The organism is Stenotrophomonas sp. CCNWLW57 (assembly GCF_037203925.1).
GTDB lineage: Bacteria > Pseudomonadota > Gammaproteobacteria > Xanthomonadales > Xanthomonadaceae > Stenotrophomonas > Stenotrophomonas rhizophila_A.
In genome coordinates this window covers 1-228297 of record NZ_JBBCBJ010000007.1, presented here as the reverse complement: position 1 = coordinate 228297, position 228297 = coordinate 1, and the positions used below count along the sequence as shown (strand labels likewise).

Genomic DNA, 228297 nt, shown 5'->3' with positions numbered 1-228297 from the left:
GCATCAGCTCATCGGCTGGGCGATATCGGCAATACGGTAGCCGGCGCTCTGCACGGTGTGCAGCAGCGGACGGTCGAACGGCTTGTCGATGATCTTGCGCAGGTTGTACAGATGGCTGCGCAGCGTGTCCGAATCCGGCAGCCCGTTGCCCCAGATCTCGCGCTCGATTTCCTGGCGGGTCACCACGCGCGGCGATTCGCGCATCAGGATGGTGAGCAGGCGCAGGCCGATGGGCGACAGCTGCAGCTCGGTGCCCGCACGCGTGGCGCGCATGCTGACCGGGTCCAGCACCAGGTCGGCGACCTTGAGCACTTCCGATCCTACCTGGCGGCGTTCGCGCCGGATCAGCGCGCGCAGGCGGGCTTCCAGCTCCTGGATCGCAAACGGCTTGGTCAGGTAATCGTCGGCGCCGAAGCCCAGGCCGGTGAGCTTGTCGTCGAGCGTATCGCGCGCGGTCAACATCAGCACCGGCGTCGACTTGCGCGCATCGTTGCGCAGCCGGCGGCAGACTTCGATGCCGTCCAGACGCGGCAGCATCAGGTCCAGCACCACCACGTCGTAACTGTTTTCAGCCGCCAGACGATAACCGTCCAGCCCGTCCTGGGCGTAGTCCACTTCGAACCCGCGGCCTTCCAGGTATTCCCCGATCATCTCGGAGATATTGCGGTTGTCTTCGACCACCAGCACCAGGCCGGAGGTTTCCTTTGTCTGACGCATGGGAGTCCCTCTTTCTTCAGCTTTGTGAAACATGCCGGATCGTCGGTGGAGGCGATGTGAAGCCGCTCACGGATCAGTTCGGCGGCTCATTCAACAGGGGTTTGAGCAGCGGCCAGACGTTGTCCAGCACCTTCGGCTGGGCCTTGGCGGTGGGGTGCAGCCCGTCGCCCTGCATCAGCCCGGGCTGCAGGGCCACACCCTCCAGCAGGAACGGCAGCAGCGCCACCTTGTACTGGCTGGCCAGGCCCGCATACACCTGGCGCAGGCGGTCGCGATAGGCCGGGCCGTAGTTGGGTGGTACATCGATGCCCAGCAGCAGCACCTTGGCGCCGGCCTTCTGGCTGGCCACGATCATCTTTTCCAGGTTGCCGCGCAGCTGCGCCGGGCTCAGCCCGCGCAGCGCGTCATTGCCGCCCAGTTCGATCACCACCACCGACGGCCGATGCTTCTCCAGCAGGGCCGGCAGCCGGGTCAGTGCGCCGGCCGTGGTTTCGCCGCTGATGCTGGCATTGATGACCGTCGGCGGCGGCGTGATCTGCTGGCTAACCCGCTGCTGAAGCAGGTTCACCCAGCCCGATGCGGCCGGGATATTGTGGGCGGCACTGAGGCTGTCGCCGACCACCAGCACCGCGTGCCGGGTATTGGCACCTTTGGCACATGCCAGCGCAGGCAGCAGCAGCAACCCTGCCAGCAGCAAGAACACCTGGGCCGCCCGGCCCGCCCATTTTGCTCGGTACATTGGAGAATCCTCATCGACAGCCTGTCCCCCCGCAGCGCGCCCGTCGCCATCGCCGCCCACAACGTGGGCAAGTCCGCACGTGGCCCGGAGGGTGAAGTCCACATACTGGACAACATTGACATGACCGTCCATGAAGGCGAGAGCGTCGCCATCGTCGGCGCGTCCGGTTCGGGCAAGACCACCCTGCTCGGGCTGCTGGCCGGACTCGACCTGCCCAGCCGCGGCGACATCGCCCTGGCCGGGGCCACGCTCGGCGCGCTGGATGAGGAAGCCCGTGCGCAGCTGCGCGCGCGCGAGGTCGGCTTCGTGTTCCAGAGCTTCCACCTGCTGCCGGCGCTGACCGCTGAAGAAAACATCGCGTTGCCGCTGGAACTGGCCGGGCGCGAGGATGCGGCGCGGGTGCGCGAGGTGCTGGCGCAGGTCGGGCTGACCCACCGCGCCCGCCATTACCCGCGCCAGCTGTCCGGTGGCGAGCAGCAGCGCGTGGCGCTGGCGCGTGCGTTCGTGGCACGGCCGCGCATCCTGTTTGCCGATGAGCCCACCGGCAGCCTGGACCAGGCCACCGGGCAGCAGATCAGCGACCTGCTGTTCGCGCTCAACGCCACCAGCGATACCACGCTGGTGCTGGTGACCCATGACCTGCGCCTGGCCCAGCGCTGCGAGCGCATCTACCGGCTCGACGGCGGCCGCCTGGTCGATGCCGCCGGAATCACCGCATGAACGTGCTGCGCCATGCCGGGCGTGCGCTGCGCCGGGAATTCCTCGCCGGCGACCTGCTGACCGTGTTCGCCGCGCTGGTGCTGGGCGTGGCGGTGATGACGGCGGTGGGCACGCTGGTCAACCGGGTCACGTTGGCGCTGACCAGCAGCGCGGCGGAAATGCTCGGTGGCGACCTCGGGCTGGGCGGCCGCGAGGACGTGCCACAGGCCTTCGCCGACGAGGCGCGCGCGCGTGGGCTGGCCAGCACGCGCATGGTCAGCTTTCCCAGCGTGCTGTTCCATGGCGATGAAAGCCAGATGGCCAACATCAAGGCGGTCAGCGACGGTTATCCGCTGCGCGGCGAATTGCGGGTCAGCCGCGCCCCGGGCGGCGCCGGCGAAGTGGCCGGTACCCCGGCGGCAGGCGAGGCCTATGCCGACCCGCGCCTGATGCAGGCGCTGGGGCTGAAGGTGGGCGACGCCCTCGAATTCGGCGCCGGCACGCTCACCGTGACCCGCGTGCTGCAGGCCGAGCCGGATACCTCCGGCGAGCTGATGCAGCTGTCGCCGCCGCTGCTGGTCAACCGCATCGACGTCGACCGTGCGGGCCTGCTCGGCCCGGGCAGCCGCGCCTCGTACCGGATGATGTTTGCCGGCAGCGCCGGGGCCATTGCCGATTTCCGCGGCTGGCTGCAGCCGCGCGCCAAGGGCCTGCGCATCGTCGGCATTGCCGATGCCCAGCGTGGCGTGCGCGGCGCGTTCGACCTGGCCGGCCGCTTCCTGTCGCTGGCCGCGCTGCTGGCGGTGCTGCTGGCGGGCGTGGCCACCGCGCTGGCCGCCAACCGCTTCGCGCTGCGCCGGATCGACCAGGTGGCGGTGCTGCGCTGCCTGGGCGCGCGCAATCGCGACATCCTCACCGCCATGGCGCTGCAGCTGGTGCTGCTGGCCATCCCGGCCTGCCTGGTCGGGATCGGGCTGGGCATGGCCGCGCAGGCCGGGCTGGTGCAGGCGCTGGGCGGGTTGATTCCGGGCCGGCTGCCGTTGCCGCAGGCCACCCCGGCGCTGAGCGGGGCGGGGATCGGGTTGGTGCTGCTGCTGGGTTTCGGCCTGCCGCCGCTGTTGCGGCTGCGCAAGGTGCCGCCGATGCGCGTACTCAACCGCAGCTTCGCTACCCTGCCGCCCAGTTCCCTGCTGGTGTATGCCGCTGCGCTGGCGGCCACCGTGGCGCTCACCGTGCAGGCCACCGGCGACGTGCGGCTGGCCGCCTGGGTGCTGGGCGGGCTGGCCGCGCTGGCGTTGCTGGCAGGTGCGGCAGGGGCCACCCTGCTGTGGCTGCTGCGCGGGCTGCAGCCGCGCCTGCGCGGGCGCTGGAAGCTGGGCCTTGCCGCCCTGACCCGCCGCCGCGGGCTGGCGGTGATGCAGCTGGTGGGACTCTCGCTGTCGCTGTGCGCCCTGTTGCTGCTGTCGGTGATCGGCCCGGGGCTGTTGGCGCAGTGGCGCGACCGCCTGCCCAGCGATACCCCGAACTATTTCCTCATGAACATCCAGCCCGAACAGCGCCAGGCGGTGCTGGCCGCGCTGGATGCCCTGGGCGTGGATTCGCCCGGGATCGAGCCGTTCAGCACCGGCCGGCTGCTGGCCGTCAACGACAGGCCACCGCAGCGGCAGGAACGCGAGGACAACAACAACGACGATGACGATGCCAACCGCCCGGTCAACTTCTCCTGGCGGCATGATTTCCCGCCGGCCAATACCCTGTTGAGCGGCAGGTATTGGGCTGCAGGCAGTACCGCTGCCGAAGCTTCGATCGAACAGGGCTGGGCCGAACGCTACGGGATGAAGCTGGGCGACACGGTCACCCTGCAGATGGGCGAGCAGGAACGGCGCTTCACCGTGACCAGCATCCGCAAGGCCGACTGGGACTCGTTCCGGGTCAATTTCTTCCTGCTGCTCAATGAAGGGGCGGTGGGCGATGCGCCGTACAACCTGATCACCGCCTTCCACCTGCCGCGCGAACAGGCCCCGGCACTGGCCGGGCTGACCCGCCAGTACCCGAACATCTCACTGCTGGATATCGACAGCATCCTGCAGCGGGTGCGCGAGGTGGTGGACCGGGTCAGCCAGGCAGTGCAACTGGTGATGGGCTTCAGCCTGCTGGCTGGGGTGCTGGTATTGCTGGCCGCGCTGCAGGCCACCGCCGGTGAACGCCGTTACGACAGCGCGGTGCTGCGCACGCTGGGCGCCACCCGCACCCAGCTGCGCGGCGCGGTGCTGGTGGAATTCGGCGCGCTGGGGTTGCTGTCCTCGCTGCTGGCGGTGGGCACGGCGGCACTGCTGGGCAGCGTCGTGGCCCGCCAGGTATTCGAACTGCAGCTCAGCCCGCCGTGGGGCCCGCTGCTGGCCGGCGGCGCACTGGGCGTGGCGCTGAGCATGCTGGCCGGCTGGTGGGGCACGCGGCGGATCCTGCATACCCCGCCGGCGCTGGCCCTTCGCGAGGCGTGAACGCGATTGATGACACCGGCAGGGGGCGGCGCTAGGTATGCTGCCCGCCCCTGCCCCCTGAGAATGCCCGCGATGCCCGGCACGTCGTTCACCGCTTACCTGTACCCCGTGTTGCTGCTGCTGGGCAGCAACATCTTCATGACCTTCGCCTGGTACGGCCACCTCAAGTACAAGAGCGCGCCACTGATGGTGGTGATCCTGGTCAGCTGGGGCATCGCCTTCTTCGAGTACTGCCTGCAGGTGCCCGGCAACCGGCTGGGCAGCGCGGTGTACTCGGCCCCTCAGCTGAAGGGCATGCAGGAAGTGATCACGCTGGTGGTGTTCGCGGTCTTCTCCGCGTTCTACCTGGACCAGCCGTTGAAGTGGAACCATTACGCCGCGTTCGGGTTGATCGTGGTGGCCGCGTTCCTGATGTTCAAAGAGTGAGCGTCATTCGGGCGCTTTTTCCACCCACTGCCTGAACACCGCGTCGATCTGCGCGTCCTTGACCTGCTTGCCGTCCTGCAGGTCCTGCGCCTGGGTGAACAGCGGAATGATCATCGCCATGCCATCCAGCTTGGTCTTCAGGTGTACGCCCGGCGCCTGGCCGAGGAAACCGTCCCAGCGTGCGCGCACCTTGGCCCAGTAGTCCGCCGTTGCGGCCCAGTAGTCGTAGGCCGGTTTGAAATCGACCTCGGTGGTGCGGTCGTAATCGTTGAAGCCGAACTCACGGGCGATCTCCTGCTGGCTGCCGTCGGCGCCGCGCAGGATCTTGGTGTTGAACTGTTCGTGGGTCCAGCCGTTGGGGGTGAGCGTGTGCCGGTTGACCACCGCCAGCGCGTTGTAATCGCTGCGGCGGGTGTACTCGCGCCGCGGCAGTGGCCGCCAGCTGAGGTCACTGGTCCAGGTGGCCACGCCGTTGCGGTAGTCCCAGCGGCCGGTGCCGCAGTAGCGCGGGGCATCGCTGACTTCATACACGCACTGGGTCCACGCGCCGGCGTTCACCACCGGATCGATCGCACGCACCTGCCAGGTCTGGTCGGCGCTGAACTCGAACCGGTTCGGCGCCTCGTACACCCAGTCCTGCCGCCAATGCTTGGTCACGTGGCCGCTCTTGCCGTCCACCAGCAGGTGCTGGAGCACGATCCGCTTCGGGCTGTCCTCGACCACGATCACCACTTCGTTGCCGCCGCTGCGCACGGCCGGCGCGCGCTCATAACCGGGCTTGAGCAGCACGGTTTCATCGAAGGCGAAATCGACGATGTACTCGCCCTTCATGGCCAGGATGCTGGCGTGGTCGCGCTGCAGGTCGGAGGGCTGGGCGTGGGCGATGCCGCTGGCGGCAAGCAGCAGCCACGCGCTGGCTGTCTGGAATGTCATCGACGAAGGTCCCTTCAGGAAGGTCGGGTGGAAGAAAGATGGACAAGCGGTACGACGTTGGACGCATCGACCCACAGCTCGCCGTCGGCGCCCTCGACCCGCGCGATGCGCCGCGCGGCGGTGGCGCCCAGCACCGACAGCGAGGCCACGCTGGCGGCCAGTGCCTGGCCGTTGCGCGCGTGCAGGCGCAGCGCGCACATGCGCCAGGGCTCACCGCCCAGGCGCGTGGCCAGCCGGCGCCACAGGCGCTCGGCCACGCCGCCCTCATTGGCCGGCTCCGGGCGCGCCGGGAACGCCGATACCAGGCGGTCCCAGGCCAGGAAATCGCTGTCGGGCAGCAGGTACAGCCGCCAGCAACAGCGCCCGCGCGCATCGGAGAAGCACAGGCTTTCGCGGATGCCTTCGCTGTCCATGCCCTGGCAGGCATGGGCGGAAACGGCATGTTTCCAGCCGCCCAGCTCGCTGCTTTCGGGGCGGTACAGACACAGCACCGTGCCCAGTGCCGCCAGCTGTTCCGGGGATGGCAGCTGGCCAGGGCGCAGGTACCGGTCTGGGGTTCGCAGTGCGGAAAGGGCTCGGCTCATGATGGCTACCAGCTCACGGCAAGGCTGGCCGAGACGTTCCGGCCAGGGTTGGTGTAACGGTCGATCACCGTGCTGCTGGAGGCCAGCGCGGAAGTGATCGCGGAGTAATCGATGTAGGTGCGGTCGCCGAGGTTGAACACGCCGACGTTGATCTTGGCGCCCGGGGCGAAGTCCCAGTGCGCCACCAGGTCCAGCACCCCGTAGCCGGCCGGGCGGAACGCGGTGGCGCTGGCCATGCGGTCCTTGCGCCTGGCAAACGTGCCCAGCAGCTCCACGCCCCACGCATCGCGGTCGAAGGCGACGCCGAGCGTGCCGCGCAGCGGATCGATCGATTCCAGCGGCACGTCTTCGGTCTTGTCCTGCCCGCGCGACCACGCTACCGCGCCGTTCAACGACCAGCCGGCCAGCGCGGTGCTGAGTTCGCCGAACTCGACCCCCGCCTTCAGTTCAGCACCGTAGATTTCCGCGTCGGCGATGTTCTGCGACTGGAATACGATCAGGCCCTGCGGGTTGATGCCAACCTGGCGCTGCGACTCGATGAAGTCCTTGTAGTCGTTGTAGTAGCCACTCAGGCTGACGTACGCGGCCTTGCTGACATAGCGCAGGCCCAGTTCCAGGCCATCACTGGTTTCAGGCTTGAGGTCGGGGTTGGGAATGGCGGTGTAACCGAACATCACGTTGGTGAAGCCCAGGTTGACATCGTTGTACGGCGGCGAGCGGAAGCCGTGCGAGTAGCCGGCGAACAGCGACCAGTCATCGGCGAAGCGCCACACCATGCCCAGCTTCGGCGACACGCTGGTCTTGGTCAGGTCCGAGACCGGCATGCCCGGGTTGTCGGCGGCGAAGATCGGGTCCACGTCCGGGCGCAGTTCGTAGTGGTCCACGCGCACGCCCGGCACCAGCGAGAAGCGGCCATCGGCGAAGCGCATTTCGTCCTGTACGTACAGGCCGAGCTCGGTGGTTCTGCTGATGGGGAAATCGCGCACGGGGAACGCATCGGGCAGGATCGTGGTGCTGGTCTGGCCGTTGGCCAGGACCTGGTAGCCGTCGCGCTTCTGCCTCGTTTCGGTCCAGGTGCCATCGAAGCCATAGGTCAGCGCGTGCTCGACCGCGCCGGTCTGCAGCGCCTTGTGGAAGACTGCCTGCAGGCCGTACACGCGCTGGTCGAAGTTGAATTCACGGTGGCGCGTGCTGAGGTTGGCGCGCTGCTCATCGGTGCGCTGGGTGGTTTCGCTGTCCTGCCGGTACAGCTGCCAGGACAGGCTGTCGGCGAAGCCGGCGGCCAGGTTGTCCATCTCGTGCGCGAACGACACCCGCGCGCGGGTCTGGTGGTCGCGGGCCTGCATGCCGGTGGTGGTGGTGTGGTCGATGGCCGACAGCACGTCGGTGTCCACGCTGTCTTCGTTGCCTTCCACCGTCAGCCGGAAGCGCTGGTCTTCGCTCGGCGCATAGACCAGCTTGCCGAGCACGCTGCGGCCATCGCGGTCCTGCGGGTTGGCGGCGGTGCGGGTGCGGTCGCTGCTGCGCACATCGCCCATGCTTTCGGTTTCCTGGCCTTGGCGATGGTTGACGTTCACCATGCCGCTCCAATGGTCGCCGCCAAAGGCGGTGGTGGCGCTGCCCAGCAGACCGTTCCATTCGCCGTCATAGCCGAATTTCAGGCCGACGTAGCTGTTCCTGCCGTCCTTCAGGTAATCGGCCGGGTCCTTGGTGACGAAGGCCACCACTCCGCCCAGTGCATCGGACCCATACAGCGCGCTGGCCGGGCCGCGCACGATCTCGACGCGCTTGAGCGTTTCCAGGTCGGTGAAGTTGCGGTTGGCGTCGGAGAAGCTGCCGATGCTGAAGGCCTTGGGCATGGCGATGCCGTCGGTCTGGATCAGTACGCGGTTGCCATCCAGCCCGCGGATGCGGAACCCGCCCAGGCCGAAGCGGGCCGGGCTGCTGGTCACCGAGATGCCCGGCTCGTAGCGGACCAGGTCCTTGATGCTGCGCACAAGGTGGTCATCCAGCTGCTCGCGGTCGATCACATCAACGGTGGCGGCCACATCGCTGAGCGCGCGTTCGGTGCGGGTAGCGGTGACCTGCACGCGGTCGAAGTCGCGCGCGTCGGCACCGACACCGGCATCGGGGGTGGCAGGGGCAGCAGCGTGGGCGGCGGCCATGGGCAGCGCCAGCCACAAGGCAAGGCTCAGGGCGGTAGGACGGGTCATGTGGGTGGGCAGGGTTGGCTGGACGCGGAAGGAGACCCCCGACAGGCGCCAGGGACCAAGCGGTCGCAGGCGACGTGCCGAGGGGGAGAGAGCAGTGAAGGGGAGTTCGCGCGGACCCTGCGCGGTGGCAGGGACCGCCTGGAGCCGGCCAGCGGCCGGCGCTACTTGGTCAAAATGAGCTTGTCGTTGCTGGTGTGGCGCAGACGATAGAAGCGGTCGCCGTGCTGGATCAGGATTTCGCGGCGACCCTTGAGCAGGGCCTCGCTGTCGATCACTTCTTCGGCCGGAACGGCGCGGACCGGGCGGTCGCGCAGGGTCAGCGTTTCGGGGCGCAGCAGTACAGCGGCTTGAGTGTTCATTGTCTGGACTCGTGCGAGGGACGAGTTAGATGATAATGATTCTCAGTTCACAATCAACAACCATTCTCATGTTGATTGATGAAATTAATGATCGATTTTTGGAAATCGATTGATGCTGCCTATCGGCAGGGCCCTTCCCTGCTTGGCTGTACGTGGGCATCAGGCACCTCGGAGCCACGCAGGGCGTGGCTCTACCGGCCGTCAGGTCAGGGCGCGAAGACCGCCTCCACCCTGCTCCAGTCCGCTTCGGCCACCTGCTCCAGCACCTCGAGGGCGCCCAGGTTCTGTTCCAGCTGGCTGACCCGGCTGGCGCCGAGGATCACGCTGGACACGTTCGGGTTGCGCAGGCACCAGGCGATGGCCAGCTGCGCCGGCGACTGGCCCAGCTCGGCAGCCAGCGCGCTGTAGGCGCGCACCTTGTCCAGCCGGCCCTCGGCCGAATCGCCCAGCACCAGCTTGCGGAGCCAGCCCATCTCGGCCTGGCCCAGCCGCGAGTCCGGATCGAACCCGCTGTTGTACTTGCCGCTCAGCAGCCCCGAGGCCAGCGGCGAGAAGATCGTGGTGCCCAGCCCCGGGTCGGCGTACAGCGGCGCGTACTCGCGCTCGACCCGTTCGCGGTGCAGCAGATTGTACTGCGGCTGCTCCATCGTCGGCAGGTGCAGGTGATGGCGGCGCGCCACGTCCACTGCTTCCTGGATCTGCGCGGCCGACCACTCCGACGTACCCCAGTAAAGCACCTTGCCCTGCCGGATCAGCGTGTCCATGGCCAGAACAGTCTCGGCGATCGGCGTGTCCGGATCCGGCCGGTGGCAGTAATACAGGTCCAGGTAGTCCACCCGCAGGCGCTTGAGCGCGGCGTGGCAGGCATCGGTCACGTGCTTGCGCGAGAGGCCGTGCTGGGTCGGCCGGGGCTCGTCCACCGCGCCGAAGAACACCTTGCTGGACACGCACACCCCATCGCGGGGCAGGCGCAGGTCGGCAATCACGTCGCCCATCACCTGCTCGGCGCGGCCGCGCGCATAGCCCTCGGCGTTGTCGAAGAAGTTGATCCCGTGGTCCCAGGCACAGGCAACCAGGTTGCGGGCCTCGTCACGGCTGATCTGGTCGCCGAAGGTGACCCAGGCCCCGAAGGACAAGGCCGACAGCTTCAGCCCGGACGAGCCCAGGCGGCGGTAATGCATGCGTTTTCTCCTGCTGGATGGCTGCGCCAGGACACCGGGGCGCGGCCGGAATGAGTCGCATCAGTGTATCGCCCGGCGGGCCCGAACCCCTGTGGATACTTGCCCGATCGCGGCCGATCGGCCCCCGCACGCTGCTTTTCCTTGCCCCGCCCCTGCCGCTGCTCTAGGCTTCCCGTTTTTCGCGGCGCCCTAGGGGAAGTCTGATGGTCGAAGGTTTGGGCAGGATTGGCTTCGGCCTGTTCGGGTTGGCAGTGCTGATCGGCATCGCCTGGCTGTTCTCGAACAACAAGCGTTCCGTCGACTGGCGGCTGGTGATCACCGGTATCACCCTGCAGATCGCCTTCGCCGCGGTGGTGCTGCTGATGCCCGGTGGGCGCGAAGCGTTCTCGCTGCTCGGCGACGGCTTCGTCAAGGTGCTCAGCTTCGTCAACGAAGGCTCGCGCTTCATCTTCGGCAGCCTGATGGACACCAACCAGTTCGGCTTCATCTTCGCCTTCCAGGTGCTGCCGACGATCATCTTCTTCTCTGCGCTGATGGGGGTCATGTACCACCTCAACGTGATGCAGCTGATCGTGCGCGGCATGGCCTGGGCGATCACCAAGGTGATGCGCGTGTCCGGCGCCGAAACCACCAGCGTCTGCGCCAGCGTGTTCATCGGCCAGACCGAAGCGCCGCTGACCGTGCGCCCGTACATCGCCAAGATGACCCAGTCCGAGCTGATCACCATGATGATCGGCGGCATGGCGCACATCGCCGGCGGCGTGCTGGCCGCCTACGTGGGCATGCTCGGCGGCAACGACCCGGTGCAGCAGGCCTTCTACGCCAAGCACCTGCTGGCCGCCAGCATCATGGCCGCCCCGGCCACCCTGGTGGTGGCCAAGCTGCTGGTGCCCGAAACCGGCACCCCGCTGACCCGTGGCACCGTCAAGATGGAAGTGGAGAAGACCTCCAGCAACATCATCGACGCCGCCGCCGCAGGCGCCGGCGACGGCCTCAAGCTGGCCCTGAACATCGGCGCCATGCTGCTTGCCTTCATCGCCCTGATCGCCCTGCTCAACGCCCCGCTGACCTGGTTCGGCGAAATCACCGGCCTGCAGGCCATGATCGGCCGCCCGACCGACCTGTCGACCATCTTCGGCTACCTGCTGGCCCCGATCGCCTGGGTGATCGGCACCCCGTGGGCCGATGCCACCACCGTCGGCTCGCTGATCGGCCAGAAAGTGGTCATCAACGAGTTCGTCGCCTATTCCAAGCTCTCCGAAATCGTCAACGGCCAGGTCCCCGGCGTGTCGCTGTCGGCTGAAGGCCGCCTGATCGCCACCTACGCCCTGTGCGGTTTCGCCAATTTCAGCTCGATCGCCATCCAGATCGGTGGTATTGGTGGGCTGGCACCGGAGCGCCGCCACGACCTGGCCAAGTTCGGCCTGCGGGCCGTGCTGGGCGGTACCATTGCCACCTTCATGACGGCGACCATCGCCGGCGTGCTGACGCATTTCAGCTGATATCCGTTCCCGAGAAACAGTCTTTATGAGTAGCAGTGTCGTCGTTGTCGGTTCCTTCAACGTGGATCATGTGTGGCGTTGCGAATCGCTCCCGGCCCCGGGTGCGACCATCGCCGGCCGCTACAGCACCGGCCCCGGCGGCAAGGGTTTCAACCAGGCCGTGGCCGCCCGCCGTGCCGGCGCCCCGACCACGTTCCTGTGCGCCCTCGGCGATGACGCCGGCGGTGCCATGGCCCGTGGCCTGGCCGAACAGGACGGCTTCGCCCTGAGCGCCGAAGCCAGCACCGAGCCCACCGGCACCGGCGGCATCTACGTCGACAGCCGCGGCCGCAACACCATCGTGATCGGCCCCGGCGCCAATGCCGCGCTCAGCACCGCCTACATCGACCAGCAGCGCGCGCTGCTGGCCGGGGCCAAGGTCGTGCTGGCCCAGCTCGAATCCCCGGTTGAAACCATCGAAGCGGCCCTGGCCATCGCCCGCGAAGCCGGTGCCACCACCGTCCTCAACGCCGCCCCGGCCGACGCGCCCTCCAGCATCGGCCTGCTCAAGCTTGCCGACGTGCTGACCCCCAACGAAACCGAATTCGCCGCCCTGCTCGGCCGTCATGTCGGCGAACGCGTCGACGCCGACGACGTGGCCGCCCTCGACGGCGCCAGCCTGCACGCCCTGTGCCGCAAGCTGGTCGGCAACGGTACCGTCGTGGTTACCCTCGGCGCCGTCGGCGTGTTCGTCTCGCACGCCGAAGAGAACCTGCGCGGCGACACCCAGCCTTACTACCGCGTAGGCGCCGAACAGGTCCAGGTGCTCGACACCACCGGCGCCGGCGATGCCTTCAACGGCGCCCTCGTCGCCTCCCTGGCCCAGGACCCGGACGCCGCCTTCGCCCGCCATGTCCGCTTCGCCAACCAGTTCGCCGGCCGCTCCACCGAAAAGGAAGGCGCCGCCGTAGCCATGCCGCATTACACGCCGGCAGACGCGTAAGACAGCACGAGCGCAGCATGTAACAAAGAAACCGGCGCGAAAGCGCCGGTTTTTGTTTATGCAGTTGCCCTTCGCCTCTGCCTTCCACTCCGTCACCGACCAAGTGTCAAAGGCAGGTCGGGGTGGGTTTGCGGGGGTGTGAGCCGCATGGATGCGGCGACCAAGCCCCCAAGGATGGGTTCACGGCGTCCCCCGCAAACCCACACCGACCTGCCAAGCCGTAGGACCCGGCAGAGCCGACGCCGTTGACGTGGCACTTGATCTGGCATTCGGCTGTTGGCCCCGGTGAACCGTCCACGATCACCCACCGCTGGGGGCGCAGGAAGCAACCGTCAAGCATCTGCTCATGCCCGTACGGCATCAGGGCCTTCCGGATCGGCCTGAATGTGGGGCCGGATCGCAGGGGTCTGCTTGGTTGCCGGCCATGGGCCGGCACTACAATGCCCGCATGCAGATTGGTCCCTACAACATCCAGCCCAACGTGGTGCTCGCCCCCATGGCCGGCGTCACCGACAAACCGTTCCGGCTGCTGTGCAAGCGCCTGGGCGCGGGTCTGGCTGCCTCTGAAATGACCATCTCCGATCCGCGCTTCTGGACCACCCGCAAATCCATCCACCGCATGGACCATGCCGGCGAACCCGACCCCATCAGCGTCCAGATCGCCGGCACCGAACCCCAGCAGCTCGCTGACGCCGCCCGCTACAACGTCGACCACGGCGCCCAGATCATCGACATCAACATGGGCTGCCCCGCCAAGAAAGTCTGCAACGCCTGGGCCGGCTCCGCCCTGATGCGCGACGAAGACCTCGTCGCCCGCATCCTCAGCGCCGTCGTCGGCGCCGTCGATGTCCCCGTTACCCTCAAGATCCGCACCGGCTGGGACTGCGACCACCGCAACGGCCCCCGCATCGCCCACATCGCCGAAGACAGCGGCATCGCCGCACTCGCCGTGCATGGCCGCACCCGCGACCAGCATTACACCGGCAGCGCCGAATACGAGACCATCGCCGCCATCAAGGCCGCCCTGCGCATCCCCGTGATCGCCAACGGCGATATCGACTCCCCGCAGAAAGCCGCCCACGTGCTCGCCCAGACCGGCGTCGACGCCGTCATGATCGGCCGCGCCGCACAGGGCCGCCCCTGGATTTTCCGCGAAGTCGCCCACTACCTCGCCACCGGCACCCTGCTGCCGCCGCCGTCGCTGGACGAAGTGCGCGACATCCTGCTCGGCCATCTGCATGCCCTGCACGACTTCTACGGCGAACCCCAGGGCGTGCGCATCGCCCGCAAGCACCTTGGCTGGTACGCCAAGGACCGCCCCGAGAATGCCGCCTTCCGCGCCGTCGTCAACCGCGCCGAAGACGCCGCAGGCCAGATCGCCCTGACCACCGACTACTTCACCGCACTGGCCGCCGGCGAACCGCTGTCCTCCGCCGCCTGATCCCCCCATCGCCGGGCCTGCCCCGCGCCACGTGACCGCCATGACCCCGATTGCCGCCCCCACCTACCTGCACGGCTTCTCCAGCACCGAACAGCATCGCCTGGTCACCCAGGCCCGCCTGCTGGAATCGTCGATCTTCAACAACATCGACTACAGCGGCGCCCAGCGCCTGCTTGAAGTCGGCAGTGGCGTTGGCGCGCAGACCGAGATCCTGCTGCGCCGCTTCCCCGAACTGCACGTCACCGGCGTGGACCTCAGCGAAACGCAGCTGGCCACCGCCCGCCAGAACCTCGAGAAAACCCCGTGGTGCAGCGAGCGCTACACCCTGCTGCAGGCCGACGCCGGCAACCTGCCGTTCGGCGCGCGCGAGTTCGATTCAGCCTTCCTGTGCTGGGTGCTCGAACACGTGCCCTCGCCGGCCCGCGTGCTCAACGAAGTGCGCCGCGTGCTGGTGCCCGGCTCGCCCGTCTACGTCACCGAAGTGATGAACGCCTCGTTCCTGCTCGACCCGTACTCGCCGCACATCTGGCGCTACTGGATGGCCTTCAACGACTTCCAGTACGACCACGGCGGCGACCCGTTCGTCGGCGCCAAGCTCGGCAACCTGCTGCTGGCCGGCGGCTTCCGTGATGTCCACACCGAGATCAAGACCATCCACCTGGACAACCGCGAACCGGCCCGGCGCAAGACCATGATCGCCTTCTGGGAACAGCTGCTGCTGTCGGCCGCCGATCCGCTGCTGGAAGCCGGCCTGGTGGACCAGGAAACCGTCGACGGCATGCGCCGCGAGTTCAGCCTGGTGCAGAACGACCCCAACGCCGTGTTCTTCTTCTCGTTCGTGCAGGCCCGCGCGACGGTGTACTGAAAAGAATGGCGGGTACTGCTGACGGTGGTAGATCCGACTGACAGTCGGCTCTACCCGTTGGCTTACCGGTCCTGCGTCTGCGGGGCGTGCCAGATGCGTTGCCACATCGCCCCGAGGCGGCGCTTGGCGCGGGCCCGGCCCTGCTCGCCGTCGTACGCCGGGCGCAGCTGCTCGGGCGGGATCGCCACCCAACGCTCGCCCTCCGCACGTGCCACCGCGAAGGTGAAGGTGTAATCCGGTTCCAGCCCCATGCGCAGGTCACTCAGCTGCAGCTGGCCATCGACCACCTGCGCGCGCATGAAGCCCCGGTTGAACCAGTTCAACCGGGCAACGGCGGGAATGTGCGCGGCCTGGCGCAGCGCCTGCACGTTCGAGGGGAAGCCGCGGAACGTCATCGGGCCCCTGTCGGCCACCAGCGAGCGCTCGCCGATCACATAGCCGCTGGGCGTCATCGCCACCACCTGCCACAGCAGCGTGTTGAACGGCGTGGCGACCGAGAACCGGGGCGCATCGCCCAGCCCCATCGCCGCCAGCGCACGGTCGGCTTCGCGGTCGACCTGGTACTTGGCCAGCAGCGACCAGCCCAGGTACCCGGTGCTCAGCACCAGCCCCGCCAGCAGCGCCTTCTGCGCCAAGGGGCGGCTGCGCGCAAACCATGCCACCGCGCAGCCCAGCAGCAACCACACCGTGTACAGCGGGTCGATGATGAAGACGCTGGACCACATCGTCGGCGGCGGGGTGAACGGCCACCACAGCTGGGTGCCGTACACCGTGAACGCATCGAGGAGGGGATGGGTGATCAGCGCCAGCAGGATCGCCCAGAACCAGCGCGCGGGTGCCTGCGCCACGCGGCCGTGACCAAAGCGTTTGAAACCCCACCAGATCAACAGCGCCACCCAGGGCAGCACCAGCAGCGAGTGGCTGTAGCTGCGGTGCTCGGTCATCAGCGCCACCGGGTCGGTGGCGGTGAAGGCCAGCAAGAGGGCATCCAGGTCCGGCAGGGTGCCCAGTGCGGCGCCGGCAAGCAGCGCGGCGCGGCGGTGGCCGGCAGGGGCGATGGCGGCGGCGACGGCGCCGCCCAGAACGATCTGGCTTAGGGAATCCATCCGGCGATGGTACGGGAGGTCCGCGCGTTTACGTGCGTGGGGGCATGGCTTTGACACGCATGGCGGGTTCCGTGCGCAGGGTCATGGCTTTGACACGCATGGCGTGTCACTACGATCCGGGGTCGCACGGGTTGGGAGTCGCGCGGGTTGGGGGCCGCGCGGGTTGGGCGGCGTTGTCACGCTGGTGGAACACTGGGCCCCGAGGCTGGGGGTCAATCGCGTTGCGGCGGCCTTTCACGGTGGGCACGCCGGCTTAACCACGGGCAACCCCCGCTGGGCCACAATGCAATGGCGCGACTTGCCGTGTATCATTCGCGCCCATCTTTCCATCCGAATCAAAGGATATTACGCCTGATGTCCAGCTACCTGTTCACCTCCGAATCGGTCTCCGAAGGCCATCCGGACAAGATTGCCGACCAGATCTCCGATGCGGTGCTGGACGCGATCCTTGCCCAGGACCAGCGCGCCCGCGTGGCCTGCGAAACCATGGTCAAGACCGGCGTGGCGATCGTGGCCGGTGAAATCACCACCTCCGCCTGGATCGACCTGGAAGCGGTGACCCGCAAGGTGATCCTGGACATCGGCTATGACAGCTCCGACGTCGGCTTCGACGGCGCCACCTGTGGCGTGCTGAACCTGATCGGCAAGCAGTCGCCGCACATCGCCCAGGGCGTGGACCGCAAGAAGCCCGAAGAAATGGGCGCTGGCGACCAGGGCCTGATGTTCGGCTATGCCACCAACGAGACCGACAGCTACATGCCGGCCGCGATCCACCTGTCGCACCGCCTGGTCGAGCAGCAGGCCAAGATCCGCAAGAAGAAGAACTCGCCGCTGTCGTGGCTGCGCCCGGACGCCAAGAGCCAGGTCACCCTGCGCTATGAAAACGGCGAAGTGTCCGCCATCGACGCCGTCGTGCTGTCGACCCAGCATGCCCCGGGCATCAAGCAGAAGGACCTCATCGAGGCCGTCCGCGAAGAGATCATCAAGCCGGTGCTGCCGGCCAAGTGGCTGCACAAGGGCACCAAGTTCCACATCAACCCGACCGGCAAGTTCGAGATCGGCGGCCCGGTGGGCGACTGCGGCCTGACCGGCCGCAAGATCATCGTCGACACCTACGGCGGCTGGGCCCGTCACGGTGGTGGCGCATTCTCGGGCAAGGATCCGTCCAAGGTCGACCGTTCGGCGGCTTACGCGGCCCGTTACGTGGCCAAGAACGTCGTGGCCGCCGGCCTGGCCGACCGCTGCGAAGTGCAGGTCTCCTACGCCATCGGCGTGGCCGAGCCGACCTCGATTTCGGTCACCACCTTCGGCACCGGCAAGATCAGCGATGACAAGATCGAAAAGCTGATCCGCAAGCATTTCGACCTGCGCCCGTACGGCATCATCAAGATGCTGGACCTGATCCACCCGATGTACCAGCAGACGGCGGCCTACGGTCACTTCGGCCGCAAGCCGAAGGACTTCAGCTACCTCAACGCTGCCGGTGAAACGGTCAACGCAACGGCCTTCTCCTGGGAGAAGACCGACCGCGCCGCCGCCCTGCGCGCCGATGCGAAGCTGAAATAAGGGCCACCCGCCCGCGCAGCATGTGAAACCGACGGCCCGCGAAAGCGGGCCGTCGTCGTTACAATCCCTGCATGCCTACCGACATCAAATCCCACCAGCTGACCATGACCGTGCTGATGTCGCCGGAAATGGCCAACTTCTCCGGCAAGGTCCATGGCGGGGCGATCCTGCGCCTGCTCGACCAGGTCGCCTATGCCTGTGCCAGCCGCTATGCCGGTCGCTACGTGGTCACCCTGTCGGTGGACCAGGTGACGTTCCGCGAACCGATCGCGGTGGGCGAACTGGTCACCTTCCTGGCCTCGGTGAATTACACCGGCACTTCGTCGATGGAAGTCGGAGTGAAAGTGGTGGCCGAGGATATCCTCAAGCGCAGCGTGCGCCACGCCAACAGCTGCTTCTTCACCATGGTGGCCGTCGATGACGACGGCAAGCCGACCCCGGTACCGCCGTTGCAGCTGGAAACGAGCGACCAGCGCCGCCGCCAGGCCGCCGCGCTGCTGCGCCGGCAGCTGCGCGCGGAGATGGAGCAGCGCCAGCGTGAGTTGCTGGCGTCCAATCCGCCGTCGCCCGAATAAGCGTCACGACCAACGGTCGTGACCTGCCTCATCCCGTGTTCTGGACGCCTTGGGAGACGCCGTTGACGCACGCCACCAGCGCGCGCAGCACCTCGTCATCCTCGCCGCCGCTCTCCCGCCAGCGCCGCAGCAGGTCCACCTGCAGCACGCTGATCGGGTCGATGTAGGGATTGCGCAGGCGGATCGACAGCGCCAGGCGCTGGTCGTGCTGCAGCAGCTCGTCCTGCCCGGTGATGGCCAGGATCTGCCTGCCGGTGAGGGCCAGTTCGTGCTGGATCTGCGGGAAGAACCGGCCGTGCAGCGGACCGGCCAGGCGCGAGAACTGCTCGGCGATGGTGATGTCGCCCTTGGACAGCACCATCGCGATATCGTCCAGGAAGGTGCTGAAGAACGGCCAGTCGCGCGCCATCTCCTGCAGCGTATCCGCATGCCCGGCATCGATCGCCGCCTGCAGTCCGCTGCCCACGCCATACCAGCCCGGAATCACCGCGCGTGCCTGGCTCCAGGCGAACACCCACGGAATCGCGCGCAGGTTGGTCAGCGCCGCGTCCTGGCCCAGGCGGCGCGAGGGCCGCGAGCCCAGCGTCATCCGCTCGATCACGTCGATCGGGGTGGCCTGGCGGAAGTACTGCATGAAATCGGGCTGGCCGACGAATGCCCGATAGGCCTCCGCGCTTTTCCCCGCGACCAGGTCCATCACCGGGCGCCACTGCGCCTCGCGCGGTTCGGGTGCACGCGGGCGCAGGCTCGAGCGCAGCACCGCACCGGTGGACTGCTCCAGCGAGCGCAACGCCAGCGCACGGATGCCGTACTTGCGGTGGATCACTTCGCCCTGTTCGGTCACCCGCAGGCGGCCATCGATGCTGCCACGCGGTGATGCATCCACCGCGTCGGTGGTCTTGCCACCGCCGCGGCTGATCGAGCCGCCACGGCCATGGAAGAAGGTCAGCCGGATACCGCTCTCCGCGGCCACCTCCAGCAGCTCCACCTGGGCCCGCTGCAGGCCCCAGCGCGAGGCGGCGATGCCGCCGTCCTTGCCGCTGTCCGAATAGCCCAGCATCACCATCTGCACATCGTCGCGCGCGGCCAGGTGCGCGCGGTACACCGGATCGGCCAGCAGGTCGCGCAGCGTATCCGTGCCGCGCTGCAGGTCGTCCACGGTTTCGAACAGCGGCGCGATATCCAGCGGCACCGCACCGGCGTCGTCCACCAGTCCGCCACGTCGCGCCAGCGCCAGTACGGCCAGTACATCGCTGCGATCATGCGCCATGGAAATGATGTAGCTGCCCAACGCATCGGCGCCGTGGCGGCGGCGAGCATCGGCCAGTGCGGCGAACACCGCATCAAGGCGTTGACCGCCCTCCTCGGTGCTGGCGGGTAGTGCCTGCTCGCCGCTGGCAAACGGCGCCAACCGCTGCGCGCGCGCGATCGCGTCGGCCGCGTCCCAGACGTCCTGGCCATCCAGCACGCTGGCCAGCGCGCGCCCATGCACGCTCGACTCCTGGCGCACGTCCAGCCGCGCGAGATGGAAGCCGAAGGTGCGCACCCGCCACAACAGCCGGCGCACCGCGAAGCCACCGGCATGGTCGCCCTTGTTGGCATGCAGGCTGTCGAGGATGAGGGTGATGTCCTCCTCCAGTTCCTGCGGCGAGGCGTAAGCGCCGTCGGTATCTTCCAGCGTGGCCTGCACCCGCGCGCGCATGCGGTCGTTGAGCAGGCGGTAGGGCATGTCGGCATGCCGCGGGCGCGAGACCACCTTGGGCAGCAGCTGCTGGTAATGCGCCACCCGGGCCTGCAGCGCGTCACTGACCGCCACCCGCTCGGTGGACTGGCTGAGCAGGCTGGCCAGCTGCAGCAGGTCCTTCTGGTAACGGCCCAGCACGGCCTGGCGCTGCGCATCGAGGGTGTTGCGGATGGTGCCGGCATCCACGTTCGGGTTGCCGTCCATGTCGCCGCCCACCCAGGTACCGAAGCGCAGCAGCCGGGGCAGCGGCACGCTGTCGCCGTAGGTATCGAGCAGTGCCTGCTGCAGCGATTCGTACAGCACCGGGATTACCCGGTACAGCACCTGCACCAGGTAGAAGCCGACGTGTTCGCGCTCGTCGTCCACGGTGGGGCGCACCGGTGAGGAATCGGTGGTCTGCCAGGACGCGGTGAGTGCCATGCGGAAGCGCGCTGCATCGGCCGCGGCTTCGCCCGGGGTGCGCTGGCCGTCGAGGTTGTCGACCAGGCTGGCCACCATCAGCTGTTCTTTTTCCAGCAGTGCGCGGCGCACCGCTTCGGTCGGGTGCGCGGTGAACACCGGCTCGATGTCGATGCGCGGCAGCCACTCACCCAGCTCTTCCAGCGTCACGCCCTGCGCCTTCAGCCGCTGCAGCGCGTCCTGCAGGCCATCGGGCTGGGCCGCAGCGGTACCGGCGCGCTGGTAGTCGCGGCGTCGGCGGATGCGGTGCACGCGCTCGGCGATGTTGACCACCTGGAAGTAGGTGCTGAACGCACGCACCATCGCTTCGGCACGTTCGGGCGGCAGCCCGGTCAGTGCATCATTCAGGTCGGACAGCGGCGCCTCGCTTTCACGGCGCGCGATGGCGCGGGTACGCACCTGTTCCACATCATCGAAGAACTGCGTGGAGACCTGCTCGGCAAGCAGGTCACCGACCAGTGCGCCGAGTCGGCGCACGTCGTCACGCAGGGGAATGTCGGGGGTGGCAAAGACGATGCTGCTGCGGTACTCGTTCATCTGCGACGCACTGGCCTCGGGAACGGAATCGCATCAAGCCTAACCCAGATTGCGCGGCAATCCCTGCCGCGCAAATGGTTTCAATTGCATGTGTTGCAGCCGCCGGGCAACGCCCGGCGCGGCATCATTTGATCTTCATGCCCGGCCCGATGGTCTGCTCCAACCACCGCTCGCTTTCCGCCAGCATGGTCATCAGCGACTCACGCGCGCGGTAATGGTGCGACTCGTTGGGCAGCATCACCAGCCGCGCCGTACCGCCCAGCCCCTTCACCGCCGCGAACATGCGCTCGCTCTGGATCGGGAACGTACCGGAATTGTTGTCGTCCCCGCCGTGGATGAAGAGGATCGGATCCTTGATCCTGTCGGCGAAGTTGAACGGCGACATCTTCAGGTACACGTCCTGCGCCTGCCAGAAGTTGCGCTCCTCGGCCTGGAACCCGAACGGGGTGAGCGTGCGGTTGTACGCACCGCTGCGCGCGATACCTGCCTTGAACAGCCGCGTATGCGCCAGCAGGTTCGCGGTCATGAACGCCCCGTACGAATGCCCGCCAATGGCGATGTGCTCGCGGTCGGTCACCCCTCGCCGCACCACTTCATCCACCGCCGCTTCGGCGTTGGCCACCAGCTGGGGCAGGTAGGTATCGTTGGGTTCCTTGTCGCCTTCGCCGATGATCGGCATCGACGGACTCACCAGCACCGCATAGCCCTTGGCAAGGAACGCCTGCGGGCCCCAATAACCGATGGCGTTGAAACGATAGGGCGAATCGGTCACCTGGCTGGCCGCCGCAGCGGTCTTGAACTCACCCGGGTAGGCCCACATCAGCATCGGCAACGGGCCGTCCTTCCTGGCGTTGTAGCCCGGCGGCAGCATCAGCGTCGCGGTCAGGTCGACACCGTCGTTGCGCTTGTAGCGGATCTGTTCCTTGCTCACCCCGCGCAGCTGCGGCAGCGGATGCTCGAAGCGGGTCAGCGCGCGTGGCGCGGCGGTGGCATCGGCCAGGGACTGTACGAAGTAATTGGCCGGCGTATCGGGCGACTCGCGGGTGAGCAGCACCGAGGTGCCTTCCTGGTCGAGTAGTGCCTGCGGCAGCGAATAGGTCGGCGCCTGCGAATGGAACAGACGGGTGGCGGTGCGGCTCTCAAGGTCGAAGCGGTCCACGAATGGTCGGTCGCCTTCCGGCGAAGCACCCTGGCCGATCAGGAAGATGCTGCGCCCATCGGCGGTGATCTGCAGGCGCGAACGCCCGTTCACATCGCGCACCAGCGCCGGCTTGCCGGGATCGTTGTAGCGGTCCTGGGATGAGCGCTCGGACAGCAGCTGCGGGGCCTGGTCGAGCTGGTCCGGCGCGATTCGCCACTGCTTGACCACGCGCGATTTCCACCACGACTCGTTGAGCAGCGCCAGGTCGCCCCGGCCCCACTGGATACCGGCATAGCGGCTGCCCAGCTGCGCCAGCGTCACCGGCGGCGCCTCGAACGGCGCGGCCTGCATCAGCACCGCATCGCGCACCTTGGAATCGCGGGCCGGATCGCCGCCGTCCTGCGCTTCGGCCCAGACCAGCGTGGCCGGCGCATCGGCGCGCCAGCTCACCTCGCGCACCCCGGTCGGCACCGCGTCGTTGCCGGTGGGCAGGCCCTCCACCAGCGGCAGGGTGGCCACGGTGTGCTGCAGCCGGCCATCGGCGGCGGACAGCACTTCGATGCGGCGCGGGAAATCATCGGCCGGCACCAGGTAGGAATACGGACGCTGCACGCGCTGGGCCAGCACATGCTGCCCGTCGGGCGAGATGCTGACGTCCAGGTAGACGCCAGCGGTGGACAGCGGCGCGGTCACGCCATTGAGCGCCACGCGCACCGGCTGCGAGCTGGCGTAATGATCGAACAGGCGCGCATCGGCTTCGTTGCTGAGCAGGTCCTGGTAGGTGCGGATCGCACGCACGCCTGCGTCGGCCTGGGTCTGCTGGATCGCCGGGCCGGTCGGGATGCCGCCCGCGGCGGGCGCCGGACCCTGGCCCTTGACCTGCTGGGTGACCACCAGCCCGCGGCTGTCGGGCAGCCAGTCGTAGCCGCTGCCGAACACGGTGTTGAGGTCGGCCAGCAGGCGGCGCGCCGTGCCGCTGGCCACGTCGATGATCCACAGCTCATTGGCACCGCTGGCGGCATGCACCTGGTTGAAAGCCAGGTACTGCTGGTCCGGCGACCACGCCAGCGAGGCCACCGACAGCGGCTGCGGCAGGCCGGTGATCTGGCGCTCCTTGCCGTCGGCGATGTTCATCAGCCACAGCTTGTCGGCGAAGGTGAAGGTGCTGGCCGAATACGTGGCCGGGTTGATCCGCACGCCGGCCAGCTTCAGCTCGGGCTGGGCCACCTCGTTGATCGAAGGCAGCGGCGGGGTCTGCAGCAGGGCGGCGATATCGCGGCGCGGCGACAGGCTGAGGGTGGGCGCCCGCGGGGCGTTGGCCACCGCCTGCAGCGCCGCCGACGGCAGCTGGTAACCCTGCGCGGCCGGGGCCGCAGTGGCCTGGGGCGCCTTTTTGCCGGCCGTGGGCGTTGCCGCCAGCGCCAGTGGCGCCACCGCCAGCAGGGCCATGCCCACCATCAGCCGGCTGCTCCAGCGCGCGCGGCGCGTACGGTCAGTGCCTGTCATCTTCCCACCCCATCCTGTGCAAACCTTGGACCTTAACAGCGGGGCGCGATTTGCCCCCCTGCCGATGGTTGGGGGCGTGCGCCGATTCATGCCCGGGCGGTGCGCCGGGATATAATGGGCATCCCCTCCACCGAGGGGCGCTGCGACCGCTGCCGGACCTGTTCCGCACGGCCAGGCTCGGTGGCAGGGCTGGTTCCAACGGCGCCCGGCGAAGACGAGCCATTCGTCCATTACCGGAGCTTTTGCATGAACGCTGTTGCCAAGACCTTCTCCACCGAAGGTGATTACAAGATCGCCGATATCTCGCTGGCCGACTGGGGCCGCAAGGAACTGGATATCGCCGAGCACGAAATGCCGGGCCTGATGTCGATCCGCCGCAAGCATGCCGCCACGCTGCCGCTGAAGGGCGTGCGCGTGACCGGTTCGCTGCACATGACCATCCAGACCGCCGTGCTGATCGAAACGCTGAAGGACATCGGCGCCGACGTGCGCTGGGCCTCGTGCAACATCTTCTCCACCCAGGACCATGCCGCTGCGGCGATCGCCGCGTCGGGCACCCCGGTGTTCGCCTGGAAGGGCGAGTCGCTGGAAGAGTACTGGGACTGCACCCTGGACGCGCTGACCTTCACCCTGCCCGACGGCACCCTGACCGGCCCCGAACTGGTGGTCGATGACGGTGGCGATGTCACCCTGCTGATCCACAAGGGCTATGAGCTCGAGAACGGCAGCACCTGGGTCGACGAAAAGGCGGCCTCGCACGAAGAACAGGTCATCAAGGACCTGCTCAAGCGCGTGGCCAAGGAACGCCCGGGCTACTGGGCCCGCGTGGTCAAGGACTGGAAGGGTGTTTCGGAAGAAACCACCACCGGCGTGCACCGCCTGTACCAGCTGGCCCAGGCCGGCACCCTGCTGATCCCGGCGATCAACGTCAACGACTCGGTCACCAAGTCCAAGTTCGACAACCTGTACGGCTGCCGCGAGTCGCTGGCCGATGGCCTCAAGCGCGCGATGGACGTGATGCTGGCCGGCAAGGTCGCCGTGGTCTGCGGCTACGGTGACGTGGGCAAGGGCTGCGCCGCGTCGCTGCGTGCCTACGGCGCGCGCGTGGTGGTGACCGAAATCGATCCGATCTGCGCCCTGCAGGCGGCGATGGAAGGCTTCGAGGTCAACACCATCGAATCCACCCTGGGCCGTGCCGACCTGTACGTCACCACCACCGGCAACAAGGACATCATCCGCATCGAGCACCTGAGCGCGATGAAGGACCAGGCCATCGTCTGCAACATCGGCCACTTCGACAACGAAATCCAGGTCGATGCGCTGGTGGGCTTCCCGGGCGTGCAGCACATCAACATCAAGCCGCAGGTGGACAAGTACGTGTTCCCGAACGGCAACGCGATCTTCCTGCTGGCCGAAGGCCGCCTGGTGAACCTGGGCTGCGCCACCGGCCACCCGAGCTTCGTGATGTCCAACTCGTTCGCCAACCAGACGCTCGCGCAGATCGACCTGTGGGCGAACAAGGACAGCTACGAGAAGAAGGTGTACCTGCTGCCGAAGAAGCTGGACGAGGAAGTGGCGCGCCTGCACCTGGAAAAGATCGGCGTGAAGCTGACCACCCTCACCAAGGAACAGGCCGATTACATCGGCGTGCCGGTGGAAGGTCCGTTCAAGCCGGAGCACTACCGCTACTGATCGGACGGTTGCCGACTGACAGTCGGCACTACCGGATACCACGGGCGCCTTCGGGCGCCCGTTTTTGTTAGCCGGGCTTCACCCGGTCTGCACCTTGCCCTCACATCCGCGCCGGGATCATCAGCGCGCGGGGGAATATCTGGGTGCATTCCGGAGATTTCCATGAATATCAAGTTCCTAGTTCCCGCACTGCTGGTGCTGTGCGGTGCCGCTTGCATGTCCCCGGTCCACGCCGCCGACTATCGGTGCATGGTGTTTTCCGGTGCAGATGGCAAAACGCCGGAAGCGAGCTCCAACGCGGACGGGAAATACGCCATCAAGGCGGCCGACCTGAAGGCAGCGGAGGCCGGTGCGCTGGCTGCCGCCACGAGCTACAAGAAGAACAGCGTCACGCTGACCAAGGCCCAATGCGATGCGGTGGTGGCAGGAGCATCGAGCACTGCAACGTCGGCACCGGCCACGACAACCGATCCGACGCCAACGGCTCCATCTACCCTAGCGACAGGTGCAACCAAGGACTACCGGTGTGCCGTGCACGATGCGGACGGCAATGTGCTCAAGGGCGAGGCGGAGGGTTACTTCCAGGTCGCTGCCAGCAACGGTGACGTGGCCGATGGCTTGGCAAGAACCAAGGCGGAAGCGAAGTACGGGGCCGGGAAAGTCGACCATGTCGATTGCGCGCCCATGGGTTGAGGTTGTATTCCTGCTGCTGGCGGCCCCAGTGCCGGCAGCAGCGGGATAGATCACTACCTGGAACCGCCCCCGAGAGTCCGGGTCAAGATTCTGCGGTCGCGCCCACGCTAAGGTAGTGCGACCACGCCAGCTGCATGCCCATGACCCCGGCCATCAATCTGCTCAAGAAGCACGGCATCGCCCACCGCGTGCTGTCCTACCACCACGATGCCAACGCCGCCTCCTATGGCGGCGAAGCGGCAGAGCTGCTGGGGCTCGACCCCGCACTGGTGTTCAAGACCCTGCTGGCCAGCACCGAAAAGCACGAGCTGCTGGTGGCGATCGTGCCGGTCAGCGGCACGCTGGACCTCAAGGCACTGGCCGAGGCAGCAGGCTGTAGAAAGTGCGAGATGGCGGCGGTGGATGCGGCACAGCGTGCCACCGGCTACCTGGTCGGCGGAATCAGTCCGCTGGGCCAGAAGAAGAAGCACCGCACCTTCATCGATGCCAGTGCGCAGGCGCTGCCGGTGATGCACGTCAGCGCCGGCCGGCGCGGGCTGGAGGTGGCGTTGGCGCTGGCCGATCTGGTCGCGCTGACCGAAGCAGAAATGGCGGGTATCGGTCGGCCGTAACCTTACGGCCGCCAGTTGGCGTGGCTTTCCCAGTACGCTACCGCGCGCTGGTAGGCCTCACGATCCAGCGGCACCCCGGAGCCGCCCTCCTCCACACCCAGCGCATTGCGCATCATGGTGATCGGCGCCATCGGCACTTCTTCCGGTTCGGCGGTGTAGATGCAGCCGACGATGCCCCAGTCCGCTTCGATGGGCGAGCCTTCTTTCGCCAGTTGTTCGGCGCTGTACAGGATCACCACCAGGTAATTGGCGCGCGGCGACTGCACGCCCTCGAACCAGCGCACCAGCACCGGCAGTTCATGGCGGTTGCGCGCCTCGTAGGCGCTGCGCAGCTGGTGGCGGTTGGCATCGGTGACCGGCACCGTCAGGCAGCGCGTGGACGTCCAGTTCTCGTACACGAACAGCTTGCAGAACGGCGCATAGCCATCGAGCACTTTGAACGGCGCATGCGCGTTGAGGTGCGCCTGGAACTGCTCGGCGGTGCAGTCCTGGATGGTGTTGCCTCGGGGCACGCGCGGGAACAGACGGGGGCGGGCGAATTCGGTCAGGACAATCGACATGGCGTACGCAGCTGGAAACAGGTGCACAGGGTAACCGCCCTCAGCCGAGGATCGCGCGCAGGGCCGCTTCCAGGGTCGGGTACCGGAACCGATAGCCTTCCTGCAGCGCGCGTGCCGGCACCACGTTCTGCCCGGTCAGCAGCAGGCCCGCCATCTCGCCGAAGGCCAGTTTCAATGCGAATGCCGGCGTCCGCACCCACGCAGGCCGCTTCAGCACATGCGCCAGGGTGCGGGCGAATTCCGCATTGGTGACCGCCGCCGGCGCAGTGCCGTTGCAGGCGCCACGTGTTTCGGGATCGGCCAGCAGCCACAGGATCAGCCCCACCAGGTCGTCGCGATGGATCCAGCTCATCCACTGCATGCCATCGCCCATCGGCCCACCCGCGCCGATCCGGAACGGCGGCAGCATGCGCGCCAGCGCACCGCCTTCGCGGTCGAGCACGATGCCGGTGCGCAGCAGGCAGGTGCGCACGCCCAGGTCTTCGGCCTTCAGCGCCTCGGCCTCCCACCGCCGGCACAGCATGGCGGCGAAGTCGTGCCCGGGCGAGGCCGCTTCATCCAGCGGGGTGGCATCGCGCGGCCCGTAGTAGCCGATCGCCGAGCCGGACACCAGCACCTGCGGGCGAGTCGGCAACCCGCGCATCCAGTCCAGCAGGGCCCGGGTGGTGCCGATGCGTGACTCGAGCATGGCCTGCTTGCGCGCCGCGTTCCAGCGGCCTTCCACCAGCGGTTCACCCGCCAGGTTCACCACCGCATGGACCGGGCCCACATCGCCCAGTGCACCGACGTACTGCACCCCGGCTTGGCCGGGCCGACCCGGGCTGCGGGTCAGCACCGTGACCCGGTGCCCGGCCGCCAGCAGCCGCTGGCACAGGCGCTGGCCGATGAAGCCGGTGCCGCCGGTGATCAGGATGTCCATGCGTGCTCTCCTTGGGGAAGGCCACTTTACCCGCCAAGGTGTAAACGCAACGCCCGCCACCTTTTACATTCATCGCGATGAAGCGATATGATGGACCCACATCCGCTGCCGCCGCCGCCCATGACCGCCCTCAGCTTCGAGTTCTACCCACCCAAGACCGACGACCAGCGCGCCCAGCTCGACCGTACCGCGGCCAAGCTCAAGGCGTACGCGCCGGAATACGTGTCCTGCACGTTCGGCGCCGGCGGCTCGACCCTGAGCTACACCTCCGAAACGGTGCGACACCTCAAGCAGCACCACGGCTTCGAGGCCGCGCCGCACCTGTCCTGCGTGGGCGGCAGCCGCGAGGAGATCCGCGAACTGCTCAAGCTGTACCGGGCCATCGGCTGCAGGCGGATCGTGGCGCTGCGCGGCGACCTGCCCTCCGGCATGGGCCACCCCGGCGACCTGCGCTACGCGTCGGAACTGATCGCCTTCATCCGCGCCGAGCACGGCGACGCCTTCCACATCGAGGTCGGCGCCTACCCGGAAACGCACCCGCAATCCGACGACGCGCTGCGCGACCTGAAGTACTTCAAGGCCAAGATCGACGCCGGTGCCGATGCGGCCATCACCCAGTACTTCTTCAATGCCGACGCCTACTTCCACTTCGTCGATGCGGTGCGCAAGCTGGGCGTGCAGGTGCCGATCGTGCCGGGCATCATGCCGATCTCCAACTTCAGCCAGCTGCGCCGCTTTTCCGAACAGTGCGGTGCCGAGATCCCGCGCTGGATCGGCAAGCGCATGCAGGCCTACGGCGATGACGCCGATGCGGTGCGCGCCTTCGGCGCCGAAGTGGTGGCCCAGCTGTGCGAGCGGCTGGTGGCCGGTGGCGCACCGGGGCTGCATTTCTACACCCTCAACCTGGCCAAGCCCACCACCCAGGTATTGAAGCTGCTGGGCCGCTGAACATCGCGCACGCCACTGCTTGCAGATAACGCGCGTCCCGCTACCCTGCTGCGATGAGACCGGTCGTTCCGTTGCTGCTGTCGCTGTGCATGCTGTGCTGGGCCCCCTGGGCGCAGGCACAGGCGCAGCGCGTGAACCGTTGCACCACTGCACAGGGCGAAACGGTGTTCACCGACCGCAGCTGCGATGCGCTGGGCGCGACGGCGCGGATGCCGCCGCGTGGTGATTCGGTGGGCAATACCGGCATCTACCGCGCCGGCTGCGCGCGCCGGTTGAGCGAGCTGACCGGGCAGATCCGCGATGCGGTGAGCCTGCAGGACGTCAACCGGCTGTCGTCGATCTACCTGTGGGGCAACGTGTCCAATGCCGCCGCCAACCAGATCATCGGGCGACTGGAATCGGTGGTGCAGCGGCCCCTGCTGGATATCGCCCCGGTATACCCGGAGGTCGCCGCGCCGACGCCGCTGCCGGTCGACCCGAACGCGACCCTGGTCGAGGCAGTGGAAGCGGCCGCGCCGCAGGCCAGCCGGCCGCGGCCGATCGGGCTGCGGCTGGAGCAGACACTCGGTACGACCGCCACGCCGGCGCGGACGGTGTTTGGATTGCGCCGTCAGTACGGCTGTTTCTGGATCACGCTGTAGGCCACAACGCGCGGATGGCGGCGATGCCCTGCGCGCCGTGGCGGCGCGCCTGGGTGATGTCGTCCGGGTGCAGGCCGCCCAGCGCGTACAACGGCAGCGAGACCTGTGCGCGCAGGGTTTCAAAGGCGTCCCAGCCCATCGGCACGCTGCCGGGGTGGCTGTCGGTGGCCTGGACCGGGCCGAGCACGGCGAAGTCACAGCCCAGTCGTTGCGCGGCCTGCAGCTGGGCCAGGTCGTGGCAGGACGCGGCCACCAGCTGGTCGGCCGGAAATGGCCGCGCCTCCAGCTGCAGCAACTGCTCGCCGCCCAGATGCACGCCGACGCCAAGCCGGCGGGCCAGTTCGATATCGCGGCTGAGCAGCCACTGCACTCCGCCGCGGTGCCGGGCCACGGCCTGTTCGGCCAAGGCGATGCGGGCCGGGCTGTTCGGCGTGCGCAGCTGCACGCGGCGCACGCCCGCCTCCAGCGCACGCGCCAGCCGTGCGTACCAGTCCTGGTGCGCGGCATCCTCGTCGGTGTCCGGTTCGGGGGTGATCAGGTAGCGGTCCGGGTGGCGCAGCGCGGCCACCACCGGCAGATCGGCCGGCGGCATCGAATAGCGCGACAGCTTGTCCGGCGCCACCCAGGTGATGGCCTGGCCTTCGCGGCCGCGCGGTGAGCCCTTCCAGCTGCGGATGTGCCGCACTTCCAGGCGCAGGTGCTTGTCCGGGTAGAGCTGCGGTACGTCCATGATCCAGTCGCCGACCTCGGCCTCGATCCCCAGCTCCTCGCGCAGTTCGCGCACCAGCGCCTGCTCGGAGCTCTCGCCCTCTTCGCGCTTGCCGCCCGGGAATTCCCACAGGCCGGCCATGTCGCGGTTCTCGGTACGGCGGTTGAGCAGGATGCGGCCGCGGGCGTCGGTGATGACGCCGGCCACGACGTGGATCGATCGTTTGGGGGATGGCATGCGACCAGAATGCCCAATCGGCCCGGGCATGCGCAATGCCGAACAGACGAAGGGCCCCATGCGGGGCCCTTCGGGTGGTTCAGGAGGCGGGTTCGATCAGAACACCACGTTCCAGTTCAGCTGGGCGCCCACTTCACGCTGGCCATCGCCGGCACGGCCCTGCGCGAACATCGACAGGCGGCTGTTGTCGGAGGTGTTCAGCGAGACGCCCAGTTCGGCGATGCCCACGTTGCGCGCCAGCGGCAGGCCGCTGACGGTGAAGCTGTCACTGCCGGCCACGAAGCGGTTGCGCGAGTCGGCACGCAGTTCGCCGGCCGCGTTCTGCCAGGCCAGGCCTGCCTCCAGGCGGGCGCCGTCGGTCTGACCACCGCTGATGTCCCACGCGGCGCGGATGCCGGCCGTGGTGGTCCAGACCTCATCCTTGCTGGATGCCACCGACAGGGCTGCGGTGCCGCCGGTTTCCGTGGCGGCCTCGCTCGACAGGCGGGTGTAGGCCACGGCCAGGTACGGGCTCAGGGTCAGCGCACTGAGCTGGATGTCCCAACCGCCTTCCGCAAAGGCCTGTACCGAATGAGCGTCATGCTGGCTGCCCAGGCTCTGTTCCCAGGAGGTGCCGGCACCCAGTTCACGGCGGGTATCCAGCTCGTAGTCGGCGTAGCTGGCGCCACCGTTGATCCAGGCCTGCTCACCACGGAAGCCGGCGTACAGGCCACCGTGCACCGCGTCGACCTCGGTGATCGCGTTGCGGTCGCGAATCTGCTGGCGCAGCGATTCCGGGCCACCGGCCACGCCGACGGTCCAGCGGTCGCCGAAGGTCCAGTCGTAGCCCACCATCAGGCCCTGGCGGGTTTCCTGGGTGCGCGAGGCGGTGCCATCGCTGTCCTGGCGCTTGGACGCGCCGCTGCCGGCCACCCACACCGAGGAGCCGTTGAGCTTGGTGTCCGGCGTCGGACGCAGGCGCTGGGAGATGCCTTCACGCAGGAAGCGGTCGTCCAGCAGCAGCGCACGGTTGCTGGCATGCAGTTCGCCACCGAGGTCATCGAAGGCAACCAGCGCACCGGCCTCATCGAGCATCAGCAGGCCGTTGTAGAGCGCCAGCGCGTCGCCGGACTGCTGCAGCGAATCCAGCGCCGCGGCCGTGGCGCGCTGGTTGCCGGTGACGGCGACGGCGCCGAACACGATCGGCGGGGTAACGCCCGGGGTGCCCGGGAAGCCCGGATCCACCGGCGTGCCGGGATCGACCGGGGTGCCCGGATCGACGGGCGTGCCCGGATCGACCGGGGTACCCGGGTCGACCGGATCCACCGGGGTCACCGGCGTGTTGACCGCGATGGTCAGCACGACCTGGTTGCCGGTCTGGGTCAGGGTGGGGGTGATGAAGGCCGAGCGCGAGATCACATCGTCGAAGCCGCCATTGATGCCGCCGGCCACGTCGAGGATCGCGTAGGTCTGGCCGTTCTGGTAGCTGGCATTCGGGTCCAGCCCGGTCACGCGCACGCCGGTGGCACCGGTGGTGCCGGCGATGCCGACGCCATGGCCGATGTAGGCCTTGCCGGTGACGGCAACCCGGTCGGACTGGCCGTTGCCAAGCAGGTCCACGTCGTAGAAGGCCTTGTCGGCCACGCTTTCGGGCACCGCGCCCGCGGCATTGATGTACAGGTCACCGTTGATGGTGAGCGTGCCGATGCCGGCATCACCCGGCGACAGCACGCCGCCATTGAAGACCTGGGTGGTGCCCACGGTCGCATTGCCGGCGAGCATGCCGCCATTGCGCACCATCAAGTTCGAGCTGCGCACCACGCCGGTACTGCTGCCGTAGTTGATGGTCTGGTCGAAGCCGGAGTTGCCGTTGAGCACCAAGGTGCCGCCGGTGACCTCGATCTGCTGTGCAGCAGCCTGGCTGGTACCGGTATAGCTGCGCCCGGTGTACATGTCGCCATCGATGCGCAGCGTGCCGCCGTTGACCGTGACCTTGCCCCCGAAGTCGGCCAGGTCGCCGGTCAAGGTGGTGGTGCCGGCCACGCTGGTCACGCCGCCGGTGGTGCCATTGGTACTGCTGACGGTGTTGGCCAGGCTGATGTCGCCGGTGTGGTTGAACACCAGCGCGCTGAGCGCACCGTCCATGACGATATCGGCCGCGCCCAGTTCGCCGGCCGCTTCGGCCGCCGCCCAGGTCGGGGCGCCATCGGCGACCGACCAGGTTTCCAGGCCGCCGCCCACCACGACAAAGCCCAGGGTGCCCAGCTTGAGGTCCCCGCCGGCGGCAACACGGCCGCCATTGGCCACGTTGAGGATGCCGAACGGTTCGCCGACCAGGTGGCTGCCCACCGTGACGTCGCCGGTGGCCTCAATGGCCGAACCCGCGCCGCTGACGCGGACCTGCTCATCGACCGCGCCGATCTTGAAGGTCATGGTGTTGGCGCCGCCGGACACCAGCAGCGTGTCGGTACCGATCACCGCACCGTCCAGCACGTCCACGCCGGTGCGGATGTCCAGCTCGCCCTGGTTGGTCCAGCGGCTGCCGGCACCGGTGAGGGTGGCGGTACCGGTAGCGCTGAGCGAGTCGCGGATGCGCGCGGTGTTGGACTGGATCTGGCCGCCGTTCTCCACGAGCAGCTGGGTGCTGGCAATGATCCGGTCGCCGCTCAGCACCGAACCGGCGCCGGTCACTTCAATGCGGCCGTAGCGTGCGGCGGTGCTTGGCAGGCCCTGGTTGTCTTCGGCGGTCACGTTGCCGGTCACGGCCACCAGCGCGCCATCTTCGATGCGCAGCAGGCCGTCGCCGTTGCCCGACACCCGCAGGGTATCGGTGGTGACCGTCGAACCTGCGCCGGTCACCAGAAGCGAGCCGCTGGCCTCCTGTGCTTCACCGATGCTGACCAGCTGCGACGCCAAGGTGCCGCTGTTGCGGACAATGACTTCGCCCTTGCCACTGGCGGCAGCACCGATGAGCACGTCGCGCCCGGCGGTCACGCCACCATTGTTGATGAACAGCGCGCCGGTACCGCCCTCACCGACGCGCAGGTCATTGCCGGTGACCAGCAGCTGGCCGCCACTGGTGACGTTGATGGTGCCCGTGCTGCCGACCTCGGTACCCACGCTCATGCCAAACGAATCGCCGATAGGCGGTGCCTGCAGCGTGGTCTCCACGCGGGCACCATTGCGGATGGTGAGCATGCCACTGCCTTCGCGACCGACCAGAATCTGGCGGGCGGTAAGCAGTGCGTCGGTGCCATCGACCTGGCCGATGCCGCTGGAACCGGCTGCATAGCCGAACGACAGCGTCGAGCCCAGGGTGGCCTTTGCGCCATCGTAAAGACGCAACGCGCCGGTGCCTGCTTCACCCACGCGCACGACGGCGCTGTTGACGGTCAGCGACGAGGTCGGCCCGAAGATCTGCAGTTCGCCATTGCTGCCGGCAAGCGTACCCAGCGAGACCAGGCCGTTGGAGGTGAACGTGCCGCCGTTGCGTAGCTGGACTTCCACCGCGCCGTTCGGGCCGACGCGGAAACCATCGACATAAGCGCGCGGATCGGTGACGGTCTCGCTCGCATCGAAGTCATACACCGCCGCGAAGGCGGTAGGCAGCGAGGCGGCCGACAGGCCTAGCGCAACCAGCATGGCAGCGCTCAGCGGCGAACGCCGGCGGCGGCTGTCGGTCGCGGGAGAGGAGGAAGAGGGGGACGTGGCGAGTTCGGACGCGACCTGCATCAGGCCGGTGGTGCGGTTGAACACCAGGCGATAAATCCTGTTCATGAAACTCCATGGATGGCGACTCAGGGGAAACGCGACGCTGCCGCAGCCTGCGGAGCGCAATGCGCGTCGAGCCTGCCCCGAATGCAATGCATTCGCGACAGCGCTGAACACGTTAACCCTCTGTCGTATATCCACACGTGGGTCGCATCTGACACTCGCGTGGGGATGCACCACGCTTCCGTGTCAGTTTTCTCTGAAAGGTCCACATCGGGGACTTCGGTCACAGATCGATGCCAACAATCGCTTGCGTCCTGCGAACAGAGATCAAAAAAAACCCCGCTTCCGCGGGGTTTTTTCTGATCAGCTCAACTGGCCGTGGCAGTGCTTGTACTTCTTGCCGCTGCCGCAGGGGCATGGATCGTTGCGGCCGACCTTGGGCTCTTCGCGGGTCACCTGGCCGACGACGCCGTTGCGCTGGGCTTCCACGTCCGCTGCCTCTTCATCGGCGCCGTAGCCGCCCACGTTCTGGTGCTGGAACTGCGACTGCAGCAGGCGCGCTTCGGCCTGCTGGCGTTCGGCCGCTTCCAGCGCCGCCACTTCTTCTTCGCTGCGGATGCGCACGCGGGCCAGCAGGGTCACCACTTCGCGCTTGACGTTCTCCAGCATTTCCGAGAACAGCTCGAAGGCTTCCTTCTTGTATTCCTGCTTGGGCTGCTTCTGCGCGTAACCGCGCAGGTAGATGCCCTGGCGCAGGTAATCCATGCGGGCCAGGTGCTCCTTCCAGCTCTGGTCGAGCACGGTGAGCATGACGTGCTTCTCCAGCGCGCGCATGGTCTCTTCGCCGACGCCGGCTTCCTTCTGCTCGAAGTGCTCGTCCACGCGGGCCTGCACCTTGTTGGCGATGGCTTCGGCGTCGAGTTCTTCGTGTTGCTTGACCAGGCCGGTGACGTCCATCTGCACGCCCAGGTCGGAGGCCAGGGTGGCTTCCAGGCCCGGCAGGTCCCACTGTTCGTCGATCGAGTTCGGCGGCACGAAGCGGGCCACGATGTCGTAGATCACATCGCCGCGGATGCCGTCGACGTTGTCCTTCACCGACTCGGCGTCCAGCAGCTCATCGCGCTGGGCGTAGATCACCTTGCGCTGGTCGTTGTTGACGTCGTCGAAGTCCAGCAGGTTCTTGCGGATGTCGAAGTTGTGCGCTTCGACCTTGCGCTGCGCCTTTTCGATCTGGCGGCTGACCAGGCGGTCTTCGATGACGTCGTCTTCCTTCATGCCCATCATGCGCATCGCCTTCTGGACCCAGTCCGAGGCGAAGATGCGCATCAGGTTGTCTTCCAGCGACAGGTAGAAGCGGGACGAACCCGGGTCACCCTGGCGGCCGGAACGGCCACGCAGCTGGTTGTCGATACGGCGCGATTCGTGGCGTTCGGTGCCCACGATGTGCAGGCCGCCGGCGGCCTTGACCTGGTCGTGGCGGACCTGCCAATCGGCCTTGACCTTGGCGCGCTGCTCGGCGGTGGCGTCTTCGCCCAGCGCGTGCAGCTCCGCTTCGTGCGAACCGCCCAGCACGATGTCGGTACCACGGCCGGCCATGTTGGTGGCGATGGTCACCGCACCGGGCATGCCGGCGTTGGCGATGATGGTCGCTTCGCGGTCATGCTGCTTGGCGTTGAGCACTTCGTGGTGCACGCCGGCCTTGCGCAGGTGCTCGGACAGCATTTCCGAGGTTTCGATCGAGGTAGTGCCGACCAGCACGGGCTGGCCACGCTTGTTGCATTCCTGGATGTCGGCCAGCACGGCGTTGAACTTGCCGTTGCGGTTGAGGAACACCTGGTCCGGCGAGTCCTTGCGGATGGTCGGGCGGTTGGTCGGGATGACCACCACTTCCAGGCCGTAGATGCTCTGGAATTCGTAGGCTTCGGTGTCGGCCGTACCGGTCATGCCGGACAGCTTCTTGTACATGCGGAACAGGTTCTGGAAGGTGATGCTCGCCAGCGTCTGGTTCTCGCGCTGGACCGGCACGCCTTCCTTCGCTTCCACGGCCTGGTGCAGGCCATCGGACCAGCGGCGGCCGGCCAGGGTACGGCCGGTGAATTCGTCCACGATCACCACTTCGCCATCACGCACGATGTAATCCACGTCGCGCTGGTAGATGGCATGCGCGCGCAGGGCGGCATTGAGGTGGTGGACCACGGTAAGGTTCTGCGCCGCGTACAGGCCTTCGGTTTCGGCGCTGAGGATGCCGGCTTCGACCAGCAGCTGCTCGGCGTGCTCCATGCCCGCTTCGGACAGGTGCACCTGCTTGCCCTTCTCATCGACCCAGAAATCGCCCTCGCCTTCTTCGGCTTCCTGGCGGATCAGGCTGGGCACCACACGGTTGACGCGGATGTACAGCTCCGGGGAATCGTCGGCCGGGCCGGAGATGATCAGCGGGGTACGCGCTTCGTCGATCAGGATCGAGTCGACTTCGTCGACGATGGCGTAGTGCAGGCCACGCTGGTAACGGTCGGCCCGCGACAGCGCCATGTTGTCGCGCAGGTAGTCGAAGCCGAACTCATTGTTGGTGCCGTAGGTGATGTCGCTGGCGTAGGCCTCGCGCTTGTCGCTGTGCGGCATGCCCGGGTAGACCACGCCGACGCTCATGCCCAGCCAGTTGTACAGCTTGCCCATCTGCGCCGAGTCGCGGCGGGCCAGGTAGTCGTTCACGGTGACCACGTGGACGCCCTTGCCTTCCAGCGCGTTCAGGTACACCGGCAGCGTCGCCACCAGGGTCTTGCCTTCACCGGTGCGCATTTCGGCGATCTTGCCCAGGTGCAGGACCATGCCGCCGATCAGCTGGACGTCGTAGTGGCGCATGCCGAGCACGCGGCGGCTGGCTTCACGGCAGACCGCGAAGGCTTCCGGGAGCACCTTGTCCAGGGCTTCACCGTCGGCGATGCGCTGCTTGAACTCCGGGGTCTTGGCCTTGAGCTGCTCGTCGGAGAGCTTTTCGATGTCCGGCTCCAACGCATTGATCTTGGCGACGATGCGGTTGAGCTGGCGCAGCTGGCGTTCGTTACGACTGCCAAAGACGCGGGTAAGCAGGCTGTTGATCATTGAAGGAACCGGTTGGAATGAGACGCCCCAACGGCGACGCTCCCTCGGGAGCCGCCCGCCGCAAACGAAACAGGGCGCATCGCGCCCTGTCTATGGCAACACCCATTGTAGCTTGGGACGAGGGCACTTGGTTTCAAGCGCCCGCGATCCGCCAGATGGCGCCCTCAGCCGCGGGAAACCCGCCCGACCGGGGTGTTGCCGCCATCGCCCAGGAACTTGCGCGGGTTGACCACCTGGCCGCGTTCCCAGACCTCGAAGTGCACATGGGCACCGGTGGAACGCCCCGTGGAACCGGCCTTGGCCACTTCCTGGCCGGCCCGCACCAGGTCGCCCGGCTTCACCGACAGGCGCGAATTGTGCGCGTAGCGGGTCACGTAGCCGTTGCCGTGGTCCACGTCGACCACGTTGCCGTAGCCGCCCTTCACGCCGGCGAAGCTGACCACGCCATCGGCCACGGCCATGACCGGGTCACCGACCTTGGCATGGAAGTCGATGCCCTTGTGGTTGCCGCGACCGCGACCGAACGGGTCGTTGCGACCACCAAAGCTGGAGGTGATGTAGCTGTTGCGGATCGGCATGCGACCCGGCACGGCGTCCTGCTCCAGCTGGTGGTCGAACATCAGCGATTCCATCACCGACAACTGGCGGCCTGAAGCAGCGAAGCGCTGCTCCAGCACCTGTAAGTCGGCGTTGACCGCGCTGACCGGGATGTCCTGGGTCGGGCCAGGCTCGCCTTCACCGAGGCCGGGGGTCTCGTTGAAGTCGAACTCGCCGTCTTCCAGCTTGCCCATCTGGGTGAGCCGTTCGCCCAGCGCATTGAGCCGGGTCGCCTGCGCCTGCAGCTCACCCATGCGGGCGGCCAGGGCGTTGACCTGGGTCTGGGCGTCCTTGCGGGCCTGCGCCAGGTCGCGTTCCTGCTGGGCGACCTTGGCGTGGAGCCGGGAATCGTTGAACATGCTGCCACCCAGACCGGCACCGAAGCCGATCAGGCAGCCCAGCCCGAGTACGCTGCCCAGCAGGGCGCGGGGCCTGTCCTCGAAGTAGAAACGCAAACGCGCCAGCGGCGTCTTGGCCTGTCCTTCACGCGTTTTGATTACGATCTTTTTGAATGCCATCAGTGAGTTTTCATGTCTGAGCCGAAATCCAGTGCCCGTCCTGCGTCAACGCCGAAGCCGGCGCTGGATGCAGTCATGGGTGACAAAGCTGGCAATCCGCTGCGTCGTGCCCTGTGGCTCGATGCGCTGGACCGTCAGTTGCGCCCCCATTTGCCGCCCACCCTGGCCACCCGTTGCCGGTTGGCGAATGTGAACGGCGAACACCTCGTTTTTCTCGTCGAATCCCCTGTCTGGCACGCCAAAGTGCGGCTTGCCGAGGCTCAGTTGATCGACGCGGCCCGGTCCATCGGGCTGAAGGTCACCAAGGTGACCGTCAAAACCGCGGCTGCCGCTCCTCCACGCTCCCCAGCGATCGATAACAGGAATGGCCCCCACGCAGTTTCAGCCGCCACGCACAAAGGGCTACGCGACGCGTTGGCCTGTCTAAAGGACGTGGATTCGACCAGGTCCTGAAGCCATCGGGGCATCCCGCCCCTTCCCTACCGTCGTCACGATCACGTGAATCTGGTTGGGAGCCGGCGGCCATCGTAGCCGTGCTGGGTCGTCGAGTCGTTAGTCTTTTATTAAAAGTTCGTTAAATTCAGCTCGAAACCGGATCGGGTTCACAAAAACGTGACCCAGGTACGTACACGGTTCATTGACGTCAACGTCACGCCGCGCACACCGCCGAAAACGACGAACGGCGCCCATGGCGCCGTTCTTTTTCAATAATTTCAACTAGTTATGCGTATGCGGGGACGCTGTAGACGACCGGCACTGCGCTGCTGGGTGCGTCATAGCTCACCCATTCCCAGGCGCTGGCATCGGCCAGCAGGGCCCGCACCAGCTTGTTGTTGAGCGCGTGGCCGGACTTGAAGCCCTCGTAGGCGCCCAGCACCTGGCCGCCAGCCAGATACAGGTCACCGATCGCGTCGAGGATCTTGTGGCGCACGAATTCGTCGGCGTAACGCAGGCCGTCGTCGTTGAGCACGCGGAATTCGTCGAGCACGATGGCGTTGTCCATCGAACCGCCCAGGCCCAGGTTGCGCTCGCGCATGTACTCCAGATCACGCATGAACCCGAAGGTGCGCGCGCGGGAGATTTCCTTGGTGTAGGCGGCGGTGGAGAACTCGATCTCGGCGCGCGACTGCTTGGCCGGGATCATCGGATGGTCGAACTGGATCGTGAAACCGAGCTTGTAGCCTTCATACGGCTCGAAGCGGGCGACCTTGTCGCCTTCGGTGACTTCCACGGTCTTGAGAATGCGGATGAAACGCTTGGGCGCGTCCTGTTCGGCGATGCCCGCCGACTGCAGCAGGAACACGAACGGGCCCGAGGAACCGTCCATGATCGGCAGCTCGGCCGAGGACAGTTCCACGATGATGTTGTCCACACCCAGGCCGGCCAGGGCCGACATCAGGTGTTCGACGGTCTGGATCTTGGCGTCGTTGCAGGTCAGCCCGGTGCACAGGGTTACTTCGGTGACCAGGTCGGCACGGGCCGGCACTTCCACCACAGGGTCCAGGTCCACGCGACGGAACACGATGCCATGGTTGACCGGTGCCGGGCGCAGGGTCATGTAGACCTTGTCACCGCTGTGCAGGCCAACGCCGGTGGCGCGGATCGTGTTCTTGAGGGTGCGTTGCGGAATCATGGGGGCCAGCCGGGGGAAAGCGCGCAGTCAACGCGACAGTGACAAACAAGAATAACACGCACTACCACCGCTCCTTTCTGAACCGGGGGCGGCAGACTGCCGGGCCTATCCTGGCCCGGCAGCAAGGGACATGGAGGCGCTTACCGGGGAGGACAAGACCCCGGCCGCGTTCCTCAGTCCGCCTGGCGGCGCAGGAACGCCGGGATGTCCAGGTAATCGTTGGGCAGCTCAGCCGCGGCCGGACCCGAGGCCGACGGTGCGGACGGGGCCACGGTGTCGGCGCTCGGACGGCGCAGGCCCAGGCCCATGCCGCCGACGGCCTTGGAGACAGCGTCGCCGCCGTTGTCGAAATCACCGAATTCCGGCTGGCCGGTGGTGGCGTTGCGGACCAGCTTGATCGGCGCGCGCTCGCCCGGACGCTGGGACTTGGCGGCCACGGCACGGTTCAGGCCGGTCGCAACCACGGTGACGCGGACTTCGTCCTGCATGTCCGGATCCAGCACGGTACCCACCACCACGGTGGCGTCTTCGGAGGCGAAGCCATCGATGGTACGGCCGATCTCGTCGAACTCTGCCATGGTGAAGTCGGCGCCGGCGGTGATGTTGACCAGGATGCCATTGGCACCGGCCAGGTTCACATCGTCCAGCAGCGGGTTCTGGATGGCGGCTTCGGCGGCGGCCTGGGCGCGGTCATCGCCACGGGCGGTGCCGGTACCCATCATCGCCAGGCCCATTTCGGACATGACGGTGCGCACGTCGGCGAAGTCGACGTTGATCAGGCCCGGGCGCACGATCAGGTCGGCGATGCCCTGCACGGCGCCCTGAAGGACGTCGTTGGCGGCACGGAAGGCCTGGATCATGGTGGCGTTGCGGCCCAGCACGGTGATCAGCTTTTCGTTCGGGATCGTGATCAGCGAGTCGCAGTGCTGGCTCAGTTCCTCGATGCCCTTCAGCGCGACCTGCATGCGGCGGCGGCCTTCGAACGGGAACGGCTTGGTGACCACGGCGACGGTCAGGATGCCCATCTCCTTGGCCAGCTGTGCCACCACCGGTGCAGCGCCGGTGCCGGTGCCGCCGCCCATGCCGGCGGTGATGAACACCATGTCCGCACCCTGCAGGGCGTCCATGATGCGTTCGCGGTCTTCCAGCGCGGCCTGGCGGCCCACTTCCGGATTCGCGCCTGCGCCCAGGCCCTTGGTGACGTTGGTACCCAGCTGCAGCTGCAGCTTGGCACCGCAATTCTTGATGGCCTGCGAGTCGGTGTTGGCGGTGATGAATTCCACGCCGTCCACGCTGGTGCTGACCATGTGCGCCACGGCGTTGCCGCCGCCGCCGCCCACGCCGATCACCTTGATCACCGCATTGGGTGCCATCTTCTCAATCAGTTCGAAATGCGCCATGTCCGTGTCCTCGTTGTATCCGCTTGTGGTTGGCATGGGCGTGTTGGCGTCCTGCCTTCGCGCTGCATGTTGCCGTTGCGGCTGTGTGGGTTGTGTGTTGCTTTTCTGTTGCGCCGGCGGGGGCCGGTTTGGAACACGCGTTGCCGCGTTGTGGTGCCGCGTCAGAATTCGCCGCGGAACCAGGTTTTCAATTTGTTGAACATGCTGCCTGCGCGCCCGGTGGGCAGCGACGGGCGGCGCGGGTGTTCGATCTGGCTGCCCATCAGCAGCAGGCCCACGCCGGTGGCATGCACCGGGTTGCCGACCACTTCGCCCAGCCCCGTGACATGCTGCGGAATGCCTACGCGTACCGGCATCTGCAGCATTTCCTCGGCCAGTTCGACCACGCCTTCCATCTTCGAGGCACCGCCGGTGAGCACCATGCCGGCGCGTACCAGTTCCTCGAAGCCGGAACGGCGCAGTTCGGCCTGCACCATCTCGAAGATTTCCTCGTAACGGCCCTGCACTGCCTGCGCCAGCGCGTGGCGCGGCATGCGGCGCGGCGGACGGTCGCCCACGCTGGGCACCTGGATGCTTTCCTCGGCGGTGGCCAGCTGGGCCAGCGCGCACGCGTAGCGCACCTTGATCTGCTCGGCTTCCGGGGTCGGGGTGCGCAGCATGTGCGCGATGTCATTGGTGACGTGGTCGCCGGCGATCGGCAGCGAGGCGGTGTGGCAGATCGCGCCCTGCACGAACACGGCCAGGTCGGTGGTGCCGGCGCCCATGTCGACCAGCACCACGCCCAGTTCGCGCTCGTCGGCGGTCAGCACGGCCACGCTGGAGGCCAGCGAGGACAGGACCAGGTCATCCACCTGCAGGCCGCAGCGCTGCACGCACTTGCTGATGTTGGCCGCGGCCGACTGCGCGCATACCACCAGGTGCGCATGCACCTCCAGGCGCACGCCGGTCATGCCGACCGGGTTGCGGATGCCTTCCTGCGAATCGTCCAGCACGTATTCGCGCGGGATCGCGTGCAGGATCTTCTGGTCGGCCGGGATCGCCACGGCCTTGGCCGCGTCGAGCACGCGGTCCAGGTCGCCCCAGGTCACTTCACCGTCGCGGATCGGCACGATCCCCGGCGAGTTCTTGCACTGCACATGGTTGCCGGAGATGGAGGCATACACCGAGCGGATCTCGCAGCCGGCCATCAGCTCGGCCTCTTCGACCGCGCGCTGGATCGACTGCACGGTCGATTCGATGTCCACCACCACGCCGCGCTTGAGGCCGCGCGACTCATGCGAACCGATGCCGATCACCTCGATGGGATTGCCCGGCGAGTACTCGCCGACCAGCGCCACCACCTTGGAGGTGCCGATATCGAGCCCGACGATCAGCGATTTGTCACCCTTGCGATTCATGTCCTGTCCTGCGTGCGTTGCGCCACATTGGCCGGCGCGGCCGGGGCCGGGGGAGTACCCCAGCTCAGCGTGAAACCATTGGTATAACGGAGGTCGGCGCGTTCGATCGGCGACTGCTGGTTGGCCAGCTGCGGCAGCACGCGCACGAAGCGCTGCAGGCGCGAGCGCGCGTCATCGCGGCCGACCACCACTTCGGTGCCGTTGCTCAGCTGCAGCGACCAGCTGCCGCGCGCATCCATGCTGACCCGGGTGACATCCACCCCGGCCGGCGCGAACAGCGCGCGTGCGTCGTTGTACAGCGCCACCACTTCTTCGGTCTGCGTGTCCGGGCCATCAAGGTCCGGCAATGCCAGGTCCTGCAGCTTCTGCGGGGTGGCGAACAGCTTGCCCTGCTCGGACAGCAGCCGGTCCTTGCCCCAGCGCGCGAACGGCTTGTGCTCGACCAGGGTGATTTCCAGCACGTCGGGCCACTGCTTGCGCACCTGCGCGCTTTCCACCCATGGCAGCTTTTCGATGGCGTCCTGCGCGTCCTGCAGCTTTACCGCGAAGAAGCCGGACTTCGCATACGGCAGCACCACCTGCTGCAGCTGCTCGGCGGGCACCCGCTTGAATTCACCGTGCACGCGCAGCTTGGCCAACGGCCAGCGTTCGGCACCGACCCAGCCGTTGAGCACCGCCACCACGGGCAGCGCTACCAGCGACAGGGCCAGCAACCAGACGAAGATGCGCAGCACCGCATTCATGCGTAGGTGGCCTCCGAGGTGCCGAAGCCTTGCGGCAACGTCTGTTCCAGCACGCGCCAGACCAGCTCTTCGAACCCGATGCCGGCCTGGCCAGCCGCCTTGGGCACCAGCGAATGGCTGGTCATGCCCGGCGCGGTGTTCACTTCGAGCAGGTAGAACGCGCCGCTGTTGCGGTCGCGCATCACGTCAACGCGACCCCAGCCACGGCAGCCGGCGGCGCGGAACGCAGCCAGCGCGATCCGGCGGATCTCCGCTTCGTCGTCGCCTTCCAGGCCCGGGCAGAGGTACTGGGTGTCTTCCGCAATGTACTTGGCGTTGTAGTCGTACCACTGGCCCTTGGGCACGATGCGGATCGACGGCAGCGCCTGGTCGCCGAGGATGCCCACGGTGAGTTCGTCGCCGACCACCATCTGCTCCATCAGCAGCTGGCCGTCGTAGCGGGCCGCCAGTGCGACCGCCTCATCCAGGCCAGCCTCGTCGGTGACCCGGCTGATGCCGACGCTGGAGCCTTCGTTGGCCGGCTTGACCACCACCGGCAGGCCGAGTTCGGCTGCCAGCGCATGGACATTGGTGCTGTCCACCTTCCGGTACTGCGGGGTCGGCAGGCCCAGCGACAGCCACACCTGCTTGGTGCGGATCTTGTCCATGCCCAGCGCCGAACCGAGCACGTCCGAACCGGTGTACGGCACGCCGAAGGCTTCCATCAGCCCCTGCACGATGCCGTCCTCACCGCCGCCGTTGTGGCCGTGCAGGATGTTGAAGACGCGGTCGAAGCGCTTTTCCACCAGCGCCAGGGCCAGGGCCGGAATGCCGTCCACCGCGGTGGCGTTGACACCGCGCGCGCGCAGCGCCTCGATCACGTTGCGGCCGGAATCCAGCGACACTTCGCGTTCGCTGGAGGTGCCGCCCAGCAGCACGGCAACGCGGCCGAACACGGCCGGGTCGGTGGTGCGCAGCGGCGGGAAGGTCAGCGTGCTCATGCGGCGGGTGCCTCGTTGAAGCCATCGGTGGCGACCAGGTGGGCAACGTGGCCGATGTCGCCCGCGCCCATCATCAGCAGCAGGTCGCCGTCCTGCAGCACGTCAGGCAGCACGTGCTGCAGTTCGGCCGCCTGGCCGACCACGACCGGTTCGCTGCGGCCGCGCGCGCGGATGGCGCGGGCCAGCGAGCGCGAATCGGCACCGGGAATCGGCGCTTCGCCGGCCGGGTAGACCTCGCTCAGCACCAGGGCGTCCACTTCGGACAGCACCGCGGCGAACGCGTCGAACTGGTCACGGGTACGGCTGTAGCGGTGCGGCTGGAACGCCACCACCAGGCGCTGCGACGGCCAGCCGCCACGCGCGGCGGCGAACACCGCAGCCAGCTCACGAGGGTGATGGCCGTAGTCGTCGATCACGCGCACCTTGGCACCGGTGCGGGTGGTGACGATGCCCAGGTCGTTGAAGCGGCGACCGATGCCGGCGAAGCTTTCCAGCGCGCGGGCGATCGCATCCGGGGCCACGCCCAGCTGCCAGCCCACCGCAGCGGCGGCCAGCGCGTTGAGCACGTTGTGCGCGCCCGGCAGCGCCAGGGTCACCGGGTAGCTGCTGCCTTCGGGCAGACGCAGGGTGAAGCGCATGCGCGGCCCATCCTGGACCACGTCTTCGGCACGCACGTCCGCATTGCTGCTCATGCCGTAGCTCATGACATGGCGCGGGGTCTGTGCGGCCAGCGCGGCCACTTCCGGGTCGTCGATGCACAGCACCGCCAGCCCATAGAACGGCAGGCGCTGCAGGAATTCGGCAAAGGCGGCCTGCACGCGGGAGAAGTCGTTGCCGTAGTTCTCCAGGTGGTCCGCATCAATGTTGGTGATCACCGACACCAGCGGATTCAGGCGCAGGAAGCTGCCATCGCTTTCGTCGGCTTCGGCCACCAGCCACTGGCCACTGCCAAGCTTGGCGTTGGCACCGGCGGCCAGCAGCTGGCCACCGATCACGAACGTCGGGTCCAGCCCGCCTTCGCTCAGCACCGCCGCGGTCAGGCTGGTGGTGGTGGTCTTCCCGTGCGTGCCGGCCACGGCGATGCCGCGGCGGAAGCGCATCAGTTCGGCCAGCATGGCCGCGCGCGGCATGATCGGAATGCGCTGGCTGCGCGCTTCCATCAGTTCGGGGTTGTCCTCGCGGATCGCGCTGGACACCACCACGCAGTCGGTGCCCAGCACATTGGCGGCCGAATGGCCGCGCATCACGCGCGCGCCCAGCCCTGCCAGGCGACGGGTAGCGGCGTTGTCGGCATTGTCCGAACCGGACACCTCATACCCCAGCGTCAGCATCACTTCGGCGATGCCGCTCATGCCGGTGCCACCGATGCCGACGAAGTGCACGCGCGGGAAGGCGCGCACGAGGTCATTGGTGTCGTGCAGGCGGCGGATCATGCGCGGCCTCGCGTAACGGTGTTCATTTGGATTCCTCGAGAATGATGTCGGCGATGCGCTCGGCGGCATCGACCTTGGCCAGGGCACGCGCGGCGGTTGCCATCTGCATGCGGCGGGCGGAATTTTCGGACAGATCGCGCAGTACGTCCTGCAGGCGCGTGGCCAGCGTTTCGTCCTGCTTCAGCAACACGGCCGCACCACGTTCGACCAGGTACTCCGCGTTGCGGGTCTGGTGATCGTCGACGGCCGCCGCGAACGGCACCAGCACGCTGCCCACGCCGACCGCGCACAGCTCGGCCAGGGTGGACGCGCCGGAGCGGCAGACCACCAGGTCGGCCCAGGCGAACGCTTCGGCCATGTCGGCGATGAACGGCTCGACGCGCGCAGTGACACCTGCATCCTGGTACGCCTGCAGCGCTTCGGCGTGCAGCTTTTCACCGCTCTGGTGGCGCACGTCGACGGCGATGCGGCCGGCCAGTGCGGCGAGTGCCTGGGGCACGGCGTTGTTGAGGGCACGCGCACCTTGGCTGCCACCGAGCACCAGCACCCGCAGCGGGCCTTCGCGACCGGCGAGGCGCTGTTCGGGTCCGGCAATGGCGGCAATCTCGGCCCGCACCGGGTTACCGACCGCTTCTTCGCGCTGGGCGAAGCTGCCCGGGAACCCGGTCAGCACGCGGCGTGCGAAGCGCGACAGCACGCGGTTGGTCAGGCCCGGCGCGCGGTTCTGTTCGTGCACCAGCAGCGGCAGGCCGTGCAGGCGTGCGGCCAGGCCCCCGGGACCGGAGGCGAAGCCGCCGAAGGCGATCACCGCGCGCGGCTGGCGGTCGCGGATCAGGAAGCCGGCCGAGCGCACGGCGCGCAGCAGGCGGCCAGGCGCGGTCAGCAGCGCCAGCTTGCCCTTGCCACGCAGGCCGCTGATCGCCAGCGTGTCGATATGAATGTCGTGCTGCGGCACCAGGCGCGTTTCCATGCCGCCGATGCTGCCCAGCCAGGTCACTGGAATGCCACGTTCGCGAAGCACCTTGGCCACGGCCAGGCCGGGGAAGATGTGGCCACCGGTACCGCCGGCCATGATCATCACCGGACGCGGGGAATGCTGGGCGTTCATCCCATCCTCCCCAGGGTCGGCTCGATCCGCTGCTGCATGCGGCTGGTCCCACGCGGGGCGCTGTCGCGCTGCGCGGAAGCACGTGCATTGCTTTCCTGCATGGCAGCGGCCACGGCGCTGGCACGGGCCGGCGCATCAACCGGCGCGGCATCATCCAGTTCTGCCGCGCCCATGCGCACGGCCTGGCGGCGCTCGGCACGGTCCAGTTCGTAGGACACGCGCAGCAGCAGGCCCATCGCCACGCAGGTCATCAGGATGCTCGAACCGCCAGACGAAATCAGCGGCAGGGTCAGGCCCTTGGTCGGCAGGATGCCCAGGTTCACGCCGATCGAGACGAAACTCTGCATGCTCACCCACAGGCCGATGCCGAAGGCGATGTAGCCGGAGAAGTGCCGCTTCATTTCCACGCAGCGCATGCCGATCCAGAACGCGCGGCCGGCCAGCAGCGCGTACAGCGCCACGATCAGGCAGGTGCCGACGAACCCCAGTTCTTCGGCGGTGACCGAGAAGATGAAGTCGGTGTGTGCTTCCGGCAGGTAGTACAGCTTCTGCACCGAATTGCCCAGGCCCACGCCGGTCCACTCGCCACGGCCCACCGCCATCAGCGCGTTGGACAGCTGGTAGCCGTCGCCCTGCTGGTCGGCCCACGGGTCCCAGAACGAGGTGATGCGGCGCATGCGGTACGGTTCGATGATCGCCAGCGCGCTCATCGCCACCAGGCCGAACACGATCGGCATCGACATGCGCGGCAGGTTCACCCCGCCCAGCACCAGCATGCCGGCGGTGATCGCCAGCAGCAGGGTGGAGGAACCGAAGTCGGGCTGCAGCAGCAGCAGCACCACCAGCGCGCCGGCCACGCCCAGCGGCTTGAGCATCGCCGGCCAGGTCGCGTTGACCTCGTCACGGAAGCGCACCAGGTAGCTGGACAGCCACACGATGTAGAGCACCTTCACTGCTTCGACGGTCTGGAACTTGGAGAAACCGAGGTTGATCCAGCGCCGGGCGCCGTTGACGCTGCTGCCCAGGCCGGGAATGAACACCACCACCAGCAGCGCGAAGCAGCCCAGCAGCAGCATCTGGTTGTACTGCTCGATGCTCTTGAGCTCGGTGCGCATGGCCAGCGCGGCCAGCACGATGCCCACCGCCAGGAAGATCAGATGGCGGTTGAGGTAGTAGAACGGGCTGCTCATCAGGGCGATCGAGCTCGACGCGACCATCACCACGCCCAGCCCGGTGAGCGTGATGATCGCGCCCAGCAGCCACTTGTCGAAGTGGCCTCCGATGGCTTCAAGGCGGGTTGCCTGGCGCGACAGGTCGTTCATCAGCGGACCTTCAACGTGGCCAGGCCGATCAGCACCAGCACCACCGAGATGATCCAGAAGCGCACGATCACGCGCGGCTCCGGCCAGCCCTTGAGTTCGAAGTGGTGGTGGATCGGCGCCATGCGGAACACGCGCTTGCCGGTCAGCTTGAACGAGGCGACCTGGATCATCACCGACAGCGTTTCAATCACGAACACGCCGCCCATGATCACCAGCACCAGTTCCTGGCGGGTGATCACCGCGATGGTACCCAGCACCGCGCCCAGCGCCAGCGCGCCGATGTCGCCCATGAACACCATGGCCGGGTAGGTGTTGAACCACAGGAAGCCCAGGCCCGCGCCGGCGATCGCCGCGCAGATGATCACCAGTTCGCCCGCCCCGGGGATCTGCGGGATCTGCAGGTAGTTGGAGAACACCACGTTGCCCGAGGCATAGGCGAACACGCCCAGCGCGCAGGCCACCAGCACCGTGGGCATGATCGCCAACCCATCCAGGCCGTCGGTCAGGTTGACCGCGTTGGAGAAGCCGACGATCCAGAAGTAGGCAATGGCCACGAAGCTGATGCCCGCCAGCGGCAGCGCCACCGACTTGAACATCGGGATGTAGAAGGTCAGCGCGGCCGGCACGTCGGCGGTGTAGAACAGGAACAGGCCGGCGGCCAGGCCGAAGATCGACTGCAGCAGGTACTTCCAGCGCGACTTCAGGCCGTTCGGGTCGCGGCGCACGATCTTGATCCAGTCGTCGTACCAGCCGATGGCGCCGAAGCACAGCATCACCGCCAGCACCACCCACACGTAGCGGTTGCGCAGGTCGGCCCACAGCAGCACCGACAGGGTGATGGTGAGCAGGATCAGCGAACCGCCCATGGTCGGCGTGCCGGCCTTGGAGAAGTGGGTCTGCGGGCCGTCGGTACGGATCGGCTGGCCGCCCTTGAACTGGGCCAGCTTGCGGATCATCGCCGGGCCCAGCCACAGCGACAGGAACAGCGCGGTAAGCGCGGCCAGGATGCCTCGCAGAGTCAGGTAGCCGAACAGCCCGAACAGGCTCTCCAACTGCTGCAACCATCGGGCCAGTTCAAGCAACATGGGGGGTTTCCTCTCCTCGCGCCAACAGCGCTTTTACAATCTTGTCCATGGCGCTGCCGCGCGAGCCCTTGACCAGGCAGCGCACGCCAGCATGCAGTTCGTCGGCCAGCGCGGCAGCCAGCGCGTCGTGGCTCTGGAAATGACGGCCACCGTCGCCGAACGCCTGCGATGCCGCCGCGCTCAGCGTGCCCAGCGTGTACAGCCGCTTCAGGCCGGCATCGCGGGCACGGCGCCCGGCCTGCGCATGCAGTGCCTCGCCATCCGGGCCGAGTTCGCGCATGTCACCCAGCACCAGCCAGGCCTCGTCCTTCGACGCGGCCAGCGCATCGATGGCAGCGGCCAGCGAACCGGGGTTGGCGTTGTAGCTGTCATCGATCAGCACGGCGCCATTGGGCAGCCGGTGCGCGATCTGGCGGCCGGGTACCGGTTCGGCGCGGGCCAGGCCGGCAGCAATCGAATCCAGGCCGATACCCGCCGCCAGCGCCAGCGATGCGGCGGCCAAGGCGTTGCTGACGTTGTGGCGGCCCGGCAGCGCCAAGGCGATATCCACGCTGCCGGCCGGGCTGACCAGTAGGAACCGGCTGCCGTCGGCGGTCGCGCGGATGTCCTGGGCGGTCACGTCTGCGCTGTGGTCCAGGCCATAACGCAGCACGCGGCTGCGCGGCGGCTGGCCGACGATGTGCTGTTCAAACCAGATGCCGAAGGCGTCATCGGCATTGATCACCGCTACGCCATCGGCCGGCAGTGCGGCGTAGATGGCGCCCTTGGTGCTGGCCACGCCCTGCAGGCTGCCCATCCGCTCCAGGTGGGCCGGGGCGATGTTGTTGACCAGCGCGTACTGCGGGCGCGCGATGTCGGTGAGGTAGGCGATGTCACCCGGCTTGCCGGCGCCCATCTCGTAGATGGCGTAATCGGCATCTTCCGGCGCATCGATCACCGCCAGCGGCAGGCCGATCTCGTTGTTGCGGTTGCCGGGGTTGGCATACACCACCGCGCGCTGCTCGCGCGCGACCTGCTGCAGGATCGCCAGCAGCAGGCTCTTGACGCTGGTCTTGCCGTTGCTGCCGGTGATGGCGAACACGCGTGCGGCGCGGTCGCGCTGCATGCCGGCCGCGATCCGGCCAAGCGCATGCTCGCTGTCGCCGACCACGATCTGCGGCACGGCCACGTCGAGCAGGCGTTCGACCAGCATCGCGCTGGCGCCACGGGCGACCGCGTCGGCAGCGAAATCATGGCCGTCGAAGCGCTCGCCACGCAGTGCCACGTACAGGCTGCCCGGCGCCAACGTGCGGGTGTCGTTGCTGATGGCGTCGATGGCGGTGTCATCGCCATGGATGTCACCCCCGGCCCAATGGGCGATCAGCGAGAGCGGCGTGCGCTTCACAGGATGGCCTCCTTGGCGCTGAGCGCGGCAGCGGCCACCAGGGTGTCGTCGAAGTCGTGCTTGACCCCGCGCACTTCCTGATAGGGCTCATGGCCCTTGCCGGCCAGCAGCACGATGTCGCCAGGGCCGGCCAGCTTCACCGCCAGGCCGATCGCGCGCGCGCGGTTGCGCTGCACGGTGACCGCGTCGGGGGCAGTGAAACCAGCCAGGATGTCGGCGACGATGGCGTCACCATCCTCGCCGCGCGGATTGTCGTCGGTGACGATCACCTGCTGGGCCAGGCGTTCGGCGATGGCCGCCATCTGCGGGCGCTTGCCCGCGTCGCGTTCGCCGCCGCAGCCGAACACGCAGAACAGCCTGCCCTGCAGGTGGCCCTGCAGGCTCTGCAGGGCCTGCTCCAATGCATCGGGGGTATGCGCGTAATCGACCACCACGGTCGGCAGGCCGCGTTCGCCGCCGAGGCGGTTCATGCGCCCGGCGATCGGCTGCAGCTGCGACACCAGCGCGGCGATCGCCTCGGGGGCATGGCCCAGCGCATGCAGCACACCGGCCACGGCCAGCAGGTTGTCCACGTTGAAGCGGCCCAGCAGCGGCGACTGCACCGGGTGGCGTGCACCGTCGACCACCAGGTCGAAGGCGATGCCACGGCCATCGAGCTTGAGCGAGTCGGCGCGCAGCGTGGCCTGCTGCGCACCGCGCGAGCTGACCCCGATCCGGGCGACGCCGGCATCGACCGTGCGCAGCAGTTCGCTGCCGAAGCTGTCATCCAGGTTCACCACCGCGGCCTTCAGGCCGGCACGGTGGAACAGCTTGGCCTTGGCCGCGCCGTACTGCGCCATGTCGCCGTGGTAATCGAGATGGTCGCGGGTGAGGTTGGTGAACACCGCCACGTCGTAGTGCACGGCATCCACGCGGCCCTGGTCGAGCGCATGCGAGCTCACTTCCATGGCCACCGCCCTGGCGCCCTGGTCACGCAGCTGCGCCAGCACTTCATGCATCTGCAGCACCAGCGGCGTGGTGAAGCCGGTCGGCACCACATCGCCGTACAGACCCACGCCCAAGGTGCCGATGCTGCCACTGGCGGTGCCGAGCAGGTGCCAGGCCTGGGCCAGCAGCTGCACGGTGGAGGTTTTTCCGTTGGTGCCGGTCACGCCGACCATGGTCATCGCGCGCGAGGGCTGGCCATGGAACTGGTCGGCCATGGCGCCCATGCGCGTGCGCAGGCCCGGCACGGCAATGGCATCGGCCGGTGCCGGCAGCTCCGCCGGGGCCGGCGGTTCGAACAGGATCGCGGCCGCACCGGCGGCGCGGGCCTGGTCGACAAAGCCCAGCCCGTGCGCGCCGAAGCCGGCAATCGCGACAAAGGCATTGCCGGGGCGCACCGCGCGGCTGTCGAGCACCAGGCCGGTGATGGACGGGTCGTGGCTCAGCACCACATCGGGAAGCAACTGCGAAAGCAACATCATCTGGCTCATTGCGTGCCTCCCTGCGCGGGCGGCAACGTGGCGTGCGCGCTGGGCAGCGCGGCATCGAATTCAGCGGCGGCGTCCGGGGCAACGACCGCCTCGGCCGGCGGCGGGGTCGGCAGCGAGGAGGCGGCGTGGCCCATCTTTCCGGACTGCTGGGCCGCCAGCCAGGAATCGATGTCGTCCGGCGGCACGTCCATCAGGCGCAGCGCGCCTTCCATGACGTTGTGGAACACCGGCGCGGACACCAGGCCGCCGTAGTACTTGCCGGCCTGCGGGTCGTTGATGACGATCACCGTGGCAAAGCGGGGGTTGCTGGCCGGCACCACGCCGGCGAACAGCGCGTTGTAGTGGCCACGCTCGTAGCCGCCGGGGCCGGCCTTGCGTGCGGTACCGGTCTTGCCGGCCACGTGGTAGCCCAGCACCGCCGCCTGCTTGGCGCCGCCCTGGGTGACGACCGTTTCCATCATCGCCACGACCTCTTTGGCGATGTTCTCGTCGATGATCTGCTTGCCTTCGTTGCGCTGGCCCTTGACGAAGGTCGGCGCGATCAGCTTGCCGCCGTTGCCCAGCGCCGAGTACGCCGTGGCGATCTGCAGCGGGGTGACATTCAGGCCATAGCCGTAGGACATGGTGGTCTTGGACGAACCGCTCCAGCGCGCCGGGCGCGGCAGCACGCCCGCCGATTCGCCGGGGAAACCGCTGTGCGGGGCACTGCCATAGCCGAAGCTGTGGACGTGGTCATAGAACACCTGGTCGGGCATCTTGGCCGCGATCTTGGCCGCGCCGATGTTCGAGCTGCGGGTGATCACGCCGGTGACGTTGAGCACGCCGTTGTTCCGCGGCACGTCCTTGATGGTGTAGCGGCCGATCGCCATGTAGCCCGGGTTGGTGTCGACCGTGGTGTCCTTGGTCACCACGCCGGACTGCAGCGCCGAGGCGATGGTCAGCGGCTTCATGGTCGAACCCGGCTCGACCAGGTCGGTCACGGCGCGGTTGCGGCGGGTGTCCGGCGCCGCGCCGCCCACCGAATTGGGGTTGTAGGTCGGCAGGTTGACCATGGCCAGCACTTCGCCGGTGGCCACGTCCATGATCACCATCGAACCGCCCGCGGCCTTGTTCTCGATCAGCGCGTTGCGCAGTTCCTTGAACGCCAGGAACTGGATCCGGCGGTCGATGCTCAGGGTGAGGTCCTTGCCCGGCTCGGCGGCGCGCAGCAGGTCGCTTTCGACGGTCTCGCCCTTGCGGTTGCGGATCACCCGCTTGGCGCCGGCCTTGCCGCGCAGCCATTCGTCGAAGGCCAGCTCCAGCCCTTCCTGGCCGCGGTCGTCGATGTTGGTGAAGCCGAGCACGTGCGCCATCGCTTCACCCTGCGGGTAGAAGCGGCGGAACTCGCGCTGCGAGGCCACGCCCGGGATCTTCAGGGCAACCACCTTCTCGGCGTCGTCGGGATTGATCCGGCGGCGCAGGTACATGAATTCCTTGTCCGCCTTCTGGCTCAGCTTCGAGGTCAGCTCGTCCAGCGGCATGCCCAGCGCGGTGGCCAGTTCCGGAATGCGGTCGGGCGAGCGCATCAGCTCCTGCGGGTTGACCCAGATCGAGGCAACCGGGGTGGACACCGCCACCGGTTCGCCGTTGCGGTCGGTGATCATGCCGCGCGAGGTGTTGATGGGCAGCTCGCGCAGGTAGCGGGCTTCGCCCTGGCGCTGGTAGAAATCGCTGTTGATGATCTGCACGTAGGCGGCGCGGCCGACCAGCGACACCGAGCACAGGCCCAGCGCCAGGCCGACCCACTTCAGGCGCTGGCGCAGGTTGAAGGCGTTGCGGGTGCGGTTGCGGCCGGTCTTGTTCATGGCCGTACCACCACGACGTCGGCCGCTTCGGGGAACTTCATGCCCAGCCGCTCGCGGGCCACGCGGTCAACGCGGGTGGCTTCGGCCAGGGTTGCCTGTTCCAGCTGCAGGCGGCCGAATTCAATGTTCAGTTCGTCGCGGGCACGCTCCACGCGCGACAGCTCCACGAAGGTCTGCCGGTGGCGGTGGCGCATGAACACCACCCCGATCGCCGAGGCGATGGTGCAGGCCAGCAGCACGACCAGCAGCAGGCGGCTCATCACGCCACCCCGCGCTTTTCGGCCACGCGCAGCACGGCGCTGCGCGAGCGCGGGTTGACCGCCAGCTCGTCGTCTTCGGCCTTGATGGCGCCGCCGATCAGGTCCAGCGTCGGCACGAACGCCGCCAGCTCGGGCAACCGGCGATTGGTCGGCGGGGCCTTGGCGTGGCGGTTCATGAACTGCTTGACGATGCGGTCTTCCAGCGAATGGAAGCTGATCACCGCCAGCCGGCCACCCGGCTTGAGGCGCGCCATCGCCGCGTCCAGGCCAGCTTCAAGATCGGCCAGTTCGCGGTTGATGTGGATGCGGATGGCCTGGAAGCTGCGCGTGGCCGGGTGGATCTTGTCTTTGCCACGCGGCATCACCGAAGCGATCAGTTCAGCCAGCTCGGCGGTGCGGGTGAACGGCTGCTTGTCGCGGCGGGCGATGATCGCCCGGGCGATGCGGCGCCCCTGGCGTTCTTCGCCATAGGTCCACAGCACATCCATCAGCTCGCGCTCTTCGACACGGTTGAGCCACTGCGCCGCGCTTTCGCCGCTGTCCGGGTCCATGCGCATGTCCAGCGGGCCGTCCTTGCCGAAGCTGAAACCGCGCTCGGCCACGTCCAGCTGCGGCGAGGACACGCCGAGGTCGAACAGCACCCCGTCCAGGCCGTCGGCGGTTGCGTTCCAGTGCAGCAGGTCGGCGAAACTGCCACGGAAGATCAAGACGCGCGGGTCCGGCGCGAAATCACGCTCGGCTACCGCGATTGCCTCCGGATCCTTGTCCATGACCAGCAGCCGGCCTCCAGGACCGAGTTGCTCGAGCACGCCGCGGGCGTGACCGCCACGACCAAACGTGCCATCGAGATACGTTCCGTTTTCGATCACCCTCAGGCCGTCCAGGACCTGCGTGTACAGCACCGGCAGATGGCCCGCCGGCGACTGCGACACCGGAAGGTGACCGGCCTGCGCGCCTCCGCGCACCCGGGCACCCCGGGTCACAACTTCAGGTCGAGCAACCCATCGCCCAGATCCTCGTCAGACAACGTCTGCTGGATCAGTGCGCGATGAGCCTGCTCGCTCCACAATTCGAATTTGTCGCCCATGCCGAGCAACACCGCCTTCTTTTCAATGCCAACAGCGTTGCGGTGGCTTGCCGGGATACTGATGCGGCCGTTGCCATCCAGCTCCAGATGCGCGGCCGAACCGACCAGCTTCTGTTGCAGCAGGCGCACGACGCGCTGTGTGTTGGGTTTGGCCATGACGTCGTCGCGGACCCGTTCCCACTCCTGCTCGGCATACAGCCACAGGCAGCCGGACTCGAAGGGGTTGTAGGTCAGGACCAGGCGGTTGTTGCTCACACGCGCGACGAGGTCGCGATGCGCGGTGGGAACCGCCATGCGTCCTTTATCGTCAACCGTGATGGCCGTCTCGCCCTGAAACACGACGCGTACACCTTTCCTTCGCCTGGATGAAACATTGAACCACGAAAAACCACAAAAAACCCGGTTTCCCCTCTGTTGCCCACCTTAGCAGTGCCGATTGGGTTGTCAACAGTTTTGCGAAGGGGAAATCACCTTGGACATCAAGGGCTTGCAGCAATGTTTAGAGACTTGTTCAAGGCTTATCCACAAGTTGCTGTTTCGTCTCATTTTTTGAGATTGGGGCGAAGTTCAGGGGTGTGGAGGTGGCGTGAAACATCCCCGCGCATTCATCCGCCCCCATGTCCCAAGCGACCCGTTGCTGCGCAAAACCGGCACAATGCCGGGCATGTGTCTGCTTGCCTTGGCCTGGAAGGTCCACCCCCGCTGGCAGTTGCTGATGGCCGGCAACCGCGATGAATTCCATGCACGCCCCACCGCCGGGTTGGCGGCGTGGCCCGCACCGGACCTGGGCGTGCTGGCCGGGCGCGACCTGCGTTCGGGCGGCACCTGGGCCGGCGTTGGCCTGGATGGCCGGATGGCGGTGGTGACCAACGTGCGCGACCCGCTGGCCCGGCAGACCGGCCCGTCACGCGGTGCACTCGTAGCGGACTACCTGCGCGGGACCGGCTCTGCGGCCGCCTTTGCCGACGCGCTGGCCGGCAACGCCCCGGCCTTTGCTCCGTTCAACCTGCTGCTGGCCGATCGGGACAGCTGCCAGTTCCTGGGCAACCACCCGCTGCTGCGGCAGACCCTGGCGCCGGGTATCCACGGCATGTCCAACGGCCCGCTGGACGCGCCATGGCCCAAGACCCTGGCCTTGAATGCCGCCCTGCAGGACTGGGTGGACGCCGGCCGCGAGGACCTGGCGCCGCTGTGGGCGGCACTGGCCGACGAGAACCGCGCTGCCGACGCCCGCCTGCCCGACACCGGCATTGGCCTGGAGCGGGAGCGCTGGCTGTCGGCCGCCTTCATCCGCAGCCCGGAGTACGGCACCCGGGCCAGCACCGTGATCGCACTGGATGCGCAGGGCCAGGGCTTCATCCGCGAGCGTCGGTTCGACCCGTCGGGCGCGTGCGTGGGGGAAACCGCGCTCACGGTCGGCCCGCCCGGGCCGCTGCCCCGCCCCGCTGCAGGGTGAATGAAGCGGGGCACGGCCCGGATCGATCCGGCCCGCTCGTCGCTCTTGTCTGGTACCGGCGCAGTTGGCGCCTCCAGCCGAGACCCTTGATGAATCGACGAATTAGCGTTTTCCTGGCCACCCATGTGCTGACCCTGGCAGCAGGCTTCGGCAGCGGGGTATACCTGTTGCCCATCCTTACCGCACCGGATGGGCCCAGCGCGTCCAGCGTTGCCGAGGCGATGGCCAACAGCACCCATGAAGCCCGCTTCCGCCGCGACCTCAAGGGCAGTGACGCGGTGCATTGGGCCGACGGCAAGGTCAGCGTGAGCCACAGCCAGATCGCCTTCGATGGCCGCATGGGCCCCGGCCCGGATTACAAGGTGTACCTGTCGCGCGAATACGTCGACACCCGCGGCGATTTCCTGCGGATCAAGCAGGACGCCACGCTGATCGGTGACGTAAAGACCTTCAACCGCTTCCTGTTGGACGTGCCCGACCACGTGGACATCGACGACTACACCACCGTGGTGGTGTGGTGCGAAGCGTTCAGCCAGTTCATCTCGGCGGCCCAGTATCGAATGGGCCCGCAAGCCTGACGAACGAGGAGCCCCCTTAGCTGAGGGGGCTTCTTCGCCGTCGGCGGAAAAAGCGGCAGAGCCGGCCGATAAGCCGGGTTTTGTCGTGGACAGTCATTCTTCTAGGCGCCACGTCACCGTGGCGCTCAAGCAACCTACCCGGTCCCGACGCGGGCCGCGCCATGAGGACCCTATTTGGTCTTGCTCCAGGTGGGGTTTGCCGTGCCGGTCTGTTGCCAGACTCGCGGTGCGCTCTTACCGCACCATTTCACCCTTACCGGCTCCCCGAAGGGAACGTAGGCGGTATCTTTCTGTTGCACTTTCCGTCGGCTCGCGCCGCCCAGGCGTTACCTGGCACCTTGCCCTGCGGAGCCCGGACTTTCCTCGGCATTCCCGAAGGAATGACGCGACTGTCTGGCCGGCTCTGCCGTGGGTAGTCTACCACCGTAACGGATGCTGGCCCCTGGTTGATTGATACCGATCCCAATGGGCCCGTATCAATTCGTAGCGCCGGCCGTTGGCCGGCTGCTCTTCGTGCCGGCGTCATGAACCCTGACCGGCGGCTACGGAACCTTTGAACGCCGGGGCGTTGGCCGCAGTTGTTGCGTTACCGTCTCCGGGCGCTTGAGCCGCGCTGCGCGCGGTGTCCGGCCAACGGCCGGGGCTACGACGTGTTACGTAACGTCCGCAGGTCGGGATCAATCAGCCAGCCGCCCGGAAATTTCCACGAATCCATTGCGATGCCGTTTACGAGCCGTACAACGCTTTTCGCGGGGCGCCGGTGAGTTCGGCGGCGAGTTTGGCGGCTGTTGAGGGTGGCAGGTGTTCGCTGAGCTTGGCGTACAGGCGGCGGCCCTGCGCGAGCTGGGCTTCTTCGTCGTTGGCCGCGCCCTGCACCATCACCACGAATTCGCCTTTGCGCTGGTTGTCGTCGGCTTCGACCTGCTGCAGCAGGCTGGCCAGGTCGCCGTCGAGCACAGTCTCGAACAGCTTGGTCAGCTCGCGCGCCAGCACTGCGGGCCGTGTTGGGCCGAATGCGGCCACCATGTCTGCGAGCGACTCCGCGATGCGGTGTGAGGATTCGTAGAACACCAGCGTGCGGGTTTCCCCCGCCAGCGCCTGCAGGCGTTCGCGTCGGCCGGACCCCTTGGCCGGCAGGAAGCCTTCGAAGGTGAAGCGGTCGCTGGGCAGCCCGGCCACGCTGAGCGCGGCAATGGCCGCACAGGCGCCGGGAACCGGGCTGACCCGGATGCCGGCTTCGCGCGCGGCACGGACCAGCCGGTAGCCGGGATCGCTGACCAGCGGCGTCCCGGCATCACTGACCAGCGCCAGCGATTCGCCCGCCTGCAGCCGCGCCACGATGCGCTGGGCCAGCACCTCTTCATTGTGGTCGTGCAGCGCTACCAGCGGCTGCTGGATGCCGAAGTGGGCCAGCAGCTGGCCGCTGCGGCGGGTGTCCTCGGCGCAGATCGCGGCCACCGAACGCAGCACCTCCTGCGCCCGCGGCGTCAGGTCGGACAGGTTGCCGATCGGGGTGGCAACGACATACAGCGTGGGGACAGCACTCATCGCAACGGCACTCACAGGTCAAGGGTAGAATCCTAACGTGTACGAGCCACCCTCGAATGGACCTGATGATGAACAAGCCCGCCGCACGCATCTCCGCCCTGTCGTTGTCGCTGCTGCTGCTTGCCGGCTGCGCCACGACCAGCCTGACCAGCGCCCCGGAATCGCCGGCGCAGAGCCAGGCCCTGGCGCTGATCGACCAGGGCAAGCCGCGTGACGCCGCCGTACAGCTGGAAGCGCTGGCCAACACCCTGCGCGGCAACGCCCGCGGCGCCGCGCTGGCCGATGCGGCCTTTGCCTGGCGCGAGGCCGGCGACAACGCCCGCGCGCGCAGCCTGCTGGCCCAGGTCACCGCGCGCCAGCTCAGCGGCGCCAGCCTGCAGCGTTTCCAGCTGACCAGCGCCGAGTTGGCCCTGGCCGACAAGCAGCCGGCCCAGGCACTGGCCTTCCTGAACGAATCCTCCGACACCGTCTCCGCGCCGCTGCGCACGCGCTGGCAGCTGGCGCGCGCCAACGCGCTGCAGGCCACCGGCGATGCGATGGGTGCGGCCACCGAGCGCGCCCGTGCGCACGCCGCGCTGACCGGCCAGGCACGCACCGACAACCAGCAGGCCATTGCCGGCCTGCTCGGCACGCTGGACGATGCCACCCTGCGTGCCCGCGCGGCCGCGCTGCCGGCCAACGAGCCGCTGTACAACTTCGCCGGCCGCGCCCTGATCGCACGTGGGCTGCCGCTGCCGCGCCCGTTCGACCGTGATGGCGTGGCCCAGTTCGACACCAGCAAGCGTCCGCCGGCGATGAGCGATGGCTACCGCCCGCCGGTGAAGATGGCTGTGCTGCTGCCGCTCAGCGGCCGCCTGGCCACCGCCGCCCAGCCCGTGCGCGACGGCCTGCTCAGCGGCTACTACGGTGAAAGCAGGCAGCGCCCGGATATCCAGTTCATCGATACCGCCGGTACTCCGGCCGGCGCCGTGGCCGCGTATGACAAGGCCGTCGTTGCCGGCGTGGACTTCATCGTCGGGCCGTTGGGCCGCGATGAAGTGGACGCCGTGTTCGGCCGTACCGAACTGCCGGTGCCGGTGCTGGCGCTGAACCGCGGCAAGAGCAGTCCGCCGGCCGGCAGCGCCGGTTTTTCGCTGGCACCGGAAGACGACGGCATCATCGCCGCCGAGTACCTGCGCAGCCGCGAACGCAGCAAGGTGCTGGTGCTCCACAGCAATGACGACAACGGCCGCCGTACCGCCGCCGCCTTCCGCGAGCGCTTCACCCAGCGCGGCGGCCAGGTGCTGGCCACCGTGGGTGTGAGCGACACCGTGGGCGACATCGGCGCGCAGCTGCGTGCCGCCGGCGCGGTGGACGGCGTGCTGCTGGCGGTGAAGGCACCGCAGGCACGCGTGCTGGCCCCGCAGCTGGCGCTGGCCGGTGTGGGCGGCGCCACCCGCGTGGGCACCTCGCAGCTGACCCTGGGCACCGGCAAGCCGGAAGAAGACATGGCGCTGGACGGCATCGTCTACCCGAACGAAGCCTGGAACGTGCGCAGCGTGGCCGGCCTGCCCTCGGCCGCGACCGCCGGGCAGATCCTGCCGACCGCGCGCGGCGCGGCCGGTCGCCTGTTCGCGTTCGGTTTCGACGCCTGGAAGATCAGCGCCTACCTGGACAAGGTCGCTACGGAGGGCGGCCTGGCCGGTGCCACCGGCACCCTGTTCCTGGACAGCAACGGCAACGTGCTGCGGGTGCCGGCGTGGTCGACCTTCAGCGGCGGCCGGCCGATGCCGGTGAGCAACAACTAAGGCCATGCCCACCCAGCGGGCGCAGCGCGGGGCGGCGGTGGAAACCGCCGCGCTGGCGCACCTGCGGCGCGCCGGGCTTGTTCCGGTTGCGCGCAACGTCCGCTACAAGGGCGGTGAGTTGGACCTGGTGATGCGCGATGGCGACACCACTGTGTTCGTGGAAGTGCGCTATCGCGCCACCGCCGATTTTGGGGGTGGCGCGGCCTCGGTGGACCTGCGCAAACGCCGCAAACTGGTGTTGGCCGCACAGCTGTTCCTGCAGTCGCATCCCACGCTGGCGCAGGGACCCTGCCGTTTCGACGTGATTGATGCCAGTGGCGACCCACCCCGCCTGGATTGGCTGCGCGACGCCTTCCGGCTGGAAGACTGCGGTTTCGATCGATGACTATGAGGGCCGCCCAACGGGCGGCGCTACCGGATGGCTGCAATGACGACGACCCTGCCTGCTGAATTTTCCGCCACCCTGCAGGCGCTGCTCGGTGAGGATGGCTGGCGCACCGATGCCACCACGCTGGCTGCACATGCACAGGACAACTCCTGGCGGCATGCGCTGCCCAACGGCGTGGCGCTGCCGTGCGACCGCGAGCAGGTGCAGCAGATCGTGCGCGCGTGCCGCGCACACGGGGTGCCGGTGGTGGCCCGCGGCGCCGGTACCGGCACCACCGGTGCGGCGGTACCGGTCAACGGCAGCATCGTACTGTCGTTCGCGCGCATGGGCCGCATCCTCGACATCCAGCCGGGCAACCGCTGCGCGGTGGTGGAACCGGGCGTGCTCAACGGCGACCTGCAGCACGCCCTGGTCGAGCACGGGCTGTTCTGGGCACCGGATCCATCCAGCGCCGATATCTGCAGCATCGGTGGCAACCTGGCCTGCAACGCGGGCGGCCCACGCGCGGTGAAGTACGGTACCAGCCGCGACAACGTGCTTGGGCTCGTTGCGGTCACCGGCGCCGGTGAACTGATCCAGTGCGGCGGCGCCTATACCAAGGACGCCACCGGCTACGACCTGACCCACCTGCTGGTGGGCAGCGAAGGCACCCTGGCGCTGATCGTGGAAGCCACCTTGAAGCTGACCCCGTTGCCGGTGGCCCAGGCCGGGCTGCGGGTGCTGTACCGCGACGCGGACGCGGCGGCGGCGGCGGTGTCGCGGCTGATGGCGCAGCCGGTGGTGCCGACCCGGCTGGAGTTCATGGATGCGCGCAGCCTGGAGCTGCTGCGCCGCAATGGCGCCGAGGTGCCGGAGGCCGGCGCGATGCTGCTGGTCGAAGCCGATGGAGACCACGACACCCTGCCCTACCTGCTGCAGGCCTTGGCCACGGCCGCCGAAGGCGACGGCATGCTGGCGCTGGATGTGGCAATGGAAGGCAGTGCGCGCGAGAAGCTGTGGGCCGCGCGCAAAGCACTGTCACCCGCACTGCGCAGCATCGCGCCGGGCAAGATCAACGAAGACGTGGTGGTGCCGGTGTCGCGCATTCCGGACCTGGTGGCCGGTGTGCAGGGACTGGCGCAGCAGTACACGCTGACCATCGTCACCTTCGGCCATGCCGGCAATGGCAACCTGCACGTGAACATCCTGTACCACCCCGACGACGCGGACGAGAACGCGCGTGCGCAGGCGGCGTTGCCGAAGATCTTCGAACTCACCCTGGCGCTGGGCGGCACGCTGTCGGGCGAGCATGGCATCGGATTGGCCAAACGCGACTTCATGACGCAGGCCTTTACGCCGGCTACGTTGGCGGCGATGCGCGCGATCAAGCACGCACTCGACCCGGACGACATCCTCAATCCGGGCAAGGTGCTGCCGCCGCTGTAATCGACGACGTTTTCGCCACGTCGTCGCAAAGGGCGGAGCGCGTCACGCGCAAAGTGTGATGCTTTGCAATTCCTTGCATGGGCCACGCGCGCATCGCTGCGCATTCTTGTCGCCCCCTGGACATCCGGCCTGCCTGCGCAGCAGCGTGCTGCGCGACCGGCCTGCCTGCATCCCAACGCTGTGCCGATGGTCGGGTGTCCCTCTGCCCTCCGACCAGACCGCCCGACGATGATGCCAAACCGCTCCTCCTCCGCCCGTGTTTCGATGCGCCCGCTCGCGTCCTCCCTGATGCTGGCCCTGCTGATGCTCCCACCGGGCGATGCCAGCGCACGCGAACTCGACGGCGAAGCGCACGAAGTCACGCAGGGCGATCCCCAGGAATGGTGGCTGCTGACCAACGGCGCGGACCTTCTGGTCAATGGAGGCCGCACGTACAGCATCAGCGCACGGGACGGCAGCCTGGTCACGCTCATGAATGCACAGGTCGAGCGCGGCCATTCCAACCCTGAAGCCATCGAACTGCGCGGTGGCTCCGCGCTGCTGTCCAGCTACTCGCGCATCGAGCACGGCGGCATCCGCTCATGGGACAGCTCTTCGGTATACCTCCACTACAGCCGAGTCACCGTTGGCGAGGATGCCCCCGAGTCCGTCCCGACGGTCGGCATCATGATGATCGACAGCACCGCCGACGCCCGGGTGACGCTGGATGCCTCGACCCTCCGCGTGGTGGACAGGCCGGACCACCCGAATTACGCCACGGGCATCGGCATTCGCCACGGCGCGGGCGTGGTGGAACTGCTGAACGGCTCGCACATCGATGCGGGCAACGTCGGGGTGATGCTTCACGACACCCGTGGCGACGGCCGCTTGATCGTCGAGGATTCGACGATCCTTTCCCGCCGCGGTGCGGCGATCGAGGTCCTGGATGCCAATCACACCTATGACGTGCGCATTGCCAACGACGCCCGCCTCACCGGTGGCGACGGTCATCTGCTGCGCGTGCGCAACTCGACCGGCGCCGCAGGTGGCGGCCAACCGCATGTCAACGTGGTGGTCGACAACGCACGCCTGCAGGGTGACATCACCCTCGATGACAGTGCCGCTGGCGGGCGTATCGACCTGCTGCTGGAGAACAACGCGCGCATCGAGGGCCGCCTGTCCAACGTGACCTCGGCGGGAATCGGCAGCGGCAGCAGCTGGCTGCTGACCGGCGACAGCAGCGTCGGCCACCTGCAGCTGGACGTTGCCGGCACGGTTGCGCTGGGCAGTGGCGCCGCATTCAACACGCTGAGCGTGGACAACTTCGTGGGCAACGGCGGCACCCTGGCCTTCAACACCGTGCTCGGGGACGACGCCTCGAGCACGGACCGACTGGTCATCAGCGGCAACGCCAACGGCCAGGCCAACGTGCGCGTGCTCAACGTGGGCGGCGCCGGCGCGAAGACCGACCGTGGCATCGCGCTGATCAGCATCGTCGGCGAATCCAACGCGCAGTTCGACCTGGTCGGGCGTGCCGTCGGCGGCCAGTACGAGTATTTCCTGGTCAAGGGCATCGACGGCAGCTGGTACCTGCGCTCGGAGGGCGGCCCCACGCCGGATCCGTGCGACGTTGATCCCAGCCTGCCGCAGTGCGAGCCGATTGATCCGATTGATCCAGTCGATCCCGTCGATCCGGTGGACCCGGTGGACCCAATTGATCCGGTAGATCCCGTCGATCCAGTGGATCCGGTCGATCCCGATGAGCCTGCGGATCCCGTCGATCCCGGACAGCCGGCTCCCGTGCTTCGCCCCGAAACCGGCGCCTACCTGGCCAACCAGTTCGCGCTCCACCACCTGCTGCGCCACAGTGCGCGCGAGCGTACCGCGCAGCACGCGTCTACCCGTGGGAACGTGCGCGCGTGGGCGACGCTGGATGGAACCCATACCCGCCTGGGCGCGGTCAAGGACCAGCTTGCCCTTGACGTGGACCGCTCGCGCCTGCTGGTCGGCACCGACATCGGCGCGTTCGCTGCCGACCGGGGCCGCGTGGGCGTGATGCTCACCGCCGCGCAGTCGCAGGCGACCTCGCGCTCGTCCCTCACCGGTTACCGCGCACGCGGCAAGGTGGAAGGCGGCGCGGCAGGTGTGTACGGCAGCTGGCGCAATGACGCCGTGTCCGTGGATGCATCGGTGCAGCGCGGAAGGTTCCGCAACCGCGTGGAAGGCGATGGCCTGGAGACCGAGCGCTACGACGCGGACCTGTGGCAGTCGTCGCTGGAAGTCGGCTACCGCCTGGATGTCGGTCGCATCGGCGCCACGGCGCTGAGCCTGCAGCCGGAGCTGCAACTTCTCCATACCGATGCTGCCATGGACGTGCATCGCGAGGGAAACGGCACCACGGTACGCAGCCTGGGCGACCACGGCCTGTCGGGCCGGCTGGGCATGCGCCTGGAAGGCGCGACCGAGCGCAGCAGTGGCACCATGTCCCTGCAGCCGTACGCAACGGCGAACTGGTACCGCGACGGGGCCGGCAACGGCCTCGCCTTCGACGACGAGGCGCTGCGCGCCAGCACCCCGCGCAACCGCTACGCGCTCGGCGCGGGCGCCCGCGTCGGTGTCGGCCGGGGCGTTTCGGCATGGGGTGGGCTGGCGCTGACGCGCGGCGATGGCGGCTACCGCGAAACCGCCGCGCAGCTGGGGCTGTCCTGCGATTGGTGAGCGCTTCGGCCCGGCGCTACAGCTCGGTGAAGTGCTCGTAGCCGCGATGGCCGGTGGTTTCGCCACCGGCATCCACGCCCTGGCCTGCCACGATCGCGCCGATGCGGGTGAGCGGCAGCGCCAGGCGCGCGGCGATGGCCTCGACCGCCCCCTGCTGCGCAGCGGCGGCGGTGAAGCAGAGTTCGTAATCATCGCCGCCACGCAGCGCGGCCTCGCGCGCATGGGTCAGACCCACCCGTGCCCGCGCTGCGTCGGACACCGGCAGGCGCTCGGGGTCCACGCGCGCGCCTACGCCACTGCGTTCGCAGATGTGTCCCAGGTCCGCCAGCAGGCCATCGGAGATATCGACGGCCGCATGCGCCACACCCACCAGCGCGGCGCCGAGGGCCACCCGCGGTGTGGGCCGGGCCAGGCGCTGGCGAAGGTAGTCCACCGGCGCATCTTCGGCCGGCCGACGCACATCGAGGGTACCGCCCTGCCAGGCGCGCAGGGCTACGGCGGCATCGCCGAGCGTGCCGCTGACCCAGACATCGTCGCCCACCTGCGCGCCATCGCGGCGCAGTGCCGCACCCGGCGCCACCTGCCCCATCGCGGTAACCGACAGCGACAACGGGCCGCGCGTGGTGTCGCCACCAACCAGCACGATGTCATGGGCGTCGGCCAGGGCAAAGAAGCCATCAGCGAAGGCATCGATCCAGTCCGGATCGGCGTCCGGCAGCGACAGCGCCAGCACGCACCAGGCCGGGCGTGCGCCCATCGAGGCCAGGTCGGACAGGTTCACCGCCAGGGTCTTCCAGCCGATGTCGTAGGGCGGGGTTTCAGCCGGGAAATGCACGCCGCTGTTGAGGGTATCGGCGGTGACCACCAGCTGCTCGCCGGCACGCGGCTGCAGCAGCGCGGCATCGTCGCCGATGCCGAGCACCACATCGGCACGCGCGCGGGTGCGCGTGCGGATGCGTTCGATCAGGGAGAATTCGGCGAGGGACATGGGCGTTCCCCGACCCGGCTCAGTGCCCGCTTTCGACCTTGCGCCACTCCACCGCAGCGCGATCCAGCACGCCGTTGACGTAGGTGTGGCCGTGTTCGGAACCAAACTTCTTGGTCGATTCGATCGCTTCGTTGATCACCACGCGGTACGGCACGTCCATGCGGTAGCGCAGCTCGAACGCGGCCACGCGCAGCGCGGCACGCTCGATGGCGTCCACTTCCTCGATGCCGCGGTCCACGAACGGATCCAGCGCCTCGTCGAGGTCCTTGCGGTGGTCGAGCACGCCGCTCACCAGCGCCTCGAAGTACGCCAGGTCGGCGATCTCGCGCGCCTGCTCGTGGGCGAACTGGGCGATCAGGGCCTGCGCGTTGCCGCCGGAGATCTGCCAGGCGTAGATCGCCTGCAGGGCACGACGACGCGCGCGCGAGCGCAGCACCGGGTCGATGCCATCGCGGCGGACCGGCTTGCCGGAGGGCTTGCCCGGGTTTGACTTGTTCACGGCAACTGCTCCAGAAGATTGACCATTTCCAACGCCGTCAGTGCGGCTTCCTCACCCTTGTTACCGTGGCTGCCACCGGCGCGGGCCTCGGCATCCTCGGCGCGTTCGACCGCCAGCACGCCATTGAGCACCGGCACGCCGAAATCCAGCTGCACACGCATCAGGCCTTCGGCGCAGCGGTCGGCCACGTGTTCGTAGTGGCGGGTGTCGCCACGGATCACACAGCCCAGGGCGATGATCGCGGCATGTTCGTGCGCCGCCGCCAGGCGCGCGGCCACCAGCGGCAGTTCCCACGCGCCCGGCACCCGGATCACGTCGATGGCCGCTTCCTGGATCCCGTTGCCGGCCAGGCTCTGGCGCGCGCCGGCCACCAGCACGTCGGTGATGCGGGCATTCCAGCGGCTGGCGAGGATGGCGAAACGGGCCTGTTCCGGTGTCCGGAGATCGCCTTCGTAGTGGCTCATGATCGGCGTGGGGTCCATTTAATAGATGAATATTCTAGCGCATGGCCGCGCGTAGCCGGATTGCGGCACGCTGCGGGACGGGTCGGGTGGAAAAGCCCCCTGAGTCAGGGGGCTGCCGCAAAGCGGCGGGGGTCTGGGTGATGGTAAGAGGGGCCCGCGGTTTGCGAAGCAAATCGTGGGGCGTCAGCGCGCATGCGATGACGGGCTCCCCACCGTTTCGATGATCTCCAGGCCGTAGCCGGCCAGGCCGATCTGGCGGCGCGGGGTGCCCAGCACGCGCAGCTGGCCCAGACCCAGGTCGGACAGGATCTGGGCGCCGGCACCGTTGCGGCGCCACTGGCTCACGTCCTTGTCCTTGCCCGGAGTGACCGGCTGCGGCTGCTGGCGCAGGCGGGCCAGCAGGCTGTTGCTGTCACGCGGGGCCGACAGCACCACCATCACGCCGCGTTCGGCGGCCGCGATGGCGCGCAGGGCGTCAGTGGACGCCACGCCGAAATCGTCGCGCCGCCAGTGCAGCAGATCGGCCAAGGGGTTCTCCACCTGCACCCGGACCAGGGTCGGCTGGGTGTCGGGCGTCCCGCGGACCAGGGCGAAATGCAGGTCGTGCGCGATCCGGTCGCGGTAGGTCACCAGCTTGAACGGGCCGAATTCGGTGTCGATCTCACGCTCATCGACCCGTTCGACCGTCTTCTCGGTGGCCAGGCGGTAGGCGATCAGGTCGGCGATGGAGCCGATCTTCAGGCCGTGCTCGCGCGCGAACACCTCCAGCTCCGGGCGGCGCGCCATGCTGCCATCGGGGTTGAGGATCTCCACCAGCACCCCGGCCGGCTCCAGCCCGGCCAGCATGGCCAGGTCCACACCCGCTTCGGTATGGCCGGCACGGGTCAGCACGCCGCCCGGCTGGGCGATCAGCGGGAAGATGTGGCCCGGCTGGTGCAGGTCGGCCGGCTTGGCATCGGGCTTCACCGCCGTGCGGATGGTATGCGCGCGGTCGTAGGCCGAAATGCCCGTGGTGACGCCTTCGGCGGCCTCGATGCTGACCGTGAAGTTGGTCTGGAACTGGGCGGTATTGGCCTGCACCATCGGCGCCAGGCCGAGGTCGGCGGCACGTTCGCGGGTCAACGGCAGGCACACCAGGCCACGGCCGTGGGTGACCATGAAGTTGATGTCCGACGGCTTGACCAGTTCGGCGGCCATGATCAGGTCGCCTTCGTTTTCGCGGTCTTCGTCATCGACGATGACCACCATGCGGCCCAGGCGGATGTCCTCTAGGATCTCGGGGATGGGAGCGAAATTCATGCGCGGGTGTCCTGTACCTGGGGGGCGACCAGCCGTTCGACGTAACGGGCGACCAGGTCGATTTCGAGATTGACCGCACTGCCCACGCCGGTGGCGGCAAAGGCGGTGTTGGCCACGGTATGCGGGATCAGCGCGACCTCGAAGCCGGCGTCATCCACCTCGTTGACGGTCAGGCTGACCCCGTCCACGCAGATGGAGCCCTTCTTGGCGATATAGCGCAGCAGACCGGCCGGCGCCGCGAAGCGCCAGCGCTGGGCGCGCGCGTCCTCATGGATGGACAGCACCTGGCCGAGGCCGTCCACATGGCCGCTGACCAGATGGCCACCGAGGCGGTCGGTCGGACGCATGGCGCGCTCCAGGTTGATCACCCCACCCGGCGCCAGCTGGCCCAGCGTGGTCAGGCCCAGCGTCTCGGTCGAGGCATCGGCCTGGAACGAAGTGGCGTCATGGGCGATGACGGTCAGGCACACGCCGTTGATGGCGATGCTCTCGCCCAGCTGCACGTGCTCGAACGGCAGGTTGCCGACATGGAAGGTGAAGCGGACATCGCCGCCGAGGGGATCGCGTGCGGCCAGATGGCCGACGCCTTCGATGATTCCAGTAAACACTAACGTTCTCCGCGAAAAGTGAGCGAAAAACGCCGCAAGGCAAACAGGCGGGCGCAGGGCCATGCAGGCCCTGTAGCACCGTCTTCTTTCATCCGGACTATACCGTCGGCTCCGGCATCGGACCGGATCTGCTGACCTTCCGGCGGGGCCGGAAGCGCTCGCGGGCTCGTGCTTGCGCACCTACCGCCGGTGGGGAATCGCACCCCGCCCTGAAGACGTTTGTATACCGGCGAACCGGCGCGGCCATTGTAGCAGCGCTGGCTGAGCGCTCGCTTTCTGTAAACAATTTGTTAAGATGCGCCGCGCGGCGATGATCGCCGCCCTGCCGCCCACGACGGGGCTGGCTGAAATGGACCTCACTTTCCAAGGAAACCCGATGCGCAAGATGCTCGTCCTGGCCGCCGCCCTGCTGGCCGCCGCTCCGATGGCCGCCTCTGCTGCCGACGCCATGAGCTACACCTATGTTGAAGGCGGCTGGACCCAGATGCAGGTCAGCACCCCCGGCAGCAACCCCAAGCTGGACGGCGGCTTCATCCGCGGTTCGTTCGCCATTGCCGAGCAGGTGTACGTGTTCGGCGGCTACAGCACTGTTTCCGAGACCTACCACCTGGAAGACAGCATCGGCGAGTACCGCATCAAGAACACCATCGACCAGCCGGAGGCAGGCATCGGCTACCACATGCCGTTCACCGACCGCCTGGACTTCACCGCGGACATCGCGTGGATGCGCATCAACAACGAAGTGAAGTTCGAAGACGGCGAGTTCAGCGAAACCGAGAAGGTGCATACCAATGCCGGCCGTGGTTCGCTGGGCCTGCGTGGCAAGCCCTCGCGCGCGACCGAAGCCTGGCTGAAAGCCGGCTACATCGACGGCAGCGACATGGACGGCGAGTGGATCGGCACCCTGGGCGGCCAGGTCAGCTTCAACCGCAACTGGGGCCTCATCGGCGAAGTCCAGTACTTCGACGACATCACCCAGTACTCGGTCGGCGTGCGCGCCAGCTTCTAAGTTACTGATCGGGCAGCGCTAACCCGCGCCATGATCGACGGGCCCCGCAAGGGGCCCGTTTTTTTTGGCAAGCGGTGGCCACCTATCGCTTTCCGGAACTTGATCGAATACTCGAAAAATACACAGAGTGAGGTGTGAACGGCTGCCCCTTCTGGTGTGATGGTGCAAGGTAAGGTGGCTGGCAACCCTACGCAGATAACGTATACTTATGCACGCCGTGTTCGTGGAGATGCCGGCGTTCTCGCGCCACCGTGCCGCCTACCTCGACAACGATGGGCTCTGCGCGCTTCAGCAGTTCCTGCTGCGGGCGCCCGAGGCTGGCGACGTGATCGTAGGCACTGGCGGTCTCCGCAAGCTGCGCTTTTCCGACGACCGCAGGCAGCGTGGCAAGCGGCGGACTACGGGTGATCTACTTCCACTGGCCGGCGGGTTCGCAGTTCTGGCTGTTCACCCTCTACGGCAAGGGCGTCCAGGACGACCTGGACGCGATGCAGAAAAGACTGTTGAAAAAAATGCTTGAGGCCGAACTTCTGGCGAGGACCACATGATGAAACGCGACGTATTTGCCGAGCTGGTCGAAGGGCTGCACGCGCTGGAGGACGAGCGCGCGGGCAAGACCACGCTGCGCACGCACAAGGTTCGACTGCAGCCGTTGCCCCCGCTCCATGCGGGAGAGCTGGTCGCCATCCGTGAACAGCTGAACATGTCACGGCCGGTGTTTGCCATGTACCTGCGTACCAATGCACGCACGCTGGAGAACTGGGAGCAGGGCCGCGCGCGTCCCAACGCGCAGGCATCGACCCTCATTCGACTGGTGCAACAGTTTCCACAGACCGTTCGCCACCTGGAGGCGCTGCAGCCGGACGTCGCCTCCTGATCTGCCCGCCGCCGTGCGGCGCCACCCGACCAACGGTCGGGTGCTACCGGCCTACCCGAGGCGTAGTGCCACACCCTGCGTGGCAGAAGCCTCACACGCGCAGCAACAACCTTAGATCCGCCCCCACCTGCCGCTGATCGACGACCCGCAGCCGTCGCTGCTGCGCCATGTCGTGAATGCCCAGGCCGCCCAGCAGCGGCCGGCCATGCTCTCCCAGCAGCGTGGGCGCCTGGTACAGCAGCAGCTCATCGACCCAGCCGCCGGCCAGCAGCGCGCCGGACAGCGTGGCCCCGGCTTCGGTATGCACTTCATTGATGCCGCGTTCGGCCAACAGCGCCAATACGGCACCCAGATCCAGTCGCCCGTCCTGGCTGGGCACGCAGGCAAACTCGGCATCGGCCGCATCGGGCGGGCTCACCGACGCATCGTGCAGGTACAGGGTCGGCGCCCCACCCTCGCGCACCCGCGCGCATTCGAGCGACCGAAGGCGCGTATCGAGCACCACCCGCAAAGGCGGCATGACCTCGGTATCGGCCAGCCTCACGGTCAACTGCGGGTCATCGGCCAACACGGTATCGGCCCCGGTCAGGATCGCACCGGCACGTGCGCGCCAGCGCTGCACGTCCGTGCGGGCCGCGTCGCCGGTAATCCACTTGGAGGTGCCATCGGCCATCGCCGTGCGCCCGTCCAGGCTGGCGGCCAGCTTGACCCGCAGCCACGGCCGGCCACGTTCAACGCGCGACAGGAAGCCACGATTCAACTCACGCGCCTGTGCCGCCATCAAACCCTCAGCCACCTCGATGCCCGCCTCGCGCAGCAGCACGAAGCCGCCGCCATCCACCTTGGGGAACGGGTCGCGCATGGCCGCCACCACCCTTGCTACCCCGGCCTCGATCAATGCCAGCGCGCACGGCGGGGTGCGCCCGTGATGGGCGCACGGCTCCAGGGTCACGTAGGCGGTGGCACCGCGCGCCTCTTCGCCGGCCTGGCGCAGCGCGAACACTTCGGCGTGCGGGCCACCGGTGCGCTGGTGCCAGCCCTCGCCGACCACCCGGTCGCCGTGCGCGATGACGCAGCCGACCATCGGGTTGGGCCGGGCGGTGAACCGGCCGCGTTCGGCCAGGCGCAGCGCGCGGGCCATGTGCAGATGATCCAACGTGGAGAACTCGCTCATGGCGGGCATGGTAACGCCAACCCCCGGTAGAGCGGACTGTCAGTCCGCTGCCGCCTACGCGTGGTAGAGCGGACTGTTAGTCCGCTGCTTCGGCAAGAAGCGGACTAACAGTCCGCTCTACCCCTTCTTTTTCTTGGTCAGGGCGATCACATCGCCCAGCAGCTGCAGCTGTTCGGTACTGGACGGCAGCTCGCGTTCGAGCTTCTCGATTTCCTCGCGGAAATCAGCCACGTCCTCGAAGCTTCGGTAAACCGACGCAAACCGCACGTACGCCACATGATCGAGCTTGCGCAGTTCGTTCATCACGAACTCGCCGACCTTGATCGATGGTATCTCGCGCTCGCCGCACATGCGCAGCTGCTGCATCACCGCGCGCACCGCCAGTTCGATCTTGTCTTCGGGCACCGGGCGCTTCTGCAGCGCGCGGTCGAAGCCGACCCGCAGCTTTCGCGCATCGAACTGCTCGCGGCTGCCATCGCTCTTCACGATCGCCGGCAGCTTCAATTCGATGGTTTCCAGGGTGCTGAAGCGCTCGCTGCACGCCTCGCACTCACGCCGACGGCGGATCGTCGCACCGTCTTCGGAGACGCGCGAGTCGATCACCCGGGTATCGGCATGCTGGCAGAACGGACAGTACATGGAACGCCTTGCATCGGAGAAACGTCATGCCGTGGTCACGGCAGCGTCGCAACGGTACCTGAGAAGACCCCAGCGTACAAATCGCGATGTCGATCAGGATTCGCCGGCAGCCGCCGGAACCGCCCGCAACCAGAGCAGATGCGCGCTGCAGACCAGCAGCGGCGGACCCACGATGAGATAGCCCAGCGCCCGCCACGAGCTGCCGGAAAGCGAGTTGTAAGCGACCAGTGCGACCACGCCCAGCGCGGCCACCACGCCCAACCCCAGCCCCACCCACGGCAGCAGCCCGGTGCTGCGCAGGGCGGTTCGCCCCCTGCGCAGGTAGACCACGCTCAGCCAGGCCCAGCCCAGCAGGCCACACACCCCGGCCAAGGCCCATCCCAGCAGGAACAGGCCTTCACGATTGGCCATGTAGCCGTGGCGGTCGAAGAAGACGTACAACGCCAGCCCGGCCACGCCGCCACCGGCGACCAGCGCGGGCAACCCCAGCAGCAGCGCCTGCGCGATGTACAGGCGCCGCTGCAGGGTCTCGCCCATTACCCGTAGACCGGGTACTTGCGGCACTGCGCGCTGACCGCATCGCGCACGCGGGCGATCACCGCTTCATCGGCCGGGGCGTCCAGCACGTCGGCGATCCAGTTGGCCAGTTCGACGCAGTCGGCTTCCTGGTAGCCGCGGGTGGTCACCGCCGGGGTGCCCAGGCGCAGGCCCGAGGTCACGAACGGCGAGCGCGGGTCGTTGGGTACCGAGTTCTTGTTGACCGTGATGTGGGCCTTGCCCAGCGCGGCTTCCGCATCCTTGCCGGAGACGTCCTTGCCGATCATGTCGACCAGCATCAGGTGGTTCTCGGTGCCGCCGGAGACGATCTTGTAGCCGCGCGCGATCAGCGTGGTGGCCATCGCCTGGGCGTTCTTCACCACCTGCTGCTGGTAGGCCTTGAAGCCCGGCTCCAGCGCTTCCTTGAAGGCCACGGCCTTGGCCGCGATGACGTGCATCAGCGGGCCACCCTGGATGCCCGGGAACACGATCGACTGCAGCTTCTTCTCGATCTCTTCGCCGGCGCCCTTGGCGATGATGATGCCGCCACGCGGACCGCGCAGGGTCTTGTGCGTGGTGGAGGTGACCACGTGCGCGTGCGGCAGCGGGCTCGGGTACACGCCGGCGGCGACCAGGCCGGCCACGTGGGCCATATCCACGAACAGGTAGGCACCGACCTTGTCGGCGATGGCGCGGAAGCGCGCCCAGTCCACCACCTGCGAATAGGCCGAGAAGCCGGCCACGACCATCTTCGGCTTGTGCTCCAGGGCCAGGCGCTCGACCTCGTCATAGTCGATCAGGCCCTGCTCGTTCACCCCGTACTGCACGGCGTTGAACAGCTTGCCCGAGGCGTTGACCTTGGCACCGTGGGTCAGGTGGCCACCATGGGCCAGGCTCATGCCCAGGATGGTGTCGCCCGGCTGCAGCAGCGCGAAGTACACCGCCTGGTTGGCCTGCGAGCCGCTGTGCGGCTGCACGTTGGCGTAGTCGGCATCGAACAGCTGCTTGAGGCGGTCGATCGCCAGCTGCTCGGCGATGTCCACGTATTCGCAGCCACCGTAGTAGCGCTTGCCCGGATAGCCCTCGGCGTACTTGTTGGTCAGCTGGCTGCCCTGGGCTTCCATCACCGCCGGGCTGGTGTAGTTCTCGCTGGCGATCAGCTCGACGTGGTCTTCCTGGCGCTGGGTTTCGGCGGCGATGGCCTTGGCCAGTTCGGGATCGTAGGTTTCGATGCGGACGTCACGCGGGAACATCGCTTACTCCAGGCAGAAGGGGGAAACAGCGGGCCCCTGATTGTAAGCGGCCCCGGGGGGCCACGCGAAAAAAAAGCGCGCCCTGGGGCGCGCTTTCGGTTTGGGGCCAGGGCCCCGGGTTACCGGTTGTTGATCACGTAGTCGGCGATGATGCCGGTGGCGATGGCGACCAGCAGCAGGTTGCCACGGTCGTCTCGGATCCAGTGGTGGTCACGCGGCGGGCGGCGCACCGAGTAGCGGCTGTAGTCATTGACCACGTAGACCGGGCCCCGATAGTACTCGTTGTAGCGGTGGCCGCGGGCCCAGCCATAACCCCGGCCCGGGGCCGGCCGGTAGACCACGCGCGGCGGCGGTGCCGGGCGGTAATAGCCCCGGTTGTCGTAGTAGCGGCGATCGTGGTGGGCTTCACGGCGGTCGTCGCGCCAGTCGCGGCGGTCGTCGTGGCGGTCATGGCGACGGTCATGACGATCATCATGGTGGCGGTCGTGGCCACGGCCGCGATGGTCGTCGGCGAAGGCCGGGGCGATGCTGCCCAGCGCGAGCAGCGAGGCCACGGTCCCGACCACAATTCGATTCATGCGCATGTCTGGCCTCGCTTGGTGAGTGATGGCTCCATCATGCTGACGTCGTCTGAACGGTTTCCGGCTGGAAACGGTTTCCAATTCAACCGCTTTGACGACCCATTCAGGCAGCGGCAAGGCCCGCCCCACGGGCCGGCCGGCGGGGGTCATCGCTTCGGGCTATAATTGGCGCCATCCCTTTTCATCTGTGCTTGTTCCTGACGGAACGGGCGCAGGGTTGCGCCTTCGGAGAGCTCATGTCCTCGCAATACATCTACACCATGAACAAAGTCAGCAAGGTGGTCCCGCCCAAGCGGCAGATCATCAAGGACATCTCGCTGTCGTTCTTCCCGGGTGCCAAGATCGGCCTGCTGGGCCTGAACGGTGCCGGCAAGTCCACGGTGCTGAAGATCATGGCCGGCGTGGACACCGACTTCGAGGGCGAAGCCCGCCCGCAGGCCGGCATCAAGGTCGGCTACCTGGCGCAGGAACCGGAGCTGGACCCGACCAAGACCGTGCGTGAAGCGGTCGAGGAAGGCGTGGGCGAAGTGCTGCAGGCCCAGGCCGCGCTGGACGCGGTGTACCTGGCCTATGCCGAGGAAGGTGCCGATTTCGACAAGCTGGCCAAGGAACAGGAGCGCCTGGAGGCGATCCTGGCCGCCGGTGACTCGCACACCTTGGAAAACCAGCTGGACGTGGCCGCCGATGCGCTGCGCCTGCCGCCGTGGGATGCCATCGTGGGCAAGCTGTCCGGTGGTGAAAAGCGCCGTGTGGCGCTGTGCCGCCTGCTGTTGCAGAAGCCGGACATGCTGCTGCTCGACGAACCGACCAACCACCTCGACGCCGAGTCGGTGGAATGGCTGGAACAGTTCCTGGCGCGCTACACCGGCACCGTGGTGGCCGTCACCCATGACCGCTACTTCCTGGACAACGCCGCCGAATGGATCCTGGAACTGGACCGCGGCCGCGGCATTCCGTGGAAGGGCAACTACACCGACTGGCTGATGCAGAAGGACGAGCGCCTGAAGCAGGAAGACAACCAGGAGAAGTCGCGCCAGAAGGCGATCCAGAAGGAACTGGAGTGGTCGCGCCAGAACGCCAAGGGCGGCCGCACCAAGGGCAAGGCGCGTCTGGCCCGCCTGGAAGAGCTGCAGTCGGTCGACTACCAGAAGCGCAACGAAACCAATGAAATCTTCATCCCGCCGGGCGAGCGCCTGGGCAATTCGGTGATGGAGTTCAAGAACGTGTCCAAGAAGTTCGGCGACCGCCTGCTGTTCGACGAACTGAGCTTCCTGGTCCCGGCCGGCGCGATCGTGGGCATCATCGGCCCCAACGGTGCTGGTAAGTCGACCCTGTTCAAGATGATCACGGGCCAGGAAAAGCCGGATTCCGGCGAGATCGTGGTCGGTCCGACCGTCAAGCTGTCCTACGTGGACCAGAGCCGCGACGCGCTGGAGGGCAACCACAACGTCTTCCAGGAAATCGCCGGCGGCCTGGACATCCTCAACATCAACGGCATCGAAATCCAGTCGCGCGCCTACATCGGCCGCTTCAACTTCAAGGGCCAGGACCAGCAGAAGCTGGTGGGCTCGCTGTCCGGTGGTGAGCGTGGCCGCCTGCACATGGCCAAGACCCTGCTTCAGGGTGGCAACGTGCTGCTGCTCGACGAACCGTCGAACGATCTGGACATCGAAACCCTGCGTGCGCTGGAAGATGCGCTGCTGGAATTCCCGGGCAACACGTTCGTGATTTCGCATGACCGCTGGTTCCTGGATCGCATCGCGACCCACATCCTCGCGTTCGAAGGCGATTCGCACGTGGAGTTCTTCCAGGGCAACTACCGCGAATACGAAGAAGACAAGCGCCGCCGCATGGGCGACGACGCCGCCCCGAAGCGCCTGCGCTTCAAGGCGCTGAAGTAAGAAGGAAAAACGGCCGCGCTCGCGCGGCCGTTTTGCATTCTGGCGCAAGGTCAACGGCAGCGTTTCATTGCTGCCTGCAGGAGGCCGTCGGGCAGCCCCTTACGGGACACGCCGTAAACCGCCCTCCGGGCCCCGGCCCAGCCGCCAGCGGCTGGGCGTTCAGTCGCACGCGAGGCAGTGCCTCGCAAGCAGTGCGCCTTCACCCTTGGGGGCTTGGCAAAAACATCCATTTTTTTGACAGTCCCTACAGGGGCTGCCCGCCGGCCTCCCTCGACAGATCGCGTATGCGGTTGGCAGAGGCATACACGCGTGGCGTGTCCCTACGCAGCACCACATGGAAATGATCGAAACGGCATTTGATCTTCCATGGCCACCGACCGAATTCGGGAGGGCCGGCGGGTGCGGGGGTACGGGGGCTTTGCGAAACATGGATGTTTCGCAAGAGCCCCCATGGAAGGGTTCACGGCGCCCCCCGTACCCCCGCACCCGTCGGCCCTCAGCCAGAGATGCACCAGACGAAGGCTCTTGATTTGGACCCCCGCCATGAAACTGCTTGAAAACCTGTTCCAGCTCAGACAGCACGGCACCACCGTGCGGACCGAACTGCTGGCCGGGCTGACCACGTTCCTGACGATGTCCTACATCGTCTTCGTCAATCCCGACATCCTGTCCACCACCGGCATGGACCCGGGCGCCGTCTTCGTCGCCACCTGCCTGGCCGCCGCGCTCGGCTCGCTGGTGATGGCGTTCGCCGCCAACTTCCCGGTGGGCATGGCGCCGGGCATGGGCTTGAATGCGTTCTTCGCCTTCACCGTGGTCGGTGCCGCCGGCCTGCCCTGGCAGCAGGCATTGGCCGCTGTTTTCATCTCGGGACTGGTGTTCCTCGCGCTGTCGCTGACCGGCGTCCGCGCCTGGCTGGTGGCCGGTATTCCCGCCTCGCTGCGCGCCTCCATCGTCGCCGGCATCGGCCTGTTCCTGGCCATCATCGCCCTGCAGAAGTCCGGCGTGATCATCGCCAACCCCGACACCCTGGTTGCGCTCGGCCCGCTCAACACCGCCCCGCCGCTGCTGGCCCTGGCCGGCTTCCTGCTGATCGCCATCCTCGAAGCACGTCGCGTGCGCGGCGCCATCCTGATCGGCATTCTTGCCGTCACCGGCGCCGCCTGGCTGCTGGGCGCCGTGCAGTACCAGGGTGTCATCTCGCTGCCGCCCAGCCTGGCGCCCACCTTCCTGCAGCTCGACCTGCCCGGCCTGCTGCACCACGACGGCGGCGCACCCATCGCCGTGCTGCTGCAGGTCGTGCTGGTGTTCGTGCTGGTTGAAGTGTTTGATGCCACCGGCACCCTGTATGGCGTGGTCGGCCGTGCCGGCCTGCTCAAGCTGCCGGGCGCGCAGAAGCGCTTTGGGCGTGCGCTGCTGGCCGACAGCACCGCCATCGTGGCCGGCTCACTGCTGGGTACCAGCAGCACCACCGCCTTTGCCGAAAGCGCCTCCGGCGTGCAGGCCGGTGGCCGTACCGGCCTCACCGCGCTGGTGGTGGCCGCATTGTTCCTGGCCGCGCTGCTGTTCTCGCCGCTGGCCGGCATGGTGCCCGGCTACGCCACCGCACCGGCGCTGCTGTTCGTGGCCGGGCTGATGCTGCGCGAACTGGTGGACGTGGACTGGAACGACCTCACCGAGTCCGTGCCCGCTGCGCTGTGCGCGCTGGCGATGCCGTTTACCTATTCGATCGCCAACGGGTTGGCGTTCGGCTTCATCGCCTATGCCGTGTTGAAGGCCGGTACCGGTCGCTGGCGCGACGTGCATCCGGCGGTGTGGCTGGTGGCTGGGTTGTTCGTTCTGCGCTACGCGCTGGAATGATACAGAGCGTCACGACCAACGGTCGTGACCTACCGGTGGTGGGACGAGAGCGTCACGACCAACGGTCGTGACCTACCGGTGGTGGGACGGGGAGGTTACGGCCGGTGCTTGGTCGGTAGGTCACGACCGTTGGTCGTGACCCGCCTCATGCTGGCGGCAGCTCGAATACCTGGCGCAGGTAGGCGAGGTAGCCCGGGTCGTCGCACATGCTCTTGCCCGGCGAATCGCTCAGCTTGGCGACCGGCTGGCCGTTGCAGCGGACCATCTTGATCACGATGTTGAGTGGGGTCGGGCCCAGGTCGTTGGTGAGGTGGGTGCCCACCCCGAACGCAACCTGGCAGCGGCCACGGAAGTAATCGAACAGGCGCATCACCTTTTCGATGTTGAGCCCGTCGCTGAACACCAGCACCTTGCTGCGCGGGTCCACGCGACGCTCCTTGAAGTGCGCCAGCATCCGGTCGCCCCAGCTGAAGGGGTCGCCCGAATCGTGGCGCACGCCATCGAACAGCTTGCAGAAGTACATGTCGAAATCGCGCAGGAACGCGTCCAGCCCGACCACGTCGGACAGCGCGATGCCCAGGTCGCCGCGATACTCGCGCGCCCACGATTCCAGCGCCGCCACCTGTGAATCGCGCAGGCGCGGGCCCAGCGCCTGGAACGCCTGCAGGTACTCATGGGCCATCGTGCCGTGCGGGGTCATGCCGTACAGCCGCGCGAAATGCACGTTGCTGGTGCCCACGAACTGGTCGCCCAGCGCATCGCGCATCATCGGCAGCATGCGTGCGTGCCAGTCGCGCGAATAGCGGCGGCGGCTGCCGTAGTCGGCAATGCGGCACAGCTCGAAGCCCGGTGTATCGCGCAGCAGCGCGGTCTTGGCCCGCAGGCGACGCTCGCCTTCGGCGAAGTCCGGCGTGCTGGTGTTGCGGAACCAGACCTCGTTGATGATCGCCAGCAGCGGCACTTCGAACAGGATGGTGTGCAGCCACGGCCCGGTGATGTCCAGCTCGATCTCGCCCGGCACGGCCTGCGACGGGCGCAGGTCGATGTACTTGCGGTCCAGGTGGAACAGGCCGAGGAAGTCGGCGAAGTCCGGCTTCACGAAGCGCAGCCCGCGCATGTAGTCCAGCTCTTCGGGGCTGAAGCGCAGGCTGCACAGATGATCGATCTCGGCGTTGATCTGGTCGATGAACGCCGCCAGGTCGATGCCCGGCGTGCGGCACTTGAACCGGTACTGGACCTGCGCGCCGGGGTGCTGGTGCAGCACCGCCTGCATCATGGTGAATTTGTACAGGTCGGTGTCGAGCAGGGACTGGATGATCATGCCCGGATTATGCGCCTGCCAGCATGTACCGACCAACGGTCGGTACCTGCCGGGCTGCGCCATCCGCCGCCTTTCAGCGACCGCGCAGCAACCGTGGCACCTGCGCCGCGGCGTGCGCCCAGATCGCGCCCCAGACGGCGGCCTGCACCAGCAGGTTGCGCCGCGGCGCCTCGAACCGGCGGAAGTAACGCCACAGACCGCGATGCTTGTGCCATTCCACGAAGAACGGCCGCGAACGGCTCGACACGCCGCGCACATGCACCACCTGCAGGTCATTGGCGATGGCCACCACCGCCCCGGCTTCGCGCGCGCGGCGGCACAGGTCCAGGTCTTCGGCATGCAGGCGGTAGCCGGCATCCCAGCCGCCGATGCGGTCGAACAGCGCGCGCGGCATCAACAGCAGCGCCCCGGACAGCGCCGGCACCGTCTGCAGCACCTGCGTCGGGTCAGCCGGGATGGCCAGCTTTGCGCCCTGCCCCGGGTGGCGCAGCATGGCGCCGAAATCGGGATCGCGGCGGCGCACCGCCGCATCGGGCTGGCCCTGCTCGTCCACCTGCTCCACGCCCAGCACGCAATCGCCCAAAGCCTCTCCGCGCGCGCGCAGCTGCGCCAGCGTACCGGCCTGGACCATCAGGTCCGGATTGATGAAGGCCAACCACGGCGCCCGGCTGTCGGCCACGCCCTGGTTGTTGGCGGCGGCAAAGCCCGGGTTGTCGGGGTTGGCGATGAAGTGCAGGCGCGGGTCGGCAGTTGCATGGCGCTGCACGATGTCCAGCGTGCCATCGTCGGAATTGTTGTCGACCACGCGGATCTCGGCGACCTCGTCGGCCGCGCGCAACCGCGTCAGGCATTGGTCCAGCGTGCTGGCACTCTGGTAGCTGACGATGATGACGGCAATGCAGGGATTCAAGCAGGCGGCTCCGGGGCGGTTGCGGCGGGCGATCCGAACAGATCGCCCTGCGACCGGGGCATTATCGCCTGCTGGTGCAGGCGCTGCAGGTCCTGCCTGACCTGCAGCAACGGGTCGCCCATCAGGAACCCGGCCAGCCGCGGCTGCCAACTCGGCCAGCGCGTGCCCAGTGCTTCCAGGTCACCGTCGTGCGCCTGTGCTTCACCGTCGCGCGCGACATAGGCATTGGCACACAGCGCGTTGCGCCAGCCCAGGCCGGCCATGCGCAGGCTCAGGTCGATCAACGCCGCGTTCCAGGATCCATAGCTGTGCATGTCCAGGCCGCCGGCCTTGCGCCGCGCGTTGGCCCGCAGCAGGACCGCGTGGGTCACCGCCGAAGGCAGTTCCGGGTCGAGGGTCGGCAGTGCGGCGCAGGCCTGCGCCATCGCGTCCAGGTCGTCCGGCACCGGGTTGATCTCGCCCAGCCGTGGCCAGGCCGCGGTTTCGCCGGCATTGCACCACGGCGTGGCCGAACCGATCGAGGCATCGCGCGCGAAGCAGGCATCCAGCTGCTGCAGCCAGCCCGGCGCCGGTACCGCATCGGGCGCCAGCACCACCACCTCACTGCCTTCGCAGGCGCGCAGCATTTCATCCAGGTGCGCCACTTCGCCGATGGCACGCGCGCGTCGGGTGTACTCGGCGCGCAGCGGGGTGCTTTCCAGCCAGTGCGCGATCACCGCCTGCGCACGCGGCCCGGCCTGGCCATCGTCGGCCAGCCACACTGGCGTCTGCGCCGGCGTGCCGGCATCCAGCGCCGCCAGGCAGCGGTCCAGCGCGCTGTCATCGACCCCGATCGGCAGCAACACGATCGTTCCCATCCGTCCCCCTGTGTGCGGCGTCGTGACCGCAGCGTAGCAGGACTCAGCGCTTGGGGCGGGACGGGAACGGTTCCATGGCGCGGAAGCGGTTGCTGTATTCGTCGGTCAGGTTCCGCGACTCCTGCGCGTTGCGCACGATGGTCGGGGTCAGCAGCACGATCACCTCGGAGCGGTCGGTGTTCTGGGTCTTCCTGCCGAACAGCGCGCCGAGCACCGGGATCCGGCTCAGGCCCGGCACGCCGTTGGCGCCGTTCTCGTCCGAATTGGTGATCAGGCCGGCCAGCATGATGGTGTCCCCGCTCTGCACCGCCGCCTCGGTCGAGATCTTGCGGGTGTTGATCGGCGGATTGCAGGTGGTGCGGGTGGCGTCGCAGCCGGATGGGATGGCGCCGGCCGAGCTCACCTCCTGCACGATGTCCAGGAACACCACGCCGTCGCGGGTGATGCGCGGCCGCACCTTCAGGATCACGCCGGTGTCCAGGTACTGCACCTGGCTGTAGGTGTTGTCGCCGCCCACGCCGGTGTTGACCGACACCGAGTTGATCGGGATCTGCGTGCCTACATTGAGAGTGGCTTCGGCGTTGTTGCGCACGAAGATCGACGGGGTCTGCAGCAGGCGCAGGTTGCTCACCTTGTCCAGTGCGGTCACTACCGCGGCGGCGTTCTTGCCCAGGAAGGTCCAACCCAGGCCGCCTTCGCCTACCCGCCCGGAAATGCTGCCCCAGATCGAGCGGCCCAGTGCGCTGGGCAGGTCGATGCCGCTTTCGGTCTTGCCGGTCGCCACCGCCTGTTCGAAGAACCAGTTCACGCCATAGGCGAGGTCGCCGGTGAGCGAGACCTCGGCGACCTGCGCTTCGATGTGCACCTGCATCGGCATCACATCGAGCTTTTCGATGACTTCACGGATCGAACGCCACGCCTGCGGGGTGGACCGCACCAGCAGCGTGTTGGTTTCCTCCACCGCCGATACGCCGACCGAATCGCCCTGGATTTCCAGGTTGAAACTGGCGTTGCCCGGCTGCCGCTGCGGCAGGTTCATGGTGCCGTCGCCCATCCCGCCGGTGCGGGTGGTACCGGTGTTGCCGGTGCTGTTGAGGCTGTTGCCATTGGTGCCGTCGCGGCTGCCCAGCTCCTGCACGTTCGCACCGGGTGCCAGTGAGCTGCTGCCGCCACGCCCCGCGCGGCTGTTCTCACTGGCGAAGGCTTCGGCCAGGCGCTCGGCCAGGTCCTTGGCTTTGACGTAGCGCAGTTCGTAGGAGAACAGCCGGGCGCTGCCGCCGGCGGTATCGATGCGTTCCAGCCACTGCTGGATCTGGTCCAGGTAACGCGCCTGCGGGGTGATCACCAGCACCGCGTTGGCGTTCTCCAGCGGCAGGAAGCGGAACATGCCGGCGCTGGGAGTCTTGCTCTCTTCGCCGAACACTTTCTCCAGATCCGCCGCGACCTGCTCGGCCTTGCCGGTCTGGATCGGGAACACGCCCACGGACATGCCCGACAGCCAGTCCACATCGAAGATCTCGACGGTGCGCAGGTAGTTTTCCAGTTCGCTGCGGGTACCGCCGAGGGTGATCACGTTGCGGCCGCTGTCGACGTTGACGATCGCGTTCGGCCGCGCGTACGGCTCGAGCACTTTCTTCATTTCGGTGGCGGAGATGTACTGCAGCGGGATGACGCGCACCTCGAAACCGCGTGCGTTGGCCGCCGGCGCGGTGCTGGGTGCGACGGTGCCGGCCAATGCCTGGTCGGCGGCCACGATGTTGTAACGGCCGCCGCTGTAGACCATGCGCGCGTTGTTCCAGCCCAGCACCATCTCCAGCAGGTTCAGCGCCTGCGCCGAGGACACCGGCTTGGGCGTGGCCAGGGTTACCGTGCCCTGCACGCCGGGCGCGATCACGTAGTTCTGGCCGAGCATGTCGCCCAGGATCGCCTTGACCACCGCGTGTACCGATTCGCCTTCGAAGTTGAAGGTGGCGGTGCCGGTGCTGGCCTGCGACAACGCCGGCGACGGCGCGGCGGCGGCACTGCGGTTGATCATGGTGCCGCTGCCGCGGCGGATCACCGGCTGCGGTGCGCCGTCGGCGTTCAGCGGCTGCGCGTCCACGCCATCGTGCGAACCGTCGCCGGCCACCACCTGGTGCTTGCCATCAAGGACCGCGTCGCGGCGCACTTCGGGACCGGGCACGGAGGCGCAGCCTGCAAGCAGGGCCACGGCGAACGACAGGGAGAAAAGACGCAATGTCATGCTTTCACTCTATTTGGTTTGGCCGGAGCCGCCCGCGGGCGGCTGCTGCGACTGTTGCTGCTGCAATTGCTGGCGACGCGCCTGGATGCGCGCGCGGATGGCCTGCATCTGTTCTTCGCTCGGGCCCTGCGTGGCCGGCTTCTGCGCTGCGGCAGCGGCCGCATTCGCCGCTGCATTGGCGGCGGCTTCCGCCGCTGCCTGCGCCGCTGGCGGCGGAGCGCCGGTGAAGTTCGTCGTGGGTCCGCGGCCCGCGTTCTGCGTGGGCGCGGGAACCGGCGGGCGCGCGCCATTGGCCTGGCCTGCGCCGGCGGCGGTGCCCAGCACGGTCGGCGGTTCGCCGCCCTGCCCGCTGAAGGTCACCAGTTCCAGGGTCTGGGTGCCGCCGGGTCCACTGACGGTCGCACTGCGCGGCTCCAGCGCGAGCAGCTGCCAGCCGTTGACCGCATCGCCGTTGAGGCGCAGGCGCAGCGACTGCTTCTGGTCGGTGGTGAGGATGGCCATGCCGAATTCGGAGGTGAGCAGCACGCCGGTCAGGGTGACCGCGCTGGCGCTGCTGCCCGGCTCGCTGCCGCCCAGCAGGTACGGACGCGGCTTGCGGTCTTCGGCGAACAGCGGCCGCGCACCGATGCTGGCATACGCCTCGGCCGAGGCGATCCGTTCCGGCGCGGCCGCGGCCAGGGTCGGCAGCGGCGGTGGGGCACGGTCGCCGGCACCGGCCGGGGCGATGCGACCGCCCACGCCGAACAGCGTGGCGATCCAGATCGCGGCGGCCCAGGCGGCCACGCCGCCCAGCCACCAGCTGCGCAGGGGGGCCAGTTCAATCTTCATGGGTGCCCTCCTCGACCGGTTCGGCCGTGCCGGGATCGGCCGGGGTCGCCATCGCCGAGCCGACCGGTTCCAGACCTGCTGGCGCGGGTTCGTGTGCAGGCTCGACCGGCGCGGCGGCGGCATCGCTGCCTGCACCCGGGCGGAGGTAGCCAACCAGTTCGAAGGACACGTCCAGTCCGGTGCCGGTCTCGTTGGGCGAGGCCTGGAAGCGCTGCGCCAGCAGGTTGAGGTTGTTCACGAACAGGCGCGGGCTGCCGGTTTCCAAGGTGTGCAGCACCGCCGCCATTTCCGGCACGCCACAGCGCAGGCGGACCTGCAGGGCCACGCGCGGGAACTGCGCATCGCGCGCGGTGTCGGTCAGCGGTGAGCGGTTGCTGATGGTGCAGCTGCGGTTGCCAGGGCTCGCCGACGCGACCGCATCCTGCAACCGGCTCGACAAGGCGGCGGCGGCCGATTCAGCAGTGGGTTCGCGCAGGAAGCCGGGACGCCCTTCCAGCGCCGCCTGCACCTGCTGCAGGCGCTCTTGCACGGCGGTGCGCTGCTGCAGCTGGGACTGCACGCGCTGCTCGCGTTCCTGCAGCTCGGCAATGCCCTGGTTGATGTCCAGCAGCGGCCGGGTGAACCACGGATGCACCAGCAGCAGGTACGCCAGCGCGATCACCGCCAGCAGCAACGCCAGTGCCAGCCAGCGGTCACGGCGTGTTGGCGGCATTGCCATCGGCAACCTCCGGGGCGGGCGTGGCGGCGGCCGGGGCACCGGGCAGCGGCTGCAGCTCGGCGGTGAGGGTGAAGCGGTCACGGCCGGCGGCGCCGCCATCGGCCTGCAGCACGCCGGTCAGGTTGACCTTGCGCCACAGCGGTGAATCCTGCAGCAGGGAGACCAGCTGCGAGGCCTCGCGGCTCAGTCCGATCAGCTGCAGCGTGTTGCCTTCAACAGAAAGTTTTTCCAGGTAGGTGCCATCGGGCAGCAGCCGGGTGAGTTCGTTCCACAGCTCCACGGTGCTGGCATGTTCGGCGCGCCTGCCTTCCAGGAACGCGGCGCCATCCACCAGCTCCTGAAGCTGCTGGCGCTGCGCGGCGACGCGGCGCGCGTCGTGTGCGGCGGCATCGACCTGCCCGCGCAGGCGATCGGCGGCGGCCTGGCGGTTGTCCAGCAGCTGGGTGCCAGCCAGGGCCAGCAGCACCACGGTGGCCACGGCGAGCAGCAGGTTCCAGCGCCGCATCGGGTCGTGGGTGACCCGGCGCTGGGTCGGCGGCAGCAGGTTCACGCCCAGCGGCTGCCCCGCGCCATCGTCGGCATCCACGCCGGCCAGCTGCTGCGCCCAGCTGCCGGCCTGCTGCGACCACTGCTCCAGCGCCTGGCGCGGAATGACCACCAGTTCCACCTGCAGCTGGCCGTCGGGCAATGTGTCCAGTTCGCGGACGTCGTAGTGGACCTGATTGGCCTCGAACGGGGTCTGCCGGTCGATCTCGAAGCCGACCACGTCGCGCAGGCGCGGTGCAGCGGCGGCCGGCAGGCGCAGCGGGCGGCGCAGCACCGCGGCGGCCGGCAGCACCCAGTGCCGGGGCAGCGCGCGCAGGCGCGCATCCAGCACCCGCTCCAGGTCGGCCGGCGTGGTGGGCCACGGCAGTTCGGCCACGGCCTGCAGCTGGGTCGCGGTATCGCGGCGCAACACCAGCTGTTCGGCATGCCGCGACAGCAGCAGGCGCGAACGCGACCAGCCCATGGCCCATTGCCAGCGCAGCGGCAGCCAGGCCAGCAGCGAACGCCGCCACCAGCGCAGGCCATTGGCCACGCCGGGCGCGAACCGTCCCCGTGCCTGCACCAGACTGTCCCGCCATGCCGTCATCGTGCTGCCATTCCCTGTTCCCAGCGAAGTACTGTGTAAGTCGTTCCCGGCGTGCCTGCCGCGCCCATGCGCACTACCGCACGCAACACCGAAACCCGTCCGCGCTCATCCAGCGCGCGGCTCTCGATACTATAGGTGCCGCTGCCACTGGCAAGCGCGCCGGTCACGTTTTCGTCGCCGGCCGCTTCGGCCCGCTCGCGTTCGGCCAGCAGGCGTTCGGCATTCAGCCCGAGCGCGTTCAACACCGGCCCGGCCGCGAACCGGGGATCCGGACGCGACTGCCGACTGTACAGGGTCAGCATCGGTTCCATCCGTTCATACAGGTCGGCGTCCATGCCCAGCGCCCGCTGCAGCTCGCCGAGCGTCTCGAAGCGCCCGTTGCGCGCGCCATACGGAAGGCCGGCGGCCTGGTAGTCGGCGGTCTCGGCACCGCCGCCGGGCTGTTTGAGGCTGTCGGGATCGCGCCAATCGGCGATCGCACCCGCCAGCTGCTGGGCGCGCCCGGGTTCCACCTCCAGCGCGCGCAGGAAGGCGGTCAACAAGGCGGTATCAGCCAGGTTGAGGTTGATCTTGCCGTTCTCGTCGATGATCCGCAGGTCGATCTGGCGGCCATCGAAGGTCCAGCGATAGCGGCGGCCGTCGGCCTGCCATGGCGGTTGCAGCGCGGAGGGGCGCAGGCGGAACAGGGCGTATTCCAGGCCGGCGCGTGCATGCTCCTGGCCGATTGCATCGTCACCGATCACCCGCTGCTGCAGGTGCTCGACGCGCGCACTGAGCGCGAATGCGCCGACCACGGCGGTGAGCAGCGCGATCAGCCACAGCACCAGCACCAGCGCGGCACCGCGCGCGCGCCTCACGAGCGGGGCCCGCGCGACTGCGACAACGCGGCCACCATCGGCGGCCATGCCGGGCCCTGCTGCGGCACGATGCGGATCTCCACCAGCAACGGCAGCCGCCGGGTGTCCTCCCAGCGCGTCTGCCAGTCGCCCAGCTGGCCGCTGCGCGGATCGATGCCGCGGTAGCGGAACGCGACCTCGCGCAGCGCGTCGGCCAGCAGTTCTGGCGCGCGCGGCGGGGTTTCGTCGATGCGCTCGCCGTTCTGCACCAGGGTCAGCGCAACGTCCAGCCGCAGTGCATCGCCGTTGCGATTGACCTGCAGCTCATGCACGTAGGGCCCACCCCGGCCGAGATAACCCGGCAATTCGGACACGAACAGCATGCGCTGGGGCTCGCCTTGGAAATACAGCGGTTCGCGGGTGGGATCGGGCGGCTCGGCGGCGGTGGGCAGCGCCATGCTGAGGCGGCGGCGCAGGAAGCCTTCCACCGCGCGCATGCGCTCGTTCTGCGCAGCCACGCGCTCGCCCCGCTGGGCGATGTGCATCGCCGAGCGCACGGTGGCGAAGGCAAGCGTCAGTCCGCCGACCAGCAGTACGGTGGCCAGCAGCACTTCGATCAGGGTGAAGCCGCGTGCGCCGCGCCGGCTCATCGCGGCGCCTCGGGCGTGTTGGGCAACAGCCGCAGCGAACGCCACTGCAGGCGTTCGCCGTTGCCTTCGCCCCAGCGCACCTGCAGGGTCAGCTGGGCCAGGGTCGGCCCGCTGACGGTAGTGGCAGCGGTCTGGGGCAGCGCACTGGCGCGCGCATCCACGTACGGCTCCACCTGCAGCTCCCAGCGGTAGCGGCCGTCTTCCCAGTCGCCCTGCGAACGCCCTTCCTGCAGCGGTTGTTCGATGCCGGTCGCGGCCAGCAGCGACTGCGCGTGCAGCATCGCGCGGGTGCGCAGGTCGGCGTTGTGCACCTGGCGTGCGGCCCCGGACAGGCTGCCCAGCAGCAGCGTCAACGCCAGTGCCAGCAACGCGAAGGCGACGATCACTTCGAGCAGCGAATAACCACGCTGGTGCTTCATGGCGCGCCCCGCACTGGACTCGAGCGCACTTCGCCGGTGATCCAGCTCACGTCGATGCGCCACAGCGCATCGCGCATACCCAGTTCAATGGTGCCGCCACTGGAGCCGCCGTCGGGATGGAAGGCGATGCCGCCCTTGCCGTTGGCCACGCCGGCGACCTGGCCGGCACCCCGGAAATGGACCTCGAGTGCAGCGGGCAGGCTGCCGTGGCGGCCGTTGGCGGCTTCCCAGGTGCGCGCCTGCGGATCGATCAGGAAGCGCTGGCGTTCCCCGGTGGCAATGGCCTGGGTGCGTGTGTAGCGCAGCTGGCTGGCCACTTCCTTGCCGGCATTGCGCAGCCGCACGCCGTCGATGCCGCCGTTCATGGCGGTGGCGGTGAGCACCCCGATGATCGCGATCAAGGCCACCACCAGCAGCATTTCCAGCAGTGAAACGCCGCGCATGGCACGCCGTCGCGACAGGGCGCGCGGGCGTCGGGTGGGGCACGGCACGACGGGCATGCGCAAGCGTGCTTACTCGTACTTGATGTCCGCGTCGTAGCTGGTGCCACCGACCTTGCCATCCTTGCCCAGGCTGATCAGGTCGAACGGCTGGCCTTCGCCCGGTGCGCGGTATTCCAGTGCGTTGCCCCACGGATCGTTCAGCTCGCTGGCCTTGGCATACGGGCCCAGCCAGCCGTTGCTGCCGCCCGGTTGGGTGACCAGGTCGTCCAGCTTGGCCGGCAGCTTGCCGGTATCGAGCTGGTAGTTCTCGATCTTGCCGGCCATGGTCTGCACCTGCGATTTGGCGATGTTGGCCTTGCCACGATCGGCACCACCGAGCACGCGGCTGCCGACCAGGGTGAGCACCGCGCCGATCAGCACGATGACGATGATGATTTCCAGCAGGCTCATGCCCGACTGGTTGCGCGGAGAGGAAAAGCGGACCAGCTTGCGACGGTGGATCATGGAAGCTCCTTGCAGCATGTCGGAACGAAATGCGCCACGGCGGTCAGCCGATGGCATTGGTGAGGTCGTACAGCGGCACCAGCACGGCCACGATCACCAGGCCGACCACCGAGGCCAGCACCAGGGTGATCACCGGCACCAGCGCCGACAGCAGCCGATCGATGGCGCGTGCGGTTTCCTGTTCAAAGGTATCGGCGGTCTTGAGCAGCATGACATCCAGCGCGCCGGATTCCTCGCCGACCTGGATCATCTGCAGCGCAAGCCGGGGAAAGCGCTTGCCCTTGGCCAGCGAGGCGGACAGGCCGTTGCCGTTCTTGACCTCGTCGCTGGCCGCGTCCACGTCGGCGGCCAGCGCGCGGTTGCCCAGCACGTTGCGTGCGATGCCCAGGCCAGCCAACAGCGGCACGCCGTTGCGCAGCAGCGTGCCCAGCGTGCGCGCCAGCCGTGCGGTTTCCAGCTTGGCCACCAGTCCGCCGATGCCCTTGCGCTGCAGCAGCCAGCCATCCAGCGCCAGGCGCGCCGCGGGCTGGCGCAGCTTGCGTTCGATCACCAGCAGCGCCAGCGCCGGCACCACGATCATCGCCAGCCAGCCCTCGCGCACCACCAGGCCAGCAGTGAGCACCCACTGGGTGAACCACGGCAGCGCCACATCCAGGCTTTCGTACATCTGCGCGAACTGCGGCACCACGTAGCCCAACAGGAACAGCAGCGCCCCGCCGACCACCGCCAGCAGGATCGCCGGGTAGATCAGCGCATTGATCACCCTGCCCCTCAGCTCCTGGCTGCGCTCCAGGTAATCGGACAGACGCTGCAGGGTGTCGTGCAGGCTGCCACCGGCCTCACCGGCGCGCACCATGTTGATGTACAGCCGCGAAAACAACCCGTGCTGGCGTTCCAGCGCGGTCGACAGCGCGGCACCGCCGCGCACTACGTCGCGGATGTCGGTGATCACCCGCCGGCTGCGTTCGTCTTCGGGCAGTTCCAGCAGGATGGTCAGCGCGCGGTCCAGTGGCTGGCCGGCACCGAGCAGGGTGGCCAGCTGCTGGGTGAACTGCACCAGCGCGCCGCCGTCGAATGGCTTGCGCCGCAGCAGCGCCGCCCACGGGGTGCCGCCCGCACCGCCCTCGCTGGCCAGCCGCGCTTCCATCGGCAGATGGCCCTGGTCCTGCAGCCTGGCGGCCACGTCGGCTTCGCTGGCAGCCTCCATCTGGCCGTCGAACAGTTCGCCGTGCGCGTTGAGGGCCTTGTAGCGGTACTGCGCCATGCTCAGCTTTCCTCGGTCACGCGCAGCACTTCTTCGAGCGTGGTGTGGCCCATCAGCGCCTTGGCCAGGCCATCCTCATACATGGTGCGCATGCCGGCGGCGCGGGCGATCTGTTCCACTTCGCCCATGCCGGCGCGGCGCATCACCGCGCGCCGCAGCTCGTCGTTCATCACCAGGAATTCCATGATGGTGGTACGCCCGAGGTAACCGGTCGGCGCGATCGCCGAGGGCTGCGCGCGGTACAGGTAGATGTCTCCTTCCGGCTGCAGGCGGCGCAGCCCGAACTTGTCGATCTCCTCCGGTGAGGCCAGGTAGCGCAGCGCGTGCTGCGGTTCCAGCCGGCGCACCAGGCGCTGGGCCAGGATGCCGTTGATGGTGGAGGTGAGCAGGTAGTCTTCCACGCCCATGTCGAGCAGGCGGGTGATGCCGCCGGCGGCGTTGTTGGTATGCAGCGTGGACAGCACCAGGTGGCCGGTCAGCGCGGACTGGATCGCGATGCGCGCGGTTTCCAGGTCGCGCATTTCGCCGATCATGATGATGTCCGGGTCCTGGCGCACGATGCTGCGCAGCGCGTTGGCGAAGTCCAGACCGATCTGCGGCTTGGCCTGGATCTGGTTGATGCCTTCGATCTGGTATTCGACCGGATCCTCTACGGTGATGATCTTTACATCCGCGGTGTTGAGCTGGCTCAGCGCGGTATACAGCGTGGTGGTCTTGCCCGAGCCGGTGGGGCCGGTGACCAGCAGGATGCCGTGTGGCTGCTCGAGCACTTTGCGGAACTGCGGCAGGAACGCATCGGTGAAGCCGAGCCGGTGGAAATCGAACACCACGGTGTCGCGATCGAGCAGGCGCATCACCACGCTTTCGCCGTGCGCGGTGGGCACGGTGCTCACGCGCAGGTCCAGTTCCTTGCCCTGCACGCGCAGCATGATGCGGCCATCCTGCGGCAGGCGGCGCTCGGCGATGTTCAGCCGCGCCATGATCTTGATGCGGCTGATCACCGCAGCGGTGAGGTTGGCCGGCGGGCTTTCGCCTTCGATCAGCACGCCATCGACGCGATAACGCACCTTCAGCCGGTTCTCGAACGGTTCGATGTGGATGTCCGACGCGCGCAGTTCCACCGCACGCTGGATCACCAGGTTGACCAGGCGGATCACCGGCGCTTCGGAAGCCAGGTCACGCAGGTGCTCGATGTCGTCGACCACGCTGCCTTCGCCGTCAGCGGTTTCGATGATGGCGCCCATCGCGCTGCGGCCCTGGCCGAACCAGCGTTCGATGACGTCATCGATCTCCGAGCGCAGGCCCACGTGCAGGCGTACCGGCACCGCCATCGCCAGCTGCACCGCATCGGCGGTGTACGGCTCCTGCGGGTCGCTCAGCCACAGGTCGAGCACGCCGTCGTGCAGCGCCAGCGGGCAGGCATGGAATTGTTTGAGGAAGCGCAGCGACAGCGGCAGCGCATCGATCAGGGATTCGGGGGGCGCTTCGGCCACGCTCTTGCCCTCCAGCAGCGGCAGCCCCAGCACCTCGGCACAGGCCTGCGCGTGGTCGCGCTCGGACACCAGGCCCAGCCGCACCAGCAGCGGCAGCAGGCTGCCACCGGCTTCGCGCTGCAGCGGCCGCGCGCGGGCCAGGTCGGCCTCCTTCAGCCGCCCGTTGCGCAGCAACAGCGCCACGATGCGGGTTTCCGCATCCATGGCTGACTCTTCAGCAAGATCGTGGGTTACCGCATTCACGAAAGCTCTCCTGGCGACCCGCAGACTTTAGCAGTTCGCCGTGATGCCACATGCGGTGGTGGCCAATGAAAAACGGGAGCCCGTCACATGACGGGCTCCCGCAGTTCTTCCCGGCTGTTACTGGACGGCCTGGATGCTCACGTTGCTGTAAGCCGATTCACCCACCAGCTTGATGTAGTAGGTGCCCGCCACCGGCGCGGTGAAGCGAACGGTTTCACTGTTGCCCGGACGCGCGGACTTGGCATCGAAGTCGGTCGCGGTCGGCTCGGCGCCGGCGCTGACGTACAACGACACGTTGCCGCTGCCGCCGTAGGTGAGGACGCTGAGCGTCTTGCCCGCGGTCGCTTCGAAGCTGTACAGCGTTTCACTGCCACCGGCACCGGTCAGCCCGCTGACCGCCACGCGGTTGGTGAGCGGCGTCGCATCCGGCGCGCAATCGACCGTGCACGGTTCTTCCAGGGCCTTGTCCAGTGCACCCTTGGCGTCGACGATGCCGCTGCCGATCGGGGTGGCCGCCGGGATGGTCACCGGGAAGTTGCGTGCGCTCTGCTTGAGCAGGGTCTCCAGCTGCGCCGGGGTCAGCGGGTCCTTGCCGGCCGAGGCCAGCGCGCCCTGCACCAGCGCGGCCACGGCGGCCACGTGCGGCGAGGCCATCGAGGTGCCGCCCATGCCCATGTAGCTGTAGGCACCGGAGGTCGGGGTGGTCAGGCCGTTGTAGCCGGCCTGCCAGACGTAACCGCCCGGGTTGCCGTCGACGCCACCGCCGCCGCCCGGACCGGACAGGTCCACGGCCGCGCCGAAGTTGGAGTACGACGCGATGCCGCCGGTGATGCGGGTGGCACCCACGGCGATCACGTTGGCGCAGCTGGCCGGACGGTAGCCCGAGGCATTGGAGGCCTGGTTGCCGGCGGCCACCACCACGGTGGTGCCGCGCGAGACCGCGCCGTTGATCGCATCCTGGTAGGCCGGGTCGCACGCGCCGCCGCCGCCCAGGCTCATGTTGATCACTTCGGCCGGGTTCGGGTTGGCCGGCACGCCGGCTACGGTGCCACCGGAGGCCCAGGTGATCGCATCGGCGATGTCGGACAGGTAGCCGCCGCACTTGCCGAGCACGCGCACCGGCAGCACCTTGGCCTTGTAAGCGAGGCCGGCCATGCCGACGGTGTTGTTGGTGGCTTCGGCAACGGTGCCCGACACGTGCGTGCCGTGCCAGGAGCTGTCTTCGGCCAGCGAACCGGCGTAGCACTCGTTGTCGTTCTCTACCCAGTCGCCGTAATCCAGCGCGCCGGGCACGCGTTCATCGGTCGGGCGGCGCGAGGTCTCGGCGTCGCTGATGAAGTCGTAGCCTTCCAGCAGCGTGCCGGCGGCGAAGTCCGGGTGCTGCGGCAGGATGCCGGTATCCAGCACCGCCACCACCACGCCCTCGCCCTGGGCCACGTCCCACGCGGCCGGCGCGTTCACGCCGCCGGTGGCGCTGTGCAGGTGCCACTGGTACTGCGCGTAGTACTGATCGTTGGGCACCAGCTGCGCGGTTTCCTTGGCGCGCAGGTCGGCGCGCTGCAGCTTGACGTCAGCCGCGGCGTACTGGACCGACGGATCGGCCTGGATTTCCTTCAGCACCTTCTGCAGGTCGGCCTGGCTGAGCTTGCCCTGCAGGCGGATCACATCGGCACCGGTGCCGAGCCGGCGCACTACCTGCGGGCTGGCTGCCGCGGCACGCGCGGTGGTGGCGCCGAGGCTGGCGCGCGAAACCGCCGAGGTCACCGTGGCCAGCTTGGCCGAGCGGTCGGAGGCCGCAGCGGTGCCGGTGCGGTACTTGACGATGATGCGTTCGGAACCCTGTTGGGCGGTGCTGGCCTGCTTCGCCGGTTCCTTGACCGGCAAACCGGCGGCATAGGCGCTGGCGCCCACGGACAGCGACAGCACGGCGGCTGCCAGCACGTTGATGCGAAGGTTCTGCTTCTTGGTCACGGTGTAATCCTCTTCAAGGTCATGGATCAAACGACTGTTCAGGCCAACACTCCATGCGGAAACCCCGGCCGGCCCTGGCCAGGGTCTCCGTGACCCGCCCCCTCAGGCCTTGCATTGCATCGGGCGCGTTACCAGCCGAAGCCGGCACCCACGCCCACCGAGCTGTCATCACTGCTGAATGCGCCGCCGACAGTGACCGTGGCGCGGTCGCTGAGGGCCCGCTGGTAGCCCAGCGACAACGCCGACTCGCCGCTCTGGAAGCCGACACCGACACCGACGCGGTTCTGCGTGCGGATGCCGGCGGCACTGGTGGCCATGTTGAGCATCGCGGCGTTCATCGCGCCCTGGCGGTCGATGCGGCGGTCCTGGTGGCGCAGGCGCTCATCGATTTCGCCCTTGTAGATGTCGAAGCTGTCGGCCATCGCGCTGTAGCGCTGGTCGGTGTAGCTGTTGGCGGTGGCGATGCCACCGTCCAGCTGGCCCTTGTTGACCGCATCGGTGGCCGCGCTGCCGGCGGCCACGTTGGTGACCTGGCGTTCGGCACCGACGGCACCCACCGAGACCGTGTCGGCGCGGTCGGCGACCGAGCCCTGGCCCAGCGCTACCGAGTTGGCGGCCGTGGCGCTGGCCCCCTGCCCGATCGCGGTCGCCGAGGCACCGCTGGCCACGGCACCGTCGCCCATCGCCACCGAGGTGACCGGTGCGACGACGGCCGCGACCGGCTGCGGCGCACCGACACTGGCAGCGGTCGGCGTGCCCTGCACGACCGGAGCATCGGCACTGGCCACGCGGGCGGTGTCGGTGCTGGCGGCGGTGGTTTCGGCCGTGGCCGCCGCCGTATCGGCCGCCTCGGGCGTGGCCGCCACGCTGGCGGTGGACACCGACGCGGAGCGCGCACGTGCCGCGTTGCTGCTGCCACCGGCCACGCGCTGGTCGATTTCGCTGACCTTGGCATCCAGCGCCCCAAGCGCGTCACCCACGTTGTTGTAGGTGCTGCCCTGGATCACGTAGTTGGGCGCGACGAACACGCCCTGCATGCCGACGCTGGCGCCGCCGCCGAGGAAGCTGGCGGTGTCGGTCAGCGCCTGGAACAGCTGCCCGCCATTGACGGCCTGGCGGCTGCCGCTGGCGATCGAACCGGTGGCGACGTTGTCCAGGGTGGTGCCCTCCACGCCCGACAGGGTGAGCCTGTCGCGGGTGCTGTCGTCGTAGGTCAGCGCGTTGGCGGTCACGTTCTCCACCGAGCCGATGCGGTCATCGATGTCGCCGACCCGGGTTTCCACGGCGCCCACGCGCTGGTTGGTGGTGTTGAGCTGGCCGCCGGTGACCGCATCGGTGCTGCCTGCGGCGACACGACCGGCCGCGACGTTGACGATGCGGCGGGTGGCCGGCGAATCGGTACCGTTGCCGCCACCGACCGAGACCACGTTGGCCTCCACCGCACGCGACCCTGCACCCAGCGCCACCGAGTTGGCACCGGACGCACCGGCAGCGGACCCGATGGCGATGCCGTTGGCGCCGTTGCTGACGAAGGCACCGTTGCCCACGGCCACGCCGTTGGTGGCGTTGGTCGAGGCCAGGCGGCCGACCACGGTGCTGTTGTCACCGCGTGCCGAGGCATCCGCACCGAGCGCCGTGGCGCCGGTGGCCGACGCGGTGGCCGCAGTACCCACCGCGCTGCTGCGGGTGCCGCTGGCGGTGGCGCCCGAACCGGCGGCCAGTGCATCGGTGCCGCTGGCGTTGGCCACGCCGCTGCCGCTGGCGTCGAAGTGCTGGCCCACGGCATCGGCGGTCGCCGCGACGCTGTCCAGCTGCGCCTTGTTGACCGCGTCGTTGGCATTCACTGCCGCACCGACATTGGTAATGCGGCGCGTGGCCGGACCAGTGGTGCCGTTGCCGCCACCGACCGAGACCACGTTGGCTTCGGTGGCACGCGAGCCTGCGCCCAGTGCCACGCTGCCGGTGCCGCTGGCCCAGGCGCTCTTGCCCAGCGCGGTAGCGTTGATGCCGCTGTAGGCGTAGCTGTCCTGGCCGATCGCGGTGGAGCCGGCCGAGGTGGCCCACGCCAACTGGCCCACGGCGGTGGTCTGTGCCGCAGTGGCCCAGGCGCTGGCGCCGCCGGCGAAGCTGTTGGCGCCGCTGGCCTGCGCGCTGTTGCCGATGGCGATGCCATACGCGCCAGAGGCGGTGCTGCCCCAACCGAACGCGGAGGCGTAGTCGCCGCTGGCTTCGGCACCGTAGCCGAGCGCGGTGGTGCGCAGCCCGCTGGCAGCACTGAACGCACCCACTGCCGTGCTGTAGTCGCTGCCCGCTTCGGCGCTGTAGCCGACGGCGGACGACTGCAGCCCGGCCGAGGTCGCGCCGGCACCGCTGGCGGTGCTGAACACCCCGGTGGCCTGTGCGCCGGCACCCAGTGCGGTGGCGCCGGTGCCGCTGGCACTGGTGGCCTTGTCGAGCAGCACGTTGCCGTTGGCATCTTCGTAGTACAGCGAACCACCGATGGCGGTGGCCGAATCGGCGGTGGCCGAGGCGTTGTAGCCCGATGCCGACGCATAGCGACCCGACGCCAGCGAACCGCTGCCGTAGGCCGACGCGCCGGTGCCGAACGCGTTGGACGCTTCGCCTGCCGCCGTGGCATAGGCGCCATCGACATAGCTGCCCACGTCATCGCCATTGCCGCTGCCGGAAGCCTTGAAGTAGCGGTTGGTTTCCTCGGCGGTATCGGCCACGGCGTTGAGCTGGTCGAGGTTGACCGCGTCGGTGCCTTCGGTACCGGCGGCCACGTTGGTGATCTGCCGCTGCGCAGTGGCGGTGCCGACCGAGACGCTGTTGTCGCGGTCCGCACTGGAGCCCGCACCCAGCGCGACGCTGTTGACGCCGGTGGCGGTGGCGCTTTCGCCCAGCGCGGTGGCGCTGGCGGCATCGGCCCATGAATTCCAGCCGACCGCAGTGGCGTAGTCATCGGTGGCCCAGGCACCGGCGCCGAAGGCCGATGCACCCGTGCCTGACGCGCGCGCCGGAATGAAGCCGAAGAAGGTGCTGCCGCCGACGGCGACGCTTTCGTCGCCGGTGGCTTCACTGAACTCACCCACCGCCACCGCGCTGGCACCGGACGCCGTGGCGGCTGCACCCACCGCGGTTGCATAAGCGTTGGAGGCGACTGCGCCATAACCCAGTGCCGAGGACAGCTCACCGGTGGCTTCGCTGTACCCGCCGAACGCCGATGCACCGGCTTCCGACGCCGTGGAGCGGAAGCCGTTCGCCGTGGCCTGCTGGCCCGACGCGATGGCTTCGCTGCCGCCGGCCGTGCTGTACGCACCGGAGGCCTGCGCACCGGCACCCACCGCGCTGGCACCGATCTCGCTGGCGGCGGCACCGTTGCCGATGGCCACGCTGTTTTCGCCGGTCGCCTGGGCCTCGCTGCCCAGCGCGGCCGCACCTTCGCCGGTGGCAAGCGCGTTGAAGCCGATGGCGGTGGCATTGTTGGCCAGCGCGTTGGCACCACTGCCAAGTGCGCTGGCGCCATCGCCGATCGCATTGGATGCTTCACCCGCCGCCAGTGCGTTGTCGCCTTCCACATAGGCACCGGCATCGCTGTCGTCGCTGCCGCTGGCCTGGAAGTATTTGCTGGTGGTTTCAGCCACCGCAGCCACTTCCTTCAGCTGAGCCACGTTCACCGCATCGGTGTCTTCGGTACCGGCACCCACGTTGGTGATCTGGCGGTCAATCGCGTCATGCACCACGCCGGCCGCATCGGTCCAGGCTTCGGCCGCACCGACCGATACCGTGTTGGCACGGTCGGCCAGCGTGCCGGCGCCGAGCGCGACACTGTTTTCGGCGTCCTTGGTGGTCCAGGTGTTGCTGCCCACCACGGTCGAGTTCAGCGCCTGGGCGTAGCTGTTGTAGCCAACCACGGTGGCGCCATCTTCGGTGGCCCACGCCTCGCTGCCGACGGCCGTGGTCTGGATGCCCTGGGTGCTGCTGTTGGCATCGGCGCCGGCCAGGGCGTTGAAGCCGACCGCCACGCCGTTCTGTGCGGTGGCCGCGTTGTTGCCCAGCGCCACGCCGTACTCACCGGCATTGGCCTGCACGCCGAACGCCGCACCGGCCACGTTGGCACGCGTGCCCTGGCCCACTGCGGTGGCTACTTCGTCCGCGTAGCTGTAGGTACCGATCGCGGTGCCGAAGAAGGCAGCCGTGGCGCCCGCGCCGAACGCACTGGCGGCCCAGCCGTCGGCGGTGGCGAAGTTGCCGATCGCCGTGGTTTCACGACCCAGCGCCCACGCCCCGTACCCTACTGCGGTGGATGCCAGGCCACTGGATTCCGCGCCCGCACCGACCGCCACAGAGCCGAAGCCCTGCGACAGCGCGCCGCCGCCAATGGCGATGGCGGCACCGCCACTGGCGGTGCTCAGGTCACCAAGGGCGACCGCGCCCTGCCCGCTGCTGGCCGCGTTGCTGCCGATGGCAACCGCATAATCGGCGGTCGCCGTGGCATTGAAGCCCACTGCCGTCGCCTCGTTGGCAACCACCGTGCTGCCCGCACCCAGCGCCGTGGCGCCGTTGCCGATGGCATTGCTGGCCTCACCGGCGGCCAGCGCATCATCGCCGTCGACGAAGGCACCGGCATCGCTGGCATCGCTGCCGCTGGCCTGGAAGTACTTGCTGGTGGTGGCGGCCGTATCGGCCACCGCATTGAGCTGGTCCAGGTTCACCGCATCGGTGCCTTCGGTACCGGCAGCCACGTTGGTGACCTGGCGCTCGCTGCCGGCGCTGCCGACCGACACGCTGTCGTCGCGGTCGGCGATCGAATCCGCACCGAGCGCCACGCTGTTTTCGCCTTCGGACGTCGCCGCGTTGCCCAGCGCGGTGCTGTTCAACCCGGGCGACCACGCACCGCCGCCCACGGCGGTGGAATAGTTGCCCGAGGCTTCGGTCGGCAGCAGGCCGAACAGCGCACCGCCGATGGCCACGCTGTTGGTGCCGCTGGCCAGGCTGCCCTGGCCGGTGGCGGTGCTGTAGGCACCGGTGGCTTCGGCGTCACCGCCGAGCGCCACGCTGTTGGAACCGGTGGCCTGGGCGAAGCTGCCCAGCGCGGTGGCGTTGAACGCGGTGGCGGCGGCATAGCCACCGATCGCGGTGGTGTAGCCGGCAGTCGCTTCCGAGGCGAAACCGTAGCCGGCCGACAGGGTGCCGCTGACCACGCTTTCCGCGCCGACCGCAGTGGCGCCCGAGCCGCTGGCGGTGCTGTAGTAACCCAGCGCCACCGATTCCTCACCGGCCGCTTCGGACAGTGCGCCGCTGGCGAGGCTGCCGGCGCCCGAGGCGATGCTGGCCGCACCGTTGGCAGTGCTCTGCTCACCCGACGCCAGGCTTTCGGCACCGTTGGCGGTGGCGTATTCGGCAGTGGCCTGTGCATCGGCACCGGTGGCGGTGGCATTGCCTGCGCTGGCAAGTGCATTCAGGCCAACCGCGGTGGCGCCGTCAGCGAGCGCGAACGCACCACTACCGACTGCCGAGGCGCCGGTGCCGCTGGCGAAACTGCTGGAACCCACTGCCGTGGCGTAGTCGCCATCGGTGGCGGCGTTGGAACCGGCCGCCACGCTTTCCGCTCCGCCGACGACCGCCACGCCATCGCCGCTTGCCTGGAACTTGTTAGTGGCGGCCGTGAGCTGATCGACGTTGACGGCATCGGTACCTTCCGTGCCGGCCGCGACCTGGGTGATCTGGCGCTGCTGGTCGTCATTGCCGACCGATACGGTGTACGCGCGGTCGGCGCGTGCGCCAGCGCCCAGTGCCACCGCGTTGGCGGCACTGGCATTGCTGCCCGCGCCGATGCCTATCGCGCTTTCGCCGCCGGCCACGACATTCGTGCCGATAGCGATGGTGTTGATGCTGTTGCCCAGCGCCTGGTAACCCACCGCGACGCTGTTGTCGCCGTAGCCGAACGCACCGCGGCCGAGCGCGGTGGCGCTGTTGCCGCGCGCCCAGCTGTTGTAGCCGATCGAGGTAGCACCGCTGCCATCGGCCCACGCCGCATAGCCCACGGCGGTGGCATTGGCCTCGGTCGCCCACGCACTGGAACCGAACGCGGTGGCACCATCGCTGGTGGCCCATGCGTACGCACCGGTAGCGGTGCTCTCGCTGCCGCTGGCGAAGGCGTTGTCGCCCTGCGCCACGCTGTACTCACCCGTAGCGCGCGACTTGTAGCCCTGCGCCAGGCTGTTGTCGCCGGTGGCCTGTGCGCCACTGCCGTACGCGTTGCTCTGCGCGCCGGTGGCCTGTGCACCTGCACCGACGGCAACGGCATCCTGCGCGGCGGTGGTGCCCACTGTCACCGCGTTGCCATCGGCATCCACGATCGGCGAGTTGTACTGGTCGTAGGCCTGGCCAACGCCACCAATGGCGACGCTGCCGTTGCCGGTGGCGGCGACATTGCGGCCCACGGCCACCGTGTCATCGCCCACTGCGGACGCACCGTTGCCCACCGAAGTGGCGCCTGCGCCGATGGCATTGCTGGCCTCGCCTGCAGCCAGCGCGCCGTCGCCATCGGCGAACGCGCCCACGTCGCTGTCCTGCGAGCCGTTGGCCTTGAAGCGGTAGGCGGTGCCGTCCGCGGTCCCGGCGACGGCATCCAGCTGCGCCTTGTTGACCGCATCGGTGGCTTCGCTGCCCGCGGCGACATGGGTGATCTGGCGTTCGTTGCCGACATCGCCGACCGACACCGTGTTGTCGCGCACGGCGGTGGAATTGGCCCCCAGGGCGACGCTGTTGGCGCCGCGCGCGGTGCTGTAGAAGCCGACGGCCGTGCTCAGTTCGCCACTGGCCCAGCTTTCCGCACCGAGTGCGGACGCGCCTTTGCCCGGTGCGTAGGCGAAGTAGCCCACGGCGGTGGCTTCTGTGCCCGAGGCTTCGCTGAGCGTGCCGTTGGCCACGGCGTAATCGCCGCTGGCAATCGCACCGGCGCCGACCGCGGTGGCGGCCTCGCCACTGGCCTGGGTGTCGACGAAGAAGCCCAGGCCGGGAATCAGGTCGACCGGACCGCCGATGGCGGTGCTGCTGGTGCCGCTGGCCGCGCTCTGCGTGCCCACCGCCGTGGCGTAGTCGCCGGTGGCATTGGCCACCGCGCCGAACGCCGACGACTGTGCGCCGGCCGCATAGGCGCCGACGCCATACGACGAGGCGGCAAAGCCCGCCGCTTCCGCGCTGGCGCCGACGGCGGTGCCGCCGACGCCGGCGCTGGTGGCGCCGGTATCGACCGGCACGCCGCCGTTGGTGATCAGCGGGTTGCCGTCTTCATCCACGGCAGTGCCGCCCACCGCCACGCTGCCCGGGCCGTTGGCCTGCGCGTTGGTGCCGAAGGCGGCGCTGTTCTGGCCGCTGGCCAGCGCGTTGTAGCCCACCGCGGTGGCGTTCTGCGCCACCGCGGTGGCGCCGCTGCCGAGCGCGGTGGTGCCGGCGCCGAGGGCATTGGTGGCTTCGCCCACGGCCGTGGCGTTGTCGCCGTCGGCAAAGGCGCCTGCGTCGCTCTCGGCGCTGCCGGTAGCCTGCACGTACTTCGCGGTGGTGCCTGCCACCTCGCCCACCTCATCGAGCTGGGCCTTGTTCACCGCATCACCGGCTTCGGTGCCGGCGGCGACGTTGGTGATCTGCCGTTGCAGGCCGTTGTTGTTGCCGACCGACACGGTGTCCACGCGATCGGCGTAGGAGCCTGCGCCCAGCGCGACGCTGCCGACCGCAACCGCTGCGGAGTTGGAACCCAGCGCCGCACTGAAGTCGGCCACCGCCGTGCTGAACGCACCCACCGCAATCGAGGCTTCGCCGCCGCTGCCGGCGCCGCGGCCGAGCGAGGTGCTGCCCGCGCCGATCGCCAGTGCGCCGCCACCAATGGCGGTGGCGCCATCGGCGCTGGCTTCGGCCAGCCCGCCAATCGCGGTGGCTGCGCCATTTTCGCTGGCGGCAAACGCGGATGCGCCCAGCGCCACGTCACCCAGTCCGAACGCCATCGCGCTCTGTCCCACCGCAACGGTGGCGTCGCCGATGGCCAGGCTGTTCTGGCCGAATGCGCTGCCGCCCAGGCCGGCGGCAACGGCATCGCTGCCTACCGCCGTGGTGGCGTTGGCCAGCGCCTGGCTGTTGCGGCCCAGCGCGGTGGCGCCGTCGCCGTCTGCATTGGCACTGGCGCCGGCAGCGAGTGCGCCTTCGCCCTCGATGCGGGCTGCATCGCTGTCGTTGCCTTCGCCGTCCGCCTTGAAGTAGCGCGTTGCGCTGGCCGCCGTTGCAGCGACGGTGTCGAGCTGCGCCTTGTTCACCGCATCGGTCGCCGCGGTACCGGCGGCCACGTTGGTGACCTGGCGTTCCTTGCCGGCATCACCGACCGACACCGTGTTGGCGCGTGCAGCGCGCGAGCCGGCACCGAGCGCCACGCTGTTGGCCGCCGAGGCGGTGCTGTTGCTGCCGATGGCCACGGCGTTCGCGCCCGATGCGGTCGCATTGCCATCCACCACGCAGCTGTCGATCACGTTGCTGTTGAGCACCACGCAGTTGGCGTTGCCCCCCACTTCCACCGACTGCGCCTGCGCACTGGAGGGCGCGCCGGCCATGCCCAATCCAAGCGTCAACGCAATGGCGGCCGAGAGCACGGCGCCACTGCGCGTGTCGGAAGATCGTCGCTGATCGATGACCACGCCCGGGGTCTGGCTGCTGGCGAGTTCGGAGGCAACGACCATCTGCCCCAGTGCTTTGTTCCAGACCTTGCGATAAATCCGATTCATCGATGCGACTCCTGGTTGGCTGGTTTTGGGCAAAGCGACGCCAACGCCAGGCCGCGTGGCCCAACGTCCCCTGGGGGCGTTTTCCGCTTGATTTACTGCGTTGTGCCGGATGGCGCGCTATCGGCGCGATCAACGAACAGAGAACTCGCCATCCTTGCGGTTGATTCCGAACTGAACGATTGCAAACTGAGAACTCAGTGTTAACGCACGGTTTCGGTGGCGTCAAGACTTTGACAGACGAAAGTGTTCGAACGCGCAAGGCGTCACACATTCGACTATTCATCAACGCATTTTGTTAGATCGATGTGAGCATTCGCCATCACGCGACTTCACACATGTAACGCGCTGTAACTCGTTGGCTGTGCTCGACTTGAACGCCACCCAAAAAAAACCGCCGAACAGGTCGGCGGTCTTTTTTTCACTTCTCTTTCACTCGACTTTCACACGGCGTGCACCGTCGTTCAGCCGCACCATACTCTTGCGTTGCGGAACATGCGCAGCCACGGCGAGTCGCCGTTCCAGTCCGCCGGACGCCAGCTGAGGTTCACCGCGCGCGGGGTGCGCTCGGGGTGCGGCATCATGATCGTCACGCGGCCATCGGTGGTGGTCAGGCCGGTGATACCGTCGGGCGAGCCGTTCGGGTTCAGCGGGTACTGGGTGGCCACGTTGCCGTCGCCATCGACATACCGCAGCGACACGCGGGCGGCGGCCTGGTCGACGGCATTGGTGAACACCGCCTGGCCTTCGCCGTGCGCCACCGCCACCGGCAGGCGCGAACCGGCCATGCCACGCAGCAGGATCGACGGCGATTCGACGATCTCCAGCAGCGCGGTGCGGGCTTCGAACTGCTCGCTGCGGTTGCGCCGGAACTGCGGCCAGTGCTCGGCACCGGGGATGATGTCCTTGAGCTGGCTCAGCATCTGGCAGCCGTTGCACACGCCCAGCGCGAAGCTGTCCTGGCGGGCGAAGAAGCCGGCAAAGGCATCACGCAGCGCGCTGCGCTCCAGCACCGAGGTGGCCCAGCCGCGGCCCGCACCCAGCACGTCGCCGTAGCTGAAGCCGCCACAGGCGGCCAGGCCGGTGAAATCGGCCAGGTCGACGCGGCCGGCGATCAGGTCGCTCATGTGCACGTCCACGCTGCGGAAGCCGGCGCGTTCGAAGATGTTGGCCATTTCGATCTGGCCGTTGACGCCCTGCTCGCGCAGCACCGCCACGCGCGGACGCGCGCCGGTGTTGATGAACGGGGCGGCCACATCCTCATTGAGGTCGAAGCTGAGCTTCGGCTTCAGGCCCGGCGCGGTGAAGCTGCGCGCGATGGCGCGCTCCTGGTCGGCGTTGTCGGGGTTGTCGCGCAGCTTCTGCATGGCGTGGGTGACCGACCACCAGGCATCGAACAGCGCTTCCCAGCGCCATTCAACCAGGCTTTCGCCCTGCAGCGACACGCGCACCACCGGGGCCGTGGTCGGGCGGGCGATGCGCTGGGCACATTCGGTCAGCGCATGGCGCTCGACCAGGTCGGCGAAGGCCGCACGGTCTTCGCGGGCGATCTGCACCACCGCACCCAGCTCTTCGTTGAACAGGCTGCGGAACGGATCATCGCCCCACGCATCCAGGGTGATGTCCAGGCCCTGGCGCGAGGCGAAGGCCATTTCGCACAGCGCGGCGAACGCGCCGCCGTCGCTGCGGTCGTGGTAGGCCAGCAGCAGGCCGGACTGGCGTGCGTCGCGGATCAGTTCGAAGAACGCACGCAGGCGCTGCGGATCATCCAGGTCCGGCACGGCACCGGCAAACGCCGGCAGCGCGCTGTGGTCGGCGTGCACCTGGGCCAGGATCGAACCGCCCAGGCGCTGCTTGCCGGCGCCCAGGCCGATCAGCCAGAGCTCGCTTTCCGTCTCGCGGTCCAGCAGCGGGGTCAGCTGGGTGCTGGCATCGGCCACCGGCGCGAACGCGGTGATCACCAGCGACACCGGCGACACCGACTTGTGCGCCTCACCGGCGTCGTGCCACTGCGCCTGCATGGACAGCGAGTCCTTGCCGACCGGGATGCTCAAGTCCAGCTGCGGGCACAGTTCCATGCCCACTGCGCGCACTGCGTCGTACAGCAGCGCGTCTTCGCCGTTGTGGCCCGCCGCGGCCATCCAGTTCGCAGAAAGCTTCACCGTTTCCAGCGCATCGACCGGGGCCGCGCACAGGTTGGTGATCGCTTCGCCCACTGCCATGCGCGCCGAGGCGGCGGCATCGAGCAGCGCCAGCGGGGTGCGCTCGCCGATCGACATCGCTTCGCCGGCCAGCGTATCGAAGCCGGCCAGGGTGATGGCAACGTCGGACAGCGGCAGCTGCCACGGACCGATCATCTGTTCGCGTGCGGTCAGGCCACCGACGCTGCGGTCACCGATGGTGACCAGGAAGTTCTTCGACGCCACCGACGGGTGCGCCAACACGCGCAGGCCTGCCTCGTGCAGGTCCAGGCCGCCGGTCTTCAGCGCAGGCCAGCGCGGCGCCGGCGGGTGCGCGGTGTCGCGGTGCATCTTCGGCGGCTTGCCGAACAGGACGTCCATCGGCAGGTCGATCGGGGCGTCGGCCGGAATGTTGCCGACCGTCGCGCCATAGGCGACCACCAGGCGTTCTTCGGCCGTGGCCACGCCGACCGCGGCGAACGGGCAGCGCTCGCGCGCGCACAGCGCGGCGAACTCGGCCAGGCGCGCCTGCGGCACGCCCAGTACATAGCGCTCCTGCGATTCGTTGCACCACAGCTGCATCGGCGACAGCGACGGGTCATCGGTGGGCACCTTGCCCAGGTCGATCACCCCGCCCACGCCGGAGTCGTGCAGCAGCTCCGGAATCGCATTGGACAGGCCACCGGCGCCCACGTCGTGGAACCAGCGGATCGGGTTGTCCAGACCGAGCGCCACGCAGCGGTCGATCACTTCCTGGCAACGGCGTTCCATTTCCGGGTTGTCGCGCTGCACGCTGGCGAAATCCAGGTCCTCGGCGCTTTCGCCGGAGGCCACCGAACTGGCGGCACCGCCGCCCAGGCCGATCAGCATGGCCGGGCCACCGAGCACGATCACCGCATCGCCCGGCTGCAGCTTGAGCTTTTCGACCTGGACCTGGTCGATCGCACCGAGGCCACCGGCCAGCATGATCGGCTTGTCGTAGGCGCGGGTCAGGCCGTCACCTTCGGGCAGCTCGAAGCTGCGGAAATAGCCCAGCAGGTTCGGCCGGCCGAATTCGTTGTTGAACGCGGCGCCGCCGAGCGGCCCTTCCAGCATGATGTCCAGCGCCGGGGCCATGCGCGGGTTCAGCGCGCGCGGCGCTTCCCACGGCTGCGGCAGGGTCGGGATGCGCAGATGCGAGACCGAGAAGCCGGTCAGGCCGGCCTTGGGCTTGCCGCCGCGGCCGGTGGCGCCTTCGTCGCGGATCTCGCCGCCGGCGCCGGTGGAGGCCCCCGGGAACGGCGCGATCGCGGTCGGGTGGTTGTGCGTTTCCACCTTGATGCAGAACGCCGAATCGACCACCGCTTCGCTGCGGTATTCGCCCGTGGCCGGGTCCGGGCGGTAGCGCGCGGCCGGGAAGCCGGCCACCACCGCCGCGTTGTCGCTGTACGCGCTGAGCGTGTGCTGCGGGGTCTGCTGGTGGGTGTTCTTGATCATGCGGAACAGCGAATGGGCCTGGTCGGCGCCATCGATGGTCCAGCTGGCATTGAAGATCTTGTGCCGGCAGTGCTCCGAGTTCGCCTGCGCGAACATCATCAGTTCCACGTCCGACGGCTTGCGGCCCAGCTCGCCGAAGCGCTGGCGCAGGTAGTCGATCTCGTCCTGGGCCATGGCCAGGCCCAGGCGGCGGTTGGCCGCTTCCAGGTCTTCCAGCGCTACCCGCTCCAGCTCGCCACGGGCCGGCGCGGTGAACAGCGCCTGGGCCTGGGCGGCATCGTCCAGCACCGACTGGGTCATCGGGTCGTGCAGCGCGCGGATAACCGCCTCGCGCGCGGCCGCGTCGGCCGGCCAGCCGGCCAGGTCGATGCGCAGGCCACGTTCCACCCGGCGGATCGGCTGCCCGGCGCCACGCACCAGTTCGGTGGCCTTGCTCGACCACGGCGACAGCGTGCCCAGGCGCGGCACCACGAAGCGGCTGATCGCCCCGTCCTCGCGTACTGCCGGGGCCGGCTCGGCTTCCAGGATCCGGGTCAGGACCACCGGGTCCGGGGCGGCATCGCCCTCGGTCTGGATGAAGTACACATGCCAGGCACCGGTAATGCGCAGATCGGCGGCCAGGGACTGGAGGCGGGATTCAAGACGTTCGCGGCGGAACGGCGAAAGGGCGGATGCGCCCTCGAGGACCATCATGTCCGGGGAACCGTGGTTGGGAACGGGGCCCACTATTGTACCGGTCCGTGCCGGCCGGTGGTCGGTCCCGGGGTCGGTCGCGGCCGACTCGCGGTGCTCCGCCTGAACGAACCGGCGCCCCGAACCTTGCGCTGGCGCACGGATTGGGCGGGCAAACCATGACAACGTTGCCACCACCTGCCCGGCACATCGCCGGCGGGCCCCGCGTCCGCCCCCTCTGCTGTTGCCGGCCTCTCTCACCGGCCCCGGACCTGCTGCAACGCTGGCGACACCCTGCCGCCCAGCGCCCACCACCTGATCGGAGTACGACATGGCTGACCCGATTGCGCGCAGTACGGTGACATCGTTATCTCCCCGCCGCCCCGCCCGGCCCCGCCGCTGGCTGCTGGCCCTCGCCCTGGGTTCGGCGGCCCTGAGCCCCGGCCTCGCCCTGGCCGCCAGTTGTACCGGCGTGCCGGAGTGGAACGGCAACGTGATCTACCTGGCCGGCAGCACCCTGCAGAAGGGCGGCGTGCTGTACCGGGCCAACCAGGACATCTGGAATGCCCCGCCCGACCACCCGGCCGGTGCGCCGTACTACACCAACCTGGGCGCCTGCGACAGCGGCGGCAGCAACCAGCCACCCAGCGTCAGCCTGACCTCGCCGGCCAACGGCGCCAGCTTCAGCGCCGGCAGCACCATCACCGTCAGCGCCAACGCCAGTGACCCCGACGGCAGCGTGAGCAAGGTCGAATTCTTCCGTGGCGGCACCTCGCTCGGCATCGACACCAGCGCGCCCTACAGCGTGAGCTGGGCCAACGCGGCGGCCGGCACCCATACCTTCAAGGCCGTGGCAACCGACAACAACAACGCCGTGACCTCGTCGGCCACGGTCAGCGTGACCGTCAACGCCGCCAGCAACGACACCACCCCGCCCAGCGTGCCGGGCGGCCTGTCGTCGCCGTCCAAGACCGCCACCACCGTCAACCTGGCCTGGAGCGCGGCCACCGACAACAGTGGCGGCAGCGGCGTGGCCGGCTATGACGTGTACCGCAACGGCACCCTGGTCGGCTCGCCCAACGCCACCCAGTACACCGATGGCGGGCTCACCGCCACCACCGCCTATACCTACGCCGTGCGGGCCCGCGACAACGCCGGCAACGCCTCGGCCCGCAGTGCCACCATCAGCGTGACCACCAGTGCAGGGGGCGGCAGTGGCGGCAACAAGCGCGTCATCGGCTACTTCACCCAGTGGGGCATCTACGGGCGCAACTACCGGGTCAAGAACATCGACACCAGCGGTTCGGCCAGCAAGCTGACCCACATCAACTATGCCTTCGGCAACGTGCGCAACAACCGCTGCGAAGTGGGCGTCACCCAGGCCTCCGACCCGAACACCGGGGTGGGCGGCGATGCGTTCGCTGATTACACCAAGGCGTTCCAGGCTGGTGAAAGCGTCAGCGGCAGCGCCGATACCTGGGACCAGCCGCTGCGCGGCAACTGGAACCAGCTCAAGCAGCTCAAGGCCAAGCACCCGAACGTGAAGGTGCTGATCTCGCTCGGTGGCTGGACCTGGTCGCGCGGCTTCTCCAGCGCGGCGCAGCCGGCCAACCGCCAGGCCTTCGTGGCCTCGTGCATCGACGCCTACATCAAGGGCAACCTGCCGGTGACCGACGGTGCCGGTGGCGTGGGCGCGGCGGCAGGCGTGTTCGACGGCATCGACATCGACTGGGAATACCCGGTGGCGTGCGGCATCGCCTGCGGGACCCCGGCCGACAATGCCAACTTCACCGCGCTGATGGCCGAATTCCGCCGCCAGCTCGATGCGGTGCGCCCGGGCCTGCTGCTCACGGTGGCGGTCGGTGCGGGCATCGACAAGATCCGCGTGACCGATCCGGCGGCGTATCACCCGTACCTGGATTTCATCAACGTCATGACGTACGACTTCCACGGCGCGTTCGATCCGAAGACCGGGCACCATTCGGCGCTGTTCGATTCGCCGGCCGATCCGTCCACCGGTGATGTGAAGCTGTACAACAGCAACGATGCGATGGAAGCCTTCCTCGCCCGCGGGGTGCCGGCCAGCAAGCTCAACCTGGGCATCGGCTTCTACGGCCGCGGCTGGACCAACGTGCCCAACGTCAACAACGGGCTGTACCAGACCGGCACGGCCGCACCGGGTACCTACGAGGCGGGCATCGAAGACTGGAAGGTGTTGAAGAACCTCAACCATCCGGTCTTCACCGATGCCACCGCGCGGGCCACCTGGAGCTACAACGGCACCACGTTCTGGAGCTTCGACACCCCGGCGATGGTGACCGAGAAGATGGGCTACGTGAAAACCCAGGGACTGGGCGGTGCGTTCTTCTGGGAGTTCAGCGGCGATGACACCCAGGGCACGCTGGTGAACACGATCAGCAATGGGTTGAAGTAAACGGCAGTGCGCCCGGAGCGGCATCGCTCCGGGCGCTTCGCTTCGTATTGTCCATGTCGCGACCGCCGCAAAGTGAATCGTTTTTGAAAGTAGCGGCCAAGTGCAGTAGACAGAATGATGCGGTCAACGACTCAGCCCTCCTCGGGATGCCCGCATGCCCAGCCCGCCTGTCACTGCTGCCAGCACAGCCGCTACCGTTACCCGGTTGCACACCTTCTCCAGTGTCCCGCCACCGGTTCCGCCGCGCCCGACCGCGCCACCGGCAGCACCGCCTTCCGTGACGCTCGGCAGCGTCGCGAACCAGCCCACCCCGCTACGCGATCGGACCAACACCATCGCGGGCTGTCCCGATGCATCTCTCGAAGATGACGCTTGGGGCAGTGACTTCGATGATGTGGCCTACACCGAAACGGAGTTGGCCGAATTCGATGTGCGCTTTGCGCGCGAGGCGCTGGATATAGCCAACGCGCAGCGCCACTGGTTTGCGCCGCCCACGCAGGAAAGGGTCAATCGCGACTGAGGACGACGCAGCCGTGCGCACGCGCACGGGCTTGAGCATTTTCTGAAAGCCGTCGGGGACCGCCATTCAATAATGGCGGTCCTTTCCCTTATGGCGCATTGCATCCCATGCGGACCCCTACCGCCCTGCTGCGCATTTGCGCTTTACTCGGCAACCAGAACGCCAGAGAAAAGGTCTCGATCCGGGATCAGCTCAAGCCACTCACGCTCAAACAGATCCGCAACCACCTGCCCACCGGATGGTCGCGAGCACCCCGCATCGATCCCGGCGTTGTGGTCACCCTTCCCCGCGCCAGGCTCACAGCACTGCCACTTCAGCCGGAGCGGCATGAAGCGCCGCAGCAGGTTCAACCGTGCTCCCCAACGTCCGTTTCCAACCGTCTCGCGTGCATCGTCACCACCAAAGGCACCAGCTGGTTGCACCACGGACCGGGCGCGCGCATTCCGGTGCCGAAGAGCGGCAATGAACGTCATCCCCTGGGCTTCGATCAAGCAGGTCTCACCTCCCAACCATCTGTGGCAATGGATGCATTGGATCGACAGGCCGCCGCGCTTGTTCAAGGGGAGAAAGACCTGGGCAGCTTCTTCGGCGAAGTGGATGGGTACGATGCCGAAGCAATCGATGTCGCCAGCCCTCTGACCCTTGCCAACCAGATCGACGATACGACCTCGGCCGACGCCAATGACGCTGAATCACCGTCGTTGCTGAGCGACAGCGATTCAGATGACGAGTGGGATCCAGTCTCGGCTGAGGAACGCATCGCTGCCGACGTGCGGTTCGACAAGGAGACACGCGAAATCGAGGCATTCGAGGCAATGTTGAACGCCTTCAGCGACGACAACGCTGCGCCTGCGGTCGACATACCGCCGCCTCCGCCGCTGCCTCCTGCGACCGGCACTCCCGGTCCGCCATCGCCGCGGCCATCGCCGGGCAGGATGGCACACGCCCTGTTCTCATCCCCTTCCCACGACGATCTGATGGCAGACATGCTCATCGCGGTTGCACAACGCCAGGCGCGCCAGGCGAGCGTGGAAAGCACCGTTTCGAGCGCGGCCAGCGCTCCTCCGTCGCCAGTCGCTGCAGGCCTGGTCAAGGGCTTCGAGCTGATGACGGACACGCACAAGGAATCGCTGTCCGGCTACAGCTCCGATTCCGGTCGCGGCAGCCATCTGCTTGATGCGGGCGCGGACTCCGACCACGGCTGGAGCGATTCCGAAGCATGACGCTGCGGTCCGCCCCGGGGTGATCCCGGGGCGGCGTGGGCTCAATTGGCCTGGCGCTCCAGCGCCTTGAGCAGCTGCGCCGGCGGCACGTAGCCGCCCAGCTGGGTCCCGTCGGCGGCGAACACCGCCGGGGTGCCGCTGACGCCCACCTGCTGGCCGAGGTTGTACTGCATGGCCACCGGGCTGGTGCAGTTCTTCGGCGTGACCGGCTGGCCCTGCTTGGCGCTGGTCAGCGCCTTGCGGCGGTCGCTCGCGCACCAGACCGAGATCATGTCGGTGAAGTCCTTGCTGCCCGGGCCCATGCGCGGGAACGCCACGTACTCCACGGTGATGCCCATGCGGTTCAGCTCGGGAAGGTCCTGGTGCAGCTTGCGGCAGTACCCGCACTCGATGTCGGTGAACACGGTGAGCGTGTGCTTGGGATTGGCCGCAGCGAACACGATGCGGTCACCGCGCGGCACCTTGTCCAGCAGCTGCTTGCGGTAGGCCAGCAGGCCGGCACTGCTGGCCGGGGCGCGGTTCTGGATGTCGTACGGCTGGGACTGCATCAGGTAGCGGCCGTCGTCGGACACGTACAGCACCTGCCCGCCCACCAGCACCTCGCGGAAGCCCGGGAACGGGGCGGCGCCGATGTAGTCGGGCTTGAACTTCGGGTCCAGACCGGCCAGTGCGCTGCGCACGGTTTGGTCGGCGTTGGCATTGGCCGGCGCGGCGCTGCTGGCCGGCTGGGCGCCAGGCTTGGCGGCCGGCGGCGCCGGCTGGGCGCAGGCGGTCAGGCTGAGCGCACCGCACAGCGCCACGGTAAGGACTCGAAGCATCTGCAGTTCCACGGTAAAAGGTGCCCGATTCTCGCACAGCCGCTCCCGCGGCGACGTCACGGCGGGCGCCTTCGGCCCGCCTGCGGGTGCGGCGAGGGAATCGTGAAAGCGCTCGCCCATCAGTGCGTGCACGCTCGCTGCCCCTCCGTCCGCCCTGCCCCTTTCCCGTGCATTCCCTTTCATCGATCACGCTTTCGTTCAAGGCCCATGTCCTCCGCCGCACCTCCGCCCGCGTGGCGCTGGCGGCCGGCTCCCACGACGGCGGGCGCTTCCATCGCGCCATGAACAGCATCCAGAACAGCGAAGATCGGCTGTCCGGGCGTTTCTGGAGCGGCGCGCTCAGCGCGCCGAAGCTGGTGGACCGCGCCGCCCAGCTGGCCCGGCTGCGCGAGCAGCTCATTCCCTCCCACCACGTCGCCGACCGCGTCGAGCGGCTGGAGCAGGTGCTGAACCGCTGTGGCGACCGTCGGCCGCGCTGGGTGTCCAACATCGGGCCACGCGCGCAGGCCATGCAGGCACTGGTCGCGCCCGATGCGGTGCTCGCTCGCGCGCGCGCCGCACTGGCCACGCTGTTCTGGCAGGGTGAGCTGACCACGCTTCCTGACTTCAAAGCCGCTTACCTGCGTGCCAACCCACCGGACATCAACGACCCGGCCCGCGCGGCCGACCTGCACCGGGCCGCCATGGAAGAGCTGTACGCACAGGCGCCAGCGGTGGAACACGACGATCAGAAAGCGCTGCTGTTTTCTTTCGGGGCCCGCGTGGCGCCCCAGCACCGTCCTTCGGTTGCGTCGCTGTCGCCCAGCCGCGCTTCGCGCAACGACGCGGTGAACCGGTGGTGGAACACCGCGATGCTGGCCGATGCGTCGGCGGGTTCGGACAGCGACGTGGTGTCCGATGATGGCAGCTGCAGCACCGCCTCCACCGCCTGGGTGGCAATCGGCGAGCCCCGGGAAAGCTACGCCTGAGCGGCAGTGTCGTGCGCCACTACCCCCTGGGATGGTGGCGCGCGTGCAGCTTCTGCAGGTGCTCGCGTGCCACCAGCGTGTAGATCTGGGTAGTGGACAGCGAGCTGTGGCCGAGCAGCATCTGCAGCGCGCGCAGGTCGGCGCCGCGGTTGAGCAGGTGGGTGGCGAAGCTGTGGCGCAGCCCATGCGGGCTGATCCGCACCGGGTCGATTCCGGCCAGCGCGGCGTATTTTTTCACCAGTGACCAGAACTGCTGGCGGCTCAGCGGCTGCAGCGACGGTTCCAGGAACAACGGCACCTCGCCGTCGCGCGCGAGCACGGTGCGCGTGCCGACCAGCTGCGGCCGCGCTTCGCGCAGGTAGCGCTCCAGCCAGTGCTGGGATTCCTCGCCCAGCGGCACCAGCCGTTCCTTGCTGCCCTTGCCGGTCACCCGCAGCACGCCCTGGCGCAGGTTCACCGCGTTGGCCGGCAGCTCCACCAGCTCGCTTACGCGCAGGCCGGCGGCGTACATCAGCTCGAGCATGGCGCGGTCGCGCAGGCCCAGTGGCTGTTCCACCTCGGGTGCGGCCAGCAGCGCGTCGATCTGGCTCTCGGCCAGCGCCTTGGGCAGCAATCGTGGCAACCGGGGCGGATCAAGCAGCGCGCTGGGGTCTTCGCTGCGCTGCCCGCGCCGCACTGCATCGGCGAAGAACGCGCGCAGCGCCGACAGCAGCCGCGCGTTGCTGCGCGGCGACCAGCCGTGGCGCGAGCGCCAGGCCAGGTAGTCGAACAGGCCGGCGCGGTCGATCCCGGCCAGCCCGTTGCCGGCGCCGTCGCGCCAGCGCGCCAGCCCTTCCAGGTCGCGCCGGTAGCTGTCCAGGCTGGCCCGGGCCAGGCCCTGCTCGGCCCAGACCGCGTCGAGGAAACGCTGGATGTGCGCGTTGTCGTCAGCGCGCAGTTCGGGCAGGTGCTGCACCAGCTGGCGGCGCGCGGCGGGGGTGGCGGTGTCGGACATGCCCACAGGATACGGAGACGGGGCCGCGCCGGCCATCCACAGCGGACGCCGGCGCGGGTATGCTCGGCGCATGAGCGCACCTACCGCTGTGGCCACGGATACCGCCCGCCCTGCATCGCTGCTGGTGTGGCGGCTGCTGGCGCTGCTGTACGACTTCTTCCCGGCGCTGGCGCTGTGGATGCTGGTCGGCGCGCTGTTCACCGCCGGCTACGCGGCCGGCCACGCCGCGCGCGACAACATCGCGCCGTTCAGTGCGCTGCAGTGGCTGCTGTGGGGGTGTTGCTGGGCGGTGACCGGGCTGTACGCCACACTCAGCTGGCGGCGCGGCGGCCAGACGTTGGGCATGCGGCCGTGGCGGTTGCAGGTGGTGAGGGCCGATGGGGGTGCGCCTACGCTGGGGCAGTTGTGGGTGCGTTATGCGGTAGGAACCGTGTCGGTGCTGCTGGCCGGGTTTGGGCTGTGGTGGGCGTTGGTGGATCGGCAACGGCTGACGTGGCACGACCGGGCAAGCGGCACCCGGTTGTTGCGATTGCCGAAGCGATAAGAACGCGGCGCAGACCGCCTGGGCCGACCAACGGTCGGCGCTACCGGGCAGGTCAACGTTCGTTGGGGGTTCGCAGGGGCTCGTGTTGCATTGGCGCCATGCATCCGGAGCCGATGGTGAACCATCGAAATGCAACCGGCGCCCAGGGTTGATTGATCCCGATCCCAATGGGCCCGTATGAATTCGTGGCCCCGGCCGCTGGCCGGAAACCGCGCGCAGCGCGGCTCAAGCATCCAACACCGATCCAACGCCGGTTGCGACCACCCCACCGACGTTCAGACCCAACCGAAACCGCCCGTCACCCCATCACCCCGACTTGCGCCGGAACAACATGCCCGATACCACCAGCATCACGATCGGCGGCAGTGCGTACGCGATGCGGTAATCGAACTTCAGCGCGCCGGCCATGCGCCCGAAGAACAGCTGCAGCAGCCAGAAGCCCAGCGCGAACAGGATGCCCAGGAACAGGCGCTTGCCCATGCCGCCGCTACGCAGTGAACCGAACGCGAACGGGACGGCGGCCAGGCACAGCGCCAGCACGTTGAGCGGGTAGAACCAGCGGCTCCAGTAGATGTCCTCGTAATCGCGCGCGTCCAGCCCGTTGCGCTTGCGGTACTCGATGCTGGTGCGCAGGTCGCGCGCGGCCAGGTTGCGCGGCTTGGAGAAACCGGCGGCCAGCGCGCCCGCATCCAGCTTGGAATCCCACTTTTCGGTGTCCACGGCGGTACGGGTGGCCGAACGCTCGCCGAAGGTATCGCGGCGCACCTTGTTCAAGGTCCAGCCGTCGGCCGTGTGCTCGACCGTGCCGGCATGGGTCACCGACGCAATGTTGCCGTCCGTTGCGATCTGGTAAAGGCGCACGTCGCTGAGCACCAGCCGCGTGCCGCCACCGGGCAGCAGCTGCTCCTCGCCACTGGTCGCGGTAAGGAAGGTGTCGCCTTCACGTACCCAGATGCCCGCGTACCGCGACGCAGACAGGTTCTGGCCCGACTTCGCACTGGCCCGGATGCTGTCGGAACGGTTCTGCGCCCACGGTGCCAGCGTCTCGCCGTTCACCACCATCACCGCCGTCATCAGCGACAACGCGATCGCCACCGAGGCACTGAGCCGCTTGCGCGACAGCCCCAGCGCGCGCAGCGCGGTGAGCTCGGACGTGGCGGCCATCTGGCCCAGCCCCATCAGCGCACCGATCACCGCTGCGGTCGGGAAGAAGGTGTAGGCCCGGCGCGGCACGGTATACAGCACCGAGGCCGCCGCATGGCCGAGCGTATAGCCGCCCTTGCCCACGTCCTTGAACTCGCCGGAGAACGCCATCACCACGTCCAGGCCGACCAGCACGGCCCAGGTCAACAGCACCGTGCCGAACACCGCCCGGCCCAGGTAGAAATCAAACCGCATCGGGTGGAGCTTCATGCGGTCCTCCGCGGGCGCGAGAGCTTGCCGTCGCGCAGGTACATCCAGATGGCCAGCGCCAGCAACGGCAGGCTCAACCACCACAACCCCACTGTCGCCGGCACCTTGCCGTCCGCGATCCAACGGGTACCAATGAACATCAGGTTCATGCCGACCATGTAGGCAAGGAAGGCGAACATCATCCTGCCGTACCGCTGCTGGCGCGGCGAACTGCGCGCAAGCGGCAGGGTCATCAACGCAAACGCCAGGGCGATCAGCGGAGGGGTGATGCGCGAGTGCAGCTGCGCCTGGGCTTCCGGCCGGGGGTCGCCGAACAACCGGCCGGTCGGCAGCAGCTCGGGGTCGTTTTCGTCGCGGGTGATGGCGCCATCGGGCAGCGCAACGTCGTTGCGGACGAAGGTCATCAGCCGGTAATCCAGCGCGCCGTTGGCCGGGCCCTCGATCTGGTGGCCGTCATTGAGCTGCAGGTAGCGCTGGCGGTCGCCCTCGAAGAACATCTTGCCGGTCGCGGCCGACATCACCTCGATACGGTCGCCGCGGCTGCGCTGGACGAAGATCCGCCCCAGCCCGCTGCCGTCGGCCGAGACCGAGGACAGGTAGACCACCCCCCCATTGGACAGCATGGTGAACTTGCCCGACTCCAGCCCGGCCATGACCAGGCTCTTGTTGGCGTCTTCAACCATCTGCTCACTGGTCCGGTCGGCCCACGGGCCCAGCCACAGCGAGCACAGGGCGATCAGCCCGACCACCGGCAGCACCAGCATCAGCACCGGCCGCAGCAGCCGCTTGGGGCCCACGCCAATGGCGGTCAGCACCGCCATTTCCGAATCCCGGTACAGCCGCGCCGTGGCCAGCAGCAGGCCCAGCATCAGCGCCAGCGGCAGGATCAGCGGCATGTAGACGATGAACTGCAGGCCCAGCTGGGAGAACAGCAGGCGGGCAGGCAGGCGGCCGTCGGCGATGTTGCCGAGGATGTCCACCAGCACGCCGCCCACGCTTACTACCAGCAATACGATCAGGGTGGCCAGAAAACTCTGGACGAAATCACGCAGGAGATAGCGATCGAGCTTCGACATGGGGCGGTGGTTTAAACTCTCGGATTCGTTCGCGTGGCTGCCCAGTCTACTGACGGGACGTAAACAGCTCGCGATTGTACGTTTTTGCCAACGGAATCTGATCAATGGCCCTGGAATTCACCCTGAACCACGCTGCCCCGGCCTCGGCCGAGGTCGACTGCGTCATCGTTGGCGCCTATGCCGACCAGACCCTGAGCCCCGCGGCACAGGCCCTGGACGCCGCGTCGGGCGGCCGTCTGACCGCCCTGGTCGCCCGCGGCGATGTCAGCGGCAAGACCGGCGCCACCACCCTGCTGCATGACGTGCCCGGCGTGAAGGCCCCGCGCGTGCTGGTGGTCGGGCTGGGCGAGCCGGCCAAGTTCGGCGTGCCGCAGTACCTCAAGGCGGTGGGCGATGCCAGCCGCGCGCTGAAGAGCGGGGTCATCCGCCACGCGCTGTTCACCCTGGCCGAGATCGAGGTCAAGGGCCGCGATGCCGCCTGGAACATCCGCCAGGCCGTGATCAGCGCCGACCACGCCGCTTATCGCTACACCGCCACCCTGGGCACCAAAAAGGCCGAGGCCCCGGGCCTGGCCACGCTGGCCATCGCCGGCACCGACAGCCAGGCACTGACCCAGGGCCAGGCCATCGCCGCCGGCGTGCAGCACGCCCGCGAGCTGGGCAACCTGCCGCCGAACCTGTGCACCCCGGCCTACCTGGCCGAATCTTCGGTGGCCTTCGCCCAGGCCCATGCCGGTGCCGAAGCGGAGATCCTGGACGAGACCCAGATGGAAGCGCTCGGCATGGGTTCGCTGCTGGCCGTGGCCCGTGGCTCGGCCAACCGCCCGCGCCTGGTCGTGCTGAAGTGGAACAACGGCGGCGACGCCAAGCCGTACGTGCTGGTCGGCAAGGGCATCACCTTCGATACCGGCGGCGTGAACCTGAAGACCCAGGGCGGCATCGAAGAGATGAAGTACGACATGTGCGGTGGCGCCAATGTCATCGGCACCTTCGTCGCGGCGGTCACCGCCAAGCTGCCGCTGAACCTGGTGGTGGTGGTCCCGGCGGTGGAAAACGCCATCGACGGCAACGCTTACCGCCCGTCCGACGTGATCACCTCGATGTCGGGCAAGACCATTGAAGTGGGCAACACCGACGCCGAAGGCCGCCTGATCCTGTGCGACGCGCTGACCTACGCGCAGCGCTTCGAGCCGGCCGCGCTGGTCGACGTGGCCACCCTGACCGGTGCCTGCCTGGTCGCCCTGGGCCACCAGACCGCCGGCCTGATGACCAAGCACGACGACCTGGCCAATGAGCTGCTGGCCGCCGGCGAACACGTGTTCGACCGCGCCTGGCGCCTGCCGCTGTGGGACGAATACCAGCCGATGCTGGATTCCAGCTTCGCAGACGTCTACAACATCGGCGGCCGCTGGGCCGGCGCGATCACCGCCGGCTGCTTCCTGTCGCGCTTCACCGAAGGCCAGCGCTGGGCGCACCTGGACATCGCCGGCGTGGCCAGCGACGAAGGCAAGCGCGGCATGGCCACCGGCCGCCCGGTCGGCCTTCTGACCCAGTGGCTGCTCGACCAGGTCGGCCACGCCCATGTCGCGGGCTGATTTCTACCTGATCGCCAAGCCGCGGTTCCTGACCGAACCGCTGCGCCTGGTCTGCGAACTGGCCCGCAAGGCCAATGACGCCGGGCTGTTCACCCTGGTGCTGGCGCGCGACCAGGCCCAGGCCGAGGAGCTGGACGAGCTGCTGTGGTCGTTCGACGACGATGCCTACATTCCGCACCAGATCGCCGGTGAAGACGTGGACGAGGAAGAGGCGCTGGTGCTGATCGCCGTGCCCGGTACCGACGCCCCGTCGCGCCCGCTGGTGATCAACCTGCGCGACGACCCCTACCTGGGCGCCTGCGACCGGGTGCTGGAAGTGGTGCCGGCCGACCCCGAAGCCCGCGAGCCGCTGCGCGAGCGCTGGCGCCAGTACAAGGCGCTGGATTTCGACCTGAACAAGTACGACATGTAAGCCCGGCCCGGCACCCTTGATCGGTGCCGCCGGTGCCCTGATCCTTTACCGATTGCCTCCTGGTTGCCCCCGCATGACCCAACTTGCCTCCAGCTACGACCCCAAGACCTTCGAAACGGAGCTGTACGACTCCTGGGAGAAGGCCGGGCACTTCAAGCCGTCCGGCAAGGGCGAGCCGTACACCATCCTGCTGCCGCCGCCGAACGTGACCGGCACGCTGCACATGGGCCATGCCTTCCAGCAGACCCTGATGGATGCGCTGGTGCGCTACCACCGCATGCGCGGCTACGACACGTTGTGGCAGGTGGGGACCGACCACGCCGGCATCGCCACCGAAATGGTGGTGTCGCGCAACCTGGCGCTGGCCGGCAACGGCGAGAGCCGCGATTCGCTGGGCCGCGACGGGTTCATCGAAAAGGTATGGGAATGGAAGGCGCAGTCGGGCGACATCATCGAACGCCAGATGCGCCGCATGGGCACCTCGGCGGACTGGTCGCGCAGCACCTTCACCATGGACCCGCAACCGTCCGAAGCGGTGGTCGAAGCATTCCTGCGCTGGCATGAGCAGGGCCTGATCTACCGTGGCCAGCGCCTGGTCAACTGGGACCCGGTGCTGAAGACCGCCATTTCCGACCTGGAAGTGGAGAGCGTGGAGGAAGACGGCTTCCTGTGGTCGATCGCCTACGCGCTGGAAGACGGCGCCAGCTATGAGCATGTCGAGCGCGACGCCGACGGCAACGAGACCCTGCGCGAAACCCGCCCGTATCTCGTCGTCGCCACCACCCGCCCGGAAACCCTGCTGGGCGATACGGCCGTGATGGTGCACCCGGAAGACGAGCGCTACGCGCACCTGATCGGCCGCAGCGTCACCCTGCCGCTGACCGGGCGCAGCGTGCCGGTGATCGCCGATGACTATGTCGACCGCGCGTTCGGTACCGGCGTGGTCAAGGTCACCCCGGCGCACGACTTCAACGACTACCAGGTCGGCCTGCGCCACAACCTGCCGATGATCAACCTGTTCACCCCGGTGGCGGCGATCAACGACAACGCCCCGGAAAAGTACCGCGGGCTGGACCGCTACGAAGCGCGCAAGGTCATCCTGGCCGAACTGGAAGAACTGGGCATCCTGGTCGAGACCAAGGCGCACAAGCTGCAGGTGCCGCGCGGCGACCGCACCCAGCAGGTGATCGAGCCCTACCTGACCGACCAGTGGTTCGTGAAGATGGATGTGCTGGCCCAGCGCGGCCTGGAACTGGTCGAAAATGGTTCCATCCAGTTCGTCCCGGCCAATTGGATCAACACGTACCGCCACTGGATGGAAAACATCCAGGACTGGTGCATCAGCCGCCAGCTGTGGTGGGGCCACCGCATTCCGGCGTGGTTCGACGCGGCCGGCACCTGCTATGTGGGCCGCGATGAAGCGGACGCGCGCGCGCGCGCCGGGCTGGGGGCCGATGTGGTGCTCACCCAGGACAGCGACGTGCTGGAAACCTGGTTCTCCTCGCAGCTGTGGCCGTTCTCCACCTTGGGCTGGCCGAACGAACAGGCGATGGCCGAGCGCGGTTTCGAGCGCTACCTGCCGTCGTCGGTGCTGATCACCGGGTTCGACATCATCTTCTTCTGGGTGGCCCGCATGATCATGGCCACCGACAGCTTCACCGGCAAGATCCCGTTCAAGGACGTCTACATCACCGGCCTGATCCGCGATGCGCAGGGCCAGAAGATGTCCAAGTCCAAGGGCAACGTGCTCGACCCGCTGGACATCATCGACGGCATCTCCATCGACGACCTGGTCGCCAAGCGCACCACCGGGCTGATGAAGCCCAAGGACGCGCCGAAGATCGAGAAGGCCACCCGCAAGGACTTCCCGGACGGCATCATTGCCCACGGTGCCGACGCGCTGCGCTTCACCATCGCCGCGCTGGCCACCCACGGCCGCGACATCAAGTTCGACATGAGCCGCGCCGAGGGTTACAAGAACTTCTGCAACAAGCTGTGGAACGCCAGCCGCTTCACCCTGATGAACACCGAAGGCGTGCAGTTCACCGGCGTGCCGCAGCCGCGCACCGATGCCGAGCGCTGGATCCTGGCGCGCCTGGCGGCGGTGTCGGCCGAAGCGCAGGCGCACTACGCCAACTATCGCTTCGACCTGCTGGCGCAGGCGCTGTACGAGTTCGCGTGGAACGAGTTCTGCGACTGGTTCCTGGAACTGACCAAGCCGGCGCTCAACGGCGACAACGCCGAAGACGCAGCGAGCACCCGCCACACCCTGCTGTACGTGCTGGAAGCGCTGCTGCGCCTGCTGCACCCGCTCACCCCGTTCGTGACCGAGCAGCTGTGGCGCCAGGTGGCGCCGCGCCTGGGCATCGACGGTGACACCATTTCGCTGCGCGCCTACCCGACCGCGGACGAATTCGCCGGCGATTACGCGCGTGCCGAGGCCGACGTGGAATGGCTGAAGTCGATGGTCAGCGCGCTCCGCCGCGTGCGCAGCGAACTGAACGTGCCGCCGGCCAAGCAGGTGGGCCTGCTGCTGCAGGGTGGCAGCGAGGACGACCGCAACCGCGTGGCCCGCTTCACCTCGTCGCTGTCGTTCCTGCTGAAGCTGGAGCGCATCGAGTGGTTGGCCGGCGATGCGGACACCCCGCCGGCCGCCACCGCGATCGTGGGCGAGCTGAAGCTGCTGGTGCCGCTGGAAGGCCTGGTCGACCTGGGCGCCGAACGCGCCCGGTTGGACAAGGAAATCGCGCGGGTGGAGGCGGAGAAGGAAAAGAGCGCCACCAAGCTGTCCAGGTTCACCGACAAGGTGCCGGCGGCGGTGATCGAGCAGGAGCGCGTGCGTCTGGTCGACTGGACCGCGCAGCTCGAAGGCCTGGTCGCCCAGCGCGCGAAGCTGTAACGGGTTGGAGCGTGGCGACCAACGGTCGCCACCTACCGGGATTCGCAGCCACGCAGGGCGTGGCTGCCTTTACAACGGCGGCATCGTCTGGATGTCGTCGTCGACCAGTTCGATCGCCATCACCAGCGCATCTTCGCGCCCATCACGGGCCGGGTAATAGCGTGGGCGCCGGCCGATCTCGTTGAAGCCTTCGCTGTGGTACAGCGCCACCGCCGGAGTGTTGGACGGGCGCACTTCCAGGAACACCCGGTGCGCGCCATGGTCGCGCGCCAGCTTCACCAGCGCGCGGAACAGCCGCCGGCCCAGGCCACGGGTCTGGCAGGCCGGATCGATGCAGACATTGAGCACGTGCGCCTCATCGGCAGCGATGCTCAGCACTCCATAGCCCACCAGCACGCCGTCGTCGTCCAGCGCCAAGGCCGGATAACCGGCGCGCAGGCAATCGACGAAGATGCCGCGTGTCCACGGGAACGGGTAGCCGCGCAGCTCGATTTCCATCACCGCATCCAGGTCGACTTCGCGCAGCGCGCGCAGCGACATCGGCCGCGGCGAACTGACCGCGCTCACCCGCGTCCCCGCTTGCGCAGTGCCCTCAACTGCGGCCACAGCGCGCGCTTGGCGGCGGCATTGCCGCGCAGTTCGTCCAGGTTCCAGCCGGCCATCAGCGCCTGGGTGTCCGGATCATTGGGGTTGCAGCCCGAGGCGCGCAACAGCGCGATCTGCAGCGGCGGCGGCATGCGGACGGCGGGACGGCGGGCGCCGGCGCGCACGGGCGCGGCAGGCGCTTCGGCAGCGGGCGCGGTGCGGCGCTGCGCGGCGGGAGCATCGTCGCTGGGCGCGTTGCCGCGCGCTGGCGGGGAAGCGTCTTCCATGCGCGGCGGTGCGTCGCGCCGTGGGGCGGGCGGAAGTGCCTGGTCGGTGGCGGGTGCCGCGCCGAGTTCGATCTGCACGTCCGGCGCCGGTTCAACGCTGCCGTCCACGAACACCGTGTAGCCCATCGCCTGCAGCCAGGACTGCTGCGCCGGGGTCCACAGTGACGGGTCGGCCGGGGTGCTCACGCGCCGGGCTCGGCCGTCTTGCGGGTGCGCTGCCACAGCCAGCTGACCGGCCCGGACAGGGCATAGATCACGCCCACCGCGAACAGCACGCGCGGCAGGTCGATGACCATGATGGCAATGGCGATCGGCACCAGCGCCAACGCCAGGAACGGCACGCGATCGGCACGCGGGCCTTTCTCGCCGCTGCCCTTGAAGCTCCAGAAGCGGATCCGGCTGACCATCAGCAGCGCTGCCACCAGGGTCACGGCCAGCGCCACGTAGCGCAGCTCATTGCCATCCCAGCCCAGCTGGCCATCGGCAAAGGCCCACACGAAGGACATCATCAGCCCCGCCGCGGCCGGGCTGGCCAGGCCGATGAACCAGCGCTTGTCGACCACGCTGACCTGCGTATTGAAGCGGGCCAGGCGCAGCGCGGCGCACGCCGCATACAGGAACGCCACCGCCCAGCCGACCCGGCCGAGCACGGGGTCGTCGAATTTCAACCACGACAGCGACCAGTGGTACATCACCAGCGCCGGGGCCATGCCGAAGCTCACCAGGTCGGCCAGCGAGTCGTACTGCACGCCGAATTCGCTGCTGGTCCCGGTCAGGCGCGCCACCCGGCCATCCAGGCCGTCCATGACCGCCGCCACGAACACGGCGATGGCGGCATTGACGAAATCGCCGTTGGCCGCCGCGATGATCGCGTAGAACCCGGCGAACAGGCCGGCGGTGGTGAACAGGTTGGGCAGCAAATAGATGCTGCGCGAGCGCGGCGGGGGTTTCATCTGATCCATGCCCGCCAGTTTAGTGGCTGCGGCCCGGTTTGGGGGGAGGCTTGCCAGCACGGGGCGGGAATGCTGCAATCGCGCCTCTGTCCCCCGCTGCCCGGAGTTGCCATGCGTGCCCTGCCCCTCGTGTGCTGCCTGCTGCTGCTTGCCAGCGCTTCGGCCAGCGCCGGAACCGTCTACAAGTGGAAGGACGCCAACGGCGTAACCCAGTATTCGGAGAAGCCGCCCACCGGCCAGAAGGCCGAAGAGCGCAAGATCCAGACCCGCGACCCGGCCGGCCGCACCGCGGCAGCCGAGCCCGCCGCCGCCGAATCGGCCGACTGCACCACCGCCCGCACCAACCTGTCCCTGCTCAACGGCAAGGGCGCGGTGCTGCAGGACACCAATGGCGACGGCAAGCCGGATACCCCGCTGGATGACGGCCAGCGCGAAGCGCAGAAGACCTTGGCCGAAGCCGGCATCAAGGCGTACTGCAAGCCTGCGGCCTGACCGGTCTCCCCCCCGACCAACGGTCGGGGGCTACCGGAGGGGCGGTGGAATTGCGGCGGATTGGGCACGTCGCCGGCCGGGCTGGCAGAATATTGCCTCCCAGCCGTTCAGCGAAGCCGACGATGCGCCTCTCCCAGTTCCACCTGCACACCACCAAGGAAACCCCCGGCGACGCCGAGCTGACCAGCCACCGGCTGATGCTGCGCGCGGGCATGATCCGCAAGCTCGCCTCGGGGCTGTATATCTGGTCGCCGCTGGGCCTGCGCGTGCTGCGCAAGGTCGAGCGCATCGTGCGCGAGGAAATGGAGCGTGCCGGCGCCATTGAATTCCAGGTGCCGACGATCCAGCCCAAGGACCTGTGGGAGGCCACCGGGCGCTGGGAAAAGTTCGGCCCGCAGCTGCTCAAGATCAAGGACCGCAAGGAGCAGGTGTTCTGCTACAGCCCTACCGCTGAAGAGGCCGCCGCCGATTTCGCGCGCCAGGAACTGAACAGCTACAAGCAGCTGCCGGTGAATTTCTTCCAGATCCAGACCAAGTTCCGCGACGAGATCCGCCCGCGCTTCGGCGTGATGCGCGCGCGCGAGTTCCTGATGAAGGATGCCTATTCCTTCCACCTGGACGATGCCTGCCTGGTGCGCGAGTACGAAAACATGAAGGCCGCCTATGCCCGCGTGTTCACCCGCCTGGGCCTGGACTTCCGCATGGTGCAGGCCGATTCCGGCGCGATCGGCGGCGACGCCTCGCAGGAATTCCACGTCATCGCTGATTCCGGCGAAGACGCGCTGGTGTTCTCCACCGGCTCCGATTACGCGGCCAACATGGAAGCCGCCGTCGCCGCTGCCCCGGGCCCGCGCCCGGCCGCCAGCGAAGCGCTGCGCAAGGTCGACACCCCCACCCAGAAAACCTGCGAGGCGGTCGCCGCCCTGCTCGGCCTGGGCCTGGAGCGTACCGTCAAATCGATCGCGATCATGACCGAAGCCGGCTTCGTGCTGGCGCTGGTGCGCGGCGACCACGACGTCAACGAAATCAAACTGGGCAAGGTCCAGGGCCTGCAGGGCTACCGCATGGCCGGTGAGGCGGAAATCGCCACGCACCTCGGCAGCGAACCGGGCTTCCTGGGCCCGCTCAATCCGGCCAAGCCGATCCGCATCGTGGCCGATCGCGACGTCGCCGCGATGGCCGATTTCGTCATCGGCGCCAACGAAGCTGGTTTCCATATTGCCGGCGTCAACTGGGGCCGTGACCTGCCCGAGCCGGAAGTGGCCGACATCCGCAATGCGAAGGAAGGCGACCGTGCCGCCGATGGTGGCGAACTGCGCGTGGCACGCGGCATCGAAGTGGGCCACGTGTTCCAGCTGGGCCGCCAGTATGCGCAGGCGTTGAATGCCACCGTGCTGGACGAAAACGGCAAGGCCGCGGTGATGGCGATGGGCTGTTACGGCATCGGCATCTCGCGCATCGTTGCCGCGGCGATCGAACAGAACCATGACGATGCCGGCATTATCTGGCCCGACGCGATGGCGCCGTGGCAGGTGGTGGTGTGCGTGATCAACCCCAAGCAGGACGACGCCGTGGCCAATGCCGCTGCCGAACTGCTGGCCGAGCTGCAGGCCGCCGGCCTGGATGCCGCACTGGACGACCGCGGGCTGCGCCCGGGGTCGATGTTCGCCGACATGGAACTGATCGGCGTGCCGCACCGGGTGGTGGTGTCCGAACGCGGCCTGGCCGCCGGTACGTTCGAGTACCGCGCGCGCAGTGCCAGCGAAGCGGAGAGCCTGGACCGCGACGCGCTGATGGCCAAGCTGACGAAGTGATGACAGTGCCGGGTGGGATATCCCGGCATTTTATTGTCCCGTTTCCATTGATTATTTCTGCGCGCTGTGCATCTTCGAAATGAGAATGTATGCTGTTGCCGCGCCAAGGACTGGCTCAACCCCGTCCTTCTATTTTTAGATTCCGGAGCAGTTGATGAGTATTGACCTGAGTGGTTTGTCCGCCAAAGAGCTGGGCGCCCTGATCAAGAACGCCAAGAAGCAGCAGACGATCGTCGCCAAGCGCCCGGCCATCACCAAGGTCCGCGCACAGCTGACCAAGTTGGCCAAGGCAAACGGATACACCCTGGAAGAAGTGGCGGGCGTTGCCGCTCCCACCCGCGGCCGCGCCAGCAAGGCCGCCGGCGCAGCACCGGCCAAGGCCGTGCGCAAGCTGGGCAAGGTTGCCCCGAAGTACCGTAACCCGGCCAACCCGAAGGAAACCTGGACCGGACGTGGCAAGCAGCCGCGCTGGCTGGCCGCGCACACCACCAAGGGCAAGAAGCTGGAAGATTTCCTGATCAAGAAGTAAGCGATGCGCCGATGGCGCGCGCATTGAAACGCCGGCCGGGATGGCTGGCGTTTTTTTTTGGGGTTACGTGCGCAGGCTTTCGGAAACTCTCAGAAACTCACAGATTCTTTCGCGCCGGCACCAGCAGGTTGCCGAACAATAATCCCGCCACGAGTGCCATTACCACGTTGAGCACGGTCATCAGTACGGTCTGGCCGGCACTCATGTCCTGCTGCTGCACCAACGTGAGCACGCCGCGCAGGCTGGTACTGCCGGGCACCAGCATGATGATGCCGGGCAGGCGGATGATTGCGCCCGGTCGCTGCACCAGGCGGCCGAACAGGTTGCCTGCGGCGGTCATCACCATCGCCGACATGAAGATGCCGGCCGGCAGGCCCCACGCCTGGCCGGCAAACTTGGAGATCGCATAGCCGGCCACCGAGGCCGCGATCACCCACGGGTAATCGCGGCGGTGGGCCTTGAACAGCATCGCGAACGCGAACGCCGCGATCAGCAGCGCGCTCCATTCCACCCAGTCGGCCTGCGGGCGCGATGCGCGCACCACCGGGTCCAGCCCGATGATGCCCGACAGCGTCACCGCGATCACCGCGCCGACGGTGAGCTTGAGGATGGTGGTGATGGCACCGGCAAAACGCGCGGTGCCCGATACCCAGTGCTGGCTGGCCAGTTCGTTGACCGCGTTGGTGAGCGACATGCCGGGCAGCATCACCACCAGCGAGGCGATGATGACGGTATTGAGGTTGAGCGCGCCCACGAACGAGGCCACCAGCGCCGCCACCGTACCGGCCAGCAGTGCCGCCAATGCCTCGCTGGCTTCGCGGCTGGCCGGGCGGCGGTCGGTGACCAGCGTCATCAGCCCGATCAGCAAGCCGATCACCCCGGCGGTGGCGATATCCAGCCACGGCAGTTTCCACAGCCCGGCCACGCCGGCCGCGCCCAGGCTGTAGGACAGGATCATGCGGATCTTGCCGCGCCGGCCCGGGTCCTTGTCCAGCTGCCGCAGTGCGGTATGGCCCTGGGCGATGCTCATGGTGCCGTTGGCCACCGCTTCGGTGATCTGGTCGGCGATGCTGAGCTTGTGCAGGTCGTTTTCGCCCGGTGCCAGCCGGATCACGCGCGTGATGTCCGATGAACCGATGGCCTTGGTCGGGTCGCTGAAGCTCAGGATCAGCCCGGTCGGGTTCGACCACGGCTCGCAGTCCAGGTCCAGCCGCTGCGACAGCGCAACCACCGCCGCCTCCAGCCGCTGGGCCGTGGTGCCGTAGCTGTGCAGCCGTCCGGCGATCTCGGATACGAAGGCCACCCGCTGTGCGTAGGTGGCCGGAGGGGTGGCAATGGCGGGTGCGTCGGCAGACATGCGGCGTAGTATTACCCGATGTCGGGGCGCGCACACACTTGGCATCCACGCAGAAAGGTTATGCTGCGTGGAGGACGCCCCATGACGCCAGACCAGACCCCCAAACTTGAACAGGATCCACAGGACCCCGGTCTCATCCGGTTGTCCGGGCAGTGGACCTTGCGCACCGCGCTGGACGCGGCCGAAGTGCTGCGCGCGGCACCCGAAAAAGTCACCGGCATCGATGCCAGCGGCATCACCCAGCTGGATTCGGCTGGCGTGCTGCAGGTACTGCGGGTGGCCCATCGCGCCGACCTGGCCGAGGATGCACTGACCTTCCGCGAGGACCACCGCGCGCTGGTGTGCACCATCGAAGAAGTGGCCGACGACCGCCCCAAGGCCAAGCGCGACTTCGGCGTGCTGGCCGCGCTGGAGCGGCTGGGTCGCAGCGTGCATGCCACCGGCCACAACATCGTGGCGCTGGCCAGCTTCCTGGGCGAGAACCTGGTCAAGGGCGGCCGCCTGCTGCGCGAGCCGCGCCGTTTCCGACTTACCGCCACCGTGCACCACATGGAGCAGGTGGGGCTGGATGCGGTGCCGCTGGTGGCGCTGCTGTCCTACCTGGTGGGTGCGGTGATCGCGTTCCTGGGCTCGACCATCCTGCGTGACTTCGGCGCCGAGATCTACGTGGTGGAGCTGGTCAGCATCGCCTTCCTGCGCGAATTCGCGGTGCTGCTTACCGCGATCGTGCTGGCCGGCCGCACCGCCAGCGCGTTTACCGCGCAGATCGGCTCGATGAAGGCGCGCGAGGAAATCGACGCCATCCAGACCCTGGGCCTGGACCCGGTCGACCTGCTGGTGCTGCCGCGCCTGATCGCGCTGCTGATCACCCTGCCGCTGCTGACCTTCGTGGCGATGATCGCCGGCCTGGCCGGTGGCGTCACCGTGGGCGCGTTCGACCTGGATATTCCGCCGCAGATGTACCTGGCGCGCCTGCACGACACCATTGAAGTGCGGCACATGCTGGTGGGCCTGTCCAAAGCGCCGGTGTTCGCCGCCGTGATCGGCCTGATCGGCTGCCTGGAAGGGCTGAAGGTGGAAGGCACCGCGCAGTCGGTGGGTGAGCGCACCACCTCCAGCGTGGTGCAGACCATCTCGCTGGTGATCATCATCGACGCGTTCGCCGCGTTGTGGTTCATGCACATGGATTGGTGATGACGACCACAGCCGCCCCTGATGAAGACACCCGCGTGGACCTGGCCGATGAAGACGGCCTGGCGATCCGCGTGCGTGGGCTGACCAACCGCTTCGGCAGCCAGACCGTGCATGACGGGCTGGACCTGGACGTGCGCCGCGGCGAGATCCTCGGCGTGGTGGGCGGTTCGGGTACCGGCAAGTCGGTGCTGATGCGCAGCATCCTGGGCCTGCGCCATCCCGATGCCGGCGAGATCGAGGTGCTGGGCGTGGATGCGCGCTCGGACAACCGCGCCGACCGCCTGCACATCGAACGCAACACCGGCGTGCTGTTCCAGGATGGCGCACTGTTCTCGTCCATGACCGTGGGCGAGAACGTGCAGGTGCCGCTGAAGGAACACCACGGCGAACTGCCCGAGCGCTGGCACTACGAACTGGCGCTGCTGAAGGTGAAGCTTGCCGGCCTGCCCGCTGACGCGATCAACAAGCTGCCGTCGCAGCTCTCCGGCGGCATGCGCAAGCGCGCCGGCCTGGCCCGCGCGCTGGCGCTGGACCCGCCGCTGCTGTTCCTGGACGAGCCCACCGCCGGGCTGGACCCGATCGGCGCGGCCGCCTTCGACCGCCTGATCAAGACCCTGCAGGAAGCGCTGGGCCTGACCGTGCTGCTGATCACCCATGACCTGGACACCCTGTATGCGATCTGCGACCGGGTGGCGGTGCTGGCCGACCACAAGGTGATCGCCAACGCACCGTTGCATGAGATCGAACAACTGGAGCATCCGTGGATCCAGGAATATTTCCACGGACCGCGTGCGCGTGCTGCACGCGCCGCCAAGCAGAAGAGCGAGTAAGCCATGGAAACCAAAGCCAATTACGTACTGATCGGCGCGTTCACCCTGATCGTGGGGCTGGCATTGCTGGCCTTCGGCCTCTGGGCGGCCAAGTACTCCTCCGACCGCACCTGGACCGAATACCGGGTGGTGTTCCGAGAGGCGGTCACCGGCCTGTCGGTGGGCAGCCCGGTGCAGTACAACGGCATCGCGGTCGGCTCGATCACCGAACTGAACCTGGTGCCGGATGACCCGCGCCAGGTGGTCGCGCGAATCCGCCTGAACTCCAACACGCCGGTCAAGACCGACACCCGCGCCAAGCTGGCCATCACCAGCCTGACCGGGCCGTCGATCATCCAGCTCAGCGGCGGCACGCCGCAGGCGCAGGCGCTGACCGCGGTGAACAAGGACCCGGCGCCGATCATCCCGACCACGCCATCGGCGCTGCAGAACATCACCGACGTGGCCAACCGCATCGTCGAGCGCATGGACCAGGTGCTGAGCGACCGCAACGTGGCCAGCATCAATGCCACCCTGGCCAACCTGGAAACCATCAGCGGCGGCCTGGCTGACCGCGACCAGGGCACCCAGGCGCTGCTGCTCAGCGCGCGCGATGCCGCGCGCAGCCTGGACAGCACGCTGAAGACCACCAACGGCACCATCCAGCGCCTGGACACCAACCTGGTGCAACAGTTGCCGCCGATCCTGGACAAGCTGGAAACCACCCTGACCAAGCTCGATTCGGCGGCCGGCAGTGCCGATTCGATCCTCGGCGAGAACCGCGCGGCCATCAACAGCTTCGCCAACGATGGCCTGGCCCAGCTCGGGCCGACGTTGACCGAGCTGCGCGGGCTGATCCGCGACCTGCGCCGGGTCAGCGACAAACTCGACAACAACCCGGCCCGCTACCTGCTGGGCCGCGACGCGCCGAAGGAGTTCGAACCCAAATGAGCCGCTTCCCTCTCCTGCCCGCCTCCCTGCCCCGCCTGCTGTTGCCGGCGGCACTGATGATCGCGCTGGGCGCCTGCTCGTCGTTGCTGGGCGGCGGCGAGCGCAGCCAGGTCACCATCTACTCGCCCGTGGTGAAGATCCAGCCCGACCCGTCCTGGCCGAAGGTCGACTGGGCGCTGGTGCTGGTCAAGCCGACCGCCGCGCGCGTGGTCGACAGCCCGCGCATCAACGTGCGGCCGAACCCGGGTGAGCTGGAGGTCTACAAGGGCGTGAGCTGGGCGCAGCCGGCCACCGACATGGTCGACGACGCGCTGGTGCGCGCGTTCGAGGATTCCGGCCGCATCACCGGCGTGGCGCGTGCCACCACCGGCATCCGCGCCGACTACAAGCTGGCGTTGGATGTACGCCGTTTCGAATCCGATTACCGCGGCCAGCCGACCCCGACCGCCTTCATCGAGATCAACGCCAAGCTGATCCACGTGATCGACCAGCGCGTGGTCGCCGATCGCACGTTCCGCCAGGAGCAGCCGGTAGGCAGCACCGCCACCGGCGATGTCGCCCGGGCGCTCGAGCAGGGCCTCCAGGCGGTCACCACCGAACTGGTCGGGTGGACCCTCACCACCGGCCAGGCCGACAGCAAGACGGCCGCAGTCATCCCGACGCGGTTGCGTTGATCCAACGGAACGTGAGGTTGATGCGCTCGGCCAAGGGCCGGGCGCTTTTTGGCAGGGCGTGCTGGTAGAAGGTCTGCGTGCGCCCGCCCATCACCAGCAGGTCGCCATGACCCAGGGTGACCTCCGCCTTGCGCGCGTGGTCGTCGCGCCGGCGCAGCAGGAACCGGCGGGCGGCGCCGAGGCTGAGCGAGGCGATCACCGGCGTGGGTCCCAGTTCGGGTTCATTGTCGCTGTGCCAGCCCATGCCGTCGTCGTTGTCGCGGTAGCAGTTGAGCAGCACGCTGTTGAATGGCTGGCCGCAGAAACTGCCCAACGCATCGCGGAGTGGGACCAGGGCGGGATGCCAGGCGTGCGGCACGAACTCGGTCCCCGAATAGCGGTAACGGGCCGCCGGGTCACCCATCCAGCAGCTCAGCCGTGGTGAATCCACCCGCCTGCCGAACATTTTGATCCTGTGCACCTCCCACGGCACCTCGCCGCGCAGCTGGCGCTGCAGCGCATCGGCGGCAGGTGCGGCCAACCAATGGCGGTGCCAGCGCACCTGGGCATCGGGAAGATGGAGGTCCATGGCGGCACGCTAGCATGGCCCGGATCGCGCCGCATGCGCCGCACCGGCCTCGGCTACACTCGACGGCTGTTGATCGCCAGGGGGGCGATGTCGATGTTCCAGAGATGGATTGCAGCCGTGGTTCTGCTTGTCGGGGTGGTGTCGGTCGTGCCCGTACGCGCCGATGAACACGCCGAGCGGGCGGAGGTAATGACGATGGTCGGCGCGCTGATGGAAGCCCGCGACTTCGAGACGTTGGAAGCATTGGCCGAGCAATATCGCAGCACCGAAGCACGTACCGGCAGTGGCGTCTTCATGCTGACCCAGTACTACGACGGCGTGTCGAACTACTTCAACACCCGCGATAGGGACGCTGTCATCTGGAACGACCGCGCCGCGCTGGCGGAGGCATGGTGGAACGCCTATCCGGATTCGCCGACGCCGCGCCTGGTTACCGCGCAGCTGCTGGCCAACACCGCTTGGAGCTACCGCGGCGGCGGCTACGTCCGAACCGTGCCGCCTGACCGCTGGGAAGCGTTCCGTCGGCAGAATGCCGAAGCCTTCGCGTTCATCAGCAAGCAGAAATCGGTTGCCGCGCGCGATCCCTACTGGTACGAGCTGACGCTGCGACTGGGGCAGCGCGACAGCATGGATGATGCGACCTACATGGCGATCTTCGATGAGGCCGTGGCACGGTATCCGCGCTTTTACCCGCTTTACTTCGGCGCCGTGAACAACTTCTCTCCCAAATGGGGTGGCAGTGCCGAAGCCATCGAGTCCTTTGCACGGCACGCGCTGAAGAAGGTCCGCCGCAAGGACCGCGCCGCCCTGTACACGCGGATCTACTGGGTAGCGTCGCAGAACCAGTACGGGAGCGATCTGTTCACCGACTCCTACGTGGACTGGCCACTGATGCGCCGGGGCATCGACGATGTGCTGGCCCGGTATCCCACCGACTGGAACCTGCAGAACTTCGCCTTCTTCGCCTGCCGCGCGCTGGACAAGCCCAAGACCCGGGAGCTGATGGGCCGGATCACGGCGCCGCCGGACGGCAAGGCCTGGGAGAGCGTGGAGGCGTACGAAAAATGCAGGGAATGGGCAGGGTGAACGCCCGGCGTTGGCAGGTTTGCCCCCGCGCGGTGTGTTGCAAGACAATGCCGGGTGTCACCTGCCACGCGACCCTTGAATGACCCTGCCCCTGCTGCCGCCCCGGACCCCATGAGCGCCGCCTCCCGCATCCGGCAGCAGGCATTCGCCTTCATGCGCGCGGTGTTCCGCCGCCTGCCGCTGCCCGAGGCCACCCGCGACCGGCTGCGCAACCGGGCATTGAGCCGGGTAGGCGACTGGAGCCCGCCGCCGCCGCGCGGCCAGGTACGGGCAGCTCGCCTAAGCGGGCGTGCACTGGTGCGGGCGGACGAAGCGGCCATCGGCCATGTGCCGGCCGGGCTGGCCGGCACCCTGCCCTCGCCGCTGCCGGCGACGCTGGTGGCGTTCTACCTTCCCCAGTTCCATCCGTTCGCACAGAACGACGCGTGGTGGGGCACCGGCTTCACCGAATGGCGCAATGTCACCCGCGCCCTGCCCCAGTTCGAAGGCCATGCCCAGCCACGGCTGCCGGCCGACCTGGGGTTCTATGACCTGCGAAACCCGCAGGTGATGCGCGACCAGGCACGGCTCGCGGCGGACCATGGCATTGGCGCATTCTGCTTCTACTTCTACTGGTTCTCCGGCCAGACCCTGATGGAGGCGCCGCTGCGCCAGTGGCTGGCTGACGCCAGCATCGCGCTGCCGTTCTGTCTGTGCTGGGCCAATGAAAACTGGACCCGGCGCTGGGACGGGCGCAACCAGGACGTGCTGATCGGCCAGCAGCACACGCCGGAAGACGACCTTGCGTTCATTGCCCATGTCGCCGAATACCTGCGCGACCGCCGCGCATTGAAAGTGGATGGCAAACCGATGCTGCTGGTGTATCGCCCGCAGCTGCTGCCCGATCCCAAGGCGACCGCCCAACGCTGGCGCGACTGGTGCCGCAACCACGACATTGGCGAGATCCACCTGGCCTACGTGCAGAGTTTCGAGCGCCCCGACCCCCGCGAGATCGGCTTTGATTCCGCCGTGGAGTTCCCGCCCAACGTGGTCAACCCGACCTCGTTGTCGGCCAACCAGCTCCTGATCAACCCCGACTATGCAGGTGATGTGCGCGACTGGCGCGAGCTGGCAGCAGAAAGCCTGGCTGCCCCCGCGCGGCCTTACCGCCTGCATCCCGGCGTCAACCCGGGGTGGGACAACGAAGCACGCCGTCCCGGCCGCGGCCGGGTACTGCTGCATGCATCGCCGCGCGCCTATGGCGACTGGCTGCACGCCACCATCCACGGCCGGTTGGCCGATACGCCGGTCGACCAGCGCCTGGTCTTCATCAACGCCTGGAACGAATGGGCCGAAAGCGCCGTTCTGGAGCCGGACCAGCGCCTGGGTCACGCGTGGCTGGCCGCCACCCGGCGCGCCCTGCAGTCCCGCCAGCCCGCGCCGCGCCGCCCCTGCGTGGTGATCCATGCCTGGTACCTGGAGGTGCTGGAAGAACTGCTGCAGCAGGTCGCTGCCAGCGGCATCGAAGCGCGGTTGCTGGTCACCACCACGCCGGACCGCGTGGAGGCGGTGCAGGCGATGCTCCAACAGGTGGGGACCGCCGCCGAAATCCTGGCGTACGACAACCATGGCCGCGACATCCTTCCCTTCCTGCACGTTGCCGACCGGCTGTTGAACGAGAACGAAGATCTGGTGCTGAAGCTGCACACCAAGCGTTCGACCCACCGCGACAACGGCAACCAGTGGCGGCAGGACATGCTCGGCGCGCTGCTGGGTGGCGAGCGTGCGCGCGCCATGGTGGCCGCCTTCCAGGCAGACCCCGGACTGGGCCTGGTCGCGCCCGCGGGGCATCTGCTGAACACCGCCGACTATGTCGGCGGCAACGCAGAGGCACTGGCGTACCTGCATGCACGCCTGGGCCTGCCCGCGGCGAAGAACGATGCCGTGTTCGCCGCCGGCAGCATGTATTGGGTCCGGCTGGCCGCGCTGCGGCCGTTGCTGGACGCGCACCTCTCGCCCAGCGATTTCGATACCGAGCGGGGGCAGATCGACGGCACGCTTGCGCACGCGCTGGAACGGCTGACCGGCGCCACTGTCAACGCCGCCGGGTTCCGCATCTGCGATACCGTCACCGCACTGGGCGGCACCGCCGGGACGGATGCAGCAGCCTACCCCTACGCCCGGCCAGGCTGAGCGGCCTACAATCGCCGGCCACCCGCAAAGGATCAGCAATGAGAAGTCACGACAGCAGCAAGCGCGTCCTGGTTACCGGGGGCGCCGGTTTCCTGGGTTCGCACCTGATCGAGCGCCTGCTCGACCAGGGCCACGAAGTGGTGTGCGCGGACAACCTGTTCACCGGCACCAAGCGCAATATCGCCCACCTGCTGCCGAACCCGCATTTCGAGTTCCTGCGCCACGATGTGACCTTCCCGCTGTACATCGAGGTGGACGAGATCTGGAACCTGGCCTGCCCGGCTTCGCCGGTGCACTACAGCCATGACCCGGTACAGACCACCAAGACCTCGGTACACGGGGCGATCAACCTGCTGGGTCTGGCCAAGCGGCTGGACTGCCGGATCTTCCAGGCCTCCACCAGCGAGGTGTACGGCGACCCGAGCGTGCACCCGCAGCGCGAGGAGTACTGGGGCAACGTCAACCCGATCGGTCCGCGTTCGTGCTACGACGAAGGCAAACGCTGCGCGGAAACGCTGTTCTTCGACTACCACCGCCAGCATGGGCTGGACATCAAGGTGGCGCGCATCTTCAACACCTATGGCCCGCGCATGCACCCCAATGATGGACGCGTGGTGTCCAATTTCATCGTGCAGGCACTGCGCGGGGAGAACATCACCATCTACGGCGAAGGCCAGCAGACCCGTTCGTTCTGCTACGTGGACGATCTGATCGACGGCTTCATCCGCTTGATGGCCACCGAAAAGGATTTCACCGGGCCCTGCAACCTCGGCAATCCGGCAGAGATGACCATCCGCGAACTGGCCGAGACCGTGATTGCATTGACCAACTCGGGCTCGAAGCTGGTGTTCAAACCGTTGCCGCAGGATGACCCGATGCAGCGGCAGCCGGATATCACGTTGGCGAAGAGCAGGCTCGGCGGGTGGGAGCCTCAGGTGAAGCTGGAAGACGGGTTGCGGCGGACGATTGCCTACTTCGACGCCTTGCTGGGCGAGGCCCGGTAGAGCCGTCTGTTGGACGGCTGCTTCATATGGATTGCGCGGCCCGTTGGGCGGCTGTTTTCTGGCGCGAAAGGCAGCGGACTGACAGTCCGCTCTACCGCCGCTGCTTCGTGAGGCCGCACTGGTAGGTGACGTCCTGGCGGCTGTGGCGGAAGGGGTCGGTCAGGTCGTCGGAATACTTGCCCAGCAGCAGGCGCTGTTTTGGCAGGAAATGCTGGCGGTAGAAGCGGCTCATGCCCGCCACGCGCCGGCCCTTGTCGGTCAGCAGCACGCAGCCGTTTTCGATGTGGATCGTGCCGGAGCTTTCCTGCTCCGTCAGGCGCACGTCCACCAGGCGATGCTCAACCATGTATTCCTTGGTGAACACGTCCTGGAAGGCGTCCTGGCGGATGCCCCCGCCGCGCTGGTCGAGCTTCTCCAGGATGTAGAACGACAGCGAACGATCGATCACCGTCGGCACTGAAATGGCGAACGCGTAGCCACCGAGCAGCCACACCAGGACCAGCAGCACCTTCTCGGTCAGGGTGAAACGGCGCAGCGCAGGCAGCAGCAGCAACAGGCCGGCGAGCACGGCCGCCAGCACTGCATCGCCGATGGCCGCGTAGAACACCACGTCGACGCTGAAGAAGCGCACGTGCAGGAAGTGGATGCCCAGCAGCAGCGCCACGTAGAGGGCGGTGAGCAGCAGTGCGTTGCGCAGGGATTTCATGGCTTGAACACCAGCAGGCGGTTGCCGAGGAAGGACAGGATGAACTGGATGATGCTGATCAGCACGAAGCCAATCCGGTAGTCGAACTTCAACAGGTCCGACCACAGCGCCATCAGGCCGCCGTTCAACAGCGCGATGGCGGCATACAGCAGCACGAACCGCCACAGCTGTTTGCTGGCGCGCGCCTGGGTGGCGGCGAACACGAAGAAGCGATTGCCCAGGAACGATGCCACGATCGCCACCGCTGCCGCCAGCAGGTTGGCCACGCCCTTGGACGGCACGTGCACCACTTCCACCAGCAGGCTCAGCACCGCGAAGTGCACGCCGGTCGCCACCAGCCCATTGATGACGTAACGCAGCAGCTGGCGGAGGTCAGCGCGGCGCGACATCGGCGGCAACCTCGATGACACCGGCCAGGTAGTCGCGGTAGGCACCCGGCTTCTGGATGCTGCCACGGACGATGCCACTGAGCATCAGTGTCATCAGGGTCAGCGTGCCGGTCTGCAGGAACACCAGGAACAGTACCCCCAGCGCCATCGAGAACCAACCCGGGGTAGCGTAGCCGGCCAGCTTGAGCAGGGTGGCCACCACCGCCAGCACGATCGAAGCGGAGGAGACCAGTACGCACATCAGGCCTACCCGCACCAGCACGTCCTCGGCGAACACCATCAACGCGCGGAACCCGTGCAGGGTGAGGCCGACGAAGTTCATCTTGCTGTGCCCGGCATAGCGCGGGCCGCGGTCGATCGGGCAGACGGCCAGGCGCAGCTTGCTGGCGATCAGTCCGGCTGCCACATGCGTCCAGACCTCGTGCATGGCATTGAGGCGATGCAGCGCGCCGACCTTGATCGCCATGAAGTTGCCGAAGCTGATCGTGCGCCCAGTCAGCAGCTGGAAAATGAACTTGTACACCACGTAGAAGGCACGGAAGCGCAGGGTCTCGACCCGGCTCCTGCGCCGCGCCACCGCAACATCCACCTCGTCGCTGCGCACCGCGTCCAGCAGGGTGGCGATTGTCTCGGGCAGGTCTTCGCCATCGGAATCCATCACGATGACCTGCCGGCAGTCGGGAAGATTCTCTTCCACATAACCCAACCCTATCGCGATGGCTTTCTGGTGACCGACGTTGCGGCGCAGTTTCAGCACCACGCCGCTGACGCCCGAGCGGGACAACTGCGACGGCTGCAACGGCTCGCGGATGGAGCCGTCGTCCACTGCCACCACGTACACGCGGTCGCCGTACAGGCGTGCCAGTTCGCAGAACAACCGGGTGGAAGCCACGTGGTCTTCGTACACCGGGGTGACCACCACGAACGCATCAGCTGCCTTGTTCATTCCGTTCTCCTGCGGCAACGCGCGACGCGGCCGGGTTCCACTGGTCCACCAGCACCAGCAATGCATACATCAACAGCAGCAGCACCGGCAGCACGGTCCGGCGCGCGCTCGTGGCCAGATGCCACTCCAGGTCGTGCGGGGTGCCCAGGTACACGGCGTACAGGACGCACGCATAGGCCACGGCCACCCCCAGTCCGGCCAGCGCGACCGGCGTACGCCAGGTGCGCGACCACAGCACCAGCATCAGCGCCAGCGGCACCCAGAAGATGCCACGCAGCAACTTCTGCACGATCAGCATGCTTTGCGCCAGATCCGGCAGGCGCGCCATCAGCTGGCCGCTGAGGTCGCTGGCGGCCAGGTCGTTGCTCAGGTGTGCGGCGGAAACCGCCAGTTTCCACGCCAGCAGGGGGAGCAGCGACAGCGCGAACGCCGCAGGGATGCCCCACGCCACGCGCCGCTCGCGCAGCAGGGTCACCGCCACGACGCCGACGGCGACGATGACCGCCAGCACCACGCCTTCGTTCTTGATCAGGCAGAGGATGGCCGACACCGCCGCGTATGCAGCCAGGTCGAACCAGCCACTTCCGCTGACTGGCGCACGCGCGGCACGCATCCCGGCGGCCAGCGCGGCTACCGCGTAGACCGCCAGCAGCGCGTCCATGTAACCGTCCACCAGGTAGCTGCCACCGACCTTCAGCAGGGCCACGGCGAACAGCCCGGCCACCCACCAGGTGCGCAGGCTGCGCGCGATCAACAACAGCGCCGGCAGCAACAAAAGCGTCGCCGCGGCCTTAGGGAAGATCTCGTTCCAATGGCCCACCACCTTCGCCGCGGTGGCCATCCAGACCGGCACCAGGGCCGGGTAATCGTTGTGGCTGAAAGGCGCGTAGCCATCGAGCTGGGTGTACAGCGACCCATCGAGGAAGATGCGCCGGGCATGGAACAACCAGATGGAGCGCGGGTCCCACCCATCCGACGGGCTGCCCAGGGCCAGCACCAGCAGCACCCCGATCACGCCCAGCATCCATGCCGCGCGGGCATCGCGCAGGGCCGACAGCGCCCATGCGGCGCAGCCAAGCACGGCAATGAACGCGGCCTGCGCCGGCAGTCCGACCCAGCCCAAGGCTGCAAAGGCATAACAGGCCAGCACGCCGGCCAGCATGCCCAGCGCGGCAGCGGCGCCGGCGTCAGTGGCAGTCGACGAGGACAAGGCGCTCACCCCCTGCGATCCGGGTGCAGCCGGGACGCTGCGGTCCGGGCGTCTTCCACAGCATGCGGCCGTTGTCGGCCTCATGCAGGCGCATGGGATACAGGCCTTCCCACAGTCGCTGCTGCAGCAGCGAATCGTCCTTCAGGCCAGGCCCCAGCGCGAGCGGCACCCCGCCGTCATGATGCTGGGCAAGCAAAGTGCGAGCCTCCACCACTTCCGGCGGTACCGAGTGGATCCAACCTGCATCCGCAACGAATGCCTGGTTCAACAAGGCGCCACTGAAGTGCACATCCCTGGCAATGCCACGCAGCCCCACCAGCAGCAGCGCGCCGATCAGAAGGCCGACCAGCCCGCGTTGCAGAACAGAAATGTTCCCCTTCCCGGGTTTGATCACGGCAGCGTTCCAGGTTCAGCCAAGCCGGAAATTCTAGCATTGCGCCGATGACGCCCCGGAGCGATGCGCGCGGCAGGGTCGGCCTGCCGGTGTTGGCCGGCAGGCGTGCGCCGTCAGCTGAAGCTGACGCCGGTCTTTTCCTTCAGCTCTTCATCGCTCACGCCGGGTGCCGCTTCGACGAGCTTCAGGCCCGCGTCGGTGACATCGAACACGGCCAGGTCGGTGATGATCCGGTCGACCACGCCCACGCCGGTCAGCGGCAGCGTGCACTCCGGCAGGATCTTGTGCTCGCCGTTCTTGGCGGTGTGCTCCATCAGCACCACCACGCGCTGCACGCCGGCCACCAGGTCCATGGCGCCGCCCATGCCCTTGACCATCTTGCCCGGCACCATCCAGTTGGCCAGGTCGCCCTGGTCGGTGACCTGCATGGCGCCCAGGATGGCCAGGTTGACGTGGCCGCCGCGGATCATCGCGAAGCTGTCGTGGCTGCCGAAGTAGCTGGCGCCGGCACGCGCGGTCACGGTCTGCTTGCCGGCATTGATCAGGTCCGCATCCACTTCCGCATCGGTCGGGAACGGGCCGATGCCGAGCAGGCCGTTCTCGGACTGCAGCCACACATCCACGCCGTCCGGAATGTGGTTGGCCACCAGGGTCGGCAGGCCGATACCCAGGTTCACGTAGGCACCATCGGTCAGTTCGCGGGCGGCGCGCTGCGCCATTTCATCGCGGGTCCATGCCATGTCAGTTGCCCTCCGCACGCACGGTGCGCTGTTCGATGCGTTTTTCAGGGGTGGGGTTGTGCACGATGCGGTGCACGTAGATGCCCGGCAGGTGCACCTGGTCCGGGTCGATGCTGCCCACCGGCACCACTTCTTCCACTTCCACCACGCACAGCCTGCCGGCCATCGCACAGGCTGGGTTGAAGTTGCGCGCGGTCTTGCGGAACACCAGGTTGCCGGCTTCGTCGGCCTTCCACGCCTTGACCAGCGCCACGTCGGCGCGCAGCGCGGTTTCCATCACGTAGTGCTTGCCGTCGAACTCCCGGGTTTCCTTGCCCTCGGCCACCACGGTGCCGTAGCCGGTGGCGGTGAAGAAGGCGGGAATGCCCGCACCGCCCGCGCGCAGGCGCTCGGCCAGGGTGCCCTGCGGGTTGAATTCCAGCTCCAGCTCACCGGCCAGGTACTGGCGTTCGAATTCCTTGTTCTCGCCCACGTAGGACGAAATCATCTTGCTGATCTGCCGGGTTTCCAGCAGCTGGCCCAGGCCGAACCCGTCCACGCCGGCATTGTTGGAGATCACCGTGAGGTCCTTTACCCCGGTGTCGCGCAGCGCGGCGATCAGCGCCTCGGGAATGCCGCACAGGCCGAAGCCGCCGACGGCCAGGGTCTGGCCATCGGCCACCGCACCCTGCAGCGCTTCGGCGGCGCTGGCATAGCGTTTGCCGCGCCGGCCGTTGTCTGGGGACTTGCTCATCTACGCCCTCACCTCGTTGATGTAAGGGCCCATTGTAGCCATTGCCGGTAGCGTCCCCGGCTGAAAACGCTTCCCATACATCGCAGCGGCTAAACTCGCCTACTGACTACAGAAAGGACCCCCGATGACCCTCCCCGCATTCAAGGCGTATGACATCCGCGGCCGCGTGCCGGACGAGCTGAACGAAGACCTGGCGCGGAAGATCGGCGTGGCGCTGGCGGCCCAGCTGGAGCCGGGCACCGTGGTGGTCGGCCATGACGTGCGCCTGACCAGCCCCGCCCTGCAGGACGCCCTGGCCGCCGGCCTGCGTGGCGCCGGGCGCGAGGTGCTGGACATCGGGCTGTGCGGTACCGAAGAGGTCTACTTCCAGGTCGACCACCTCAACGCCGCCGGCGGGGTGATGGTTACCGCCAGCCACAACCCGATGGACTACAACGGCATGAAGCTGGTCAAGCAGCAGGCCCGGCCGATCAGTTCGGACACCGGCCTGTTCGCCATCTCCGATGCCGTGGAAGCCGATACCGCACCGGCCGCCGAGCCCAAGGCCGGCATCCAGTCGCATCCGGACAAGCGCGCGTATATCGAGCACCTGCTGAGCTACGTCGACCGCGCCGCCCTGAAGCCGCTGAAGCTGGTGGTCAACGCTGGCAATGGCGGCGCCGGCACCATCGTCGACCTGCTGGCCCCGCACCTCCCGTTTGAATTCGTGCGCATCGCCCACGAACCGGATGGCAGCTTCCCGAACGGCATTCCCAATCCGCTGCTGATCGAGAACCGGGAGATGACCGCGCAGGCCGTGCTCGAACACGGTGCGGACTTCGGCATCGCCTGGGATGGCGATTTCGACCGCTGCTTCTTCTTCGACCACACCGGCCGCTTCATTGAAGGCTATTACCTGGTCGGCCTGCTGGCCAAGGCCATTCTGGCCCGCCAGCCCGGCGGCAAGGTGGTCCACGACCCGCGCCTGCTGTGGAACACCGTGGAGATGGTGGAAGATGCCGGTGGCCAGGCCGTGCTGTGCAAGAGCGGGCATGCCTTCATCAAGGAAAAGATGCGCGCCGAGGATGCCGTGTATGGCGGCGAAATGAGCGCGCACCATTACTTCCGTGAGTTCGCCTACGCTGATTCCGGCATGATTCCGTGGCTGCTGATTGCCGCGCTGGTGTCCGAAACCGGGCTTTCGCTGGCCGACCTGGTCGAAGAACGCATGCAGAAGTTCCCCTGCAGCGGCGAGATCAACTTCAAGGTCAGCGACGCCAAGCTGGCGGTGGCGCGGGTGATGGAGCACTTCGCCGCGCACGGCCCGACCCTTGACCATACCGATGGCATCAGCGCGGATTTCGGCCAGTGGCGCTTCAACCTGCGCAGCTCCAACACTGAGCCGCTGCTGCGCCTGAACGTGGAATCGCGAGGCGATGCGGCACTGCTGCAGCAGCGCACCGATGAGATCTCCCAGCTGCTCAAGGCATCCTGAGGCACAGCCTGATGAACGACATCCTTCCGGTCATCCTGTCCGGCGGTTCCGGCACGCGGCTGTGGCCGCTGTCGCGCGAAGCCTACCCCAAGCAGTTCCTGGCACTGGCCGGTGAGCAGACCATGCTGCAGGCCACGTGGCAGCGTGTCGCGCCGATCGCCGGCCGGGCGCCGCTGGTGGTGGCCAACGAAGAACACCGCTTTGTTGCCGCCGAGCAGCTGCAGCAGCTGGGCGTGGAGCCGCAGGCCATCCTGCTCGAACCAGTCGGTCGCAACACCGCGCCGGCCATCGCCGTGGCCGCACTGGAAGCCACACTGGAAGACGGCGACCCGGTGCTGCTGGTACTGCCATCGGACCACGTGATCGCCGATGAAGCGGCCTTCCGCGCAGCGGTGCTGAGCGCCCTGCCTGCCGCGCAGGAGGGCAAGCTGGTCACGTTCGGCATCGTGCCGACCGGGCCGGAGACCGGCTATGGCTACATCAAGGCCTACTCGGGCGGTGCGGTGCGGGCGGTCGACCGGTTTGTCGAGAAACCCGATGCAGAGACCGCACGGCAGTACGTCGAGTCGGGCGAGTACTTCTGGAACAGCGGCATGTTCCTGTTCAAGGCCTCCCGCTACCTGGCCGAGCTGGAGCTGTTCCAACCGGACATGCTGGCCGCCAGCCGCAATGCCTGGCAGCTGGCGCGCCGCGACACCGACTTCACCCGCCTGGACAAGGACGCCTTTGCCGCGGTGCCGGCCGACTCCATCGATTACGCGGTGATGGAAAAAACCGCCGATGCCGTGGTGGTGCCGCTGGACGCCGGCTGGAACGATGTGGGCTCGTGGACGGCGCTGCGCGACGTATCGGCGCAGGACGCCGATGGCAATGCCCACCACGGCGATGTCATCGCCATCGACTGCCGCAACACTTATGCCTACGGCGAGCGCCTGATCGCGCTGGTCGGGCTGGACGACGTGATCGTGGTGGAGACCGACGATGCGGTGATGGTGGGCCGCAGCGACCGCATGCAGGAGATCAAGCAGGTGGTGGCCCGGCTCAAGGCCGAGCAGCGGCCCGAAGCCACCTGGCACCGCAAGGTGTACCGCCCGTGGGGTGCCTACGATTCGATCGACAACGGCGAGCGGTTCCAGGTCAAGCGCATCACCGTCAAGCCGGGCGGCACGCTGAGCCTGCAGATGCACCACCACCGCGCCGAACACTGGGTGGTGGTCAGTGGCACCGCCGAAGTGACCCGCGGCGACGAGGTGATCCTGCTGGGCGAAAACCAGAGCACCTACATTCCGCTGGGCGTCACCCACCGGCTGCGCAATCCAGGCAAGCTGCCGCTGGAGCTGATCGAGGTGCAGTCGGGCAGCTACCTGGGTGAGGACGACATCGTGCGGTTTGAGGATACCTACGGGCGCAGCTGAGCATGCCGCAACGGCACGCTCAGTGCGAAGACACCTGCTCGCGTACCACGGCGGGCAGGATCCGGCGAAGTTCCGGGTGGTCCAGGTGCCGCTTCAGCTGTTCGGCATCGGGATAGGGCAACTCGAAGTCGCCTACCTCCAGTGCTTTCGGGTCACCGCTGGCGAGGTAACGCACCACGTTCGCCTGCTGCAGCTCGCTTGCCACCTTGAATGCCTTCGCCCGCTTGATGTCCTTGGAAACCAGGCTCAGCGAGCCGCCTGCGAACAGCAATGCAAACAGCACCACGACCGACCGCGCCGCGATGCGACGCGGCGACGGGGTCGGCAGCAGGCCCCACAGCTGCAGCGCGAACCAGGCGTTGCCGACCACGCCCGGCACCAGCAGCTCGGTGTAACGCGACGCGGGCGGATGCATGCCGTCGTGACCGCGCCCGTAGCCGATCGACAGCGCCTGCAGGGCCGACCAGATGCACAACCCGGCCATGAACAGCGCGGTCGGGCTTGCTTTGCGCAGGATCAGCATGCGCGAAACCATCACCACCGAAGGCAGCCAGACGATCACGAACAGCCCGTTGGAGCGCCCGGGCCATGCCAGGACATGGCTGGCCGCCAGCAGCAGTTCGCCCACGCTTTGCGCGCGCATCCCGCTATGCGCCGCGGGTATCGGCAACAGCAGGTAGGCGACCAGCGCGATGACCGCCAGCGCGGCCGTGGCGGCCAGGGCCGGCGCGCGCCGCCCCGGCAGGCACAGACAGGCAAGCACGCAGACCGCGCCCGCGGCGACCGCCGTCAGCAGGCCCGAGGCCATGGTGACGATCGCCAGCACGCTCAATGCCATCGCAGCAAGCAGCGCGCGCGGACGCTGGTGATGCCTGGCCACCAGGGCAATGGCAACCACGCTGGACAGGATCAGGAAGTAGAACTGGCTCTGGAAACCGACCAGGAAGTTCTCGCGGGCGAACGGCAGCACCGACAGCAGCAGCACCACCAGCATCATCAGCCAGCGTCTGCCTGCCGATGCCTCATCGCGCGTTGCCTGCCATACCAGCAGGGCGGGAATGAAACAGAACAGCACGGCCGTGATGCGTGCTTCGTAGACGTTGTTCCACTCCCCGGTCACCAGGTAGGACGCCAGCGCCACCAGCCGGGTGGGCAGGATCCGGTGTTCGTTGTGCGGGTAGAGCAGCGTGTCCCACTGCAGCGTTCCCTCCAGCCATGGCCGCAGCGCGGTCGCCCATTCACCGTCCCATTGATCCCAGAACGGCATGGGCGTGCTGAAGCACTGGACGTACAGCAGCCGGGCAAGCAGTGCCAGCACGCCCGTGGCGAGGGCAAACGAAAGCGGGGACGGCCGCAGCCGCCCCGGGAGGTCTTTATCGTGGGTCATCCGTGTTTCCGAGCGTTCCCGTTCAGCGCGTGGCGGTGCCTGCCGGGGCAATCCCGGCCATCACCTGCTTCAGACCGTCCTGCCAGGAGGGCAGCTGCAGGCCGAAGTCCTGCTGCAGCCGGCCATTGTCGAGCACCGACCAGGCCGGGCGCTTGGCAGGCGTCGGGTAGTCCGCCGCGCTGATGGCCTCCACCACCGGCACCCGTGCCAGCACGCCGCCCGCCTGTGCCTGGGCGAAGATCGCCTCGGCAAAGCCATGCCAGCTGGTCTGGCCACTGGCCGTCAGGTGCCAGGTCCCGGACAACCGGCCCGGGTGCTGCAGCACCTGCGCGGTGACATCGGCGATCAGGGCGGCGGGGGTCGGGGTGCCGACCTGGTCGGCGACCACGCGCAACACCTCGCGCTCGGCCCCCACCCGCAGCATGGTGCGCAGGAAGTTGGCGCTGTGCGAGGCATATACCCAGGCGGTACGGAAGATCAGGTGGCGGCCGCCGGCGGCACGCACCGCGTCCTCGCCCGCCAGCTTGCTCTGTCCGTACACGCCCAACGGCGCGGTGGCGTCGTCTTCGAGGTAAGCACGGGTGCCCTGGCCATCGAACACGTAGTCGGTGGAGTAATGCACCAGCGGTACACCCGCGGCAGCGCACCACCGCGCGATCACGCCCGGTGCGTCGGCGTTGGCCCGCCACGCGGCGTCGCGGTCTTCTTCGGCCCGATCCACGGCCGTGTACGCGGCGGCGTTGACCACCACGTCAGGCTGGACCCGGTCCAACAACGCAGCCAGGGTCGCGGGCTGGTTGAAATCCGCAACGTCGCAGGGGCTGCCATCAGCAAGGCTGCCACTGCGGGTGGTCGCGGTGACCGTCCCGAGCGGCGCCAGCGCGCGCAGCAACTCCTGGCCAAGCTGGCCATTGGCGCCGAAAAGCAGCACGTTCATGGCGTATAGACCGGCAGACGGTCCTCGGGGATGTCCTTCAGGAACGGCGCTGCCTCATCCTTGGCCGACAGGGTCGGGCCACTGATCGGCCAATCCACGCCGATGTCGGCATCGTTCCAGCGCACGCCGGCGTCGAAGTCCTTCAGGTACACCTCGGTGCACAGGTAGCTGAACACCGCGCGCTCGGACAGCACGGCAAAGCCGTGCGCGAACCCTTCCGGGATCCAGAACTGCTTCTTGTTTTCCGCGCTCAGCACGACAGCTTCCCACTGGCCGAAGGTCGGCGAGCCACGACGGATGTCGACGGCGACGTCGTAGACCTCGCCCTCCAGCACGCTGACCAGCTTGCCCTGCGGACGCGGCCACTGGTAGTGCAGCCCACGCAGCACGCCCTTGGCGGAGGTGGACACGTTGCTCTGCACGAACTTCGTCGGCAGGCCATGCTGGCCGAACCGTTCCGCATTCCAGGTTTCAAAGAAGAACCCGCGCTCGTCGCCGAATACGGCCGGCTCGATCACAACGCAACCCGGCAGCTTGGTCTGGATGATTTTCATGGCACCACTCCACGCACGGCCAACGCGTGCAGATACTGGCCGTAGCCATTCTTGATCAACGGCGCGGCAAGCGCCTCCAGCTGTTCGGCGCTGATCCAGCCCTGGCCGAACGCGATTTCTTCCGGGCAGCAGACCTGCAGGCCCTGGCGGGTCTGGATGGTTTCGATGAAGTTCGACGCCTCCAGCAGCGACTGGTGCGTACCGGTATCCAGCCACGCATAACCGCGACCGAGGGCTTCCAGGTGCAGATTTCCCTCGCGCAGGTAGCGCTGGTTCAGATCGGTGATTTCCAGTTCGCCACGCGGCGACGGCTTCAGTTCGGCGGCATGGTGGCTGGCGTTGCCGTCGTAGAAGTACAGGCCGGTGACCGCATAGTTCGAGCGCGGGTTGGCCGGCTTTTCAACCAGGTCGATGACCTTGCCGGCCTTGTCGAATTCGGCCACACCGTAACGCTCGGGATCGTTCACCCAATAGCCGAACACGGTTGCGCCGCTGTCGCGCTGGTCGGCGTTGCGCAACACTTCACGCAGGCCGTGGCCATGGAAGATGTTGTCGCCCAGCACCAGGCAGCTCGGCTTGCCGCCGACGAAATCCTTGCCGATCAGGTAGGCCTGCGCCAGCCCATCGGGGCTCGGCTGCACGGCGTATTCAATGTTCATGCCCCATTGCGAACCATCGCCCAGCAGCGCCTGGAACAGCGCCTGCTCGTGCGGGGTGTTGATGATCAGCACATCGCGGATCCCCGCCAGCATCAGCACGCTGAGCGGGTAGTAGATCATCGGTTTGTCGTACACCGGCAACAGCTGCTTGCTGACGCCCTTGGTGATCGGATACAGGCGGGTGCCGGAGCCGCCCGCCAGGATGATGCCTTTACGTTGCGTCATGGGAATCCCTTTAGGCCGTGGTGCCGATACGCTGCAGGCGGTAGCTGCCATCGAGCACGCCGTTGACCCATTCCTGGTTGTCCAGGTACCAGTCCACCGTGAAGGCAATGCCCTGCTCGAAGGTGTATTCCGGCTCCCAGCCCAGCTGGTCTTTCAGCTTGGAGGCATCGATCGCATAGCGGCGGTCATGGCCGGGGCGGTCGGCAACGTAGGTGATCTGGCTGCTGCGCGGCTGGCCGTCCTCGCGCGGACGACGGGCATCGAGCAGCGCGCAGATCGCGTGCACCACTTCGATGTTTTCCTTCTCGGAATTGCCGCCCACGTTGTAGGTCTCACCCACCTGGCCCTTGGCCAGTACGGTACGGATCGCCTCGCAGTGGTCGGACACGAACAGCCAGTCGCGTACCTGCTTGCCGTCGCCGTATACCGGCAGGGGTTCGCCGGCCAGCGCCTTGGCGATCACCAGCGGGATGAGCTTTTCCGGGAAGTGGTACGGGCCGTAGTTGTTGGAGCAGTTGGTGGTCAGCACCGGCAGCCCGTAGGTGTGGTGGAACGCACGCACGAGGTGATCCGAAGCCGCCTTGGACGCCGAGTACGGCGAATTGGGCGCATACGGCGTGGTTTCGCTGAACTTGCCGGTCTCGCCCAGCGTGCCGTAGACCTCATCGGTGGACACGTGCAGGAAGCGGAACGCCTGGCCCTTGTCGGCCGGCAGCGCCTTCCAGTAGTCGCGCACGGCTTCGAGCAGGCCCAACGTACCGACCACGTTGGTCTGGATGAAGGCACCGGGCCCGTCGATGGAGCGGTCCACGTGGCTTTCAGCGGCGAAATTCAGCACGGCGTCGGGCTGGTGTTCGGCCAGCAGGCGGGCCACCAGGGCCTGGTCGCCGATGTCGCCTTCAACGAAGACATGCGCGGGGTTGCCCTCCAGCGACGCCAGGGTCTTGAGATTGCCGGCATAGGTCAGCGCATCAAGGTTGATGACCCTGACACCTTTGGCGACCGCCTCGAGAACAAAGTTACCGCCGATGAAGCCGGCTCCGCCGGTGACAAGCCATGTGGGCACTACCCGTTCTCCTTTTTGGTTAGCTGGACAGGATACAACGCCGGACCTTTTACAGCGTCGCCCAAAGGTGAATGGGCCCGCGTCGTTTGTGCGGCGCAGCAATGGCCGACACCCACCATACGCATTCGCATGGTTGGCCGGAGGCAGTTAGAATCGCGGTCCCACCCCCCGAACCGGTTGCTGTTTGCGGAACCGGACGTTCCCCCTGATTTTGAGCCGGCCAGCGGTCGGCACTACAAGGATCCCGCACCAGATGAAAATCCTCGTCGCGTACAAGCGCGTGGTGGACTACAACGTCCGCATTCAGGTCAAGCCGGACGGTTCCGGCGTGGTCACCGACGGCGTCAAGCTGTCCCCCAATCCGTTCGATGAAATCGCGCTGGAAGAAGCCCTGCGCCTGCGCGACAAGGGCATCGCCACCGAAGTGATCGTGGCCACCATCGCCCCGTCCGACGCCCAGGCGCACCTGCGCAACGGCCTGGCCATGGGCGCCAACCGCGCCATCCACGTGGTCACCGACCAGGCCATCCAGCCGCTGACGGCCGCGCGCACCCTGCTCAAGCTGGTGGAGAAGGAACAGCCGGACCTGGTGATCCTGGGCAAGCAGGCCATCGATGACGATGCCAACCAGACCGGCCAGATGCTGGCCACACTGTGGGGCCGCCCGCAGGCGACGTTCGCCAGCAAGCTGGACATCGCCGACGGCAAGGCCACGGTGACCCGCGAGGTCGACGCCGGCCTGGAAACGCTGGAAGTGGACCTGCCGGCCGTGGTCACCACCGACCTGCGCCTGAACGAGCCGCGCTTCATCAAGCTTCCCGACATCATGAAGGCCAAGGCCAAGCCGCTGGAAACGCTGCAGCTGGCCGACCTCGGGGTTGACGCCGCCGATACCTTCAAGACCACCCGGTACGCCGCGCCGTCCAAGCGCAGCAAGGGCGTGATGGTCAAGGACGCGGCCGAACTGGTTGCCGCACTCAAGCAGAAGGGGTTGCTGTAATGACCAAGATCCTCGTTGTTGCCGAACACCATGACGGCAAGCTCAACGCCGCCACCGCCAAGACCGTGAGCGCGGCCGCCGCCATCAGCGGCGCCAGCATCGACGTGCTGGTAATGGCTGCCGACCCGGCCGCCGTTGCGGCCCAGGCCGCCGGCCTGGCCGGCGTGGCCAAGGTACTGACCGTGGCCAACCCGGCCAATGCGCAGGCGCTGGCCCAGGTACTGGCCCCGCAGATCGCGCAGCTGGCCAAGGGCTATACCCACGTGTTCGGTCCCTCGACCACCTTCGGCAAGGACCTGATGCCGTGCGTGGCCGCCCTGCTGGGCGTGAACCAGGTTTCGGACCTGATGACGGTTGAAGGCAGCCACAGCTTCAAGCGCCCGATCTACGCGGGCAACGCGATCATCACCGTGGACGTGCCGACCGACCAGATCGTGGTCGCCACCGTGCGCGCGGCCTCCTGGCCGGAAGTCGCCAGCGGCGGCAGCGCCCCGGTGGAAGCGGCCAGCGTGGACGCGGCCCTGCCGACCCACACCCGTTTCGTCGGCCTGGCAGCCGGTGCCACCGACCGTCCGGACCTGCAGAGCGCCAGGCGCGTGGTCTCCGGTGGCCGTGGCGTGGGCTCGGAAGAGAACTTCAAGGTGATCTTCCAGCTGGCCGACAAGCTCGGGGCAGCCGTGGGTGCCTCGCGCGCGGCCGTGGACGCCGGCTATGTGCCCAGCGACCTGCAGGTCGGCCAGACCGGCAAGATCATCTCGCCGGAGCTGTACGTGGCGGTCGGCATCAGCGGTGCCATCCAGCACCTGACCGGGATCAAGGACGCCGGCACCATCGTGGCGATCAACAAGGACCCGGATTCGCCGATCTTCGAAATCGCCGACATCGGCCTGGTGGGTGATCTGTTCACCCTGCTGCCGGAGCTGGAAGCGGCGCTGTAAGTGACCGAGGGCACCTCCCCCGCTGCGCCCGCCCCGCCCCGTCGGGGCCGGGCACTGGGATGGTTGGCCGGCATCGCCAGTGTGTACCTGCTGGCGCTGTGGTACCTGGACCGCGACAAGCATGTGCTGTCGCGGCTGGGCGATCTGGCAGGCCCGCTGGCGGTCTGCGCGCTGCTGGTGTTGTGCAGCTACCTGCTGCGCTATCAGCGCTGGCATGTCCTGCTGCGCGTGCAGGGGCACCCGGTCGCTTCGTGGCGGGCGGGGCTGGTCGCCTATCTCGCCGGTTTTGCCTTCACCGCCTCGCCGGGCAAGGCCGGTGAGCTGCTGCGTATCCGCTATTTCTCGCGGCTGGGTATTCCATCGCGCGCCACGCTGGCTACGTTCGTGTATGAGCGCGGGCTGGACCTGGCCGTGATCACCCTGCTCGGCACCGGCGCAGCAGGCCTGGTGCCCCTGTTCGGTGCGCTGACCGGGATTGTCATGGTCCTGCTGGTGGGATTGTGTCTGCTGGCCGCCTGGCCGCGCCTGCAGGCGCTGGCGCGGGCGGTGATCGCGCGGCTTCCCGGGCCACGCGTACGCCAGCTGTGCGGGTTCCTGCTGGATGGGGTGTGTGGCCTGCGCCCGCTGCTGCGACCGGGCCTGACGCTTGCCAGCACCGCCTACGGTGCGGCGGCATGGTTGCTGACGGCTGCCGCGTTCGCCTGGCTCTGCCATTGCCTGGGGATCGCCCTGTCCTGGCAGCACGCGCTCGCTATTTACCCACTGGCGATGCTGGTGGGCGCCCTGTCCTTCGTGCCGGGGGGCGTGGGCACCACCGAAGCGGCCATCGTGCTCATGCTGACCAGCACCGGCGCCGGGCTGGAGGTCGCCGTGGCGGCGGCCATCGGGATCCGGTTGGCCAGCCTGTGGCTGGCCGTGGTGGTGGGAATGCTGGCCATGGGGAGCCTGGAGGCACGCCCGGACCCCTGAAGAGACGCGCATTCCCGGGCTTAAACCAACCAGATGCGACGCTATACTGTGCGGTCAATTTTCATGGATGAGACGCCATCGCCATGTACAGCCCCGGTTCGTTCGACGCAGGAGTCACCCCGTTTTGAAATCCCAGAACCGCGCACTCTGTGTCGACCTGGACGGCACCCTGCTCCGCTCCGACATCCTGTATGAATCGCTGCTGGCATTGCTGGCGCGCAATCCGCTGTACGTGTTCCTGCTGCCGTTCTGGCTGCTGGGTGGCAAGGCGGCGGTCAAGCGCCAGCTGGCCTCGCGTGTCCAGCTGCCCGCCGACACGCTGCCCTACGACGAGCGCGTGCTGGACATCCTGCGCACCACGACGCAGCGGCCGCGCGTTCTCTGCACCGCCTCGGACCAGCTGCTGGTCCAGCCGATCGCCGACCACCTGGGCCTGTTCGAGGAGGTGATCGCCAGCGACGGCCACACCAACCTGTCCGGCCACAACAAGGGCAAGGCACTGGCCGAGCGCTTCGGCGAACGCGGTTTCGACTACATGGGCAACGGCCGGGTCGACCTCCAGGTGTGGGCGCATGCTGGCGGCGCCATCGTGGTCAACAACGGCGAGCGCCTTGCGCGCGATGCTGCCCGCCACACCGAGGTGCTGGCCCACCTGCCCGCCCGCAACGGTGGCCTGCTGACCTGGATCAAGGCGCTGCGCATCTACCAGTGGCTGAAGAACCTGCTGGTGCTGGTGCCGCTGCTTACCGCGCACCGCTTCCTCGAACCGGCTGCGGTGCTCGATGCCGGCATCGCCTTCCTGGCATTCGGACTGTGCGCATCGGGTGTGTACCTGCTCAACGATCTGCTCGACCTGACCCCCGACCGCATGCACGCCCGGAAGCGCAAGCGGCCGTTCGCCGCCGGTACGCTGCCGCTGCTGCATGGCCTGCTGGTGGCGCCGCTGCTGACCGTACTCGGTTTCGCCCTGGCGTGGCTGTGCAGTCCGGCGTTTGCCGGCGTGCTGCTGTGCTACTACGTGATGACGCTGGCGTATTCGCTCAAGCTCAAGCGCATCGTGATGATCGATGTGGTGCTGCTGGCGGCGCTGTACACCGTGCGCATCATCGGCGGCACCGTCGCAATCGGGTCGGAGCTGTCGTTCTGGCTGCTGGCGTTCTCCATGTTCGTGTTTCTCAGCCTGGCCATGCTCAAGCGCTACACCGAGCTGGCCGCCGCCCTGGCCAGCGGCAAGGAGATGGCGATCGGCCGCGGCTACGCGGTGGCGGACCTGCCGCTGGTGCAATCGCTGGGTGCCGCAGCCGGCTACATCGGCGTGCTGGTGTTCGCGCTGTACATCAACAGCCCCGAAAGCCTGGAGCTGTACAGCAACCCCAAGGTGCTGTGGCTACTCTGCCCGATGCTGTTGTACTGGATCAGCAGAATGTGGATCGTTTCCCACCGCGGCGACATGGATGACGACCCCATCGTTTTCGCTGCCATGGACCGGGTCAGCCAGGTGGTCATCGCCCTGTGCGTGGTCATCGTGCTCGCCGCGATATGAGTTCGGCACGCGGCCAGTCGTGGGGGCGCTATCCGCGCGCGCAGCAGACGCTGCTTGCGCTCAGCGACCGCGCCGCCGCCCTGCCGCCGGTGGCCGGCAGCATGTTGCCCCACGGCAATGGCCGCAGTTACGGCGACAGCTGCCTGAATCCGGGCGGCACGTTGTTGATGACGCGCGCATTGGACCGCTTCATCGCGTTCGATCCCGCCACCGGCGTGCTGCGCTGCGAGGCGGGCGTGACCCTTGCCGAGATCATCGAGCTGGCGCTGCCGGCCGGCTGGTTCCTGCCGGTCACCCCGGGTACGCGCTACGCGACCGTGGGCGGTGCGATCGGCAATGACGTGCATGGCAAGAACCATCACCGCGCCGGCAGCTTCGGCCACCACGTGCGCTGCCTGGAGCTGCTGCGCAGTGATGGTGCGCGGCAACAGCTGGATGCACACGACGCCAGCGGCCTGTTTGCGGCAACGATCGGCGGACTGGGCCTGACCGGCCTGGTCACCTGGGCCGAGCTGCAGCTGCGCCGCGTCCCCGGCCCGTGGATCGAGACCGAATCGATCCGCTTTGATGGGCTGGATGAATTCTTCGAGCTGTCGCGCCAATCGGCCCGCGACTTCGAATACACCGTCGCGTGGATCGACTGCCTGGCCAAGGGCAGGCAGCTGGGCCGCGGCCATTTCCTGCGCGGTGACCATGCCGCAGGCAACGCGCAGGCGGCCACGCCGCCAGGCGCGCCACGCCGCAGCATGCCGCTGGTGCCGCCGGTATCGCTGGTCAACCGGCTGACCCTGAAGCCGTTCAACACCCTCTACTACTGGCGGCAGCCCGCCCGGCGCAAGCGCCACGTCAGTCACTTCCAGAGCTACTTCTATCCGCTGGATGGCATCAACCACTGGAACCGCATGTACGGTCCGCGGGGGTTTCTGCAGCACCAGTGCGTATTGCCGCCCGAGGTCGCGCGCGATGCCACGGCGGCACTGCTGTCAGAGATATCGCGCAGCGGGCGCGGTTCGTTCCTGGCCGTGCTGAAGGAGTTCGGCAACCGTCCGTCGCCGGGCATGCTGTCCTTTCCACGCCCCGGCACCACGCTCGCGCTGGACTTCCCCAACGACGGCCCGGACGTGTTCCGGATGCTGGAGCGGCTGGACCGCATCGTCGCCGAGGCCGGTGGCGCGGTCTACCCGGCAAAGGATGCGCGCATGAGCGGAGCGCTGTTCCGCCAGGCCTATCCGCAGTGGCAGTCCTTTTCCCGATTCATCGATCCCCGTTTTTCATCCGGCTTCTGGAGCCGGGTCATGGAGTGAGCATGCAGAAGATCCTGATCATCGGTGCGACATCGGCGATCGCCGAAGCCGTCGCCCGCGTTTACGCCACACGCGCCGCGGCGGTGTTCCTGGTAGCACGCAATGCGGCCCGGCTGGACGTCATCGCCGACGATCTGCGCGTACGTGGCGCCCGGCAGGTGGATTCGGCCGTGCTGGACGTCAACGATCTCGGGGCCCACGCCGCCGTGCTGGATACCGCGTGGGCCGCGCTGGGTGGGATCGACACCGTGCTGATCGCGCATGGCACCCTGCCCGACCAGGCCGCCTGCGATGCCTCGGTCGACGTTGCGCTGCAGGAGTTCGCCACCAACGGCACTTCGACGATCGCGCTGGCGGCAGCACTCGCCCAGCGGCTGCAGAGCGGCTCGACCCTGGCCGTGATTTCCTCCGTCGCCGGTGACCGCGGCCGTGCCAGCAACTATCTGTACGGCAGTGCCAAGGCGGCGGTCAGCGCCTACCTGAGCGGGCTGGGACAGCGCCTGCGCGCCACCGGGATCAACGTACTGACGATCAAGCCCGGCTTCGTCGATACGCCGATGACCGCCGCGTTCAAGAAGGGCGCGCTGTGGGCCACCCCGGACAAGGTGGCCACCGGCATCGCCCGTGCGATCGACAAGCGCCGCCCGGTGGCTTACCTGCCGGGCTTCTGGTGGGCGATCATGTTCGTCATCAAGTCCATCCCTGAATTCGTATTCCGCAGGATCAAGCTCTGACATGACCGACAAACACGCCAAGATCGTCATTACCGGTGCGGCCGGGCTTGTCGGCCAGAACCTGATCGTCGAGCTCAAGCAGCAGGGTTACAGCCAGCTGGTGGCCATCGACAAGCACGCCCACAACCTGGCCATACTCCGCGAACTGCACCCGGACGTGCGCGCGGTCGACGCCGACCTCGCCCTGCCTGGCCCGTGGGCGGCCGAGTTCGAAGGCGCTGCCTGCGTCGTGCAGCTGCACGCGCAGATCACCGGCAAGACCAATGACCTGTTCGTGCGCAACAACATCACCGCCACCGGGCACGTTCTCGCCGCCACCCGGGCCGCCAACGTGCCCTACATGGTGCATATCAGCTCGTCGGTGGTGAACTCGGTGGCGGTGGACGACTACACCACCACCAAGCGCGACCAGGAAGCGATGGTGGTGTCCAGCGGACAGCGCCACTGCGTACTGCGGCCCACGCTCATGTTCGGCTGGTTCGACCCCAAGCACCTGGGCTGGCTGTCGCGCTTCATGGCGCGCACGCCGGTGTTCCCGATTCCCGGCGATGGCAGGTTCATGCGCCAGCCGCTGTATGAGCGCGACTTCTGCCGCTGCATCGCCAGATGCATCGAGACCGAGCCGGACGGCAAGGTGTTCGACATCGTCGGCGACACCCGCGTGGACTACGTGGACATCATCCGGACCATCAAGCGGGTCAAGAACCTGCACACGCTGATCGTCCACATCCCGATCGGCTTCTTCGCCTTCCTGCTGCGCACGTTCGCCCTGTTCAGCGCCAAGCCGCCGTTCACCGCCGACCAGCTCAAGGCGCTCAGCGCCGGCGACGATTTCAAGGGCGTGGATACCGAGGCGGTGTTTGGCGTACGCCAGACCCCGTTCGAAGAAGCCATCCGCGAGAGCTACACCGACCCGCGCTACAGCCATATCGTGCTGCGTCGTTGATGATGAACCATCCAGCAAAGGATAGTACGTTGAACCCAACCGCCTCCCCCCGCTTCACCCACCGCCTCAACGGGCTGCTCACCGTGGTGCTTGGGCTGCTGGCCATAGCGTATGTGTGGCTGGCCGTGGTCGGAGCCAGGCAGAGCTACACGCCGGTGCCGCTCACCGACATGTGGGATGGCACGGTTGATTTCTATCGACGCGTGAGCGCGGGGGATGCCGGCATATGGCTGGCCGGGCACAACGAACACCGCATCGTACTCGCACGCGTGCTGTTCTGGCTGGACATGCGCCTGTTTGGCGGAAGTGCGGTCTTCCTCATTGTTGCCAACTATCTGCTGGTGGCCACCAGTGCGCTGGTCATGTGGCGGTTCCTGCGTGCCACGATGCCACGCCACGAAGATGCGATGCTGCGCGCCGGCACCTTCCTGTTCCTGTTGGCCTGGTTGTTCAGCTGGTGCCAGGAAGGAAACCTGACATGGGGCTTCCAGAGCCAGTTCATCCTTGCCCAGCTGCTGCCGCTGGCCGCACTGCTGGCGCTGTACCACGCCAGCGTGTCGACCTCCTCCAGCCGACGCTGGTTCCTGTTGTCGGTGCTGCTGGGCGTTGCCTCGCTCGGCACCATGGCCAATGGCGTGCTCACCCTGCCGATCCTTGCCGCGTACGCGGCGATCACCCGGCAGGGGTGGCGCCGCTTCCTGGTGCTGGTGGGTCTGGCCCTGATCATGGGTGCCGCCTACCAGCGTGGCCTCGCCACCGGCGATGGTCCCTCGAAACTTGAGCTGCTGCGCCAGCAGCCCTACCAGTACGTGCGCTTCCTGCTGCTTTACCTGGGCAGCCCCTTCTACTACATCGCCCGCAACGTGACCCCGCACGCGCGGGAGGTTGCCGCAGCGATGGGCGCCCTGCTGGTCATCGGCTCCGCCCTGGCGGCGCTGGTCCACCTGCGCCGTCCGCAGGGTCGCCATGCGCAGTGGGCGCTGGTGATGTTCCTGGTCTTCATCGGTGGAACCGCAGCAGGCACGACGCTGGGACGCGCCGCCAGTGGTGAGATCCATGCCCTGGCCAGCCGCTACACCACCCCAGCGGTGATGGCCTGGGCCGCGCTGGCAATCTGGGTGGTGTCCTTTGTCGCCCTGCGCGGCCGCCGCTGGCATGCCGCCGTGCTTGTGCTGATGGCCGGCGCGCTGGGCGTGGGGATGATCGAACAGAAGCACGCCCTGGACGATCAGGCCGACAAGCACTACGAGCAGTCGCTCGCGGCCGTTGCGATGGGACTTGGCATTGCAGACGATGCGCAGGTACAGATCATTTTCCCCTTCACCGAGAACGCGCTTCGCCTGGCCCGCGACGCCGCCGCGGCAAACCTTTCAATCTTTACTGCCGCGCCGTGGCAGGCAACACCCACGGTGATCGGCAGCAGCGCACCCGCGCTGCCGGGCGTGGTGTGCCGGGGCAACATCGATGAATCCCGCGAAGCACCGTCCCAGCAGGACTACGTCAGGATCCGTGGCTGGCTGGACGGGCCTGCGCCGGACACCGAGGGCGGCGCGCTGCGCGTGGTTCGCGACGGCAAGGTGGTCGGCTACGGGTTGATCGGTCATTCGCGACCGGACGTCGCCGAAGTCACCGGCGCGGCAGCGGCCGCGCGCGCGGGCTTCGTTGCGTATGTCCCCCGCGACCAACTGGGCCACCCGCTGGTACTGCTGGGCGCCGGTTGCCAGCTGCCGGCGGTCGCTCCGGTCATGGCGTATCGGGAGACGGTGGAAGTGCCGGCGCCCGGCACGAAGATCATCACCGAAGCTGCCGTGACGCCGGGCCATCCGTGGTTGGGCAAGGATTTCCATGTCTCGTCCTACCCGGGCATGAAGATCATGGCCAGCCTGGTGCGAGGCGATTCGGACAAGGGCACGCTGCGCTTCACCGCACACCCCGGTGATGCGTTCTACTACCGTTCCGGGCCGACCGTCGGCCGCCAGGTGATCCAGCTTGACGATGGCCGGCTGGGCAGTGCCAAGCTGCCGCTGGCGGAACAGGAGTGGGTCCGCCTGTCGCTGGATGCGCCTTCGCTGCCGGAAACCTTCACCGTCACGCTGGTCGATGACGGTGACGGCTGGGGCGAATGGTCGGCCATTGCGGTGGTTGCAGCGGCACCGGCCAACTGAATGACGGTCGAGGCGACCGCCTTACATATTCACGGTGCCGCACCTGGCGACACCCTTACGAGGTACTGATCATGGGCAAGAAAGTTGCCGTCCTCGGCGCCGGTCCAATGGGCCTGGCTGTCGCTTACCAGCTGGCCCGGGATGGGCATCATCCGGTGATCTTCGAAGCTGACGACCGGGTGGGCGGCATGACCGCCTCGTTCGATTTCGGCGGCATGCAGATCGAGCGCTATTACCATTTCCATTGCATTTCCGATGCTGACTTCCTGGCCGTGCTCGACGAGCTTGGCCTGGCGTCGCGCATGCGCTGGACCGAAACACGCATGGGCTACTGGTTCGGCAAGCAGTTGCAGGCCTGGGGAAACCCGGTGGCGCTGCTGCGCTTCAAGGGCCTGGGCTGGATCGCCAAGTTCCGCTACGGGCTCCACGCCTTCCTGTGCACCCGGCGCCAGGACTGGAAGCCGCTGGACCATGTCGAAGCCTCCGGCTGGATCCGGCGCTGGGTGGGTGCGGAAGCCTACGAGACCCTCTGGCGCAAACTGTTCGACTACAAGTTCTACCACTACGCAGACAACCTGTCGGCAGCGTGGATATGGAGCCGTATCCGCCGGATCGGGCGTTCCCGTTACAGCCTGATGCGCGAGAAGCTGGGCTATCTGGACGGCGGTTCGTCGACCCTGCTCGATGCCCTGCATGCGGATATCGTCAAGCACGGCGGCGAGGTGCGACTTTCCTCGCCCGTGCAGCGCATCGTCATCGAGGACGCGCGGGTGCAAGGGGTCCAGGTAAATGGCGAGGTACTGCCCTTCGACACCGTCGTCTCGACCGTGCCCCTGCCCTTCGTACCCCGGATCGCGCCCGATCTTCCTGCTCCGATCATCGCGCAGTTCGAGAAGCTGAAGAACATTGCAGTGGTCTGCGTGATCGCCAAGCTCCGCCGGCCCGTGTCGGCCAACTTCTGGGTGAACACCAACGACCCGGACATGGATATCCCGGGCATCGTGGAATACACCAACCTGCGCCCGATGGATGCCCACATCGTATACGTCCCGTTCTACATGCCGGGCGAGCATCCCAAGTACGCCGAACACAACGACGCGTTTGTCGACAAGGTGAAGCGCTACCTGCGCATGATCAACCCGGCGCTGGTGGAAGAGGACTTCATCGACGTCCGGGTCAGCCGTTACCGTCACGCCCAACCTATCTGCGATCCGGGCTACCTGGATGACCTGCCGCCGCGCAAACTGCCGGTTGCCGGTCTGTGGGTGGCAGATACGTCGCATTACTATCCGGAGGACCGGGGCATTTCCGAGAGCATCGGGTTCGGCCGGATGATGGCCCGGGAAGCAGTGGAGTAAGCGGCATGGTTTCCCGCCAGTTCATGATGTTCCTCCTGGTCGGTGGCGTGGCTGCGCTGGCCAACTTCCTGTCGCGCATCCTGTACAGCCACTGGCTGGATTTCACCCCGGCCATCGTCCTTGCCTACATTACCGGGATGGTGACAGCCTTCGTGCTGTCCAGGATGTTCGTGTTCAAGGAAAGCACCCGCCCCCTCCACCATTCGGCGTTCTACTTCGTACTGGTCAACCTGTTCGCCGTGGCCCAGACCTGGATCGTTTCCATGGTGCTGGCATTCCACGTGCTGCCGTGGCTGTCCATCGACGTCCTTCGGATGGAAATCGCCCATGCGGTCGGTGTCGTCGTTCCGGTGTTCTCAAGCTATGTCGGGCACAAGTACCTCTCCTTCCGCTGATCGCAGCCGCGCCGCCCGGCGGCGCGTGCTGCTGTGGGGAACGTACGATACCGGCAAGCCGCGCGTGCGCATCCTGGTTGACGGGATGCGCGGCAATGGGATCGAGGTCGATGAGATCCATGCCGATGTCTGGAGCCAGGTCAGCGACAAATCACAGCTGCGGGGCATGGCCGCACGCGTGGGCATCCTCTGCCGCATGCTGCGCGCGTATCCGGGGCTGATCTGGCGGCTGTTCCGCGCGGCAAGGCCGGACGTGGTGATGGTTTCCTATCCCGGCCCCCTCGACCTGCTGGTCGCGGGCGTGGCGGCGGCACGCTGGAAAGTGCCGCTGCATTTCGACGTCTTTGTGTCGCTGTACGACACCATCGTGCAGGACCGCCGGCTGCTTTCCCCCGGTTCGGCCGCCGCTCGCGTACTTCACCGCTTTGAAGGTTTCTGCCTGCGTCGTGCCGACCTGGCCTTCATGGATACCGAAACGCATGCCCGTCGAATCGAGTCGCTGTTCGCGCTTGCCGCTGGCAGCGTGGGCAGTGTGTGGGTCGGCGCCGAACTGGATCGGTTTCCGGCGCTGCCCCCGCGGCGCCGCCTGCCCGGCCAGCCACTGAGGATGCTCTTCTATGGCCAGTTCATTCCACTTCACGGGCTGCCCACGATCATCGAAGCCGCGCGCCTGCTGCGCGATGCGCCGGTAGAGTGGATCATCGTGGGACACGGCCAGGAAACGGCACGCATCGACGCCATGCTCGAGGCCGATCCCTTGCCGCAGGTGCAACGCGTGCACTGGGTCGCCTATGAGCAGCTCATCGAGCAGATGACCGACGCAGACGTTTGCCTTGGGATATTCGGCACATCGGACAAAGCCGCAAGCGTCATACCCAACAAGCTCTTCCAGATCGTGGCCGCTGGCAAACCCTTCATCACCCGGGATTCGGCGGCGATCCGCGAGCTGTTCCCACACGCCCTGGCCAATGCGGTGCTGGTGCCGGCCGGCGATGCCGCTGCACTGGCCGATGCCGTGCTCGGCATGCAGCATCTGCACAGCGGGGCGAGCGCCCACGCGGATCTGCGTGACCGGATCGGGGCAGGAGCAGTGGGCGCGCAGTATCGTGCCCTCATTGACGGGTTGGACGTCTCCACCGGATGAAAAAGAACCTGCTGCGACTGCTGAATGTGGTGATCGGCACGGCTGCGGTGGCCGGCTTCTCGGCCTACGCCTGGCATGCCGCTGACGGCATCGACTGGACGCGGCTGGGAACGCCCTCTGCACTGCTGGGCATCCTGGCGGCGGGCGTGGCCTCGGCGCTGATCATTCCACTCAGCGCCTTTGCCTGGATGCGCATGCTGCGCTCCTGCGGCGTCCACCGTCCATGGGGCCAACTTGCCACCATCATGGGGCTGACCCAGCTGGGCAAATACCTGCCCGGCAACGTGGCACAGCACATCGGACGCCTGTCGATGTCGCTCAAGGCCGGTATTCCCGCCGTACCGTTTACCACGACCGTCGTATCGGAGAGCCTGCTTGCGATCCTTGCCGCCGTGTTCTTCGGTGCGCTTGCCTGCGCGCTGGGTGGCGCACAGGTGGTCGCGACCGGCGTGCTGGCAGACACCGCGCCTGAACACCTGCTGCCCCTGCTGCTGCTGGCCAGCATCGCACTCATCGGCATCGTGGCTGCCAGCCCACGACTGATCAATCGCATCGCGGTGCGGCGCCTGGGCAGCGTCGGCGCGCCCGTTCCGGCGGCGCGCGCATTGATGCTTGCCTTCACCTGCTATGTCGGAAATTACCTCGTCCTGGCGGCGGGGATCTGGCTGCTGTCCCACCTTCTGCTGGAGAACCCGCCCTCGGCGTGGTTGCTCACCGGTGCATTCGCGCTGTCGTGGATCCTCGGCTTCCTGCTTCCCGGTGCTCCCGCCGGGTTGGGCGTGCGTGAGGCAGCAATGCTGGGTATCCTACAGGCCGCCGGCGGCGGGCCCGAGCTGTTGCCACTGGTCGTTGCCCTGCGCATGGCGACCATGCTGGGGGACCTGCTCTGCTTCGCCGTCGCGCTGCTGGCCGTACGGACCCTGCGTACACCCCCCGATGAGAACCCCTGACGAGTAGGGAGCAGCGCTGTGCAACTGGAACCAACCGGCGAACGGATGATGGTCGATGACTACCAGGCGACCGCCGAGGACCGACTGATCTACCATCTTCATGTCGAAACCTATCGGTTTGCCGAGGCATACACGCGCGGAAGGCGGGTGTTGGATTTCGGCTGTGGCAGCGGCTACGGCTCGGCCATGATCGCCCGGTCGGCACTGCATGTCACCGGCGTGGATGTTGCCGCGGATGCGGTGGCGTATGCCGCCGAACGACATGGATCGGACAACCTGGACTTCCGGCACGTCACCGCCGACGGCGGACTGCCGTTTGCCGATGCCTCATTCGACACCGTGCTCTCGTTCCAGGTCTTCGAGCACGTCGAACATGAGCAGCGCTACCTGCAGGAGATTGCCCGCGTTCTCGTCCCGGGCGGAACTCTGTTGCTGGTGACGCCGGATCGTTCCACGCGGCTGCTTCCCCTGCAGCAGCCCTGGAACCGCTGGCACCTGCGCGAATACAGCGAGCGCTCGCTGCGACAGCAGCTGGTCCAGCAGTTCGACGACGTGCGCATTCTCGGGATGGGCGGCGATGCCGCTACCATCGGCATTGAACTGCGCCGCTGCCGGCGGATGATGTGGCTCAGCCTGCCATTCACCCTGCCTTTCTACCCACGCGCCCTGCGCGTTGGCCTGCTCAACCTGGTGCACCGCTTCAAGGCACGACCGGCGGCTGGAACGCCGACCGATCCTGCCGTCTTCGCGCCGGGTCCGGTCCGCATCGCGGCAGGGTTGTCGCCCTCGCTCAACCTGGTGGCGGTCGTCCGCAAACGCCAGGCCTGATCACGATGCACCCTGCACCTCCCTCCGACATGGCACTCACCCGATGAAACTTCACACTGCAGCCCCTGGGGCACTCCGGAAGAAGGTGCTCGTCATCCAGATTCCCTGCCTCAACGAAGCAGCCACCCTGAAGATTGCCATCGATGCACTTCCGCGTCAGGTGCCGGGCTTTGACGAGGTCAAGATCCTCATCATCGATGACGGGTCCACCGATGGCACCTCCGAGCTGGCGCTGCGTCTGGGCGTGGACCATATCGTGCGCCACCCCGTGAACCGTGGCCTGGCCACCGCCTTCATGTCCGGACTTGAGGCGGCGTTGTGCCTGGGCGCCGATGTGATCGTCAACACCGATGCGGACAACCAGTACTGCGCCGACGACATTCCGCTGCTGACCCAGCCCATCCTCGAGCACCGCGCCGACATGGTGATCGGCGCGCGTCCCATCGATGAGACCGAGCACTTCTCGTTGATCAAGAAGAAGCTGCAGCGAATCGGCAGCTGGGCGGTACGCATGGCCAGCCAGACCGATGTGCATGACGCACCCAGCGGGTTCCGCGCGATCTCGCGCGAGGCAGCGATCCGTATCAACGTCTTCGGCGGCTACACCTACACGCTGGAAACGATCATCCAGGCAGGCCTCAGCGGCCTTGTGGTGGCGTCGGTTCCGATCCGGACCAATGCAGACCTGCGCCCCTCCCGACTGGTCAAGAGCATCGCGTCGTACGTGGTGCGTTCACTGGTCACCATCGCCCGGGTACTGATGATTTACCGCCCGTTGCTGGTGTTTTCCCTGCTCGGTGCGGTTCCGCTTCTGCTGGGACTGGTCGGCGGCCTGCGCTTTGCCTGGTTCTACGCAATCGGGGAAGGCGGCGGCCATGTCCAGTCCGTAGTGTTCAGCGCGTTCTGCCTGACACTGGCCGCCATCATGTTCACCATCGGGTTGATCTCCGACCTGATAGCGACCAACCGCAAGCTGTCCGAGCGGATCCTGCGCCACGTCCGCCAGGTCGAACACCGGCTGGAACAGCTGGAGTAGCACGCCGGCGATCAGGCGCCCCGTGCACTACTCGTGTCGGCATGCCGTCGCCGCCGAAGACCCAGCATCACGGCGACCAGCAGCAGGACCGATCCCAGCATGATCCAGCCGCCAACGATCAACGCACGCGGCTGGTAGCGCGCCGTGATGACAGCGCCGGGTTGAACGGCAATCGCCGGCAACGTGCCGAAGTACTGCTGCGGTTGAGCCCGGTTGCCGTCCACGGAAAATTCCCACGATTCGGATGCCGCCATCGGCAGTACGACGTATCCGGATCGGATGCCGGTGTAGTGCAGGGTCCATCCGTCCGAGAAGTTGCCCTGCACCCGTACCGCTTCGGCAGCGTGCGCCGAAGGCGCTTGATTGAGCGAATCCAGGAAATAGGCTCCGGATGGGGCATCCCTGTTTTCCAGCAGCACCAGGCCTGGCGCCTGCGCTGCCACCGCCCAGCCTGCAAGCCCGGGGCCCTCGGGCAGTATCCGCAGGATGAGGCACCCTGGCGCACGCGCAGGCTCGACCTGCAACGCGCAGTTGGCGGCCCCGCCGGGCCGGTACCAGGCCGTGATGTTTTCGTTTGCGGCCGCACCCTCATGGCGGAGGGTCAGCACAACGCGCTGCTGCGCAGGCGTTACCGCCGGGGCGAAATGAAAGCGCGCCAACTCCCCGTCCACGATCGAACCAGCCGGCAGGGTGGCTTCTGCAAGGACCGAGCCCGGTTTCTCCGGATCGAGCAAGCTCAAGGTCACGCTGCCATGCAGGCCACTGCCGCCGTAGGTGGCCAGGCGCAGCTCGACATCGGACAGGGTGAAGTGGGCAGGCAGGTCCACGGACTGGCTCCACGCAGCGGTTCCCAGCGCGGGAAGGGCCTCCATGGGCGCAGGCCCGGCCGGATACTCCGGCACCCACGCCTGGGCCAGCAGCCGCTCGTCGCCCAGCACGTACTTCACGGCCATGGCGCGTATGGCCGGGCTGTCCAGCTGGATGGCATCGGCGCCGATGATGGACGCCGTAGGCGTGGTGAACGGGTCGCGCACCGCCTGTGCCAGCAACCGTTTCACGGCGGCGGTCTTGAAGCCATGCCCATACCATTCCGGAACGCCATAGGCCCCGAGCGTGCCGCTGACGAGGTAATTCCCGTCCGCAATGACGTAGGTGAACGGCAGGAGGCCAGCCTGCACCTGGGCAATCTGCCGGGTGGGCGGGAACATCAACGCGGCCGGCACGGGTCCGTTGAAGCGGCGGAACATCGTGCCGAGGTCCACCACCTGCACCACCAGCAGCGGGACGGTCAGCAGCAGCGCCATCCAGGGGCGCTGGATCCGGCGCAGCAGCAAGGCCAGTGCGCTTGCGGCCAGCGCGGCCAACGCGATATCCAGCAGCAGGATGCCGCGCGCCCAGCCATTGCCACCCAGCCCCGGAACCCAGCCGAGCCATGCGGGCGGAATGAGCTGGAACACCAGCACCGATGAGATCACCAGCAGCAGGCTGGCCAGTACCAGCACCGGCTCGAGCCGACGGGGCCTGATCCAGCGGAGCAGTGCGGCCGCCGCCAGCAGCAGGCCGAGGCCGCCCACGTACATGTGCGATTCGACCTGCGGGCTCTGGCGGGCGATGTGCGGCAGCAGCCGCACCGCGTCGGTCAGCAGCCGCAGCGGGCTGCCCCCCGTCCGCGCGGCAGTGTCGATGTGGGCCAGCCACGTGGCCAGGGCAATCAGGGGAATGGCCGCAAGGCCAGCACCCAGCGCAAGCGCGCCGAACATGCCAGCCAGGCGACGGTTGCCCGGCTGGGGCGCCATCCGCCACAACACCAGTGCGTACAGCACTGCCGCGCCGAGGCCGAGCTGCGCCACGAATGGAAATCCGCCGAGCAGCAACAAGGTGGTGAGCAGGGTCATCGCCGCAAAGCGCCATGCGCCCGGGCGTTTCCACCAGCCTTCCACCGACCACAGCAACCAGCACACCCACACCGAGGTACTCATGTGTGGCCAGTAGAGCCAAGCGGCATGGAAACCGCACAGCATCACCGTGACGCCGCCAAACAGGGCGGGCAGCGTACCCAGCGACCGCCGCAGCCAGAACCATGCGCCGAGGCCAGCCATGACCAGATTGAACAGGGTGGCGAAGTAGAAGCCGCTGGACGCACTGGGCGCGGCAGCGAAAATCGCGAACGCCGGAGTCAGTTGCGAACTTGCCAGGTTGTGGATGCCGGGCTCACCACCGCCGGGCAATGGGTTCCACAGGGGAACCCGCCCCTGCCGAAGTTCGCCACGGGCAAACATCCAACGCGGCACCATGGCATCGAGAACGTCGGTCCGCTCGCCGTTGCGAACCTCGACCGGACCGTATTCCTGCGACCACCCCTTGGAGGCAACCAGCAGATCGTAGGGTCCCACGGTCTGCTGCGCGAAGGGGTTGGCGCCCAGCACGGCCATCCCGACCGCAACGAAAAAGGCGATGGCGGCCGCCACGCCCCAGCAGCGCCGCTGCCTGTCGGTCATGCTCCAGCGTCCCCCATCCATTGCCTGCCCCCCGGCCGCCGCCACTCAGCCGCGGAGTCGCCGGATCACCGATGCGGGAACCACGGCGCGGACCAGCGACGCCAACCCCGGGCTGCGGCGGACGAAGCGTTCCAATGCGGAGTACGACGGATTCAGCGCGATCTCATCCGGCGCCGAATCGAAGTGGGCGATCACCGCTTCATACTGGTCGTACGGGTGCGGAATCATCCGCTTCAGCGCCGGCTGGCTGCGGTAGTAACGGCGCCAATCGGCCGGGATCTTCCTGCCGTTGGCGAACACACCGTACTTGTCCGGCAGGCCAGCGGGATTCTTCAACCGCTCCAGCTCGCTGGAGTACCACCGGGTCATTTCCAGCAACGTGGCGTTGCCGGCATCGTGCTTGCCGAGCATGTGCTCATGCGTGCCGATGTCGAAGCCGGAGAAGTGGTAGAAGCGCAGCGGGTGGCTTCCGTTGACCACGATCGTGCCATCGGCGCGGGTGCTGACCTGGCGGTAGTACAGGTTCCAGGTGGCCACGTTGTACGACGGGACACGCATGATGCCCAGCGTCTGGAAGAAGCACGGCGCCAGGTCGACCCACTTTTGGTCGGTGAACAGGCCACGCTGGTTGTCGTCGAAGCAGTAATCGCGGCAGCGGTCCTGCCACCACTGCAGGAATGCCGGGCCTTCGCCCACGCGCGTCAGCGCCAGGAAGCCCAGGTTGAACACGCCATGGCGCAGGCAGCCCAGCATTTCACCGTCGTGCAGGTCGTCGGTGTCCACGGCGGGAACCGATACATGGGGCGTGAGGATGATCGGATGCGTGACCATCTGCTGTTCCAGCTCTTCCATGCGCGCGTACAGCACGGTGTCTGGATCCTGGTAGACGACGTTGGCGAACCCGTACTGCTTGAACAGATGCGAGAAGGCGAACGGCTTGACCGCCGTGCAGAGCTCCACCACGGTGTGGTCGAACAACCACGACTGCAGGTCGCCCACCCCTTCCACCACGTCTTCGGGGGTAAGGACAATGTCGAAGTCCGAATAGTCCAGCGCCGGATCCTTGTGGTCGCTCAACATCAGGGCCATTTTGGCCTCAGGGTGATGGCGGCGCACGGAGGCGGCAAGAATGCGCGCCTTGGGCAGGTAGCCATTGTTGATGGACGTGAAAATACATTCGATCATGGTGGTCACTTCTTCATAGTGTCGCGAAGGCGGCGCACCAGCGGCAGCAGGCCGGTGGCGCCAAGAGTGGTCCGGACGGTATTGCGCCACGCCGGGGAGCCCACTGGCATGGACTGGCCACGGAGCTCGCTGATTGTACGCTTGAGCGCAGCGATTTCATGCTGCAGCTCGGTGTTCTGCTTCTTCAGCAGGACCGGATCGGTGATGCTCCACTGGCTGGAGATGCCGGCCACGGCACGCTGGTAGAACCGGTCCTCCTCGCTCATCACGGAGGTGTCCTGGTACCAGGGAAGGTGCAGTGCCGAATAGGGAGGCGCTGCCCGGATCGATCGCCACCAGCGCTCCTCCGAGCAGTCCACGCCCGGCCGATACAACGCGAAGGTAGTGTCCAGGGCGCTCTCGTAGTTGCCGTCATCGAGAAGATTCACCCAGAACGGCGCCTCCCACTCCAGCACTTCCTGTTTGAATGCATAGTGGTCGGGAAGATCGTTGATCCGCAGCGACAGGCCAGCCTTGGTATGGCGCGGGTAGCGTTCCAGCATCTCGTCGAGATGGCTGGTGATGTCGGCAGGGCAATCGTCGGCGGGAACCACGTCGCTGTCATTGAGGATGAACTTCTCACGCTCGATGATCTTCTGGAACCGACCCGACTTCCACAAGGCCAGGTGGCCAAGGTTTTCGGTCAAGCGCACGACATTGTGCGGCGACTGCCCGAGATAATCCTTCAGGGGCCCGTAGGTCGACGCATTGTCAATAATGGTGATGTTCTGGAAATCCAGCGACTCCAGTCGATCGATCACCTGGCGGATATAGGCCACCCGGTTGAACGAGATAATGAAGACCGGCACGGTCTTGTTGCACAGCGAACTCATACGTCAACTCCATAGACGTCATATCCCTCAGCCAGCACCAGGGCGCCCAGCAGGCGCTCCATGATGTGCTCCAGCCCTCCTTCAACTTCCCGGCTGTCCAGACTGAACTCGTCAAGGCTGAGCTGGTCCAGCAGCGGCCTGAGCACCGAACTGCGTACCCAGAACATCGTTCCCGCTACGAACGGCAGGCCCTGGGGCACGCCGAACCTTTCATACACTGCCTGGCTGAGGGCGGCATTGGCATCACCGACATTGGTGATGAATGGACGCGCGCCGACCATGCCGATCGCCGGATCATCATTGAACAGCTTGAGAATCGTATTGATCTGCCATGCGCTGCCGGCGAGCGGCTGGATCAGCTCACGCCGCCATTGCTCACCATCGCGGATTTCGGTACCAAACAATGCGGAAATAGCCTGGAAATATGTCTCGGCATTATGACTCTTCTTGGAGTGCAGTTTCAGCACAAGATCCGAATCCAGCAGGGCGCCTTGCTGAATGGCCGCGACCAGTCCGCCGACGTCCTTGCCGCGATTGGGTACGACCAGCACGCGCAGGTCGATACCCCGGTCCACAATGGGGACCAGTGCCTGGGCCATGTCCTCCCGGCTCCACGGCCCGGTGATCACAACCCGCTCCAGACCCGGAATGCGAAGCGCATCGGCGATCAGCTCCGGCGCAAGATCCAGATAATAGACATGCAGGTGCGCGGCGATTCTCGGCTCCATCGGGGCCATCGGCATCGGGTCGCGGGGAAGCACGCGGACGCTGCCCACCGGCATGCCGCCCGAGAGGAAATTGATGGATTCATTGATCCGGCGCTGGCTGCGCACTGCGCGCATGACCCGCTGGATGAAGGCGCGCGATCGACTGTCAGGCGGCCGACCGACCCGGTCGCGCCCCTCCAGGTGATCCAGCATCCGCACTTCACGGCACCGGGCCTGGTCGCGCTGCACCCGCGCGTGGATGCCCGACGCATAGGACCGCTGCAGCTGCGCCTGCACTTCGAGGCTCTCGACCACCACGGCCCGCAGCTCCCGTCCAGCCGCTTCGCGCTGCTCCAGCAGCGCCTGCTCCGAGCGCTCGCGCTGGCTCGTCAGTTCTCGCTCGGCGTGCTCGCGCTGGCTGGCCAGTTCGCCTTCGGCATGCTCGCGTTGGCTGGCCAGCTCGCCTTCGGTGCGCTCACGCAGGGCGGCCAGTTCGCGCTCGGACTGCTCCCGCAGCGCCTGCTCCTGGAGCGCACTCTGCTGCTCCTTGGCCATGATTTCCGCCTGGAGCGCTGCCTGGGTGCTGGCGGCGCCGGCTTCGCATGCCTGCAGCTCCGCCCGGTACTGTGCCTGCACCCGTTTGGCTTCGGCGCGCTCGGCCTCGACCATCTCCTGGCGCTGGTTGATCAGCGCAGCCAGGCCGTCGCGATCTTCTTCCACGGCCTCGAACGAAGCACGATAGTTGCGGATCTGCCCCTGCAGGTAGCGGCGCAGCAGCCGATCGTGCCGGTGGTGGCTCAGCAGCAGGCTTTCCGGGGCGCGCAGGCGGCGCCTGTATACCTGCCGGGTGATCAGCTGCGCTTCGACCGCCGCGCCGGGCATGCCGCTCAGGATCGCGTTGTTGCCGTGCAGGCGATAGCGAAGCAGACGCTCGTCGACGAACCCGACGCGCACGCCCTTTTCGTCTACGCAGCGCAGCACATAATCCCAGTCCAGGTTGTAACGGAAACGATGGAACGTTCCCACCTTGGTCAGAAGCTCTCGACGGAACAGGAAATTGGACGTTGAAACGGTCAGGTTGCCGTACAGCAGTCCATCGGCCACGCCATGCGTCCGCACGCGCTCGCGCATGCGCTCGGTGCTGAAGTTCCACCAATGCGCCGCATCGTTGATCTCGGCACCGTCGGCATCGATCAGCTGGGAGTCGCTGAACAGGAAGTTGTCACCGCTTTCTTCCGCGGCCGCCAGCATCCGCTTCAGGCGGCTGGGATGCCAGATGTCATCCGAATTGAGAATGGCCAGCCACGGGGCGGTGGCCCGCGATAGCCCATGGTTGATCGCCGAATGCGAACCGCCATTGGGCTGGGTGTGCACGCTGACGCGTGCATCTTCCACTGCCAACCGCCGCATGCGTTCCACCGAGTCATCCGATGAGCCGTCATCGATGACGATCAGTTCAACCTGCACGTCCTCCTGGGACAGCACCGAACGCGCCGCTTCTTCGATGAAGCGGGCGTGGTTGTACGAGGGAATGATGACGCTAACGTCGGGAGCCGGCATAAGGAATTCCGAGAACGCTGGATCAGGAGGGGTCATTCAGGTCTGGTCATCGGCGGGACGCCCGCGGCGACGGCCACCGGCGTCCGGCTTCAGCAGGCGGCGGCCGCGTCGCGCCACGCTTGCAGTGCCGCTTCATCTGGAACGTCGAGAATCCTCGGCGCTGCGCTCACGCGCGCCTTCAGCACATACTGGAAAACGTTCGCCGTGGGGTGACCGTTGAAAAGGACCCTCAAAGGCTCCGGAAGCACCTGCCAGTACTCGGTGAACTGCTCGTGCCAGCCGCCGGCATCCACCGTTTCGCGATGGGTGACCTCCAGACCGACGCGATTGAGCATGCGCTCCATCGAATTCCATGTGAAGAAACGCAGGTGCGTCTCGTCCAGCAGGCCAGTAGGCGTGTAATCGAACCGCCCGGCAAGAAGCGCGGCAATGATGCCGGCATGCCCGGCATTGGGGAAGGAAATGACCACCTGTCCGCCCGGTGCCAGCATCGGAACCAGCTGGCGCAGCGTTTCTTCCGGATCCCGCAAGTGCTCGATCACGTCGGCCGAGACGATGACATCATAGGCATCGGCAACTGCTGCCTGCCACTGCTGATCCTCAAGATTGCCTACGTACAGGCGGTCCAGCCACGGCCGCGCGCGTTCGGCGCTGGCGGCGTCGATCTCCACGCCCGTCACCCGGCACCGCTGGGCCTGGCTGAGCTGCCGGGAAATCACGCCGTAGCCGCACCCCAGCTCCAGTACCCGGTGGTCCACACCGACCAGCCTGGCGATCCGCGCGGCGGTACTCCCACCATCGGGGTCGAAGGCGTAATCATACGGCGACTGCCGTTCTTCAATGCTCATCGGAGCTCACCTCGATACCGATCTCAAGCATCGGAACACCCACCAGGCCGGTCGAGACGCTGGTGGAAACCGAGCGCACGATCAGCACATCGTGGCCCCAGTACAACTGCTGGTGGTCCACCTGGGTGCCGCTGGCAATGGCCACGTCGAAAGCGTAGTCGCCCACCGGCAGCACCGGCATCGGGAAAGTGAACACGGCGCGGAAGACCTGGTCGCGGTTGACGCCCGGAGGCGAATCCAGGTAGGTCAGGTAGGTGTTGTCGCCGAACAGGGTCTGGCCATGCTTGTCCTTGAGGAAGAAGCCGACAATCGGCTGGGCGATCTCGGCGCTCGCCCGCGCCTGGATGACCAGCGAAACCATCTCCCCACCCACCACCCACGACAGCGGGCGCTGCTCGCTGTCCTCCAGCACTACCTGGGTCAACTTCACGCCGCCGACGCCGAACGAGGCGCCCTGCGGATCGAAGTGGAAGACCTGGATGTCATTTCGCAGGCCACTGGCATTGATCATGCTCTTGCGCTGGTCACGCCAATCGGCGGCGCCGAGCACATCGCGCACGGCGTGGTCGGCAGCCGGCGCGGCCTGGGACTGGTTGAACAGCGAGGCCAGGTACTTTTCGGTAACGGATTTGGCATCACCAATGGCCATCACGTGGCCGTGGTCGATCCACATGGCCTGGTCGCAAAGGCTTCGCACCGCGCCGCTGTCGTGGCTGACGAAGACCAGGGTGCCACGCGCCTTGAATTCGCGCAGCCAGCGCATGCACTTCTGGGTGAACTGCGCGTCGCCCACCGCCAGCGCCTCGTCGATGACCAGGATGTCGGCGTCGACATGGGTGATGACGGAGAAGGCCAGGCGCACGAACATGCCGCTGGAGTAGGTCTTGACCGGCCGATCGATGAACTCGCCGATTTCCGCGAACTCGATGATCGAAGGCAACCGCTCGGTGATCTCCGCCGTGGTCAGGCCATAGATACCACCGCTGAGGATCGCATTCTGGCGCCCGGTGAATTCCGGATTGAAGCCGGCACCCAGCTCCAGCAGCGCGGCCACCTTGCCGGTCCTCTCCACCGTGCCGGTGGTCGCCTCAAGCGTCCCACAGACAATCTGCAGCAGGGTCGACTTGCCCGAGCCGTTCTTGCCGATCACGCCGAAGGTGGTGCCTTTGGCGATCGCGAAATCGACGTTCTGCAGGGCCCAGAATTCGCGGTACAGGCGCTTGCGCGAGCCAAGCACCGACTGCCACAAGCGGTGAACCGGCTTGTCGTACATGTGGTAGCACTTGGATACGCCGCTGGCGCGGATCGAGATTTCTTCAGAGGACATCAGCAAAGCCTCCGCGCGCCTTCTGGAAGAAGGAATAACCCGACACCGCAGCCAGGATCGCCACGCCCAGGTAGATCGACAGCAGCCCGAAGTCCGGCGTTTCGCCGAACATCAAGGCACCCCGGCTTTCCTGCATCGGAATGGTGAGTGGATTGAACATCACCCATGTCTGTACCGCCTTGGGCAATGCCGTGATCTGGTAGAACAGCGGGGAAAGGAACATGAAGGCACTGATCAGCAAGGTGACCATCTGGTTGATGTCGCGGATATAGGTGCCCAGCGCGGCAAGGAACCACGCAGCGCCCAGCGTGAACAGAACCAGCGGGGCCATGATCACCGGAATCCACAAGCCCTCCCAGTGCAGCGGGGCCTTGAGGATGAACGCGACCACGATCAACACCAGGAACGCGATGACGGCATTGAAGAGCGCCGTTGCCAACGTGACCGCAGGCAGCACCTCAAGCGGAAAGACCACCTTCTTCACATAGTTCGCGTTCGCCAGGATCAACGTCGGCGCACGCGTGATGCACTCTGCGAACGTGTTGAACACGATCAGACCAATGAACAGGGCGATGGTGAAATTGCCCTGGATATGATCGCCCGAGGACCAGCGGCTCTTGAACAACGTGCCAAACACGAATGAATACAGGGTCAACAGAAGCAGGTTCTGGATGACATACCACGAAAGGCCGCCATACGACCCCTTGAAGCGCGACGCGACCTCACGCTTTGAAAGCGCCCAGAAAAGCTCCAGGCTCCTGAGCAATGCACCCGTCATCAGATTCCAACTCCCATATCCTGATTCAACACGCTTACCGACGTCCCGGTCAGCTTCATGCTGCTCATCTCAGTTCAATGCCGCTTCCAGATCCACCTGCAGATCCCCCAGTTCCTCCACGCCCACGCTCAACCGCACCAGCGCATCGCTGATGCCCAGCTGCTCGCGGCGCTCCACCGGAATGGAGGCATGGGTCATCACCGCAGGATGGTTCACCAAGCTTTCCACGCCGCCCAGTGATTCGGCCAGGGTGAACAGCTCGGTGTTCTCGCAGAACCGCTTGGCCGCCTCGAATCCACCCTTGAGCATGATCGACACGATGCCGCCGTAGCCGTTCATCTGGCGCGTGGCCAGTTCATGCTGCGGGTGGCTCAGCAGGCCCGGGTAGATCACCTTTTCAATGGCCGGGTGCTTTTCCAGCCACTGGGCCAGGGCCAGCGCATTGGCGCAGTGCGCCTTCATGCGCAGCGGCAGGGTCTTCAGGCCACGCAGGGCCAGGAAGCTGTCGAACGGACCCTGCACACCCCCGATGGAGTTCTGCAGGAAGGCCATCTGCTCGGCCAGCTCGGCATTGTCGCCCACCACCACCATGCCGCCGACCATGTCCGAATGGCCGTTGAGGTACTTGGTGGCCGAGTGCAGGACCAGGTCCGCGCCCAGTTCCAGCGGGCGCTGCAGCATCGGCGAGGCGAAGGTGTTGTCCACCACCACGATCAGGCCACGGCGCTTGGCGATGGCCGCGACCGCGGCGATGTCCACGATCTTCAGCATCGGGTTGGTCGGGGTCTCGATCCAGACCATCTTCGTCTGCGGCGTAATCGCCGCTTCGAAGGCGGCCAGGTCGGTCAGGTCGACGAAGCCGAACTGCAGCCCGGCGGTGCGCTTGCGCACGCGCTCGAACAGGCGGAAGGTGCCGCCGTAGATGTCATCCATCGCCACCACGTGGCTGCCGGCGTCCAGCAGCTCCATCACCGTGGAGGTGGCGGCCATGCCCGAGGCGAAGGCGTAACCGCGACTGCCCCCTTCGAGCGAGGCCACGCAGCGCTCGTAGGCGAAGCGGGTCGGGTTGTGGGTACGCGAGTACTCGAAGCCCTGGTGTTCGCCGGGGCTGGACTGGGCGTAGGTGGAGGTGGCGTAGATCGGCGGCATCACCGCGCCGGTGCTCGGGTCGGGCGACTGCCCACCATGGATGGCGAGCGTAGCGAGAGCGAGCTGGCGCTTGGAGTGCCCGGAGGCTGCAGGATCGGACATGGGGTTCCCAGCGATTGAGAGCCCCAAACGGGGCCCACACTAAATGGAGCGGAAGTCTATCAGCGCCGGCTTAATCAGCCCTTGACTCTAATAAACACAGGTTCAGAGCCGAACGTCGGCCATCGCGCCTTTATTGGACGCGACGACGCAGGTAGTTCAGCAGGTCGATCCGTGTGATCAGCCCCAGGAAGCTGCCACCATCCATGATGATGGCCACCTGGCCGCGGTCGAACACCGGCAGCAGGGCTTCGATCGGCGATTTCACGTCCAGCCGGTCCAGCTTGCTGACCATGGCGGTGGAGACCTTGTCGCGGAACCGCGACTCGTCCCCGTACACATGCAGCAGGACGTCGCTCTCGTCGACGATGCCGACCAGCTGGTCGCCATCCATCACCGGCAGCTGCGACACGTCATACAGCTTCATGCGCTGGTAAGCGGTGGTCAGCAGATCGTTCGGGCCGATCACCACGGTGTCGCGCTGGCCGTACGGGCGCAGGATCAGGTCGCGCAGGTCGCCGGTCTGGGGACGCTCCAGGAAGCCGTTGTCCAGCATCCAGTAGTCGTTGTACATCTTGGAGAGGTACTTGTTACCGGTGTCGCAGACCAGCACCAGCACCTTCTTCGGGGTGGTCTGCTCCTTGCAGTACTTCAGCGCGGCCGCCAGCAGGGTGCCGGTGGAGGAGCCGCCGAGCACGCCTTCCTTGCCCAGCAGCTCGCGCGCGGTGTGGAAGCTTTCGGCGTCGGTGATGGCGTAGGCCTTGGTGACCCGGCTGAAATCGGCGATCGAGGGCAGGAAGTCCTCACCGATGCCTTCCACCAGCCAGCTGCCCGACTTGTCGTTGAGCACGCCGTCATTGATGTATTCGGCCAGGATCGAGCCAACCGGGTCGGCCAGCACCAGCTCGGTCTTCGGCGACAGGGTGGAGAAGGCGCGCGACAGGCCGGTCATGGTGCCGGAGCTGCCGCAGCCGAACACGATGGCATCCAGGTCGCCGTCCATCTGTTCCAGGATTTCCGGGCCAGTGCCGAATTCGTGGGCGGCCGGGTTATCCGGGTTGCCGAACTGGTTGATGAAGTACGCGCCGGGGGTCTCCTCGGCCACGCGCTTGGCCATGTCCTGGTAGTACTCGGGGTGGCCCTTGGCCACGTCCGAACGGGTCAGCCGGACTTCGGCGCCCATCGCCTTGAGGTTGAAGATCTTCTCGCGGCTCATCTTGTCCGGTACGACCAGGATTAGCTTGTACCCCTTCTGCTGGGCGACCAGGGCCAGGCCCAGGCCGGTATTGCCCGCCGTGCCTTCCACCAGCGTCGCACCCGGCTTGAGATCGCCGCGCTGTTCCGCCGCCTCGATCATCGACAGGCCGATGCGGTCCTTGATGGATCCCCCGGGATTGGCGCTTTCGAGCTTCAGGTACAGCTCGCAGACACCGGTGTCCAGGCGCTGGGCCTTGACGATCGGGGTCTTGCCAATGAGGTCGAGTACGGAGGAGTGGATTGCCATCGGGTCACATCGATTCGCGCCGCAGAGCGGCCGGACCCCCGATTATCCGACAGATGGTAGAGACACGCCATGCATCCCTGGCCCTGAAAGAGCGACGCGGACGGCGCCCGTCGACGAGGAGACGGACGCCGCCCGCGGCGTTTGGCGGTGCCGGCGCTGGGCCGGCAGGTTCAGCGGCAGGTGCCGGGCGTGGGCCGGCACGATCAGGCCTTAGTGCACGGGGGAGGAAGACTCGTACATGCGCAGCAGGCGCTGCTTGGTGAGAAGCTTCTCACGCTTCAACTGGCCCAGAGTGAGGTCGCCTACCGGATTCACGCCCAACGCGGCATCCATACACTTCTTGTTCAACTTCTGGTGCCGTTCGTAAAGCTCTTTGAATTCCGGATCGCTCTTGCGGCGTGCGTCGATTTCACTCTGGGGCTGACCTTCAAACATGATGAACCTCCTATCGCGTCTACAGCACAAACAAGAACGCCCCGGCCGGTAAGGCACGGGGCGTTGCTTCGGGAGGAGCGCCGGCATCCACCGCGATCAAGGCAGAACCCAGGCGCACGACCGGGATTGCCCGGCCTGCAGACTGCTCTGGTTCGTGCCCTCGATGCATCGGCCCGGCCCTCCAATCGTCCGGGTCGCGGAAGGCCACCCGGACAATCGACCCTACGCCTGCCCAAGGGCCGGTTCAAGGGTTTCGTTTGAAATCGCCGGTGCGCGCCAGTCGGGGTTCAGGCTGAACACGCAATTCAACGAAATTTAAACAAAAACAGGAGGTTGCATCATTCTGACGCGGTCACGACCAACGGTCGTGACCTACCAATACATGCAACCAGGTAGGTCATGACCGTTGGTCATGACAGAGGCAACCGGGTAGGTCATGACCGTTGGTCATGACACCGGCGATCAAGGAGCGATGATGACCTCGGCCGAGCGCGCCTTGGTGGCCGCCGCCTTCTTCCCGCTGACCTGCAGGCGGCTGGCGCTGACGCCGGCCCCCACCAGGGCATCGCGCAGGGCTTCGGCACGCTGCTGCCCTACCCCGGCGGCGGCATCGTAGGCCTCGATCCGGACCCGGCCCTTCTTGCCGATGTTGAGGTACTCGGCCAGCGCCTTGGCCTGGCCCTTGGCCCCGCCCGAGAGCGCACCCTTGCCACTGGCAAAGGCATCGCCGGCGAAGGTGAACACCTCGCCGCGGCTGTCGAACTTCGACCCCGGCAGCTTGTTGCCCGAGACCAGTTCGGCCTCTTCCCGGGCCAGCTTGGCCGCGTTCTGCTGGGCCGCGCTCAGCCGCGCGGTCTGCTTGCCGGCCACGCTGGTCAGCGCGGTTTCGGCGTCCTGGCGGGCCAGCGCTTCGGTTTCGGCGGCCAGGCGCAGGCGTTCGGACTCCTCGGCCTGGATCTGGGCCTGCACGCGCAGCCGCTCGCTTTCCTGGCGGGCACGCTGGGCGTCGCGGCGGCTGGCTTCGATCAGCAGGTCGCTGCGGGTGCGCTCGAGCGTGGCCACTTCGCGCTTGGCCAGGGCGGCGCGCACGCTGGTTTCGGCGATTTCGACCCGGCGGTCGGCCAGGTAGCGGGCCTGGTCGAGGTCGCGGCGCTTGGCATTGGCCAGCGCGGCGATGGCCTGCTGGGCCTGCAGGCGCTCATAGGCGGCCAGCTCGGACGCATCCGGGTTGGCCTGGATGGCCATCAGGCGCTGGGTGAGCTGGGCCACGGCCGGGTCTTCGGCGGCGCCGGCCAGCGGCGACAGGGCCAGGCCGATGGCCAGCAGCAGGGGCTGGATGCGCAGGGCAGCGGCCTTCATCGGCGGTCCTCCCCGGCGAGCTGGCGTTCGAGCTGGGTCACCTCGTTGCGGCGCAGCTGCAGCTGGGCCGTGGCGGTGGCCTCCTCGCTCCGGGCGCGGGCCAGGTCGGCATCGGCGGTCGCGCGCACAGCCAGGGCCGGGGCGTTCTTGCGCTCGCGGCGGTCGCCCGCTGCGGCCTGGGCCTGTTCCAGGCCTTGGCGGGCCACGGCGATCAGGTCCGGGGCGTACTGGTCGGCGTCGGCCTGGGTGGCCTTGTCCACGGCCTGGCGGGCCTGCATGAGCTCGAGCGCGCCGTCCTGGGCCAGGGCCGGCCCGGCCAGTGCGAATGCGCACGCCATCACGCAACTCGTCAAAACTACATACGGGGTACGCCGCATTTGTGCGAAGCTAGGATTCATTGGGGGTGCCGTTCGCCTGAAGTAGGTGCGCGGCCATTGTCGGAAGCCTGCGGCGTGCTTGCAATGGCATGTCGCCGATTGTTGGGGAAACATTTCGCATGGATATCGGCTATTTCCTGAAGCTGATGACCGAAAAGAACGCTTCGGACATGTTCTTGACCACCGGCGCCCCGGTGTACATCAAGATCGAAGGCAAGCTGTACCCGCTGGGCAATACCGGGCTGCCGCCCGGGATGGTCAAGAAAATCGCCTATTCGCTGATGGACGAGGGCCAGGTGCCCCAGTTCGAACGCGACCTTGAGCTCAACATGGCCATCGCCCTGCCGGATGCGGGACGCTTCCGCGTCAACGTGTTCAAGCAGCGCGGCGAGGTCGGCATGGTGATCCGTGCCATCCGCAGCAAGATTCCCAGCATCGAAGAGCTCAACCTGCCCCAGGTCCTCAAGGACGTCATCATGACCCCGCGCGGGCTGGTGCTGGTGGTGGGCTCGACCGGCTCGGGCAAGTCGACCTCGCTGGCGTCGATGATCGACCACCGCAACAGCACCACGACCGGGCACATCCTCACCATCGAGGACCCGATCGAGTACCTGCACAAGCACAAGATGTCGATCGTCAACCAGCGCGAGGTCGGGCTGGATACCCATGCCTTCCACAACGCGCTGAAGAACGCGATGCGTGAAGCGCCGGACGTGATCCTGATCGGCGAAATCCTCGATTCGGAAACGATGGAGGCGGCCATCGCCTTCGCCGAAACCGGTCACCTGTGCCTGGCCACGCTGCACTCCAACAACGCCGACCAGACCATCGAGCGCATCCTCAACTTCTTCCCCGAGAGCGCGCACCGCAACGTGCTGATGAACCTCTCGCTGAACCTGCGCGCGGTGATTTCCCAGCGCCTGGTCAAGGGCCAGGATGGGCGCCGCCTGCCGGCCACCGAAGTGTTGATCAACACGCCGATGATCCGCGACCTGCTGCGCCGCGGCCAAGTGCACGAGATCAAGCCGGCGATGGAAGCCTCGCTGGAAGAAGGCATGGAGAGTTTCGACCAGTGCCTGTTCCGCATGGCCAAGGGCGGCATCATCGAGCAGGAAGAAGCGCTGCGTGCGGCCGATTCGCGCGATGGCCTGGCCCTGAAGTTCCGCCTGTCCGAAGGCGGCAGCGGCGAGCATGACCCGTACGCGGATTATTCGGCGGCGACCCCGGCGGCGATCACGCACGGGTTCTGACGGAATCGGCGCCCGGCAACGGGCGCCAAGCGGCTTGGAACCGCCTGGGCCGGCCAACGGCCGGCGCTACCGGTATCCGAAGCCTTCGGTCGATTGATCCCGATCCCAATGGGCTCGTAACGGTTCGTAGCCCCGGCCGTTGGCCGGAAACCGCGCGCAGCGCGGCACAAGCGTCCGAACGCGGTACGGTTACCCATTGCGGCCAACTACCCGACGTTTAACGGCGCCGAAGCCGCCCATCACCCCGCGCAATCCACCTGGTTTTCAGGCCGCGCCGCATCGAATGCCGGCAAGGCCAGGCACGCCTCGTCGATCCGCACCAGGGTCGGGTACGGGCCCAGATCCACGTTGAAGCGGCGGGCGTTGAACAGCTGCGGCACCAGGCAGCAATCGGCCAGGGTCGGTGTGTCGCCGTGGCAGAAGCGCCCGGTGTCCACCGACTCGACCAGCAGCCGTTCCATCGCATCGAAGCCGACCTGCATCCAGTGCCGGGTCCAGTCCTCACGCTCGGTCTGCGGCACGTTCCAGGTATCGCTGAAGAACTGCATCACGCGCAGGTTGTTGAGCGGGTGCAGGTCGCATGCCACCAGCTGTGCCAGCGCACGCACGCGGGCGCGGCCCGGGGCATCGTCGGGTAGCAGCGGCGGCTCCGGAAACACCTCGTCGAGGTACTCCAGGATCGCCATCGACTGGTGCAGCACCAGATCCCCATGCACCAGGGTGGGCACCAGCTCCTGCGGGTTGAGCGCGGCATACCCTTCGCTGTGCTGCTGGCCGCCGTCGCGGACCAGGTGCACCGGGGTGATCTGGTGTTCCAGGCCCTTGAGGTTCAGACCGATGCGCACGCGGTAGGCCGCGCTGGAGCGCCAGTAGCTGAACAGCTCGATGCGGTCGGCCGGGGTGTTCAGGGCCGTGCTGCCTGTTCGATGCGCTGTTCGATGGCGCCGAAGATGCTCTCGCCGGCGGCATCGAACATTTCAATGCGGACCACGTCGCCGAACGACATGAACGGCGTGCTCGGCTTGCCGTCGCGCAGGGTTTCCACGGTGCGCTGCTCGGCAAAGCAGGAGGCCCCCTTGCTGGTGTCCTCGTTGGCGATGGTGCCCGAGCCGACGATGGCACCGGCGCCCAGCGGGCGGGTCTTGGCCGCGTGCGCGACGAGCTGGGCGAAGTTGAACTGCATGTCCACGCCCGCTTCCGGCGCGCCGAACCAGGCGCCGTTGACGTGGGTGACCAGCGGCAGGTGCACCTTGCTGTCCTGCCAGGCCTCGCCCAGCTCGTCGGGGGTGACGAACACCGGCGACAGCGCCGAGCGCGGCTTGGACTGCAGGAAGCCGAAGCCCTTGGCCAGCTCGCCCGGGATCAGGTTGCGCAGCGAGACATCGTTGACCAGGCCGACCAGCTGGATATGGCCGGCGGCCTGCTCGGCGGTGACCGCCATCGGCACGTCATCGGTGATGACCACCAGTTCGGCTTCCAGGTCGATGCCGTACTCCTCGCTGATCACCTTCACGGCATCGCGCGGGCCATGGAACCCTGCGCTGGTGGCCTGGTACATCAGCGGGTCGGTGTAGAAGCTTTCCGGCACTTCGGCGCCACGGGCGCGGCGCACGCGCTCTACGTGCGGCAGGTAGGCGCTGCCATCGACGAATTCATAGGCGCGCGGCAGCGGCGCGGCCAGTGCCTGCAGGTCGATGTCGAACACGCCATCGGCGCTGCCGTCATTGAGCGACTCGGACAACGCGTTCAGGCGCGGCGCCAGGTGGCTCCAGTCTTCCAGGGCCTGCTGCAGGGTGGCGGCGATCCCGGTGGCGCGCACGCCATGGCGCAGGTCGCGCGAGACCACGATCAGGGTGCCGTCGCGGCCGCCTTCCTTCAAAGAACCAAGCTTCATGGGTGGGATATCCGGGGGATCGCAGGAAATAGGTTTCGAGTGTAACCAAATGCGTGGTCATGCCAAGTCGCAGTGCCGCAGAACGAACATAAACCATCCGAATGATGCTGACGTGGTCGCTCGCCAAGGTCGTCCGGCTGGGGCCGGCCGCTACGAATTGCTACGGGCGCCGGGGAGGCATGGATACGTCGGGAGTCGCTTGTTCAACCTGAACGGGGGATTTGGCCTTGCGGGCGCGGTTCCGCTACACTAGGCGGGTCTGCAGCGGCCGTCCGTTTCCCTTCGGGATCGCCGGCGATCGGGATTTCCGTCCCTCGCCCGCCCCCACTCCGACGCCATTCGTCATGCATTCCAGTCTGCGCACCGCGTGGGCTGCACCCAATTCTCGCAGCGCGGTTCACGGGAACGCTCCGAGTCAGCCGATCAACTCGATCTGCCTTGCGTCCGGCCATTCGGCCTGGCGTTACTTCGTCTTTGGAGCTTCCACCCGATGTCTTTTGAAAACCTGGGCCTTGCCCCGTTCCTGCTGCGCGCGTTGTCCGAGCAGGGCTATGAAAACCCCACCCCGATCCAGGAGCAGGCGATCCCGCTGGCCCTGGAAGGCCGCGACCTGCTGGCCGGCGCGCAGACCGGTACCGGCAAGACCGCTGCGTTCGGCCTGCCGCTGCTGCAGCACCTGGGCACCAACCCGCAGGCCGTGAACGGCCCGCGCAAGCCGCGTGCGCTGGTGCTGGCCCCGACCCGCGAACTGGCTACCCAGGTGCATGACAGCCTGCGCGGTTACAGCAAGTACCTGCGCATTCCCAGCGCCTGCATCTACGGCGGCGTCGGCATGGGCAACCAGTTCGACGTGCTGCGCCGTGGCGTGGACCTGCTGGTGGCCTGCCCGGGCCGCCTGATCGACCACCTGGAGCGTCGCAGCGTCGACCTGTCGGGCATCGAGATCCTGGTGCTGGACGAAGCCGACCGCATGCTGGACATGGGCTTCCTGCCGTCGATCAAGAAGATCCTGGCCAAGCTGCCGCGCCAGAACCGCCAGACCCTGCTGTTCTCGGCGACCTTCGAAGAGAGCATCAAGCAGCTGGCGCTGGAGTTCATGCGCGATCCGGCGCAGATCCAGGTCACCCCGAAGAACACGGTCGCCGAATCCATCAAGCACTGCGTGCACCCGGTTGACGGCCCGCGCAAGCGTGACCTGCTGCTGCACCTGCTGGCCCAGGACAGCCGCGAGCAGACCCTGGTGTTCGGCCGTACCAAGCACGGCTGCGACAAGCTGGCCACGTTCCTGGAGAAGTCCGGGATCAAGACCGCGGCGATCCACGGCAACAAGAGCCAGGGCCAGCGCCTGCGTGCGCTGGGCGACTTCAAGGCCGGCCGCGTGACCGTGCTGGTGGCCACCGACATCGCCGCGCGCGGTATCGACATCAACGAACTGCCGAAGGTCATCAACTACGACCTGCCGATGGTGCCGGAAGATTACGTGCACCGTATCGGCCGTACCGGCCGCAACGGCTCGACCGGCCAGGCGATCTCGCTGGTGGCCCAGGACGAGGCCAAGCTGCTGCGCCAGATCGTGCGCCTGCTGGACAAGGACATGGACATCCGCGACGTGCCGGGCTTCGAGCCGCAGACCCCGATCCGCTGGGGCAACAGCGCGCCGGGCAAGGCCGAAGTGCCGGGTGGCGATCGTTCGCCGCGCAAGCACGCGCGCCGTCCGCATGGCGAGGCCCCGCGCCACGCCCATGCCGGTGCCAAGACCGGCGGCGGCCAGCGTGACGGTGCCGGTCGCGGTGCAAGCCGTGGTGCCGGCAACGGTGCGCCGCGCGGTGGTGCGCCGACCGGCCAGCGCCGTGGCGGTGGTGGCGGCGGTCGCGGTCCGGGCGGCGGCAACCGCGCCGGCTGATCGTTTCGCCGGCTGCACAATGGAAAAGGGCGACGCATTGCGTCGCCCTTTTTTTTACCCGCGCGGCTTGGTCGGATTGAGCAGGTTGCCGAAGAACACCGCGTTCAACAGCAGCCGCTCGGTGCCGTGCCAGTACTTGCGATGCGCCGGGTCATCGGCGAACAGCACCACGTTGCCCTGCCCCTGCGGCGACACCAGCAGCCAGGCGGTGCCGGCCACGCGGCTGCGGTTGGCCTCGGACAGGTAGCCGTTCACCCGCGGTGACTCGTCAATGCGCACCACGGTCGAGAACGCATTGCGGCTGGGCCTGAAGCTGATCCCGTTTTCCTTGTTGATCGCCAGCTGGGTGCGCGGCAGGCCGAAGCCGAGCGGGTGGCTGGTGTCCACGTCGGCGCTGAGGATGTTGCCGCTCACCCGCTCGATGGCGGCGATGTCGCGCTGGTCGCCGAACGCGCGGCGCGCACCTTCGGGCTCCTTCTCTTCGGCACCCAGCACTTCATCGCTGAGCTTCTGCTCGATCGCCCACTTGGCCGCGCTGCCGTAGGTCACCAGCGAACCGCCGGCGTTGATCCAGCGCTTGAGCGCGGCCACCGCCGTGGCATCCACGCCGCTGTAGGTACCGCCAGCCAGCACGATGGTGGTGTAGCGGTCCAGGTTGACCTTGCCCAGCTGCGCCGGGTCCAGCTTGCTGGCTGGCAGCTGCACCTGCTGGTCGAGCAGGAACCACGCCGAACCGATCTCGGTGGCGCTCACGCCCTCGCCCATCACCAGCGCCACCGCCGGCCTGCGCAGCGATTTGACGCTGTCGCTGCCCAGGTCGATGCCGCTGCGGCTCTGCCCGCTGGCCAGGGCGTGCACCTGCACGCCGCTGCTGCGCGCCGCTTCATCCACGGCAGCGAGCAGTGCGTCGCCCGCCAGCGTCTGCCCGGCCACCGGCACCACCACGCTGCCACGCGCGAACGCCTGCTCACCCGACGCGGTGGCGGCGGTGAACGGCTGGAACGCGGCGCGGGTCAGCACGCCCTTGGCCTGCAGCGCGTACAGCGCGCGGCTGGCGTTGTAATCGCGCCAGTCGAACACGTAGGCATAGCCGGCCTGGCCACCGCTCACCCCACCACGGGCGGCCGGCAGGCGGGTGATGCGCTCGCCGCCATCGACACGGCTGCGGCTGCCGGCGAACGCCACGCCGTAGGCCGGTGCGATGGCATAGGAGGTGCTGCCGTAGAACACGTCGCCCTTGATCGGCGGGGTCTCGGCGAAGATCGAATGCACCAGGCGGAACTGCGGCTGCGCGGTCGGCACCACGTAGGCACTGCCCGGCTCGAAGCGCTGGCCGTCCACGGTGACCGCCTTGCTCAATGCCTGCACGGTGATCTGGTGCTGGAGCAGCAGGTCGAGCAGGCGCCGGGTCAAGCCCGGGTCGTTGGCGTCGCCGAATACGAACGCCTTGACCGGCTGCTGGTTGGCCTGCTTCACGGCGGACTGGAAGAATTCCTTCTGCAGCTTCAGCAGCCCGTCGCGCTCGGTCACCGCACCGCGCACCGTGCCCAGGCCGGTGGCGACCTGGTTGCGGATGGTGAACGGGAAGGTCAGCAGGCCATTGACCGATTCCTGCACGCGGCCACGCGAGCTGGCCTGTTCCACCGTGACGCCGACCGCACCATGGAAGTCCGGATAGGTCGAGCCGTACACCGGCGAGAAGTTGTCGAAATTCTCACCGGTGTAGTACAGCGAGCCGAGCGCATCCAGTGCCTGCGCGTGGTACTTGGCCAGGGTCTTGTTGAACGCGTACGACGACGCCGGCAACAGCGGGCTGTGCATGCTCGCCGGCGACGGTTCGAAGTAGTAGGTGCTGTCCTTGCCCATCTCGTGGAAATCGATCTGGACGTTGGGGTACCACTGGTGGAAGTAGGCGATCTTGGGCCGCGTGTCCTGCTGGGTCAATGCCAGCCAGTCGCGGTTGAGGTCGGTGAAGTAGTGGTTGGTGCGTCCCTGCGGGAAGGGCTCCACGTGCTCCTTGTCGGCCGGATCGGCCGATGCCGGCGACGAGGCGTAAGCGTTGTGCCAGCTGGCCGCACGGTCGCGGCCGTCCGGGTTCTGCGCCGGGTCGAACAGCACCACCGCCTGCTGCAGCCACCTGGCCGTATCGGCACTGCGGTTGGCCACCAGGTAGTACGCGGTGAGCAGCGCGGCTTCGCCACTGGAGGTTTCATTGCCGTGCACGCTGTAGCCCAGCCACACGACCACAGGGCTGTTGCCGGCCGCCGACAACGGCTGCGCCGGGTCGGCCAGGGTCACGTGCTGGCGGCGCAGGGTTTCCAGCTGCTGCTGGTTCTGCGCCGAGGTGACGGTGGCGATCAGCAACGGGCGGCCTTCGTAGCTGCTGCCGATCTGCTCGACCTTGATCTTGTCGGAGTGTCTGGCCAGCTCGTTGAAGTAGGCCACCAGCTGGTCGTGCCGGGTGTAGCGGCTGCCGATCTCGTAGCCCAGGAACTGCTGCGGGGTGGGAATGGCCGGATCGAAATCGCCGCCCTGCGGGAAGAAATAGGCGCTCTGTGCGAACGCCGGCGCGGCCAGCAGCCACAGCGCCCCCACCACCCAGGTGATGGGGCGCGACAAACGATGGAACAAGGACACAGCGAACCCCTCTTAGAAGCGGTAATCGAAGCCGACGGTGAAGTAACGGCCGCGCAGGTCGTACTGGCTGAAGTCGTACGGCGCGCGGATGCCCGGGAACGAGGCGTCGTACGGCGGTTCCTCATCGGCCAGGTTCTGGATCTTCGCGTACAGGGTCAGCTTCTCCAGCCCGGTGTAGGCCAGGTACAGATCGAACTGGCTGTACGAATCCACCCGGTCCTGCACGGCCGTGGCTGCGGCACTGGCCTTCTGGTCGTAGCCGCTGGTGTAGTACCAGGTCAGCGCGGTGCGGAAATCGGCATAGCTCCAGTCCAGCGTGGTGGTGGCCTTGTTCTTGGGCAGGGTGGCGCCGAGGTTGCTGCCGGCGTAATCCACCAGCGGGCCGCCAACCACGGTGGGGCGGCTGTAGTCGCGCACGTGGGTGAACGCGGTGGACAGCGAGAAGTCACCGGCCGCCTCGGTCGGGAAGCGCTGGCGCAGTTCCACGTCGAAGCCGGAGGTCTTGAGCTCGCTCAGGTTCTGGTAGCGGTTGAACACCGCCAGCAGCTTGCCGCGCTCATCGCGGGTAACCGCGCCGGGCACATCGTTGGTGACCAGGGTCTGGGTGTTGTTGGTGCCGACCAGGTTTTCCAGTTCGATGCGGTAGTAGTCCACGCTCAGGCTGGTGTTGGACCACGGCGACAGCACCAGGCCCAGGTTGTAGCTCTTGGTGCGTTCCGGCTTCAGGTCGCTGTTGCCGACGGTGAAGAAGGTCGGGTTCTGGCGCGAGCCGGGCACGTCCGGGTCGCGCGGATCGATCACGCTGCCGTAGGCGATGCTGGTGCTGTTGGAGTTCTCCGACAGCGACGGCGCGCGGAAGCCCTTGGAGGCCGCGGCACGCACCAGCAGGATGTCGAACGGCTGCCAGCGCAGGCTCAGCTTGGGCGAGAATGCATCGCCGAAATCGCTGTAGTGGTCGGCACGCGCCGCGGCCTGCAGCTCCAGGCGCTCGGCCAGCGGCACGTTCACTTCGGCATAGGCCGCGGTGACCTTGCGCTCGCCGTGCACTTCGGCGATGGCCGGGCGGATCTGCAGGCCCGCATCGATCTGCCACGGGTTTTCCGAATCCAGCTTCTCGCGGCGCCATTCCAGGCCGGCGGCGAAGCCGATCGGGCCCGCCCAGGTGCTGCCCAGCCCGCCGGAGATCTTGGCGTCCACGCCCTGCAGCACGGACTCGGCCGGGCGCAGGGTGCTCAGGTTGATGCCGTCGATCACCGACTGCGGGGTGGCCGACGGATCGAGCAGGTTGTAGCTGCCGGTGGCCAGTGCATCGGCCAGGGTCCAACGGTTGGCAAAGCCGCCGGAGACGGTTTCGCGCTCGCTGCTGCGCGCGCCGAACGCGCCCACTTCCCAGTCCCAGTCCTGCAGGCTGCCGCGCAGGCCGAACACGCCGCGGTACGCGGTGGAGCGGTTGGTCTTGATGGTCGGGCCGAGGTTGAAGAAGGTGTATTCGATCGGAATCGCGCGGCCGTACGGGTTGAACGGGCTGCTGGCCGGCAGGTTGGACGACACCGGCTCGGCGAGGCCGGTATCGGCGTTGAGCGCGAAGCGGCCGCTTTCCAGGGTGAAGAACGGGCTGCTGCCGAACCACGACACGCCCTTGATCTCGCTGTAGATCACTTCGCCGAACGCTTCCACGTTGTCGTTCACCTTGAAGGTGCCGTTGACGTAGGCCTGGTAGCGCTTGGTCGAGGGAATCAGCGTGGTGTACGGGGCGAGGTTGTAGCCGCAGGTGTTGCCGGGCAGGCCGTCGATCGGCGCGCTGGGCACCAGCGTGGTGTTGTCCGGGCACTGCCCGTTGGCGTCGAGCATGGGCACCGAGGTGCCGTTGACCAGGAAGCGCGCGCCCTTGGCCGACCAGCCGTTCCAGCGGCCACCGGGCTTGTCGGTGTAGATGCCGGACCTGGTGAGGTCGCGCTGGTCCTGGTCCAGGCGCTCGCGGTTGTAGCCTTCCAGGCTGACCAGGATGTTGTAGCCATCGGCGTCGAGGTCACCGACGCCACCGATGAACTTCAGGTTCTGCTCGTCCAGCCCGCCCTGGTCGGCGGTGCCGGCGCTGCCGCCCAGTTCGGCACCCTGGAAGTTCTGCCGGGTAATGATGTTGACCACGCCGGCCACGGCGTCGGAGCCGTACACGGCCGAGGCGCCGTCTTTCAGCACTTCGATGCGCTCCACGGCGACCATCGGCAGCGCGTTGAGGTTGACGAAGGTGTCGGAGAGGCCGCCGGCGGGGAAGCCGTAGTTGGCCAGGCGGCGGCCGTTGAGCAGCACCAGCGTGTTCTTCTGCGACAGGCCGCGCAGGCCGATGCCGGCCGAACCCGAGGCCCAGCCGTTATTGGTGGTTTCGTTGTTGGCGTTGCCGGTGTTGGCCGAGATCGAGCGCAGCAGGTCGGCAACGGTGGCCTTGCCGGTGGCTTCGATTTCCTGGCGGCCGATCACCTGTACCGGGTTGGCGGTCTCGGTGTCGGTGCGCTTGATGTTGGAGCCGGTGACGCGCACCGCGGCCAGGGTGGTGCTTTCGCCGCTGGCGGAGGCGTCGGGGCTGGCATCGGGGCCAGCGGCGGCGTCGAGGGCAAACGCGGACAAAGGCGTAGCCAGGGCGGCGGAAAGGGCCGCCACAAGAAGGGTGTGCTTGGGCATGAACTCTATGGGGGTGGTGGACGACAAGTTCCGCAGTAGTCCATGCCAAGGGCTTAACGGGCCAATAACATCGCTTCATGCGGATATAACGAAAAGTAACATCTCTTCATCCGGATGGATATGTTTTTGTTGGATGGCCGTACAATGGGCCCATGGAAATCTTCAAAGTCTTTACCCTCGAAGCGGCCCACCACCTGCCCAACGTGCCGGCGGGCCACAAGTGCGCGCGCCTGCACGGCCACTCGTTCCGGGTGGAGCTGAAGGTCGAGGGCGAGCCGGGCGAACACACCGGCTGGATCATGGATTTCGGCGACGTCAAAGCGGCCTTCCAGCCGATCTACGACCGCCTGGACCACCATTACCTCAACGACATCCCCGGCCTGGAAAACCCGACCAGCGAACGCCTGGCGATCTGGATCTGGAACGAGCTCAAGCCCGCCCTGCCGGCGCTGAGCGAGGTGACGGTGCATGAGACCTGCACCTCCGGCTGCCGTTACCGCGGCTGAGCCCCAGCCCCAACCGGTTGTTTCTGAACGGATTCAACCTAATCCGGACCACTTCGGCAATGTATTGTTGCAATGCACCACGATCGGTGTATGCTGCATTGCATCAAACGGAATTTGCGTGGGTCCCTCCCCCCACGCAATCCCAAGACCCGACAGAACCCTCCCTCTGTCGGGTCTTTTTTTTTGGTTGTTTGATCCGGATCCACGGACGTCACGTAACAATCCGTAGCCCCGGCCGTTGGCCGGACACCGCGCGCAGCGCGGCCCAACCGTCCGAACTCCGTTACCCACCGATCCCATCCAACGCTCCGGCGTTTGCACGTTCCGGAGCCGCCCGTCAGGCGTTCATGACCCCGGAACGAAGAGCAGCCGGCCAACGGCCGGGGCTACGAATATTTACGGGCCCATTGGGATTGGGATCAATCGACCAGCGCATCCGGATGCATGGTCGCGGTGGTTACCGCGCGAGCGGGCGCACGATCTGCACCAGGCTCAACAGCGTCTTGCCCGGCTCTTCCCACGGGACCATGTGCGCCGAATGTTCGAACCACACGCCCTGCTTGTAGGGCGCCTGCACGGTGTTCAACCAGCGCTCGGTCGGCGCGGTGGGCGTGGTGTAGTCGTGGCGGCCCATGAACATCACCACCGGGATCGGGAAGCGGGTGATCGGGTTGAAATCCACCTCCAGCATCTGCGGCAGCAACGGCCCCAGCGACAGCACGCTGCCCTTGTCGATGTTGCAGCGGTCTGCGTCCGTGTAGTCGGGCGAGAGCCTGGCCGCACCGAAGTAATACTTCGAGTCATCGCGGTAGGCCGTCAGCCCCCCGTAGTACTGCGGCCACGTGCGCGCGGTAATGATCCGCTCGCGCGTGATCGGCGTGTTGCCCGGGTACGGCGCGATCGCCTCCAGTTCGGCCACCGCCTTGGCGTTGCCGTGTGCCTTCGCCTGCGCCAGTCCGTAATCGAAACTGATCTTCTCGTTCTCCACCTGGTTGATGATCTGCCCGATCCCCACGTACGCGTGGAACAGGTCCGGCCGCTTCAACGCCGCCTGCATCGCCACGATCGTGCCCCAGCTGTGCGCCATCAAGATCACCTTGCGCTGGCCCAGGTGCGTGCGCAGGTGCTCGGCCACCTCGATGGCATCATCCACGTAGCGTTCAATGGTCAGCGTCGGCGCGATCGCGTCCGGCGACGCCTCCGCGTAGGTCTTGCCTGCACCGCGCTGGTCCCAGTCCACCACCGTGAAGTACTCCTCCAGCGGTCGCTGGAACTGCCACACGCTCGGCGTCACCGGGCTGGCCGGGCCACCGTGCACGAACAGGATCACCGGGTTGGCCCGGTCCTCGCCGCGGATGGTGAGCCACTGCTTCACCCCGCCGATCGGCGTGCCGTACTGTTCCTGGATGCCGTTCGGCGTGGTGATCCGCTGGAGATCGCGTACCACCGCGCGCGCCGGTTCCAGCGCCGAGGTGTCCGGGCAGGATTGGGCGAATGCAGACGGGGTGGCGGACAGCAGCAGGGTCAAGCAGACGAGTGCGCGCATGAAACCTCCAGATGTGCGGGGCCTGTGGTGGGTTGATCCCAATCTACGGACGTTACGTAACAATTCGTAGCCCCGGCCGTTGGCCGGACACCGCGCGCAGCGCGGCCCAAGCATCCGGAGCACGGTATGCCGTCGCCGCGGCCCTGCATCCGGGTGTCAACCCAGAACGAAACCGTGTATCAGGCGCAATGAACGCCTGACGGCTTCTTCGGAACGTGCAAACGTCGGGATGATCGCCGCGAGCAATACGCAACCGGCTTTGGACGCTTGGGCCGCGCTGCGCGCGGTGTCCGGCCAACGGCCGGGGCTACGAATTGTTGCGTGCCCATTGGGATCGGGATTAACCAACCATGGGCCCGGAACCGTTACGGGCCCATTGGGATCTGGATCAATCAACCTTGGGCTCCGGATACATTCCCGGCAGACCCCCATGCACTCGGCAGCGAGAACACGAACAACGCGCCCTCGCGGCTGTCCAGCAGCTGGATCTCACGCTGGTGCAGCTGCAGGATGCGGTGCACGATCAGCAGGCCCAGCCCGCCGCTGTCCGGCCGCTGGCTGCCGAATGCCGGGGGCGTGTGGAACAGGTCCTCGCGCCGCGCCGCCGGGATGCCTGGGCCGGTGTCAGCCACGCTGACCTGCACCTCGCCCTGCGCCGCCTGCAGCGTCACCGTGATCCGGCCGCCTTCGGGCGTGTGCCGGATCGCATTGTCCAGCAGGTTGGTCAGCACCCGCTCGATCAGCGCCAGGTCCGCGTCCACCGCCGGCAGGCCAGGCGGAATGTCCGCCGCCAGCGTCTGCCGACGCGCCTGCGCGGCCAGCTCGAATTTCTGGAAGACGTCCTGCACCAGGTCCGGCAGCGAGAACGCCTGGCGGTCCAGCACCACCCCGCCGTGTTCCAGCCGCGCCAGCTCGAACAGCGCCTGGGCCAGCCGGCCCACCTTGTGGCTCTGCGACAGCGCGATGCCCAGGTAGCGCTGGCGCTCTTCGGCGCTGAGCGTGGCGTCCTTCAGCGCCAGCGTTTCCAGATAGCCGTGCAGCGACGACAACGGCGTGCGCAGGTCGTGCGAGATGTTGGCCACCAGCTCGCGCCGCTGCAGGTCCTGCTGGCGCAGCTGCTGCCACTGCTCGCCCAGGCGCTGGCCCATGTGCCCGAAGCTGTGCTGCAGGATCGCCAGCTCATCGCGCTCGCCCGCGCGCAGCGGCGTGGGCGGCAACGCCTGCGCCGGCGCCGCCGCATCCACGTCGAACGACTGCACGCGCCGGGTCAGCTGGCGCAGCGGCCGGGTCACCCAGCGGAACGCCACCGCACCGGCCAGCAGCCCGATGCCGGCCACGATCGCCAACGACCACAGCGTGGTGCGCAGCGTGGCATTGGCCGCAATGTTGGCCGCCAGCGCCTCGCGCTGTTCGCCCACCAGCACCACGTAGATGTAGCCGGCCTGGCGCCCCTGCACGAACAGCGGGGCGGCGTTGAACACCTTGCGCCCGCGCGCGCTGCGCGGGTCATCGCCGAGGATCGGCAGCGGCTCATCGCGCAGCAGCGCCTGCACCGGCGCCAGGTCCACGCGGTCGCGCTTGAGGTGGCCGGTGGGCGCATCGTGGCCGAGGATGCGGCCCTGGTCGTCCAGCAGGTACACCTCCACGCTGGGGTTGACCGCCATCAGCTTGCCGAACAGCGCGCGTACCTCGCCGGTGCGCATGCCGCCGCCGTCCATCAGCTCGCCGCTGCGCGCGATGTGCTCGGCCAGCCCGCGCGACAGCCGCTGTACGGTCTCCTGCTCGTGCAGGCTGGTGCTGCGCATCTGGATCGCCATCAGCGCGCCGCAGCACACCAGCAGCAGCGCGAAGAACGCCACCGACAACCGCTGCGACAACGACAACCGGATCATGCCGCTGCACCCTCGCTGCCATCGACCAGCTTGTAGCCCCGGCCCCATACCGTCTGGATGCGCTGCGGCGACGCCGGGTCGCGTTCGATCTTGTTGCGCAGCCGGTTGATGTGCGTGTTGACGGTGTGCTCGTAGCCATCGTGCTGGTAGCCCCACACCTGGTTGAGCAGGTCCATGCGCGAATACACCTGGCCGGGGTGGCGGGCGAAGAAGTACAGCAGGTCGAACTCGCGCGGGGTCAGCTCCAGCGCGCGCCCTTCCACCTGCGCGGTGCGCGCCACCGGGTCGATGCGCAGCCCGGCCACGGCCAGTTCACCGGCATCGATGCGCGCGTTCTGCGCCATCGCTTCCACCCGGCGCAGCAGCGCCTTGACCCGCGCCACCAGTTCCAGCATCGAAAATGGCTTGGCCAGGTAATCGTCGGCGCCCAGTTCCAGGCCCAGGATGCGGTGCACTTCGCTGGCGCGTGCGCTGGTGATGATGATCGGGGTGTAGCGCGCCATGCCGCGCGCGCGCCGGCAGATTTCCAGCCCATCCACGCCGGGCAGCATCAGATCCAGCACCAGCGCCGACCACGGCTGCGCCTCCAGCAGGGCCAGGCCCTCGTCGCCGGTAGCGGCATGGGTGACCTCATAGCCCTCGTCGCGCAGGTGCATGCGCAGCAGGTTGGCGATGTGGACATCGTCTTCGACGATCAGGACGCGCTTGGCACTGCTCATTGGCACGGTAGCGGGCAGCAGGAAGGTGAACGCATTGTGGCCAGATCCGGACCTGAATGTGTCACGGAAAATTTAACCCTGCGTGAGGATTCGTTGACCGGCCCGGGCGCAGCATGGCCCCATCGTTTCCAGACCGGGAGATCGCCATGCGTTGTACCCGTCGCAGACTGCTCGGCATGGGCGCCATCGGCGCCGCGGCCGGCCTGTTCGGTTTGACCGCCTGCAGTGGGTCGGCCCCCGCCGCACCCGCACCCACGCGCCGCTTTGAGGTGATGCGCACCGATGCGCAGTGGCGCGAACAGCTCAGCCCGGCGCAGTACGCCGTGCTGCGCCGGCAAAGCACCGAGCGCCCCTTCAGCAGCCCACTCAACAAGGAACACCGGCGCGGCACCTTCACCTGCGCCGGGTGCGCGCTGCCGTTGTTCTCCTCGTCCACCAAGTTCGACAGCGGCACCGGCTGGCCCAGCTTCTGGGCACCGCTGCACGATGCCGTCGGCGAGGACCGCGACACCACCTTGGGCATGCTGCGCGTGGAAGCGCATTGCCGGCGCTGTGGTGGCCACCTGGGCCATGTGTTCGATGACGGCCCACGCCCGACCGGGCTGCGTTACTGCATGAACGGCGTGGCGATGAACTTCGTCGCCGCTGACGAAGAGACACGCGTGCGGATACCCAACCGCACGTAACGCCGATGAAGCCGCCGGGCAGGGCCCGGCGCTACCCCGATAAGGAACGTTCGATGATTCTGCTTGTACTTGCCTACCTGGGCGGTGTGTTGACCATTCTCAGCCCGTGCATCCTGCCGGTGCTGCCGTTCGTGTTTGCCCGTTCGGACCGCCCGTTCCTGCGCAGCGGCCTGCCGCTGCTGATCGGCATGGCGCTGATGTTCGCGGTGGTAGCCAGCCTGGCGGCGGTGGGCAGCCAGTGGGTGGCGCAGGCCAACCAGATCGGGCGCTGGATCGCGCTGGTGGTGATGGCGCTGTTCGCGCTCGCGCTGCTGTGGCCGGCGCTGGCCGACCGCCTGCTGTCGCCGTTCCAGCGGCTGGGCGCACGGCTCAGCGCGTCAGCAGACAAGGCCACCGACGCCGGGCGCGGCGGGGTGGGCACCTCGCTGCTGATCGGCGTGGCCACCGGCCTGCTGTGGGCACCGTGCGCCGGCCCGATCCTTGGGCTGATCCTCACCGGCGCTGCCCTGCAGGGTGCCAGCGTGGGCACCAGCGGGCTGCTGCTGGCGTATGCACTGGGCGCGGCCACCTCGCTGGCCCTGGCGATCTGGATTGGCGGGCGTGTGTTCACCGCGCTGAAGCGGCGGCTGGGCGCGGGCGAGTGGATCCGCCGCGCGTTGGGCGTGGCCGCACTGCTGGCGGTGGTGGCCATTGCGATGGGCTGGGACACCGGCGTGCTCACCCGGTTGTCGTCGGTCAGCACCGCGCGGCTGGAACAGGGCCTGCTCGATACGCTGCCCGGCCAGGCGCCTGACGCCGGTCCCGCGATGATGATGCGCGCCGCCGATGCACCGGCCGGTGCCGAGCTGCCGGTGGAAGGCACCCTGCCTTCGCTGGACGGCGCCACCGGCTGGCTCAACAGCCCGCCGCTGACCGCCGAAGGCCTGCGCGGCAAGGTGGTGCTGGTCGATTTCTGGACCTATTCCTGCATCAACTGCCTGCGCGCGCTGCCCTACGTGCGGGAGTGGGAACAGCGTTACCGCGACCAGGGCCTGGTAGTGATCGGCGTGCATGCCCCGGAGTTCGCCTTCGAGCGCAACCTGGGCAACGTGCAGCGTGCGGTGAAGGAACTGAAGATCGACTACCCGGTGGCGATCGACAATGAGTTCGCGATCTGGCGCGGCTTCAACAACCGCTATTGGCCGGCGCACTACTTCATCGACGCGCAGGGCCGCATCCGTGCGCACCACTTCGGCGAAGGCAACTACGCGCAGTCCGAACGGATCATCCGCCAGCTGCTGCGCGAAGCCGGTGCCACGCTGCCCGAGGAGCCCGCACAGGCCATGGCGATGGCCGCCAGTGCACCGCGCGCGGGCGTGGAACTGCAGGCCGACATGTCCAACCTCAAATCCCCGGAGACCTACCTCGGGTACTCGCGTGCGGAAAACTTCGCCTCGCCGGACGGCCAGCGCCGCGACGCCCCCGCCGATTACACGCTGCCGTCGACGTTCGCGTTGAACCAGTGGGCCTTGTCCGGGCGCTGGACGGTGGGTGACGAAGACGCGCAGCTGCAACGCGCCGGCGGTCGTATCGCGTTCCGCTTCCACGCCCGCGACCTGCACCTGGTGCTGGCACCGGGTGCGGACGGCAAGCCGGTGCGGTTCCGGGTGCGCATCGACGGCCAACCGCCGGGCGCCTCGGCCGGTGGCGATGCCGGCGCCAATGGCAGCGGCACGGTCACCGAGCACCGCCTCTACCAGCTGATCCGCCAGTCCGGCGACGTTGGCGAACGCACGTTCGAGATCGAGTTCCTCGATCCGGGGGTGCACGCCTATGCCTTCACCTTCGGTTGAACCAGGAGAACCCCATGCGCGTTTCCTTCGACAAACTGGTGGCCGGTGGCATTGCCGCCGCCGTTGCCGCGCTGACCATCAGTGCGGTGGTCAGCCTGGACCGCCCCGCATATGCCGCGCCGGCCGAAGCGGTGGTGGCGGTGCCGGCACCGGCGGGTGCGGCCGATCCGAAGCTGCCCGGCAAGCGCGCGCAGGTGGTGTTCGCCGGCGGCTGCTTCTGGGGCGTGCAGGGCGTGTTCCAGCACATCAAGGGCGTGGACAACGCGGTCTCCGGCTACATCGGTGGGCGCCCGGCCGACGCGAACTATTCGCGCGTCAGTAGCGGTGGCACCGGCCATGCCGAAGCCGTGCAGGTCACCTACGACCCCAGCCAGGTGAGCTACGGCCAGTTGATGCAGGTGTTCTTCTCGGTGGCGCACGATCCCACCCAGCTCAACCGCCAGGGCCCGGACCGCGGCACGCAGTACCGTTCGGCGGTGTTCGCCGACGATGCCGCGCAGCGCGATGCCACCCGCGCTTACATCGCGCAGCTGCAGAAGGCACGCGCGTATGCGGCGCCGGTGGTGACCACCGTGGACGGCGGCAAGCCGTTCGTTGCGGCCGAGGGCTACCACCAGAACTACCTGACGCTGCATCCGGAGTCGTTGTACATCCGCATCAATGACCAGCCGAAGGTGGCGGCGCTGCAGCGGATGTACCCGCAGCTGTACCGCGAGAAGCCGAGGCTGGTGTCGACCTTGTCCGCGAGGTAACCGATGCGACGACGGTAGAGGCCGACCGTTGGTCGGTCTTCGCCGTAGGGACGCCAGGTTGCAAGGCATCCAGGGTACAGCGCACCATGCTGGCGACCCTCATGGTTACAGATTCCATGGCCGCCAACCTCTACCAATCCCTGGCCGACGAACTGGCCGACGCCATCCACAGCGGCCGCCTGCCGGCCGGTGCGCGCCTGCCGTCCCTGCGCGGCCTGGCCGCGCAGCGCCAGCTCAGCTTGAACACGGTCATCGCCGCCTACCGGCAGCTGGAGGACGCCGGGCTGGTAATGCCGCGGCCCAAGGCCGGGTTCGTGGTCAGCGCGCGCCTGCCCGAACCCACCCGCTCACTGCGCCAGGCCCCGGCGCTGGCCACCACCCAGGCCCAGCAGCTGATGATGGCGCGCGTGCTGGAGGCGCAGCGGCAACCGGGCATCGTCGACCTGGCCTTCGCCGGTCCGCGCGGCGAGCGCTTCTACCCCGCCGCACGGCTGGCCCGTGCCACCGCACAGGTACTGCGGCGCACCCCGGCGATGGTGCGCACCTACGCGCGTCCCAACGGGGCCAGGCGACTGTTGGAGCAGATCGTGCGGCGCGGCCCGCGGCTGGGCCTGCACACCACGGTGGAGCGGCTGGTGCTCACCCATGGCGCGATGGAAGCGCTGCAGCTGGCCCTGCGTGCGGTGACCCGGCCGGGCGATGCGGTCGGCATCGAAGCCCCCTCCTATTTCAACCTGTACCCATTGCTGGCCAACCTGGGCCTGAAGGCGATCGAGCTGCCCACCGACCCGCGCGAGGGGCTGGACGTGGATGCGGTGGAAGCGCAGCTGCAGGCAGGCGCACTTGCCGCCATTGTCGCCATGCCCAGCGTGCACAATCCGCTCGGCTGCACCCTGCCGGTAGCGGCCAAGCAGCGCCTGGCGGCGCTGGTGAACCAGTACCAGGTACCGCTGATCGAAGATGCGGTCTATGCCGAACTGCAGTACCAGGAGCCGCTGGCGCCGTTGTTGAAGGCGTTCGACGAGGACGGTTGGGTGATCGTGGTCAACGGCTTTTCCAAGACGCTCGCACCGGATTACCGGATCGGCTGGCTCGATGGCGGGCGCTTCGCCGCCGACATCCAGCTGCTGAAGTTCCAGTCCACCGGCGCCGAGTCGCAGCTGCTGGGCGAGGCGGTTGCCGCGTTCCTGGAAGCGGGCAGCTACGAACACCACCTGCGCGGGCTGCGCCGGCTGTACCGCGAGCAGGTCGGGCGCGTGCGTGCGCTGGTGGCCCAGCACTTCCCGCCCGGTACCCTGGCCACCCAGCCCAGCGGCGGTTTCCTGCTGTGGATCGAACTGCCTGCGGGCGTGGACAGCAGCGTGCTGTTCGAACAGGCGCTGGCCGAGGGCGTGGTGTTCATGCCCGGCCAGGTGTATTCGCGCGGCGCCCGCTACCGGCACTGCCTGCGGCTGTCGTGCTGCCAGGACCTGGACGCGCGCTACGTGGACGCCATTGCCGGCGTCGGCCGGCTGGCCACTGCCCTGCTGGCGCAGGCGCGCGGCTGACCCTCAGCCGAGCAGGTGGCGGGCCAGCTGCGCCGGATCGGCGCCCGGTGCGTACGGCAGCCGCCCCCAGAACGGCATCGGCAGGCGCGCGCGCAGCAGCGCCACGTTGTCGTCGATGCGCTCCATCTGCGGGTCCACCTCGTTGGCGATCCAGCCGATGCAGGTTGCACCGCTGGCGTTGATCGCCTGCGCGGTCAGCCGCGCGTGGTTGAGACAGCCCAGCCGCAGGCCCACCACCATCACCACCGGCAGCTGCAGCGCCTGCACCAGGTGCGACTGGTCCAGCGTGGCCGACAGCGGTGCCAGCCAGCCGCCCACGCCTTCCACCACCACGGTGTCGGCCTGCGCGCGCAGGCGGGCGAACGCCGCCTCGATCGGATCCAGTGACAGCGTCACCCCCGCCGCCTCGGCGGCCAGTTCCGGGGCCAGCGGCAGCGGCAGTGCGTAGGGGTTGAGGTCGGCATAGGCCGGGGCCGGGTCGCTGGCGGCCAGCAGGGCGGTGGCATCCTCGTTGCGCAGGCCCTCGACGGTCTGCTCGCAGCCGCTGGCCACCGGCTTCATGCCCACCGCGCGGTGCCCGCGTTGGCGCAGCGCGTGCAGCAGGGCGCAGCTGCTGAAGGTCTTGCCGATGCCGGTATCGGTACCGGTGACGTAGAACGCGGCGGGCGGGGCGGAAAGGGATGACATGGCCGGACCGATGAACAGGGGCGCCCATTATCAGCGTTCCGCCGCCGGTGGGTCCGGCCGCCGGCCGCGCTTGCTAGACTGCGGCCATGTTCGATACTTCCACGCTCACCGGCAGCAAGCCGGAACAGTACGGCCAGCTGCTGGCCCAGGCCCGTGCCCTGGTGCACGGTGAACGCGACCGCATTGCCAATGCCGCCAATCTGTCAGCGCTGGTCTACCACGCGCTGCCGCAGCTGAACTGGGTGGGTTTCTACCTGTTTGATGGCACTGAACTGGTGGTCGGCCCGTTCCAGGGCCTGCCGGCCTGCGTGCGCATTCCGCTGGACAAGGGTGTGTGCGGCGCGGCCGCCTCGCAGCGGGTAACCCAACGCATCGAGGACGTGGACGCCTTCCCCGGCCACATCGCCTGTGATTCGGCCTCGCGCTCGGAACTGGTGGTGCCGCTGGTACACGGCGACACCCTGATCGGCGTGTTCGACCTGGACAGCCCGGTGCTGGCCCGTTTCGATGCCGATGACCAGGCCGGGCTGGAAGCCATTGCCGCGGTGTTCGTCGAGGCCTTGGGATGAGCACCAAGCTGCGCAACATCGGCCCCAAGAGCGCGGCCTGGCTGCGCCAGGTCGGTCTGCGCACTGCCGAAGACCTGGCCGCGGCCGGGTCGGTGGGCGCGTTCGTGAAGGTACGCCGCGCCGGCTTCAAACCGAGCCTCAACCTGCTCTACTCGCTCGAGGGCGCGCTGCAGGACTGCCACTGGCAGGAACTGCCCGAAGCGCGCCGCGCCGAGCTGGTGGCCGAATACGACGCGATCATCGCCGACAAGCCGCTGAAGAAGGCGCCGCCGGCCTCGGGCCCGGTGTATGACCGCACCGTGGCCAACGATGACGAAGGCGACGGCAGCGACGCCGCGTTCGACACCGACGACGACCGCTAGGGCGACGCCTGCTGCAACTCCAGTAGTTCCCCCCACAGCTCCCCGTCGTCCCGCTCCACCCGCAGCTGCAGCCGCGTACCGTGGTCGATGCGCAGCGCCCAGCACATCGCCATCGGCAGCCCGCACACCTGCGACAGCACCATCCGCAACGGGCCGCCATGGCTGACCACCAGGGTTGGCACCGGTTCGGGCTCATCCAGCAGCCGATGCAATGCGCGCGCGATGCGGCGCTCGAAATGCCCCCAGCTTTCGCCATGCGGCGGCGGGTTCGCATGCGGGTCCAGGTGGAATGCCTGCAGCGCCTGCATCGGCAGCGCCTGCAGCGGCTGGCCGTCCCAGTCGCCGAAATCCAGCTCCTCCCACTCCTCGTCCGCGATCACCTCCAGCCCACGCGGCAGCGCCAACGCAGCGGCGGTGTCCAGCGCACGCCGGCGCGGTGAACTCAGCACGCGCTGCCACTGCAGGTCGGCATGGCGTGCGCAGATCAGATCGATGCCCTGCACGTCCAGCGGCGGATCGGTACGCCCATCCAGGTGGTCGTCGCGGCCAGTGGCCGCGTGCCGGATCAGGTCCAGGATCATAGGGACTGCAACCACGTCAAAAAGCGAGGCGCATTCTAACCGCTGGCGTCGCAACGCCCGTGCCGGCATTGCGCCGGCCGCCGGGCTTTGCTCTACACTGCGCCCACTTTCAGGTGACCTGCGGCGCAAGCCGGCAGGTTGAAACGGGAAGCCGGTGACGCAACAGGTCCTGCCTGCTGCCATTCCGGCGCTGCCCCCGCAACGGTAAGCGTGGAAGCCAGGCAACATGCCACTGTGCGCAAGCATGGGAAGGCGCCTGGCGCGATGGTCCGCCATCGGCCCGCGAGCCCGGAGACCGGCCTGGAAGACGACTGGTTGCGATGCGGCGGGCATGGCGGCGGCAAGCGGCGCCGTACCTGCGCCCGCCCACCGTCCCTGCCCCCGTTGACCGCCTCCCACAACCTTGCCGCGCGGGCGTGCGCGGTGTTTGGAGTCAACGATGAAGCTGCAGATCCGCCTTCTTTCCCTGGCCGTACTCTCGGCGCTGCCCGGTGTGGCCGCCGCGCAGGACGATGCCACCGCACTGGACCAGGTGCTGGTGACCGCCACGCGCACCCCGATTGCCCTGCAGGACAGCATCTCGCCGGCGCAGGTGATCGACCGCGCCGAGATCGAGCGCAGCCAGGCGCCGTCGCTGCAGGACCTGCTGCGCGGCCGCGCCGGCATCAACCTCAACAACAGCGGCGGCCTGGGCAAGCAGAGCTCGCTGTTCCTGCGCGGCACCAATTCGGCCCACACCCTGGTGCTGGTCGATGGCGTGCGCATCAACACCGGCGACCTTGGCCTGGCCATGCTGCAGGACCTGCCGCTGGCGCAGATCGAACGCGTGGAAATCGTGCGCGGCCCCCAGTCCAGCCTGTACGGCGCGGATGCGATCGGCGGCGTGATCCAGATCTTCACCCGCCGCAATGCCGGCGACTTCGCCCCCCACCTGCAGCTGGGCGGCGGCAGCAACGGCCTGCGCGAAGCCAGCGGCGGCTTCGGCGGCACCGGCGCACGCGGCTGGTTCGGCACCGACATTGCCTACCAGCACACCGACGGCATCAACTCCTGCAACGGTGATCCGGTCACCTTCGCCGGCTGCGGCGCCAACGAACCCGACCGCGACGGGTACCGCAACCTGTCGATGAGCCTGCGCGGCGGCTACACGCTGACCGACAGCCTGAGCGTGGAAGGCACCGCGCTGCGTGCCGAAGGCGAGAACCACTACGACGGCTACTACAACTACTCCGAAACCCTGCAGCAGGTGCTGGGCGGCAAGGTCCGCTACGCGCCGAGCGAGCGCTTCACCCTGACCGCCAACGTCGGCCGTGCCGACAACGAGTCGGACAACTACAACGACGACACCTGGCTGGGCGCCGCGCAGACCCACCGCGACAGTGCCTCGGTGCAGGCCGACGTGGGCATCGCCGACGGCCAGCTGCTCAGCGCCGGCTTGGACTGGAGCCAGGACAACCTGGACGGCAGCAGCGCGGGGTATCTGGTCGACAGCCGCGACAACACCGGCGTGTTCGTGCAGTACCAAGGCCGCTTCGGCGCGCACCACCTGCAGGCCAGCGTGCGCAACGACGACAACGAGCAGTTCGGCAACCACACCACCGGCAGCCTGGGCTGGGGCATGGAACTGGGCGGCGGCTTCCGCCTCAACGCCAGCTACGGCACCGCGTTCAAGGCGCCCACCTTCAGTGACCTGTATGACCCGTGGAGCGGCGTGCCCGGGCTGGATCCCGAGAAATCCAAGAGCGCCAACCTTGGCATCGCCCAGCAGGGCGACAGCTGGCGCTGGGGCCTGGATGTGTATGAAACCCGCATCGATGACCTGATCACCTACGACGCCACCACTTTCATGATGTCGCAGGTGGAAAAGGCGCGTATCCGCGGTGCCGAGCTGACCGGCTCACTGACTCTGGCCGGCTTTGACCTCAGTGCACAGCTGAGCCACACCGACCCGCGCAACCGCACCGACGGCAGCGCCCAGTTCGACAACTGGTTGGCCCGCCGCGCGCAGGACACCGCACGCCTGGACATCGACCGCCGCTTCGGTGGCTTCCGCGCAGGCGTCACCGCGTTCGGTGCCGGCAAGCGCTACGACAACGCCGACAACAGCGTGCGCCTGGCCGGGTATGGCACCGTGGACCTGCGCCTGGAGTACGCGATCAGCCGCGACTGGTCGGTGCTGGGCCGGGTCAGCAACGTGTTCGACCGCGATTACGAAACGGTGGCCTGGTACAACCAGCCCGGCCGCGAGTACCGCCTGAGCGTGCGTTACCAGCCGAAATGATCCGGGGTTGGCCGGCATCGCAAGGTGCCGGCCAACGGCCGGCGCTACCGGGTGCACGAGCACGGCTCGGCGTCACCGCCGCTCGACGAGCACGGCTCGGCGTCACGGCCGCTCTACGATCACGGTACGGCGTCACTGCCGCTACACGAGCACGGTAGGTGCCGACCGTTGGTCGGCACGACGCCACGACCGCGCTACAACCCGGGCAACGCCCGCAGGTCGTCCACCACCGCCACCGCGTCCACCGTGTCCAGATCCAACCCGCGCGGATACCCGTAACGCACCAGCGCTACCGGCATGCCTGCATCCACCGCAGCGCGATAGTCGGTGATTGAATCGCCGACCATCAGGGCAGCCGTGGTGGCCACCCCGAACGCAGCGGCGATATGCCGCAGCGGTACGCCACTGGGCTTGCGCTCGGGCAGTGAATCGCCGCCCAGTACCATCGCGAAGAAGTCCTGCACGCCCAGGTGGGCGAGCAGCGGCGCGACCATGGCCGACGGCTTGTTGGTGCAGATCGCCAGGGTCACGTTACGCGCGCGCAACGCTTCCAGCGCCGGCACCACGCCGTCGTACAACCGCGGGCTGCGCAGCAGACAGGCTTCGTAATGGCGCATGAAACCGGGCATCACCCGGTCCAGATCGATGTCGCTGCGGGCCGCAGTGAAGGCCTGCTCGACAAGGCGGCGCACGCCATCACCGATCCAGGTCAGCACCGTCGCCTCGGGCACGCGCGACAACTGCCAGTCTTCCAGCGTGCGGTTGAGCGCCTCGGCGATATCGGCCGCGCTGTCGACCAGCGTGCCGTCCAGATCAAAAATTACCAGCGGGTAAGGATAGGACAAGGCAAGGATCGCTTCTGAGCATGGGGGACCACCGATTGTAGAGCCACGCCCTGCGTGTCCCACGCGAAGCCAGATCGAGACGCGTCAGATCCGCGCCAGGAACTCCTCCCCCGCAAACCGTTCCACCAGGAAATCCAGGAAGCTGCGCATCACCGCCGGCAACTGCCGCCGAGACGCATATACCGCATGGATGCCCATCTCCTCCACCTGGTACTCCGGCAACACCGCCACCAGCTCACCCGAACGCAGCAGCGGCGCGATCTGGTACGTCGGCAACATCGCAATCCCCGCCCCCGCCCGCACCGCCTCCAGCAACAGCGATGCCTCGTTGGCACTGATGTTGCCGCCCACCGCCACCGAAATCGCACGCCCCTGCCGCTGCAACTGCCACACGCTTTTACCCACGTAGTGATGGGTAAGACAGTTATGCCCCGCCAACCCATCGGCACTGACCGGCGTGCCCCGCTCGGCCAGATACGAAGGCGCCGCGCACAACACCGACCGGCACGGCGCCAGCCACCGCGCGATCAGGCTCGGATCAATCGCCCGCGAAATCCGTACCGCCACATCCACCCGCTCCTCCACCAGGTTCACCACCCGGTCCACCAGCAACAGCTCCACCCGCGTCAACGGATGCCGCCGCACGAACTCCGCCACCGCCGCCGCCAGGTGCAGCTGCCCGAACGACACACTCGCCGTCACCCGCAACACCCCATGCGGCTCCGGGTTATCGCTGGCCACCTCGCCCTGCAGCTCATCGCCGATGGCCAGCATCTGCCGGAACCGCAGCAGCGCCGCCTCCCCCGGCCCGGTCAGGCTGATCCGCCGCGTGGTCCGGTGCAGCAGCCGCGCCCCCAGCCACGTTTCCACCTCCGCCAGGTACCGCGTCACCATCGCCCGCGACATATCCAGCGCCTCCGCCGCCGCCGTCAGGCTGCCGCGCTCGGCCACCTCCACGAACACCTGCATTGCCGTAAGCCGGTCCATTTGATCGATTCGCGCAACAAATTAGGCCGTTATACGCGGTTTTTCGTCCGCTTTCAGGCGCATATGCTGGCCTTCCTCCCACAACGGAACCTGCCCCATGAAGATCGCCCTCGTCGGTGCCACCGGCAACATCGGCCGTGAAATCACCCGCCAGGCCCTGGCCCGTGGCCACCAGGTCACCGCCATCGTCCGCCGCGACAGCGGCCTGCCCGCCGAACTCGACGGCGCCCAGCTCGCCGTCGCCGCCCTCGACGACACCGACGCCCTGGCCGCCGTGATTGCCGGCCACGACGTCCTGGCCAGCGCCTTCGGCCCGCGCCCCGGCGATGACCCGTCCACCGTCACCACCGTCACCGCCGAACTGGTCAAGGCCGCCCGCCAGGCCGGCGTCCCGCGCTTCCTGATGGTCGGCGGCGCCGGCACCCTCGAAGTCGCCCCCGGCGTGCAGCTGGTCGATACCGAAGGCTTCCCCGATGCGTACAAGCCCGTTGCACTCGCCGCGCGCGAAGCGTTCAACCTGCTGCAGAACGTGGATGACCTCGACTGGACGTTCTATTCGCCAGCGGCTGAAATCGGCCCGGGACCGCAGAAGGGTGGTTTCCGCACCCAGGCAAAGCAGTTCCTGGTCGGCGCCGATGGCCACAGCAGGATCAGTTACGCCGATTACGCCGATGCGTTCGTCAGTGAAATCGAGAAGCCGCAGTACGTGCGGACGATTGCGACCGTGGCGTATTGATCGAGAGTGGTGATGCGCGGCGTATGGTGATTTTCATGCCCCACCGCGCGTTGCATTGCCATCGGCGGTCGATTGGGATGCGACCCTACCGTCGTCCCACCGACCTGAGGACAGTGCCTTCAAGTTCCCGCGCTCGGTTGCAATGCGCAGTTGCTCCCGCTGTTCATTGAGTGCCAGCCCAGCTTGGGCGGGCCGGCGGGGGCGGGTTGGCGGGACTGTAGAAAACATGGATGTTTTCTACAAGCCCCCATGGGTGAAGGCGCACTGCTTGCGAGGCACTGCCTCGCGTGCGACTGAACGCACAACCGCTGGCGGTTGGGCCGGGGCCCGGAGGGCGGTTCACGGCGTGTCCCGCCAACCCGCACCCGCCGGCCCGCTACCCGGAGCAGTGAAGCGTCGCAGTTGCTGTTGCTGTTGCTTCAGTCAAACAGCCCCATCTGGCTGACCGGCTCACGCTCGCGGAACCCGCCCAACCCAACGCCCACCAAGCGATAACGAGTCTCGGCCGGCAGATCCACGCGCGCGCGTAACGCAAGCGCGATATCGCGCAGCTCCTCCAGCGTTTCCGGCGGCGATTCTGGCGTGAAACTGCGCGTGATGATCCGGAACTGCGACGTCTTCAACTTCAGCACCACCGTGTGCCCCACCCGGTCCGTCTTGCGCGTGGCATTCCACGTCTTGCCCGCCAGCTCCACGATCGCCGGCTCCAACGCCTCCAGCGGCAGATCCTCCGCGAACGTGTCCTCCGACGAAATCGACTGCACCGGCTGGTCCGGCTCCACCGGACGCTCATCGATACCGCGCGCACGCCGGTACAGACTCGCACCGAAACTGCCGAAGCGCCCTTCCAGCTCCTCCAGCCGCAACCCACGCAGATCGCCTACCGTCACGATCCCGAGCTCCGACAGCTTGCCCTCCATCACCTTGCCCACCCCCGGCACCCGCTTCACCGGCAGCGGCATCAGGAACTGATCGATCCGGTGCGGCGGCACCACGAACTGCCCGTCCGGCTTACGCCAATCCGACGCGATTTTCGCCAGGAACTTGTTCGGCGCGATCCCCGCCGACGCCGTCAACTGCGTCTCCTCCCGGATCTGCGTGCGGATCAGCGCCGCGATCTCCGTCGCCACCGTCATCCCGCCCTTGTGCACCGTCACATCCAGGTACGCCTCATCCAGCGACAACGGCTCCACCAGATCCGTATGCCGCAGGAAAATCTCCCGCACCTGCCGCGACACCGCCTTATAGCGCACGAAATCCGGCGGCACGAACACCGCATCCGGGCACAACCGCTCCGCCCGCATCGCCGGCATCGCCGAACGGATCCCGAACACCCGCGCCTCGTACGACGCCGCGCACACCACCGAACGCGCCCCCTTCCACGCCACCACCACCGGCAGCCCCCGCAGCGACGGATTGTCGCGCTGCTCCACCGACGCGTAAAACGCGTCCATGTCGACGTGGATGATCTTGCGTTGTGCGGACACGGCGGAAGCTCAAGGGCCCAAGCGGCGGGAATAGATGAACAAGATTACAGCCACACGCCTGAGTATGGTCTTTTCATAACAACAACATGCGTTTTTCAAGCTGAAAACACTACGCCGGCGTACGGTTAAAACGTTTGATTGAATGGAAATTACTCTGCACTCTTGGGTGCTTTCAACGGCAACAAACCGCCGCCCTCCATCTTCAGGATTGCGTTTTCCATGACTCGTCTCAACGCGTTCTCGCGCGAACAGCTGCTGGCCAGTGCCCGTGGCGAACTGTTCGGGCCGGGCAGCGGTCGCCTGCCCAATGACCCGATGCTGATGTTCGATCGCATCACCGACATCCGCGATGACGGCGGTCCACACGGCAAAGGCTACGTGCGCGCGGAACTGGATATCCGCCCCGACCTGTGGTTCTTCGGCTGCCATTTCATCGGCGACCCGGTGATGCCCGGTTGCCTGGGCCTGGACGCAATGTGGCAGCTCACCGGCTTCTACCTCACCTGGCTGGGCGCGCCCGGCCGTGGCCGCGCACTCGGCTGCGGTGAAGTGAAGTTCACCGGCCAGGTGCTGCCCGACGCAAAGCTTGTCACCTACGAAATCGACATCACCCGCGTCATCAACCGCAAGCTGGTCATGGCGCAGTCCGATGCCCGCATGCTGGTCGACGGCCGCGAAATCTATACCGCCAAAGACCTCCGCGTAGGTCTGTTCACTTCCACCGAGAACTTCTGATGCGTCGCGTCGTCATTACCGGAATGGGCATCACCTCGTGCCTGGGCAACGATCTGGACACCGTGTCCACCGCACTGCGTGAAGGCCGCGCCGGCATCCGCAACCTTCCCGACCACGCCGACGCCGGCCTGCGCAGCCACGTGGGCGGCAACATCGAACTGGACCTGGACGCGCAGATCGACCGCAAGCTCAAGCGCTTCATGAGCGATGCCTCGGCCTACGCCTATATCGCCATGCGCGACGCCATCGCCGATGCCGGCCTGGACGAAGCGCAGGTGGTCAACCCGCGCACCGGCCTGATTGCAGGCTCCGGCGGCGGCTCCAGCCAGTGGCAGGTCGAATCGGCCGACATCCTGCGCGCGCGTGGCGTGCGCAAGGTCGGCCCGTACATGGTGCCGCGCACGATGTGCTCCACCGTGTCGGCCTGCCTGGCCACCGCCTTCCAGATCAAGGGCCTGAGCTACTCGCTGTCCGCTGCCTGCGCAACCTCCGCGCACTGCATCGGCGCCGCCGCCGACCTGATCCGGCATGGCGCGCAGGACGTGATGTTCGCCGGTGGCGGTGAAGACCTGCACTGGTCGATGAGCGTCATGTTCGATGCGATGGGCGCGCTGTCCACCCGCTTCAACGACACCCCGGCCACCGCATCGCGCCCGTACGACAAGGACCGCGACGGCTTCGTCATCGCCGGCGGCGGCGGCATGCTGGTGCTGGAAGATTACGACCACGCCGTGGCACGCGGTGCACGCATCTATGCCGAACTGGTGGGCTACGGCGTCACCTCCGACGGTGCCGACATGGTCGCCCCGTCCGGTGAAGGCGCGGTACGCTGCATGAACATGGCCATGCAGAACCTCAGCGGCCCGATCGACTACCTCAACACGCACGGCACCTCGACGCCCCTGGGCGACGTGACCGAGTTGAAGGCGGTGCGCGAAGTGTTCGGCGAATCGATTCCGCCGCTGTCGTCGACCAAGGCGCTGTCGGGCCATTCGCTGGGTGCGGCCAGCGTGCACGAAGCGATCTACTGCCTGCTGATGATGCGCGATGGCTTCATTGCCGGTTCGGCCAACATCGGCGAACTCGACCCGGCCGTGGAAGGTTTCCCGATCGTGCGCGAGAGCCAGGACAAGCAGTTGAACACGGTGATGTCCAACAGCTTTGGCTTCGGCGGCACCAACGCAGCGCTGGTGTTCGGGCGGGTGTGATCGCCTGCGGTATGCGTTCAAGAAACCCGGCCACGTGCCGGGTTTTTTGTGGGGTTACGGGCGGAATGATGCGGGAATCCGCATGGAATGCCGGATGGAATTCCGCGTGGAATGACGGGCTGAATGCCGCATGGAATTCCGCGTGGAATTCACGGTAGAGCCGACCGTTAGTCGGCTGCCTTTGGCGGGGTCAATGATCGCGCTTCGCGCTTAGCCGACTAACAGTCGGCTCTACCCTTCGGCTCTACCCTTCGGTTCCACCCTTCGGCTCTACCGTCCGCTTTTGCAGCAGCGGCAGCAGCAGTGCGTGGGCGTCGGTGAGCGATTCCACGATGCGATGGCCGAGCGCGCGCAGGTCGGCATCCGGATGCACCAGGTCCGGCACTTGGATCGCGGTCATGCCGGCGCCTACCGCCGCGCGGATGCCGGCCGGCGAGTCTTCCAGCGCCAGGCAGCGCGCGGGATCCTTGCCCAGTTTCCGCGCCGCCAGCAGGTAGATGTCCGGCGCCGGCTTCGGGTGGGCCACGTCGCTGCTGGTGACCACGTGGTCGAAGTAACCCAGCAACCCCGCCGCCGCCAGTTTGCGCGACGCGCGCGGCTCGCGCGTGGACGTCGCCACCGCTCGCGGCAGGGCGTGTGCCTGCAGCAGCTGCAGCAGCGCCAGTATGCCGGGACGCAGCGGCAGCCCCTGCTGGGTGCGCGCTTCATACAGGTCGTGGCAGCGCGCATACAGCGCGGCTACCTGCCCGGCATCGATGTGGCGCAACAGCCGCTGTTCGCAGTCACGGTCGCCCAATCCGACCATGCCCAGCCAGAAGTCATCGGCGAACGGCAGCTGCAGTTCCCGTGCGGCCTGCGACCAGCACGCAATGGACACCCGCTCGCTGTCGATCATCAGGCCATCCATATCGAAGATGACCGCTTCAGGCAGGAACGGCAGGGCGGCGATGGCGGTCATGACGCGTCGGTGAGGTGCCCGGTGAACAGCGTTTCCAGGTCCGCCGCATCCAGCATGCGCCACTCGCCCTCGGGCAGGTCGCCCAGCGACAGCCCGCCGATGCGGCTGCGGTGCAGTGCCTGCACGTGGTTGCCCACCGCCGCGAACATGCGCCGGGCCTGGTGGTAGCGGCCCTCGTGCAGCACCAGTTCGGCCTCGCGCGCCGAGCGCACGTGCAGTTCGGCCGGCAGCAGCGGCTTGTCGTCCGCTTCCAGCATCAGCGCGCCGCTGGCGAAACGTGCCACCTCGTCACCGCGCAGGTCTTCGGCCACGGTGACCTGGTAGGCCTTGTCCAGCCGCGACTTGGGCGACACGATCCGGTGCAGCAGGGCGCCGTCGTCGGTCATCAGCAGCAGGCCGCTGGTGTCGCGGTCCAGCCGGCCCACCGACGACAGCACCGGCGAACGCTCGCGGAAGCGCGGCGGCAACAGGTCGTAGATCAGCCGGCCCTTGTCCTTGGTTGAACAGGTGTAGTCACGCGGCTTGTGCAGCATCAGGGTCAGCCCCTGCGGCGGATCCAGCGGCTCCCCCTCGACCCGGATCGCTTCGTGGGCGACCTGGTCATCGGCGTACAGCACCTCGCCGTCCGCATCGGTGATGAGCCCCTCGCGGAACATGCCCTGCACCTGCTTGCGGCTGCCGTAACCCAGGTTGGCCAGCAGTTTCACCAGCTTCATGCGCGGCCCCCGCGGCCCCACTTCGGCTCGTCGCTGCGCGGGGCCCTGGCGGGGGTGGGACTCTTGCTGGCCTTGGTCGCCTCGATCAGCTTGAAGCCGTCGCGTTCGGCAGCCACGCGCACCTGGCCGAAGCTTTCGTTGAGGATCTGCTCGTACGGCAGGTGGCGGTTGGCCACCAGCCACATCCGCCCGCCCGGGCGCAGCGCCTGCGCGGCCACGGCGATGAAGCGCTGGCCGATGTCCGGGCGGTCGGCACGCGAGGGGGTGTGGAACGGCGGATTGGTGACGATGAAGTCGTACTGCGCCTCGATGCCGGCGGTGACGTCCTGCCAGTGGAAGCCCAACTTCGCCGGCTTGCCCAGTGCTTCCAGATTGACCCTGGCCAGCGCCAACGCGCGGCCTTCGGCCTCGAACAGGTCCAGCGCGCTCACCTGCGGGCAGCGCTGCAGCACTTCGCTGGACAGGTAGCCGAAGCCGGCGCCCAGGTCCGCGCCGCGCCCGGCCAGGTCGGCCGGCAGCTGTTCCACCAGCAGTGCCGAGGCCGGGTCGATGCGGTCCCACGCGAAGATGCCCGGGCGGCTCTGGAAGCGCCCGCCCAGGATCGCGCGCGGCGCGTCCAGCGCGGCCCAGCGCTGGGCCAGGGCCGCGTCATGCTGGCCATCCAACGGCGCGGTCCAGTACACCCGGCAGTGGTTCTTGGTCATCTTGCCGCCCAGCCCGGCCAGCTGCTGCAGGTCGCCTTCGCCGGAGCGGGCGCCTTCGTTGTTGTGCTGGCAGGCCACCACGATGCCGCCCGGGGCGGCCAGCGCCAGCGCGCGGGCAAACAGCGCGCGGGCTTCTTCACGCTGGCGCGGCGGCAGCACCAGCACCAGCGCGTAGCGGGTGGCGTCATCGGCCAGCTGCTGCTCGTCGCGCACGGTCCAGCCGCTGGCTTCCAGCGCATCGGCGAACGGGCGGAAGCTCTGCTCGCAGACCAGCTGGCCTGGCTGGGCGTGCTCGCGTAGCGGCCAGCCATCGCGGGCACGCAGGAACAGCACCGGCCCGGCCGGCCAGGTCAGCGCGCCGCCGAACGGCAGGAACAGGGTTTCCAGGGGGGCGTCGTGCTGGGCAGCCATGGGGGCACATCTTGAAAAGAGACCGCCATTCTACCGTTTCGGCCGATCGGCCCCGTTCGGCGGCCGATTTGCGTTTATTCAACGCTGCCTTGATGCCATCGCAACAGGCTGTCGGTCAGGGTGAAGGCTCATTCGCAACGGAGGTAGCTCATGCGCGCATTGTTCGTCGGTGGCGTGGTCGACAACAGCGAAATGGATCTGGAGGGCGCACAGCCGCCGGTGCACTACCCCGAGGACACCGGTGGTGGGCATTCGAGGTACCGGTTGCACCAGGTGGGCAAGCAGGCCGATGGCGCCGTGGCCTATGCGGTGTACGGCGCGCCCGACATGGCCGATGACGAAGTCGCCCGGATTGCGGATGAGCGCGCCTATGCGCGCCGCTTCGAAGCTGAGCCGGAAGTCTTCACGCATTGAGGAAAGGAGCGTGCCGGGCAGGGCCCGGCACGGCCCGGAGGCTCATTCCACCGGGGGCAGCTGGCGGATCGCGCTGATCTCATCCAGCCACAGCACATGCTGCTGCACCGGGGCATCCCGGTCATCCAGGCGCAGTTGGCCGTTGCTGCCTTCGTTCTCTTCCGCATTTCGGTACTGCTGCACGGTGGGCTGTACCGCCACGGTGCCGAGCAGGCGGCGGCCGTCTTTCAGCGTGACTTCGACCTGGGTCTGGCCTTTGAGCTGGGGCAGCAACGCCTCGAGCTGGGCGATGTCGGCCGGGTTTGTGTAGATGCGGGGGGCGGTGCGGGACATGCGGTTCCTTTGATTCAATTCCGTCCGGCCAGGACGCTGCGTACTGCGGTGACCAGCTGGGCGACCGAATAGGGTTTGGCCACGTGTTCCTGGAAGCCCGACGCCAGCGCGCGCTTGCGGTCGTCGGCACGGGCCAACGCGGTCACCGCCACGATCGGCAGCGCGTTGGCATCGAGGCCGAAGTCCTGGCGCAGCGCGCTCACCAGCCCATACCCGTCCATGCCCGGCATGCCGATGTCGGTCAGCAGCACATCCACCGCCTCATGGCCGCCGGCATCCAGCAGTGCCAATGCTTCGCCGGCCGAAGCCGCTGCGGTGACCTGCGCGCCCTGCTCTTCCAGCAGCCGGCGCAGGTATTCCAGCACTTCGGGCTGGTCTTCCACCGCCAGCAGGCGCAGGCCCTTGAGCGGGTACGGCTCGATCAGCTGTTCGCGGATCGGGCCACTGAACACTTCGCGCAGCGGCCGGCCATCGGCCTGGGGCTGGTAGCGCGGCAGCTGCACGGTGAATTCCGCACCCTGGCCCTGGCCTTCGCTGTTGGCCGTGACCGTGCCGCCGTGCAGTTCCACCAGCTGCTGCACGATCGCCAGGCCCAGGCCCAGCCCGCCATGGCGGCGGGTGGTGGTGCCATCGGCCTGGCGGAAGCGGCTGAACAGATGGCGCAGGAACTCCGGCGCAATGCCGTCGCCCGAATCGGCCACGGTCACTGTCCAGTGATCACCGTCGGTGGCCAGGGTGACCGTGACCGAGCCGGCGGCGGGGGTGAACTTGATGGCGTTGCTGAGCAGGTTCCACAGCACCTGCTGCAGGCGCGTGGCATCGCCCAGCACCAGCGCCGGTTCGTCAGGCATGACCAGCCGGGTTTCCAGCGCCTTGCCTTCGGCTACCAGTTCCTGGGCGCGCATGGCCTCGGTGAGCTGGACGCGCAGGTCCAGCACTTCCACCTCCAGCTGCACCTTGCCCAGCAGCATGCTGCTCAGGTCCAGCATGTCCGAGATCAGCCGCTTCTGCGCCATGGCGCTGTTGGCGATCACGCCCAGCCCCTTGAACAGCGGGCTGGTGCTGTCCACGCGCTGCAGCAGCTCGCTCCAGCCCAGGATGGTGGTCAGCGGCGTGCGCAGCTCGTGCGAGAGCGTGGCCAGGAATTCGTCCTTCAGCCGCGCCATGCTTTCAGCGGCATTGCGCGCGGCGCGTTCGGACTGCAGCAGCTCTTCGCGCGCCATTTCGATTTCGCGGCGGTCGGTAACGTCGGTGCTGCTGCCGGCCAGGCCGATGAAGCGGCCCATGCGCGAGAAGCGTGGCTGGGCGCTCATTTCCAGCCAGCGCCACTGGCCATCGGCGCGCAGCCCGCGCACCAGCACCTGCATGGAGCGCTGCGCCTTGATCGCGGCCTGCAGCTCGTAATCGAACACGGACACATCGTCGGGGTGGACCAGGCCGCGCCAGACATCCTCCGGCACGCGCTGTTCGTCACCACCGAAGAATTCGCTGAAGGCGCTGTTGACGAAGCGCGCATGCGCGCGTTCGTCCAGCACCCACACGGGCATGGGCAGGCCATCGGCCAGCGCGCTGAAACGCGCCTCGCTTTCGGCCAGCTCCACTTCGATCTGCTTGCGGTTGGTGATGTCGAAGAACAGCACAGCGACGCGATGTTCGTGCGGCTCGCCCACCCGCATCGCCTCGACCGCATACCAGCGGCCCAGCGCGCGTGCTTCCAGCTCGAACTGCTGGGAGCGCCCGGTCAGGGCGATCTGGCCGTACACCCGGTACCACTCCGGCTCGTGGGTCGGCTGCAGTTCGCTCATCAGCCGGCCCGAGGCCTGGTTCAAGCCGGTGTTGCGCTCGAAGGCGTCATTGACTTCCAGGAACCGGTAGTCGACTCCCACGCCGTCTTCGATCATCACCTCGATGATGCAGAAGCCAGCGCTGAGGCCTTCCAGCACGCTGCGGTGCAAGGAAGGATCGGACGCCGAAGGCACGTACGGGGCGCGTTCCAGGGTTGAGGCGGGCAGGCTGGGCAAGGGCGTCAAGAGGGGCAACTGGTGGAACGGAGGGAGACAGCATCTTCCAGAGCGCGTATTCGTAGCGTCAAGCGCCCCTTGCCGGTTTGACGTAAGTGAATTGCCGGCTACCGGGGATCCTGCCTGCCGTTTCCGGCAATTGTCCCGCTGGCGGATCAGGATCACACTCAGTACCGACCTTCTTCCGCCGCTCCGACCGAGGCAACGCCATGAACCGCAAACCCTTGCTGGCTGGTGCTCTGGGCTGTCTGCTGCTGCTTGTCGGCAGCGCGTCGGCCGCCCCGCGCACCGTCACCGACCCCAAGGCGCCCCGCGCGCTCACCGGCGAAAGCCCGGTCCAGGTGAAGTGGACGGACCCGGCCCAGTTCACTGAAATCCGCAGCAGCACCAACCGGTTCGAGGCCCAAAGCGGCAACTGGGTGCAGCAGCTTGCCGACTACCTGCGCAGCAGCGCCAGCAAGCGCCTGCCCCCGGGACAGACCCTGGACGTGGAGATCACCGACATCAAGCGGGCCGGCGAGTTCGAGCCGCAGAACGGCCCGCGCGGCAATGACGTGCGGATCATGCGCGACATTTATCCGCCGCGGATGACCCTGACCTTCACCCTGCGCGACGCCACGGGCGGCATGGTCCGCCAGGGCGAGGAGAAGCTGATCGACATGAACTACCTGGGCAACACCGGCCTGCTCAGCAACAACGACCCGCTGCGCTATGAGAAGCGCATGATCGATGACTGGCTGCGGCGCCTGCTGCCGCCTACGCGCCGCTGAGCACCCGCGCCACGCGCTTGACCGCGCACGGCAGCTGGTACGCGCTGACCTTGCACAGCGGGGCCAGCACGTCCAGGCGCGGGGCATCGCCCCACAGGGTGACGGTGCTGCCCACCCCGGCCTGCGGCAGGTCGGTCAGGTCCACGGTCAGCATGTCCATCGAGACCCGGCCGATCAGGTGGCCGGGCTGGCCATCGATCTGGACGGGGGTCCCGTTCGGCGCGAACTGCGGGTAGCCATCGGCATACCCCAGCGCCACCACGCCCACGCGGGTGGGGCGTTCGGCCACGAAGCGTGCGCCGTAGCCGACCGGTTCGCCCGCGGCGATCTCACGGACCGCGAAGATCTTCGACTGCATGGTCATCACCGGGCGCAGCCGCTCGGTAAAGGCATTGTGCTTCTGCAGCGGGTTGGCCCCGTACAGCATCAGGCCCGGGCGCACCCAATCGCTGCGCACGTCCGGCCAGCCCAGCAGCGCCGGTGAATTGCACAGGCTGGTCTCGCCGGCCAGGCCGTCGATGGTGGCGGCGAACAGGTCCGCCTGTTCGCGCGTGCGCGGGCTGTCCAGTTCGTCGGCGCGGGCCATGTGGCTCATCAGCACCATCGGTGCCACCTGCGGCAGCGCGGACAGCCGCGCGTGCGCGGCACGGAAATCTTCGGGCGACAGGCCCAGCCGGTGCATGCCGCTGTCCAGCTTCAACCAGATCTGCAGCGTTGCGTCGGTCTGGAACGCTTCCACCGCGTCCACCTGCCACGGCGCGGCCACCGCGAACCACAGGTTGTGCTGCACGATCAGCGGCAGCTCGTCGGCATCGAAGAACCCCTCCAGCAGCAGGATCGGCGAGGTGATGCCGGCCGCGCGCAGTTCCAGCGCCTCTTCAATGCAGGCCACGCCGAACGCATCGGCTTCGCCGTCCAGCGCGCGCGCGCAGGCCACGGCACCGTGGCCGTAGGCATCGGCTTTTACCGCGGCCAGGGTCTTGCGGCCGCCGCCCAGTTCACGGGCCAGGCGGAAGTTGGAGCGCAACGCCTCCAGGTCAATCAACGCGCGGGCTGGGCGCATGCATTCGCTTCACTGTGTTGGACGGACGCGGCGTGGTGGCCGCCATAACGGAAGATATCCAGGCCTTCGGTGCTGATCTGCGGCTGGCGCGCGCTCATCAGGTCGGCCAGGTAGCGGCCCGAGCCGCAGGCCATGGTCCAGCCCAACGTGCCGTGGCCGGTGTTGAGGAACAGGTTGCGGTACGGGGTAGCGCCGATCACCGGCGTGCCATCCGGGGTGGCCGGGCGCAGCCCGGTCCAGAACTCGGCGCGCGACAGGTCGCCGCCATCCGGGTACAGGTCGCCCACCACCTTTTCCAGGGTGGCGCGGCGGCGCGGCGACAGCGACAGGTCGAACCCGCCCACTTCGGCCATGCCGCCCACGCGGATGCGGTCGTCGAAACGGGTCACCGCCACCTTGTAGCTCTCGTCCAGGATGGTCGAGGTCGGCGCCATCGCCGCGTTGGTGATCGGCAGGGTCAGCGAGTAGCCCTTCAGCGGGTACACCGGCAGGTGCATGCCCAGCGGGGCCACCAGCGACGGCGAATAGCTGCCCAGCGCGACCACGTAGCGGTCGGCGGTTTCGACCTTGCCGTCGATGCGCACGCCGGTGATGCGGTCGCCGTCGGTTTCCAGCCCGGCAATGTCCTGGTCGAAGCGGAATTCCACCCCGGCATCCATCGCCATCTGCGCCAGGCGGCGGGTGAACAGCTGGCAATCGCCGGTCTGGTCGCGCGGCAGCCACAGCGCGCCCACCAGTTTGTCGGCCACGCTGGCCAGCGCCGGTTCGTGGGCGATGATGCCGGCGCGGTCCAGCACTTCATACGGCACGCCGTACTGGGCCAGCACTTCGATGTCCTGCGCCGAGGCATCCAGCTGCTGCTGGGTGCGGAACAGCTGGGTGGTGCCCAGGTCGCGGCCTTCAAACTCAATGCCGGTCTGCGCACGCAGCTCGTTGAGGCAGTCGCGGCTGTATTCGGACATGCGCACCATGCGCGCCTTGTTGATGGCGTAGCGCTCGTGCGTGCAGTTGCGCAGCATCTGCGCCAGCCAGCGGTACTGGTTCAGGTCCAGGCCGGGGCGGATCGCCAGCGGCGCGTGTTCGGAGAACAGCCACTTCACCGCCTTCAGCGGCACGCCCGGGGCGGCCCACGGCGAGGTATAGCCGAACGAAAGCTGGCCGGCGTTGGCGAAGCTGGTTTCCAGCGCCGGGCCGGGCTGGCGGTCCACCACCGTGACTTCAAACCCGGCCTGCCGCAGGTACCAGGCACTGGTCGTGCCGATTACCCCACTGCCTAGGACTAGAACGCGCATGAGACCTCTCCAACCCGATCATTCCCTGCACTGGAGCGTGCCGGGACCATAATTGAGGAAGTATATTCCGGCCAAACCAAGCAATTTTGCTGTTTTTGGCGCATCAGGCAGGATATTGTCGCGCCAACACCACTGAGAGGCTGACGCCATGGCCGCCCGTGCCCGCGAGCTGGACAAGATCGACCGCAAGATCCTGCGCATCCTGCAGGAGGAGGGGCGCATTTCCTTCACCGAGCTGGGCGAGCGCGTCGGGCTGTCCACCACCCCCTGCACCGAGCGGGTGCGCCGGCTGGAACGCGATGGCGCCATCACCGGCTACTACGCACGGCTGGACCCGCAGTACCTCAAGGCCAGCCTGCTGGTGTTCGTGGAGATCAGCCTGGCCTACAAGTCCGGCGACATCTTCGAGGAGTTCCGCCGCGCAGCGCTGAAGCTGCCCAACGTACTGGAATGCCACCTGGTCTCGGGCGATTTCGATTACCTGCTCAAGGCGCGCATCAGCGAAATGGCTTCCTACCGCAAGCTGCTGGGCAGCACCCTGTTGACCTTGCCGCACGTGCGCGAATCCAAGAGCTACATCGTGATGGAAGAGGTCAAGGAAACGCTGACCCTCCCGATTCCGGACTGAGCCGCCCCGGACCGACCCGCGCAAACGCAAAAGGCGGCGCGCTTGCGCGCACCGCCTGTGTAGCTGCCGACCAGAGGCATCAACGCTGCTGTTTCTGGTCCTGGTGGCGCTGGTCCTGCTGTTTGCCACCCTTCTGGTTCTGCTGATCCCATTGCTGCTGGTTCTGCTGGCCGGATTTCTGGTTCTGCTGGCCCTGCTGTTCCTGCGGCATCTTGCCGGGATTGCCCTTCTGCTGATTAGCCATAACTGCACCTTCTGAGCTTGGGGATGCGCGTTGTTGCGGCGCACGTACAGACTCGGCGAAAGCCGGTTAATCGCAGGCGAAATTGCAGTGAGCTGCGGCGTTGACACCGATGACTGCGGGCATTGGTTGTGAAACGTTCATGCATCAGGGCTTGATGAGTTGGCCATCACCGGTGGGCACCGCGTCGTAATAGCGGCCGGTGCGCGTATCCAGCACACGGTTGGGGCCGGCCTGCTTCATGCCCGGCACGATGCGGCCGTGTCGGTCATACACCTTCGGTGGCGCGGTGGTGGCCGGCGGCGCAGGCGGCACCACCTGGGCCGGCCCCTGGCTCTGGATCGGGTGGGTGCGCAGCTGCTGCGTCGTCTGCGCCGGGGTGTTCACCGGCGCGGGCAACGGCGCCTGCGCGGGAACCACGGGGGTGGGCGGACGGGTATCGGTGGGTTTGCGTGGCGCGGCCATCTGCGCCACCGCGACCAGCGGCAGCAGCACGGCCAGCGATACGACACCCCGGAAGAAGCGTTTCATGGCGGCGGACTCACGACGGGACATGCATTCACCCTGCGCCAGCGCGCGTGTCAGCACCATGAATGCCATCGGCGCTTGCCCCCGGGCGCCGCCGCCCCCATTTTCCTGCCATCCCCACGAGGACCACCCATGACCGCATTCGATCTCTCCCCACCCAGCGACGCCCAGCGCGACGCGCTGGTGGCCGGGCTCAGCGCCGACGAGCGCCGCGTCCTGCTCCAGCACGGCACCGAAGCCCCGTTCTGTGGGGTGTTCCTGGACAACAAGCAGGACGGCGTCTACGGCTGCCGTCTGTGCGGCCTGCCGCTGTTCCGTTCCAGCACCAAGTTCGACTCCGGCACGGGCTGGCCGAGCTTCTTCGCCCCGTTCGACCCGGACCATGTGCGCGAAATCCGTGATGTCAGTCATGGCATGGTGCGAACTGAAATCGTTTGCGCCCGCTGTGACAGCCATCTCGGTCACGTGTTCCCAGATGGCCCGGCGCCGACGTTCGAGCGGCATTGCCTGAATTCGGTCTCGCTGCAGTTCACCGCCAACGGTCAGCCTTACCCGGATCCGCTGCAACGCGGTGGCGCCGAGGCCCAGCCAGCCGGTTGAGCACCCCGGCAATGCGTGCCCACCAACGGTGGGCACCTACCAGGGGGCGGCATCCTCCGGACGAGGCGGGTCGGCACCCTCCGGGCGACGTACCCGGCAGGTACCCACCGTTGGTGGGTACTGGGCGATGCACCGGTAGGTACCCACCGTTGGTGGGTACGACGTGCCGGCCAAAACTGTGACGTCCGACCACGCCCCCCTTCAGAATGCGCGCGCCAGGCCGACATGGTGATATCCCCACCGCCGCGCCCGCCCCATGCTCATCATTGTTGGCTTCCTCATCGTCATCCTCAGCGTGCTCGGCGGCTATGTCGGCGCGCACGGCAAGCTCGGCGCGCTGTGGCAGCCCTATGAGCTGGTCATCATCGGTGGCGCGGCGCTGGGCGCGTTCCTGGTCGGCACCCCGCTCAAGACCGTCAAGCAGACCCTGCAGGCCACGGTGGGCGTGTTCAAGGGCCCGCGCTACAAGCAGCAGGACTACATCGATGTCCTGAGCCTGCTCTACGAACTGCTCAACAAGGCCCGCCGCGAAGGCTTCATGGCGCTGGAAGACCATGTCGAGCGCCCGGCCGAAAGCGCCATCTTCGCCAACTATCCCAAGGTGCAGGCCGACCACCACCTGGTCGACTTCATGACCGACTGCCTGCGCCTGATGATCGGCAGCAACATCGAACCGCACGAGCTGGAACCGCTGCTGGAAATGGAACTGGAAAAGCACCACGCCGAAGCCATGCAGCCCTCGGCCGTGCTCAACAAGGTCTCCGACGGCCTGCCCGGCTTCGGCATCGTGGCGGCGGTGCTGGGCATCGTGATCACCATGGGCTCGATCGGTGGCGAAATCACCGAAGTGGGCGCGCACGTGGCCGGCGCGCTGGTGGGTACCTTCCTGGGCATCCTGCTGGCCTACGGCTTCGTCAGCCCGCTGGCGGCGGCCGTGGAAGCACGCGCCGAGCAGGACAGCCGCATCTATGAGTCGGTCAAGACCGCCCTGCTGGCCTGCCTGCGCGGCTACAACCCGAAGATCGCGCTGGAATTCGCGCGCAAGACCCTGCCGTCCAACGTGCGTCCGGGCTTCAGCGAATTCGAACAGCACCTCAAGACGGTCAAGTAAGGCACCGCCATGGCCGAGAACAAACCCACCGTCATCGTCCGCAGGGTCAAGAAGGGCGGCCACGCCGCGCACCATGGCGGCGCCTGGAAGGTGGCCTACGCCGACTTCGTCACGGCCATGATGGCGTTCTTCCTGGTGCTGTGGCTGATGGCGGCCACCACCAAGCCCGAACGCGCGTCCATTTCCGAATACTTCCGCAACCCCAGCCCGCTCACCGGGCAGAGCCCCACGCCCGCCCCGGGCATGGCCGGCCCGGGTGGCGCCAGTACCTCGATGATCAAGCTGGGCGGCGCCACCGATGTGTCGCGCGGCAACAGCAACGACCCCTTCCAGAACCACCAGGCCGAGCGCCCGGTGCCGCAGGAAGACGAGCGCGAGCGTGAGAAGAAGCAGCTGGAAGTGCTCAAGCAGGAACTGGAAGAAGCGATCAGCAAGAGCCAGGCGCTGGAACCGTTCAAGGACCAGCTGCTGCTGGACCTGACCCCGGAAGGCCTGCGCATCCAGATCGTGGACAAGCAGAACCGGCCGATGTTCGACATGGGCAGTGCCGCGCTGAAGACCTACACGCGCGACATCCTTCGCGAGCTCTCGCAGTTCATCAACCACGTGCCGAACCGGATCAGCATCACCGGCCATACCGACATCACCGCGTACAACGCCGCCCACGGCTACAGCAACTGGGAGCTCAGCGCCGACCGCGCCAATGCCGCCCGGCGTGCGCTGCTCGATGGCGGCATGGCCGACGACAAGGTCACCCGCGTGGTCGGCCTGTCCTCGTCGGTGCTGTTCGACAAGACCCAGCCGGACAACCCGATCAACCGCCGCATCAGCATCGTGGTGATGACCAAGGCCGCCGAAGCCGCCGCGCTGGCCGGTTCGGGCCAGGAAGTGGCGCTGTCGCCGACCGTCCAGGACGCCGACATCCAGGCGGCCCAGGGCGCGCCGGCACCAGCCCCGGCCGCTGCCCCCGTCTCCGCTTCGCCCTGAGCCCTTCGGGCGTAACGACCAACGGTCGTTACCTACCGGGGGTTGTGCATGGCCATGAGCCGCTCGTCCCAGCATCCCCGCGCAACCCCCACTACAATGGCGGTCTTTCCCGTACCGATAGACCGATTCCATGTCCAAGCAGTCCAAGGCCAAGCGCGACAAGCGCAAGAAGCTCCAGCCCAAGCGCCCGATCAACCGCCTCAACGCCCAGCAGCCGGTCCAGAACCATGCCGTGCTGACCAACGAAGAAGGCCAGGTGGTCGCTGCGATCGGCCTGCAGGGCACCGAATGGCTGCTGGCCATTGGTGGCCAGACCATGGGCAACGCCGACAACCCGGTGCCGATGCTGGCCATGCTCAAGCACCTCTCCAATGTCCAGGAGAAGGAAGGCCGCAAGGTCACCCTGGAATACTCGACCCAGCTGCAGCAGCTGATCGACGACCTGGCCGCCGATGAAGGCAAGACCGCCGACGAGTACCTGAGCCAGCTGGTTTCCGAGTTCGAAGGCGTGGAAGGCGAAGAAGGCGAAGAAGGCGACGACGCTGACACCGCTGCCGAAGACGCCCCGGCCGCCGAACCGGCTGCCGAAGACGCCGAAGCCACCCCGGCCGCCAGCGACGACAAGCCGCAGGCCTGAGCCACGGCCACCCGGTGACGGTCTATATCGACGATGCGGTACACCCCTGGCGCGGCGAGCGCTGGGCGCATCTGATGGCCGACACCCTGCCCGAGCTGCACGCCATGGCGGCGCAGCTCGGGATTCCCCGGCGGGCCTTCCAGAACCGCCGCAGTGGCGCCCATTACGACGTCCCCGCGCCCCTGCGCCTGCAGGCCATCGCGCTGGGTGCGACCGCCATTTCCCGGCACACCGACCGGGCGCTGGTCAAAGCCGTCATCGCCAACGCCAGATCGCAATACACGGCCTGATCCGCCGGTAGCACCCGACCGTGGGTCGGGTGACCTGTCAGAACGGATCCGAGCCCGGCCGCACTTCCACCCCCAGCAGCGAACACAGCGCCAGCATGGCGTCATCATCGCGCTGCAGCGCCATCCAGCCGGCCAGGCCGCCGTTGCCGGTATCCACGCTCCACAGCGAGTAATTGTGCTCGCGCAGGCGGTCGTAGGCGGTGCCCATCAGCCGCGGCGCGTCGATGTGGGCGGCAAAATCCTCGTCATCCAGGTCGCCACCCCAGTCCAGCTGCAGGTTCCAGCGCGCGGACAGCTCGTTCACCGCCGACACCAGCGCATCGGTGTCTTCACGCTCCACCTCGAAGCCGGACTGCCAGGCAATGGCAGCCATCAGCGGCGGCAGCCAGTCGGCCTCCTCGTCGATCTCCTCACCGTTCTCCAGCAGCGCCTCGCGCCAGCGGTTGAACTGCTGCAGGCCCAGTTCCTCGTCGCCCGGGTTGATCAGCACGAACAGGTTCCAGATACGGGCCTCGAAATCGTCTTCGTCGAAATCGCGTTCGTCTTCTTCGAAGTCGAAATAGTCGCTGTTGTCGGGCATGGCCGGTATTCCTGGAGACAGGCAGGCATTCTGCCACGGCCACCCTACGGTTATCCTGTGCGCCTGAAGATGGCCGTGGTGGCTGTCAGCATCCAATGACCATGAGCGATACCCCTCCCGATCACCTGGCGATCAACCCCACCAGCCCCTTCCACGATGCCGCTGCGCTGGAGCGCGGCGTGGGCATCCGCTTCAATGATGTCGAGCGCGACAACGTCGAGGAATACTCGGTCAGCGAAGGCTGGATCCGCGTGCAGGCCGGCAAGGCCCGCGACCGCCGTGGCAACCCGATGACCATCAAGGTCAAGGGCACCGTGGTGGCGTATTACCTGGATCAGAAGCCGGAATAATCGGTCAACCGACCCACGGTCGGTTGCTGCCCGGGATTGACGGCTGCGCCGTCAATCCTTTTGCCGGGTTTCCAGCAGGTCCAGGTTGCGGATCAGCTTGCGCGAAATCTCGTCGGAAATCCGCCCGCGCCGGGTCAACCGGAACAGTTCTTCGCGTTCGGCGGTCAAGCCGGCACTGCGCAGCTGCCGGTAGCCCTGCTCCATGCGCCGCACCTTTTCCGGGTCCGCATCCGGGCCCTGGTCTTTTTCCAGGTTGCGCTGGTACAGCAGGCTCACCCGTGAGGCCGCATCGTTGTACAGCTGCACGTTGTCGGTGGTCTGGTTCTGCACCAGTTGCTGGCGCATGCGCTCCACCCCGGCCAGCGCCGCCTTCGAGGCCAGCCGCCGCGCCAGGTCTTCTTCCTTGCGCTCGCCCGAGTCCGCCGGCAGTTCCAGCCCCTTGAGCAGGCGCGGCAGCGCCACGCTGGCACCGACCAGCGACACCAGGATCACCGCCGCGGCCAGGAAGATCACCAGGTCGCGCGCCGGGAAGGCGCTGCCATCGGGCAGGAACAGCGGCAGGGTCAACACACCGGCCAGCGTGATCGCACCGCGTACGCCGGCCACCGAGGTGGCCACCACGATGCGCCACGAGGTGCCTGGCCGCGCCTCACCGCGATGCTTCGCACGCAGCACGCTCCAGCGCAGCGACAGCCATACCCAGGCCAGGCGCAGCAGCACCAGGGCCAGGTTGATCACCACCACGTACACCAGCAGCCACCACGCACTCTGGTGCCCGCTTTCGCTCACCGTGGTCATGGCGCGGTCCACGATGCCCGGCAGCTGCTCGCCCAGCAGCACGAACATGATGCCGTTGAAGGAGAACTGCAGCATGTTCCACACCGCCATGCGCTGCACGCGCATGCTGCCCGACACGCGGCCGGTAAGCTCCACGTAGCTCATGGTGATACCGGCGGCCACCGCCGAGAGAATGCCCGAGGCGTTGGCCTCTTCGGCCAGCAGGTACGCCGCGAACGGAATCAGCAGGTTGACCAGCAGCGCCGCGCCCGGCTCTTCGCCGAAGCGCCGCCACAGCCAGCGCTGGAAGGTGGACACGCCGAGCGTCACCGCCACGCCGATCGCCAGGCCGGCCACTGCCACCCACAGGAACGTCACCGAGGCCGTTGCCAGCGAGAAGGTACCGGTCATCACCGCGGCCACCGCGAAGCGGAAGCAGACCAGGCCGGAGGCATCGTTCAACAGCGATTCGCCCTCCAGGATGTGCATCAGCCGCTTGGGAATCGGCGCGCGCGACGCGATCGAACTGACCGCCACCGGGTCGGTCGGCGAAATGATCGCCGCCAATGCGAACGCCACCGCCAACGGCATCACCGGAATCATCCAGTGGATCAGCAGGCCCGCGCCGATCACGGTAAACACCACCAGCCCGAAGGCCAGCTCCAGGATCACGCCCTTGTCGCGGAACAGGCCCTGTTTGGGAATGCGCCAGCCGTCCAGGAACAGCAGCGGCGGCAGGAACAACAGGAAGAACATCTCCGGTTCCAGCGCGTGGCCACGGTTGAACACCCCCGCAATCACCGCACCCAGGCCGATCTGCACCAGCGGCAGCGGCAGCGACAACGGCAGTACGCGGACCAGGTAGCCGCTGGCGACCACCGCCACCAGCATCGCCAGGACGACTTCAATCGTATGCATGCATTTTCCAGAGAGCCTGGAAAAAAATTACCACACCCACCCCGAACCGCGTCCTACAACGGCGAACTCAGGCCGCCTGCCCGTCGAAGCGGTAGATGTCCATCGCCAGCATGCCCGCATCGATGCCGGCATCGATGCGCTGCGCGCCCAGCACCTCACTGCCGGCGGCACCAAGCGCGAAATGCAGCGGTTGGAAGTGCTCGTCGGTGGGGTGCGCGCGTTCGGCATACGGCGCCTGCCGGCGGTAATCGAGCAGCGCGGCGCTGTCGTTGGCCTGCAGGCGCTGCTCCACCCATTCGATGAAGGGGCGCACATAGGGCGCTTCGCCGCCGCGCTGGTAGTCGCGGAAGTCGTGCAGGTTGTGGGTGATGCTGCCCGAACCGACCAGCAGCACGCCCTGTTCGCGCAGCGGCGCCAGCGCGCGGCCCAGCGCGAACTGGTGGGCCGGGCCCTGCAGCGGCTGCAGCGCCAGCGGCACCACCGGAATGTCAGCCTGCGGGTAGAGCAGGCGCAGCGGCACCCACGCGCCGTGGTCGAGGCCACGGGTCGGGTCCACGCCGGTGGGCAGCCCGGCGGCCACCAGCCGCTGCGCGACCTCCTCGGCCAAGGCCGGGTCGCCCGGCGCCGGGTACTGCAGGTCGAACAACGCCTGCGGGAAGCCACCGAAATCATGGATGGTCGGTGGCTGCGGGTGCGCGCCCACCACCGGCTGGCGGGTCAGCCAGTGCGCCGAGGCCATCACGATCGCGCGCGGGCGCGGCAGCTGCGCGGCCAGCTCGGCCAGGCGCACCCCGACCAGCCCCGGCTGCAACGCGGTCATCGGCGAACCGTGGGAGATGTACAGCGAGGGCAGGCGGGTCATGGGGGCTCCAGCAGGCGAATGCACCGAGAACGATGCCGACCCAGCTTATTGCCTTCACCGGTGATGATAAATGCCAAAACCAGTGCGCATTGTTCCACTGATGTCGCACCCCGGGTGACATCTACCGGGTGACATCTACCGGGTGACATCTACCGGGTGACATCTACCGGGTGACATCTACCGGGTGACATCTACCGGGTGACATCTACTGGGTGACATCTACTGGGTG

At 67.5% G+C, this 228297-nt stretch carries 197 protein-coding genes, 1 other RNA gene, 1 pseudogene and 3 riboswitches; of the genes and pseudogenes, 82 read left to right on the top strand and 117 right to left on the bottom strand.

Annotated elements, in window-relative coordinates; genetic code table 11:
- Window positions 1–3: 3 nt before the first annotated feature.
- Window positions 4–717: a response regulator transcription factor gene (locus V9K91_RS17225; RefSeq protein WP_019182442.1), complete on the bottom strand. Its 714-nt coding sequence runs from the start codon at window positions 715–717 to the stop codon at window positions 4–6.
- 73 nt (window positions 718–790) lie between these two features.
- Window positions 791–1456 carry an arylesterase gene (locus V9K91_RS17220; RefSeq protein ID WP_068849306.1) on the bottom strand — a complete coding sequence of 222 codons (666 nt, stop codon included), beginning with the start codon at window positions 1454–1456 and terminating at the stop codon, window positions 791–793.
- 120 nt (window positions 1457–1576) lie between these two features.
- On the opposite strand from V9K91_RS17220, the gene V9K91_RS17215 reads away from it, so the two are divergent.
- The 3 genes from V9K91_RS17215 (at window position 1577) to V9K91_RS17205 (ending at window position 5082) form a co-directional block, all read left to right on the top strand.
- Complete coding sequence (locus V9K91_RS17215) at window positions 1577–2176, top strand: ATP-binding cassette domain-containing protein (protein WP_093536045.1); 600 nt, start codon at window positions 1577–1579, stop codon at window positions 2174–2176.
- Window positions 2173–4656, top strand: a complete 2484-nt coding sequence (locus tag V9K91_RS17210) for an FtsX-like permease family protein (RefSeq protein ID WP_249833773.1) — start codon at window positions 2173–2175, stop codon at window positions 4654–4656. The genes V9K91_RS17215 and V9K91_RS17210 overlap by 4 nt, the downstream gene beginning before the upstream one ends.
- 72 nt (window positions 4657–4728) lie before the next feature.
- Window positions 4729–5082 (top strand): DMT family protein, encoded by a 354-nt coding sequence (locus V9K91_RS17205; protein WP_336443584.1) that lies wholly within the window; start codon window positions 4729–4731, stop codon window positions 5080–5082.
- Window positions 5083–5085: 3 nt separating this feature from the next.
- On the opposite strand, the gene V9K91_RS17200 is transcribed toward V9K91_RS17205, so the two are convergent.
- The 5 genes from V9K91_RS17200 to V9K91_RS17180 all read right to left on the bottom strand — a co-directional run bounded on the left by V9K91_RS17200 (window position 5086) and on the right by V9K91_RS17180 (window position 10352).
- The gene (locus V9K91_RS17200) at window positions 5086–6015 is read right to left on the bottom strand and encodes a DUF6607 family protein (RefSeq protein ID WP_336443574.1); all 930 of its coding nucleotides are present in this window, start codon (window positions 6013–6015) and stop codon (window positions 5086–5088) included.
- 14 nt (window positions 6016–6029) lie between these two features.
- A complete protein-coding gene (locus V9K91_RS17195; RefSeq protein ID WP_184124791.1) occupies window positions 6030–6599 on the bottom strand; it encodes a Hemin transport protein in 570 nt (189 codons plus the stop codon).
- Window positions 6600–6604: 5 nt separating this feature from the next.
- On the bottom strand, window positions 6605–8776 hold the full coding sequence (locus tag V9K91_RS17190; RefSeq protein WP_336443583.1) for a TonB-dependent hemoglobin/transferrin/lactoferrin family receptor: 2172 nt from the start codon (window positions 8774–8776) through the stop codon (window positions 6605–6607).
- Window positions 8777–8973: 197 nt separating this feature from the next.
- Window positions 8974–9171, bottom strand: a complete 198-nt coding sequence (locus V9K91_RS17185; protein WP_068849295.1) for a hemin uptake protein HemP — start codon at window positions 9169–9171, stop codon at window positions 8974–8976.
- Between the two features lie 206 nt (window positions 9172–9377).
- Window positions 9378–10352, bottom strand: a complete 975-nt coding sequence (locus V9K91_RS17180) for an aldo/keto reductase (protein ID WP_336443573.1) — start codon at window positions 10350–10352, stop codon at window positions 9378–9380.
- Between the two features lie 203 nt (window positions 10353–10555).
- Here V9K91_RS17180 and V9K91_RS17175 point away from each other — a divergent pair, with 203 nt between their 5' ends.
- The 4 genes from V9K91_RS17175 to V9K91_RS17160 all read left to right on the top strand — a co-directional run bounded on the left by V9K91_RS17175 (window position 10556) and on the right by V9K91_RS17160 (window position 15142).
- Window positions 10556–11854, top strand: a complete 1299-nt coding sequence (locus V9K91_RS17175; protein WP_068849291.1) for a nucleoside transporter C-terminal domain-containing protein — start codon at window positions 10556–10558, stop codon at window positions 11852–11854.
- Between the two features lie 25 nt (window positions 11855–11879).
- Window positions 11880–12836, top strand: coding sequence for a ribokinase (locus V9K91_RS17170; RefSeq protein WP_093536055.1), 957 nt, complete (start codon window positions 11880–11882; stop codon window positions 12834–12836).
- A 448-nt stretch (window positions 12837–13284) separates the two neighbouring features.
- The gene (gene dusB / locus V9K91_RS17165) at window positions 13285–14277 is read left to right on the top strand and encodes a tRNA dihydrouridine synthase DusB (RefSeq protein ID WP_336443572.1); all 993 of its coding nucleotides are present in this window, start codon (window positions 13285–13287) and stop codon (window positions 14275–14277) included.
- Window positions 14278–14317: 40 nt separating this feature from the next.
- Window positions 14318–15142: a methyltransferase domain-containing protein gene (locus V9K91_RS17160; protein ID WP_068849287.1), complete on the top strand. Its 825-nt coding sequence runs from the start codon at window positions 14318–14320 to the stop codon at window positions 15140–15142.
- Window positions 15143–15204: 62 nt separating this feature from the next.
- Here the strand turns inward: V9K91_RS17160 and V9K91_RS17155 are convergent, their stop codons facing one another.
- Window positions 15205–16248: a metal-dependent hydrolase gene (locus tag V9K91_RS17155; protein ID WP_336443571.1), complete on the bottom strand. Its 1044-nt coding sequence runs from the start codon at window positions 16246–16248 to the stop codon at window positions 15205–15207.
- A 354-nt stretch (window positions 16249–16602) separates the two neighbouring features.
- Here V9K91_RS17155 and metK point away from each other — a divergent pair, with 354 nt between their 5' ends.
- Entirely contained in the window at window positions 16603–17814 is a 1212-nt protein-coding gene (metK, locus tag V9K91_RS17150; protein WP_068849283.1) for a methionine adenosyltransferase, read from the top strand.
- 71 nt (window positions 17815–17885) lie between these two features.
- A complete protein-coding gene (locus tag V9K91_RS17145) occupies window positions 17886–18389 on the top strand; it encodes an acyl-CoA thioesterase (protein WP_068849281.1) in 504 nt (167 codons plus the stop codon).
- Window positions 18390–18417: 28 nt separating this feature from the next.
- Here V9K91_RS17145 and ppc read toward each other — a convergent pair whose 3' ends face one another.
- Complete coding sequence (gene ppc, locus V9K91_RS17140) at window positions 18418–21129, bottom strand: phosphoenolpyruvate carboxylase (protein ID WP_336443570.1); 2712 nt, start codon at window positions 21127–21129, stop codon at window positions 18418–18420.
- 124 nt (window positions 21130–21253) lie between these two features.
- Window positions 21254–23776: a prolyl oligopeptidase family serine peptidase gene (locus V9K91_RS17135; protein ID WP_336443569.1), complete on the bottom strand. Its 2523-nt coding sequence runs from the start codon at window positions 23774–23776 to the stop codon at window positions 21254–21256.
- 126 nt (window positions 23777–23902) lie between these two features.
- Window positions 23903–23990: riboswitch (S-adenosyl-L-homocysteine riboswitch) on the top strand.
- Between the two features lie 32 nt (window positions 23991–24022).
- Here V9K91_RS17135 and ahcY point away from each other — a divergent pair.
- The 3 genes from ahcY to ybaK all read left to right on the top strand — a co-directional run bounded on the left by ahcY (window position 24023) and on the right by ybaK (window position 26772).
- Window positions 24023–25468, top strand: coding sequence for an adenosylhomocysteinase (gene ahcY / locus V9K91_RS17130; RefSeq protein ID WP_068849268.1), 1446 nt, complete (start codon window positions 24023–24025; stop codon window positions 25466–25468).
- Between the two features lie 162 nt (window positions 25469–25630).
- The gene (locus V9K91_RS17125; protein WP_336443568.1) at window positions 25631–26161 is read left to right on the top strand and encodes a hypothetical protein; all 531 of its coding nucleotides are present in this window, start codon (window positions 25631–25633) and stop codon (window positions 26159–26161) included.
- Window positions 26162–26301: 140 nt separating this feature from the next.
- On the top strand, window positions 26302–26772 hold the full coding sequence (ybaK, locus tag V9K91_RS17120) for a Cys-tRNA(Pro) deacylase (RefSeq protein WP_093536065.1): 471 nt from the start codon (window positions 26302–26304) through the stop codon (window positions 26770–26772).
- Window positions 26773–26774: 2 nt separating this feature from the next.
- On the opposite strand, the gene V9K91_RS17115 is transcribed toward ybaK, so the two are convergent.
- Entirely contained in the window at window positions 26775–27332 is a 558-nt protein-coding gene (locus tag V9K91_RS17115; protein ID WP_093536067.1) for a DUF3228 family protein, read from the bottom strand.
- 40 nt (window positions 27333–27372) lie between these two features.
- Window positions 27373–28251 carry a TIGR01777 family oxidoreductase gene (locus V9K91_RS17110; protein ID WP_210132009.1) on the bottom strand — a complete coding sequence of 293 codons (879 nt, stop codon included), beginning with the start codon at window positions 28249–28251 and terminating at the stop codon, window positions 27373–27375.
- A gap of 120 nt (window positions 28252–28371) precedes the next feature.
- On the opposite strand from V9K91_RS17110, the gene metF reads away from it, so the two are divergent.
- Together metF and V9K91_RS17100 are read left to right on the top strand one after the other, a co-directional pair.
- Entirely contained in the window at window positions 28372–29199 is an 828-nt protein-coding gene (metF, locus tag V9K91_RS17105; protein WP_249834327.1) for a methylenetetrahydrofolate reductase [NAD(P)H], read from the top strand.
- A gap of 53 nt (window positions 29200–29252) precedes the next feature.
- Window positions 29253–29840 carry a DUF4124 domain-containing protein gene (locus tag V9K91_RS17100; RefSeq protein WP_068849258.1) on the top strand — a complete coding sequence of 196 codons (588 nt, stop codon included), beginning with the start codon at window positions 29253–29255 and terminating at the stop codon, window positions 29838–29840.
- Here V9K91_RS17100 and V9K91_RS17095 read toward each other — a convergent pair.
- The 4 genes from V9K91_RS17095 to V9K91_RS17080 all read right to left on the bottom strand — a co-directional run bounded on the left by V9K91_RS17095 (window position 29830) and on the right by V9K91_RS17080 (window position 38693).
- Window positions 29830–30786: a Nudix family hydrolase gene (locus V9K91_RS17095; RefSeq protein ID WP_336443567.1), complete on the bottom strand. Its 957-nt coding sequence runs from the start codon at window positions 30784–30786 to the stop codon at window positions 29830–29832. The genes V9K91_RS17100 and V9K91_RS17095 overlap by 11 nt on opposite strands.
- Window positions 30787–30882: 96 nt before the next feature.
- Complete coding sequence (locus V9K91_RS17090) at window positions 30883–34542, bottom strand: autotransporter domain-containing protein (protein WP_336443566.1); 3660 nt, start codon at window positions 34540–34542, stop codon at window positions 30883–30885.
- Window positions 34543–34842: 300 nt separating this feature from the next.
- On the bottom strand, window positions 34843–37578 hold the full coding sequence (gene secA / locus V9K91_RS17085) for a preprotein translocase subunit SecA (RefSeq protein ID WP_093536075.1): 2736 nt from the start codon (window positions 37576–37578) through the stop codon (window positions 34843–34845).
- 164 nt (window positions 37579–37742) lie between these two features.
- Window positions 37743–38693: a M23 family metallopeptidase gene (locus V9K91_RS17080; protein ID WP_093536077.1), complete on the bottom strand. Its 951-nt coding sequence runs from the start codon at window positions 38691–38693 to the stop codon at window positions 37743–37745.
- Window positions 38694–38705: 12 nt separating this feature from the next.
- Between V9K91_RS17080 and V9K91_RS17075 the strand changes: the two genes are divergently transcribed.
- A complete protein-coding gene (locus V9K91_RS17075) occupies window positions 38706–39146 on the top strand; it encodes a DUF721 domain-containing protein (RefSeq protein WP_083214065.1) in 441 nt (146 codons plus the stop codon).
- A 268-nt stretch (window positions 39147–39414) separates the two neighbouring features.
- On the opposite strand, the gene lpxC is transcribed toward V9K91_RS17075, so the two are convergent.
- The 15 genes from lpxC to mraZ all read right to left on the bottom strand — a co-directional run bounded on the left by lpxC (window position 39415) and on the right by mraZ (window position 56183).
- Window positions 39415–40326 carry a UDP-3-O-acyl-N-acetylglucosamine deacetylase gene (gene lpxC, locus V9K91_RS17070; RefSeq protein ID WP_093536079.1) on the bottom strand — a complete coding sequence of 304 codons (912 nt, stop codon included), beginning with the start codon at window positions 40324–40326 and terminating at the stop codon, window positions 39415–39417.
- A gap of 173 nt (window positions 40327–40499) precedes the next feature.
- On the bottom strand, window positions 40500–41726 hold the full coding sequence (gene ftsZ / locus V9K91_RS17065; RefSeq protein WP_068849242.1) for a cell division protein FtsZ: 1227 nt from the start codon (window positions 41724–41726) through the stop codon (window positions 40500–40502).
- Window positions 41727–41887: 161 nt separating this feature from the next.
- Entirely contained in the window at window positions 41888–43123 is a 1236-nt protein-coding gene (gene ftsA, locus V9K91_RS17060; protein ID WP_068849240.1) for a cell division protein FtsA, read from the bottom strand.
- On the bottom strand, window positions 43120–43866 hold the full coding sequence (locus tag V9K91_RS17055; protein ID WP_093536081.1) for a cell division protein FtsQ/DivIB: 747 nt from the start codon (window positions 43864–43866) through the stop codon (window positions 43120–43122). The genes ftsA and V9K91_RS17055 overlap by 4 nt, the downstream gene beginning before the upstream one ends.
- A complete protein-coding gene (locus tag V9K91_RS17050) occupies window positions 43863–44846 on the bottom strand; it encodes a D-alanine--D-alanine ligase (RefSeq protein ID WP_093536083.1) in 984 nt (327 codons plus the stop codon). The genes V9K91_RS17055 and V9K91_RS17050 overlap by 4 nt, the downstream gene beginning before the upstream one ends.
- Window positions 44843–46279 (bottom strand): UDP-N-acetylmuramate--L-alanine ligase, encoded by a 1437-nt coding sequence (murC, locus tag V9K91_RS17045; protein ID WP_093536085.1) that lies wholly within the window; start codon window positions 46277–46279, stop codon window positions 44843–44845. Before murC ends, V9K91_RS17050 begins: the two co-directional genes overlap by 4 nt.
- Window positions 46280–46301: 22 nt before the next feature.
- On the bottom strand, window positions 46302–47387 hold the full coding sequence (gene murG / locus V9K91_RS17040; RefSeq protein WP_210132014.1) for an undecaprenyldiphospho-muramoylpentapeptide beta-N-acetylglucosaminyltransferase: 1086 nt from the start codon (window positions 47385–47387) through the stop codon (window positions 46302–46304).
- Window positions 47384–48709: a putative lipid II flippase FtsW gene (ftsW, locus tag V9K91_RS17035; protein WP_249833765.1), complete on the bottom strand. Its 1326-nt coding sequence runs from the start codon at window positions 48707–48709 to the stop codon at window positions 47384–47386. The genes murG and ftsW overlap by 4 nt, the downstream gene beginning before the upstream one ends.
- A complete protein-coding gene (gene mraY / locus V9K91_RS17030) occupies window positions 48709–49794 on the bottom strand; it encodes a phospho-N-acetylmuramoyl-pentapeptide-transferase (protein WP_068849228.1) in 1086 nt (361 codons plus the stop codon). The genes ftsW and mraY overlap by 1 nt, the downstream gene beginning before the upstream one ends.
- Window positions 49784–51178 carry a UDP-N-acetylmuramoyl-tripeptide--D-alanyl-D-alanine ligase gene (gene murF / locus V9K91_RS17025; RefSeq protein ID WP_095364497.1) on the bottom strand — a complete coding sequence of 465 codons (1395 nt, stop codon included), beginning with the start codon at window positions 51176–51178 and terminating at the stop codon, window positions 49784–49786. The genes mraY and murF overlap by 11 nt, the downstream gene beginning before the upstream one ends.
- Entirely contained in the window at window positions 51175–52653 is a 1479-nt protein-coding gene (locus tag V9K91_RS17020; RefSeq protein ID WP_093536093.1) for a UDP-N-acetylmuramoyl-L-alanyl-D-glutamate--2,6-diaminopimelate ligase, read from the bottom strand. The genes murF and V9K91_RS17020 overlap by 4 nt, the downstream gene beginning before the upstream one ends.
- Window positions 52650–54497 (bottom strand): penicillin-binding transpeptidase domain-containing protein, encoded by a 1848-nt coding sequence (locus V9K91_RS17015; RefSeq protein ID WP_095364495.1) that lies wholly within the window; start codon window positions 54495–54497, stop codon window positions 52650–52652. Before V9K91_RS17015 ends, V9K91_RS17020 begins: the two co-directional genes overlap by 4 nt.
- Window positions 54494–54757: a cell division protein FtsL gene (gene ftsL / locus V9K91_RS17010; protein ID WP_068849221.1), complete on the bottom strand. Its 264-nt coding sequence runs from the start codon at window positions 54755–54757 to the stop codon at window positions 54494–54496. Before ftsL ends, V9K91_RS17015 begins: the two co-directional genes overlap by 4 nt.
- A complete protein-coding gene (gene rsmH / locus V9K91_RS17005) occupies window positions 54757–55722 on the bottom strand; it encodes a 16S rRNA (cytosine(1402)-N(4))-methyltransferase RsmH (protein WP_249834325.1) in 966 nt (321 codons plus the stop codon). The genes ftsL and rsmH overlap by 1 nt, the downstream gene beginning before the upstream one ends.
- Before the next feature lie 14 nt (window positions 55723–55736).
- On the bottom strand, window positions 55737–56183 hold the full coding sequence (gene mraZ / locus V9K91_RS17000) for a division/cell wall cluster transcriptional repressor MraZ (protein ID WP_093536097.1): 447 nt from the start codon (window positions 56181–56183) through the stop codon (window positions 55737–55739).
- 325 nt (window positions 56184–56508) lie between these two features.
- On the opposite strand from mraZ, the gene V9K91_RS16995 reads away from it, so the two are divergent.
- Complete coding sequence (locus V9K91_RS16995; protein WP_068854544.1) at window positions 56509–57300, top strand: NRDE family protein; 792 nt, start codon at window positions 56509–56511, stop codon at window positions 57298–57300.
- 89 nt (window positions 57301–57389) lie between these two features.
- A complete protein-coding gene (locus V9K91_RS16990; protein WP_095364493.1) occupies window positions 57390–57878 on the top strand; it encodes a DM13 domain-containing protein in 489 nt (162 codons plus the stop codon).
- Window positions 57879–57931: 53 nt separating this feature from the next.
- Here V9K91_RS16990 and rnpB read toward each other — a convergent pair.
- An RNA gene (gene rnpB, locus V9K91_RS16985) (RNase P RNA component class A) lies at window positions 57932–58283 on the bottom strand.
- Window positions 58284–58604: 321 nt separating this feature from the next.
- Complete coding sequence (gene rsmI, locus V9K91_RS16980) at window positions 58605–59426, bottom strand: 16S rRNA (cytidine(1402)-2'-O)-methyltransferase (RefSeq protein WP_093536101.1); 822 nt, start codon at window positions 59424–59426, stop codon at window positions 58605–58607.
- Window positions 59427–59494: 68 nt separating this feature from the next.
- Here rsmI and V9K91_RS16975 point away from each other — a divergent pair, with 68 nt between their 5' ends.
- From V9K91_RS16975 to V9K91_RS16960, 4 genes are all read left to right on the top strand, one after another.
- Window positions 59495–61213 carry a penicillin-binding protein activator gene (locus V9K91_RS16975; RefSeq protein ID WP_095364516.1) on the top strand — a complete coding sequence of 573 codons (1719 nt, stop codon included), beginning with the start codon at window positions 59495–59497 and terminating at the stop codon, window positions 61211–61213.
- 4 nt (window positions 61214–61217) lie between these two features.
- Window positions 61218–61598, top strand: a complete 381-nt coding sequence (locus V9K91_RS16970; protein WP_068849211.1) for a YraN family protein — start codon at window positions 61218–61220, stop codon at window positions 61596–61598.
- A gap of 42 nt (window positions 61599–61640) precedes the next feature.
- Window positions 61641–63026, top strand: coding sequence for an FAD-linked oxidase C-terminal domain-containing protein (locus V9K91_RS16965; RefSeq protein WP_095364492.1), 1386 nt, complete (start codon window positions 61641–61643; stop codon window positions 63024–63026).
- A 264-nt stretch (window positions 63027–63290) separates the two neighbouring features.
- A complete protein-coding gene (locus V9K91_RS16960) occupies window positions 63291–65723 on the top strand; it encodes an autotransporter outer membrane beta-barrel domain-containing protein (protein ID WP_336443565.1) in 2433 nt (810 codons plus the stop codon).
- A gap of 16 nt (window positions 65724–65739) precedes the next feature.
- Here V9K91_RS16960 and thiL read toward each other — a convergent pair whose 3' ends face one another.
- The 5 genes from thiL to V9K91_RS16935 all read right to left on the bottom strand — a co-directional run bounded on the left by thiL (window position 65740) and on the right by V9K91_RS16935 (window position 69581).
- The gene (gene thiL / locus V9K91_RS16955) at window positions 65740–66711 is read right to left on the bottom strand and encodes a thiamine-phosphate kinase (RefSeq protein WP_095364491.1); all 972 of its coding nucleotides are present in this window, start codon (window positions 66709–66711) and stop codon (window positions 65740–65742) included.
- Between the two features lie 19 nt (window positions 66712–66730).
- Entirely contained in the window at window positions 66731–67210 is a 480-nt protein-coding gene (gene nusB, locus V9K91_RS16950) for a transcription antitermination factor NusB (protein WP_068849204.1), read from the bottom strand.
- Window positions 67207–67674: a 6,7-dimethyl-8-ribityllumazine synthase gene (ribH, locus tag V9K91_RS16945; protein ID WP_068854542.1), complete on the bottom strand. Its 468-nt coding sequence runs from the start codon at window positions 67672–67674 to the stop codon at window positions 67207–67209. Before ribH ends, nusB begins: the two co-directional genes overlap by 4 nt.
- 183 nt (window positions 67675–67857) lie before the next feature.
- The gene (gene ribB / locus V9K91_RS16940) at window positions 67858–68973 is read right to left on the bottom strand and encodes a 3,4-dihydroxy-2-butanone-4-phosphate synthase (RefSeq protein ID WP_068849203.1); all 1116 of its coding nucleotides are present in this window, start codon (window positions 68971–68973) and stop codon (window positions 67858–67860) included.
- Window positions 68970–69581, bottom strand: a complete 612-nt coding sequence (locus tag V9K91_RS16935; protein WP_336443564.1) for a riboflavin synthase — start codon at window positions 69579–69581, stop codon at window positions 68970–68972. Before V9K91_RS16935 ends, ribB begins: the two co-directional genes overlap by 4 nt.
- A 76-nt stretch (window positions 69582–69657) precedes the next feature.
- A riboswitch (FMN riboswitch) is annotated at window positions 69658–69802 on the bottom strand.
- A 155-nt stretch (window positions 69803–69957) separates the two neighbouring features.
- Here V9K91_RS16935 and V9K91_RS16930 point away from each other — a divergent pair.
- The 3 genes from V9K91_RS16930 to V9K91_RS16920 all read left to right on the top strand — a co-directional run bounded on the left by V9K91_RS16930 (window position 69958) and on the right by V9K91_RS16920 (window position 71467).
- On the top strand, window positions 69958–70590 hold the full coding sequence (locus tag V9K91_RS16930; protein WP_336443563.1) for an outer membrane beta-barrel protein: 633 nt from the start codon (window positions 69958–69960) through the stop codon (window positions 70588–70590).
- Between the two features lie 404 nt (window positions 70591–70994).
- On the top strand, window positions 70995–71138 hold the full coding sequence (locus V9K91_RS16925; RefSeq protein ID WP_336443562.1) for a hypothetical protein: 144 nt from the start codon (window positions 70995–70997) through the stop codon (window positions 71136–71138).
- On the top strand, window positions 71138–71467 hold the full coding sequence (locus tag V9K91_RS16920; protein WP_093536208.1) for a transcriptional regulator: 330 nt from the start codon (window positions 71138–71140) through the stop codon (window positions 71465–71467). The genes V9K91_RS16925 and V9K91_RS16920 overlap by 1 nt, the downstream gene beginning before the upstream one ends.
- Window positions 71468–71558: 91 nt before the next feature.
- On the opposite strand, the gene ribD is transcribed toward V9K91_RS16920, so the two are convergent.
- The 5 genes from ribD to V9K91_RS16895 all read right to left on the bottom strand — a co-directional run bounded on the left by ribD (window position 71559) and on the right by V9K91_RS16895 (window position 75654).
- Complete coding sequence (ribD, locus tag V9K91_RS16915; protein ID WP_336443561.1) at window positions 71559–72641, bottom strand: bifunctional diaminohydroxyphosphoribosylaminopyrimidine deaminase/5-amino-6-(5-phosphoribosylamino)uracil reductase RibD; 1083 nt, start codon at window positions 72639–72641, stop codon at window positions 71559–71561.
- A 117-nt stretch (window positions 72642–72758) separates the two neighbouring features.
- Complete coding sequence (gene nrdR, locus V9K91_RS16910) at window positions 72759–73280, bottom strand: transcriptional regulator NrdR (RefSeq protein ID WP_068849191.1); 522 nt, start codon at window positions 73278–73280, stop codon at window positions 72759–72761.
- A gap of 93 nt (window positions 73281–73373) precedes the next feature.
- Window positions 73374–73817, bottom strand: a complete 444-nt coding sequence (locus tag V9K91_RS16905; RefSeq protein ID WP_210132022.1) for a hypothetical protein — start codon at window positions 73815–73817, stop codon at window positions 73374–73376.
- The gene (glyA, locus tag V9K91_RS16900; protein ID WP_093536117.1) at window positions 73817–75070 is read right to left on the bottom strand and encodes a serine hydroxymethyltransferase; all 1254 of its coding nucleotides are present in this window, start codon (window positions 75068–75070) and stop codon (window positions 73817–73819) included. The genes V9K91_RS16905 and glyA overlap by 1 nt, the downstream gene beginning before the upstream one ends.
- A gap of 119 nt (window positions 75071–75189) precedes the next feature.
- The gene (locus V9K91_RS16895; protein WP_068849185.1) at window positions 75190–75654 is read right to left on the bottom strand and encodes an RcnB family protein; all 465 of its coding nucleotides are present in this window, start codon (window positions 75652–75654) and stop codon (window positions 75190–75192) included.
- 233 nt (window positions 75655–75887) lie between these two features.
- Between V9K91_RS16895 and ettA the strand changes: the two genes are divergently transcribed.
- Window positions 75888–77552 carry an energy-dependent translational throttle protein EttA gene (gene ettA / locus V9K91_RS16890; protein ID WP_068849183.1) on the top strand — a complete coding sequence of 555 codons (1665 nt, stop codon included), beginning with the start codon at window positions 75888–75890 and terminating at the stop codon, window positions 77550–77552.
- A 543-nt stretch (window positions 77553–78095) separates the two neighbouring features.
- Window positions 78096–79412 carry an NCS2 family permease gene (locus V9K91_RS16885; protein WP_336443560.1) on the top strand — a complete coding sequence of 439 codons (1317 nt, stop codon included), beginning with the start codon at window positions 78096–78098 and terminating at the stop codon, window positions 79410–79412.
- 145 nt (window positions 79413–79557) lie between these two features.
- Here V9K91_RS16885 and pncB read toward each other — a convergent pair whose 3' ends face one another.
- The 17 genes from pncB to purL all read right to left on the bottom strand — a co-directional run bounded on the left by pncB (window position 79558) and on the right by purL (window position 108363).
- A complete protein-coding gene (gene pncB / locus V9K91_RS16880) occupies window positions 79558–80733 on the bottom strand; it encodes a nicotinate phosphoribosyltransferase (protein WP_336443559.1) in 1176 nt (391 codons plus the stop codon).
- 73 nt (window positions 80734–80806) lie between these two features.
- Complete coding sequence (locus V9K91_RS16875) at window positions 80807–81643, bottom strand: glycosyltransferase family 2 protein (RefSeq protein ID WP_068849177.1); 837 nt, start codon at window positions 81641–81643, stop codon at window positions 80807–80809.
- The gene (locus tag V9K91_RS16870) at window positions 81640–82500 is read right to left on the bottom strand and encodes a glycosyltransferase family 2 protein (protein ID WP_068849175.1); all 861 of its coding nucleotides are present in this window, start codon (window positions 82498–82500) and stop codon (window positions 81640–81642) included. Before V9K91_RS16870 ends, V9K91_RS16875 begins: the two co-directional genes overlap by 4 nt.
- A gap of 43 nt (window positions 82501–82543) precedes the next feature.
- Window positions 82544–84742, bottom strand: a complete 2199-nt coding sequence (gene gspD / locus V9K91_RS16865; protein WP_336443558.1) for a type II secretion system secretin GspD — start codon at window positions 84740–84742, stop codon at window positions 82544–82546.
- 9 nt (window positions 84743–84751) lie between these two features.
- On the bottom strand, window positions 84752–85570 hold the full coding sequence (locus tag V9K91_RS16860; RefSeq protein ID WP_336443557.1) for a hypothetical protein: 819 nt from the start codon (window positions 85568–85570) through the stop codon (window positions 84752–84754).
- The gene (gene gspM / locus V9K91_RS16855; RefSeq protein WP_336443582.1) at window positions 85560–86282 is read right to left on the bottom strand and encodes a type II secretion system protein GspM; all 723 of its coding nucleotides are present in this window, start codon (window positions 86280–86282) and stop codon (window positions 85560–85562) included. The genes V9K91_RS16860 and gspM overlap by 11 nt, the downstream gene beginning before the upstream one ends.
- Window positions 86263–87420, bottom strand: coding sequence for a PilN domain-containing protein (locus V9K91_RS16850; protein ID WP_336443556.1), 1158 nt, complete (start codon window positions 87418–87420; stop codon window positions 86263–86265). The genes gspM and V9K91_RS16850 overlap by 20 nt, the downstream gene beginning before the upstream one ends.
- On the bottom strand, window positions 87417–88277 hold the full coding sequence (locus tag V9K91_RS16845) for a type II secretion system minor pseudopilin GspK (protein WP_336443555.1): 861 nt from the start codon (window positions 88275–88277) through the stop codon (window positions 87417–87419). Before V9K91_RS16845 ends, V9K91_RS16850 begins: the two co-directional genes overlap by 4 nt.
- Window positions 88274–88906: a type II secretion system protein J gene (locus V9K91_RS16840; RefSeq protein ID WP_336443554.1), complete on the bottom strand. Its 633-nt coding sequence runs from the start codon at window positions 88904–88906 to the stop codon at window positions 88274–88276. The genes V9K91_RS16845 and V9K91_RS16840 overlap by 4 nt, the downstream gene beginning before the upstream one ends.
- Window positions 88903–89325, bottom strand: a complete 423-nt coding sequence (locus tag V9K91_RS16835; protein WP_336443553.1) for a prepilin-type N-terminal cleavage/methylation domain-containing protein — start codon at window positions 89323–89325, stop codon at window positions 88903–88905. Before V9K91_RS16835 ends, V9K91_RS16840 begins: the two co-directional genes overlap by 4 nt.
- Entirely contained in the window at window positions 89322–89825 is a 504-nt protein-coding gene (locus V9K91_RS16830; RefSeq protein WP_336443552.1) for a GspH/FimT family pseudopilin, read from the bottom strand. Before V9K91_RS16830 ends, V9K91_RS16835 begins: the two co-directional genes overlap by 4 nt.
- Window positions 89826–89837: 12 nt before the next feature.
- Window positions 89838–90272: a type II secretion system major pseudopilin GspG gene (gene gspG, locus V9K91_RS16825; RefSeq protein WP_068849158.1), complete on the bottom strand. Its 435-nt coding sequence runs from the start codon at window positions 90270–90272 to the stop codon at window positions 89838–89840.
- 43 nt (window positions 90273–90315) lie between these two features.
- Window positions 90316–91536: a type II secretion system F family protein gene (locus tag V9K91_RS16820; RefSeq protein WP_307107460.1), complete on the bottom strand. Its 1221-nt coding sequence runs from the start codon at window positions 91534–91536 to the stop codon at window positions 90316–90318.
- A 2-nt stretch (window positions 91537–91538) separates the two neighbouring features.
- A complete protein-coding gene (gspE, locus tag V9K91_RS16815; protein WP_249833749.1) occupies window positions 91539–93272 on the bottom strand; it encodes a type II secretion system ATPase GspE in 1734 nt (577 codons plus the stop codon).
- A 117-nt stretch (window positions 93273–93389) separates the two neighbouring features.
- Complete coding sequence (locus tag V9K91_RS16810; protein WP_184124692.1) at window positions 93390–95243, bottom strand: S8 family peptidase; 1854 nt, start codon at window positions 95241–95243, stop codon at window positions 93390–93392.
- Window positions 95244–95371: 128 nt separating this feature from the next.
- Window positions 95372–104017 carry an ESPR-type extended signal peptide-containing protein gene (locus tag V9K91_RS16805; protein ID WP_336443551.1) on the bottom strand — a complete coding sequence of 2882 codons (8646 nt, stop codon included), beginning with the start codon at window positions 104015–104017 and terminating at the stop codon, window positions 95372–95374.
- 461 nt (window positions 104018–104478) lie between these two features.
- Complete coding sequence (gene purL / locus V9K91_RS16800) at window positions 104479–108363, bottom strand: phosphoribosylformylglycinamidine synthase (protein ID WP_336443550.1); 3885 nt, start codon at window positions 108361–108363, stop codon at window positions 104479–104481.
- Between the two features lie 310 nt (window positions 108364–108673).
- Between purL and V9K91_RS16795 the strand changes: the two genes are divergently transcribed.
- The 3 genes from V9K91_RS16795 to V9K91_RS16785 all read left to right on the top strand — a co-directional run bounded on the left by V9K91_RS16795 (window position 108674) and on the right by V9K91_RS16785 (window position 112519).
- Entirely contained in the window at window positions 108674–110776 is a 2103-nt protein-coding gene (locus V9K91_RS16795; protein ID WP_336443549.1) for a glycosyl hydrolase family 18 protein, read from the top strand.
- Window positions 110777–111053: 277 nt separating this feature from the next.
- On the top strand, window positions 111054–111296 hold the full coding sequence (locus V9K91_RS16790; RefSeq protein WP_249833745.1) for a hypothetical protein: 243 nt from the start codon (window positions 111054–111056) through the stop codon (window positions 111294–111296).
- 107 nt (window positions 111297–111403) lie between these two features.
- On the top strand, window positions 111404–112519 hold the full coding sequence (locus V9K91_RS16785; protein ID WP_336443548.1) for a hypothetical protein: 1116 nt from the start codon (window positions 111404–111406) through the stop codon (window positions 112517–112519).
- A gap of 41 nt (window positions 112520–112560) precedes the next feature.
- On the opposite strand, the gene V9K91_RS16780 is transcribed toward V9K91_RS16785, so the two are convergent.
- Window positions 112561–113337: a DsbC family protein gene (locus tag V9K91_RS16780; protein ID WP_336443547.1), complete on the bottom strand. Its 777-nt coding sequence runs from the start codon at window positions 113335–113337 to the stop codon at window positions 112561–112563.
- Window positions 113338–113504: 167 nt separating this feature from the next.
- On the opposite strand from V9K91_RS16780, the gene V9K91_RS16775 reads away from it, so the two are divergent.
- The gene (locus V9K91_RS16775; RefSeq protein ID WP_249833743.1) at window positions 113505–114305 is read left to right on the top strand and encodes a hypothetical protein; all 801 of its coding nucleotides are present in this window, start codon (window positions 113505–113507) and stop codon (window positions 114303–114305) included.
- 19 nt (window positions 114306–114324) lie between these two features.
- Here V9K91_RS16775 and xerD read toward each other — a convergent pair whose 3' ends face one another.
- On the bottom strand, window positions 114325–115299 hold the full coding sequence (gene xerD, locus V9K91_RS16770) for a site-specific tyrosine recombinase XerD (protein WP_249833742.1): 975 nt from the start codon (window positions 115297–115299) through the stop codon (window positions 114325–114327).
- A gap of 70 nt (window positions 115300–115369) precedes the next feature.
- On the opposite strand from xerD, the gene V9K91_RS16765 reads away from it, so the two are divergent.
- A complete protein-coding gene (locus tag V9K91_RS16765) occupies window positions 115370–115843 on the top strand; it encodes an RDD family protein (protein ID WP_249833741.1) in 474 nt (157 codons plus the stop codon).
- Window positions 115844–116149: 306 nt separating this feature from the next.
- On the opposite strand, the gene lptG is transcribed toward V9K91_RS16765, so the two are convergent.
- Together lptG and lptF are read right to left on the bottom strand one after the other, a co-directional pair.
- Window positions 116150–117256 carry an LPS export ABC transporter permease LptG gene (gene lptG / locus V9K91_RS16760; protein ID WP_249833740.1) on the bottom strand — a complete coding sequence of 369 codons (1107 nt, stop codon included), beginning with the start codon at window positions 117254–117256 and terminating at the stop codon, window positions 116150–116152.
- A complete protein-coding gene (gene lptF / locus V9K91_RS16755; RefSeq protein ID WP_093536157.1) occupies window positions 117253–118332 on the bottom strand; it encodes an LPS export ABC transporter permease LptF in 1080 nt (359 codons plus the stop codon). Before lptF ends, lptG begins: the two co-directional genes overlap by 4 nt.
- A 104-nt stretch (window positions 118333–118436) precedes the next feature.
- Here lptF and V9K91_RS16750 point away from each other — a divergent pair, with 104 nt between their 5' ends.
- The 3 genes from V9K91_RS16750 (at window position 118437) to V9K91_RS16740 (ending at window position 123238) form a co-directional block, all read left to right on the top strand.
- The gene (locus V9K91_RS16750; protein WP_093536160.1) at window positions 118437–119927 is read left to right on the top strand and encodes a leucyl aminopeptidase; all 1491 of its coding nucleotides are present in this window, start codon (window positions 118437–118439) and stop codon (window positions 119925–119927) included.
- A complete protein-coding gene (locus V9K91_RS16745; RefSeq protein WP_068849130.1) occupies window positions 119914–120339 on the top strand; it encodes a DNA polymerase III subunit chi in 426 nt (141 codons plus the stop codon). Before V9K91_RS16750 ends, V9K91_RS16745 begins: the two co-directional genes overlap by 14 nt.
- 73 nt (window positions 120340–120412) lie before the next feature.
- Window positions 120413–123238 (top strand): valine--tRNA ligase, encoded by a 2826-nt coding sequence (locus tag V9K91_RS16740; protein ID WP_336443546.1) that lies wholly within the window; start codon window positions 120413–120415, stop codon window positions 123236–123238.
- Window positions 123239–123307: 69 nt separating this feature from the next.
- Here the strand turns inward: V9K91_RS16740 and rimI are convergent, their stop codons facing one another.
- Genes rimI through pssA form a run of 3 tightly spaced genes read right to left on the bottom strand, consistent with a single transcriptional unit; the run spans window position 123308 to window position 125072 of the window.
- The gene (gene rimI, locus V9K91_RS16735) at window positions 123308–123805 is read right to left on the bottom strand and encodes a ribosomal protein S18-alanine N-acetyltransferase (RefSeq protein WP_095364237.1); all 498 of its coding nucleotides are present in this window, start codon (window positions 123803–123805) and stop codon (window positions 123308–123310) included.
- Complete coding sequence (locus tag V9K91_RS16730; RefSeq protein WP_095364271.1) at window positions 123802–124236, bottom strand: hypothetical protein; 435 nt, start codon at window positions 124234–124236, stop codon at window positions 123802–123804. Before V9K91_RS16730 ends, rimI begins: the two co-directional genes overlap by 4 nt.
- A 56-nt stretch (window positions 124237–124292) precedes the next feature.
- Window positions 124293–125072 carry a CDP-diacylglycerol--serine O-phosphatidyltransferase gene (gene pssA / locus V9K91_RS16725; protein ID WP_068849124.1) on the bottom strand — a complete coding sequence of 260 codons (780 nt, stop codon included), beginning with the start codon at window positions 125070–125072 and terminating at the stop codon, window positions 124293–124295.
- A 102-nt stretch (window positions 125073–125174) separates the two neighbouring features.
- Between pssA and V9K91_RS16720 the strand changes: the two genes are divergently transcribed.
- The 3 genes and pseudogenes from V9K91_RS16720 to V9K91_RS16710 form a co-directional block, all read left to right on the top strand.
- Window positions 125175–125555 carry a DUF4124 domain-containing protein gene (locus V9K91_RS16720; protein ID WP_068849122.1) on the top strand — a complete coding sequence of 127 codons (381 nt, stop codon included), beginning with the start codon at window positions 125175–125177 and terminating at the stop codon, window positions 125553–125555.
- A gap of 122 nt (window positions 125556–125677) precedes the next feature.
- Window positions 125678–127369, top strand: coding sequence for a proline--tRNA ligase (locus V9K91_RS16715; RefSeq protein WP_307107474.1), 1692 nt, complete (start codon window positions 125678–125680; stop codon window positions 127367–127369).
- A gap of 154 nt (window positions 127370–127523) precedes the next feature.
- Window positions 127524–127895: pseudogene (locus V9K91_RS16710) on the top strand (H-NS histone family protein); the annotation flags it as partial.
- A 100-nt stretch (window positions 127896–127995) separates the two neighbouring features.
- On the opposite strand, the gene V9K91_RS16705 reads toward V9K91_RS16710, so the two are convergent.
- Window positions 127996–129255, bottom strand: coding sequence for a threonine/serine exporter family protein (locus tag V9K91_RS16705; RefSeq protein WP_068849116.1), 1260 nt, complete (start codon window positions 129253–129255; stop codon window positions 127996–127998).
- Window positions 129256–129336: 81 nt separating this feature from the next.
- Between V9K91_RS16705 and V9K91_RS16700 the strand changes: the two genes are divergently transcribed.
- From V9K91_RS16700 to V9K91_RS16685, 4 genes are read left to right on the top strand one after another with little or no spacing between them, the layout of a single operon-like run.
- The gene (locus V9K91_RS16700) at window positions 129337–130449 is read left to right on the top strand and encodes an ABC transporter permease (protein WP_068849114.1); all 1113 of its coding nucleotides are present in this window, start codon (window positions 129337–129339) and stop codon (window positions 130447–130449) included.
- A complete protein-coding gene (locus V9K91_RS16695) occupies window positions 130449–131279 on the top strand; it encodes an ABC transporter ATP-binding protein (protein WP_093536168.1) in 831 nt (276 codons plus the stop codon). Before V9K91_RS16700 ends, V9K91_RS16695 begins: the two co-directional genes overlap by 1 nt.
- A 3-nt stretch (window positions 131280–131282) precedes the next feature.
- Window positions 131283–132209 (top strand): MlaD family protein, encoded by a 927-nt coding sequence (locus V9K91_RS16690; RefSeq protein WP_068849110.1) that lies wholly within the window; start codon window positions 131283–131285, stop codon window positions 132207–132209.
- A complete protein-coding gene (locus V9K91_RS16685; protein WP_068849108.1) occupies window positions 132206–132883 on the top strand; it encodes an ABC-type transport auxiliary lipoprotein family protein in 678 nt (225 codons plus the stop codon). Before V9K91_RS16690 ends, V9K91_RS16685 begins: the two co-directional genes overlap by 4 nt.
- Here V9K91_RS16685 and V9K91_RS16680 read toward each other — a convergent pair.
- On the bottom strand, window positions 132861–133451 hold the full coding sequence (locus tag V9K91_RS16680; protein ID WP_068849106.1) for an alpha-ketoglutarate-dependent dioxygenase AlkB: 591 nt from the start codon (window positions 133449–133451) through the stop codon (window positions 132861–132863). The genes V9K91_RS16685 and V9K91_RS16680 overlap by 23 nt on opposite strands.
- A 33-nt stretch (window positions 133452–133484) precedes the next feature.
- On the opposite strand from V9K91_RS16680, the gene V9K91_RS16675 reads away from it, so the two are divergent.
- The 3 genes from V9K91_RS16675 to V9K91_RS16665 all read left to right on the top strand — a co-directional run bounded on the left by V9K91_RS16675 (window position 133485) and on the right by V9K91_RS16665 (window position 137713).
- The gene (locus V9K91_RS16675) at window positions 133485–134537 is read left to right on the top strand and encodes a DUF4034 domain-containing protein (RefSeq protein ID WP_157771689.1); all 1053 of its coding nucleotides are present in this window, start codon (window positions 133485–133487) and stop codon (window positions 134535–134537) included.
- Between the two features lie 111 nt (window positions 134538–134648).
- A complete protein-coding gene (locus V9K91_RS16670) occupies window positions 134649–136709 on the top strand; it encodes a glycoside hydrolase family 99-like domain-containing protein (RefSeq protein ID WP_249833736.1) in 2061 nt (686 codons plus the stop codon).
- A 38-nt stretch (window positions 136710–136747) separates the two neighbouring features.
- Window positions 136748–137713, top strand: a complete 966-nt coding sequence (locus V9K91_RS16665) for a UDP-glucuronic acid decarboxylase family protein (RefSeq protein ID WP_095364241.1) — start codon at window positions 136748–136750, stop codon at window positions 137711–137713.
- 91 nt (window positions 137714–137804) lie between these two features.
- Here the strand turns inward: V9K91_RS16665 and V9K91_RS16660 are convergent, their stop codons facing one another.
- From V9K91_RS16660 to V9K91_RS16630, 7 genes are all read right to left on the bottom strand, one after another.
- The gene (locus V9K91_RS16660; RefSeq protein WP_068849098.1) at window positions 137805–138419 is read right to left on the bottom strand and encodes a hypothetical protein; all 615 of its coding nucleotides are present in this window, start codon (window positions 138417–138419) and stop codon (window positions 137805–137807) included.
- Window positions 138416–138808 (bottom strand): GtrA family protein, encoded by a 393-nt coding sequence (locus V9K91_RS16655; protein WP_068849096.1) that lies wholly within the window; start codon window positions 138806–138808, stop codon window positions 138416–138418. Before V9K91_RS16655 ends, V9K91_RS16660 begins: the two co-directional genes overlap by 4 nt.
- Entirely contained in the window at window positions 138792–139754 is a 963-nt protein-coding gene (locus tag V9K91_RS16650) for a glycosyltransferase (protein WP_095364243.1), read from the bottom strand. Before V9K91_RS16650 ends, V9K91_RS16655 begins: the two co-directional genes overlap by 17 nt.
- Window positions 139738–140973 (bottom strand): hypothetical protein, encoded by a 1236-nt coding sequence (locus tag V9K91_RS16645; RefSeq protein ID WP_337308198.1) that lies wholly within the window; start codon window positions 140971–140973, stop codon window positions 139738–139740. Before V9K91_RS16645 ends, V9K91_RS16650 begins: the two co-directional genes overlap by 17 nt.
- A complete protein-coding gene (locus tag V9K91_RS16640) occupies window positions 140942–141358 on the bottom strand; it encodes a hypothetical protein (protein WP_336443544.1) in 417 nt (138 codons plus the stop codon). Before V9K91_RS16640 ends, V9K91_RS16645 begins: the two co-directional genes overlap by 32 nt.
- Window positions 141359–141471: 113 nt before the next feature.
- Complete coding sequence (locus V9K91_RS16635; RefSeq protein WP_095364245.1) at window positions 141472–142098, bottom strand: CoA transferase subunit B; 627 nt, start codon at window positions 142096–142098, stop codon at window positions 141472–141474.
- A 1-nt stretch (window position 142099) separates the two neighbouring features.
- On the bottom strand, window positions 142100–142831 hold the full coding sequence (locus V9K91_RS16630) for a CoA transferase subunit A (protein ID WP_336443543.1): 732 nt from the start codon (window positions 142829–142831) through the stop codon (window positions 142100–142102).
- 124 nt (window positions 142832–142955) lie between these two features.
- Between V9K91_RS16630 and V9K91_RS16625 the strand changes: the two genes are divergently transcribed.
- Together V9K91_RS16625 and V9K91_RS16620 are read left to right on the top strand one after the other, a co-directional pair.
- A complete protein-coding gene (locus tag V9K91_RS16625) occupies window positions 142956–144305 on the top strand; it encodes a phosphomannomutase/phosphoglucomutase (protein ID WP_068849084.1) in 1350 nt (449 codons plus the stop codon).
- A gap of 11 nt (window positions 144306–144316) precedes the next feature.
- Entirely contained in the window at window positions 144317–145720 is a 1404-nt protein-coding gene (locus V9K91_RS16620) for a mannose-1-phosphate guanylyltransferase/mannose-6-phosphate isomerase (RefSeq protein ID WP_336443542.1), read from the top strand.
- 19 nt (window positions 145721–145739) lie between these two features.
- On the opposite strand, the gene V9K91_RS16615 is transcribed toward V9K91_RS16620, so the two are convergent.
- Genes V9K91_RS16615 through rfbB form a run of 5 tightly spaced genes read right to left on the bottom strand, consistent with a single transcriptional unit; the run spans window position 145740 to window position 150548 of the window.
- Window positions 145740–147107, bottom strand: a complete 1368-nt coding sequence (locus V9K91_RS16615; RefSeq protein WP_336443541.1) for a hypothetical protein — start codon at window positions 147105–147107, stop codon at window positions 145740–145742.
- A gap of 22 nt (window positions 147108–147129) precedes the next feature.
- Window positions 147130–148044 carry a dTDP-4-dehydrorhamnose reductase gene (gene rfbD, locus V9K91_RS16610; RefSeq protein ID WP_336443540.1) on the bottom strand — a complete coding sequence of 305 codons (915 nt, stop codon included), beginning with the start codon at window positions 148042–148044 and terminating at the stop codon, window positions 147130–147132.
- Window positions 148041–148598, bottom strand: a complete 558-nt coding sequence (gene rfbC / locus V9K91_RS16605) for a dTDP-4-dehydrorhamnose 3,5-epimerase (protein ID WP_249833731.1) — start codon at window positions 148596–148598, stop codon at window positions 148041–148043. The genes rfbD and rfbC overlap by 4 nt, the downstream gene beginning before the upstream one ends.
- On the bottom strand, window positions 148595–149482 hold the full coding sequence (rfbA, locus tag V9K91_RS16600; protein ID WP_068849074.1) for a glucose-1-phosphate thymidylyltransferase RfbA: 888 nt from the start codon (window positions 149480–149482) through the stop codon (window positions 148595–148597). The genes rfbC and rfbA overlap by 4 nt, the downstream gene beginning before the upstream one ends.
- 10 nt (window positions 149483–149492) lie before the next feature.
- On the bottom strand, window positions 149493–150548 hold the full coding sequence (gene rfbB, locus V9K91_RS16595; protein WP_336443539.1) for a dTDP-glucose 4,6-dehydratase: 1056 nt from the start codon (window positions 150546–150548) through the stop codon (window positions 149493–149495).
- A gap of 253 nt (window positions 150549–150801) precedes the next feature.
- On the opposite strand from rfbB, the gene V9K91_RS16590 reads away from it, so the two are divergent.
- The 14 genes from V9K91_RS16590 to V9K91_RS16525 all read left to right on the top strand — a co-directional run bounded on the left by V9K91_RS16590 (window position 150802) and on the right by V9K91_RS16525 (window position 165858).
- A complete protein-coding gene (locus V9K91_RS16590) occupies window positions 150802–151548 on the top strand; it encodes an electron transfer flavoprotein subunit beta/FixA family protein (protein WP_249833730.1) in 747 nt (248 codons plus the stop codon).
- Complete coding sequence (locus V9K91_RS16585; protein ID WP_249833729.1) at window positions 151548–152486, top strand: electron transfer flavoprotein subunit alpha/FixB family protein; 939 nt, start codon at window positions 151548–151550, stop codon at window positions 152484–152486. The genes V9K91_RS16590 and V9K91_RS16585 overlap by 1 nt, the downstream gene beginning before the upstream one ends.
- On the top strand, window positions 152487–153455 hold the full coding sequence (locus V9K91_RS16580) for a lysylphosphatidylglycerol synthase transmembrane domain-containing protein (RefSeq protein WP_068849067.1): 969 nt from the start codon (window positions 152487–152489) through the stop codon (window positions 153453–153455).
- A 124-nt stretch (window positions 153456–153579) separates the two neighbouring features.
- Complete coding sequence (locus tag V9K91_RS16575) at window positions 153580–154998, top strand: UbiA family prenyltransferase (protein ID WP_249833728.1); 1419 nt, start codon at window positions 153580–153582, stop codon at window positions 154996–154998.
- Window positions 154995–156302 (top strand): FAD-binding oxidoreductase, encoded by a 1308-nt coding sequence (locus tag V9K91_RS16570; protein WP_068849063.1) that lies wholly within the window; start codon window positions 154995–154997, stop codon window positions 156300–156302. The genes V9K91_RS16575 and V9K91_RS16570 overlap by 4 nt, the downstream gene beginning before the upstream one ends.
- A gap of 2 nt (window positions 156303–156304) precedes the next feature.
- Entirely contained in the window at window positions 156305–157036 is a 732-nt protein-coding gene (locus V9K91_RS16565; protein WP_095364253.1) for an SDR family oxidoreductase, read from the top strand.
- A 1-nt stretch (window position 157037) separates the two neighbouring features.
- Window positions 157038–157982, top strand: a complete 945-nt coding sequence (locus V9K91_RS16560; protein ID WP_068849060.1) for an NAD-dependent epimerase/dehydratase family protein — start codon at window positions 157038–157040, stop codon at window positions 157980–157982.
- Between the two features lie 29 nt (window positions 157983–158011).
- A complete protein-coding gene (locus V9K91_RS16555; protein WP_336443538.1) occupies window positions 158012–160147 on the top strand; it encodes a hypothetical protein in 2136 nt (711 codons plus the stop codon).
- Window positions 160148–160218: 71 nt separating this feature from the next.
- The gene (locus tag V9K91_RS16550) at window positions 160219–161505 is read left to right on the top strand and encodes an NAD(P)/FAD-dependent oxidoreductase (protein ID WP_068849056.1); all 1287 of its coding nucleotides are present in this window, start codon (window positions 160219–160221) and stop codon (window positions 161503–161505) included.
- Between the two features lie 5 nt (window positions 161506–161510).
- Window positions 161511–161900, top strand: coding sequence for a GtrA family protein (locus tag V9K91_RS16545; RefSeq protein WP_068849054.1), 390 nt, complete (start codon window positions 161511–161513; stop codon window positions 161898–161900).
- A 25-nt stretch (window positions 161901–161925) separates the two neighbouring features.
- Complete coding sequence (locus V9K91_RS16540) at window positions 161926–163044, top strand: glycosyltransferase (protein ID WP_249833726.1); 1119 nt, start codon at window positions 161926–161928, stop codon at window positions 163042–163044.
- Entirely contained in the window at window positions 163041–163994 is a 954-nt protein-coding gene (locus V9K91_RS16535) for a lysylphosphatidylglycerol synthase domain-containing protein (RefSeq protein WP_249833725.1), read from the top strand. Before V9K91_RS16540 ends, V9K91_RS16535 begins: the two co-directional genes overlap by 4 nt.
- A gap of 18 nt (window positions 163995–164012) precedes the next feature.
- Window positions 164013–164822: a class I SAM-dependent methyltransferase gene (locus tag V9K91_RS16530; RefSeq protein WP_336443537.1), complete on the top strand. Its 810-nt coding sequence runs from the start codon at window positions 164013–164015 to the stop codon at window positions 164820–164822.
- An 85-nt stretch (window positions 164823–164907) separates the two neighbouring features.
- Window positions 164908–165858, top strand: coding sequence for a glycosyltransferase family 2 protein (locus V9K91_RS16525; protein WP_249833723.1), 951 nt, complete (start codon window positions 164908–164910; stop codon window positions 165856–165858).
- An 11-nt stretch (window positions 165859–165869) separates the two neighbouring features.
- On the opposite strand, the gene V9K91_RS16520 is transcribed toward V9K91_RS16525, so the two are convergent.
- The 12 genes from V9K91_RS16520 to V9K91_RS16465 all read right to left on the bottom strand — a co-directional run bounded on the left by V9K91_RS16520 (window position 165870) and on the right by V9K91_RS16465 (window position 180577).
- Window positions 165870–168356 carry a hypothetical protein gene (locus tag V9K91_RS16520; RefSeq protein WP_249833722.1) on the bottom strand — a complete coding sequence of 829 codons (2487 nt, stop codon included), beginning with the start codon at window positions 168354–168356 and terminating at the stop codon, window positions 165870–165872.
- Window positions 168357–168401: 45 nt separating this feature from the next.
- Entirely contained in the window at window positions 168402–169541 is a 1140-nt protein-coding gene (locus V9K91_RS16515) for a glycosyl transferase (protein ID WP_141236281.1), read from the bottom strand.
- Window positions 169542–169546: 5 nt separating this feature from the next.
- The gene (locus V9K91_RS16510) at window positions 169547–170413 is read right to left on the bottom strand and encodes a hypothetical protein (protein ID WP_336443536.1); all 867 of its coding nucleotides are present in this window, start codon (window positions 170411–170413) and stop codon (window positions 169547–169549) included.
- Window positions 170410–172680, bottom strand: a complete 2271-nt coding sequence (locus V9K91_RS16505; RefSeq protein WP_337308197.1) for a glycosyltransferase — start codon at window positions 172678–172680, stop codon at window positions 170410–170412. The genes V9K91_RS16510 and V9K91_RS16505 overlap by 4 nt, the downstream gene beginning before the upstream one ends.
- 89 nt (window positions 172681–172769) lie before the next feature.
- Complete coding sequence (locus V9K91_RS16500) at window positions 172770–173528, bottom strand: class I SAM-dependent methyltransferase (protein ID WP_068849037.1); 759 nt, start codon at window positions 173526–173528, stop codon at window positions 172770–172772.
- Window positions 173518–174855 (bottom strand): ABC transporter ATP-binding protein, encoded by a 1338-nt coding sequence (locus tag V9K91_RS16495; RefSeq protein ID WP_249833719.1) that lies wholly within the window; start codon window positions 174853–174855, stop codon window positions 173518–173520. The genes V9K91_RS16500 and V9K91_RS16495 overlap by 11 nt, the downstream gene beginning before the upstream one ends.
- Entirely contained in the window at window positions 174845–175633 is a 789-nt protein-coding gene (locus tag V9K91_RS16490; RefSeq protein WP_068849034.1) for an ABC transporter permease, read from the bottom strand. The genes V9K91_RS16495 and V9K91_RS16490 overlap by 11 nt, the downstream gene beginning before the upstream one ends.
- A 69-nt stretch (window positions 175634–175702) precedes the next feature.
- Window positions 175703–176884: a cystathionine gamma-synthase gene (locus tag V9K91_RS16485; protein ID WP_336443534.1), complete on the bottom strand. Its 1182-nt coding sequence runs from the start codon at window positions 176882–176884 to the stop codon at window positions 175703–175705.
- A 130-nt stretch (window positions 176885–177014) separates the two neighbouring features.
- Window positions 177015–178385, bottom strand: a complete 1371-nt coding sequence (locus V9K91_RS16480) for a pyridoxal-phosphate dependent enzyme (protein WP_068849030.1) — start codon at window positions 178383–178385, stop codon at window positions 177015–177017.
- A 210-nt stretch (window positions 178386–178595) separates the two neighbouring features.
- Window positions 178596–178820 carry a YdcH family protein gene (locus V9K91_RS16475; protein ID WP_068849028.1) on the bottom strand — a complete coding sequence of 75 codons (225 nt, stop codon included), beginning with the start codon at window positions 178818–178820 and terminating at the stop codon, window positions 178596–178598.
- A gap of 462 nt (window positions 178821–179282) precedes the next feature.
- Window positions 179283–180179: a hypothetical protein gene (locus V9K91_RS16470; RefSeq protein WP_249833716.1), complete on the bottom strand. Its 897-nt coding sequence runs from the start codon at window positions 180177–180179 to the stop codon at window positions 179283–179285.
- On the bottom strand, window positions 180176–180577 hold the full coding sequence (locus V9K91_RS16465) for a DUF4398 domain-containing protein (protein WP_093532893.1): 402 nt from the start codon (window positions 180575–180577) through the stop codon (window positions 180176–180178). Before V9K91_RS16465 ends, V9K91_RS16470 begins: the two co-directional genes overlap by 4 nt.
- A gap of 98 nt (window positions 180578–180675) precedes the next feature.
- Between V9K91_RS16465 and V9K91_RS16460 the strand changes: the two genes are divergently transcribed.
- Complete coding sequence (locus V9K91_RS16460; protein WP_068849022.1) at window positions 180676–181806, top strand: PilT/PilU family type 4a pilus ATPase; 1131 nt, start codon at window positions 180676–180678, stop codon at window positions 181804–181806.
- A gap of 239 nt (window positions 181807–182045) precedes the next feature.
- On the opposite strand, the gene maiA is transcribed toward V9K91_RS16460, so the two are convergent.
- Both maiA and V9K91_RS16450 read right to left on the bottom strand, forming a co-directional pair.
- On the bottom strand, window positions 182046–182714 hold the full coding sequence (gene maiA / locus V9K91_RS16455) for a maleylacetoacetate isomerase (protein ID WP_068849020.1): 669 nt from the start codon (window positions 182712–182714) through the stop codon (window positions 182046–182048).
- Window positions 182711–183700 carry a fumarylacetoacetate hydrolase family protein gene (locus V9K91_RS16450; RefSeq protein ID WP_336443533.1) on the bottom strand — a complete coding sequence of 330 codons (990 nt, stop codon included), beginning with the start codon at window positions 183698–183700 and terminating at the stop codon, window positions 182711–182713. The genes maiA and V9K91_RS16450 overlap by 4 nt, the downstream gene beginning before the upstream one ends.
- A gap of 490 nt (window positions 183701–184190) precedes the next feature.
- Between V9K91_RS16450 and V9K91_RS16445 the strand changes: the two genes are divergently transcribed.
- Window positions 184191–185603 carry a DEAD/DEAH box helicase gene (locus V9K91_RS16445; protein ID WP_093532896.1) on the top strand — a complete coding sequence of 471 codons (1413 nt, stop codon included), beginning with the start codon at window positions 184191–184193 and terminating at the stop codon, window positions 185601–185603.
- A gap of 54 nt (window positions 185604–185657) precedes the next feature.
- On the opposite strand, the gene V9K91_RS16440 is transcribed toward V9K91_RS16445, so the two are convergent.
- Together V9K91_RS16440 and V9K91_RS16435 are read right to left on the bottom strand one after the other, a co-directional pair.
- Window positions 185658–188222, bottom strand: coding sequence for a M14 family zinc carboxypeptidase (locus tag V9K91_RS16440; RefSeq protein WP_306990547.1), 2565 nt, complete (start codon window positions 188220–188222; stop codon window positions 185658–185660).
- 30 nt (window positions 188223–188252) lie between these two features.
- Window positions 188253–190919: a TonB-dependent receptor gene (locus V9K91_RS16435; protein WP_306989894.1), complete on the bottom strand. Its 2667-nt coding sequence runs from the start codon at window positions 190917–190919 to the stop codon at window positions 188253–188255.
- Window positions 190920–191071: 152 nt separating this feature from the next.
- Here V9K91_RS16435 and queD point away from each other — a divergent pair, with 152 nt between their 5' ends.
- Window positions 191072–191425, top strand: a complete 354-nt coding sequence (gene queD, locus V9K91_RS16430) for a 6-carboxytetrahydropterin synthase QueD (RefSeq protein ID WP_068849013.1) — start codon at window positions 191072–191074, stop codon at window positions 191423–191425.
- 457 nt (window positions 191426–191882) lie between these two features.
- Here queD and V9K91_RS16425 read toward each other — a convergent pair whose 3' ends face one another.
- The 3 genes from V9K91_RS16425 to V9K91_RS16415 form a co-directional block, all read right to left on the bottom strand.
- On the bottom strand, window positions 191883–192971 hold the full coding sequence (locus tag V9K91_RS16425; RefSeq protein ID WP_306989895.1) for an alpha/beta hydrolase: 1089 nt from the start codon (window positions 192969–192971) through the stop codon (window positions 191883–191885).
- A 392-nt stretch (window positions 192972–193363) separates the two neighbouring features.
- Window positions 193364–194863, bottom strand: a complete 1500-nt coding sequence (locus tag V9K91_RS16420; protein ID WP_306989896.1) for a HAMP domain-containing sensor histidine kinase — start codon at window positions 194861–194863, stop codon at window positions 193364–193366.
- Window positions 194860–195582 carry a response regulator transcription factor gene (locus V9K91_RS16415; protein WP_184124568.1) on the bottom strand — a complete coding sequence of 241 codons (723 nt, stop codon included), beginning with the start codon at window positions 195580–195582 and terminating at the stop codon, window positions 194860–194862. The genes V9K91_RS16420 and V9K91_RS16415 overlap by 4 nt, the downstream gene beginning before the upstream one ends.
- 146 nt (window positions 195583–195728) lie before the next feature.
- Between V9K91_RS16415 and msrB (V9K91_RS16410) the strand changes: the two genes are divergently transcribed.
- From msrB (V9K91_RS16410) to V9K91_RS16395, 4 genes are all read left to right on the top strand, one after another.
- Window positions 195729–196268: a peptide-methionine (R)-S-oxide reductase MsrB gene (msrB, locus tag V9K91_RS16410; RefSeq protein WP_068849006.1), complete on the top strand. Its 540-nt coding sequence runs from the start codon at window positions 195729–195731 to the stop codon at window positions 196266–196268.
- Between the two features lie 53 nt (window positions 196269–196321).
- Complete coding sequence (locus V9K91_RS16405; protein WP_306989897.1) at window positions 196322–198100, top strand: cytochrome c biogenesis protein DipZ; 1779 nt, start codon at window positions 196322–196324, stop codon at window positions 198098–198100.
- Window positions 198101–198114: 14 nt separating this feature from the next.
- Window positions 198115–198852 carry a peptide-methionine (S)-S-oxide reductase MsrA gene (msrA, locus tag V9K91_RS16400; RefSeq protein WP_068849002.1) on the top strand — a complete coding sequence of 246 codons (738 nt, stop codon included), beginning with the start codon at window positions 198115–198117 and terminating at the stop codon, window positions 198850–198852.
- Between the two features lie 101 nt (window positions 198853–198953).
- On the top strand, window positions 198954–200399 hold the full coding sequence (locus tag V9K91_RS16395) for a PLP-dependent aminotransferase family protein (protein WP_306989898.1): 1446 nt from the start codon (window positions 198954–198956) through the stop codon (window positions 200397–200399).
- A gap of 3 nt (window positions 200400–200402) precedes the next feature.
- Here the strand turns inward: V9K91_RS16395 and bioD are convergent, their stop codons facing one another.
- Window positions 200403–201086, bottom strand: a complete 684-nt coding sequence (gene bioD, locus V9K91_RS16390; protein ID WP_306989899.1) for a dethiobiotin synthase — start codon at window positions 201084–201086, stop codon at window positions 200403–200405.
- Between the two features lie 86 nt (window positions 201087–201172).
- Between bioD and V9K91_RS16385 the strand changes: the two genes are divergently transcribed.
- Entirely contained in the window at window positions 201173–201655 is a 483-nt protein-coding gene (locus V9K91_RS16385; RefSeq protein WP_068848998.1) for a GAF domain-containing protein, read from the top strand.
- A complete protein-coding gene (locus V9K91_RS16380; protein ID WP_068848996.1) occupies window positions 201652–202017 on the top strand; it encodes a TfoX/Sxy family protein in 366 nt (121 codons plus the stop codon). Before V9K91_RS16385 ends, V9K91_RS16380 begins: the two co-directional genes overlap by 4 nt.
- Here V9K91_RS16380 and V9K91_RS16375 read toward each other — a convergent pair.
- Window positions 202014–202598, bottom strand: a complete 585-nt coding sequence (locus tag V9K91_RS16375) for a histidine phosphatase family protein (RefSeq protein ID WP_306989900.1) — start codon at window positions 202596–202598, stop codon at window positions 202014–202016. The genes V9K91_RS16380 and V9K91_RS16375 overlap by 4 nt on opposite strands.
- A 94-nt stretch (window positions 202599–202692) precedes the next feature.
- Window positions 202693–202917: riboswitch (cobalamin riboswitch) on the top strand.
- A gap of 120 nt (window positions 202918–203037) precedes the next feature.
- Between V9K91_RS16375 and btuB the strand changes: the two genes are divergently transcribed.
- A complete protein-coding gene (gene btuB / locus V9K91_RS16370) occupies window positions 203038–204879 on the top strand; it encodes a TonB-dependent vitamin B12 receptor (protein WP_306989901.1) in 1842 nt (613 codons plus the stop codon).
- Window positions 204880–205073: 194 nt separating this feature from the next.
- Here the strand turns inward: btuB and gph are convergent, their stop codons facing one another.
- Window positions 205074–205724, bottom strand: a complete 651-nt coding sequence (gph, locus tag V9K91_RS16365; RefSeq protein WP_306989902.1) for a phosphoglycolate phosphatase — start codon at window positions 205722–205724, stop codon at window positions 205074–205076.
- Between the two features lie 84 nt (window positions 205725–205808).
- On the bottom strand, window positions 205809–206711 hold the full coding sequence (locus V9K91_RS16360; RefSeq protein WP_306989903.1) for a LysR family transcriptional regulator: 903 nt from the start codon (window positions 206709–206711) through the stop codon (window positions 205809–205811).
- A 97-nt stretch (window positions 206712–206808) separates the two neighbouring features.
- Between V9K91_RS16360 and V9K91_RS16355 the strand changes: the two genes are divergently transcribed.
- Window positions 206809–207447: an NAD(P)H-binding protein gene (locus V9K91_RS16355; protein ID WP_306989904.1), complete on the top strand. Its 639-nt coding sequence runs from the start codon at window positions 206809–206811 to the stop codon at window positions 207445–207447.
- Window positions 207448–207866: 419 nt separating this feature from the next.
- On the opposite strand, the gene dinB is transcribed toward V9K91_RS16355, so the two are convergent.
- Window positions 207867–208934 carry a DNA polymerase IV gene (dinB, locus tag V9K91_RS16350; protein WP_093535584.1) on the bottom strand — a complete coding sequence of 356 codons (1068 nt, stop codon included), beginning with the start codon at window positions 208932–208934 and terminating at the stop codon, window positions 207867–207869.
- A gap of 219 nt (window positions 208935–209153) precedes the next feature.
- Here dinB and fabA point away from each other — a divergent pair, with 219 nt between their 5' ends.
- Both fabA and fabB read left to right on the top strand, forming a co-directional pair.
- A complete protein-coding gene (fabA, locus tag V9K91_RS16345; RefSeq protein WP_093535600.1) occupies window positions 209154–209669 on the top strand; it encodes a 3-hydroxyacyl-[acyl-carrier-protein] dehydratase FabA in 516 nt (171 codons plus the stop codon).
- On the top strand, window positions 209669–210877 hold the full coding sequence (fabB, locus tag V9K91_RS16340; protein WP_068848982.1) for a beta-ketoacyl-ACP synthase I: 1209 nt from the start codon (window positions 209669–209671) through the stop codon (window positions 210875–210877). The genes fabA and fabB overlap by 1 nt, the downstream gene beginning before the upstream one ends.
- Window positions 210878–211121: 244 nt before the next feature.
- On the opposite strand, the gene V9K91_RS16335 is transcribed toward fabB, so the two are convergent.
- The 3 genes from V9K91_RS16335 to V9K91_RS16325 are packed head-to-tail and all read right to left on the bottom strand — an operon-like array spanning window position 211122 to window position 213666.
- Window positions 211122–211835, bottom strand: a complete 714-nt coding sequence (locus V9K91_RS16335; protein WP_184124541.1) for an HAD family phosphatase — start codon at window positions 211833–211835, stop codon at window positions 211122–211124.
- Window positions 211832–212551, bottom strand: a complete 720-nt coding sequence (locus V9K91_RS16330) for a pseudouridine synthase (RefSeq protein ID WP_068854534.1) — start codon at window positions 212549–212551, stop codon at window positions 211832–211834. The genes V9K91_RS16335 and V9K91_RS16330 overlap by 4 nt, the downstream gene beginning before the upstream one ends.
- The gene (locus V9K91_RS16325; protein ID WP_306989905.1) at window positions 212548–213666 is read right to left on the bottom strand and encodes a class I SAM-dependent methyltransferase; all 1119 of its coding nucleotides are present in this window, start codon (window positions 213664–213666) and stop codon (window positions 212548–212550) included. The genes V9K91_RS16330 and V9K91_RS16325 overlap by 4 nt, the downstream gene beginning before the upstream one ends.
- A 150-nt stretch (window positions 213667–213816) precedes the next feature.
- Between V9K91_RS16325 and V9K91_RS16320 the strand changes: the two genes are divergently transcribed.
- Window positions 213817–214080 carry a hypothetical protein gene (locus tag V9K91_RS16320; protein WP_068848976.1) on the top strand — a complete coding sequence of 88 codons (264 nt, stop codon included), beginning with the start codon at window positions 213817–213819 and terminating at the stop codon, window positions 214078–214080.
- A 42-nt stretch (window positions 214081–214122) separates the two neighbouring features.
- On the opposite strand, the gene V9K91_RS16315 is transcribed toward V9K91_RS16320, so the two are convergent.
- The gene (locus V9K91_RS16315; protein ID WP_306989906.1) at window positions 214123–214413 is read right to left on the bottom strand and encodes a DUF3247 family protein; all 291 of its coding nucleotides are present in this window, start codon (window positions 214411–214413) and stop codon (window positions 214123–214125) included.
- Between the two features lie 14 nt (window positions 214414–214427).
- Entirely contained in the window at window positions 214428–216410 is a 1983-nt protein-coding gene (locus V9K91_RS16310) for an ATP-binding protein (RefSeq protein WP_336443581.1), read from the bottom strand.
- Window positions 216411–216643: 233 nt separating this feature from the next.
- On the opposite strand from V9K91_RS16310, the gene V9K91_RS16305 reads away from it, so the two are divergent.
- Entirely contained in the window at window positions 216644–217204 is a 561-nt protein-coding gene (locus V9K91_RS16305) for a DUF3016 domain-containing protein (RefSeq protein WP_306989907.1), read from the top strand.
- Here V9K91_RS16305 and alr read toward each other — a convergent pair.
- Window positions 217191–218267, bottom strand: a complete 1077-nt coding sequence (gene alr / locus V9K91_RS16300) for an alanine racemase (RefSeq protein ID WP_184124534.1) — start codon at window positions 218265–218267, stop codon at window positions 217191–217193. The genes V9K91_RS16305 and alr overlap by 14 nt on opposite strands.
- Window positions 218246–219559, bottom strand: coding sequence for a D-amino acid dehydrogenase (locus tag V9K91_RS16295; protein ID WP_184124532.1), 1314 nt, complete (start codon window positions 219557–219559; stop codon window positions 218246–218248). Before V9K91_RS16295 ends, alr begins: the two co-directional genes overlap by 22 nt.
- A gap of 148 nt (window positions 219560–219707) precedes the next feature.
- Here V9K91_RS16295 and V9K91_RS16290 point away from each other — a divergent pair, with 148 nt between their 5' ends.
- A complete protein-coding gene (locus V9K91_RS16290; protein WP_068848966.1) occupies window positions 219708–220187 on the top strand; it encodes an Lrp/AsnC ligand binding domain-containing protein in 480 nt (159 codons plus the stop codon).
- A 79-nt stretch (window positions 220188–220266) separates the two neighbouring features.
- On the opposite strand, the gene V9K91_RS16285 is transcribed toward V9K91_RS16290, so the two are convergent.
- Entirely contained in the window at window positions 220267–220431 is a 165-nt protein-coding gene (locus V9K91_RS16285; protein WP_068848964.1) for a lana protein, read from the bottom strand.
- A gap of 144 nt (window positions 220432–220575) precedes the next feature.
- Window positions 220576–220983 (bottom strand): classical arabinogalactan protein 4, encoded by a 408-nt coding sequence (locus V9K91_RS16280; protein WP_306989909.1) that lies wholly within the window; start codon window positions 220981–220983, stop codon window positions 220576–220578.
- 105 nt (window positions 220984–221088) lie between these two features.
- Between V9K91_RS16280 and msrB (V9K91_RS16275) the strand changes: the two genes are divergently transcribed.
- From msrB (V9K91_RS16275) to V9K91_RS16255, 5 genes are all read left to right on the top strand, one after another.
- Complete coding sequence (gene msrB, locus V9K91_RS16275; protein ID WP_306989910.1) at window positions 221089–221556, top strand: peptide-methionine (R)-S-oxide reductase MsrB; 468 nt, start codon at window positions 221089–221091, stop codon at window positions 221554–221556.
- Window positions 221557–221812: 256 nt separating this feature from the next.
- The gene (motA, locus tag V9K91_RS16270; protein ID WP_306989911.1) at window positions 221813–222667 is read left to right on the top strand and encodes a flagellar motor stator protein MotA; all 855 of its coding nucleotides are present in this window, start codon (window positions 221813–221815) and stop codon (window positions 222665–222667) included.
- Between the two features lie 9 nt (window positions 222668–222676).
- The gene (motB, locus tag V9K91_RS16265; protein WP_095364551.1) at window positions 222677–223654 is read left to right on the top strand and encodes a flagellar motor protein MotB; all 978 of its coding nucleotides are present in this window, start codon (window positions 222677–222679) and stop codon (window positions 223652–223654) included.
- Window positions 223655–223784: 130 nt separating this feature from the next.
- The gene (locus V9K91_RS16260) at window positions 223785–224291 is read left to right on the top strand and encodes a hypothetical protein (RefSeq protein WP_093533052.1); all 507 of its coding nucleotides are present in this window, start codon (window positions 223785–223787) and stop codon (window positions 224289–224291) included.
- A 14-nt stretch (window positions 224292–224305) separates the two neighbouring features.
- Window positions 224306–224581 (top strand): DUF4031 domain-containing protein, encoded by a 276-nt coding sequence (locus V9K91_RS16255; RefSeq protein ID WP_068848955.1) that lies wholly within the window; start codon window positions 224306–224308, stop codon window positions 224579–224581.
- A 37-nt stretch (window positions 224582–224618) separates the two neighbouring features.
- Here V9K91_RS16255 and V9K91_RS16250 read toward each other — a convergent pair whose 3' ends face one another.
- Window positions 224619–225161: a hypothetical protein gene (locus V9K91_RS16250; RefSeq protein WP_093533051.1), complete on the bottom strand. Its 543-nt coding sequence runs from the start codon at window positions 225159–225161 to the stop codon at window positions 224619–224621.
- Between the two features lie 101 nt (window positions 225162–225262).
- Here V9K91_RS16250 and V9K91_RS16245 point away from each other — a divergent pair, with 101 nt between their 5' ends.
- On the top strand, window positions 225263–225511 hold the full coding sequence (locus V9K91_RS16245; protein ID WP_068854531.1) for a DUF3297 family protein: 249 nt from the start codon (window positions 225263–225265) through the stop codon (window positions 225509–225511).
- 51 nt (window positions 225512–225562) lie between these two features.
- Here the strand turns inward: V9K91_RS16245 and V9K91_RS16240 are convergent, their stop codons facing one another.
- A complete protein-coding gene (locus V9K91_RS16240; protein WP_068848952.1) occupies window positions 225563–227206 on the bottom strand; it encodes a Na+/H+ antiporter in 1644 nt (547 codons plus the stop codon).
- Between the two features lie 67 nt (window positions 227207–227273).
- Complete coding sequence (locus V9K91_RS16235) at window positions 227274–228068, bottom strand: class III extradiol ring-cleavage dioxygenase (RefSeq protein ID WP_210132095.1); 795 nt, start codon at window positions 228066–228068, stop codon at window positions 227274–227276.
- Between the last annotated feature and the right edge of the window lie 229 nt (window positions 228069–228297).

What these genes read in the sequence shown, in the direction of transcription:
- V9K91_RS17225 (WP_019182442.1), bottom strand. Translation starts at nt 717, where the DNA reads ATGCGTCAGACAAAGGAAACCTCCGGCCTGGTGCTGGTGGTCGAAGAC.
- V9K91_RS17220 (WP_068849306.1), bottom strand. Translation starts at nt 1,456, where the DNA reads ATGTACCGAGCAAAATGGGCGGGCCGGGCGGCCCAGGTGTTCTTGCTG.
- V9K91_RS17215 (WP_093536045.1), top strand. Translation starts at nt 1,577, where the DNA reads ATGACCGTCCATGAAGGCGAGAGCGTCGCCATCGTCGGCGCGTCCGGT.
- V9K91_RS17210 (WP_249833773.1), top strand. Translation starts at nt 2,173, where the DNA reads ATGAACGTGCTGCGCCATGCCGGGCGTGCGCTGCGCCGGGAATTCCTC.
- V9K91_RS17205 (WP_336443584.1), top strand. Translation starts at nt 4,729, where the DNA reads ATGCCCGGCACGTCGTTCACCGCTTACCTGTACCCCGTGTTGCTGCTG.
- V9K91_RS17200 (WP_336443574.1), bottom strand. Translation starts at nt 6,015, where the DNA reads ATGACATTCCAGACAGCCAGCGCGTGGCTGCTGCTTGCCGCCAGCGGC.
- V9K91_RS17195 (WP_184124791.1), bottom strand. Translation starts at nt 6,599, where the DNA reads ATGAGCCGAGCCCTTTCCGCACTGCGAACCCCAGACCGGTACCTGCGC.
- V9K91_RS17185 (WP_068849295.1), bottom strand. Translation starts at nt 9,171, where the DNA reads ATGAACACTCAAGCCGCTGTACTGCTGCGCCCCGAAACGCTGACCCTG.
- V9K91_RS17180 (WP_336443573.1), bottom strand. Translation starts at nt 10,352, where the DNA reads ATGCATTACCGCCGCCTGGGCTCGTCCGGGCTGAAGCTGTCGGCCTTG.
- V9K91_RS17175 (WP_068849291.1), top strand. Translation starts at nt 10,556, where the DNA reads ATGGTCGAAGGTTTGGGCAGGATTGGCTTCGGCCTGTTCGGGTTGGCA.
- V9K91_RS17170 (WP_093536055.1), top strand. Translation starts at nt 11,880, where the DNA reads ATGAGTAGCAGTGTCGTCGTTGTCGGTTCCTTCAACGTGGATCATGTG.
- dusB (WP_336443572.1), top strand. Translation starts at nt 13,285, where the DNA reads ATGCAGATTGGTCCCTACAACATCCAGCCCAACGTGGTGCTCGCCCCC.
- V9K91_RS17160 (WP_068849287.1), top strand. Translation starts at nt 14,318, where the DNA reads ATGACCCCGATTGCCGCCCCCACCTACCTGCACGGCTTCTCCAGCACC.
- V9K91_RS17155 (WP_336443571.1), bottom strand. Translation starts at nt 16,248, where the DNA reads ATGGATTCCCTAAGCCAGATCGTTCTGGGCGGCGCCGTCGCCGCCGCC.
- metK (WP_068849283.1), top strand. Translation starts at nt 16,603, where the DNA reads ATGTCCAGCTACCTGTTCACCTCCGAATCGGTCTCCGAAGGCCATCCG.
- V9K91_RS17145 (WP_068849281.1), top strand. Translation starts at nt 17,886, where the DNA reads ATGCCTACCGACATCAAATCCCACCAGCTGACCATGACCGTGCTGATG.
- ppc (WP_336443570.1), bottom strand. Translation starts at nt 21,129, where the DNA reads ATGAACGAGTACCGCAGCAGCATCGTCTTTGCCACCCCCGACATTCCC.
- V9K91_RS17135 (WP_336443569.1), bottom strand. Translation starts at nt 23,776, where the DNA reads ATGACAGGCACTGACCGTACGCGCCGCGCGCGCTGGAGCAGCCGGCTG.
- ahcY (WP_068849268.1), top strand. Translation starts at nt 24,023, where the DNA reads ATGAACGCTGTTGCCAAGACCTTCTCCACCGAAGGTGATTACAAGATC.
- V9K91_RS17125 (WP_336443568.1), top strand. Translation starts at nt 25,631, where the DNA reads ATGAATATCAAGTTCCTAGTTCCCGCACTGCTGGTGCTGTGCGGTGCC.
- ybaK (WP_093536065.1), top strand. Translation starts at nt 26,302, where the DNA reads ATGACCCCGGCCATCAATCTGCTCAAGAAGCACGGCATCGCCCACCGC.
- V9K91_RS17115 (WP_093536067.1), bottom strand. Translation starts at nt 27,332, where the DNA reads ATGTCGATTGTCCTGACCGAATTCGCCCGCCCCCGTCTGTTCCCGCGC.
- V9K91_RS17110 (WP_210132009.1), bottom strand. Translation starts at nt 28,251, where the DNA reads ATGGACATCCTGATCACCGGCGGCACCGGCTTCATCGGCCAGCGCCTG.
- metF (WP_249834327.1), top strand. Translation starts at nt 28,372, where the DNA reads ATGACCGCCCTCAGCTTCGAGTTCTACCCACCCAAGACCGACGACCAG.
- V9K91_RS17100 (WP_068849258.1), top strand. Translation starts at nt 29,253, where the DNA reads ATGAGACCGGTCGTTCCGTTGCTGCTGTCGCTGTGCATGCTGTGCTGG.
- V9K91_RS17095 (WP_336443567.1), bottom strand. Translation starts at nt 30,786, where the DNA reads ATGCCATCCCCCAAACGATCGATCCACGTCGTGGCCGGCGTCATCACC.
- V9K91_RS17090 (WP_336443566.1), bottom strand. Translation starts at nt 34,542, where the DNA reads ATGAACAGGATTTATCGCCTGGTGTTCAACCGCACCACCGGCCTGATG.
- secA (WP_093536075.1), bottom strand. Translation starts at nt 37,578, where the DNA reads ATGATCAACAGCCTGCTTACCCGCGTCTTTGGCAGTCGTAACGAACGC.
- V9K91_RS17080 (WP_093536077.1), bottom strand. Translation starts at nt 38,693, where the DNA reads ATGGCATTCAAAAAGATCGTAATCAAAACGCGTGAAGGACAGGCCAAG.
- V9K91_RS17075 (WP_083214065.1), top strand. Translation starts at nt 38,706, where the DNA reads ATGTCTGAGCCGAAATCCAGTGCCCGTCCTGCGTCAACGCCGAAGCCG.
- lpxC (WP_093536079.1), bottom strand. Translation starts at nt 40,326, where the DNA reads ATGATTCCGCAACGCACCCTCAAGAACACGATCCGCGCCACCGGCGTT.
- ftsZ (WP_068849242.1), bottom strand. Translation starts at nt 41,726, where the DNA reads ATGGCGCATTTCGAACTGATTGAGAAGATGGCACCCAATGCGGTGATC.
- ftsA (WP_068849240.1), bottom strand. Translation starts at nt 43,123, where the DNA reads ATGAATCGCAAGGGTGACAAATCGCTGATCGTCGGGCTCGATATCGGC.
- V9K91_RS17055 (WP_093536081.1), bottom strand. Translation starts at nt 43,866, where the DNA reads ATGAATGCGGTGCTGCGCATCTTCGTCTGGTTGCTGGCCCTGTCGCTG.
- V9K91_RS17050 (WP_093536083.1), bottom strand. Translation starts at nt 44,846, where the DNA reads ATGAGCACGCTGACCTTCCCGCCGCTGCGCACCACCGACCCGGCCGTG.
- murC (WP_093536085.1), bottom strand. Translation starts at nt 46,279, where the DNA reads ATGATCCGCCGCCTGCACGACACCAATGACCTCGTGCGCGCCTTCCCG.
- murG (WP_210132014.1), bottom strand. Translation starts at nt 47,387, where the DNA reads ATGAACGCCCAGCATTCCCCGCGTCCGGTGATGATCATGGCCGGCGGT.
- ftsW (WP_249833765.1), bottom strand. Translation starts at nt 48,709, where the DNA reads ATGAACGACCTGTCGCGCCAGGCAACCCGCCTTGAAGCCATCGGAGGC.
- mraY (WP_068849228.1), bottom strand. Translation starts at nt 49,794, where the DNA reads ATGTTGCTTGAACTGGCCCGATGGTTGCAGCAGTTGGAGAGCCTGTTC.
- V9K91_RS17020 (WP_093536093.1), bottom strand. Translation starts at nt 52,653, where the DNA reads ATGAGCCAGATGATGTTGCTTTCGCAGTTGCTTCCCGATGTGGTGCTG.
- V9K91_RS17015 (WP_095364495.1), bottom strand. Translation starts at nt 54,497, where the DNA reads ATGAACAAGACCGGCCGCAACCGCACCCGCAACGCCTTCAACCTGCGC.
- ftsL (WP_068849221.1), bottom strand. Translation starts at nt 54,757, where the DNA reads ATGAGCCGCCTGCTGCTGGTCGTGCTGCTGGCCTGCACCATCGCCTCG.
- V9K91_RS16995 (WP_068854544.1), top strand. Translation starts at nt 56,509, where the DNA reads ATGTGTCTGCTTGCCTTGGCCTGGAAGGTCCACCCCCGCTGGCAGTTG.
- V9K91_RS16990 (WP_095364493.1), top strand. Translation starts at nt 57,390, where the DNA reads ATGAATCGACGAATTAGCGTTTTCCTGGCCACCCATGTGCTGACCCTG.
- rsmI (WP_093536101.1), bottom strand. Translation starts at nt 59,426, where the DNA reads ATGAGTGCTGTCCCCACGCTGTATGTCGTTGCCACCCCGATCGGCAAC.
- V9K91_RS16975 (WP_095364516.1), top strand. Translation starts at nt 59,495, where the DNA reads ATGAACAAGCCCGCCGCACGCATCTCCGCCCTGTCGTTGTCGCTGCTG.
- V9K91_RS16970 (WP_068849211.1), top strand. Translation starts at nt 61,218, where the DNA reads ATGCCCACCCAGCGGGCGCAGCGCGGGGCGGCGGTGGAAACCGCCGCG.
- V9K91_RS16965 (WP_095364492.1), top strand. Translation starts at nt 61,641, where the DNA reads ATGACGACGACCCTGCCTGCTGAATTTTCCGCCACCCTGCAGGCGCTG.
- V9K91_RS16960 (WP_336443565.1), top strand. Translation starts at nt 63,291, where the DNA reads ATGCGCCCGCTCGCGTCCTCCCTGATGCTGGCCCTGCTGATGCTCCCA.
- thiL (WP_095364491.1), bottom strand. Translation starts at nt 66,711, where the DNA reads ATGTCCCTCGCCGAATTCTCCCTGATCGAACGCATCCGCACGCGCACC.
- ribH (WP_068854542.1), bottom strand. Translation starts at nt 67,674, where the DNA reads ATGAGCCACTACGAAGGCGATCTCCGGACACCGGAACAGGCCCGTTTC.
- ribB (WP_068849203.1), bottom strand. Translation starts at nt 68,973, where the DNA reads ATGAATTTCGCTCCCATCCCCGAGATCCTAGAGGACATCCGCCTGGGC.
- V9K91_RS16930 (WP_336443563.1), top strand. Translation starts at nt 69,958, where the DNA reads ATGCGCAAGATGCTCGTCCTGGCCGCCGCCCTGCTGGCCGCCGCTCCG.
- V9K91_RS16920 (WP_093536208.1), top strand. Translation starts at nt 71,138, where the DNA reads ATGAAACGCGACGTATTTGCCGAGCTGGTCGAAGGGCTGCACGCGCTG.
- ribD (WP_336443561.1), bottom strand. Translation starts at nt 72,641, where the DNA reads ATGAGCGAGTTCTCCACGTTGGATCATCTGCACATGGCCCGCGCGCTG.
- nrdR (WP_068849191.1), bottom strand. Translation starts at nt 73,280, where the DNA reads ATGTACTGTCCGTTCTGCCAGCATGCCGATACCCGGGTGATCGACTCG.
- V9K91_RS16905 (WP_210132022.1), bottom strand. Translation starts at nt 73,817, where the DNA reads ATGGGCGAGACCCTGCAGCGGCGCCTGTACATCGCGCAGGCGCTGCTG.
- glyA (WP_093536117.1), bottom strand. Translation starts at nt 75,070, where the DNA reads ATGTTCCCGCGTGACGTCCGCATCGAAACCTACGATCCCGAACTGGCC.
- V9K91_RS16895 (WP_068849185.1), bottom strand. Translation starts at nt 75,654, where the DNA reads ATGCGCATGAATCGAATTGTGGTCGGGACCGTGGCCTCGCTGCTCGCG.
- ettA (WP_068849183.1), top strand. Translation starts at nt 75,888, where the DNA reads ATGTCCTCGCAATACATCTACACCATGAACAAAGTCAGCAAGGTGGTC.
- V9K91_RS16885 (WP_336443560.1), top strand. Translation starts at nt 78,096, where the DNA reads ATGAAACTGCTTGAAAACCTGTTCCAGCTCAGACAGCACGGCACCACC.
- pncB (WP_336443559.1), bottom strand. Translation starts at nt 80,733, where the DNA reads ATGATCATCCAGTCCCTGCTCGACACCGACCTGTACAAATTCACCATG.
- V9K91_RS16870 (WP_068849175.1), bottom strand. Translation starts at nt 82,500, where the DNA reads ATGGGAACGATCGTGTTGCTGCCGATCGGGGTCGATGACAGCGCGCTG.
- gspD (WP_336443558.1), bottom strand. Translation starts at nt 84,742, where the DNA reads ATGACATTGCGTCTTTTCTCCCTGTCGTTCGCCGTGGCCCTGCTTGCA.
- V9K91_RS16860 (WP_336443557.1), bottom strand. Translation starts at nt 85,570, where the DNA reads ATGAAGATTGAACTGGCCCCCCTGCGCAGCTGGTGGCTGGGCGGCGTG.
- gspM (WP_336443582.1), bottom strand. Translation starts at nt 86,282, where the DNA reads ATGCCGCCAACACGCCGTGACCGCTGGCTGGCACTGGCGTTGCTGCTG.
- V9K91_RS16850 (WP_336443556.1), bottom strand. Translation starts at nt 87,420, where the DNA reads ATGACGGCATGGCGGGACAGTCTGGTGCAGGCACGGGGACGGTTCGCG.
- V9K91_RS16840 (WP_336443554.1), bottom strand. Translation starts at nt 88,906, where the DNA reads ATGAGCCGGCGCGGCGCACGCGGCTTCACCCTGATCGAAGTGCTGCTG.
- V9K91_RS16835 (WP_336443553.1), bottom strand. Translation starts at nt 89,325, where the DNA reads ATGAAGCACCAGCGTGGTTATTCGCTGCTCGAAGTGATCGTCGCCTTC.
- V9K91_RS16830 (WP_336443552.1), bottom strand. Translation starts at nt 89,825, where the DNA reads ATGCCCGTCGTGCCGTGCCCCACCCGACGCCCGCGCGCCCTGTCGCGA.
- gspG (WP_068849158.1), bottom strand. Translation starts at nt 90,272, where the DNA reads ATGATCCACCGTCGCAAGCTGGTCCGCTTTTCCTCTCCGCGCAACCAG.
- V9K91_RS16820 (WP_307107460.1), bottom strand. Translation starts at nt 91,536, where the DNA reads ATGGCGCAGTACCGCTACAAGGCCCTCAACGCGCACGGCGAACTGTTC.
- V9K91_RS16805 (WP_336443551.1), bottom strand. Translation starts at nt 104,017, where the DNA reads ATGAATCGGATTTATCGCAAGGTCTGGAACAAAGCACTGGGGCAGATG.
- purL (WP_336443550.1), bottom strand. Translation starts at nt 108,363, where the DNA reads ATGATGGTCCTCGAGGGCGCATCCGCCCTTTCGCCGTTCCGCCGCGAA.
- V9K91_RS16795 (WP_336443549.1), top strand. Translation starts at nt 108,674, where the DNA reads ATGGCTGACCCGATTGCGCGCAGTACGGTGACATCGTTATCTCCCCGC.
- V9K91_RS16785 (WP_336443548.1), top strand. Translation starts at nt 111,404, where the DNA reads ATGCGGACCCCTACCGCCCTGCTGCGCATTTGCGCTTTACTCGGCAAC.
- V9K91_RS16780 (WP_336443547.1), bottom strand. Translation starts at nt 113,337, where the DNA reads ATGCTTCGAGTCCTTACCGTGGCGCTGTGCGGTGCGCTCAGCCTGACC.
- xerD (WP_249833742.1), bottom strand. Translation starts at nt 115,299, where the DNA reads ATGTCCGACACCGCCACCCCCGCCGCGCGCCGCCAGCTGGTGCAGCAC.
- V9K91_RS16765 (WP_249833741.1), top strand. Translation starts at nt 115,370, where the DNA reads ATGAGCGCACCTACCGCTGTGGCCACGGATACCGCCCGCCCTGCATCG.
- lptG (WP_249833740.1), bottom strand. Translation starts at nt 117,256, where the DNA reads ATGAAGCTCCACCCGATGCGGTTTGATTTCTACCTGGGCCGGGCGGTG.
- lptF (WP_093536157.1), bottom strand. Translation starts at nt 118,332, where the DNA reads ATGTCGAAGCTCGATCGCTATCTCCTGCGTGATTTCGTCCAGAGTTTT.
- V9K91_RS16750 (WP_093536160.1), top strand. Translation starts at nt 118,437, where the DNA reads ATGGCCCTGGAATTCACCCTGAACCACGCTGCCCCGGCCTCGGCCGAG.
- V9K91_RS16745 (WP_068849130.1), top strand. Translation starts at nt 119,914, where the DNA reads ATGTCGCGGGCTGATTTCTACCTGATCGCCAAGCCGCGGTTCCTGACC.
- V9K91_RS16740 (WP_336443546.1), top strand. Translation starts at nt 120,413, where the DNA reads ATGACCCAACTTGCCTCCAGCTACGACCCCAAGACCTTCGAAACGGAG.
- V9K91_RS16730 (WP_095364271.1), bottom strand. Translation starts at nt 124,236, where the DNA reads ATGGGCTACACGGTGTTCGTGGACGGCAGCGTTGAACCGGCGCCGGAC.
- pssA (WP_068849124.1), bottom strand. Translation starts at nt 125,072, where the DNA reads ATGGATCAGATGAAACCCCCGCCGCGCTCGCGCAGCATCTATTTGCTG.
- V9K91_RS16720 (WP_068849122.1), top strand. Translation starts at nt 125,175, where the DNA reads ATGCGTGCCCTGCCCCTCGTGTGCTGCCTGCTGCTGCTTGCCAGCGCT.
- V9K91_RS16715 (WP_307107474.1), top strand. Translation starts at nt 125,678, where the DNA reads ATGCGCCTCTCCCAGTTCCACCTGCACACCACCAAGGAAACCCCCGGC.
- V9K91_RS16705 (WP_068849116.1), bottom strand. Translation starts at nt 129,255, where the DNA reads ATGTCTGCCGACGCACCCGCCATTGCCACCCCTCCGGCCACCTACGCA.
- V9K91_RS16700 (WP_068849114.1), top strand. Translation starts at nt 129,337, where the DNA reads ATGACGCCAGACCAGACCCCCAAACTTGAACAGGATCCACAGGACCCC.
- V9K91_RS16695 (WP_093536168.1), top strand. Translation starts at nt 130,449, where the DNA reads ATGACGACCACAGCCGCCCCTGATGAAGACACCCGCGTGGACCTGGCC.
- V9K91_RS16690 (WP_068849110.1), top strand. Translation starts at nt 131,283, where the DNA reads ATGGAAACCAAAGCCAATTACGTACTGATCGGCGCGTTCACCCTGATC.
- V9K91_RS16685 (WP_068849108.1), top strand. Translation starts at nt 132,206, where the DNA reads ATGAGCCGCTTCCCTCTCCTGCCCGCCTCCCTGCCCCGCCTGCTGTTG.
- V9K91_RS16680 (WP_068849106.1), bottom strand. Translation starts at nt 133,451, where the DNA reads ATGGACCTCCATCTTCCCGATGCCCAGGTGCGCTGGCACCGCCATTGG.
- V9K91_RS16675 (WP_157771689.1), top strand. Translation starts at nt 133,485, where the DNA reads ATGCGCCGCACCGGCCTCGGCTACACTCGACGGCTGTTGATCGCCAGG.
- V9K91_RS16670 (WP_249833736.1), top strand. Translation starts at nt 134,649, where the DNA reads ATGAGCGCCGCCTCCCGCATCCGGCAGCAGGCATTCGCCTTCATGCGC.
- V9K91_RS16665 (WP_095364241.1), top strand. Translation starts at nt 136,748, where the DNA reads ATGAGAAGTCACGACAGCAGCAAGCGCGTCCTGGTTACCGGGGGCGCC.
- V9K91_RS16660 (WP_068849098.1), bottom strand. Translation starts at nt 138,419, where the DNA reads ATGAAATCCCTGCGCAACGCACTGCTGCTCACCGCCCTCTACGTGGCG.
- V9K91_RS16655 (WP_068849096.1), bottom strand. Translation starts at nt 138,808, where the DNA reads ATGTCGCGCCGCGCTGACCTCCGCCAGCTGCTGCGTTACGTCATCAAT.
- V9K91_RS16650 (WP_095364243.1), bottom strand. Translation starts at nt 139,754, where the DNA reads ATGAACAAGGCAGCTGATGCGTTCGTGGTGGTCACCCCGGTGTACGAA.
- V9K91_RS16635 (WP_095364245.1), bottom strand. Translation starts at nt 142,098, where the DNA reads ATGGCATGGACCCGCGATGAAATGGCGCAGCGCGCCGCCCGCGAACTG.
- V9K91_RS16630 (WP_336443543.1), bottom strand. Translation starts at nt 142,831, where the DNA reads ATGAGCAAGTCCCCAGACAACGGCCGGCGCGGCAAACGCTATGCCAGC.
- V9K91_RS16625 (WP_068849084.1), top strand. Translation starts at nt 142,956, where the DNA reads ATGACCCTCCCCGCATTCAAGGCGTATGACATCCGCGGCCGCGTGCCG.
- V9K91_RS16620 (WP_336443542.1), top strand. Translation starts at nt 144,317, where the DNA reads ATGAACGACATCCTTCCGGTCATCCTGTCCGGCGGTTCCGGCACGCGG.
- V9K91_RS16615 (WP_336443541.1), bottom strand. Translation starts at nt 147,107, where the DNA reads ATGACCCACGATAAAGACCTCCCGGGGCGGCTGCGGCCGTCCCCGCTT.
- rfbD (WP_336443540.1), bottom strand. Translation starts at nt 148,044, where the DNA reads ATGAACGTGCTGCTTTTCGGCGCCAATGGCCAGCTTGGCCAGGAGTTG.
- rfbC (WP_249833731.1), bottom strand. Translation starts at nt 148,598, where the DNA reads ATGAAAATCATCCAGACCAAGCTGCCGGGTTGCGTTGTGATCGAGCCG.
- rfbA (WP_068849074.1), bottom strand. Translation starts at nt 149,482, where the DNA reads ATGACGCAACGTAAAGGCATCATCCTGGCGGGCGGCTCCGGCACCCGC.
- V9K91_RS16590 (WP_249833730.1), top strand. Translation starts at nt 150,802, where the DNA reads ATGAAAATCCTCGTCGCGTACAAGCGCGTGGTGGACTACAACGTCCGC.
- V9K91_RS16585 (WP_249833729.1), top strand. Translation starts at nt 151,548, where the DNA reads ATGACCAAGATCCTCGTTGTTGCCGAACACCATGACGGCAAGCTCAAC.
- V9K91_RS16570 (WP_068849063.1), top strand. Translation starts at nt 154,995, where the DNA reads ATGAGTTCGGCACGCGGCCAGTCGTGGGGGCGCTATCCGCGCGCGCAG.
- V9K91_RS16565 (WP_095364253.1), top strand. Translation starts at nt 156,305, where the DNA reads ATGCAGAAGATCCTGATCATCGGTGCGACATCGGCGATCGCCGAAGCC.
- V9K91_RS16560 (WP_068849060.1), top strand. Translation starts at nt 157,038, where the DNA reads ATGACCGACAAACACGCCAAGATCGTCATTACCGGTGCGGCCGGGCTT.
- V9K91_RS16550 (WP_068849056.1), top strand. Translation starts at nt 160,219, where the DNA reads ATGGGCAAGAAAGTTGCCGTCCTCGGCGCCGGTCCAATGGGCCTGGCT.
- V9K91_RS16545 (WP_068849054.1), top strand. Translation starts at nt 161,511, where the DNA reads ATGGTTTCCCGCCAGTTCATGATGTTCCTCCTGGTCGGTGGCGTGGCT.
- V9K91_RS16535 (WP_249833725.1), top strand. Translation starts at nt 163,041, where the DNA reads ATGAAAAAGAACCTGCTGCGACTGCTGAATGTGGTGATCGGCACGGCT.
- V9K91_RS16520 (WP_249833722.1), bottom strand. Translation starts at nt 168,356, where the DNA reads ATGACCGACAGGCAGCGGCGCTGCTGGGGCGTGGCGGCCGCCATCGCC.
- V9K91_RS16515 (WP_141236281.1), bottom strand. Translation starts at nt 169,541, where the DNA reads ATGATCGAATGTATTTTCACGTCCATCAACAATGGCTACCTGCCCAAG.
- V9K91_RS16510 (WP_336443536.1), bottom strand. Translation starts at nt 170,413, where the DNA reads ATGAGTTCGCTGTGCAACAAGACCGTGCCGGTCTTCATTATCTCGTTC.
- V9K91_RS16505 (WP_337308197.1), bottom strand. Translation starts at nt 172,680, where the DNA reads ATGCCGGCTCCCGACGTTAGCGTCATCATTCCCTCGTACAACCACGCC.
- V9K91_RS16500 (WP_068849037.1), bottom strand. Translation starts at nt 173,528, where the DNA reads ATGAGCATTGAAGAACGGCAGTCGCCGTATGATTACGCCTTCGACCCC.
- V9K91_RS16495 (WP_249833719.1), bottom strand. Translation starts at nt 174,855, where the DNA reads ATGTCCTCTGAAGAAATCTCGATCCGCGCCAGCGGCGTATCCAAGTGC.
- V9K91_RS16490 (WP_068849034.1), bottom strand. Translation starts at nt 175,633, where the DNA reads ATGACGGGTGCATTGCTCAGGAGCCTGGAGCTTTTCTGGGCGCTTTCA.
- V9K91_RS16485 (WP_336443534.1), bottom strand. Translation starts at nt 176,884, where the DNA reads ATGTCCGATCCTGCAGCCTCCGGGCACTCCAAGCGCCAGCTCGCTCTC.
- V9K91_RS16480 (WP_068849030.1), bottom strand. Translation starts at nt 178,385, where the DNA reads ATGGCAATCCACTCCTCCGTACTCGACCTCATTGGCAAGACCCCGATC.
- V9K91_RS16475 (WP_068849028.1), bottom strand. Translation starts at nt 178,820, where the DNA reads ATGTTTGAAGGTCAGCCCCAGAGTGAAATCGACGCACGCCGCAAGAGC.
- V9K91_RS16470 (WP_249833716.1), bottom strand. Translation starts at nt 180,179, where the DNA reads ATGAAGGCCGCTGCCCTGCGCATCCAGCCCCTGCTGCTGGCCATCGGC.
- V9K91_RS16465 (WP_093532893.1), bottom strand. Translation starts at nt 180,577, where the DNA reads ATGAATCCTAGCTTCGCACAAATGCGGCGTACCCCGTATGTAGTTTTG.
- V9K91_RS16460 (WP_068849022.1), top strand. Translation starts at nt 180,676, where the DNA reads ATGGATATCGGCTATTTCCTGAAGCTGATGACCGAAAAGAACGCTTCG.
- V9K91_RS16450 (WP_336443533.1), bottom strand. Translation starts at nt 183,700, where the DNA reads ATGAAGCTTGGTTCTTTGAAGGAAGGCGGCCGCGACGGCACCCTGATC.
- V9K91_RS16445 (WP_093532896.1), top strand. Translation starts at nt 184,191, where the DNA reads ATGTCTTTTGAAAACCTGGGCCTTGCCCCGTTCCTGCTGCGCGCGTTG.
- V9K91_RS16435 (WP_306989894.1), bottom strand. Translation starts at nt 190,919, where the DNA reads ATGCCCAAGCACACCCTTCTTGTGGCGGCCCTTTCCGCCGCCCTGGCT.
- queD (WP_068849013.1), top strand. Translation starts at nt 191,072, where the DNA reads ATGGAAATCTTCAAAGTCTTTACCCTCGAAGCGGCCCACCACCTGCCC.
- V9K91_RS16425 (WP_306989895.1), bottom strand. Translation starts at nt 192,971, where the DNA reads ATGCGCGCACTCGTCTGCTTGACCCTGCTGCTGTCCGCCACCCCGTCT.
- V9K91_RS16420 (WP_306989896.1), bottom strand. Translation starts at nt 194,863, where the DNA reads ATGATCCGGTTGTCGTTGTCGCAGCGGTTGTCGGTGGCGTTCTTCGCG.
- V9K91_RS16415 (WP_184124568.1), bottom strand. Translation starts at nt 195,582, where the DNA reads ATGAGCAGTGCCAAGCGCGTCCTGATCGTCGAAGACGATGTCCACATC.
- msrB (WP_068849006.1), top strand. Translation starts at nt 195,729, where the DNA reads ATGCGTTGTACCCGTCGCAGACTGCTCGGCATGGGCGCCATCGGCGCC.
- V9K91_RS16405 (WP_306989897.1), top strand. Translation starts at nt 196,322, where the DNA reads ATGATTCTGCTTGTACTTGCCTACCTGGGCGGTGTGTTGACCATTCTC.
- msrA (WP_068849002.1), top strand. Translation starts at nt 198,115, where the DNA reads ATGCGCGTTTCCTTCGACAAACTGGTGGCCGGTGGCATTGCCGCCGCC.
- V9K91_RS16395 (WP_306989898.1), top strand. Translation starts at nt 198,954, where the DNA reads ATGGTTACAGATTCCATGGCCGCCAACCTCTACCAATCCCTGGCCGAC.
- bioD (WP_306989899.1), bottom strand. Translation starts at nt 201,086, where the DNA reads ATGTCATCCCTTTCCGCCCCGCCCGCCGCGTTCTACGTCACCGGTACC.
- V9K91_RS16385 (WP_068848998.1), top strand. Translation starts at nt 201,173, where the DNA reads ATGTTCGATACTTCCACGCTCACCGGCAGCAAGCCGGAACAGTACGGC.
- V9K91_RS16380 (WP_068848996.1), top strand. Translation starts at nt 201,652, where the DNA reads ATGAGCACCAAGCTGCGCAACATCGGCCCCAAGAGCGCGGCCTGGCTG.
- V9K91_RS16375 (WP_306989900.1), bottom strand. Translation starts at nt 202,598, where the DNA reads ATGATCCTGGACCTGATCCGGCACGCGGCCACTGGCCGCGACGACCAC.
- btuB (WP_306989901.1), top strand. Translation starts at nt 203,038, where the DNA reads ATGAAGCTGCAGATCCGCCTTCTTTCCCTGGCCGTACTCTCGGCGCTG.
- V9K91_RS16360 (WP_306989903.1), bottom strand. Translation starts at nt 206,711, where the DNA reads ATGGACCGGCTTACGGCAATGCAGGTGTTCGTGGAGGTGGCCGAGCGC.
- V9K91_RS16355 (WP_306989904.1), top strand. Translation starts at nt 206,809, where the DNA reads ATGAAGATCGCCCTCGTCGGTGCCACCGGCAACATCGGCCGTGAAATC.
- fabA (WP_093535600.1), top strand. Translation starts at nt 209,154, where the DNA reads ATGACTCGTCTCAACGCGTTCTCGCGCGAACAGCTGCTGGCCAGTGCC.
- fabB (WP_068848982.1), top strand. Translation starts at nt 209,669, where the DNA reads ATGCGTCGCGTCGTCATTACCGGAATGGGCATCACCTCGTGCCTGGGC.
- V9K91_RS16335 (WP_184124541.1), bottom strand. Translation starts at nt 211,835, where the DNA reads ATGACCGCCATCGCCGCCCTGCCGTTCCTGCCTGAAGCGGTCATCTTC.
- V9K91_RS16330 (WP_068854534.1), bottom strand. Translation starts at nt 212,551, where the DNA reads ATGAAGCTGGTGAAACTGCTGGCCAACCTGGGTTACGGCAGCCGCAAG.
- V9K91_RS16325 (WP_306989905.1), bottom strand. Translation starts at nt 213,666, where the DNA reads ATGGCTGCCCAGCACGACGCCCCCCTGGAAACCCTGTTCCTGCCGTTC.
- V9K91_RS16320 (WP_068848976.1), top strand. Translation starts at nt 213,817, where the DNA reads ATGCGCGCATTGTTCGTCGGTGGCGTGGTCGACAACAGCGAAATGGAT.
- V9K91_RS16315 (WP_306989906.1), bottom strand. Translation starts at nt 214,413, where the DNA reads ATGTCCCGCACCGCCCCCCGCATCTACACAAACCCGGCCGACATCGCC.
- V9K91_RS16305 (WP_306989907.1), top strand. Translation starts at nt 216,644, where the DNA reads ATGAACCGCAAACCCTTGCTGGCTGGTGCTCTGGGCTGTCTGCTGCTG.
- alr (WP_184124534.1), bottom strand. Translation starts at nt 218,267, where the DNA reads ATGCGCCCAGCCCGCGCGTTGATTGACCTGGAGGCGTTGCGCTCCAAC.
- V9K91_RS16295 (WP_184124532.1), bottom strand. Translation starts at nt 219,559, where the DNA reads ATGCGCGTTCTAGTCCTAGGCAGTGGGGTAATCGGCACGACCAGTGCC.
- V9K91_RS16290 (WP_068848966.1), top strand. Translation starts at nt 219,708, where the DNA reads ATGGCCGCCCGTGCCCGCGAGCTGGACAAGATCGACCGCAAGATCCTG.
- V9K91_RS16285 (WP_068848964.1), bottom strand. Translation starts at nt 220,431, where the DNA reads ATGGCTAATCAGCAGAAGGGCAATCCCGGCAAGATGCCGCAGGAACAG.
- V9K91_RS16280 (WP_306989909.1), bottom strand. Translation starts at nt 220,983, where the DNA reads ATGTCCCGTCGTGAGTCCGCCGCCATGAAACGCTTCTTCCGGGGTGTC.
- msrB (WP_306989910.1), top strand. Translation starts at nt 221,089, where the DNA reads ATGACCGCATTCGATCTCTCCCCACCCAGCGACGCCCAGCGCGACGCG.
- motA (WP_306989911.1), top strand. Translation starts at nt 221,813, where the DNA reads ATGCTCATCATTGTTGGCTTCCTCATCGTCATCCTCAGCGTGCTCGGC.
- motB (WP_095364551.1), top strand. Translation starts at nt 222,677, where the DNA reads ATGGCCGAGAACAAACCCACCGTCATCGTCCGCAGGGTCAAGAAGGGC.
- V9K91_RS16260 (WP_093533052.1), top strand. Translation starts at nt 223,785, where the DNA reads ATGTCCAAGCAGTCCAAGGCCAAGCGCGACAAGCGCAAGAAGCTCCAG.
- V9K91_RS16250 (WP_093533051.1), bottom strand. Translation starts at nt 225,161, where the DNA reads ATGCCCGACAACAGCGACTATTTCGACTTCGAAGAAGACGAACGCGAT.
- V9K91_RS16245 (WP_068854531.1), top strand. Translation starts at nt 225,263, where the DNA reads ATGAGCGATACCCCTCCCGATCACCTGGCGATCAACCCCACCAGCCCC.
- V9K91_RS16240 (WP_068848952.1), bottom strand. Translation starts at nt 227,206, where the DNA reads ATGCATACGATTGAAGTCGTCCTGGCGATGCTGGTGGCGGTGGTCGCC.
- V9K91_RS16235 (WP_210132095.1), bottom strand. Translation starts at nt 228,068, where the DNA reads ATGACCCGCCTGCCCTCGCTGTACATCTCCCACGGTTCGCCGATGACC.